The following is a 227619-nucleotide window of genomic DNA, read 5'->3' as shown; positions in this document are numbered from 1 at the left end:
ATGCCGATGCGCTCCAGGTCCTTGAGGACCTCGTCGGACCCGGAGCGGGCGCAGCGCTCGGCGACGACGGCGTTGAGCTCCTCGCGGTGGGCGACGCGATCCGAGCCGGTGGCGAACCTGGGATCGTCGGCCAGTTCCGCACGCCCGAGGAACTCGGCGCACAGCGCCACCCATTCCCGCTCGTTCTGGATGGAGAACAGCACGTCCTTGCCGTCGGCGGCCGTGTACGTCCCGTACGGGGCGATGGTGGCGTGCTGGGTGCCGAGCCGCGGGGGCTGGGTGCCGCCGTACCGCGTGTAGTAGGCGGGCTGGCCCATCCACTCCGCGAGCGCCTCGAACAGCGACACCTCCACGGGGTGGGCCTCCCCGGTGGTGGCGCGGGTGTACAGGGCCGTGAGGACGCCGCTGTAGGCGTACATCCCGGCGGCGATGTCGGCGACGGAGATCCCGGTCCGGGCGGTGCCCTCGGGGGTTCCGGTCAGCGACACCAGCCCGGTCTGGCACTGCACGAGCAGGTCGTAGGCCTTGCGGTCGGACCAGGGGCCGGTCGTGCCGTAGCCGGAGATCGTGCACGGGATCAGGTTGGGCCGGCGGGCGGTGACGGCGGCGGCGTCCAGACCGAGCCGGGCGGCGGCGCCCGGGGCGAGGTTCTGCACGAAGACGTCGGCGCCGTCGAGGAGGTCGTGCAGGATCTCGTGACCGCGGGGGTCCTTGAGGTCGAGGGTGAGGGACTCCTTGGAACGGTTGAGCCAGACGAAGTAGCTGGAGTGCCCGTGCACGGTCGTGTCGTACCGCCGGGCGAAGTCGCCGCCGCCCGGCCGCTCCACCTTGATCACCCGGGCCCCGAGGTCGGCGAGCTGCCGGGTGGCGTAGGGGGCGGCCACCGCCTGCTCCAGACTGACCACCGTGACCCCGGCCAGGGGATACCGCTGCACGCTCATGCCTCAAGCTCCCGAATCGTCTGCGGAGGGCGCTCGGCCAGTCTGCCGCAGGCGGCGAGCGGGAGGGCGTGCCGCCGACGCGATCCGGATCACGCCGACGGCCGGTTTCGGAGGGCAGCGCCGTCGCTGACGTGCTGCTTTCCCAGACACCTCACACCACTCGACTGCTTCATGCGGCCCGCTGCCTCACAGGGCCCGCCGTCCGTCACAGCTATACCCTTTCCTATTACTTAGGCTGTTTGATGCGGTTTGACGGTCATCCGGCAGGGATGAGAATGCGGTGACGAGGGACCAGCAGGCGTCCGCGCTGCCTGGCGCACACAGCGCGGAGCGGGTCGACGGGCTGCCGTTCCACGCACGCGCTCTCGCCACCGCGCACCGGGTGGCCGGGGCCGCCGCCGTGCCGGCCGGTCTGCTGGGCCTGGTGGGCCTCATCGGATGGATCTCGGGGACCGATGCCCTGAAGGAAGTGCTCCCTGGCGCGGTGGCCATGAAGGCCAACACCGCCGTCGCCCTCATGGCGCTCGGCCTTTCCCTGTACGTGGCCGTGCGAGCCGGCGCCCGCCCGGGGGCGCTCGCTGTCTCCCGTGTGGCGGCGGTCCTGGTCGCCCTGCTCGGCGCGCTCACCCTCATGGAGTATGCGGCCGGGGCGGATCTGGGGATCGACGAGCTCCTCTTCGCGGACGACACCGTCCACCAGGGAACGGGGCCGCCGGGCCGGATGGCGCCCCAAACGACCGTGGCGCTGATAGCCGCGGGGGTGGGTTCCGTCTGTGCCGGTGCGCCCCGGGTTCCCGCCTGGGTGAGTCAGGTCCTGGGACTGGCCGTCGGCGCTCTCGGCATGCTGAGGCTGTACGGGGCGGCCTACGCGGTGCCCGAACTGGAGCAGTTCGGCCCCTACTCGGGTATGGCTTTGCACACCGCGGTGGCGCTGATACTGCTGGGCACGGCGCTCTTCCTGGCCCGTCCGGGAGAGGGCTGTGCGGGGCTGCTGCTGAACGCGGGGACGACGGGCGCGCTGGGACGATGGCTGTTCGTCACCGTCCTGGTCGTGCCGCCGCTGCTGGGCCTGGCCACCCTGGCGGGCGAGGACGAGGGCGTGTTCGGATCCCGGCTGGGCACCGCGCTCCTCGTCTGCGGCCATGTGGCCGTGTTCACCGCGGTGATCTTCGCGACCCTGGCCGTGGGCCGTCGTGTCGAGGTGGCGCACGGCCGTCTCGAATGGCAGGTCCGGCAGAACGCACTGCTGCAGGCCTTCATGGACCACACGCCCGCGGTGGTGTTCATCAAGGACCTGGACGGCCGCTTCCTGGCGGTCAACACGACGTTCGAGGAGAGCCTGAAGCTGTCCCGGGACCAGGTCCTCGGACGCCGGGACGACGAGGTCATGCCGTCCGACCTCGCGCGTCAGGTGCGCGCCGCCGACCTCGCGGTGCTGGCGGCGGGCAGACCCGTGCAGCGAGAGGAACGGCTAGCCCTGCCGGCCGGTGCGCGAGATGTCCTCTCCACCCTCTTCCCGCTCAGGGACGCCTCCGGCACGCCCTACGCCCTGTGCGGTGTCGTCACCGACATCACCGACCGGGTCGCGGCGCAGCGCGAGGTCCAGCGGTCGCACCGGCGGTTCCTCGCGCTGCTGGAGTCCGCTCCCGACGCCACCCTGATCACCGACGGCGACGGCACCGTCCTCATGGCCAACCCGCAGGTGCAACGCCTGTTCGGACGTGTGCCGGGCGACCTGGTCGGCACCGACGTGATCGGCCTGGTGCCCGCCGCCCGGCGCAGACGGCACGGTGCCCTCCTGGACGCGTACTTCCGGCTGCGTGCTCCGAAGCCGACGGTCCTGGACACGGACCTGTTCGGGCTGCGCGGCGACGGCTCCGAGTTCCCGGTCGAGGTGAGCGTCAGCAGTGTGCGGTCCGAGCAGGAGACTCTGGTGGTCCTGACCGTCCGGGACATCACCGAGCGCAGACGGCTGGAGGCCGAACGCGCCGAACGCTACGAGCAGCAGCGGCGCATCGCCTACACCCTGCAGCACAGCCTCATGGGGGAGCCGCCCCGTCTGGCCCACCTGCCGTGCGCCTACCGGTACCTGGCGTCCGTCCAGGACCCCGGAGTCGGCGGCGACTGGTTCGACGTCATCCCTCTCGACGAGCGCCGCACAGGCGTCCTCATCGGCGACGTGATGGGCCGGGGCCTGGAAGCCGCGGCCGTCATGGGGCAACTGCGCGCCGCCTCCCACGCCCTGGCCCGCACGGGTGTCACGCCCAGCGGGCTGATGGGGGCCCTCGACACGTTCGTGGGCGACCTGGCGGGCCAACTGGTCACCTGCGTCTATCTGGTCCTGGACCAGAGCAGGCACGAGGTCACCCTCTGCTCGGCGGGGCACCTGCCCGTCATCGTCCTGCCCCCCGACGGACCGGCCTGCCGGCTGACCTCGCCCGTCGGCGTGCCGCTGGGCGTCAACGACGCGGGACCCGGGGTGCCGTTCGAAGAGGCGACCAGGCCGCTGCCGCCGGGCAGTGCCCTCGTGCTCTACACCGACGGGCTGGTCGAAAGGCCCGGCACCGACATCGAGGCGCAGATCGACGTCCTCACCCGCACCGTCGACCTCGCGCTGAAGGGCGCCCCCGTCGACGACCCGGGCACCCTGGACCAGGCGGCGGACCGCCTGGTCGGGACCCTCGTCGCGGACACGGACATCTCCGACGACGACGTGACGCTGCTCCTGCTGGGTGTGCCCGGCACGGAGGTGAACGGGCTCCGAACCTGAGACGGGCGTCACCGGAGCGCGCCCCGGCGGGACGACCGCGCCTCTGTCACGGTCCGGGCACGCCTCGCGCGCACTTCTGGCCACGCAACCGCAGTGGCCGAAAAATATGTCTCCGAATGTGGCCGGCCGCTGGGGAGCGGCCGCCTTTGGGGGGCTGGAAATGAACACATGGGCGGTGCCCGGATACACCGAGTCGCTCGAACTCGGGTCAGGGGCAAGCGGCCGGGTCGTCCTCGCCGTGCACGAGGAGACCGGTCTCCCGGTCGCCGTGAAGTACCTCAGCGAGTCGCTGCGCACCCGGCCCGGGTTCGTGCGCGACTTCCGGGCGGAGGCACGGCTGCTCGGCGGACTGGAGAGCCCCCACGTCGCCGGGCTGTACGAGTACGTGGAAAGCCCGGACGGCGCCGCCATCGTGATGGAGCTGGTCGACGGCGTCCCGCTGCGCACCCTGCTCAGGCGGGAGGGCCCCCTCGCTCCGGAGGCCGCGCTCGTCGTTCTCAAGGGGTCTTTGCTCGGCCTGGCCGACGCGCACCACCTCGGCGTCGTCCACCGCGACTACAAGCCGGAGAACGTCCTGGTCGCACCGGACGGGTCCTCCAAGCTCGTCGACTTCGGCATCGCCGTGGACGCGGGCACCAGCGCCGGTGTGGCGGGAACCCCGTCCTACATGGCCCCCGAGCAGTGGACCGGCTCACCGGCCTCGCCCGCCTCCGACGTCTACGCGGCCACGGCCACCTTCTTCGAGTGCCTGACGGGTCGCAAGCCGTACGACGGCGGCAACCTCGCGGAGCTCGCGCTGCGGCACCTGGACGCGCCCGTCCCCGCCGAGGAGGTCCCCGAGGCGGTGCGGGAGCTGGTGCGGCGCGGTCTGGCCAAGGACCCGGCTCATCGCCCCGGACAGGCCGAGGCGTTCGTCGTCGAACTGGAGGCGGTCGCAGGCGCCGCCTACGGCACCGACTGGGAGGAAACCGGCCGGGGAAGGCTCGCCGCGCTGGTGGCCCTGCTGCCCCTGCTCCTTCCCTCGGCCCGCACGGCCCCCCGGAGCACCACGGACACCGCTCGCACGGTGCTGAGCCGGACGCCGGGCCCCGGCCGGGCCCGCCCCTGGCTGCCCGGACGCGCCGGACTGCTCGTGTCCGCCGCCGCGGTCCTGCTCGGCGCCCTGCTGACGTACGGGCTGCCGTACGCCCCCGGGACCGCGGCGCAGCGGGCGGCCCAGGCCCTGGCCACCACCGGCGCCGGGTCCGGTGCGGGCCCGGCGGCATCTGCCGGCCCGGCCGGCGCCTCCCCGTCCGCCACTCCCACGGTCTCGGCCGTCCCGTCGCCGTCCCCCACCCTGTCGGCCTCCGACCCGGCGGCCACCGCCACCGGTTCGCCCCCGGCCTCCGCCGCCCCGCCCGGAGGCGAGGAGACGACCGCTCCCGCCGCGACGGCCACCGCACCCCCCACCGCGACGACGCCGACGACCACGGCCCCGGCCCCGCCCTCCGGGCCCGCCGTAAAGGACGTCACTGTGTCGGCCTTCCGGCAGACGGGCCCCACGACCGCCACGGCGACCCTCGGCATCACCACGGACGGCACCGGCCCGGTCTCCATCACCGTCTCCTGGTTCTCGGGGGACACCGCGGGGCAGCCGGGCACGGCCGACGGCGCGTCCGAGACCTTCGAGCGCAGCGGCGCCACCCAGTACACGCTCAGCGTCGACCACACCTTCCGGAACCTCGGCTGCTACTGGACGGTGCAGGCCACCACGAACCCGGCCGCCGCCGACGGCGGCGCCTCGCAGCAACTCCTCACCAGGGGGTGCGATCTGCGATGAGCGCACACGACGACGACCGCACGTCCGTGCCGACCGGGCCGACCGACGACGAGCTGACAGCGGTACTGGGCTCGGCGGGGGAGCGGCCAGAGGTGCCCGGTCGAAGCCCCGGTCGCAGCGACGAGCAGACCGTGGTGCTCAGCAGCGCCGACGAGCAGACCGCCGTGCCCGGTCGTGACGGGGAGCGGACGGCGGTGCTCGGTGGTGCCGGCGAGGTGACCGCCGTGGCCGGTCGTGATGGGGAGCGGACGGCGGTGCTCGGTGGTGCCGGCGAGGTGNNNNACGGCGGTGCTCGGTGGTGCCGGCGAGGTGACCGCCGTGGCCGGTCGTGATGGGGAGCGGACGGCGGTGCTCGGTGGTGCCGGCGAGGTGACCGCCGTGCTCGGGCACTCTCGCGGCGGTGAACGCGCCGAGGTGCCGGGAAGCTCCGCCGGCCCCACCCGGGCGCTCGGAGTCGATGCGGAGTACAGCGCCACCGTCCTCGCCAGCCACTGGATCCAGCGGCCCGGAGCTGACGAGACCATCGCGGAACCGGTGGCGGCGGAGGCGTCGCCTGCCCGGTCGGCGACCCCCGACCGGGTCGAAGGAACCGTGCTGCGTTTCGGCCCGGGGGTGAGCGCCGTCGTCCACCACCGCACCCACCGGACACTGCCCGCCGTCCCACCGCCTCCCGCGCCTCGGGAGCGACGGCTGCGCAGACACGCCCTGCCCGTGCTGGTCGTGCTCTGCGTCCTCGCGTTCCTCGCCTGGCAGCGCCTCGGGCCGCCCCTGGGGGTGCGCACGGTGACGGTCACGGCCCGGCCGGCGTCCCTGGGCTGCGGCGGCACCGCGGACCTGGTCGCCCTCGTCACCACCAATGGCCGCCCGGGCACGCTGTCCTACCGCTGGTCCCGGAGCGACGGCACCGCCTCGGGCGTGCTGGAGGAGGTGCTGGCCCCGGGGCAGCGGCAGGCACGCCTTCACCTGCGCTGGACCTTCCAGGGCACGGGGCACCGGACGGCCCGGGCCGAGCTGCGCATCCTCTCCGGGACGCCGCGCACGGTCACCGCCGGCTTCACCTACGACTGTCCCTGACCTCCGGCAGCCGCCCCCACACGCAGCCCGTCCATGACGAAGTCCAGCAGGCGGGTGACGCGGGGCTGCCAGTCGGTACCCGGGGGCAGCGTCCAGAGCCCGCCGATGAGGAGGAAGAGGTCGTCCGCGGTGATCCCCGGGCGGATGGCGCCGGCCCCCTCCGCGGCACGCAGCAGCAGCTCGGCCGCCTCGGACACCGGCGCGTGCCCCGGCTTCGCCGGCTGCCCCGGCGCGCTGGTGGCCTGCCGGATCGCGTCGGCCAGGCCCGCCTTGGCCAGGGCGAACCGCGCGAGCCGGTCCATCCACTCGCGCAGCGCCCGGTCGGGCTCCCGGCTTTCCAGCAGTGGCGCCGCGGTGTCCGCGACCTGCTGCATCTCATGCCGGTAGACCTCCAGCACGAGTGCCTCGCGGGTGGGGAAGTGGCGGTAGAAGGTGCCCTGCCCGACGCCCGCCTTCCGGGCGATCGCGCTCAGCGGGGCATCCGCGGAACGGGTCAGTTCCTCCAGCGCCACTTCCAGGATGGTCTCGCGGTTGCGCTGCGCGTCCGAGCGCAGGGGGGCGTCCTTCTTCTGCCGCACTCGTACTCCTCGCGGGCCGCGGCCTGAACCGGACCTTGCTAAGCGGACAGCTGTCCGTTAAGTTTCCTCAGGAGCGGACAGTTGTCCGCTTGTCCCATCGTATCGGCGGGCCGCCCCTGCGGACAGACCGTGCCGGACGCGCCGCGCGGGCGCGCCCTCGAACCCCGCCCGGTCGCTGACCGGCACCACCACCCGCAACGCTCCCGCCCCCTTGTCCGGCGATGTCAGAGAGAAGGCTTCCATGCCCCCATCGACGTCCAGCGACCTCACCCTGTCCGTCAACGGCGAGAAGTACACGCTGACCGTCGACCACCGCACCACCCTGCTCGACGCGCTGCGTGAACGACTCGACATGACGGGCACCAAGAAGGGCTGCGACCAGGGCCAGTGCGGTGCCTGCACGGTCCTGCTCGACGGCCGCCGCCACCTGGCCTGCCTCCAGCTCGCCGTGGCCGCCGAGGGGCGCGAGGTCACCACCATCGAAGGCGTGGCCGAGGGCGAGCGCCTGCACCCGGTTCAGCAGGCGTTCCTCGACCTGGACGGCTTCCAGTGCGGCTACTGCACGCCGGGCCAGATCTGCTCGGCCATCGCCGTGCTCGAGGAGCACGCTGCCGGCTGGCCGAGCGCGGTCACCGGCGACGTCCGGCCCGAGGCGGGGCCACCGCCGCTGACCCCGGAGGAGATCCGCGAACGCATGAGCGGCAACCTGTGCCGCTGCGGCGCCTATGTGTCGATCGTCCAGGCCGTGGCCCGGGCCGCCGAAGAGACCAAAGGAGTGGTGGCATGAGGGAGTTCGGCTACCAGCGGGCGTACGACGTCTCCGGCGCCGTGGCGCTGCTCGACGGCGACGGGGAAGCCCGGTTCCTCGGCGGCGGCACCAACCTCGTCGACCTGATGAAGACCGGCGTCGAACGGCCCGCCAGGCTCGTGGACATACGCGAACTGCCCCTGAACCGCGTGGAACCGACCGAGGACGGCGGGCTGCGCATCGGAGCGACCGTCACCAACAGCGACCTGGCCGCCCACCCCGAGGTCCGGCGCCGCTACCCGGCTCTGGCGCAGGCGGTGCTGGCGGGAGCCTCCGGGCAGCTGCGCAACATGGCCACCGTCGGCGGCAACCTCCTCCAGCGCACCCGCTGCGGCTACTTCGCCGACGTCGACTCACCCTGCAACAAGCGTGATCCCGGCAGCGGCTGTCCCGCCATCACGGGCGAGCACCACAATCACGCCGTGCTGGGCGCCTCCGGGCACTGCGTGGCCACCCACCCCTCCGACATGGGCGTGGCACTGGCCGCCCTCGACGCCGGCGTGTCGTACGAAACGGCTGCCGGGGCAGGCGAGTCGGCGCTCGGAGACTTCTACCTTCCGGTGGGGGAGACCCCGCATCTGGAGACCGCCCTGCCGCCGGGCGCGCTCATCACCGGCGTCACCCTCCCCGCCACCGCCGCGGCGGCCAACTCCCGCTACCGCAAGGTGCGCGAGCGAGCCTCCTACGCCTTCGCCATCGGCTCCGTCGCCGCCGCGCTCGACGTCCGTGACGGCCATGTCCACGACGTGCGCCTCGCGTTCGGCGCGGTCGCCTCCCGCCCCTGGCGCGCCCGCACGGCCGAACGTGTCCTGACCGGCGCCAAGGCCGACGCCGAGAACTTCGCGGCCGCCGCGGACGCCGAGCTGGCGGCCGCCCGGCCCCTGCCCCGCAACGGATACAAGGTGACCCTGATGCGCAACCTCGTCGTGGCCGTGCTGAGCGAACTCGCCGAGGAGGCCACCCGATGACCACCGCCACCCGGGGCGGCACCGGCACCGCGCACACCCGTGTCGAAGGCCGCGACAAGGTCACCGGCGCGGCCCGCTACGCCGGGGAGATCCCCTTCGCGGACCTCGCCCACGGCTGGCTGGTGCTGTCGGCCGTGGCCCGCGGCCGCGTCCGCGCCCTGGACACCGACGCCGTGCTCGCGATGCCCGGCGTCCTCACCGTGCTCCACCACGGCAACGCCCCGCGCGTCGACACCGCCTTCACCGGCATCATGGGCGTCGCGCCGGATCCGAGCACCGGCCTCTTCCAGCACGACCGGGTGCCCCACATGGGCTGGCCGGTGGCCCTGGTCGTCGCCGAGACGTCCGAGCAGGCCCGGGAGGCCGCCGGCGCCCTCGCGGTGCACTACGACCGGGAGCCGCACGACGTCGCGTTCTCCGCGCGGCGCGAGTCCGAGGCCTACCCGCTCGACGGACACATGCCGGCCGTGGTGGAGAAGGGCGACCTGGAGGCCGAACTGGCGGCGTCCGCCGTCGTGGTCGACGCGCAGTACACCACTCCCGAGGAGCACCACAACCCGATGGAGCCGCACGCGGCGGCGGCCCGGTGGGAGGGCGGACGGCTGGAGGTCGTCGACTCGAATCAGGGGACGGGCTGGGTCGCCGACGAGCTCGCGAACCTCTTCTCCCTCGACCCGGCCTCCGTGCGGGTCCGCTCCGAACACGTCGGCGGCGGTTTCGGCAGCAAGGGCACCCGGGCGCACCAGGTGGCCGCCGTGATGGCCGCGACCGTGCTGCAGCGAGCCGTCCGGGTCGTCCTGACCCGCCGGCAGATGTTCTCCCTCGCCGGCCACCGCAGCCCCACCGCCCAGCGGGTCAGGCTCGGCGCCGACGCGGACGGGCGGCTGCGCGCCCTGGAGCACCGGTCCCTGAACCAGACCTCGACCGTGCACGACTTCGTCGAGCCGAGCGCCGCCGCGAGCCGGTCGATGTACGCCGCCGACGCCCACCACACCGCCATTCGGCTGGTGAAGCTAGACGTCCCCACCCCGACCTGGATGCGCGCCCCGGGCGAGGCGCCCGGCTCGTTCGCGCTGGAGTCGGCGCTCGACGAGCTCGCCGAGCGCTGCGGCGTCGACCCGATCGAGCTGCGGGTGCGCAACGAGCCCGCGGTCGGCCCGGTGTCCGGGCTGCCGTTCGGAAGCCGCAACCTGATCGCCTGCTTCCGGGAGGGCGCCCGCAGGTTCGGCTGGGACGGGCGGGATCCGCGGCCCGGGGTGCGCCGGGAGGGCCGCTGGCTGCTCGGCACGGGGACCGCGGCTGCCTCCTTCCCCGTGATGGCCATGCCGTCCACGGCGGCCGTGACCGCACAGGCGGACGGCACCTTCACGGTGCGGGTCAACGCCGCGGACATCGGCACCGGCGCGAGGACCGCGCTGACTCTGATCGCGGCGGACGCCCTGGAGGTGCCCGCGGACCGTGTCCGGGTGCGGATCGGGGACAGCGACCTCGGCCCCGCGACGATCGCGGGCGGCTCGGCGGGCACCCGCTCCTGGGGCTGGGCCGTCACGGCGGCCGCCGGGGAGCTGCGCCGGAGCCTCATGCCCGGTGCCGACATCCCCCCGGAGGGCATCACCGTACGGTCGGACACGGCCGAGGCCCTCGGAGCCCTCGCCCGCAAGGAGCGGCACTCCTTCGGCGCGCAGTTCGCCGAGGTCGCCGTCGATCCCGCCACCGGGGAGATCCGCGTCCGGCGCATGCTCGGCATCTTCGCGGCCGGCCGGATCGTGAACCCGCTCACCGCCCGCAGCCAGTTCGTCGGCGGCATGACCTGGGGGATCTCGATGGCCCTGCACGAGGAAGCCGTCCGCGACCGGGAGAGCGGCGGCCTCTACGGCGCCGACCTCGCCGGATACCACGTCGCCGCGCACGCCGACGTCCCGCACATCGAGGCCGACTGGATCGACGACCCCGACCCCGACGACCCGGTGGGCATCAAGGGCATCGGCGAGGTCGGCATCGTGGGCGCGGCCGCGGCGGTCGCCAACGCCGTGTGGCACGCGACCGGCGTACGCCACCGGAACCTGCCGATCCGGCCCGACCGCGTGCTGGCGGGCGGCGATGCTTGATCTCGCAGGGTCCCTGCACGAGTGGATCGAGGAGGGCCGGGACTTCGCCGTCGCCACGGTGGTCGCCGTCGACGGCAGTGCCCCGCGCCCTCCCGGCGCCGCACTCGCCGTGTGCGCCGACGGCACGGTAGTCGGCTCGGTCTCCGGGGGCTGCGTGGAAGGTGCGGTGTACGACCTGTGTCTCCAGGCCCTCCAGGACGGCGAGACCGTGGTGGAGCGGTTCGGCTACGGCGACGAGGACGCCTTCGCGGTGGGACTGACCTGCGGCGGAACGGTCGACGTCATGATCACACCGTTCCGGGGCGGGCGTCCGGCCGAGACGGCCGCCCTGGCAGCCGCCGCCCGGGAGGACCCCGTGGCCCTGGCCCGGGTGGTCCGCGGCCCGTCCGGCCTTCTCGGCCGGGCCCTGCTGGTCCGCCCCGACGGCTCGTACGACGGCGGTCTCGGCGGCGCGCCGGACCTGGACCGCGCCGCGCTCGACCGGGCCCATGCCCTGCTCGCCGCCGGGCGCACCGGCACGGTGGAACTCTCCGAGGACGGGACGCACTGCCCCGGGGGTCTCACCCTGCTCGTCGAGTCGGCCGCCCCAGCGCCCCGCATGATCGTCTTCGGCGCGATCGACTTCGCGGCGGCCCTGGTGCGGGCGGGGAAGTTCCTCGGCTACCGCGTCACCGTGTGCGACGCCCGCCCCGTCTTCGCGACGCGGGCCCGTTTCCCCGAGGCGGACGAGATCGTCGTCGACTGGCCCGACCGCTATCTGCGGCGCACCGGGACCGACGGGCGCACGGTGCTGTGCGTGCTCACCCACGACGCGAAGTTCGACATCCCCCTGCTGACGGAGGCGCTGCGGCTGCCCGTCGCCTACGTCGGCGCCATGGGCTCCCGTCGCACCCACGAGGACCGCCGGCGGCGACTGCGGGACGCGGGCGTGAGCGAGTGTGAGATGGCCCGGCTCAGGTCTCCGATCGGCCTGGACCTCGGCGCCCGTACGCCCGAGGAGACCGCCGTGTCGATCGCGGCGGAGATCGTCGCGGTACGGCACGGCGGCACGGGTGAACCGCTCACCGGCTCGGGCGGGCCGATTCACCGGCCTGCCGACCAGCCCCAGCCCCAGCCGGTCTGAGGGCGAGCCGCAGCCGGCCGGAGCGACTGCGCCGCCGTGCCGGAGGGGCCGGAGCCGTTTCCGGCTCCGGCCCCTCCGTGTGTGCGAGCCGAGGTGTCGGGCTCAGGCCGCCGCGGGCTCCGAGGCGTGACCGTGCAGGCGGGCGATAACCTCGGTCAGCTGCTCGGCGACCTCGGCGTCGTCGGCCGGGTGCGTCTCGGCGAAGCGGGTCATCGAGCCGGGGATGGACAGCTTGACGTCCTCCAGGACCTTGCCGCCGGCCACGCCCACGGACTTGCGGGTCTCGTCGTGCGCCCAGACACCGCCGTACTGACCGAACGCGGTGCCCACCACGGCGACCGGCTTGCCGCTGAGGGCACCGGCACCGTACGGGCGGGACAGCCAGTCGATGGCGTTCTTCAGCACGGCCGGAATGGTGCCGTTGTACTCGGGGGTGAAAAGGATCAGGCCATCTGCGGCGTTCGCGGCCTCGCGCAGCCGCGCGGCGGCGGCCGGGACGCTACCCTCCACGTCGATGTCCTCGTTGTAGAAGGGGATCTCGGCCAGACCCTCGAACAGGTCCACCTCGGCCCCTTCGGGGGCGAGCTTCACGGCCGCCTCGGCGAGCTGACGGTTGTGCGAACCGGCGCGGAGGCTGCCGACGAGGGCGAGGATACGAACGGACATGCTGACTCCCACATCTGAGGCACTGCTCTGACACACTGCTGAGGATCCGGACCGGGGTCCGTTTAACTTTCTAGCATCCTAACCGGACCGCGGTCCAGTTTTCTTCCCGATGCTTTACGCTGGCTTCATGTCCACCGCCCCGCCCCCCTTCCCGACGCCCCAGGAGCCCGTCGGTCATCCCGAGCTGCTTCAGCTCGGCACCGCCCTGGAGGGCGACGAGCCGTGCCTGCGGGCCGACGCCGCGCGCAACCGTGCCCGGCTGCTGGAGGCCGCCGGGCGGCTGGTGGCGGAGCGGGGCGCGCAGGCCGTCACCATGGAGGCCGTGGCCGCCGAGGCCTGTGTCGGCAAGGGCACGGTCTTCCGCAGGTTCGGCGACCGTACCGGCCTGCTGACGGCGCTGCTCGATCACTCGGAGAAGAAGTTCCAGGCCGCTTTCCTCGGCGGACCACCGCCGCTCGGACCCGGAGCCCCGCCCGTGGAGCGGTTGCGCGCGTTCGGCTGCGCCATGCTGCGCCGCTCCGCCGACGACCTGGAGCTGCAGCTGGCGGCCGAGCCCGGCGCGGACCGCCGCTTCGTCGCCCCCGCCCGGCGCGTGCAGCGGCACCACATCGAGATGCTGCTGCGCCAGGCCGTCCCCGACGCCGACTGCGATCTCCTCTCCCACACGCTGATGGGCCAGCTGGACCCCGCCCTCATCCACCACCTGACCAGGCAGTGCGAGACCCCCCTGGCCCGGCTGGAGGCCGCGTGGGTCGACCTGGTCGACCGGGTGACCGGCGCGGGCACCGGCTGCCGTCAGGCACCCCGCCGCACCCCGTGAGCGCTCACGGGTTTCTCACAACTCCCCCGCCGGACAGGCGCATTGAGGCTTCTGCCAAGATGCCGTACGTCATGGTGCAGATACCGAAAACGCCCGCGCCCCCGTCCCCCGCACCGTCGCGCTCCGTACCCACGAGCGCCGATGTGGCCCGCCTGGCCGGCGTCTCGCGCGCGACCGTCTCCTACGTCCTCAACAACACCAGCGCCGTACGGATCAGCGAACCCACCCGCCGCCGTGTGCACGAGGCCGCGAAGGAACTCGGGTACGTGCCGCACGCCGCGGCCCGCAGTCTGCGCGCCGGGCACAGCCGCATGGTCCTGATCCCCGCGCCGACCTTCCCCGTCGGCCCGCTCTACAGCCGGTTCCTCACCGACCTCCAGGGGTCGCTCGCCGCCCTGGACTACACGGTCGTGCAGCACGGAACCGGCGTCCCGCACGGCGACGAAGCAGCCCGCTCCTGGGCCGAGTTGCGGCCCGTGGCCGTGCTCGTGCCCGGCTCCGGGCTCGGTCCGCGCGGGGTGGCGGTGCTCAAGCGCTCCGGAGCGCGGGCCGTGGTCACGCTGGGCCCCGAGACCATCGAGGGCGCGCACGCGCTGCTCATGGACCACGACGTCGTCGGCCACAGCGCGGGCGCCCACCTCTACGACCGCGGCAGACGCCGGATCGGCGTCGTCGTCCCTCAGGAGTCCGGCCTCGATGCGTTCTCCGCACCCCGCCTCGACGGCGTGCGCCAGTCGTTGCGGGGCACGGACGCCACGGTGACCGAACTGCCCCTCGCCTACGACGAGGAGGCCGCGGCACGTCTCGCCGCCCGCTGGCGCGCGCTGGACCTGGACGCGGTGTTCACCTACAACGACGAGTACGCGATGCTGCTGATGCGGGCCCTGCTGGACGAGGGCATCCGCATCCCCGAGGAGACGGCCGTGATCGGGGCCGACGACCTGATGGTCGGGCGCTTGCTGCGGCCCCGGCTGAGCACGGTCCGCCTGCACCTGCCGTCCGGGCGTGAACTCGCCGAACTGGTCGACCGGACGGTGCGCAATCCCGCCACCGAGCCCGAGGCGCACAAGGTGCTGGGGGCGACGGTGCTGCACCGCGAATCGAGCTGATCCGGCGGGCATGTCACACCGTCAGGTGACGGGCACCCCACCGCGGACGGCGTCGACACCGGCTGAGGGCGAGCGCCGGGCGCCGGGCGCGGGAGGTGTCGCCGATCGGCAAGTGCCCCTGGGCGGAAGGCGATCGGCGGAACGGCAACCGACAGGCGGTCCGGTCCGCGTGCGCGGCATGGCTAGGATGTTGCATGCTCAACAAAACGGGGACGCGTTCCTGCGCGGGCCGCGGCGCGCAGCGCCGCGCCCGCTCGGCGCGTTCCGCCATGTGACCGCCGAACCGGCCGCGCACGCACGGGAGTTCCGCTCGCCCGTCAGCCGGTGACCGATCGATCGGAGAGCCGCCATGCCGTTGCTCGACACGAAGACCTGGCAGCCCCGCAGCCTCGCGGGGCCCGGGTACACCGTCACCGAACCCGCCACCGGCCAAGCCCTCGGCACGCTCGCCCTGGCCGCCCCCGAGGACGTGGAAGCCGCTGCCGTGCGGGCCGCCACCGCCCAGACCGCGTGGGCGCGCGCACCGCACTTCGCCCGGGCCGCCGTGCTCCGCAAGGCCGGCGACCTGTTCACCGAGCACGCCGCCGAACTGCGCGAATGGCTCGTCCGCGAATCGGGCTCCGTCCCCGGCAAGGCCGACTTCGAGCTGCACGTCGCAGCCCAGGAGTGCTACGAGGCCGCCGCGCTCGCCTCCCGCCCGGCCGGCCAGGTACTGCCCAGTGAAGCGCCGCGCCTGTCCTACACGCGGCGCGTCCCGGCCGGCGTCGTCGGCGTGATCTCGCCGTTCAACGCCCCCCTGATCCTGTCCATCCGCTCCGTCGCACCGGCCCTCGCGCTGGGCAACGCGGTCCTGCTGAAGCCGGACCCGCGCACCGCCGTCTGCGGAGGGCTGTCCCTCGCAGCGGTCTTCGCCGCCGCAGGCCTGCCTCAGGACCTGCTGCACGTGCTGCCCGGCGGCCCGGACGCCGGACAGGCCCTGGTCGCCGACCCGCGCGTGCCGGTCCTCTCCTTCACCGGCTCCACGGCCGCCGGACGGGCCGTGGGCGAGGCCGCCGGCCGTCACCTCAAGCGGGCCCACCTGGAACTGGGCGGCAACTCGGCCATGATCGTCCTGGAGGACGCCGATCTCGACGCGGTGATATCCACGGCCGCCTGGGGTTCGTTCTTCCACCAGGGACAGATCTGCATGACGACCGGACGTCATCTGGTGCACGCGTCCCTCTACGACGAGTACGTCGAGCGGCTGGCCGCCAAGGCGGACTCGCTCGCCGTGGGCGACCCGCACCGGGAACAGGTCCACCTCGGTCCCATCATCGACTCCGGCCAGCTCGCCAAGATCAGCGGCCTGGTCGAGGCCAGCACGGCCGCGGGTGCGAAGCTCGCCGCCGGCGGCACCCACGACCGGCTCTTCTACCGGCCGACGGTCCTCGCCCACGTCGACGACCGCACCCCCGCCTACGCGGAGGAGGTCTTCGGCCCGGTGGCGCCCGTCCGCTCCTTCCGCACCGCCGACGAGGCGGCGGCCCTGGCCGCGCAGAGCGCCTACGGCCTCTCCCTGGGCATCGTCACCAGGGACCCGGCCCGCGGCCTCGACCTGGCCGAGCGCATCCCGACCGGCATCGTCCACATCAACGACCAGACCGTGAACGACGAGGCCGTGGCGCCCTTCGGCGGCGTCGCCGCCTCCGGCACCGGCGCCCGGTTCGGCGGCGAGGCCAACCTGGAGGCCTTCACCGAACTGCGCTGGACGACGGTACGCGGAGACGTCGCCCCCTACCCCTTCTAGGGCGCCGCGCCCCCCCGCACGGGGGCCGGCCCGGCGGGCCCGGCCGTCCGGGCCCCGGCCCGGATCACTCGGCCGCCGGGCTGCCGGGTCACTCGGCCGGCTGCTGGGCCTGCTGCTCGGCTACCGCCTTGCGGACCTCGTCCATGTCGAGGTTGCGGGCCTGTCCGATGACGTCCGTCAGGGCGGCCTCGGGCAGGGCGCCCGGCTGCGCGAACACGGCGACCTGGTCACGGACGATCATCAGCGTGGGGATGGACTGGATACCGAAGGCCGCGGCCAGCTCGGGCTGCGCCTCGGTGTCCACCTTGCCGAACACCAGGTCCGGGTTCTCCCCGGCCGCCTTCTCGTACACCGGGGCGAACTGCTTGCACGGCCCGCACCAGTCGGCCCAGAAGTCGATCAGGACGAACTCGTTGTCCGTGACCGTCTGGTCGAAGTTCTCCTTGGTGAGCTCCACGGTGCTGCTCATGGCGTACATCCCTACTTCCTGGTGTGGGGTCAAGCCGTCGGCACAACACGGCCGACCGGACACGTATTCCGCGCCCCTACCCATGTGGCCAGGGCGCACACCACCCACCAGACTGACCCCATGACGGAAACGGAAACCAACGCGTACGACGTCGTGGTGCTCGGGGCCGGGCCCGTGGGGGAGAACGTCGCCGACCGCACCCGGGCCGCCGGACTGACCACCGCGGTCGTGGAGAGCGAGCTGGTCGGCGGCGAGTGTTCCTACTGGGCGTGCATGCCCAGCAAGGCCCTGCTCCGGCCGGTCATCGCCCGCGCCGACGCCCGCCGCGTGCCGGGTCTGCGCCAGTCGGTCCAGGGCCCCCTCGACGCGGCCGCGGTCCTCGCCCACCGGGACTACTACACCTCGAACTGGAAGGACGACGGTCAGGTCGGGTGGCTGGACTCCATCGGCGCCGACCTGTACCGCGGCCACGGGCGACTCACCGGATCCCGCACGGTGACGGTCACCGGCCCCGACGGCGGCGAGCGCGTCCTGACCGCCCGGCACGCCGTCGCCGTCTGCACCGGCAGCCGCGCCGCCCTGCCCGGCCTGCCCGGGCTCGACGCCGTCAAGCCGTGGACCAGCCGGGAGGCCACCAGCTCCAAGACGGTGCCCGGCCGGCTGATCGTGATCGGCGGCGGCGTGGTCGCCACCGAGATGGCCACGGTGTGGCAGGCCCTCGGATCGAAGGTCACCCTGCTGGTCCGCGGCAAGGGTCTGCTGCCCCGCATGGAGCCCTTCGCCGGGGAGCTGATCGCCGAGGCGCTCACCGAGGCCGGCGCGGACGTCCGTACGGGCACGTCGGTGGAGGCGGTGACCCGGGAGAACGGGACGGTTGTGGCCGTCACCGGCACGGGGGAACGCATCGAGGCCGACGAGATCCTCTTCGCCACCGGCCGCGCCCCCCGCACCGACGACATCGGCCTTGAGTCGATCGGCCTCGACCCCGGCTCCTGGCTGCCGGTCGACGACAGCCTCCGCGTGTCCGGCCACGACTGGCTGTACGCGGTCGGCGACGTGAACCACCGTGCCCTCCTCACCCACCAGGGCAAGTACCAGGCCCGCATCGCGGGCGCGGCCATCGCCGCCCGCGCCACGGGGGAGAACCTCGTCTCCGAGCCCTGGGGCGCCCACGCCGCGACGGCCGACCACGCGGCCGTCCCCCAGGTCGTCTTCACCGACCCGGAGGCGGCGGCCGTGGGCCTGTCCCTGGCCGAGGCGGAACAGGCGGGTCACCGGGTGAAGGCCGTCGACGTGGACCTGTCCACCGTCTCCGGGGCCGGCCTGTACGCCGACGGCTACCAGGGCCGCGCCCGCATGGTCGTCGACCTCGAGGAAGAGATCCTGCGCGGCGTGACCCTCGTCGGCCCCGGCGTCGGCGAACTCATCCACTCCGCGACCATCGCGGTCGCCGGCCAGGTCCCGCTCAGTCGTCTGTGGCACGCCGTGCCGTCCTACCCGACGATCAGCGAGGTGTGGCTGCGGCTGCTGGAGGCGTACCGGGACGCCTGACCCGCGAGCCGGCCGGCACCCGCCGGCGCCGGCCGGCCTCACGCGTGCGCGGGCACCGCTGCCCGCCCGAGAGCGCGCCGAGCGGCCGGTGCATCAAGTCGGTGGGCAGGCCGAGCCCGCGGGCGCGCGGCGGTTACTCTCTCAGCCGCCAGGTCGGAAGGCCCGCAGGCCTGCCCGGCTACGGCAGCTCGAAGCCCAGTGCCCGCGCCGCCTCCTGTGGTGTCGGCTGGGCCCAGCGTTCCGCCATCGCCTGGCTGGAGGCCAGCGATCGCGGCTCGGCGCGGTCCAGGTAGAGGACGCCGTCGAGGTGGTCCGTCTCGTGCTGCACGATCCGCGCCGGCCAGCCCGTGAACACCTCGTCCAGTGCCCGTCCGTGCTCGTCCTGCCCGGTCAGCCGCACCTCGGCGGGCCGCGCCACCACCGCCTGCCAGCCCGGAACGCTCAGGCAGCCCTCGAAGAACGCGGCCCGCGCCTCCCCGACGGGCTCGTAGGAGGGGTTGACCAGCACGCGGAACGGCTGCGGCACCCGTCCGCGGGCGAGCCGCACCTCCTCCGGCACCGGTGCCGGATCCTCGATCACCGCGATCCTGAGCGGCACACCGACCTGCGGCGCCGCCAGGCCGACCCCGGGCGCCGCGCGCATGGTGACCCGCAAAGCCTCGACGAACCGGGCCAGCAGGGCGGGCTCCAGCTGACCGTCGTACGGCACCGTGCCCTGGCGCAGCACCGGGTCACCGGCCGCGACGATGGTCAACGGGAGTCCCCCGTCGAGGAGTTGCCCGACCTGCTCGGCCAGGGGTGCGCGATCGCCCGTTGTTCCCATCGCGTCAGGATGACACGCCACCCCCCACCCTTACGTGACGCACATCACGCACGTTCTCCGGGAACTGAACGCACCGCCGCCCCGACTACTGCACCGCAACGGCCACCGCTCACACCGCAACGGCCCAGACGACCTCCCGGAGAAGCCTGCCGATGACCACCGCTCCCTCGACCACCACGGACGAGGCCCCGCAGCCGGCCGCCCCGGCACCGCCGAAGAACGGCTGGGCCTCCCTGCGCCCGCTGATCCTCCGCCTGCACTTCTACGCCGGTGTGCTGGTGGCGCCGTTCCTCCTCGTCGCCGCCGTCACCGGTCTGCTGTACGCGGGCTCCTTTCAGGCCGAGAAGCTCGTGTACGACCACGAACTGACCGTCCCCGTGGGTGAGAAGAAGCTGCCGATCAGCGAGCAGGTGGCCGCCGCCCGCAAGGCCCGTCCCGAGGGCACCGTCTCGGCCGTACGCCCCTCACCCGAGGCCGACGCCACGACCAGGGTGATGCTGTCCGGCGTCCCGGGCGTCGGCGAGGGCCACGTGCTCGCCGTGTTCGTCGACCCGTACACCGCACAGGTGCGCGGCTCCCTCGAGCAGTACGGCTCGACCGGCGCGCTGCCGCTGCGTACCTGGATCGACGAGTTCCACCGGGACCTGCACCTGGGGGAGCCGGGGCGGCTGTACAGCGAACTGGCGGCCAGCTGGCTGTGGGTGATCTCGGCGGGCGGGCTGGCGCTGTGGTTCTCCCGGCGCCGCGCCCTGCGCAAGGTGCGAGGGACGAAGGGCCGGCGCCGCACCCTCGGACTGCACGGCACCGTCGGCGTCTGGGCGGCGATAGGGTTCTTCTTCCTCTCGGCGACCGGCCTGACCTGGTCCGCCTACGCCGGCGCCACCATCGACGAGCTGCGGACCTCGCTCGGCCAGGCCACCCCGTCGGTGTCGGCGGCCGCAGGCGGTGAACACGCCGGCCACGGCTCCGCCGCCGGGCAGGCGGGCGACGCCGCGCACGGCGTCGGCCTGGACAAGGTCCTCTCGGCGGCGCGGGCCGAGGGGCTGGGCGACCCGGTGGAGATCGTGCCGCCCGCCGACGCGAACTCGGCGTACGTGGTCAAGCAGGTGCAGCGCGGCTGGCCCACGAAACAGGACGCCGTCGCGATCGACCCGGCCGACGGCCGGGTCACCGACGTGGTGCGCTTCGCGGAATACCCAGTGCTCGCGAAGCTCACCCGGTGGGGCATCGACCTGCACACCGGCGTCCTGTTCGGCCTGGCCAACCAGATCGCCCTGATGCTGCTCGCCGCCTCCCTGATCCTGCTGATCGTCTGGGGCTACCGCATGTGGTGGCAGCGCGGCCGGGGCACCTCCTTCGGCCGTCCGATCCCGCGGGGTGCCTGGCAGCAGGTCCCGCCCCAGATCCTCGTGCCACTGCTGGCGGGCATCGCCGTACTCGGCTACTTCCTGCCCCTGTTCGGCATTCCGCTGGCGGCCTTCCTCGCCGTCGACATCCTGCTGGGGGAGATCGCCCACCGGCGGGGGCGGCGGTCGTACGGGACGCCGGTCGCGTAGCGGGACCGCGGACCCCGATGATGCCCGGCTCCGCACGGAGCCGGGCATCGCCAGATGCGGCGCGGTCAGCGCTGTTCGAAGTCACCCGCGAGCGCCGAGGCGATCCGCAGGTGCGACTCGGCTTCCTCGTGCCGGTTCTGCCGCTGGAGCGTGCGGCCGAGCATCAGCCGGGCGTAGTGCTCCACGGGGTCCCGCTCGACGATCGTCCGCAACTCGCCCTCGGCGCGCTGCAGTTGAGCCGAGTGGTAGTAGGACCGCGCCAGGAGCAGCCGGGGCCCGGTCTGCTCGGGCACCTCCTCGACCAGCCCGACCAGGACGCGCGCGGCGGCGGCGTAGTCCTTGGCGTCGAAGAACAGCCGCGCGCGCTCCCAGCGCTCGGCCGGGGTTCCGTGGGCGTAGTACGTGGTGTCCTGGGTCGTGTTCACTCGGTGCCTCCCTCGAGGCCGACAACCGAGTCCGTGGGCCGGATATTCCGCTGGTCGGACGGGGTCGCGACTATCGGGTCAGGGCGGCCAGCTCGGCACCGGCCCGCTCGGTGATCAGGCTCAGCACCCGGCCCGTGACGGCCAGGTCCTCCGCCGGGATGCCGTCGTAGACCCGGGTGGTGAGGGGGGCCGTCTCACCGGAGGTCGTGGCGTACAGCTCCCGCCCGGCGTCAGTGATCCGCACCTGCGACGCCCCGTCGGGGGCCACCAGTTGCGCGGCGATCAGCTGGTCGAGCACGCCGTGCACCTCCGACGCGTCGATCTTCAGCGCGCCCGTGACACCGTCGACGATCTCCCGGCGCGCGACCGGGCCGTCGGCGAGTGCGGCGAGGCGGAGGGCGACGGACTGCTGGAAGGTGATGCCGTGCCGGGCGAGCACGTTCTCCAGCAGAGCCCGGCCGGCGTAGTGGGCCAGGGCGATGACGCGGGGGTCGGCGAGGGGCGTGGTGGTGGTCATGGCTGCTCCGTCTCGTTCTCGCTGAAGGGATCAAGGGGTGCGTCGAGCAGGGCCGTCAGCTCGCGGGTGAACTCCCGGGTGCGCGCGCTGCCGAGGCCGCCGAGCGGGTCGAGGAGCTGCCCGAGGAGTCCGTGGACGACGTCGATGGCCCGCCGGGTGACATCGAGGCCCCGCTCGGTGAGGGCGAGCTGCACCGCACGCGGGTCCCGTGGGTCACGGGTGCGCTCCAGGAGGCCGGCCGTCTCCAGGGCGCGGGCCAGCTTCGACACGTAGAGCGGTTCGAGCCCGGTGTGGTCGGCGAGGCGGCGCTGGCTGGGCCGCTCGCCGGAGCGCTGCATGCCATGCAGCGAGGCGACCAGCGAGTACTGCGCGTGCGTGAGCCCCAGCGGCGCGACCGCCCGGTCGACCGCGACCCGCCACTTCATCGACAGCCGCCACACCAGGAACCCGGGCGTCGCGCCCTCGTAACCGTCGTTCATGCGAAAACAGTACATGGCTACTATGTACATGGCTACTAATCTCCTCGGCGTCCGCGAGGTGCCCTCGCGCCACGGGCCGATCGGGACGCTGACGCAGGGCCGTGCGCCGGACTAGGTTGTGCGCCATGAGCAATCTTGAGCGCGAAGCGGCCCCCTCCCTGTGCGGCGGCCGTGGCTTCGTGGTGGCGGAGCCGGTGCGTGAACTCCTCAGCCCCCGCAAGGTGAAGCTGGGCGAGTCGAGCGAGGTCCGCCGGCTGCTGCCCAACCTGGGTCGCCGTATGGTCGGGGCCTGGTGCTTCATCGACCACTACGGTCCCGACGACATCGCCGACGAGCCCGGCATGCAGGTTCCGCCGCACCCCCACATGGGTCTGCAGACGGTGAGCTGGCTGCACGAGGGGGAGGTGCTGCACCGCGACTCGACCGGCAGCCTCCAGACGATCCGCCCGCGCGAACTGGGACTGATGACCTCCGGCCGGGCCATCAGCCACTCCGAGGAGAGCCCCCGCTCGCACGCCCGTTTCCTGCACGGCGCGCAACTGTGGGTCGCGCTCCCCGACGGCCACCGCCACACCGACCCGCGCTTCGAACACCACGCCGATCTGCCGGTCGTCACGGCACCCGGCCTCACCGCCACGCTGATCCTCGGCGACCTCGACGGCGCGACGTCACCCGGCACGGCGTACAGTCCGATCGTCGGCGCCGACCTCGCCCTCACCCGGGGCGCGGACGTACGCCTCCCCCTGGAGCCGGACTTCGAGTACGCGGTCCTCTCCATGTCGGGCGAGGCCCATGTGGACGGCGTCCCGGTCCTGCCCGGCTCCATGCTCTACCTCGGCTGCGGCCGCACCGAACTGCCTCTGCGGGCGGAGTCGGACGCGGGCCTGATGCTCCTGGGCGGCGAACCGTTCGAGGAGGAACTGATCATGTTCTGGAACTGGATCGGGCGGACCCAGGAGGAGATCGAGCAGGCGCGGCGGGACTGGATGGAGGGGACGCGGTTCGGGGAGGTGAAGGGGTACGACGGGGCCCCGTTGCCGGCTCCGGACCTGCCGGTGACGCGCCTGAAGCCGCGGGGGAGGGTGCGCTGACCTGAGGAAGCGGCTGATTGGTCGGTGACGGGTGATGATGCGGCAGCCCAGCGTCCAGCACACGCCGGGCCGGGCCGCAGGGGGAGTCGCGTGAGCACGGGGCGGTCAGTACTTCCGGGTACTCTCCCGAGCCGGGCGGCCGTCGCGGGTGAGGCCGCAGGCGTCAAGCGCCGTCTTCGCGGCTGGTCCAGCGGCCATGCCCCCGCTGTCGGGGCATTTCGCCGGAGGGCCGCACGTCCTCGGTCGCCGCACGGGCGGTCGTCCCACACCGGCGCTCACGACCAGGGGCAGGTGACACGCCAGTCTGTATACACACATGTGTGCGGCGCGATCGACGCTGGACGCCGGCGCGCAGACGCGGTCCTACCAGGAGTTCTATGAAGTGACCGAGGGCTTCGACCAGGCCGTCGTCGCCGCGTGCCGCAACCCCTACCTCGCCCGCACGGTCCGCGACCTGCGCAGCGAGACCGTACGGCTGCGGCACCTGTCACACGGCGGTCCGCGTCGCATGCTCCCGTCGCTGGAGGAGCACCGCGCGACGCTGAAGGCGATCGTGCAGGGGGACGCGCAGGCGGCGGAGGCGGCCGGCCGGCACCATCTCGCGCAGACTCTCCGGGCGTTCATCGACAGTCTGACCACTCAGGACTTCGTGGTCGGCGCGGACATGCAACTGGACGTCGCCCGCCGGCGCCTCCTCTGAACTTCGCGGTCCGGCGTTCAGCCGTACCGGTGGATTCCGCATGAGGCGTGCTGTATACAGGAGCGGATACATTAGTCCTCGATGCGAGGGGCCGTCCTGTGCCGCATACCGTCGGCGCCGCCGACCTGCTGGGGTTCGCCACCGCCGCCACCGAAGCTCACGGCGTTCCCCCCGCGGACGCCCGGATACTCGCGGACACTCTGGTGACCGCGGAGCTGTGGGGTCATCCCTCTCACGGGATGCTGCGCCTGCCGTGGTACCTCGGTCGTCTCGCGAGCGGTGCGACCACCGCCGTCGCCGCCCCCGAGGTCGTGACGGACAGTGGCGCCGTCCTGGTCGTGGACGGGCGTGACGGTCTCGGTCAGGTGCTCACCGACCGTGCGGTGACCTGGGGTGTGGAGCGTGCCCTCCGGCACGGGATCAGCGCTGTCGCGGTGCGCAATTCCGGTCACTTCGGTACGGCCGCGTACTTCACCCGCAAGGCCGCCGAGCAGGGCTGTGTCGCGCTGCTGGCCACCAACGCCAGTCCCGCGATGGCCCCTTGGGGCGGCAAGGAGAAGCGGGTCGGCACCAACCCGTGGTCGATCGCCGCCCCGGGCGGTCGCTTCGGCACGGTCGTGATGGACATCGCCAACACCGCCGTGGCGCGCGGCAAGATCTACCGCGCCAAGGAGTGCGGCGAGCCGATCCCCGAGCGCTGGGCGGCGGACACGGACGGCGTGCCGACCACCGACCCGCGCCGCGCGATCGAGGGCCTGATCCTGCCGATGGCCGGCCACAAGGGGTACGCCATCTCCTTCATGTTCGACGTCCTGGCGGGCGTGCTGACCGGCAGCGCCTTCGGATCCGGCGTGGTCGGCCCGTACCGCCCCACCGGCCGAAGCGGCGTCGGGCACCTGCTGATCTGTGTCGACATCCGGTCGATGGCCGACCCGGCCGAGTTCGAGGGGCGGATGGAAGCCCTGATCGAGGAGACCAAGTCCACCCCGGCCGCCCCCGGCACTGCCGAGATCTTCGTCCCCGGCGAGCCGGAGGCCCGGACCGCCGAGCGTCTGAGCGTCGAGGGCATCACGGTCGTCGACGACACCTGGGCTGCCCTTGCGGCCGTCGCCGGCGCGACTGGTGTACCCCTGCCCACCCCCGTGACCCCACAGGAGCTGTCCGCATGATCGCGCTGACCGTGTCCCTCCAGGTCGTCCCCGGCTGCCGGGACGACTTCCTCAAGGCCATCGAGGAGAACGCCGAACGTTCCTTCACCGACGAACCCGGCTGCCGCTCTTTCGACGTCGTCTGCGACCTGGCCGACGACCACCACTTCGTCTTCCACGAGCTCTACGACGACGAGGCCGCTGTCGACGCCCATCGCGCGGCACCCCACTTCAAGGTGTGGCGCGACGCCGCGGCCAAGTACGTCGTGCCCGGCAGCCAGGTCAACACGCTCTCCCATCGCCTGTTCCACCACTCCTGAACTCCCGCACTCCCGAACGGAGCCGCCGCATGTGCACCCAGCCCGCCGCACCGAACCTGCTCATCCACCCGGACGAGGTCGAACGCTTCGACCGTGGCGGGGGAGTGGCCACCGTCCCCTACGTCGGCAAGTGGAACTCCGAGAAGGCCGTCATCACCACCGGCCAGACCGTCTTCCAGCGGGGCACCGGCCTGCCCCTGCACAGCCACAACGTCGAGGAGTCGGTCCTGATCCTCGAAGGCGAGGCGACCGCCGAGATCGACGGTGAGTTCGTCGACCTGGAGGTCGGTCAGGCGACCTGGGTCCCGGCGGGCATCCCGCACCGGTTCTTCAACCGGGGAGAGGGCGTCATGCGGATCTACTGGGTCTACGGCGGCCGGGACGTCACCCGCACCATCACCGCCACCGGCGAGACCTTCGAGCACCTCTCGGAGCACGACAAGGGAGGGGCGCCCACCGCATGAGCGCCACCATACGCACCATCAACCCCGCCACGGGACAGGCGCTCGCCGAGTGCGAAGCCTGGGACGCCGTGCGGATCGAGGCGGCGGTGGTGCCGGAACACGCCGGAGACCTGCCTTCTGCCGGCGGCAGAACACCGGCCCGACCGGGCTCGACGATCACTACTGTCCAGGCGCATGACGACGGTTACCACGCGCACGATCGAATACGCCGCCGACGGCCTGATGATGATCGGGCACCTCGCGCTCCCGGCCGGTGTCGACCGCCGGCCCGCGGTCCTGCTCGGGCCCGAGGGCGTGGGGCTCAGTGACGTCGAGCGCCGTCGGGCCGATGCGCTCGCCGAGCTGGGATACGTGGCGCTGGCCTTCGACCTCCACGGCGGGCGCTACTTGGGCGACCCTGAGGAGATGTTGGCCCGTTGCACGCCGCTGCTCGCCGACCCCGACCGGATGCGAGGCATCGGCCACGCGGCGCTCGACGTGCTCCGCGCCGAGCCACGGACCGACCCGGACCGGATCGCCGCCGTCGGCTACGGCACCGGCGGCGCCATCGCGCTGGAACTCGGGCGCGACGGCGTCGGCCTGCGCGCGATCGCGACAGTCAACGGACTGACCACGGGCCGGCCAGAGGAGACGGCGCGCATTCAGTGCCCGGTGTGGGCCGGGGTCGGGTCGGAAGACCCGATCATGCCGCCCGCGCAACGGGACGCGTTCACCGCCGAGATGCAGGCTGCGGGCGTCGACTGGCGCCTCGTGGTCTACGGCGGCGCCTTGCACGCCTTCCATCACCCACCGGTCGACCACATCGTGCTTCCCGGAGTCGGTCATCACCCTCAGCACGCGCAGCGGGCTTGGCGGGACGTCGTCGGCCTGCTCGCCGAGTGCCTGCCCATAACGGAGTGATCTGGGCGGACTTATCCTGCGCCCGGGCGACGGCCGACACGGGTGACCTGTGGGCAGGGCTCCGCGCACCGCGCGCGTAGCCCTGCCAGGTCCGGCCGGCGGAGCCGGAACCCCGGCCACCGGAGAGGGACGCGACGCGCCTACTGAGCCATCTCGTACGTGCCGGACAGCGCCTCGACCCGCTGCCAGACGCGCTCCGTGCGCGCCTCGTCGACGACCGGCCGCCGGACCGAGGCCAGTGCCCATGCCTGCTGCTGCCCGGTCGCCGAGTCCTTGCCGTGCAGTTCGACGGCGTGCCCGGAGAAGTCCCGTACGAGGACGGCGAAGAGTTCGTCGAGCACGTCCTCGTCGAGTCCGGTCAGGCCGGCCTGCTCCAGGACGAGCTGCCCGTGCACCACGAGCGCGAACAGCTGGCCGATCGACAGGACGAGGTCGAGGTCGCGGCTCTGCTCCGCGTCGGGCGCGGCCGTGGTGACGAACTCGCAGAGTGCGTCAGCCTGTTCGCGCAGGCGAGCGACGTTGGGCAGGTGCGCGTACGCCTCGAAGGCCGGGCGCCAGTCGTGGAAGCGGACCGAGCCCAGGCCCCGGGCCGGTCCCTGCCGGAACAGGAAGTCGTCGTCGGCCGCGTCGAGACGGGTCGGCACACTCGGGTACTCGGCCGGGTCGAGGAGGTGGTTGCGCATGAACTTCAGGATCAGCGCAAGGTTGACGTGGACCGTGCCCTCCAGCTTCGGCAGGCTGCGTATCTCCACGGCCGCCTGGCTGAAGTAGTTGTCCTTCTCGAACCCCTTGGCGGCGATGACGTCCCACATCAGGTCGATGACCTTCTCGCCCTCCGTGGTCACCTTCATCTTCGTCATCGGGTTGAAGAGCAGGTAACGGCGGTCGTCCGGACCGGCGGAGCGGAAGTAGTCGACGGCGCGGTCGCTGAACAGCTTCATGCCGACGAGCCTGACGTAGGCGTCGGTCAGTTCGCGCCGCACGTGCGGGAAGGCGGTGACCGGGCGGCCGTAGAGGACGCGGTTGCTCGCGTGGGTGACGGCCTCGTACATCGCGTGCTCGCAGATGCCGATCGAGGCGGTGCACAGGTTGAACTTGCCGACGTTGACCGTGTTGAGGGCGGCGTCGAAGGCCGCGCGGCCGGTGTGCAGGACGTCGGCGGGCGCTACGGGATAGTCCTCCAGGCGGAACTCGCTGACGAACTTGGACGAGTCGACGACGTTCTTGACCAGGTGATAGGCCGGATGACGGCTGTCGGCGGCGAAGAACACGTAGCCGTCGGGACCTTCGACGTCGGTACGGCGGCCGAAGACGGAGACGAGTCCGGCGGCGTTGCCGTTGCCGATGTAGTACTTGGAGCCGGTGGCGCGGAAGCCGCCGTCGCCGTCGGGCTCGAGCAGCATGTCGGTGGAGTAGATGTCGGCGCCGTGGGCCTTCTCGGACAGGCCGAACGCGAACACCTCTCCCTGCGAGAGGAGTTCCGCGGCGCGGGCGCGGGCGGCGGCGTTGTCGCTCTGCCAGACCGGGCCGAGGCCGAGGATGGTGACCTGCCAGGCGTACCAGTAGTCCAGGCCGTAGAAGCCGAGGATCTCGTTGAGCGCGGCGATCCGGGCGGTGTCCCACCGCTTGTCCGGCTCCCCCTCTCCCGCGGTCGACGACGGCGTCAGGAAGGTGGCGAACAGGTTCTCCTTCGCGGCGAAGGCGAGGAAGTCACCGAGCCAAGCGCGGGTCCGGTAGTCCTCGATCAGCTGCCGCTTCCCGCGGTCCTCGAACCAGTCGACGGTGGCACGCAGCAGGCGGCGTGTCTCGGGGTCGAAGTGCGCGGGGTCGTAGGTGCGTGGGTTGAAGAGCAGTTGGTCAACCATGGTGAGGACCCCTGTCGGTGGGTGGACGGGTGGCAATGGAAAGGTTGGGCGGCCGGAGAGGAGGAGCAGCCGTGGCCGGTGCGGTGGAGCGGTCAGTGGCCGGGGTCGAACCGGGCCAGCGTGGCGAGCACGTCGTCCAGCCAGCCGATCATCATCCGCTCGTACGCGATACCGCCGCGCAGTACGACGTGCTGGAGCTCCCGCTCCGCGTCCAGTGGCGCTTGTGGAGCGGCCGCGGCCGCTTCGGGCCCCGTGAAGTCCCGCTCCTCGCCTGCCAGATAGTGCGCCAGCCGGTCCCGGTGCGCCTGCCGGTGCCGCTCCACCTCGCGGATCAGGGCAGCCGGGTCGTCGAAGGCGGCACCCCGGATCTTCACCGCCAGGTCGTGGCGGACGCTCTCCGGCTCGATCGGATCGTGCAGCCACGAGGACAGCGCGGCCCGGCCGAGGTCGGCGACGGAGTACTCCTTCTTGTCCGGCCGCCCTTGCTGCGGGACGTCCCGGGCCTCGACCCAGCCGTCGCCCTCCATGCGCTTCAGTACGCGGTAGATCTGTTGGTGGGTCGCGGTCCAGAAGTAGCCGATGGACCGTTCGAAACGCCGGGCGAGCTCATAGCCGGATCCCGGCTTCTCCAGGAGCGACACCAGGATCGCGTGCTCGAGTGCCATGACGACGATCGTGCTATGCAACTCGTTGCATAGCAAGTCTCACCCATGACGATGCGACGCGGCTCACGTCCGCACGTGCGCCCCTGTCATTCCCGTCCCGGCAGCGCCTGCTCGAACCAGACGACCTTGCCCGTGCTCACCCTCGTCGCCCCCCAGCGCTCGGCCAGCTGGTCGACCAGGAACAGTCCCCGGCCGCCCTCGTCGCTCGGCCTCGCGTGCCGCATCCTCGGCACCTGCGGCGAGTCGTCGCCCACCTCGCAGCGGAGTACGTCCGTGCGGAGCAGACGCAGGGTGACCGGCCGGGACGCGAAGCGTACGGCGTTCGCCACCACCTCGCTGACCAGCAGTTCGGCCGCCTCCACCATCGAGTCGAGGCCCCACTCGTGCAGTGTCCTTCGCGTCAGCCGGCGTGCCTGCCGCGCTGTCTGCGGGCGTGGAGCCATGTACCAGTACGCCACCGTCTCCGGCAGGATGCCCTCGAACCGGGCCGCGAGCAGTGCGATGTCGTCGTCCCGGTCGCGCGTGCCCAGCGTGCCGAGTGCCTGGTCGCACAGCACCTCCAGCGACGGGGGATCGTTACCGGCACCGGAGGCGCGCAGGTGTGCGCACAGCCGCTCCACCCCGGACAGCACGTCCGAGTCGCGGGATTCCACGAGCCCGTCGGTGTACAGCAGCAGAGTCGCTCCGGACGGCGCGTGCAGCTCGGTGGAGTCGAAGCCGCTGCCGCCGACGCCGATCGGCGCTCCGGGCGGGATCCGCAACACCTCCTCCCGGCCGTCCGTGTGGAGGAGCACCGGGGGCGGGTGACCGGCGTTGGCGACCAGCAGCCGATGCAGTACGGGGTCGTACATCGCGTACAGACAGGTCGCCATGTGCTCGCTGCCCAGCCGCTCCGCCTGCTCGTCGAGGTGGTGCAGGACCTCGTCGGGGGGAAGGTCGAGACCGGCCAGGGTCTGCACGATGGTGCGCAGTTGGCCCATGATGGCGGCCGACGTCAGGGAATGGCCCATGACGTCGCCGATCACCAGCGCGACACGGTTGCCGGGCAGGGGGATCGCGTCGTACCAGTCGCCGCCCACCTGGGAGGCCCGCGAGGCGGGCAGGTAGCGGCTTGCCAGCCGGACTCCGGTCGGCTCCGGCAGTGCCGGAGGGAGCATCGTGTGCTGCAGCGCGGCGGCGACCGATGTCTCGCGGAGGTGGAGCGCGGCCTTGTCGACGCCGAGTGCGGTGTGGGTGGCGAGCTGGGAGGCGACGAGCAGGTCGTCCTCGGTGAAGGCGGGCCGGTCGGGGCGGCGGACGAGGACGACGCTGCCCATGACGTGGCAGCGGCCGTGCATCGGGGCGATGATCAGCCGCGATCCGGGTCGCGCCGCACCGGGAACGCTCACCGGTCCCAGCAGTTCGGCCAGGGCGGGAGCCACGCCTGGGGCGTCCCCCGGGGCGGGCTTCCCGGCGCGCAGCAGCGCGGCCAGCCGGCCGTCGGCGGCCGGGCGTACGACGTCCGCCGGTCGCACGTCCGCCAGGGTCTCGGGGGTGAGACCGGGTGCGCGGGTTGCCGGATCCCTCGGCGGCGCCCGGTCGGTGCTGTGCAGTCGCAACATGGCCGGGGAGACAGGACCCTCGTCCCCTGCCGGCAGCGGATCGGACAGATGGACGAAGACCGTGTCGGCGAAGGACGGGACGGCCGCCCGGCACAGTGCGTGCAGCGTCTCGTCGAGGTCGATGCCGCGGGCGATCCGGCGCGTCGCCTCGTCGAGGTAGCGGAGCCGGTCGGTCTGCGGCCCGCGGACCTGTGGCCGGCGTGGCGGCGTGACGTGCTCCTTCGCCCTGGCCTTCCTGCCGGGGTGTTCATGAGCTCCGAGGTGCTTCGTCACAGTGTCGCTTCCGTCCGCGTGGGCCCCCGCCGGTGCGTGCGGTCAGCCGCGTCGTCGGCAGCGCAGGAAGATCTGCACTTCGGGCGGTACGTCGGCGCTCGCGGGTGCGTAGGTGTAGGAGGCCTCCTCGATGATCTCGAAGCCGGCCGCCTCGACGGTCTCCCTCAGCTCGTCCCGCAGGTACCCGGACACCCGGATGGTCTTTCCGAGGAACGGGATCGAGAAGTCGTCCACGTCGGCCTCCACCATCGACAGCGCGAACATGCCGTCGGGTACCAGCAGATGGCGGACGGTCCGCAGCGCGAGGGGGATCTCGGCGCGCGGCAGCATGAGCAGGGAGAAGAAGGCGGCCACCGCGTCGAACCGGCCGAGGTCGCAGGGTCCTCCCGGCCGCAGATCGGCGATGTCTACCTGGTGGAAGGTGCCGCCGGGCACGTGCTCACGGGCCAGGGCGACCATCCCGCCCGACAGGTCGACGCCGGTGACCTCGAAGCCCGCCTCCGCCAGCTGCCGGGCGGTCGGGAGCCCGGTGCCGCATCCCAGGTCCAGCACGCGGGACCCGGCCGGCAGGCAGTCCACGAGCCACTCGGTGGCCGCGACCTGCCCTTCCTTGTGCGGGAAGGCCTCGTCGTACTGGTTGCCGATGGCGTCGAAGGCCTCCGCCTGGCCGGTGCGGTCAGGCACTGTGTCCTCGTAGCCCAGGTCACCGGGAGGGCTGCTGCTCACGTGCGTTCCCCCTTGCTCATCTTGCGTAATTTTTCCACATATCGCCGCGATCGGTCCGGGCGGCGTCCCGCATGCGCACGGTATCCCTTCCACAGCGCAATGTAAGGGGCGATGAAAGGCTGAGTGCTTCGCCGCCGGGATTGATCCACGGGGATACCCGGCCACGCCGGCACATGCTCTTGAGTCTCCCGTAGGGGGAGACAGCAAGGTGGGGACATGGACGGCGACACGCTCTACTCGATCGGTCAACTGGCCCGGCGGACCGGCCTGACGGTCAAGACCATTCGGTTCTACTCCGATCACGGAATCGTGGCGCCGACGGACCGCAGCCCGGCCGGCTACCGCCTCTACAGCATCGACGCCGTCGCGCGTCTGGACCTCGTGCGGACCTTGCGGGACCTGGGGGTGGACCTCTCCACGATCCGAAGGGTCGTGGACCGGGAACTCTCGCTTCCCGAGGTCGCCGCAGCGCACGCCGAAGCCCTGGGCGTGCAGATCCGCGTCCTGCGCCTGCGGCATGCGGTGCTGACGGCGGTGGCCGAGCGCGGGCTCACTGCTGAAGAGACGGATCTCATGCACAAGCTGGCCAAGCTGTCCGAGGACGAACGCCGACGTCTGATCGAGGACTTCCTCGATGCCGCCTTCGGCAGTCCCGGGCCCGGTTCCGCGCCGGCGGGGATCAGGCGCTCGATGACCCCGGAGATGTCCGGCAGCCCCGAGGCGGAGCAGGTCCGGGCATGGGTGGAGTGGGCCGAACTGGCCGCAGACCCGGATTTCCGCGCCCTCGTGCGGCGGACGGCCGAGGACCACGCCGCCGAACAGGCACAGGGCGACACCGCGGGCCCGCGCCGCGACCTCGCTGCACTGGTCCGTGACCGGGTGGGCCCCGCCCTGGAGGCGGGTATCGCCCCGACTTCACACCGAGCCGATCCGGTCGTCGCGGCGCTTGCGGCTCATCATGCGCATGCTCTCGGGCGCCCCGACGGCGCCGAGCTGCGCCGGCTGCTGCTGGCCCGGCTGGAGAGTGTGAGCGACCCACGCTGGGATCGCTACCTCCGGCTGCTCGCGGTGATCAACGGCTGGCCCGCTCCCGAGACCCTGGTGCCGTTGTTCAACTGGTCCATCGAGGCCGTGCGCGTGCGGATGGAACGGTAGTGGGCCGGGGATCGTCGGCGCGGGGGCGGAGCACCGCCGCATACGATCGGCGGGTGAACGACAGCGCCGTCCTGCACGCGGGCGCGACGCCGTCCGCTCCCGCCCTGGTCCTTCGTCCCTGGTGCGAGGAGGACGTCGCCGCCCTCGTCGCCGTGTTCCGGGATCCCGTCCTGCGCCGCTGGACCGGCTGGGCCGTCGAAGACGAGGGCGATGCCATGCGGTGGGTGCGAGGGCAGGAGCGGGGCTGGGCAGCGGGGGACCGGTTCGGGTTCGCGGTCCTCGAAGCACAACCCGACTCGCCCCGCGGGCGGTTGGCGGGCAACGTGGTCCTCAAGGAGGCATCCTTCGGAAAGCCGTCGGCCGAGGTGGGGTACTGGACCGCCGCCCACGCCCGCGGCCGGGGTGTGGCGCCGCGTGCTCTGGAGGCTCTCACCGGCTGGGCCTTCGACGTCCTGGGGGCCCACGGGCTGGAGCGCCTGGAACTCCTGCACCAGGTGGACAACCCGGCCTCGTGCCGCGTGGCGTGCAAGAGCGGGTACGGGCTCGACGCGGTCCTGCCTCCGGCACCGCCCTCGTTTCCCCGCGAGGGGCATCTGCACCTGCGGCGCCGCGATGCCTGAGTTCCGCTCGGCAGAACTGTTCGAGGGGCAAACCGGCTCCGCGCCGGGCCGCCCCTCGGCGTGCGATCGGGAGACCTGCCGAGTGCGGTCCCGTCAGCCGTTCAGCCGTTCAGCCGTTCAGCCGTTCAGGGGCGCGACCGTCACCTTGTCGATGTCCGGCGCGTACGCCGTCGGGTTGCCGAACGTGATGGTGTTGACGCCCGCCTTCAGAGTGACCGGTACCGGCAGGTCCCAGAAGTTGGACCAGCTGTAGGAGTTGCGGAACATGACCTGTTGGGACGTGTCGTTGACGGTGCTGTCCGCTGCCCGGGAGATGACGTTGGTGTTGTGGTTCCCGGACCATGAGACGCGCGGTCGTGCGTGGGGTGTGCTCGGTTCGGGGCATGTGCGTCCTCCGCCTCCCGCGTCGCTGCGGGAGGATGGTGAGTGGACCCGGGGGCCCGGGTGGACCGGGCGGACCGGAGGGTGAAGGCCCGAGGCGCGCGTGGAGTCGCGCCCCGGAGATCGTGGCGCGGGCTACTTGACGGCGCCGCTGGTGATCCCGGCGACGATCCGGCGCTGGGCGATGACGAAGACGGCCACCATCGGAAGGCTCATCATCACGACGTAGGCGAAGATGAGGTGCCAGTTGTTCAGGTACAGCTGGGCGCTCGCGACCTGGTACAGGTTGAGCGGGAGCGTGGCCTTCTCCCCGCCGCCCAGCACGAAGAACGCGTAGAAGACGTCGCTCCAGGCGAAGAGCATCACCATGATCGTCGCGGTGGCGATGACGGGGCGCAGGAGCGGCAGGATCACCTGGAAGAACACCCGGGCCGGACCGGCGCCGTCCATGCGCGCGGCCTCCTCCAGTTCCTCGGGGAGGTTCCGGATGAAGCCGGTCATGAAGAAGATCGATGTGGACAGGTACATCCCCGTGTAGACCGCGATCATCCCCAACTGGGTTCCCGCCAGACCGAGTTGACGCAGCTCCATGACGATGGTGATGACGGCGGGCGGCAGCAGGAGGCCGCTGATGCTCAGCGCGTACAGCGCGCCGGTCAGGCGGCCCTTGCGGCGGGCGAAGACCCAGGCGGCGCCGGCGCCCAGCAGCAGCACGAGGACCACGGAAGGGACCACGACCAGCAGGCTGTTGACGAAACCCTGGACGACCTTCCCCTGGTCGAAGGTCTGCTGGTAGTTCTCCGCGGCCTGCACCCGGTGCGGCAGCGAGAGGTTGGGCTTGATCGCCTCCGCCTGGGGCTTCACGGAGGTCACCGCGACGAGCCAGAGCGGGATGCCGATGGTGACGGCCGCGATGAGCAGGACGGCGGCCGGCTGCAGCCAACGCGCAGGGCGCCTGCGGGCGGGAGCGAACACGGTGGTCGCGGTCACTGGTCGTTCTCCCTCCGGCGCAGGCCGACGATCACGGGCACGGCGAGGACGACGACCACGAGGAAGAGCACCAGGCTCATCGCGGACGCCTGGGCGTACAGGCCCTGGCCGAAGATGCGGAACATGTAGATGTTGAACACCTCGGTCTCGCCGCCCGGACCGCCGCCGGTGGTCGCCTGGACGATGTCGAAGGTGTTCATGGAGCCGATCAGTGCGGTCGTCACGTTGAACGTCACCGCGGGCGCCAGCAGCGGGAACCTGATCGACCAGAAGGTGCGCCAGGCGCCGGCCCCGTCGATCCGGGCGGCCTGCAGCACGTCACCGGGCATGCTCTTCAGGCCCGCGAGGTAGATCAGCATGGCCAGGCCCATCCACTTCCAGCCGTGGACGAGGGTCACCACGACCAGGGTCCAGGCCGTCGACCCGAGCCAGGGCGTGTCGACCTGGTGCCCGGCGAGGGACGACAGCACGCTGTTGAGCGCCCCGTCCTGCGCGAGCAGGGCCCGGAAGATGTAGCCCACGGCCAGGGCGGAGATCAGTACGGGCAGGAAGAACACCGCCCTGAAGAAGCGGTTGAAGCGGGTGTCCCGCTCCAGCAGCAGGGCCAGACCCAGACCGAAGCCGTTCTGGAACACGGCCACCAGGACCGCGTACTCCAGGGTGATGCGGAGGTCGCGGACCATCGAGCCGTCGTCGAGGATGGTGTCGAAGTTCGACAGGCCCACGAAGCCGATCCGCGGGTGGAACGCCGACCAGTCGGTGAACGGGTAGACGAAGTTCAGCAGGTTCGGCAGCAGGAAGAACGCACCGAACACGGCGAGCGCGGGAAGCGCGAACCACCACGGCTGGTCGGCCTTCCTGCGGACACGCTCGCGCCGGCCGCGACGGGGCGATGCGCTCCGGTCCTTCGCGCGCGTGGCGTCGATGATGCCCCTGGTGGCGGTGTCCACCACTCTCCTACCTCCGGATGCGGGTCCCCGGGCGCGCCGCCGACGGCGGCCCGGGAAGCGGGCTGGGAAAAGGGCGACGGTCAGAAGCCGGAGACGCCACGCGCCTTGAGCACCTGCTCGAACTGGTCCTGGGCGGCCTGAGCGACCTGCCGGGGCGACTTCTTGCCGTAGATCATGTCGGCGAGGGCGAGGTGCATGTCGGGCGCGGTCAGTGCCTTGACCTGGAAGACACCGGTGGCGGAGGGCAGCGCCTCGGCCTGGGCGATCGCGGTCTGCGGCAGGCCGCCGGGGTTGGGCACCGACGGCTGCACCGAGACGAGCTTGTTCGCCTTGATGTAGTCCGGGTAGTCCTTGCCGAGCCAGAAGGACAGGAACTGCCGGGCGGCGTTCTGCCGCTTGGTGTCGCCGGTCCTGAAGGCGACGACGCCGTTGGTCTGGTCGGGTGAGTACTCGGCCTGGGCGGCGCTGTTGGCGATGGGGAACCAGCCCAGCTTCCTGTCCATCTCCTCAGTGCTGGAGGTGGCCTGTATCTGGGACTGCAGCGAGGTGACGTTGAGCGCCATCGCGGCACTGCCGTCCATGAGCGCCTTGCCCTGGTCGACGAACGTGGCCGTCTTGTAGTTCTTCTGCGCCAGGCCGCCGTCGAGGACCTTCGTCTTGTACTTGGTGACGGCGTCGACGATGGTCTTGTCGGTCCAACTGGCCTTGTTCTTGTTCAGCTTGTCCCAGAACGTCTGCGGCAGATCCGTCATCTGCACCTGCACCTGCCACTGCAGGGGCCACTTGTCGCCGCCGACTTCGAAGAAGGGGGCCACGCCCGTCTTGGACTTGATCTTCGAGGCGGTGGCGAGGAGGTCGTCGTAGCTCTTCGGCATCGCGGTGATGCCGGCTTTCTTGAAGACGTCCTTGTTGTAGTAGACGCCGAGGACCGCGGGGCTGGTGACGATGGCCGCGTAACGGTGGCCGTCGACCTGGCCGAGGCCCTGCTCCGTCTTGCCGAGCTTTTGGACCCAGTCCTCCTTGTCGAGCTGGAGCAGGTTCCGCTGCGGCTGGATGAACGGCAGGGTGCTGCCCGTGGGCTGCCAGAACATCAGGTCCGGCTTGACGCCCGAGGCGAGCTTGGTCGGGACGTTCGACTCGTAGGGGTCGGGGACGACCTCAGTGCTGATCTTGGCCCCGGTGGCCTTCTCGAACGCCTCGATGGCCTGCTTGGGCTGCCCGACGCTGTTCTGGGCCGTCCACATGGTGAGTTGGACACCCTTGAGGTCGGCGGTCGGGTCGACCGATCCCTCGGGAGCGGCGCCGGTTCCGCCGGCGGTGCTGTCGCTGCAGGCGGTGGCGGTCAGGCCGAGCAGACAGGCGGTGATGAGGACGGAGACGGCTCTTCTCATGGCGAGATCCTCGGTCGTAAGGAGCGGGAGGTCGGTGCGCTGCTGTGGACAGGGGCGATGGCTGCGGCGTACGGGAAGAGGTCGGAAGGCGACGTGGGGCCGCAGGGCGCGGTCCGGCTCATGTGCGGGGCGGGCCCGCGCTCTCCCTGAGGACGAGGGCGGGTTCGGCCGGCACCGCCGCGGGCGCCTGTTGATCGGGGTCGAGCCGGGCACGCAGCAGCCCGAAGGCGGCGCGGCCCAGCCCCTGGAAGTCCATACGGACCGTCGTGAGGGACGGGGTGACGTAGGCGGAGTGCGGAGCGTCGTCGAACCCGATGACGCTGACGTCCTCCGGGACCCGCCGGCCGGCGCGGTGCAGGGCCCGCAGGACGCCGAGCGCCAGGTCGTCGTTGCCGCAGAGGATCGCGGTGGCCTCCGGGTTCCGGGCGAGCTTCTTCCCGGCCTCGTATCCGGCTCGGGCGTCCCAGCCCTTGCCGGACGGCTCGGGAGCGGCGACGCCGGCCGATTCCAGGGCCTGGCGCCAGCCCTCGGCGCGCGGTCCCACCGAGCCCCGTGATCCGGTCGAGGCGGGAATCGCCACGTAGTGGACGGTGCCGTGCCCCAGCGACAAGAGGTGTTCGGTGGCGGCACGGGCCGCCTCGCGGTCGTCGGCCCACACGGCGGGCAGACCCGGTGGGCTGCCCGCGGGCGGCGCCTCCACGACCGCCGCGCACGGCACGTGGGCCGGTACGCGATCCAGGGCGGCCGCGCCGACACGGTCGAAGCCGATGACCACGAGGCCGCCACCGGCATCGGCGGCCGAGGCGATCGTGCGGTCCAGGTCGTCCTCGGGAGTCAGGACCCGCACGCCGAGCGTGTGGCCCGCGGCGCGGGACGCCTCCTCCAGGCCCTGCAGGGTGGCCGCGTAACCGTAGAGCAGGGTGTTCGAGGTGAGGACGGTGATCGACCGGTTCACGCCGCTGGCCAGCGCGAACGCGGTGGCGTTGCGCCTGAAGCCCAGGGCGTCGATGGCCTCCCGCACCCGCTTGCGTGTCGCGTCCCGGACGTTCGGGTGGCCGTTGATGACCCTCGAAACGGTCTGGTAGGAGACGCCCGCCGCCTGGGCGACATCGCGGATGCTCGCGGCCTTGTGCTGTCCCTCAGGGGGGCCGGAGGAGTTGCCCGACCTTGTGTGACCGGTCACAAACATGCGAGGATTGTGAGCGGTCACAACGCGGGCGTCAAGAGACCGCGAGCGCGGAATCCGCTCCACGGCACATCCGCCACCGGGGCCCGGCTTCGTCGCCGTCGGCGAATCCCCAGATCAGCCCACGCAGACCGTCGCAGGACCACTTCATCCCGGAAGGGGAAGCGCGTTGGCCGCTACCGTCGAGACAGACAAGGGCTCCTGGGTCTGGTCGCATCCGGAATCCGGCCTGCACGCCGTCGTGGGTGCCACCGGAGCGGTGAGGCTGGGAAGACCCGGTCAGGACTGGGCACGCCTGGTCCCCCTCGTCGAGGTCACCGCCACCGGCCACGGACGCATGTGGTCGGGGGAGCGGTTCATCGAGACGGCCATCGGCGAGCGCCTGACCTACGGGGGGCACGAGACGGTCCGGCGCGGCGACGGGGAGTGCACGACGATCCGGCTGCTGGATGCCGAGACCGGGCTGGCCGCCCACGTCACCCTCGAAACCCGTGCGGGCAGCCGGTGCCTGCGGGCCCGGGTCCGCCTCTTCAACGAGGGTGGCGCGGCGCTGCGGCTGGAGAGCGTCTCCACCCTGGCCCTCGGTGGCGTCACCGACGGGGCGGGCGGTCTCGACGACCTGACCCTGCACTGGGCGGACAACGACTGGCTCGCCGAATGCCGGTGGCGGCAGGACGGGTTCCGCGAGCGGGTGGTCCCGCTGAGCCGCTCCGCCCACGGTCACGAGGGCAGGGGCTGCTTCGAGCGGTACTCGCAGGGGAGCTGGTCCACCGGCCGCCACCTCCCCGTGGCCGGCCTCACCGACTCCGAAGGCAGCGCCTGGCTGTGGCAGATCGAGTCCAGCGCGGGCTGGCGCTTCGAGACGGGGGAGCGCGAGGGCGCGGCCTACGTGGCCCTGTTCGGTCCGGACGACGCGCACCACCAGTGGTGGCACACCCTGGCTCCCGGCGAGGAGTTCCACACCGTCCCGGCCGTCCTCGTCCACACGGAGACCGGCGGACTGGACGCGGCCTTCGGCGAACTCACCGACCACCGCCGGAGCATCCGCCGCGACCACCCTGACCACCGCACGCTACCGGTGATCTACAACGACTACATGAACACCCTCATGGGTGACCCCACCACCGAACGGCTCCTGCCGCTGATCGAGGCGGCGGGTGCGGCCGGTGCCGAGGTGTTCGTGATCGACGCGGGCTGGTACGACGACGACGAACAGGGCTGGTGGGACGCCGTCGGCGCCTGGGAGCCCGCTCCCCGCCGTTTCCCGGGCGGTCTGCCCGAGGTCCTGGACGCGATCAGAGCGCACGGGATGACCCCGGGGCTCTGGCTCGAACCCGAAGTCGTCGGCGTCCGCAGCCCCCTGGCGCGCACCCTGCCTCCCGAGGCGTTCTTCCGGCGCGGCGGTCTGCGTGTCACCGAACACGGGCGGCATCACCTGGACCTGCGTCACCCGGCCGCCCGAGCCCATCTCGACGAGGTCGTGGACCGGCTGGCCGGCGAGTGGGGCGTCGGCTACCTGAAGCTCGACTACAACATCAACATCGGTCCCGGCACGGAGAACGGCTCCGAGAGCGCGGGTGCTGGCCTGCTCGGCCACCATCGCGCCCATCTCGACTGGATGGCCGCGCTCCTCGACCGGCATCCCGGCCTCGTCCTGGAGAACTGCGGGTCGGGCGGGCTGCGCATGGACTACGCGCAGCTGGCCGTGGCCCAACTGCAGTCCACCAGCGACCAGCAGGACATCCTGCGCTGTCCGCCCATCGCCGCCGCGGCCGCCACCGCCGTGACACCGGAGCAGGCCGCGATCTGGGCCTACCCCCAGCCGGACCACACGCTCGACGAGATCGCCCTCACTCTCACCGGGGCCCTGCTCGGCCGCGTCCACCTCTCCGGCTTCCTCAACCTGATGAGCCCCGAGCAGTCCGGCCTGGTCCGCTCGGCGATCTGCGTGTACAAGGAACTCCGGCCGGAGCTCGGCGGGGCGCGGCCGTTCTGGCCTCTGGGGCTTCCCGGCTGGGAGGACGAGTGGATCGCGCACGGACTGTGCAGTCGAGGGGCCACGTTCCTCTCCGTCTGCAGGCGGGCACCGGACAACGCCGCAGCACCCGCCCCGAGCAGCACCCTCGCCCTCCCTCACCTGCGGGGTAGGCCCGTCCGGCCCGTGGTGCTGTATCCGCCGGCAGCCGATGCCGCCGTGGAGTGGGACGCGGACGCGGGGCGGCTCACCGTCTCCCTGCCGCGCGCGAACACCGCCGTCCTCCTCCGGCTGGAGTCGTCGGCCGCGGACTCGCCGAGATGACGCGGTACGGGACAGCGGCCCGCAGGGGCACGCCCCCGGAACACCGGGTCGCCCCGGTTCTCACGGACCGTCCGAGGAGTCCTGTGCCTGAGGATCGAGCGACTGCAGGTGACGGCGGAGCCAGCGCTCGGTGTTGCTCACGTGCAGCAGGGCGGCGGCCTGACTGAGGGCGGGGTCGCGGGTGCACAGGGCGTCGAAGATCGCCTGGTGTTCGGCCAGGGTCCGCTCGGACGACCGGTCGTCGACCTGGCCGCGCCAGATGCGGGCGCGCAGGGTGTGCCCGGAGATGCCCTCGAGCAGGGAGAGCAGGGTTTCGTTGCCGGTGGCCGCGACCACCGCCCGATGGAAGGCGGCGTCGTGCGCGTTGAGCTGCTCGACGTCGTCACGGGCTTCCCGCATGGCGTCCAGGTGCCGCTCGACATCGGCCAGTTGCTCGTCCGTGATCCGGCCGGCGGCGAGCCCGGTGGCGAGCGGTTCGAGCAGCCGCCGCACCTCCATCAGATCCAGCAGCGCGCCCTTGTCGCTCTGGAGGAGCTCCACCGCGCCGCCCAGGCCCTCCAGGAGCAGGCTCGGCTGGAGACTCGTCACGTACGTGCCGTCTCCTCGGCGGACCTCCAGCACCCGGGCGACGGACAGCGCCTTGACCGCCTCGCGGGCGAGGTTGCGCGAGAGCCCCAGCTGCGCCGCCAATTCCGGTTCCGGCGGCAGCTTCGCGCCCGGGGGCAGCGCCCCCGAGCGGATGAGCTCACGGATCTGCTCTATGGCCTTGTCCGTCAGGGACAACCTGAGCTCCCTCCGCGAGCGCCGCTGCGGGGCCCCTTACGCGAAACCGGCAGGTGGGCCGTCACATGTGGCGCCGATGATACCGGCAGGACCGGCCGGAGATCCCCGGGCGTGTCCGGGGCGGAAACGTCTTGCCCGGTCCGGTCGTCCGGGACGTGCTGACGAAGGGCCGCCGCCGGCATGGGCGGCCCTTCGTCAGGAGGCGAGCCCGCCTGCCGGGCCGTTCTCGCGCGCGCCGTTCGTGGACTCCAGGTGCTCCCGCAGCCACTGCTCGGTGTTGCTGACGTGCAGCAGCGCCGCCGCGTGGCCGAGCGCGGCGTCCCGCGCGGCCAGGGCGGCGTAGATCGCCTCGTGCTCCGCGAGGGTGCGCTCGTAGGACCGGCTGTCGACCAGGCCGCGCCAGATGCGGGCGCGCAGGGTGCGGCCCGAGATTCCTTCGAGGAGGGTCATGAGGGTTTCGTTGCCGGTGACGTTCGCGATGGCCCGGTGGAACGCCGCGTCGTGGGCGTTCAGCTGCTCGACCCCGCTCGCTTCCCGCATCGCGTCCAGATGCCCCTTCACCTCGGCCAGGCCGTCGTCCGAGATCCGGGCGACGGCCAGCGCGGTGACCACGGGTTCCAGCAGGCGCCGGACCTCCATGAGGTCCAGCACGACGCGCGGGTCCACCTGGAGCAGTTCCACCGCGCCGCCGAGCCCTTCGAGGAGCAGACCCGGCTGGAGGCTGGTGACGTAGGTGCCGTCTCCCCGTCTGACCTCCAGGACACGGGCCACGGCCAGCGCCTTGACCGCCTCCCGGGCCAGATTGCGGGACAGGCCGAGCTGGGCCGCCAGTTCCTGCTCGGGGGGCAGCTTGGAACCGGGCGGGAGCGCACCGGAGGCGATGAGCTCGCGGATCCGCGCGATCGCCTTGTCGGTCAGGGACACGGGGTGCTCCTCTCGGTGACGCCGTCACCGTGCGAGACCCGTCCCAGAGGTACGTCGGGCCGGATGAGTCCCTGGTCGAGGAGGTCGTTCCAGAGGGCGGCGGGAGTGCTGAGCCGGTGGAGCCCGGCGTTGCGGGTGACCTGGTCGGCGTTGCGCATGCCGAGGGTGACGTTGACGACGTGGGGGTGGGTGTGGGGGAACGCGATGGCCGCGGCGGGCAGGCTCGTGCCGTGGGCCTCGCAGACCTCCGCGATGGCCAGGGCACGCCGTACGAGGCCGGGCGGGGCGTCCTGGTAGTCGTACTTCATGCCGGCGGCGGGACGGTCGCGGGAGAGCAGGCCCGAGTTGAAGACACCGACGGCGACGACGCTCTTGCCGGTCTCGTACGCCGCGGGCAGGACGTCGTCGAGGGCGCCCTGGTCGAGCAGGGTGTAGCGGCCGGCGAGCATCACGACGTCGGCCGCGGTCTCGCGCAGGAACCGGGCGAGCATGGCGGACTGGTTCATGCCCGCGCCGATCGCGCCGATCACGCCCTGGTCGCGCAGATCGGCGAGGGCGGGCATGGCCTCGTCGGCGGCCTGCCGCCAATGGTCGTCGGGGTCGTGCAGGTACACGACGTCGAGGCGGTCCAGGCCGGTGCGTTCCAGTGTGGCCTCGATGGAGCGCAGTACCCCGTCCCGGCTGAAGTCCCACTGACGGCGCACGTCGTCGCGGACGACGAAGCCCTCGCTGTCGACACCACGCGGGTCTTCGTTGGGGACGAGCAGACGGCCCACCTTGGAGGAGACGACGTACGCGCCGCGGGGCCTGTCGCGCAGCGCCGCGCCCAGGCGGCGTTCGGACAGGCCGAGACCGTAGTGCGGGGCCGTGTCGAAGTAGCGGATCCCGGCGTCCCAGGCGGCCTCGACCGCGGCCGACGCCTCCTCGGGTGAGGTGGTGCGGTAGAGGTTGCCGATCACGGAGGCTCCGAAGCCGAGCTCGGTGAGTTCGACAGAGGTGTTGCGGATCGTTCGGCGGTGCAAGACGTTCTCCTCGGGACTTCCGGGTGCGTGCGGTCAGCGTCTGACGTGGGCCGAGCCGCCCGCCACCAGCGCCTCCACCTCGGCGAGGGTCGCCATCGAGACGTCCCCCGGGGTGGTCATGACGAGGGCGCCGTGGGCGGTGCCGTAGGCGAGGGCCCGTTCCAGGCCCGCCCCCGTGATCAGGCCGTACACGAGCCCCGCGGCGAAGCCGTCGCCCGAACCGATACGGTCCAGGACGTGCAGTCCGGGCATCCGCGGACCGGCGACGAGGCCCGTCCCGGGGGACCAGGCGAGCGCGGACCAGTCGTTGACGCCCGCGGACGGCACCTCGCGCAGCGTCGTGGCCAGCACGCTCACCCCGGGCAGCAGGCCGGCGACCCCGGCGAGCGCGTCGGGAACCTCATCGGCCGTGAGGCGACAGGAGCCCGGACGGCTGCCCGCGAGGCCGAGGGCGCCCACGACGACGTCGGCGTGCCGGGCCAGGCGCAGGTCCGCCTCCCGGGCGCCGTCGGCGCCGCCGCGCCCGGCCCACAGGCTCGGACGGTAGTTGGGGTCGTAGGAGACGGTCACGCCATGACGGCGAGCGGCCGCCATCGCCTCGTCGGCCACATCGAGGGTGGTCTCCGACAACCCGGCGAAGATGCCGCCGGTGTGGAACCAGCGCACCGGGCGGGAGAAGACGGCGTCCCAGTCGACGTCTCCCTTCCTCAAGCGCGACACGGCCGTGTGCGCCCGGTCGCTGACGCCGAGGGCGCCGCGGATGCCGTAGCCGCGTTCCACGAAGTTGAGGCCGTTGCGGGCGCCGCGGCCGATGCCGTCGTCGGGGACCCAGCGGATCAGCGAGGTGTCGACACCACCTTGCAGGACCAGATCCTCGACGAGCCGGCCGACGGCGTTGTCGGCGAGGGCGGTGACGACCGCGGTGCGCAGGCCGAAACAGCGGCGCAGACTCCGCACCACGTTGTACTCACCGCCCCCCTCCCATACCTGGAAGGACCGGGCGGTGCTGATCCGTCCCTCGCCCGGGTCGAAACGCAGCATCACTTCGCCCAGGGCGATCACCTCGGTCACGGCGTGCTCCTCTCCACCGCCTCGGCGGTCTGCCGGCGGATCTCCGCGAACTCGCCGCGTTCCAGGTGGCCGGGGGTGGCCATCCAGCTGCCGCCCACGGCGAGGACCGCCGGGTGGGAGAGGTAGCCGGGCATCAGATCCGGGCCGATGCCGCCGGTGGGCACGAAACGCGCCTGCGGGAAGGGCGCCGCCAGCGCCCGGAGCATCCCGATGCCGCCGAGCGGCTCGGCCGGGAACAGCTTGACCGTCTCCAGGCCCGCCTTCAGCGCGCCCATCAACTCGGTGGCGGTGGCGATGCCGGGCACGACCGGGACCCCCAACTCCCGGCCCCTGTCGATGACGTCCGCGTCGAAGCCGGGGGAGACGAGGAAACGGGCTCCGGCCGCCACGGCCCGCTCCGCCTGCTCGGCCGTGAGGACGGTGCCGGCTCCGACGGTCAGACCACCGTGCGCCGCCATCGCCTTGAGGGCCGACTCGGCGTCGGGCGTGCGGAAGGTGACCTCGGCGCACCGGGCACCGCCCGCCGCGAGCGCGTCGGCCAGGGGGCCGGCACTCGCCACGGACGGCACGGTCAGCACGGGCAGGAGCCGCGCCCCCGCGAGAACGGCCGTCAGGCCGGTGTCACGCCTCGCACTCACCGGCCGAGCCATCCGCCGTCGACGGGCAGGGTGGTGCCGTGGATGTAGTCGGCCGCGCCCGACGCGAGGAAGACCGTCGCACCGGCGAGATCGTCGGCGGAGCCCCAGCGGCCGGCCGGGATCCGCTCCAGGATGGCCTTGCTGCGCACCGGATCGTCCTGGAGCGCCTGGGTGTTGTCGGTGGCGATGTAGCCCGGGGCGATGGCGTTGACGTTGACGCTGTGCGGGGCCCACTCGTTGGCCAGGGCCTTGGTCAGGCCGGCGATGCCGTGCTTGGCGGCGGTGTAGCCGGGGACGGTGATGCCGCCCTGGTAGCTGAGCAGCGACGCCGTGAAGATGACCTTGCCGTGTCCGCGGGCGACCATGCCCGCCCCGACCGCGCGGGTGAGCGCGAACTGTGCGCTGAGGTTGACCTGGAGCACCAGCTCCCAGTCCGTGTCGGAGTGCTGGGCGGCGGGCGTACGGCGGATGGTGCCGGCGTTGTTGACGAGGATGTCCACCGGGCGCTCACGCCCGGCGAGGTCCGCGCCGAGGGCCCGCACGGCGTCGGGGTCGGCGAAGTCGGTGCGGATCGCCTCGAAGGCGCGACCCGTGGCGGTGACGTCCTTCTCGACGTCGCTGCCCGGCCCCAGGGACGCGCTGACACCGATGATGTCGGCGCCGGCCTCGGCGAGCCCGCGGGCCATGGCGCGGCCGATGCCACGACTGGCGCCGGTGACGACGGCGAGTTTTCCGGTGAGGTCGAAGGCGTTCACGCGGCGGCCCCCTCGGAGTCGGTGGTGCAGTCGACGAGGATCTTCATCACGTCACCGCCGCCTTCCAGGGCTTCGAAGGCGGCCGGTGCCTGGGTGAGCGGGACGACCTTGCTGATGAGGCGGTGGGCGGCGACGGTGCCGTCGGCGACCAGGGCCACCGCCTTCTCGAAGTCGGAACGGTCGTACAACCGGGCGCCGACGAGGGTGAGTTCGCGCCAGAAGAAGCGGTGCAGGTTGATCTCGCGGGGCCTGGGGTGGATGGCGACCAGGCACAGCCGCCCGCGCACCCCGAGGACCTCGACGGCGGTGTCGACGCCGCCGGCGGCGCCGGACACCTCGAAGGCCACGTCGGCGCCCGCGTCGCCGGTCCACTCACCGACGAGTGAGGGGACGTCGACGGCGGCCGGGTCCCAGGCGGTCAGACCGAGCTCCTCGGCGAGCAGGCGGCGGTGCGCGCTGAGTTCCACCACGCGCACCTCGGCGCCGGCGGCCCGGGCGACCAGGGCGATGAGGATGCCGACCGGACCCCCGCCGACCACGACGGCCTTCTCGCCGTGGCGGACACCGGCCCGGCCGACGTCGTGCACGGCGACCGCGGTGGGCTCGACGAGCGCGGCCTGGTCCAGGGGCAGCGAGTGCGGCAGACGGATCAGGGTGGAGGCGGGGACGGTCCAGCGCTGCTGCATCGCGCCCGGGGAGTCGATGCCGATGAAGTCCAGGTGCTGGCAGACGTGCCGGTGACCGGAGCGGCAGGCCGGGCAGGTGTCGTCCCAGCGCAGCGGCATCACGGTGACCGCGTCCCCGGGGCGCCAGCCCTCCACGCCCGCCCCGGCCGCGACGACGCGGCCGGACATCTCGTGCCCGAGCACGGCCGGCGCCGCGACGCGGGCGTCCATGTCGCCGTGGAAGATGTGCAGGTCGGTGCCGCAGATACCGACGTAGGCGGGGGCCACCTGCACCTCGCCCGGGCCGGGTTCGGCGGTTTCGGCGGGCGCGGTGTCGAGCGTTCGGGCGGCGAGATAGCGCACGGCGAGAGTCATCGCGGGGTCAGGGTCCTTTCAGCGCGGACGCCGATGGTCAGCAGCAGGTTGGCGTAGGTACGGATGTCGGCGGTGACGACGGCGAGGGCCAGGTCGGGGGAGCGGGCGGCGTCGTAGAACGCGAAGCGGCCGAGCGTCTCGACGGGGACGGGCGCGAGCCGGGAGCGGTACTCGGCGATGGCGGGCGGTTCGGGCTCCCCCTCGGGCGGCACCATCACGTGGGCCGTCTCGACGGGCAGGGCCCGCAGCAGGACGTCGAGGACGGTGGTGACGTCCAGCACGCCGGGGGAGAGGTTGAGGTGGACGATCCTCGCCCTCTCCCCGACGGCGGTGCTGGCGGGGTAGTGGCCGTCGGCGAGCAGGACCCGGGCCCCGTGCCCGGCTCCGGCGAGCGCTTCGAGGATGCCGGGGTGGAGCAGTTCGGTCAGCAGCATGAGAGGTCCTCTTCCTACGTGTCGTGGAGCCGGTAGAAGCCGGCCGCCGTGTCACACAGCAGCGCCTGCTTCTCGTGCTCGGAGAGACCGTGCAGCAACTCCTCGACGGTGGCCGCCCAGCGGCCCCAGCCGCCCGCCAGGACGCAGACGGGCCAGTCGGAGCCGAACATCAGCCGGTAGGGGCCGAAGGCGGCCAGCAGGGTGTCCCACACCGGCCGGAGGTCGGCGATGGTCCACGCGCGGTGGTCGGCTTCGGTGATCAGCCCGGAGACCTTGCACCGCACCTGCGGGTAGCCGGCCAGCACGCGCACCCTCCGCTGCCAGTCGGGCAGGGTGTCGCGGTGGGCGTGGGGGCCGATGGGCGGCTTGCCCGCGTGGTCCAGGACCAGGGGAAGGTCGGGGAAGCGCTGTGCCAGGCGGACGGCCTGCGGGAACTGATGACTGCGGATGAGCACGTCGTAGCCGAGGCCCCGGTCCTGGACGGCGCGCAGGCCCCGTTCGACGGCCGGCTGCTGCAACCATTCCGGATCGGGCTCCCCCTGCACGAGGTGACGTACGGCCCGCAGGTACGAGCCGCCGGTACCGGCGAGGAGCACGTCGAGCATGTCCCCGACGTCGGCCCCGGCGAGATCGGCCCAGCCGACGACCGCGCCGATCAGCGGGTCCTCGTCGGCGAGGAGGAGCAGTTCCGCCGTCTCCGGCACGGACGTGACGCACTGGACGAGCACCGTACGGGTCAGCCACCGGCCGGCGATCGGCCGGATCGCCTCCCGCCGCAGGTCCTCGACGCCGTAGGTGCGGCGGATCGCTTCGAGGCCCGGCTCGTCCAGCCAGGGCTGCGGGCGTCGGTCCAGGTCCCACACGTGGTGGTGGGAGTCGACCAGGGGCAGGAACTCAGACACGGGAGGACCAGACCGGGCCGTCGGGGTAGGAGTACTCCTTGAGGGACTCCGGGTGCATCTGCGCGCTCAGCCCGGGCAGCGCCGGCGCCAGGTAGTGGCCGTCGGTGATGCGCACCGGGTCGACGAAGTGCTCGTGCAGATGGTCGACGTACTCGATGACGCGGTCCTCGGTGGTGCCGGAGACGGCGATGTAGTCGAACATCGACAGGTGCTGCACCATCTCGCACAGGCCCACTCCGCCCGCGTGCGGGCAGACCGGCACGCCGAACTTCGCGGCGAGCAGCAGGATCGCGATGTTCTCGTTGACACCGCCGACACGCGCCGAGTCGATCTGCACGATGTCCACCGCGCCGGCCTGCAGCAGCTGCTTGAAGACGACCCGGTTGGCGATGTGCTCGCCGGTGGCGACCTTGATGGGGCTGAGCGCCTTGCGGACGGCGGCGTGGCCGAGGATGTCGTCGGGGGAGGTGGGCTCCTCGATCCAGTACGGGTCGTAGGGGGCCAGCTCGCGCATCCAGTCGATGGCGGGCTGGATGTCCCATCTCTGGTTGGCGTCTACCGCGACGCGGATGTCCGGGCCGACGGCCTCGCGGGCGACGCGCAGGCGCCGGATGTCGTCCTCCAGGGACGCCCCGACCTTCAGCTTGATCTGCGTGAACCCGTCGGCGACGGCCTCACGCGACAGCCGGGCCAGCTTCTCGTCGGAGTACCCGAGCCAGCCCGGGGTGGTGGTGTAAGCGGGGTAGCCGCCGTCGATCAGCAGGCCGATGCGCCGTTCGCGGCCCGGTTCGGCGCGGCGCAGGATCTCCAGGGCCTCCTCGGGGGTGAGGGCGTCGGACAGCCAGCGGAAGTCCACCTGCGCGACGAGGTCCTCGGGGGACATCTCGCCGAGGAAGCGCCAGACGGGCTTCCCGGCGCGCTTGGCCGCGAGGTCCCAGGCGGCGTTGACGACGGCACCCGTCGCCATGTGGATCGCTCCCTTCTCGGGCCCCAGCCAGCGCAGTTGGGGATCGTGGACGAGGGAGCGGGAGAAGGCGCCCAGGTCGCCGCAGACCTCCTCGACCGAGCGTCCGACGACGTGCGGGGCGAGGGTGGCGATGGCTGCGGCCTGCGCGTCGTTGCCCCGGCCGGTGGTGAAGGCCAGCGCGTGGCCCTCCAGCCCGTCGCCGGCGTCGGTGCGCAGGACCACGTAGGCGGCCGAATAGTCGGGCTCGGGGTTCATCGCGTCCGAGCCGTCGAGATGCTCGGAGGTGGGGAAGCGGACGTCCAGGACGTCCAGGGCGATGATGCGGGCGGTTGAGGGCACGGCGGAGGACATGGCGGCAACTCCTGTGGGGGCGGGCGGGGCACGCGGCCCCCTGCGACGGGAAGGATGGTGCGGTGGTCGGTGTCCGGCGGCGAGGGCCGCCCGGTTCAGTCCTGGACCTTGCCGCCCGTGATGCGGGAGATGGTCAGGGCGACCAGGATGATCAGGCCGTTGAGGGCGCCGATCCACTGGGCGGGGACACCGGCCAGGGTGAGCACGTTCTGGATCATGAAGAGCAGCAGGATGCCGCTGAAGGCGCCGAACACGGTGCCCTTGCCGCCGTTGAGGCTGATGCCGCCGATGACGGCCGCGGCGAACACGGTGAAGATGTAGCCGTTGCCCTGGGCGGAGGCGACCGAGGCCAGCCGTCCGGAGAGCATCAGGCCCGCGAGGGCGGCGAGCAGGCTGCCGGTGACGATGACGATCCACAGCACCCGGTCGGTGCGGATGCCGGCCGCCTTCGCCGCGTCGACGTTGCCGCCGATGGCGTAGAGCGAACGGCCGAAGCTGGTCCAGCCGAGGACGACGATCGCTATGGCGAACAGGGCCAGGCAGATCCAGATCGAGGCCGGCATGCCCAACCATTCGGCGGTGCCCAGGTAGAGCATCGAGGAGGGCAGCTGGAAGAACGTCTGGCCGCCGGAGATGCCGGTGAGGATGCCGCGCAGCACGATCAGCATGCCGAGCGTGACGATGAAGCCGTTGAGACCGAAGCGGATGATCAGCACGGAGTTGACGACACCGATCAGCAGGCCCACGGCCAGGGTCACGGGGATCGACAGGCCACCGGGCAGGAGCCCGAGCCCGTGTCCGGCTCCGGCCGGCACCACGAGCCAGGCGGCCACGCCGGGCGCCAGACCCATCGTGGACTCCAGGGACAGGTCCATCTTCTTGACGATCAGGATCATCGTCTGGGCCAGGACAAGCAGCGCCATCTCGGACATGGTCTGCAGGACGTTGATGAGGTTGTCGGCCTGCAGGAAGACCGGGTTGACGATCTGGCCGACGATCGCGATGGCCACGATCGCCGGAACGAGGGCGAGGTCGCGCAGCCGGGCCAGCGGGATCCGGCCGCCGAGCAGCGCGGTCCGCTTCGCGCGGTGGGCGTCCGGCGTGGTGACGGACGCGTCGGCGACGACGGTTTCAGGCATCGAGGTCCATTCCTTCCATCGCCGCGACGAGGTCGTGGTCGTGCCAGCCTCGGGCGATCTCGTTGGTCACACGGCCCTGGAACATCACCAGGACGCGGTCGCACATGCGCAGGTCGTCGAGCTCGTCGGAGGCGATGAGTACTCCGGTGCCGCCCTGAGCGGTCTCCTCGACCTTGCCGAGGAGGAATTCCTTGGACCGCACGTCCACGCCCGCGGTCGGGTTGATCAGGACCAGCAGCCGGGGGTCGTCGGCCAGGGCACGGGCCATGACGACCTTCTGCTGGTTGCCTCCGGAGAGTCCGGAGACGGGCAGCTCGGGCCCCGGTGTCTTGATCGCCAGGTTCCGGATCATGTCCTCGGCGAGCCGGTCCCGGCGGCCGCGGTTCAAGAACCCGTTGGAGCCGAGCCGCTGGGGCACGGACAGCGTGGCGTTGTCCGCGATCGACATGTCGGGCACGAAGCCCTGGTGGTGCCGGTCCTGCGGGACGAACCCGGCACCGGCGGCGAGGGCGGCGGGCACACTGCCCGGCCGGGGCCGCCGTCCGGCGATCTCGACGTTTCCGGTCGTGGCGGACCGCAGGCCCACGACGGTCTCGGCGACCTCGGTACGGCCGCTGGCGGCGGCCCCCGCGAGTCCGACGATCTCCCCGGCGCCCACCCGGAACGTCACGTCGCCGTAGGCGCCGTCACTGCCGAGCGCGCGCACGGACAGCGCGGGCGGGGCGGTGCTGTCCAGGCTGCTGGAGCGTTCCTGCCGCCGGTCCGCCGCCGCCTCGCCGGTCATGGCGGCGACCAGCTCGGCGCGGGGGAGGCCGGCGACCGGGGCGGTCACGATGTGCCGGGCGTCGCGGAACACCGTGACCATGTCGCAGATCTCGTAGACCTCCTGCAGGTGGTGACTGATGAACAGGAAGGTCACGCCCTGGCGTTGCAGGCCGCGGATGCGGTCGAAGAGCCGGTTGATCGCCGCCCCGTCGAGCTGCGCGGTGGGTTCGTCGAGGATGATGAACCGGGCCCCGAAGGACAGCGCCCGGGCGATCTCCACGAACTGCCGTTGCTCCACGTTCAAATCGCCGGCCGGGGTCTGCGGGTCGACGTCCACGGACCAGGTCGACAGCAGTTCCTGCGCCCGGCGGCGCACGCCTGTCCAGCTGATCAGCCGGTTGCGGCCGTGGTCGTGCCGGTTCAGGAAGAGGTTCTCCGCGACGGTCAGCGTGGGGATGATCGTGGACTTCTGGTAGACGCAGGCCACGCGCCGGCGCCAGGCGTCGCGGTCCGCGAGCCGTGGTGCGGGGCTGCCGCCGAAGGTGACCTTGCCTTCGTCCGGGGCCTGCAGACCGGTGAGGACGGACACCAGGGTGGACTTGCCCGCCCCGTTGCGTCCGACGAGCGCGTGGGTCTCGCCGGCCCTGATGGTGATCCGGGCGCCGTTCAGGGCGACCGTCGGACCGAATCGCTTGACTATGCCCGTCGCCTCGACGACGGGCAGGCCCGTGGAGGCCCGCCCCTCGTCCGCCGCGGCGGGCACGGGGTTCACTGTCGGCTCCCCGTCCTTCATCTCAACCGCCTAGATCTCGTCAGCCGTCGCTCTGCCGGGGAATGTCAGCCGAGGTTGTTGCCCCAGAGGGCCTTGTCGTCGCTCTTGACGCTGGGGACGCCCCCGTACGTGCCGCCGTCCGCCGTGACCAGCGGGGCGGAGAGCTGGTCCTCCAGCAGGCCGGGACGGACCTGGATGATGGTGCTGTCGTGGTCGGTCTTGCCGGGCTTGAACTTCTTCCCGTCGATCGCGGCCTTCAGGTAGTACAGGGCGTACTTGGCGTAGAGGTCGGCCGGCTGGGAGACGGTGGCGTCGATCTTGCCCGCGGCGATGCTCTTGAGCTCCTCGGGGATGCCGTCGTTGGAGACGACGAACACGTGCTTCTTGTTCTTCGGGTCGACGAGCAGGCCGCGCTGCTTGAGCACCTGGAGCGTGCCGGAGAGGGCGAAGCTGGACTGCATGTAGACGCCCTTGATGTCCGGGTTGGCCGTGAGGTCGGTCTGGAGCTTCTGGGCCGCTATCGCCCCGTCCCAGTTGGTGGCCTCGCCGAAGACCTTGATCCCCGGGTAGTTCTTCTTCATGCACTCGTTGAACGCCTCGGTGCGGTCACGGCCGTTGATCGAGTCGAGGCCGCCCTGGAGCATGACGACCTTGCCCTTGCCGCCCAGCTTGGTGCCGAGGAACCGGCAGGCCTTCTCGCCGTAGGCGCGGTTGTCGGCGCGGACGACCATGTAGACCTTGCCGCTGTCGGGGCGGGTGTCCACGGTGACGACCGGGATCTTCTTCGCCTCCATCTGCGCCAGGGTGGGCGCGATGGCGGCGGTGTCCTGCGGGGCCATCGCGACGCCCTTGACGCCCTGGCTCATGAAAGTCTGCGCGTTCGCGGTCAGCTTGGCGACGTCGTTCTGCGAGTTGGTGGTCTTCAGGTCCAGGCCCAGCTCCTTGCCGAACTGGGGGGTGTACTTGATGTACGAGTTCCAGAAGTCGGTGTCGGAGCGGGGGTAGTCGACACCCACGAGCGGCTTGTCGCCCGACGACGCGGCGGTGGTGGAGCCGCCGCCGCAGGCGCTGAGCAGCGCCAGGGCGGAGACGACGGAGGCGGTGGAGCAGAGAACGGATCTGAGTCTCATCGTTGGATTCCTCGCGCTGGTCCCGTAGCGGGAGTTGTTACGCCGACACGACAGCTATGTGTCGCTCGTGAAGAGATGGGATGTTTATAGAGGGCGCCCGGTGGCGCCGTCTAGAGGTGTGCGGAAACTTGCTGGTAAAGCGAAGAGAACGATCTAGAGAAGGGTCTCTGCGGTACCCGCGGGATAGATCCATCCCATCAATGAAGGGGTGTGTTCGTGACGCCCCTCACAGCCCCACGAGCTGCCACTCCTGGTTCCAGCCGCTGCCGGCGGGACGAACGCCGATGACGTGGGATGAATCGACGAGGACTTTCCGGCGCTTGTCCAGAGCGTGGGTGACAAGAGCTCTGCACGCAGGCGAAACGCCACCCCTCACCGGGTGATGGCGACCGTAGGGGTGGTCGAGGAGGGTGACCTGCTCCGACTACATGGGATGTCTGATCAGGTCGCCCTGCGCCTCATGCCTGTTTGCCCGAGCGCTTGTCCCGGACCCGCTGGGCGACGTCGCGCAGCTTGATGTTGTGGTGCTGCGAGATGTTGCGCAGCACATTGAAGGCGTCCTCGTCGCTCATCCCGTGGCGCTCCATGAGGATGCCCATGGCCTCGCCGATGGCGTGCCGGGTCTCCAGCGCGTGTTCCAGCTGGTCGATGGTGCGGGCGTCCGCGAGGGCGACGGCGGCGTGAGAGGCCAGCAGCCAGCCGGCGGTCGCGATGTCCTCGGTGAAGGTGCCCGGGCGGCGGGAGTACAGGTTGAGCGCGCCGAAGTCCTCTTCGTGGGTGTAGAGCAGGACACCGGTCATGCTGCCGATGCCCAGCTCGCGCGCGGCCTCGGCGTAGCGGGGCCAGTCCGGCCGGGGCCGGGTCATGTCCGCGATCCGGAACACGCGCTCGTCGTCCGCGTGCCGGGCGAGATCGAAGCACGGCCCCTCGCCCAGCTCGCCCTGCAGACGGTCGGACTCCTCGACCATGTCGCCGCACGAGGACAGCGTGACGGCGCGGCCCTTGCGCACCGCGAGGATCCCCGCCGCGTCGCAGCCGTCCACCAGCCGCACGGCCGACGCCACGATCTCGTCCAGCGTCTGCTGCACCGAGTCCTGCTTCAGCAGGGTCCGTGCGAGCACGGCCATCTCCTCGGCGAACTTCTGCCACTCCATGTCGCACCGCCCGCATCGACCACCAGTCCGGCCACCCTACGCACAGCCTCGTCGCCCACCGCCGAAGGTGCCAGAACCCGTGGAGTGTGGCGCGAGCCGTGCCGCCTGTCCGTTCCGCGTTCCGAACCCTCGTGGGCAGCGGCCGCGGTAACGAGATCACGCATCACCTGGGTTGCCGACGATCCCGTCCCATAACCTCGTGCGTGGAGGCGTCGGAGACCAGGCGTGTCCACCCAGGGAGGCGATGGTGCTCGACAGGCGCACGGGCGCGCGGTTGCTCGCGGGCGTCATGCTGGCGGTCTGCGCGGTGCTCGTCGGCCCCAGCGCACCGAACGGTGCCCTCTTCGCCGCGGCACAGCCCGCCGTGGCGGCCCGGGACGTCGTGCCGAACCGGGTCATGACCTGGAACATCTGCAACCCCTGCTCGGCGAGCGACGTCGACAAGGCCGCGGAGATCGCGGCGTACGCGCCCCAGGTCATCGGTCTGCAGGAAGCGTGCGTGCGTGACGTGGAGAGGATCCGGGAGTATCTGGAGAACCTGCACGGGCTGGCCTATCACGTCGAGTACGGGTCGGTGCTGCGCAAGTGGGGCCGCTGCGGGGGGACACCGTGGAGCCCGGGGGCGTTCGGCCAGGCGGTTCTGTCGGCGGCGCCGATGACGGACCCCGTCACCGTGGAATACCCGGACGGTGGCTCCGAGGACCGCGGGTACATGGCCGTCACCACCACCGTCGACGGCCGGTCCGTCCGGGTCTTCAACACCCATCTCGCCCAGCGGCGCCAGGAGGCGGTCCGGGCGGGGCAGGTCCGTGTGCTCGCGGCGGAGGTCGCCCGGCACGACCGCGCCATCGTCCTCGGCGACTTCAACGCCGTGCCGGACGCCCCTGAACTGTCCGGCGTCTGGGCGCTGGCCACGGACGCCGACCCGCAGTGCCGTCCGTCGCCCACCGGAAGCTGCCTGCCGACGACCGACTGGCAGAGCAAGTTCGACTACGTGTTCCTGCGAGGCGTCGTCCCGCTCAGGCACCGCGTGCATCCGACCTCGTCCTCGGACCACAGCCTGCTGCAGGCCGACCTCGACCTGGGCTGAGGGCGTGCGGCTGCGGCCGGCCACGCCCTGCCCGGCTCGCCCCGCCTGAACGGTCCGCTCGCCGGGACCGCAGGTCAAAGGCCCGCACGGCGTGCCGGAAGCAGCGACGCCACCGTGTCGCGTGGAATTCTCTCGCGTATGGGCATACGGGGAGGGCAAGCAAGCAGGGAACGCCGGCGAGCGGGAGGCCGGCCCGATCGGCAGGGAGGCCGCGATGACGGGGCCGGAGCACACGGAGACCGTTCAGGGGCCGTCCGTGCCGACAGCGCCCGTCGCGCCGACCGCCTCCCTGGAAGCCATCGGCGCCGGAGCCTACGTCGTGGACGAGCAGGGCTGCATCATCGCCGTGAACGCCCATGCCGAGCGCCTGCTGGGCCGGCCCGCCGCCGACCTGATCGGCCACGACGCCCACGACCTGCTGCACCGCGGCCCGCAAGGGCAGCCCCTGCCGAGGACCCAGTGCGCCATGCGGCAGGCCTTCCACGCCGGGCGCACGGCCCAGGCCGACGAGGACTACTTCGCCCGCGCCGACGGCACCGTGCTGCGCATCTCCTGGCTGATCACCCCCTACGACCTCGACGGCCGGCGCGGCGGCACGCTCGTCGTCTTCCACGCCCCCGGCCACACGCACGTCCCCGAGCCGGAGCCGGCGGCGCAGCCGATGTCGGAGCTGGCCCGGCTCGCCCTGCTCGCCGAGACCACCACGCGGCTCACCTCCACGCTCGACGTGGACGAGGCGCTGCGGCGGCTGGTCGGCCTGGTCCTGCCCCGCCTCGCGGACTGGGTGGTCGTCGACCTGATCACCGAGCGGGACGAGGTGTGGCGCACCATCGTGGTCCACGCCGACGGCGAGAAGCTCACCCACCACGAGGACCTGCAGGGGCCGATGCCGCCGATTCCCGAGGAATCCCCCATGCCGCTGTCCAGGGCCCTGCGCGGGGTCGCCTCCAACCTGGCCGGCCCGCAGACCTACCAGGGGGCACCGGACTCCGGCATCGCGGTCGAGCAGCGCCGCCTGTTCGACGTCACCGGCATGCGCTCCGCTGCCATCGCTCCCATCCGCAGCACCCGCGCCGTCCTGGGAGCACTCACCCTGGGCCGCGACGAGAAATCGGCGCCCTTCACGCCCGTCGACCTCCCCCTGATCGAGGACATCGCACGCCGGGCCGGCCTCGCCCTGGACAACGCCCGCCTCTACCAGCGCCAGCGCAAGGTCGCCGAGACCATGCAGAACCATCTGCTGCCGCAGATGCCGGGCGTCCCCGGCCTGCAGATGACCGTCCGCTACCTGCCCGCCCCCGACGCCTCCCAGGTCGGCGGCGACTGGTACGACGCCTTCCCCCTGTCCGACGCCTCCACCGCCCTGGCCATCGGGGACGTCGTCGGCCACGATCTGGAGGCGGCGGCCGGCATGGCGCAGGTCCGCAACATGCTCCGTGCCTACGCCTGGTCCCAGCACGAGCCTCCCAGCCGGATCGTCGAACGGCTCGACGAGGCGATCCAGCACATCACCGACGTCACCATGGCCACCACGATCTTCGCCCGGGTCGAACCGGCCGACGAAGGCTGGCGGCTGTCCTGGACCAACGCGGGCCACCCCCCGCCGCTGCTGATCAGCCGGGACGGCCTGGCCCGCTACCTCACCGACGGCCACGGCATCCTTCTGGGCACGCAGACCGGCACCCGGCGCCCGGACGCCACCGCTCAGCTCCCGCCCGGTTCCACCCTCGTGCTGTACACGGACGGACTCGTCGAAGCGCCCCGCCGCACCCTCGACGAGGGCCTGGACCGACTGCGCCAGCACGCCGCCGCCCTGGCCCACCGGCCCCTCGCGTCGTTCACCGACCAGCTCCTGCGCCGTGTCCGCCCCGCGGGCAACGACGACGACGTCGCCGTCCTGGCCCTGCGCGTCCCCGACAGCTGACCCACGGGCGAGGGCCGACCTCGCCGCACGGCTCCGGACGGCTCCAGCCACCTGCTCCGGCCGAAGCCCCGGCACACGACCCGGACACCGCGTCGGTCCGGCGCCGCCGGGCCTCGGTGCCACGCTGTTCCGATGCGTGAAGCGCCGGTGAAAACCCGGTGGAGAGCATGTCGGTGGGTCCGCCTATGCTGCACCGGAAGATCACGCGGGACCAGGGGAGGGCGCGGCATGTTCGGCAAGCTGTTCGGTGGGGGCGGGGAGAGACCGACGGCGGATGCGCACGCCCTGCCCGTCTCGCGCAGACAGAAGAACGGGACGTACAAACTGCGCGCACTCGGGGACGCCCGGGTGCTCGCCCTGGTGGAAGCGGCCGACGCCGGTGACTGGGCGGCGGTCAAGGCGGCCCTCGCCCCCTTCGACCTCGGCCGCGAACAAGCGGTCCTGGGGCAACTGACCGATGTGGACGGTCTGGAGGAATGGATCGTCCGGGCCGCCGAGGAGGACAAGGACGACAAGGAACTCCGGGCGACCGCCCTGCTGATATCGGGTGCGCGCCATGTCGCCTGGGGCTGGGAGGCGCGTACGTCCGCCCGAGCCGTGGACGTCGGCCGCGATCAGTGGGAGACCTTCTACGAGCGGCTGCGCATCGCCGAGGAGCACCTGCTGGAGGCCGCCGAGCTGCGGCCCGACTGGGTCACACCGTGGCGCCACCTGCTCACCTCGGGACGCGGCATGTCCCTCGACGACAGTGTCCAGGAGGCCCGGCTCGCAGCCGGTCTGCGGCGTGATCCGCTGAACCTTGACCTCCACCTGGAGTGGGTGTCGCACCTCCAGCCCCGCTGGGGCGGAGAGCCGGGCCTGGCCCTCGAGTTCGCCAGGAAGGCCTTCGCCGGCGCGCCCGACGGGCACCGGCTCGGCTGCGCCGTCGCCATGGCGCACATCGAGGACTGGGTGGAGTCCGACAACCGCGACTGCCTGCAGCACCCCCGGATCCGGACCGAGTTGAGGGAAGCGGCCGAGCGCAGCATCCTGCACCACGCGTACGAGCGCCGCCTGGGCTGGCAGGGCGACTACAACATCTTCGCCATGGCCCTCTCGCTGGCGGGCAGCAGCACCGCCTCCAATGTCTTCCGCGAGCTGGAAGGCGTGTTCACCGAGTGGCCGTGGACCTTCATGGCGGACCCGCAGAAGGTGTACGCGCGCTTCCGCAAGGCCTTCTGAGCCGCCGGCCGCCCCGCCCCGGCCGTCCTCGGCCCGGTCCGCGGACCATCGCCCACCCCGCCGTTCCCACCACCCCGGACTGCCCCATGCCCCTGCGTCACCACGCCACCGGCCACGCCGCCACCGACCGCACCTTCCAGGTGGATCTGCGCGGCCTCGTCGATCTCCTCTCCCACCACCTCTACTCCAGTCCCCGCGTCTACCTGCGCGAACTGATGCAGAACGCCGTGGACGCACTGACCGCGCGGCACGCCCTCGAACCCGCTGCTCCTGTCGGCGCCTTCGGCGTACGCCTGCACGCCGACGGCTCGGTGGTGCGCGTCGAGGACGACGGCGTCGGTCTCACCGAGGCCGACGTGCACGGCTTCCTCGCCACCATCGGCCGCAGCAGCAAGCGCGCCGACCGCCTCGCCGAGCAACGGGGCGACTTCATCGGTCAGTTCGGCATCGGCCTGCTCTCCTGCTTCCTGGTCGCGGACGAAATCCACGTCCTGAGCCGCTCCGCCCGCACCCCCGACGCACCCGCCGTGGAGTGGCGCGGGCGCGGCGACGGCAGCTATACCGTCCGCACCCTGCCCCCATCCGCCCGCCCCCGGCCCGGCACCACCGTCACCCTGACGCCGCGCGCCGACGCGGGGGAGTGGACCCGGCCGGCCCAGGTGCACGCCCTGGCCCGCCACTTCGGATCCCTGCTGCGCCACCCGGTCACCTTCGACGACGGCACAGGCGGCTCCGACCGCTCCGGCACGTCCGTCAATCCCGAGCCCGCCCCCTGGAGTCGTACGTACCCCACCCCGGGAGCCCGCTCCCGGGCCCTGGCCGCCTACGGTGAGGAGGCCTTCGGCTTCAAGCCGCTGGACACCATCGAGCTGGACCTGCCGGCCGTGGGCCTGAAGGGCATCGCGTGCGTCCTGCCCGAGACGGTGCCGGCCGGGCGCCGCCACGGCCACCGCGTGCACGTCAAGGGCATGCTGCTGTCCGAGCAGGCCGAGGAGATCCTGCCCGACTGGGCGTTCTTCGTCCGCTGCGTCGTCGACGCCGAGAGCCTGCGTCCGACGGCGTCCCGCGAGTCCCTCTACGAGGACGCCACCCTCGCCGCCGTCCGCGACGCCCTCGCCGAGCGGCTGCGCGACTGGATCGCCCGGACCGCCGCCGGCGACCCGGACCTGCTCGGCCGCTTCCTCCAGGCCCACCACCTGGCAGCGAAGTCCCTCGCCGTGCACGACGACGAGATCCTGCGGATGCTGCTGCCCTGGCTGCCGTTCGAGACCACCGACGGGCACTGCACCCTCGACGAGTTCGCCCGCACCCACCGCACCGTGCTGGTGACGTCCAGCGTGGAGGAGTTCCGCCAGGTCGCCGCGATCGCCTCGGCCGCCGGGCTCGGCGTCGTCAACGGCGGCTACACCTACGACCGCGAACTGGTCCACCGGCTGCCCGAGATCAGGCCCGAGGCCACTGTCGCCGACCTCGACCCGGCGACCCTCACCGCCCACCTCGACCCCGTCGACCGGGAGACGGAACTCGCCGCCGCGGCCTACCTCGCGCAGGCCCGCGACGCCCTGGCCGTCTTCGACTGCGACGTCGCACTGCGCACCTTCCAGCCCGTCTCCGCGCCCGCCCTGCTCATCGACAGCCGTGAGGCCCGGCACGAACGCACCCGCTCCCAGCTCGCTCGTGAGCAGGAGGGCGGCCTGTGGGGCGACATCCTCGGCGCCCTGCGCCACGAGGCACCGCGGGCCCAGCTGATCCTCAACCAGCTCAACCCGCTGGTGCGCACCGCCGTCGCCATCGACGAGCCCGAGCTGGCCCGCACCAGCGCCGAAGCCCTCTACGGACAGGCGGCGATGCTGTCCCGGCGCCCGCTGCGGCCCGCCGAATCGAGCCTCATCAACCGCTCCTTCCTCGACCTGCTCGCCCACGCCCTCCGCAAGGACAGCTGACGATGCCCACCGCACCCCACCCCCAGACCACCGACGAGCTGTACCAGGCGCTCCAGGAGAACCAACGGCGCCCCTACGGCCGCACCCGCACCGTCACCGCCGAGGAACTCGCCGACGCCGCAGAGCAGTTCGAGGACCCGGTCCCGCTGGTCCGCGCGCTCCTGGAACTCCAGGAGGCGTACACCTACGGCTCCGAACCCCGGAAGTCGCCGGTCGTCTTCGCGCGTCTGCTCACCCTCTTCGACGAGCAGCCCGACGTCTTCGACGAGCGCCTGCGCCACATGCTGTTCTGGCGGTTCAAGTGGGTGTCCAACGCCCTGCGCGCCCTGCCCGAGATACCGCTGACCAGCCTGCGCCAGTGGCTGACCGAGATGCGCGACCGCTACGAGAAGGCGGGCCTCGGCCTCCAGCCCTACTACGGGGAGGCCTACCAGCTCGCCGCCCACGTCGGTGAGGACACCACCCTCGCCTACGAGTTGTGGGCGGCCCGCACCCGCACCCGGCTCAGCGACTGCGAGGCCTGCGAGATCTGCCGGCGCGCCCGCCACCACCTCACCGCGGGCGACGACGAGCGGGCCCTGCGCGCCTGGGAGCCCGTCCTGGCAGGCCAGGAGTCCTGCCAGGAGGAGCCCGCCCGCTCCCTGTCGTACGCGCTGCTGCCCCTGCTGCGCACGGGCCGCGCCGAGCGGGCCCGCGAACTCCACCTCGCCGGTTACCGCGGCTGCCGCCGCAACCCCTCGATGGCCGGGGAGGTCGGCAGGCACCTGGAGTTCTGCGCGCTGACCGGCAACGAGGCCCGCGGCCTGGAGCTGCTCGCCGAGAACCGGAACCTCTTCGACGAGGTCGACTCGCCGCTCGACCAGCTCGACTTTCTCACCGGCGTGGAGGTCCTCCTCCAGCGCGTCGAACTGCTCGGCCACGGCGAGCTGCCCGCCGCCGGATACACCGGCCGCACCTGGACCGCCGCCGGCCTGCGCGCCGAGGTGCGCAGCCGTGCCGACGACCTCGCCGCCCGCTTCGACGCCCGCAACGCAACCACGGCCCACACCGACCGCCGCAGGGACCGCCTGGACCGCGCCCCGCTCCTGGACACCCTGGAGCTGACCCTGCGCACCCGCAGCCTCGACGACGTGACCCCGGCCGTCCCCGAATCGATCACCGAACTCATCCAGCGCGCAAGGGCGTTGACCGAGCAGGGTCACCCGGACGCCCGGGCCTGCTGGGCGCGGCTGCGCACCCTCGTCACCGCCCGCGACTACACCCACCCCGACGACCCGGCCGTGGGACCGGTCGTCCGGCTGCGCGCCGACCTGCTGGCCGAAGAGGCGAACCGGGCGCACGAGAAGGACCGGTTCACCGACGCCGCCGCCCTGAACGAGGAAGCCGCGGCCCTGTACGACGACGCCGGCGCGCCGGGCGACGCCGCGATCACCCGGGCCGGCGCCCTGCTCGCGAACGCCGAGATCCTCGCGGAGGGCGCCGACGGACCGCAGGCCAAGGCCACCGCCCTCACCGACTCCCACGCGGTCATGGTCCGCACGCACGAGGAGACGCCCGGCCTCACCCCGCACCAGGAGGCGCGCCTGCTGCGGCTGCGGGCGAGCGCGCTCGCCCTGCGTCTGCAGACGACCCGGAGCCAGGAGCACATCGCGCCGGTCTTCGCCGAGGCGGACCTGCTCAGCGCGTTCGCCGCCCGGCACGACATCGCCGGGCAGATCTCGAGCGCACACATGCTGCGGGTCACCACCCACGCCCTCTCCGGCGACCTGCCCGCCGCGGTCACCGAGGCCGACGCCCTCCTGGACCGGCTGAAGGCCCACGGCCCCGCCTGGCACCTGCCCCGCACGCTCGGACTGCGCGGCCGCCTCCGGCTCGTCCTCCAGGACCCCCAGGCCGCGTACAACGATCTGGCGGAGGGACTGCGCCTGGCCGCCGACTGGCCGGCCGAGGCGGTCGGCACCACCCGCCTGCACACCGACCTGGCCGAGGCCTGCATGCATCTGGGCAGGCCCGAGGAGGCGCTGCGGCACCTGACGCGCGCGGCGGAGCTGGACCTGCGGCACGGCAGCCGGACCGACGCGTACTGCACCTACAGCAACGCCGCCCAGCTCAGCCTCGACCTGGGCCGCGTCGAGGACTGCATCGCGCTGCTCGACTCCCTGCTGGCCGAACCGGACGTGGCCGCCGGAGAGCTGGACGACCGGCTCGTGGCCCAGCTGCGTCTGACCCGCGCCCGAGCACTGCACACGGGGGACGACCTCAAGGCCGCCACGGCGGAGTTCGTCGCGCTCGCGGCCGAGTCGGCCGGCTGGGACGACGACCCGGGCAGCCACGCCATGATCGCCGCGGAGACGGCCGTACTCCTCGCCGAGTCCGGTGAGTTCGGCCGGGCCCGCGAGGCCGCCGACCAGGCGCTCGCCGCCCACGCCGAGGACCCGCGCTACGAGTACCTCAGCAACTCCCTGCGTGAACTCGCCCGTCTGCGGGCGCAGCAGCAGGGCGCCGACGGACTGGCCGACGCCCTGGCCGTCCTCGCCGACGCCGGCCGGATCGCCGACGAGGCCCGCGCCGCCGGGTACGAGGCCCACGGCCGCTCCCTGGACACGGCCCTGGCCTACGAGTACGGGAGGGTCAACGCCTACGCCGGCGCGTACGAGGACGCCCTGGCGGCTCTGGACAAGGCACTCACCCTGCTCGGCGAGCCGGGGCGGGACGACGACCGGGCCGGCGAATGGGCCGAGTGCGTGCGCCTCGCGGGTGTCGTGGAGGGCCTCTACCTGGAGCGTCCCGCCCCCGCCCTCACCAGGCTGGACGCGGCCGTCGTCCGCCTGACCGCACTGGGCCACACCGAGGAGACGGAGCCGCTGACCTCCCTGGCGGCCCAGCTGCGCGACGAGGAGTGAGGGACGAGGTGATATTCGATGGTCGCGGGCTCGATGCGGCGCCCATACTGACGCGGTGGATCCAGTGACACTTGAGACCGGGCGTCTGCTGCTGAGGGCCTTCGAGCCGGGCGACGTGGACGCGGTGCACGACGCCTGCCAGGACGAGGACATCCAGTTCTACACACCGGTGCCCGTGCCCTTCGGGCGGCAGGACGCCGAGAAGATGGTCCGCGAGGGGCGCGAGGGCTGGGCCGCCGACAAGGACTACGTCCTCGGGGCGTTCCGCAAGGACACCGTGGCGCTCGTCGGCTCGTACTGCCTGACCAAGGTGAGCGCGGGCGTCTACGAGCTCGGCTACTGGGCGGTCAAGGACCAGCGCGGCCAGGGCTATTCGGCCGAGGCCGCGCGGGCGCTGTGCGACTGGGGGTGGGCCACGCTCGACGTCCACCGCATCGAATGGTGGGCCATGGCCGGCAACACCGGATCGCGTGCCGTCGCCGAGAGGCTGGGCTTCACCGTCGAAGGGACGCTGCGCAACCGCGGCATCGCCAACGACGGCAAGCCGCACGACTGGTGGGTCGGCGGACTGGTACGGGCCTGATGGAACGCATCGAGAGGCGGGGGACCGTGGGACGCGGTCTGCGAGTGGGCCTGCTGATGGCGTGCGTCCCGGGCCTGCCGTGGGCCGCTCTCGCCCTGGGGGTGGCCCTGGTGGAGTTCGTCCGAGGAGGGGACACCGGGCTCGCCGCCCGCGATCTGCGCTACGGCGGGCTGCTCACCGGAGGAAGTCTGCTGGCCGGTGTGCTGATGGGGCTGGTCCTCGCCGGCGGGCTGGCCCTCTCGGCCCCTGTCCTCACCCGCCGGTGGGGCCTCACCCTCGTGGGAGCACTGCTCGGGGCGCTCGTCTTCCCCGTCGAGTTCCTGGTCGTCGCGATCGGCACGGACGGGGCCTTCGCCCAGCTCGGCGCGACCTTCCTCGCGTGGCCGTTCATGACGGCGGTGGCGGCACTGCACAGCACGGACATCGCGGGCCGCACCCGCAAGCGCACCTGGCTGTGGACACCCGGTCGCAGGCCGGCGCCGGTGGCCGTCGGCCCAGTGCCCGAGCCCCGCCACGGTCCGTCGTAGGGTGCCCTCCGTGAGAGTGGGGACCGAACAGACCCGGCTGGTCGTGCTGCGGGGCAACAGCGGGGCGGGAAAGTCGTCCGTCGCAGCCGGGGTACGCGAGAGGTTCGGGCGGGGGGTGGCGCTGGTCGGGCAGGACAACCTGCGCCGTGTCGTGCTCCGGGAGAGAGACCGGCCCGGCGCGGCGAACATCGGTCTGATCGACCTGACGGCACGCTATGCCCTCGACGCCGGGTACCACGTCGTGGTCGAGGGGATCCTGTACGCCGACCGCTACGGCGAGATGCTCACCCGGCTGCGCGCCGACCACCGCGGCCCGACCCACGGGTACTACCTGCACGTGCCGTTCGAGCAGACCCTCGTCCGTCATGCCACCAAGCCGATCGCGAACGAGATCGGCGAGCCGCGGCTGCGCGAGTGGTACCGGGAACTGGACCTGCTGCCCGGCGGCGTGGAAACGGTCATCGGTGCCGAGAGCACCCTGCGGCAGACCGTGGACCGCATCATGCGCGAAACGGGGCTGGCCGGTCTGCCCGAGAACGACCTCTAGCCACGTCACCCGTCCGTACGCGCCGGGCAGGGCGTGAGCGGTGCGGCGCGGTGAGACTGGGCCGTGCCGGGCGCCCGCACCGGCAGCCCGGTGCTGCCCGACGGGGACGTGCGGCTGTCGCTGCCCGTACGCGCGAGGGAGAGGTATGACCGAGACCGACGAGGCCGGGGCCTTCCCCACCGGGGCCGCGTGGCCGGCGGAGCACCGTGACCCGGGTACGGGCGTGGTGGATCTCCGGCGCGTCGGGGCGAACCCGGACTTCTGGTATCCCATTGCCCTGTCGAAGAACGTGCGGCGCGAACGGGCCTTCGCGGCGACGTTCGCCGGGGAGCGCATCGCGCTCTTCCGCGGGCAGAGCGGCACCGTGTACGCACTGGAGGACCGGTGCGCCCACCGGCAGGTGCCGCTGAGCATGGGCGTCGTGGAGGGTGAGACCCTCCGCTGCTGCTATCACGCCTGGGCCTATCGCGGCGACGGACGCATCTCGCAGATCCCGTACCTCTCCAAAGGCGACGGCCGGCCCCCGCGCGGCGTGCGCGGCTACCCCGTGCGCGAGGCCTACGGTCTGGTCTTCGTGTTCCCCGGCGACCCGGAAAGGGCGGCCGCCGCTTCGCTGCCCGACCTGCCCGCGTTCGGCTCGCCTCGGTACCGGACGATGACCTACTCCCGGACCGTGCGCTGCCACTACTCGTTCATGCACGAGAACCTGCTCGACATGAACCACCAGTTCCTGCACCGGGGCGTGGTCGGACGACTCCACCCCGAACTGCTCGACTCCCGCACCGACGAGCGGTCGGTGGAGGCCAGGTACCTCTTCAGCCACGCCGGGGGCAAGCGCAACCGCGGGGCCGGCCTGCTGGCCGCCGAGGGAATCGGGGGCAGCGACTCCCGCGACGTCATGACGATCCGCACCGAGTACCCGTACCAGACCCTCGACCTGGTCCCGGAGAACGCCGAGCGGCCGGCCTTCCGTCTCTGGGTCGCCTACGTGCCCGAGGACGCCGAGCAGCGCCGCTGCCACACCTTCGGACTGCTCATGATCGAGAAGCCGCGGATCCCCGGCGCCCTGCGGCTGGCCTGGCCCCTCATCAGGCGTTTCACCGAGCGGGTGTTCGCCGAGGACCGGATGGCCGTCGAAGCGGAGCAGCGGGCCTGGGACGAGCAGGGCGAGGACCGCAATCGAGAGGTGTTCTCCCTGATCCTGGACGTCCGCGAGGTGCTGCGCACCAACGGCGTCCCCATCCGCCCCCGGGCCGCCGCCTGCGGTGCCGCCTCGGTCTGCACCGGGCAGGGCCGCGATCCGGCGGCGGTGCCGGACACCCCTTAGGGGCGGGCCCGCGGACCCGCCGGGGCGGGGGTTCAGGCGAAGAACTCCCGCAGCAGCCGGTTGACTTCGGCCGGTCGCTCGGTGGGCAGGGAGTGGTGGGAGGCACCGGACAGGGTGACGACGCGCGCCGAGGGCAGGAGCCGGCGCGCGGCGGCCGCCGCACGCCGCGGGTCGTGGGCGCGGCTGCGTTCCGCCAGGAGCACCAGGGTCGGTACGGTGCACGCCGCGAGTTCCGGAGCCTTGGGGCGCCGCATGGCCACGACCTTCGACCGGCGGGCGGCGGCGGTGCTCCCCAGGAACGCCCGCCACACCGGATCCTCGGGGTCACGGCCGGTCTCCCACCGGTGGAAGGAGTGCACCCGCTCGGCGCTGGGCCTCAGCAGCATGGGCAGGGCGCGGGCGAGGTAGCGCGGGCTCATGCCGGTGAAGCAGTTGACCGGGTCGAGCAGGGCCAGCCTGCCGAGCCGATGGGGCGCGTGCAGTGCGTAGCGCAGGGCGATCCAGGCGCCGTAGGAGTGACCGCACAGGTGCGCGCCGTCGAGGTTCAGCGCGTCGAAGAGGGCGTCGAGCCAGGCCGTCAGGTCCGCTGCGCCGCGTAGCGGTGCCCCGTCGTGAACGCTGCGGCCGATGTCGCCCATGAGGTCGACGGCGTGGATGCGGTGGGCCCGGGCCAGGGCGCCCGCGGTGGCGAACCAGGCGGCCGAGGTGGTTCCGCCGCCGGGCAGCAGGACGAGCGGGGTGCCGTCCTCGTGCCCGCTGATCTGGACCCGGGTCGTGCCGTAGGGGGTGGGGACGTCGACGCCGTGCACCTCTCCCGGCCACTGTCGCAGGACGTCGTCGTACGCCCTGAAGAACGCTGCCGTGTCATCCATGTCCCCGCCCCATATGACTCGTTCACCGATACTCTCGACCAACGAGATATTAGGGGAGTGAAGCATGGACGACCAGGATCCCGGTCTGCGACTGGTGCATCTGCTGCGGGCCGTGACGCTGGAACTGGACCTGTTCGCGGCGGAGTTCGCAGGCCGCAATGGGCTCCATCCCACCGATGTACGGGCGTTGATCCACCTGCTCGACGCCGGCCGCGAGGGCGTGCGGGCCACCCCGGGGTGGCTGGGCGCGCAACTGGGGGTGAACTCGGCGTCGACCACGGCCCTGATCGACCGGCTGGAGCGGCTGGAACTGGTGCGCCGGGAACGGGACACCGAGGACCGACGGCGCGTGCTGCTGGTCGTGCGGGACGAGGCCGTCCGGCTGGGCTGGTCCTTCTTCGGGCCGCTGATCCACGAGATGGTCGACTCGATGCGTTCCTTCGACGAAGCGGAACTGGTCGTGGTCAGGCGTTTCCTGCTGGCCATGCGGGACGTCGCCGCGGCCGGACGACGTGCCCGGCGGGAGGGCTCCGCGGGAGAGTGACGTCACGCCTCGGCATGCCGGCCGCGCCCTCGCCCCTGCGGGTGATGCCGAGGGCCGTGAACCACGACCCGCCTCACGGGCGCGGGTTTGTGCGGTGCCAGCGCGGGCGGGCGTCCGGGCCGCGGCGTCCCGCCACCGACGCGCAGCGCGGGCACAGACGCCGCACCCGGTCGGCGGCGCCGCCGGACTCCGGGAACGTGTCCGGCCAGCCCACGTGCGGGAAGCGGACCAGCCGGGAACGGCTGAGGGACAGGCCGCAGACCGTCTCGTTGTGGCCCGGCTCCCAGGCGTGCACCTCACCCGACGGCAGCCGCCGCCCTTCCTCCTCGTCGGTCCACTGCCCGGACGCCGCCACCGCGTACCGCTTCACACGCGCCACGACGGGTCAGCCGGCCGCGTGGTCGACGCGCAGCCGCACCTGCTCCTCCAGCCGTCGCAGGCTGCTGTCCAGGGCGTCGGCGGCGGCCCGCTCGCCCGGGTCGTGACCGTCGTCGAAGAACGACAGGTGCACGGTCACCTCACTGGTTCCGCCGTCGAGCCCGGCGACCTGCAGCCAGCCCGCGTAACCGCCCTGCTCACGGGTGCCCCATTCGAGCCGCATCTGCTCCGGCCGGGCGCGCAACACGGCGTCGGTGTCCTCGTCGGTGCGGTCCTCGTGCACGGTGACGGCCGGCGGTTCCCCGGCCTGCACGTGCAGCTCCTCCGGCAGCCAGCTGTCCAGACGCCCGACGTTCGCTGCCTGGTCGAAGACGTGCTCGGGCCCTGCGGGCATCGTGCGGGAACGTTCGTACTCGGTCATCGCCTTACCGGCCTCGCCTCGGGAGTCGTAGCGCGCACCGTGTTCCCGCTCTGCCCGGGCCCAACCGCCGAAGGCCCCGCCCGCGCGATCGCGGACGGGGCTTCTCACATCGGTCAGAACCTGGGCTGGGGGGACTGCGCCTGGACGAGTTCCTCCGCCTCCGCCTGCGTCTCCACGGACGGCGGGGAGCCGGCCAGAGGCTGGTTGGCGGTCTCCCGCATGCACAGCACGGCGATGACACCGATGGCCGCGGCGCCCATGGCGTAGTACGCCGGCATCAGCGTCGAGCCGAAAGCTCCGATCAGAGCGGTGATCACCAGTGGTGTCGTACCGCCGAAGATCGAGGTGGCCAGGTTGTAGGCCACCGAGAGCGAGCCGTAGCGCACCTGCGTGGGAAAGATCGCCGGCAGCGCCGCCGACATGGTGCCGAGCATCGCCACCAGAGAGAGCCCCATCAGCAGCAGGCCCAATGTGATCAGCACGACGCTGCCCTGCCGGATGAGCAGGAACGACGGCAGGGAGAGGAACAGGAATCCGAGCATCCCCGTCATCAGCAGCGGCTTGCGCCCGAAGCGGTCCGAGAGCCGCCCCACGTAGTTGATGACGCACATCTGCAGCACCATCACGACGAGGAGGATCAACAGCCCGTGGTTGGTGCCGTAGCCCAGCTCCTCGGACAGATAGGTCGGCATGTACGACAGCAGCATGTAGTCGGTGATGTTGTACGCCGCGACCAGCGCGAGGCACAGCAGCAGCGGCCGCCAGTACCGGGTGAAGATCTTGCCGAGGTCGGCGGCCGCCGAGGTCTCCACGGCGTCGGCCGCCTCGCTCGCCTTGGCCTGGCCGCCCTCCAGCTTCTGGAAGGCGGGCGTCTCGTCCAGCTTGAGCCTGAGGTAGAGGCCGATGAGACCGAGCGGGGCCGCGACGAGGAACGGCACGCGCCAGCCCCACGACAGCATCTGGTCGTCGCTGAGGAGCATCTGCAGGACGACCACGAGACCGGAGGCCCCGACGTAACCGGCGAGCGTGCCGAGCTCCAGGAAGCTGCCGAAGAAGCCGCGCCGCTTGTCGGGCGCGTATTCCGCGATGAACGTCGAGGCGCCCCCGTACTCCCCGCCGGTCGAGAAGCCCTGCACCAGCCGGAAGAAGATCAGCAAGGCCGGGGCCCACAGACCGATCGCGGCGTGCGAGGGGACCAGACCGATCGCGAAGGTCCCCACCGCCATCATGATCATGGTGAGGGAGAGGATGCGCTTGCGCCCGACCTTGTCACCCAGCGGCCCGAAGACCATGCCGCCGAGCGGACGCACCAGGAACGCCACCGCGAAGGTCGCGAAGGAACCGAGCAGCTGTGCGGTGTCGTTGGTGGACGGGAAGAAGACCCGCCCGATGGTCGACGCCAGATAGCTGTAGATGCCGAAGTCGTACCACTCCATCGCGTTGCCGAGGGCGGCGGCCTTGGTGGCGCGCTTGACCGCCGCATCGTCGGTCACCGTGATGTCGCTGCGGCGCAGCTTCGGGTTGCGTCGTTTCTCGATCGCCCGGAACAGCACCCGGTGCCGTCTCACCGCCGCGGGATCCACCGACTCGTCGTTGTCGGTCTCCGCCATCACGTGGTTCCTTTCGCCGTTCGCATTCCCAAAGACCACGCCTGCACAGTTCTCGCGCGCTCAAACAAGCCCGTTCGCACAGCGTCCGTTTGATCACGAAACGTGATGCACGGGTGCTCAGGGTGAGAGGCGGGCCGCCGCGCCGTCCGGGATCATCCGAGGGACGGGGTGTGCTCGTGCCCCGGCGGGGGAACCTGTGTCGCCGGGTGCGTTCCTGGTGAGAGGAGCCCAAGTGACGGCGTCAGCGGCGGGCGGCCACGACCAGGGTGCGCGGGAGGACGGGTACGAACCCGACCCCAAGCGGTGGCGGGCCCTGTGGGTCACCCTGGTGGCCGGCTTCATGAGCCTTCTGGACGTGTCGATCGTGGCCGTCGCCCTGCCCACGATCCAGCAGCAGTTGCACGCCTCCGCGGCCGAGGTCCAGTGGGTGGTGTCCGGCTACGCCCTCTCCTTCGGACTCGCCCTCGTCACCGCGGGCCGCCTCGGCGACGCCCTGGACCGTCGCCGTATCTTCCTCCTCGCCCTCAGCGGCTTCGTGCTCTTCAGCGCGGCCTGCGGGGCGGCCCCGAACATCACCCTGCTGGTGGTGGCCCGGCTCGCGCAGGGACTGGCCGCCGGCTTCATGGCACCGCAGAACTCCGCGCTCATCCAGCAGATGTTCCGAGGGGGCGAACGCGGCCGGGCCTTCGGCTTCTTCGGCGCCACCGTCGGTATCTCCTCCGCGGTCGGCCCCCTGACCGGCGGTCTGATCCTCGCCCTGGCCGAAGGCGCCCAGGGCTGGCGGTGGATCTTCTACGTCAACGTGCCCATCGGCGTCCTCGCGGTCCTGCTCGGCCGCCGCCTGCTGCCCCGCACCCGGCGCACCGGCCGGGAACACCTCGACCTGCCCGGTGTCCTCCTGCTGGGCTCCGGCGTCCTCGCCCTCATGTACCCCTTGGTCCAGGCGGAGACCGGCGGCCTCGCCCGGCTGTGGTGGATGTTCCTCGCCGGTGCCGGGCTGCTCTTCGTCTTCGCCCGGTGGCAGCGCCGGCTGCTGGACCGCGGCGCCCAGCCACTGCTCGATCCGCGGCTGTTCACCACCGTGCGCGGGTATGCCGTCGGCGCGGGCGTCGGCACGCTCTACTTCATCGGCTTCAGCGGCGTCTGGCTGGTCTTCGCCCTCTTCTACCAGCACGGCCTGGGCTTCTCGCCGCTCGAGTCGGGCCTCGCCGTGACGCCCTTCGCCCTCGGCTCGGCCCTCGCGGCCGCCGTGTCCGGGCGGCTGGTGGACCGGCTCGGCCGGCTGCTCACCGTGGGCGGGCTCACGGGTGTGATCCTCGGGCTGGGCGGCACCGCGCTGCTGCTGCGCTTCGCGCCCCTGGGCACCGCGCCCTGGATCGCCGCCCCGATGCTGTTCCTCGGCGGCGTGGGCGGCGGGTGCGTGATCTCCCCCAACATCACCATGACGCTGCGCGACGTGCCCGTGCACATGGCGGGAGCGGCCGGCGGCGCCCTGCAGACCGGCCAGCGCCTCGGTGCCGCCGTGGGCACCGCCGCCCTGCCCGGTCTCTACTACCTGGTCCTCGGTGGCAGGAGCGACGACTATCGCGGCGCCCTCTTCCTCGCCATGGCCGCCGGGATCGCCGGCATGGCCGCGTCCCTGGCCCTCGCTGCCTACGACTGGCGGCGCGACCGACGGACCGCGCAGCCGCACCGCCGGTGCCCCGACGATGTCGCGCACAGTCCGGTGCACGCCCGGCAGACCTGAGTGTCACGCCCTCACGAGACCTGCGGCTGCGGCTCCTGCCGGGCGGGCGGGCCGTCGTCCAGCTCGCCGCGCAGCGCGCCGAGGGCGAAGGCCGTCATGGACGCGAGGGTCAGCAGCGCGAGCGGCCCCCAGATCGCCGGAATGGCCCACAGGGGCCAGTCGTTGGCCGCCTGCGCCCAGAGCACCAGGATCGCCGTGCCGCCCAGACCGACGCCGTGCCACCGCACCATCTTCGCCGCCGCCACGTGACGCGGCTCGCGGCGTGCCAAGAGCGGCCACAGCCCGCCCACCAGGGCCGCCGGACCGAACGAGAGGCAGGCCAGCGCACCGCCCAGCCGGTCCTCGGGCCGGCCCACCGGCCCGTCGGACGTCTGCTGCCGCCGGCCCTCGGCGTCCCGCACCTCGACCACCTGCCCGTGCCAGATCACACCGACGACCTTCTCGCCCGGCTCCATCCCGGACAGCACCGGCTCGGTGCGCGGGAACGTCACCTCCCACGGCTCACCGGACGGCGGCACCAGCTCCGCCTCCGGGGACGCGCTCCGCTTCCCGCGGTTCGCAGCGGCGCTCCGTACGGTGAACTCCTGCTCCCGCACACAACCCGACGCCTTCACGGGAGCAGCGGCGCACGCCGGTGCGCCGCGGTACTCCCTCTCCCGCTCCAGCGCCCCGCGGACCTCGTGGGCCGACGCCGCTCCGACGCCGAGCGTCACGAGAGCGATCAGCACCCACAGCACGGACCGCATGACTCCGTCCCCCGACGACCCCACCGCGCGTCATCCCCCTCCGTACGCACCGCATTCGGAGCATTGGACCACGCTCAGTGGCCGGCATGGACCCGCCGGCCCTCGACGAAGGTCTCCAGGACCCGGGCGGCGGCGATCTCCTCCGGCGGACCCGCGAACGGATCGCGGTCCAGGACGACCAGGTCGGCCGCCTTGCCGACGGTGATGCTGCCGGTGATGCCGTCGAGATGGTTCACATGGGCGCTGCCCGCCGTATAGGCGGCGAGGGCGGTGCCCAGGTCGAGGCGTTGCTCCGGGAAGAAGGGCGGGGTGTCCACGGGCGCCTCGGGGGAGACCCGGTTGACGGCGACATGGATGGCCTGGAGCGGGTCAGGGCTGCTGACGGGCCAGTCGCTGCCGGCGGCAAGCGTCGCACCGGCCCGCAGCAGATCCCCGAAGGGGTACTGCCAGGCGCCGCGTTCCGCCCCCAGGAAGGGCAGGGTCAGTTCGTCCATCTGCGGTTCGTGGGCGGCCCACAGCATCTGCATGTTGGCGCTCGCGCCCAAGGCACGAAAACGCGGCAGGTCGGCGGGATGGACGACCTGGAGGTGCGCCAGGTGGTGCCGCGTGTCGCGGTCACCGTTGGCGGCCCGGGCGGCCTCCACGGCGTCCAGCGCCTCCCGCACCGCGCGGTCGCCGAGCGCGTGGAAGTGGACCTGGAAGCCGTGCGCGTCCAGCTCGGTGACGTACTTCCGCAGCTCACCCGGTTCCACGAAACTGATGCCGCTGTTGTCCGAGGTGCAGCCGCAGCCGGTCAGGTACGGGGACAGCATCGCGGCGGTGTGGTTCTCGGCGATGCCGTCCTGCATGATCTTCACGGTGCCGGCCCGGAACCGGTCCCGGCTCAACTCCTCCCGCCGGGCCACGAGTTCGCCGATCTGCTCGGCGCCGCGCTCGCGGTCCCACCACAGGGCGCCGACGACCCGCGCGGTGAGCAGACCCCGTTCCAGGGCCGTCAGATAGGCCGGGGCCGGATCGGTCAGGTTGGCGTACGTGCCGACGATCGCGTCCTGCCAGGCGGTGACGCCGTGGGAGTGCAGCACCGCCTGGGCGCGCAGCAGCCCGGCGAGCTGCTCCTCCGGCGAGGGGTCGGGCACCAGCCGGCCCACCAGGTGGACGGCGCCCTCCTGCAGCATCCCGGTGGGGTTGCCCTCGGCGTCGCGCTCGATCCTGCCGTCGGCGGGGTCGGGGGTCCGGGCGTCGATGCCCGCGCGCTCCAGGGCCCGGCTGTTGACCCAGGCGCCGTGGTGGTCACGGTTGGGCAGGAAGACGGGCCGGTCCGGGACGACCGCGTCGAGGGCGGCGGCCGTGGGGGAGCCGCCGGGGAACGCCTCCAGCGACCAGCCGCCCCCGGTGATCCATTCGGCGTCCGGATGCTCCCTCGCGTACGCCGCGATCCTGCGCAGGTACGCGTCCGCGTCGGTGCTGTCGCCGAGATGGCACAGGCCGAGTTCGAGGCCCGCGCCCATCGGATGGACGTGGGCGTCCTGGAAGCCCGGCAGCAGCAGCTTCCCGGCGAGGTCGACGACCTCGGTGCGCGGCCCGATCAGCTCGCGCACCTCGTCGTGGCCGACGGCGACGATCCGCCCGCCGCGCACGGCCACCGAGGTGGCGCGGCTGCGGGCCGGGTCGACGGTGTGCACGGGACCGCCGGTGAGGACGAGGTCGGCGGATCCCGGGGCAGGGGCGTGCGGCATGAGAGTGAGCTCCATGGAGGTCAGACCGCCGTGCGGTCCATCGGCAGGGTGAGGGCTTCGGCGTCGGTGCCGCGCCCGGTGGTGAAGTAGGGCGAACGCCGGACGTACTTGGCGACGGCGGCCATGCCGAGGCCGGCGAGCACGATCACGGCGGGCAGCGAGAACATGAACCACCCGTTGTCCGGGCTCAGTTCGAAGTGGTCGCTCATGGTGAGGTACGAATATCCGAGGTAGCCGCCCAGGCCCAGCAGCACCAGCCCGGACGCGGCGGGCACGCCGACGGCGAGCAGCGCCTGCCGTGCACCCTCGTGCCGTGCGGAGCGGAAGCGCACGGCGCAGGCGAGCGCGGTGAGGCCGTAGTAGAGGGCCACGATCAGGCCGATCGCGTTGACGGCGGCGAGCAGCATGTCGCTCAGCCTGGGGATCGCGAAGGCGAGCACGGCGATCACCGCGGCGACGGACATCACGACGGCCGTTCCCGCGGCGGGTGTGCCGTAGCGCGGGTGCACCCGGGTCCACAGCGGGCCCATGGTGCGGTCGCGGCCCATGGCGAGCAGGCCCCGCGCGGTGGGGATCAGTGTGGCCTGCACGGAGGCGACGGCGGAGAACATCAGGGCGACCAGGGGCAGGGTGGCCCACGGCTCGGCGGCCAGCTTCTCCCCGAGGTAGGGGAGGGCCTGCGGGCCGTTGCGGACGAGTTCGGCCAGGCTCATCTCCCGCTGGAAGGCGACCGAGGCGAAGAGGAACAGGCCGAGCATCGCGAACAGGGCGATGAGGCCGCCGCGGGCCGAGTCGCCGGGGTTCCTGGTCTCCTCGTTGACGCTGAACGCCGCGTCCCAGCCCCAGAAGAAGAACACCGCCAGGACCATGCCCTGGGCGAAGCGGGTGCCGCTGGAGATCTCGAACGGGTTGAACCACGACAAGGAGACGGCGTGGTCACCGGTGACCAGCGCCCAGCCGCAGAAGCCGAGCAGCACCGCGTACTCGAACACGAGCAGGGCGAACTGGAACCGGGTCGCGCCCCGGACGCCGGTGACTGCCAGGACGGTGAGGGCGAGCAGGATCACCAGCCCGACCGCCGTGCAGACGCCCGTGGACGTCGGGTCGAGGGCGACGCCGGCCAGGCTGCGCAGACCGGCCTTGTTGGCGAAGGCCAGCACGACCGAGCCCATGATGGCGCTGGTGTAGGCGCAGAAGATGACCGAGCCGACCAGGGTGACCCAGCCGGTCAGGAAGCCCGGCCAGGGGCCCAGGGATCTGCCGACCCAGGTGTAGCCGTTGCCGCAGTTCGGTTCGGAGCGGTTGAGCCGGGCGTAGGCGAGGGCGATGCCCAGCACCGGCAGGAAGGCCAGCAGCAGGAGCGCGGGTGCCTGCAGGCCCACGACCGTGGCGATCGTGCCCATGCCGATGGCGATGCTGGTGGTGGCCGCGGTGCTGGACGCGGCGATGGCGACGCCGTCGACCACGCCGAGGGAACGGCGCAGCGCGGGGTGGGAGGAGGGCGGTGCGGAGGACATGAAGGGCTCCTCGGGGGGACGGGGTGGGAAGAGCCGCGCGGGACTGTGATGGAACCGCCGGGTGCCCCCATGGGTCAACCCTGTTGACGTAAGGCGGCGGGGGCCGTTCACTGCGACTGGCGAGGCAGCCGACGGCGAGCGGGAAGCGGTCGGTGTGCCGGACCACCGGCGTGCGAAGCGGTCGGTGTGCGAGGACGTCGGTCCGTGCAGCCGTCGGTCCGTGCAGTCGTCGGTGCGTGCGACCCGTTGATCCGCGAGACCGCCGGTGTGCCGGACCGTGGATCCGCCAGGAGAGGAGTGCCGGTCATGACCACCCGTGTCCCGCGGGAACGCCGCCGTCGCAGACCGACCCGTTCGGGGGTCCTGCTGTCGGAGGACCTGATCGTCCAGACCGCGTTGCGGCTCATCGGCGAGCACGGACCCGAGGCGCTGAGCGTCCGCCGGCTCGGAGCGGCCCTGGGCTGCGACCCGACCGCGCTCTACCGCTACTTCCACGGCACCGACGACCTGGTGCTCGCCATCGCCGACCGGATCATCGGCGACGCCATGGCCGGCTTCGCCCCCGGAGACGACTGGGTGGCGTCGCTGCGCGAGATGGCCCTCAGGGTCCGCGCGGGATACCTCGCCCATCCGCGCGCGGCGGCCATGGCGGCACACCGCGTGACCCGCCGCCGCAACGAGATCCGCGCCGTGGAGACCGGCATCGGCCTGCTGCTCACCGCGGGCTTCCCGCCGGCCGACGCCGCACGGCTCTACCTGGCCTTCATCGACACCGTGCTCAGCCACGCCGCCGCGGAGGCGGCGTTCCAGGCCCTCCCCGCACAGCAGCGCGAGGCCGACCGCCGGTCGTGGCGCGACGTCTACCAGGACCTCGACCCGGCGGCGTACCCGTCCCTGACAGCGGCTCGCCCGGAGCTGCCCGCGATGGCGGACAGCTCCTTCGAGCCCGCGGTGGACCTCCTCCTGGAGGCCCTGGCTGCCCGGGCACGAGCCCTGGGGCGCGGGTGAGCGGGGCGCGCTACAGCACTTCGGCCCGCCCGGAGGTGTCGTCGAGGAAGCCGCCCGACTGGTGCTGCCACAGCTTCGCGTACGCACCGTCCACCGCGAGCAACTCCTGGTGAGTGCCCTGCTCGATGATCCGGCCCCGGTCGAGGACGACGAGCTGGTCCATGCCCGCGACCGTGCTCAGCCGGTGCGCCACCACCAGCGCGGTCCGCCCGTCCATGAGCCGCCACAGCGCCTCCTGGATCAGCAGTTCGCTCTCGGAGTCCAGGGCGCTGGTCGCCTCGTCGAGCAGCAGGATCGGCGCGTCCCTCAGGATGGCCCGCGCGAGAGCGACCCGCTGGCGCTGCCCGCCGGACAGCTTGACGCCCCGCTCGCCCACCATGGTGTCGAAACCGTCGGGCAGCGCGTCCGCGAACTCCGTGACGTGGGCCGCCCGGGCCGCCCGGAGGATCTCGGCGTCGGTGGCGTCCGGCCGGGCGAAGGCGATGTTGTCCCGCAGGCTGCGGTGGAACATCGCCGGGTCCTGCGGCACGTACGCGATCCGTCCGCGCAGCTCCGCCTGGCGCACCCGGCTGATGTCCTGGCCGCCGACCAGGATGCGGCCGCCGTCGATGTCGGTCATCCGCAGCAGCAGCCGGGTGAGCGAGGTCTTGCCGCCGCCGGACCGGCCCACGAGGCCGATCTTCGATCCGCTCGGCACGGCCAGGTCGAGTCCCTCGAACAGCGGCCGGCCACCCCGGTGGGCGAAGGTAACCTTCTCGAAGCGGACGTCGGCGGCCCGGGACCGCAGCGGCTCCGGGTCCGGCGGGTCGAGCACGGTCGGCGGCGTCAGCAGCAGCTCGGTGAACTGCGCGGCCTCCGTCATCGAGCTCTCCAGCCGACGGTAGATCTGGTTGAACTCGAACATGATCCGGGTCGCGTTGGTGTAGTAGGCGAAGGCGACCACGACCGCCTCCACCCCGTGCGTGCCGCCGCCCAGCGTCACCGCGAGCAGCAGTCCCATCGCGTTGGTCAGCACGGACATCGGCGCGACCAGCGTGTCGATGCGCAGATTGCCGTAGTCCCACGACCGAATGGTGAGCCGGCGGGACGTCGCCACCCGGGAGCGGTGCTCGGCGGCCTCGCGTCCCTCCGCGGCGAACGCACGCACCGTGTCCATGTTCATCAGGCTGTCGGCGACATGCCCCGACACCCGGGCGATCGCCTCCTCACGCCGGTCCACGAGTGCCTGGCGGCGCCGGACGAGCGGCACGACCAGCACCGCCGTCAGCGCGATCATCGCCAGCAGGCCGACGACGAGCAGCGGTTCGTAGCGCCACAGCACCACCGCCCCGAACACCAGCGGCACGAAGCTCCCCACGACCTGGAAGGTCAGCGTGTCGACGAACTGCTCGAACCGGGAGGCGAAGCTGAGGACCCGTTTGGTCAGCGAACCGGCGAAGTTGTCGTGGAAGAACGCGGCGTCCTTGGCGAACAGTTCGTCCATCCCGGTCACGTACAGGTGCTCGATGCCCAGGGCGTCGAGACGGCTGAGGCAGTGCAGCGCGACGCGCCACAGTGCCTCCGCGACCAGCAGGACCGCGGCGAAGCCGAGCACGTACGGCAGTGCCGAGCCGGCCGTGACGTCCCTGTTCCCCGCGATGTCGGCGACGAGCTTGGCGACGATCAGCGGCGCGACGTAGTTGATTCCGATGTTGCCCAGCGCCGAGAGCAGCATCGTGGGTGCCGTCCACCGGCGCAGCCGGGACAACTCCCGTCCGTAGTAGCGAAGTGCGAGAAGCACCGAGCGCCTGCCCGGTAATGCCCTGTGTGTTTCCGGCGTTTCCATCCCACCCCTGTGTCGTTCTGTGGCCGCCCGCCGCGCCGCGCGTGCGGGCAGGGGCCGTCGCCGCAACGGATGTGTGAGGTATCGGGTCGAGTCCGGAAGTGTCCCGCGACGCCGGCGGCGCAGTCCAAGCGTTTTCCGGCCGGGCGGAGGTGTGCGGGGAGCGCCAGGAGGCACGGCGGCCGGGTGGCCGTACGCCGGGGCGAGACCGCAGAGCGGCTCAGGACGCGGCGCTGGAGTCCGGGCGCAGGGTCCCGAAGCTCTCGAGCAGCTCGGTGAGGGCGGTGATCACCTCGCGCGGTCCTGCGGGAGCGTGATCGGTGGCGAAGGCGTACAGGGCGTCCTCGCCGTACAGGTCGTCGCGGCCGGGGCCGATGCGAGCCTCGGTGAGGCCGTCGGTGTACAGCACGAGCGTGTCACCGGGCGCCAGGACGGTCTCGGCCGTGCCGATCGGAGCGCCGGGGACGACGCCGATGAGCAGGCCGCCCAGGGTGGGCAGGAACTCGGCTCGGCCGTCCGCCCGCAGGACGAGGGCGGGCGGGTGGCCGCCGGAGGCGAGGCGCACCACGGCGCCTGCGTGTTCGCCGCCCGGCTCGACCGTCCCGAAGATGCAGGTGCAGTACCGGGGGTTGCCGTCGCCGGTGTACCGCTCGTGCAGGACGGCGTTCAGCGTGCTCAGCGCCGAGGCCGGATCCGGGTCGTGATGGGCGGCGGCACGCAGGGTGTAGCGGGTCAGCGAGGTGAGGGACGCGGCCTCGGGGCCCTTGCCGCACACGTCGCCGAGGAAGAACGCCCACCGGCCACCGGCCCACGGGGAACAGGTCGTAGAAGTCGCCGCCGAGCTGGTCCGGGGACGCCGTGTGGTAGTGCACGGACGTCTCCAGACCCGCTACGGCGGGCAGCGAGTCCGGCACGAGGGAGCGCTGCAGGACGGCGAGGGCGTCGGCCAGCCTGGCCCGGTCGGACGGCGGCCCGCGGACCCCGCATGCGCCCCCGCGACATCAGCCCAGGTACAGCGGCACCCTGAAGGCCAGATCGCCCAGCCCGGCCTGCTCCGCCTCGGTCGGCGCACGCCGCCCGGTGCCGATCAGCAGCGCGTCCACATCGGTGAGGGCGGACGGGAACGGGCTTCCCACGATCCGCTCCAGCGACTCCCGGGACCGGGCGAGCCCCTCCGCGGGCGGCGGCTGCGCGCCCGGGAGGTGGGCGATCAGGTCGAGGTGGTGCAGCGTCCACTCCATGACATAGGCGGAGAGGAAGTCGCCCACGGTGAGGATCTCGTCACGGGTGCCGACCCGGCCGGCCGGATCGGCGAGCAGGGCCGCCCGCCCGGCGGCGGAGCCCACGTCGTCCAGATGGAACTTCAGCAGGCCCGGATCCTCGTACGCGGCGGCCAGCCGGACGGTCAGGGCGTCGAGCGGGTCGTCGCCGGTCGGTGGCGTGTCCGACAGGTCCCAGTAGGTCAGCGCGTCACGGGTCGGTGCGCGGTCGGAGGGGGTGGCCAGGGTGATCAGGACGTCCTGGGCGTCCACGATCAGATGGCACACCAGGTCCCGCACCAGCCAGCCCGTGCAGCCGGAAGGCCGCCCGAAGTCCTCGTCGGAGAGACCGGCCACCGCCGCGCGCAGCGCCGTCCAGGTGCGGGAGAACAGATCCACCCGGGCAACGTAGTGCCGCGCGGCGGCGCCGGACAAGCATGTTTCGGCCGGCCCGGCCCACCGCCGCGGGGGCCCTCACCCTCCGGGCGCCCCCAGCCGCCCTCCCACGAGCCCGGCGAGCTCGTCCGGTGTACGCGGGCCCGGCTCCGTTTCCGTCACCAGTCCCTGGGACCGCAGGAATTCCGTCACCGCAGCGCCCCACGGCAGACGCAGTCCCGCCTCCCGGAGGAGATCCGTGCGGGCCAGTGCCGTGGCCGCGGGCCCGGTGCGGACACCGGACGGTGTGAGGAGCGCGGCGTCGTCGGCCCAGCGCAGGGCGAGATCGACGTCGTGGGTGGCCATCACCACCGTGGTGCCGGCGGCACGGAGCCCGTCGAGAGTGGTCAGGAGCCGCTCCTGACCGTCGGGGTCGAGTCCGGCCGTGGGCTCGTCCAGGACGAGGACGCGCGGCCGCATGGCGACCGCGCCCGCGATGGCCGTGCGTTTGCGCTGTCCGTAGGAGAGCAGATGGGTCGGCCGGTCGGCCAGGGCCGTGATGTCCAGGGCCGCCAGCGCCTCCGCCACCCGCGCCCGTACCTGCGTGTCGTCCAGGCCGAGGTTCAGCGGCCCGAACGACACGTCCTGCTCGACGGACGCCGCGAACAACTGGTCGTCGGGGTCCTGCACCACCAGCTGCACGGTCGTCCGCAGCCGGGTCAGGCCCTTGCGGTCGTACGCCACCGGCTGCCCCTCGACCGTCAGCCGCCCTTCGTGCGGCTTCAGGCCGCCGCTGAGCAGCCGCATCAGCGTGGTCTTGCCGCTGCCGTTGCGGCCGAGCAGCGCCAGCGCGCGCCCCTCGCGGATCTCGAAGTCGAGGCCGCTGAGCACGGTCGGGCCGTCCTCGTAGGCGAAGGACGCGCCCCGCAGGGCGACGAGGGCGGGCTCGCTCATGTCAGCGGCCTTTCCAGTGCGAAGGTGAGTGCGGCCAGTGCGGCGAGCAGCGCGCAACTGGCCGCCGTGAAGCGGACGGAGACCCGGGCCGCGGGCACCAGGACCCGCAGGGTGCCGTCGTAGCCGCGCCCGGCGAGCCCGGCCTGGAGCCGGCCGGCCCGGTCGAAGGCCCGGACGAACGCGGTGGCCCCGAGCCCGGCCAGGGAACGCCACTGAGCGCCCCGGCCGGTGTGCCCGAGCCGGGCCGCCTGGGCCTCCCGGATACGCCGCATGGAGTCCAGCAGCAGAAAGCTCATCCGGTACGTCACGAGCGCGACGTCGACGACCGCGGCCGGGATCCCGGCCCGGACCAGGCGGGGCAGCAGGTCGGACATGGGCGTGGTGAAGGCGAACAGCAGCACGCCCAGGGAGGCCGCCGAGGTCCGCAGCAGCAACTCCCCGGCCCGCACCGGCCCGTCGTCGGTGAGAGAGACGAACCCCCCAGGCCCGCCCACCTGGACGAGCAGCGTGAGCGCGCCGGTGACGCAGAAGCCCAGCGGCACCCGGTAGGCCCGCCACAACCGCCGCCCGGGTACACCGGCCGGACCCAGCAGCACCACCAGGGCCGTCAGGAGCACCAGGGCCGCGCCCGGCCAGGGCGGCAGGGAGATCGCGAGCACGGTGAGACCGAGCCCGAGCACGGCCTTGTCCACGGGATGGCGGCGGCGCCAGCGACTGCTGTGCGCCGCCACGTCGATCGGCAGCACCCGGGATCAGTCCCGTTCCTCGGCGGACGTCCCGCCGGCGTCGGATCGCGCGCGGTCGGCCTCCCGTTCCAGCGCCCGCCGCTCACCCTGCCGGCGCCCCCGGCGCAGACCGAAGTAGTAGGCGAGGACACCGGCGCCGAGGGCCGCCTGGAGTGAGAAGAGCGCCGACTCGATCTCGCCGGACGGCGGCTGGTACAGCGGTGAGAACCACGGCTCGTAGTCCGGCTTCAGCTCGGTGATCGCCGTCTCGGCCTCGCCGTCGGAGCCCGTGAACGGCTCCTTCTTGTGATCGCCGAGGCCGAGCGCCAAGGGCAGTACGGCGAGCGCCGCCACAGCGAGCAGCAGCAACAGGTTGATCTTCGCGTTGCGGCTCATCGGGTCACCGCCTCGGACTCGGCCGGGGCCTGCTTCCCGGCGAGGAGCACACCCAACCGGGTCAGTTCGCCCTTGCTGGACTGCACCAGCAGCCGCATCACGAGCACGGTCAGCAGGCCCTCGCTCACCGCGAGCGGGACCTGGGTGACGGCGAAGATGGAACCGAACTTGCCGAGCGCGCCCAGGAATCCGCTGCTCGGGTCGGGGAACGCGAGGGCCAGCTGCACGCTGGTGACGCAGTAGGTGGACAGGTCGGCGACGAACGCGCCGGAGAAGACCGCCACCATCAGCGGCGCGCTGGAGCGCCGCAGCAGCTTGTAGACGGCGTATCCGGCCCACGGGCCGACGATCGCCATGGAGAAGACGTTGGCCCCGAGCGTGGTCAGCCCACCGTGCGCGAGCAGCAGTGCCTGGAACAGCAGGGTGATGGTGCCCAGCACCGCCATGATCGGCGGCCGGAACAGGACGGCTCCCAGGCCCGTCCCGGTGGGGTGCGAACAACTGCCGGTCACGGACGGCAGTTTCAGAGCGGACAGGACGAACGTGAAGGCACCGGAAGCACCGAGGAGCAAGGTGCTCTCGGGATGTTCGCGCACTTCACGGGTGAGCGACCGGACACCGTGGACGACGAACGGCGCCGACGCGACGCCCCAGGCGACCGCGTGCGCCGGAGGAAGGAAACCCTCGGCTATGTGCATGGCTCAGCAGACCCTCTCCAGCACCTCGTGGATGGTTGACGTGCCTTGGCCGGTCTCCTGGCTGACGGGTACCACCGCCCGGACTCCGCCTTCCCGGGTCACAAGGACCCAGTGGCTGCCCCTGAGGGCTGGAGCCGGACTTCCCGATTCACAGTGGCGAGGGCCGCACCGGCATCACACCGGATTTCCCGTTCACCAAGGCCTGGTGACAATAAGGCCGGGATAAGGGCGATGACAAGCCACCCAAGGGGCGCGTGAGGGGGCGCCCGTTCGCACACCGGCGCATCCTCCGGCTGGTCCACGTGCTCCGCGCGGGGTCCCTTCGCGCGAGGTCCGGGGCGTGTCAGTCCTCGCCCCCGTCGTCCCCGCCGTCGTCGCCCTCCCCGTCGCCCCCGGCGGGGAGCGGCTTCTCCGGATCCGGCTGCTGCGGGCCGCCGTCGCCCGCTTCCTCCGTCGGGGCCGCGGCGGTCGGCGCGGGCGCGGGAGGGGTCGGCGAAGGGGGCGGCGTGGACGGAGTGACATCGGCCACGGTGCCGGTGGCGGGCGTGTCGGCCGCTCCCGGGCCGGCCGCCGGGTCGGCCCGGGGACCGGAGGAGCCGGGCGTGGCGGAGTCGGCGGACGGCACGGCGGCGGGGCTGCTCGCACTCGGGGGCGCGTCGGGTTCCGTGCCCTCCGCGGTCGTGTCGGGCGTGAACCAGCGCATGCCGATGAGCATCGCGGCGATGAAGAGTGCCGCGGCGGCTGCCGTCGCGGCCAGCTTCGACCGGTTGCCGTGACCGCCGCGTCCGCGCGAGCGGCCCGAACGCCCCGTCTGGGCCGCCCGGGCGGCGGTGCGGTGGCCCGTGGTGGCGGGCAGCGCGTACGTGGTCGGGCTGCCGGTCTCGGAGGTCGCGTACGCTCCCGGCCCGGCGGTCATCGCCGCGGAGGCGGTGCTCGGCCGCAGTGGCGGCGCGACCTCCGGCAGCGGCTCGGGCAGGCCCCGCCAGGCGCCCTGGGCGAACCACTCGGCGGCCTGCTGGGCGGTGGGACGGTCCTCGGGCTGCTTGGCGAGCAGACCGAGGAGATAGTTCTCGAACGCCGGCGGAAGTCCGGCCACACCGAGCTCGCGAGGCGGCACGGGAGCCGAGTCGAGGTGCTGGTGGAGCAGGGCGACGGCGGTGTCGGCCTCGAACGGCGGGCGTCCGCTGAGGAGCTGGTAGAGCACGCAGCCCAGGGAGTACATGTCGGAGGCGGGCCCCGCCGGCTTGCCCAGGGCCCGCTCGGGCGCGAGGTAGAGGCCGGTGCCGATGATCTGGCCGGTGGCGGTGAGCGCGGCGCCGGGGTCGTCGAGGAACCGCGCGATGCCGAAGTCCCCGATCTTCAGCGTGCCGGCCGCGTCCAGCAGCAGGTTGGCGGGTTTGACGTCCCGGTGCACGATGCCCTGCGCGTGCGCGGCGGCGAGCCCCGCGGACGCCTGCGCGGCGAGCAGGGCCACCCGCTCGGCGGGCAGCGCACCGGAGCCGTTCAGCACCCCGGCGAGACTGTCGCCCTCGACCAGCTCCATCACCAGGTACAGCCGGTTGTCGTACTCCCCGAAGTCCAGCACGCCGACCACGTTGGGGTGGTTGAGACGTCCGGCGGTCTGAGCCTCCAGACGGAACCGGGAGGCCGCCGTCGCGTCGGTGTCCTGGGGCAGCAGCAGCTTGAGGGCCACCGCTCTGGCGAGCGTCTCGTCGTACGCACGCCAGACCTCTCCCATTCCACCGCGCCCGATCTCCACATCCAGCCGGTAGCGGCCCGCTAGCAGCACTCGTCCTCGTCTCACGCATAGGGGAAGGTCGTCGCCGCAGGCCGAACTCCCCGCTTGCGGGCGGGGATTGGTGGGGGTGCCGCAGCCGACCCAGGATACTGGCGCGGCATGACCGCCGATCTCCCCGGCGGTGTCCTCGGACGGGCCCGGCGCGGACATCCCGGAGTGAAACAGTCGCCCGCCGGGGTGACACTCCCGGCGCCCGGTTGCCGCGGAAGACCGGTGAGGTGTCAGAGCGCCGCGCCCGCCCCCTTCTCCCGGTGCGGCAACAGGGCCACCGCCAGGGCCGGTACGGCCGCCAGGACCAGCCACGGCACGGCGGCCGGCAGGCCCAGGTCGAGCAGGAAACCGGTGGCCGCGCTGCCGGCCAGGACGATCAGGCCGGAGACGGACGACAACGCACCCGTGTAGAGCCCGAGCCGGCCCTCCTCGGCGAGGTCGGGCACCCAGGCGCGGGCGGCGGGCACGACCAGCATCTGCCCCACGGTGAGCAAGATCACGAAGCCCGCGGCCGGGATCAGTCCGGCCGGGCCCGTCCAGCCGGCGGGCCGGGCCGCGGCCACCACCGCGAAACCGGACGCGATCAGCAGCAGCCCCGCGGCCATGGAGCGGCGCAGATCCAGCCGGTCGCCCGCCCAGCGGGTCACCGGCAGCTGGGTGAACACCACCAGCACCGAGGACAGCGCGAAGAGCCAGGACAACGGCGCTTGGGACCCCGCGGCGCGCTGCACCTCGTCCGGCAGGGCCAGGTACAGCTGGTTGTAGGCGAGCAGATAGGTCCCGTACGCACAGCACAGGGCGAGGAAGCGGCGGTCGCGCAGCAGGGCGCGGACGCCGCCCCGCGCTCGGACGCGGATCCGGCCGGGGATGTGCTGCGGCATCAGCCACAGGTGCCCGGCGAGGACGAGCACGAAGACTCCGGCACCGGCCAGACACGCGGTGCGGAAGTCGACGGCGAGCAGCAGCGCGCCGAGCAACGGCCCCACGAAGGCCCCCGCCTGGCCCGCCACGCTGAACAGGGCGAGGACCCGGGTGCGCGGGCCGTGCCCGTCCTCCTCCCATCCGACCGCCTGGCGGGCCACCTCGGACTCCACGGCGGGGGAGAAGAGCGCCGCGGCGAAACCGATCACCAGCACCGCACCGATGACGGCCCCGCTCGTGTCCGCGTAACCGAGCCAGGCGAACCCTGCGATCCGCAGCACGCAGCCCGCCAGCACGACCGGCCGCACCCCGAACCGGTCGACGAGCCAGCCGCCGACCACGAACAGCCCCTGCTGGCTGAAGGTGCGCAGCCCGAGCACGAACCCGACCAGCCACCCCGCCATGCCGATCGCGGTGCCGAGGTGCTCGGCGAGGAACGGCAGGACGGCGTAGAAGCCGATGTTGAAGGCGAGCTGAGTGAAGGTCAGAAGTCGCAGCAGCGGTGACAGTTGCTTGACGAGCCGCCAGGTGCTGTCGCGGCCTTCGGTGCGGATCGCAGGGGCGGCCTTGCGGGCCGGCACCCGGGAGACGGGATCGGTCATCGTTCGTCTGTCTGTGAGGCGGACACGGGCGTCAGGAGGGCGTCGGGGCGATCCGGGTGCCGTCGCGGGGCCGGCACGCTGTGCTCCACGGGCGGCGGGGCCGGGTCCGCCGGCCGGGTGCGCCGCCGGGGCAGCCGTACCCCGCCCGCGGCCGTCACCGCGAGTGCCCCGAGCAGGGCGAGGACGGCGGCAGGGAAGAGGACGGACCACGGGGCCCGTTCGGCGTAGGGCTGGTTCTCGGCGAGCAGCAGGCCCCATTCGGGGGAGGGCGGCTGGGCGCCCAGGCCGAGGAAGCCGAGCGCGGCGAGGCTGAGCGCGACGCCCGGGAGCCGGAGCAGGGCGTGCCGGGTGACCGGGGGCACGACGGCGGGCAGCAGTTCGTGCCGGAGCAGGTACCAGCGGCCGGCGCCCAGTGCCCGGGTGGCGGCCAGATGGGTCGTCGCACGTTCCTGCCGCAGCAGGGAGGAGGTGTGCGCGGCGAGCGGGGACCAGGCGACGACGGCCACGGCGAGCGCGGGCGTCCAGGGGCCGCTCCCCGCGATGCCGGTGACGAGCAGCCCGGCCAGTACGGGCGGTACGGCACTGAGTGTGTCGGCCAGCGGCCCGGACACCCTCGGCAGCAGCCCCAGCAGCAGTCCGGCGACGAGGGCGGCGGCGCTCACCACGAGGGCGGTGCCGAGGGTGGTCACCGCGCCGTGGGAGATCCGGGCGAGGACGTCCCGGCCGAGCGCGTCCGTGCCGAAGGGGTGCTCGGCGGAGGGCGCTCGCAGCCGGGCGAGCGTGTCCAGGGCGAGCGGGTCGCGGGGGAGCCCGGCTCCGATGACTGCGGCCAGCAGCCCCCCGTAGAGCAGCGGGAGCGTCCGGGGCGCGGGGGGCCGGGGCCGGTGCAGAGACTGCAGGGCGCCGTCCCGCAGCGCCGGTCCGATCAGCAGCCGGGCGGCGGCCCGGGCGAGGAGCCCCGCTGCCGCCGCGAGCAGGACGAGGGCGAGAGTGCCGCTCTGCAGGGCGGGCAGATCCTGGGCGAGCGCGGCGTGCAGGGTCAGCCGGCCGAGGCCGGGGATGTCGAAGATCTGCTCGACGGCGACCGATCCGCCGGTCAGCCCGATCACGAACAGACCCAGGTTCGGCAGCAGTCCGGGCACGCAGCGACGCACCGCCTGCCGGGCCAGCGACCTCGGCGGGATGCCGCGTGCCGCGGCCGCCCGGGCCCAGGGTTCCGCGAACGCGCCGGGCAGCAGGTCGTCCAGCATCCGGCCCAGGACCGCCCCGGCGGGCAGGCCGAGGGCGAGCGAGGGCAGCACCATCCACTGCGGGCCGTACCAGCCCAGCGCGGGCAGCCAGCCCAGCTGCACGGCGATCACCGAGGCCAGCACCGAGGCGACCAGGAACTCGGGCAGCGAGGCCAGGACGGCCGTCACCGTCCCGCCGGGACGGCGCGCACCGAGCCGGCCTCGCGCGCCGAGCCGGAGGGTGGGGGCGCAGACGGCGGCGGTCGTGCCCCCGGCGACCACCAGGGCCCCGCACATCAGCAGCAGTGACACGCCGAGTGCCTGCACGACACCCGGCAGCACCGGGGCGCCGGACACCCAGGACGAGCCCGCGTCGGCGTGCAGCAGGCCGCCCAGCCAGCGGCCGAGCAGGACCCATGGCCCGTCGTCCAGGCCGAGTTCGGCGCGGATCGCGTGCAGGGTCTCCGGTGTCGGATCACGGTCGGCGGAGCGGGCCTTGAGGACGGTCAGCGCCGGGTCGGTGCGCGACAGCCACGGCAGCAGGCCGATCGCTCCCACCAGGGCGGCCGTGAGCACGGCCCGCCACACCAGCGTCGGGGCACCGCCCCTCGCGAGAGCGCGCAGGGCGGTCAGAGCCCGGATCGGGAGGGGGGTCTTGGTGTTCAGGGCCGGGTCCCCACGCCGACGAGCTCCCGCTCGTACGGGTCGAGTCGGGCTCCCTGCACGGATGTCCGGACCCCTGTGACGGCCTTCAGATGCACCAGCGGAATCACCGCGTCGGTACCCAGGATCGCCGCCTCCGCCTGCATGGCGGCCTCCTGCCGCTTCTCGGGGTCGGACTCGGCCCGGGCGGTGGCGACGAGCCGGTCGACGTCCCGGTCGCACAGGAACGCCAGGTTGTAGGAACCGTCGCAGGTGAAGTCGCTGTCGAGCACGGTGACCGGGTCGCCGGTGTCCGTCATCATGTTGCGGGCGACGACGGCGGCGTCGAACTTCCCCTCCAGCAGGTCCCCTTCGAGACGCGCGTAGGTCCGCACCTCCAGCTTCACCTCGAACCCGGCCTTCTCCAGTTGCTGTTGCAGCACCTGTGCGGCCTCCGCGAGTTCGGGCCGGTCGTTGTAGCCGGCGATGGTGATGCTCTTGCCGTCGGGGTCGGCCGCCGCGGCCCGCCCGGACGGCTTCAGGCGCTTGCCGGCGGCCCAGGTCAGGGCCGGACCGTAGAGGCCCTGCGCGGGTTCGGCCGACCCCTCGTAGACACCCTTGGCGACGGTCGCACCGTCGACCGCCTCACGCGCGGCGGCCCGCAGTCCGGCGTTCGTGAAGGCACCGGAAGCGGTGTTGAGGTACAGGCTGGCGTTGCGGGCGGTGTTCGATTCATGGACCGTGCCCTTGCCCAGGGAGGCGGCCTGGGCGACGGGGACCGCCTCGGCGATGTCGACGTCCCCGGTGCGCAGGGCGTTGGCGCGGGCCGTGCCGTCGGAGACGTACCTGACGTCGATGCCCGAGGCCTGGGCCCGGCCTCCCCAGTAGCCGTCGAAACGGTTCAGCGTGGCCGACCGGTCACCGGCGACCTCGGTGAGCTCGAAGGGGCCGGTGGCGGTGCCGACCGCGTTCACCACGCCCTTCTTCCCGTAGGCCTTCGGAGAGAACACCGCGAGGCTGGGATTGGTCAGCCGCAGCGGAAGCACCGGGTCGGTTCCGCCGGTGGAGACCCGCACCCGGTTCTCCCCGGCGGCCTCGGCGGTCAGCTTCACGCCGGATATCGCGGTGGGTGCCGGCTTCGCCGCGGCGGCGTGGGTGAGAGCGGCGGCGACGGCGGCGGCGGTGACGTCCTCGCCGTCCTGGAACGACGCCTCCCGGAGGGTGAACAGCCAGCTCTCGCCGCCCTTCTCGCTGCTCCAGGACTCGGCGAGCGCGGGTACCGCGGTGCCGTTGGCGTCCAGGCGGGTCAGCCCCTCGGCGACACCCAGCCGGGACAGGTTGTAGGCGTCGTACCCGTACGGCGAGTAGTTCTGCGTCGGCGGGAAGGCCAGGGCCACGCGCAGCCGGCCGCCGTCCTCGGAGCCGGAGGAGTTCGAGGTCTCGGCGGTGCCGTCACCGGAGGACGCGAAACAGCCGGAGAGCAGCGGCAGGAGCAGCAGACCGGCGGCGAGCCGGCGGCGGGGGATTCTCATGATGTATATGAATACCATTTTCGTTAAGCGAGCGGTAGTTCGAAGTGCACCACACCGCTGCCCCCGCCGGGCATCTCCTCGCGCTCGTCGCACAGCACCTTGCCCAGCGCCTTCCACAGCCCCATCGCAGCGGGGGAGTCCGGGTAGGTGTGCAGGTAGACGGACCGGTAGCCGCCGTCGGTCCGGGCGAAGTCAAGGAGACGGTCCACCAGTTGCCGGGCCAGCCCGCGCCGCCGGTGCTCGGGGCGCACGTACACCCGCCTCAGCTGCGCCGTCTCGCCCGAGGGGAACCGCTCGGCCAGCCAGCCGGGGTTCGGCGGGTGGGCCGGTCCGCGCGCGTCCAGTGCCGCCGTGGCCGCCACCGTCCCGTCGTGCTCGTCCACGGCGACCAGCAGGGTGTGCCGGGCCGGAGTGACGTAGAACGGCACCGGATCGATGATGTCGGCGTGCCAGCGCGGCACGTAGCCCGTGCCGAAGTCGCGGTACACGGCGTCGAGCATCACCGCCCGGGCCCCGTCGATGTCGGCCGCCGTGGCTTCCCTGATGCTGTACTCACGCATTTGCGCATCATATGCAAGAAGGATTTCGGCGGTGGTCGGGGGGCGTGGCCGGGCTCGACGGTCACCCGGCCGGGCGGGAGCCGGGGCGGGCGCTCGCGACCCCGGGTTCAGCCCTCGGACGGGGCGAGCACCACGAAGTCCGCGTTCGCCGGGTCGAGGCAGACCGCGAGCCGGCCGACGCCCTCCATGTCGGCCGGACCCATCTGCACGCTGCCGCCGTGCGCGGTGACCTGGGCCACCGCTGCGTCGCAGTCCTCGACGGCGAAGACCGGGTGCCAGTACGGCCGCCCGCCGGCCAGCGCCAGGTCGTCCTTGCCCACCTGCATGAGCCCGCCGTGCATCCGGTCCTCGGAGAGACCCGCGGGGGTGATCAGGGTGTACACGCCCGCGCCGCCCGGCAGCGGCATGTCGCTGTACTGCCAGCCGAAAAGGGAGCCGTAGAACTCCCGCGCGCCCGCGGCGTCGGTCGTGTACAGCTCGGTCCACGACAGTGAGCCCGGCTGGTCCACCAGCTCCAGGCCCTTGTTCGTGCCCGGCTGCCAGGCGGCGAACTGGCCGCCCAGCGGGTCGCTGTACTGGGCCATCCGGCCCCAGTCGTCGAGGTCCATCGGTGCGACCCGCACGGTGCCGCCCGCCTGTCGCACGGCCTCCGTCGTGGCGTCCAGGTCGGAAACGCTGTAGTAGATCATCCAGGCCGATCGCGCGCCCTCCTCGGTGAGCTTGCCGAGCCCCGCGACGGTCTTGCCGTCCTTCTTGAACATCCCGCCCTCGAAGTCCTCGCTCTCGCCCATGGGCTCGTAGTCCCACCCGAGGACGGCTCCGTAGAAGCCGGCGGCGGCCCGGACGTCCGGAGCGCCCAGGTCGAGCCAGCAGGGGGAACCGGGGACGTACTCCGTCGTGATCATGGCGATGTATCCCTTCCGAGGGTCCTGTGCGCCCAGCGTGACACCGAGCACGGGCCGTCGCCCGTCGCTGTTCGCCGTTCGGGGGATTCGGCGGACGGAGGAGGGAGGGTTCAGCGGGGCGGCGGAGGAAGGGTTCAGTGGACGGACAGTCCGCCGTCGACGAACAGCGACTGCCCGGTGACGTAGGCGGACGCCGCGCTTGCCAGGAAGACCGCCGCGCCCGCGAAGTCCTCGGCGAGCCCGTTCCGCCCGATCATCGTGCGGGCGGCGAGGGCCGTCACCTTCGCCGGGTCCGACGACAGCCGTGCGTTCAGCGGTGTCATGACGAAGCCCGGCACGAGCAGGTTGCAGGTGACCCCGCGCGGGGACCACGCCTCGGCCTGGGAGCGGGCCAGCGCCTCCAGTCCGCCCTTGGAGGCTCCGTATGCGCCGCTGTGGACGAACGCGCGGTGCGCCTGCTGCGAGCTGATGTGGATGATCCGCCCGTATCCGCGCTCCGCCATCCGGGGGCCGAAGCGCTGCCCGAGCAGGAACGGCGCCTCCAGGTTGACAGCCATGGTGGCGTCCCAGACGTCCTCGCCGAGTTCGTCCATCGGCGGGCGCAGGTTGATCCCGGCGCTGTTGACGAGGATGTCGGGCTCCCCGAACGCCTCGACCGCCCGCTCGGCGGCCGTCCGCACACCCTCGCGGGTGCTCAGATCCGCGCTGACCCACGCGACACGGCAGCCGAGGGCCGTCAGTTCCTCGGCGGTGGCGGTCAGTCGCGCCTCGCCACGTGCCACGACCACCACGCTCGCCCCGGCGCGGGCGAGGGCGTCGGTGATGCCGCGGCCGATGCCGGAACTGCCGCCGGTGACGACCGCGACCCGGCCCTGAAGCGAGAACAGGTCGGAGAGGTAGGCCTGAGCCGCTCGGGACGGCTCCGTGGGCGGGACGGGGTGTGTCGTCATGGCGACCACTCTAAGTCGATCACCCGGCCGCCCTCCGGGTGGTGCCTCGTCGCCGGGCGACCCGCCCCGTGAGCCCGCCCCGACCTCTCGCATATATACCCCCAGGGGGTATATAGTTCCGGTCATGGACCACACCGCTCACGAACCCGAGAAGCAACCGCATGCGCCGGCGTCCTGGGGGACCGCCGTGAAGGCGACGTTGCACTGCCTGACCGGGTGCGCCATCGGTGAGATCCTGGGCATGGTGATCGGTACGGCGCTGGGGTGGGGCAACGTGCCCACCATGGTGTCGGCGATCGGACTCGCGTTCCTCTTCGGCTACTCCTTCACCCTGTTCGCGGTCCTGCGGGCCGGTCTCGGCCTCAGGGCGGCGATCCGGGTCGCCCTCGCCGCGGACACGGTCTCCATCGCGGTCATGGAACTCGTGGACAACGCGATCATCGCGCTCACGCCGGGCGCGGTGGACGCCCATCTGTCGGAGGGCCTGTTCTGGGCCGCGCTCCTCGGCGGTTTCGCCGTCGCCTTCCTGATCACCACCCCGGTCAACCGGTGGATGATCGGCCGCGGCCGGGGCCACGCCGTGGTGCACGCCCACCACTGACGCGGCGTCACCCCCGCGCACCCAGAGATCCAGGCCCAGGCGCAGGCCCGAAGCCCCGCCCGCAGCCCCAGGCGACCCCTGGCGTCCCGCCCGGGACACCGCGGACGGGGCCGGGCGGGCACGGCGCCCCGGGCGGCGGCCGGTGCTCATCACCCGGGCGCGGGCCGGATGTTCTGGTTGGCGTGGAAGAAGTTGTCCGGGTCGTAGGTCCGCTTGATCCGGGCGAGCCTGTCGTAGTGGTCCCGGTACGTGGCCCGGACCCGTTCCTCGCCCTCGTCCGAGCCCATGAAGTTCACGTAGGAGCCGCCCATCGAGTACGGGTGCAGCGCCTCCTGGTACTCCACGCACCACTGCCTGATCGTCCCGGCGTTGGCCGGGTCGGGGTCGACGCCGGCGAAGACGCCGGACCAGAGGGCGTCCCGGTAGTTCCACGCGGTGTCGTCCGGGCCGACCCGGTGGGCGGCTCCGTCGATGGGGTAGAGGTGCATCAGCGAGAGCGGTGTCGGGATGTTCCGGCCGTACTCGAGGTGCACGTCCAGTGCGGCGTCGGGGATGTGGTCGAAGAAGTCGCCTCGCCAGTACCACTGGTAGCCGGTGGGGATCAGCTCGTCGAACATGCTCTGCAACGCGTCGTACGGCATCGGCGTCGTGAAGTGGAAGGCGGGCCGGCCGGGGGCGTTCACCACCGACAGCGTGTCGTCGAGCAGGGCCGGATCACTCGTGCAGCACCAGACGACGCCGCACACCTTCCGCCCGTGGAGTTCCTCGGGGAAGGGCGGGCCGGGCGGGACGACGAGGACGGCGAAGAAGCCGTACACGTCCTCGGGGGCGGCGGGGAGGAACTCGCGGTACCAGGCCAGCACTTCGCGCGTGCTCTCGACGGGCCAGACCGTCACCCCGGCCCCGACCGTGCCCACCGGGTGCAGCCGGTAGGTGAGGGAGGTCGCGATGCCGAAGTTGCCGCCCCCGCCCCGCAGGGCCCAGAACAGGTCCGGGTGCTCGGTCTCGCTCGCGGTGACGAAGCTGCCGTCCGCCAGCACCACGTCGGCGGCGATCAGGTTGTCCACGGTCAGCCCGAACCTGCGGGTGAGGTAGCCGTGACCGCCGCCGAGCGTCAGGCCCCCGAGGCCCGTCATGGAGATGATGCCGGTGGGAGTGGCCAGGCCGAAGGCCTGGGTGGCGTGGTCGAGGTCGCCGAGATGGCTGCCGCCGCCGGCCTCGGCGGTCCGCGCCTCCGGGTCGACCCGCACCCAGCGCATCGGCGACAGGTCGACCGTGACGCCGTCGTCCACGAGGCACAGGCCGGGGCCGCTGTGACCGCCGCCCCGCACGGCGAGTTCCAGGCCGTGGTCGCGGACGTAGGTGACCGCGGCCATCACGTCCGCGGCGTCCGCGCAGGGCACCAGGGCGGCGGGCCGTTTGTCGATCATCGCGTTGTAGATCTTGCGTGCCTGGTCGTACCCGGCATCCCGCGGGCCGATCACCGGCCCCCTCAGCGTGGTCCGCATCTCTTCCAGGGTGGCGGTGTCCATGACGATCTCCTAGGGAGGCGTGACCGCTGACCTCACCAGCGTCCCGCCGACCGCCGGGCGACGCACATCCGGGACAGCCGTGCCGCCCCGACCTTTCGTACCCGCACGAGGAGCACGTCGCACGGACGGTCCGGCTGCCGCGCACCCGGGCGGCCCCGGAGAAAACCGATGGCGGCCTGCGCCAGGACGTGTGACGGTACGGCTCATGGGCAACTCCACGGCGTACCCCGTTCTCCGCACCAATGACGCGAGCATGGCATACACGCAGGCCAGGCGTCTGTGCGCGCTGCTGGAGCGGGAGGACGAGGTGTGGCTCACCGCGGAGCTGCGCACGGCCGGGGAGGTGCGGCGGATGGCCGCGCTCCTTCCCCGCGGCGCCTTCGAGCGCGTCCCGGCCCGCACCGATCCGGTGACCGGCAGGCAAGTCGTGTTCGACCTCGACGTGACGACGGCGGACGACGCGGCGCTGGAGGCGCACCTGCCGCTCGACATCATCGAGGAGGTCGCCCCGGGAAGGGTGGTGAAGGACTTCGCGGCAGCCCTCGGCCGGGGTGCGGCCGCCATCGAATGGCACGGAAGATGGCCGGACGACCTGGCGGCGGGCCACTTCGGATCGCCCCCGTACGACGGGGTCCAGGTCGCCTTCCACGGTGACCGGGCCCAGCAGGGCCGCTGGACCGAGGAGCACACCGTCTTCGTGCATGTGACCAAGTTCGGCGACCTGCCCCGCGCCCGGAAACTCGCCGCGCACATCGGCAGCGAGGTCCTGGGCGAACCGCAACTCGGATGGTGATCGCGGGCGTCAGGCGAGGGTGACCTCCACCGGCAGCTTCTTGATGCCGTTGACGAAGTTGGAGCGCACGCGCGGTACGTCACCGGCCAGCCGGATGTCCGCCAGGCGCGGGATCAGTTCCTCGAACATGATGCGGATCTCGGTGCGGGCCAGCAGGTTGCCCAGGCACAGGTGAGGGCTGCCCTTGCCGAAGGTGACGTGGTCGTTGTCGCGGCGCGTGACGTCGAAGTCGTAGGGGTTGCCGAAGACCTCCTCGTCGCGGTTGCCGGAGGCGAACCACATCACGACCTTGTCGCCCTCCTTCACCTGCTTGCCGCCCAGCACGACATCGCGCGTGGCGGTGCGGCGGAAGTGGTAGACGGGGGAGGCCCAGCGCAGGAACTCCTCGACCGCGACCGGGATCAGCGAGGGGTCCTCCCGGAGGCGGGCCAGCTGCCCGGGATGCTGGAGGAGGGCCAGCATCGAGTGGGAGATGGTGTGCCGGGTGGTCTCGTTGCCGGCGACGACCAGCAGCAGGAAGTAGTTGTCGAAGTCCTGCGGGGACAGCGGGACTCCGTCCCGGGGCGTGGTGTTGACCAGCCGGGAGACCAGGTCCGTGCCGTCACCGCCCCGCCGCTGCCGGGCCAGCTCGCGGCCGTACTCGAAGACCTCCAGCGAGGCGGGGGAGCGGAAGGGCAGATCGCGGTAGCGCTCGCTCTCCTCACTGTGCAGCAGCACGTCCGCGTAGTCGGGGTCGGTGTGACCGATGATGCGGTTGCCCCAGTCGATGAGCCGCTGGTTGTCCTCCGGCGGCACGTCCAGCAGCCGGGCGAGCACGTTGATGGGGAAGTCCGCCGAGACGTCCTCGACGAAGTCGAAGCGGCCCTTGGCGAGGGCGGCGTCGAGGGTCCTCGCGGTCAGCCCCCTCAGGAAGTCGGTGTAGCCGCCGATCACGTTCGCGCCGAACTGCCGCTGGATCAGGCTGCGCAGGGCGCGGTGCCGCACCCCGTCCAGTTCCAGGATCGAGGCGCGCTTCTTGATCTGGTCGTCGTCGACCTCCTCCAGGTTGACGAATTTCGTCGACGTGAACGTCTCCGCGTCGCGGTCGACCCGCACGATGTCCTCGTGCCGGGTCAGCGCCCAGAAGCCGGAGTTGGGCGCCTGCTCGGGCTGCCAGTGCACCGGGTCCTCGTGGCGCAGGGTGTGGAACATCCGCCAGGGCGTGACACCGTCGGTGAAGCGGTCCAGGTCGGCGAGGTTGACGTCCGCAAGGGGCATCGGCTCGCGTACGGCGTCGGTCGGGGTCTCGGTGGTCATCGGCAGCTCCTCGGCGTCACAGGGGGCGTCACAGGTGGTACGCGTACTCGGTGAACTCCCAGTCCGTGACGTGCCGGTGGAAGCGTTCGACCTCGTCGCGCTTGTAGGAGAGGAAGGACGTGGTGAATCCCTTGCCGAGCAGATCGGTCAGGGCGGTGTCCGCCTCCAGGGCGTCCAGCGCGGCGGACAGGGTCTGCGGCAGGATGGCGGAGCGGGCGGTGTCGTAGCCGTAGCCCTCCAGCGGGGCGGGCGGTTCCTCACCGGCCAGCACGCCCAGCAACGCGGCTGCCGTCGTACCGGCGATCGCCAGGTAGGGGTTGGCGCTCGCGTCGCCGAGGCGCAGTTCGAGCCGGGCGCCGGTGCCGCGCTCGGGCGGGATGCGCACCATGGCGCTGCGGTTGTCCAGCCCCCAGTCGATCAGCCACGGCGCGAGGGTGTCCGGGCCGAAGCGTTTGTAGGAGTTGACCGTGGGGTTGAGCAGCGCGGCCAGGGCGGGCGCGTGGGCGAGCACGCCGGCGACGGCGTGCCGGGCGGTCGCGGACAGGCCGTACGCGCCCGACGGGTCGTCGAAGGTGTTGCGGCCCTCCGCGTCGTCGCACGAGAGGTGGAGGTGGAAACCGGAGCCGCCGGCGTCGTTGAAGGGCTTGGCCATGAAGGTGGCCAGCCGGCCTTCCCTGCGGGCCAGTTCCTTGATCGCGGCCTTGAAGCGGAAGGAACGGTCGGCGGCCGACACGGCCTCCGAGTGGGCCAGGTTGATCTCGATCTGGCCGCCGTCGAACTCGTGGTTGCCGCTGATCGCCCCGACCTTCAGATCGCGCATGTGGCGCAGGGTGCGCAGCAGATGGTTGTCCGGGTCGGCCCGCAGGCCGGCGGTGTAGACGACCCCGGGCTCCGGGGCGTAGCGGCGCCAGCCGCCGGACGGGCCCGGCTCGCACAGGAAGTACTCCAGCTCCGGCCCGACCACCGGCCGCAGGCCGTGTTCGGCACAGCGGGCGAGGACGGACCGCAGCAGATCGCGGGGCGACTCGGGCGCGGGTGCGCCGGTCGCCGGGTCGACGACCTCGCCCAGGCAGGCCGCCACTCCCGGCTCCCAGGGCAGCGGCACCAGCGTGCCGAGGTCCGGGCGGACACAGATGTCCGGCAGTCCCGCGTCCAGCCCGCCGGTCACCGGCACCACGTCCCCCTGCGGGCTGGTGTGGTAGACGGCCCGGCAGAACGCCAGGCCGTGCTCACAGGCCCGGGGCAGCTCCTCGAGCAGCACGTCGCGCGCCCGGTCGGTGCCGATCAGGTCGGGATAGGTCACCCGGACCACGTCGATGCCGTCGGCGGCGAGCCGGTCCATGTGGCGGCGGACTTCCTGAGAATCGTGAGCGCTCACCGTTGTCTCCTCGGGCGGACGTCGGGACACCTCCGGGACGCGGGGCCGGGGAGGCGGGTGGCGTGAGAGCGAGCCTCCGGGCGCGGCGGAGCCAGGACCGCCCGGTGCTTGTTTGATGCCAAACGGTAGGGGTGGGTGCGGGGCCCCGCAAGAGGGCCGGAGCAAGAATTTATCCATCCGGATAGCTCTTGACCAGACCCCTGCCCCTGCCTACCTTGTTTGAAGCCAAACGAGTTCGGGGCGCGTTCTACCGCACCCCGTTGGCCGGGGCCCGGCCCTTCCGGCCGGGCCCCCTTTCCTTCCGCTTCGACGCCCTCACATTCAGGAGGACCGGCCATGAAGGTCGTCGTCGACATGAACAAGTGCCAAGACCACGGCCAGTGCGTCTTCTCGGCCCCGGACGTCTTCCGGATGGACGACGACGGCCGCCTGGCCTACGTCCCCGACCCCGACGACGCCCTGCGCGACGAGGTCGAGGAGGCCGCGGACGTCTGCCCGCTGCAGGCCATCCGGGTCGAGGACTGAGATGAGCGGGCGCATCGTCGTCGCCGGCGCTTCTCTGGGCGGGCTGCGCGCCGCCGAGCAGCTGCGCGCCGCCGGCTGGACCGGCGGGATCACGGTGATCGGCGACGAGCCGCACCCGCCGTACAACCGGCCCCCGCTGTCGAAGGAGGTCCTCGCTGGCAAGGCGGCCTTCGACTCCCTGGCCTTCACCCCGAAGGCTTCCACGAAGGATGTGGAGTGGCGGCTCGGCACGAGAATCGTCTCCGCCCGGCTCGCCGGGCGGACCGTCGCGCTCGACGACGGCTCCGTGCTCTCCTACGCCGGTCTGGTCGTCGCCACCGGGATGCGGCCCCGCCGGCTGCGCTGCCCCGGTCCCCTGGCCGGCCGCCACACGGTCCGGACCATCGACGACGCCCAGGCGCTGCGGGACGAGCTGATCCGGCCGGGTGTGCGGGTCGTCGTGGTCGGCGGCGGGTTCATCGGCTGCGAGGTGGCCGCCACGGCGGCCGGGCTCGGCGCGGCCGAGGTGACCGTGATCGATCCGCTGCCGTTGCCGATGACCGGGCCGCTCGGGGAACTGCTCGCGCGGGAACTGCGTCGGCGGCACGAGCGGCAAGGGGTCCGCTTCGTGCTCGGTGCGGGTGTGGCCGGGTTCGAGGGCGGGGACCACGTCACCGGTGTCGTGCTCGGTGACGGGTCCGTACTGCCCGCCGACGTGGTAGTGGAGTCCGTCGGGTCGGTCGCCAACACCGAGTGGCTCGACGGCAACGGGCTCGAGCTGGGCGACGGCGTGCTCACCGACGAGCACCTGCGGGTCGGCGGCCGGCCCGACGTCGTCGCGGTCGGCGACATCGCCCGCTTCCCCAACGCCCGCTACGACGGGGTGCCCCGGCGGGTCGAGCACTGGTCCGTGCCGACCGACTCGGCCAAGCACGCGGCGAAGGTGCTGGTGGACGGTGACACCGGCCTGCCGCCCTTCGCGCCTCTGCCGACCTTCTGGAGCGACCAGCACGACTTCCGGTTGCAGTCCTTCGGTGCGCCCGGCCTGGGTCTCGGTGACGTCCGCATCCTGGACGGTGACCTCGCGGGGGATGTTCTGGTCGGCTACCACCGCGACGGGCTGCTGGTCGGTGTCGTCGCCCTCGGGGGACCCTCCGCGGCGCGGGCCGCCGCCCGATACCGCGCCGACCTGCTGAAGCAGCCCTTCCTCACCGCGCAAGGAGCCCTCTCGTGACCGGACTTCGTGGATACTTCCACCCCAAGACGGCGACGGGCGCGTCGTCGCTCGTCCCCTCCCCGCCCTGGCGGTACTCCGGTGACCTGCTCACCGTCGAGTACCGGACGGATCCCGCGCGCGTGCGCGAACTGCTGCCCGAGCCCCTGGAGCCGGCGGACGAGGATCCGGGGGCCGTCGCCCTGATCTGGGCCGACTGGCAGTCGTGCTCGGCTTCGGGGGAGGAGCTGCTGGATCCCGTGCGGGCGCAGTACAAGGAGGCTTTCGCGGTGGTCCGGTGCCGGTTCCGGGGGCGGACGTACTCGCGGTGCGTCTACATCTGGGTGGACAAGGACTTCGCCATCGCGCGGGGGCTGCACCAGGGGTATCCGAAGAAGCTCGGCTCCATTCACCAGACGCGGCCGCATCCCTACGGGCCCGCTCCGCGGATCGAGGCGGGGGCGCGGTTCGGGGCGACCCTGGCGGCTGCGGATCGGCGTATTGCTCAAGCCGTGGTGACGCTGCGGGAGCCGTCCGGGAGCGGCGGGTTCGTCAATGCGCATCCCATGGCTCATCACCGGTGGCTGCCGTCGATCGAGAAGGGCAAGGGGCTGGCTCTCGACGAGTTGATCGAGTCCGGGGCCGCGTCCTTCGAGGGTGGTCAGGCGTGGGTGGGGGACGCGGAGTTGGAGCTGTTCGAGGCGCCGACGGAGGAGTTGGCGCGGCTGGAGGTGCGGGAGCCGATCGCTGCGTATTACCGGCAGGTCGGGGTGGTTTGGGACGGGGGGCGGCTGCTGGAGAGTGGTACGTCCGGAGCGTCTGCCGAGTGAGGTCTGTGGGCGGGTGCGGGTTGTGTGTGGTTTGCCGCGCAGTTCCCCGCGCCCCTGAGGACATGCAGTAGGCCCTCGTTGAATGGAACTCTTCTTATGTCTGAGAACATCACCGTTGCCGGAGTGTCCGTCGATACGCGGCACTGGATCGGTGGCAGGCGCGTTGCCTCCACCAGTACGTTCACCGATCACTCTCCGATCGATGGAAGTGCCCTCGGCGAGATCGCCCGGGGCGGGCCGGCCGAGGCCGAAGCCGCTGTCGCCGCCGCACGGGACGCGTTTCCCGGCTGGGCCGCCACCTCCCGGGCCGAACGTGCCCGCATCCTGCACGCCATCGCCGACGGGGTCGAGAAGCGGATCGAAGAACTGGCGATCGTCGAGACCACGGACAACGGCGCCCTGCTCCGCTCCCACCGGCGGGGCGTCATGCCCCGTGTCGCCCACAACTTCCGGTTCTTCGCGGACTGGCTGCTCGGGCTCGGCCACGAGGACTTCGACACCCGCGGCCACACCAACCACGTCAGCTGGGACCCGGCCGGGCCCTGTGTGCTGATCACCCCGTGGAACGCGCCGCTGATGCTGGCCACCTGGAAGGTCGCCCCCGCCCTCGCCGCCGGTGACACCGTCGTCCTCAAGCCCGCCGAGTGGTCGCCGCTGACCGCCTCCCTGCTGGCCGACATCGCCGCGGAGGCCGGACTGCCCGCCGGTGTCCTCAACGTCGTCCAGGGGTACGGCTCCGAGATCGGCGACGCCCTCACCTCCCACCCCGACGTGCGCCGCATCAGCTTCACCGGATCCGTACCGACGGCCCGGCGCATCGCCGGGTCGGCCGCCGCGAACCTCACGCCCCTCAGCCTCGAACTCGGCGGCAAGTCACCCCTGCTGGTGTTCGCCGACGCCGACCTCGACCTGGCCGTCGACCTCGCCGTGGAGCAGTACGACAACGCCGGGCAGGTCTGCCTGGCGGCCACCCGGCTGCTCGTCGAGGAGCCGGTCGCCGAAGAGTTCACCCGCCGGTTCGTCGAGAAGGCCACGGCTCTGCGGCAGGGCGACCCGCGTGAGGAGAGCACCGACATCGGGCCCAACATCCACCCCCGTCAGCTGGAGAAGATCGACGGCTTCGTGCGGCGGGCCCTCGCGCAGGGGGCGCGAGCGGTCATCGGCGGGCATCGCAACGAAGGGCAGTACTACGCGCCGACCCTGCTCACCGACGTCGCCCAGGACGCGGAGATCGTGCAGGAGGAGGTCTTCGGGCCGGTCCTGACCCTGCAGACCTTCACCGGCGAGGACGAGGCCGTACGGCTCGCCAACGACACCCGGTTCGGGCTGGCCGCCACCGTCGCGACCGGCGACCGGGAGCGGGCGGAGCGGGTCACCGCCCGGCTCGTCGCCGGCACCGTCTGGGTCAACTGCTTCTTCGTGCGCGACCTCCAGGCACCCTTCGGCGGCTCCCGGCAGTCCGGGGTCGGGCGCGAGGGCGGGACCTGGAGCTTCGACTTCTACTGCGACCTGAAGAACACCGTCACCGCCCCGAAGGGATGGAACCAGGACCATGGGTGAGATCGTCGGGGCCGGGCTGCTCGCCCACGTGCCCACCATCGTGCTGCCCGAGGCCGACCGGCTGGAGCTCAACGAGGGCAAGGAGATCACCCTCGTCACCGGGTTGCGGGAGCTGCGCCGGGACGTCTTCGAGCGGGATGCCGCCACCGATTACGACACCGTCGTCGTCCTGGACTCGCACTGGGCGACCACCGTCGAGTTCGTCGTGACCGCGCAAGCGCGCCGCGCCGGGCTGTTCACCTCCGAGGAACTGCCGCGCGGCATGTGCAGGATGCCCTACGACTTCCCCGGAGACCCCGAACTCGCCCACAACGTGGCCGCCTTCGCCGACAAGCACGGCACCTGGATCACCCCGATCGACGACGCGTACCTGCCCGTCTACTACGCCACCCTCAACCTCTGGAAGTACCTGGGGGAGGGTTTGCCCGACAAGCGGTGGGTCACCATCGGGGTCTGCCAGACCGGCGACATGGAGGATCATCTGCGGCTCGGGCGGGCCCTCGCCGACGGGATCGCCGCGACCCCCGGGCGACGCGTCCTGGTCATCGCCTCCGGCGCCCTCTCGCACACCTTCTGGCCCCTGCGCGAACTGCGCGACCACGAGGCGAGCGACCCGGTGCACATCCGCACCCCCGAGGCCCGTGCAGCGGACTACGAACGCATCGCCTGGTTCAAGGAGGGGCGGCACGACAAGGTCCTCGACACGATGGACGAGTTCTGGAAGTTCAAGCCCGAGGCGAAGTTCTTCCACTACCTGATGATGGCCGGCGCCCTCGGCGGGCGGCGCTGTGTCGCCCGGGCCCGTCAGTACGGCGACTACGAGAACTCCGTCGGCACCGGCCAGGCCCACCTCTGGTTCGACCGCCCCGCGGGCGGCTGGACCGCAGACCACCCCACCGCGCAGGAGTCCGCCCATGCCTGAGTACCGCCGCATCCTCCTCGACGGCGCCGCCGTCCAGGTCACCGCCGACGGTGACGAACTCGTCGCCGGGGACGGCCGCCGGGTGAAGGCCGACGAAGCGCGGCACCTGCCGCCCGTCGTGCCGTCCAAGGTCATCGCCGTTCACCTCAACCACCGCAGCAGGGTGGACGAGTTCGGCATCGGGCTTCCCGGCACCCCCACCTACTTCCACAAGCCGACCTCCGCGCTCAACGCCCACCGGGGCGCCGTCGTCCGCCCCGAGGGCTGCAAGTGGCTCAACTACGAGGGGGAGGTCGCCATCGTCATCGGGAGGACCGCGCGGAACATCGCGCCGGCCGAGGCGGGGGAGTACATCGCCGGGTACACCGTCGCCAACGACTACGGGCTGCACGACTTCCGCGACACCGACGCCGGGTCGATGCTCCGGGTCAAGGGTTCCGACACCCTCTGCCCGCTCGGCCCCGGCCTGGTCACCGACTGGGACTTCCACGGCAAGCGGCTGCGGACCTACGTCAACGGGGAGGTGGTGCAGGACGGCTCGACCGACGAGATGACCTGGGACATGCACTACCTCGTCGCCGACATCGCCCGCACCATCACCCTGTACCCCGGGGACGTCCTGCTGTCCGGCACGCCCGCCAACTCGCGGCCCGTCCGGCCGGGCGACGTCGTGGAGGTGGAGGTCGAGGGCCTCGGACGGCTCACCAACCACATCGTCACCGGGCCGACCGCCATCCGCACGGACGTGGGCGCCCAGCCCACCGAATCGGAGGAGGTCCTCTCGACCGCCCTCGGCGGCGACTGGGAGTTCCGTGGCATCCGGCCGCCGCGCCGCTGACGCGCGGTCCGGGAGCGGTGGTGCCGACGTGCTCCCCGGCCGGCCCGCCGTCGCGCAGGACCGCCCGGGTAGGGTCACGGGCATGACCGAGCCCGCCGGGCGCCGCCCCCGCAAGCGCGTGAACTACGGCACGGGCCGTGAGGCCCTGCTGGAGGCCGCCGTGCGGGTCGTGGCCCGGGGCGGGCTGCGCCGGCTCACCTACCGGGCCGTCGCGGAGGAGGCCGGCGTCACCCACGGCCTGGTCGTGCACCACTTCGGCTCGCGCGACGCCCTGATCGAGGAGGCCGTGGCCCACGCCATCCGCTCCTCCCTGAGCAGCAGCGCCCTCGAACCGGGCACCGGCAGGGCCGCCGACTTCTCGGTGGGGCTGACGGACATGGTGGAGTCCGGGCCGGACCGCCAGGCGTTCCAGTACGAACTGCTCCTGGAAGCCCGGCGCCGCCCCGAGCTCCTGGCCCACCTGCGGTCCCTGTACGACGAGTACTTCGACGCGACCCGGCGTGAGCTCACCCAGATGCTGCCCGGCCCGGTCGGCGAGGGCCTGTCCCGGATGGTGTTCGCCACCCTGGAGGGACTCGTCCTGCACCAACTGGTCTTCGGTGAGCGCGAGGTCATCGACGAGGCCCTGGACGAGCTGCGCTCGGTGCTGAGGCTGCTCGCCGAGCGGCCCGGCGACGGAGCCTGACCCGCTGCGGCCCTGTCGTCCCGCGGCGCCGGAATTCCTCGTCCCGCACCCCTTGCCAAACGGATAGTTCCGCACCACGATGAGGCAACTCGTTTGGCCTGAAACGATCCTTCCTCCCCTCTGGCAGGTGATCCGAGTGGACAGTCAGACGGTCTCCCGGCACACGGCGGAACCGGACGCGCCCACCGCAGGCACGCTCAAGCCCAACGCCCTCGGCGTCCTGGGCATCCTCTTCTTCGTCCTGTCCGCCCAGGCCCCGCTGACCGCCATCGCCGGCGCGGCCCCCATCGCCGTGGCCCTCGGCAACGGCCCCGGGGTGCCCGCCGCCTATCTGGTGGCGGGCCTGGTGATCCTGCTGTTCTCGGTGGGGTTCGTCGCCATGGGCCGCCACGTGGTGGACGCGGGCGCCTTCTACACCTACATCGGCAAGGGCCTCGGCCGCACCACCGGAACCGGCAGCGCGGGCCTCGCCCTCTTCGCCTACTGCACCATCCAGGCCGCGATGTACGGCCTCTACGGCGCCATCGTGAGCGGCCTCGTCGCGAGCCACACCGGCCTCGACCTGCCGTGGTGGGTCTGGACGCTGGTCACCATGGCCGTCGTGCAGGCGCTCGGGGCGGCCGGTGTCGAGATGGGCGCCAAGGTGCTCGCCGTCTTCGTCCTCGCCGAGTTCAGCATCCTGTCGGTCTTCGCCCTGGTCACCCTCTTCAAGGGCGGCGGCCCCGAGGGGCTCGGCCTCGCCGGCAGCTTCTCCCCGTCCGCCGCCCTGGACGGCGCCCCGGGCGTGGCCGTGATGTTCGCCGTCGCCTCCATGTTCGGCTTCGAGGCCACCGCCATCTACGGCGAGGAGGCACGCGAGCCCAGGAAGACGGTGCCGCGGGCCACCTACCTCGCGGTCGCCGTCGTCACGGGCTTCTTCACCCTGGTCTCCTGGATGCTGATCTCCTCCTACGGCGCCTCGAAGGCCACCGCGGCCGCGGGCAAGGCCCTGGAGGGCGGAGACGGCGCCGGGTTCGTCTTCGCGCCCATCGCGGCGGACTTCGGAGGCTGGGTGGGCGATGTGCTGCCGGTCCTGCTCGCCACGTCCCTCTTCGCGGGCATTCTCACCTTCCACAACTCGGCCAACCGCTACCTGTTCTCCCTCGGCCGCGACCGGCTGCTGCCGCTGCGGATGTGCCGGCTCAACCGCCGTCACGCGCCCTGGACCGCCGGCTGCGTCCAGACGGCCCTGGCCGCCTTGCTGGTGGTGCCCTTCGCGCTGGCCGGCAAGGACCCGGTGCTGACCCTGTTCTCCTGGTTCAGCGGCGTCGCCGTCCTGGCGATGATGCTGCTGTACCTGCTCACCTCGGTGTCCGTCGTCGTCTTCTTCCGCCGCACCCGCCTGGACACCCGCCCCTGGACCACGCTGATCGCACCCTCCCTGGGCGCGCTCGGCATCGCCGGAGCGATCTGGGTCATCCTGGCCAACTTCACCACCCTCATCGGCGGCGAACGCACCACCGCCCTGTGGCTCACGCTGTCCGTCCCGGTCGTCATGGGACTCGGGCTGGTCGCCGCACGGGTGCGAGGGAGGGGCGTCGTGGCTGCCGACGGCTGACCGCGAGCACGGCCGCCCCCGTCACGGCGTCCGGGCACCGCCCCGCCCATATCGTTTGAGATCAAAGGAGGATCCCTCATGCCGGCCGTCCCCCACGACGAGTGGCTGCGCCGCGCCAAGGCGTTCCAGCCCCCCGGTGCCCATCACATCGACGGCACCGACGAGGCCGGGGGAGGGGCCACGTTCCCGGTCGTCTCCCCACGCGACGGACGGGTCCTCGCCGAGATCGCGGACGGCGGCGCCGCCGAGGTGGACGCGGCCGTCGCCGCCGCCCGGCGGGCCTTCGACACCGGCCCGTGGCCGCGCCTGGCACCCGCCGAGCGCGGCCGGGCCCTGCTCCGCCTCGCCGACCTGCTTCAGGAACGGCGCGAGGAACTCGCCCTCACGGTCAGCCTGGAGATGGGCAAACCGATCGCGGACGCCTACGGCATCGAACTGCGCGCCGTCATCACCACCTTCCGCTGGTACGGCCAGCTCGCGGACAAGCTGGCCGACGAGTCCCCGCACACCGCCCCGGACGCCCTCGCCCTGGTCACCAGGGAACCCGCGGGGGTGGTGGGGGCGGTGGTCCCCTGGAACTTCCCGCTGACCCTGGCCGGCTGGAAGGTGGCCCCGGCCCTGGCGGCCGGCTGCACGGTCGTCCTCAAGCCCTCGGAGAACTCCCCGCTCTCCGCCCTGCTCCTCGGGCGTCTGGCCACCGAGGCCGGCCTCCCGCCCGGTGTCCTCAACGTCGTCACCGGCGACGGCCCGACAGCGGGCCGCGCCCTCGGCCTCCACCCGGACGTCGACGTCCTGGCGTTCACCGGCTCCACCGCCGTCGGCCGCCACTTCCTGCGCTACGCCGCCGACTCCAACCTCAAGCGCGTCTGGCTGGAACTCGGCGGCAAGTCGCCCAACATCGTCCTGCCCGACGCCCCCGACCTGGAGAAGGCCGCCGCCACCGCCGCCTGGGGCATCTTCTTCAACCAGGGCGAGATGTGCACCGCGCCCTCCCGGCTCCTCGTACACTCCTCGATCGCCGAGCGGGTCACCGAGGCCGTGGTCCGGCGGGCCGGTGAACTGAGGGTGGGCGACCCGCTCGACCCGCAGACGGAGATGGGCGCCCTCGTCGGCCGGGCTCACCTGGACCGCGTACGCGACCACATCCGCCACGGCCTCGACGAGGGCGCCCGTCTGCGCACGGGCGGCGACCGCGTCCTCGCCGAGACGGGCGGGACCTACCTCGAACCCACCGTCTTCGACCGCGTGGACCCCGGCTCGCGACTGGCCCGGGAGGAGATCTTCGGCCCCGTCCTGTCCGTGCTCGCCTTCGACGACCTCGACGAGGCGGTCCGCCTGGCCAACGCCACCGAGTACGGCCTCGCGGCCGGCCTGTGGACCTCCGACCTGTCCACCGCCCTCCGGGTGTCGCGCGCCCTGAAGGCCGGAACGGTCTGGGTCAACTGCTACGAGGAGGGCGACCTCACCGTGCCCTTCGGCGGCATGAAGCAGTCGGGCAACGGCCGCGACAAGTCCGCCCACGCGCTGGAGAAGTACACCGAGCTCAAGACCACCTGGATCCAGCTGTGACCCGCCCACTGATCGCGATCCCCGCGCGCTTGTCCGCCACGGCCTCAGCCCTCCGGTACGCCGCCGAGGTCAACGCCCGCGCCTTGATCGAGGCCGTGTGGCGGGCGGGTGGCGAACCCGCGAGCATCCATCCGGCGGACAGCGGCACGGCCACCCGGCTCGCCCGCTTCGACGGCGTCCTGCTCCCCGGCGGCGGCGACCTCGCCCCTTCCCGCTACGGCGCCACCGGCACCCACGACACCGTCTACGACGTCGACACCCTCCAGGACGGCTTCGACCTCGACGTCGCCCGGCACGCCCTGGAGTGGGGGCTGCCCCTGCTCGCCGTCTGCCGGGGCCTCCAGGTCGTCAACGTCGCCCTCGGCGGCACCCTGGAGCAGGACATGGGCGGCCCCGAGCGCGTACACCGGCACCTCGTGCACCCCGTCACCCTGGAACCCGGCTCGCTCGTCGCCCGGGCCTCGGGCGCCGAGAAGACCGACGCGTCCTGCTACCACCACCAGCGCGTCGACCGCCCGGGAGCGGGCCTGCGCGTCACGGCCCGGGCGGCCGACGGCACCATCGAGGCGCTCGAACTCCCCGGCGCCCCCGGCTGGTTCACGGCCGTCCAGTGGCACCCGGAGGACACCGCACGCGAGGATCCGGCCCAGCAGGGCCTGTTCGACGCGCTCGTGCGGGCCGCGACCCGGTGAGGCCGCAGCGATGCTCAGGCCCGGGGCCGTCGGCCGCTGCGCCGCGGGGCGGGTTCGGCGCCGCCCAGCAGGGACTGCCGCCGCTCCTCGCCGTGCTCCTCCACCTGGAGCACCACGCTGCGCAGCCCCTCGGCGAGGCTGCGGCACTCGGCGTCGCTGAGCCCGGCGGTGACGAAGGCCTCCTCCTCGTTGAAGGCCGGGAACACCCGCGCCATGAACTCCTCGCCCTCGGCCGTGAGGCTCAGCAGCACCAGGCGCCCGTCGCTCGGATGGCCGTCCCGCCGCAGCAGGCCCCGGGACTCCAGCGTGCGCACCACACCCGTGAGCGTGCCCTTGGAGATCCCCGCCTCCTCGGCCACGTGCCGGGTCTCCGACTCGCCCCACACCCAGACCACCCACAGCACCACGAAAGCCGTCCAGGTCAGGTCCGAACCGCGCAGCACGGAGTTCTCCAGGTGCTGCCGCACGGCGGACGCCGCCCGGTAGATGTTCGCCACCGCCGCCATCTGCTCCCGGCGGATCGGAATGCCGCCCAGCTTCGCCGCGGCGAGCTTCTCGGCTTCGGTGATGGATCGGTGCCCCGGCACGAGCGGCTCCTTCGTCTGGTCGCGACCGCCTCGGTGCGGTCGCGACGCGTCACACACGGGCGGCTCAACCCCGTCGCCCGATCGTTCGGACTCAAATTGTACGAAGCCGAAAGGAAGAACCCGTCATGCCCAGCCCTCCCCGCATGCTCCTCGTCCTCAGCGAGAACTGGACCCTCACCGGCGGCCGGGCCGATCTGCCCCTCGCCGTCCGCTGGGCCCGCGAGGCCGAGGACGCCGGTTTCGACGCGGTCATGGTCAGCGAGCACATCGTCCTCGGCCCCGACGCGGCGGCCGCCGGCATCATGGGCAACCCCCGCGACTACGCCCTGCCGGGCAACCAGGACCCCTACACCCCCTGGCCGAACTCCTTGCTGCTGCTCGCCGCCATCGCCTCCGTCACCTCCCGGCTGCGCCTGGCCGCCGCGGCCGTCCTCGCCCCGCTGCGTCACCCCCTGCTGCTCGCCCGCGAACTCGGCACCCTGGACCTGATCAGCGAGGGCCGTCTGGTCGTACAGCCCACGGTGAGCTGGAGCAAGGACGAGTACGACGCCCTCGGTGTGCCGTTCGCCCGCCGCGGGCGGCTCCTCGACGAGCACCTGGAGATCTGGGCGAAGGCCTGGGGCCCGTCGCCGCTCTCCCACGACGGACCCCACTACCCCTTCCGGGACGTCTACTTCGAGCCCAAGGCCCACCGCCCCGACGGCCCCCGGCTGTGGTTCGGCGGACAGCGCCTGCGCGGCCCGGTCCTGCGCCGCCTCGTCGACCACGGCCACGGCTTCCACCCGCTCGGCCGGCCCACGCCCGAGGACCTGCAAGGGCTCAAGGAGGCGATGTCGACGGCCGGGCGGGACATCGCGGAGCTGGAGATGATCGGCGGCACCCGGGCCGTGTTCCCCGACGACCGGTCACCGGCGGACCTCGGCGCGGCGCTCTCCGTGATCCCGGAGCAGAGGGAGCAGGGCTTCACGACCTTCTGCGTCAAGCCGAACCAGTTCATCGACGACCCGGACGGCGTGGGGGAGTTCTGCCGCGAGGTCATGCGGCGCGTCGAGGCGCTGACGTCCTGACCACCCCAGTCGGGCCCGCCCCTCGGCCGCTGATCCACCTTCCCCCTGAAATGAGGTCATCCGTGAACGACACCGCGTCCGTGGACGCCACCGCCCCCACCCTCGTCCTGACCGGCGGGCAGGTCCTCACCGTCGACGCCGGGTTCACCGTCGCCGAGGGCGTGGCCGTGCGCGGCCGGGACATCCTGGCCGTCGGCAGCGACGCGGAGATGCGTGCGCTGGCCGGGCCCGGCACCCGGATCGTCGAACTGGGTGGCCGGACCGTGCTGCCCGGCATCAACGACTCGCATCTGCACGGCGCCGCCTACGGCATGACGAAACCGCCGTTCGCCCTCGACGTCGGCCACCCGGCGGTCGGCTCCCTCGCCGACATCGCGGTGGTCGTCGCCAGGGCGGCACAGGAGACCCCGCGAGGCGAGTGGATCATCGGCCTGGGCTGGGACCCCGGCTACCTCGCCGAATGCCTCGCCGACCCGGGCCGCTTCCCGCACCGGCGGGACCTCGACGCGGTGGCGCCCGGGCACCCGGTCTGCCTGACCGACTTCTCCTCGCACATGGTGTGGGTCAACTCCGAAGCCCTGCGCCGCTGCGGCGTCGACGCCGGTACGCCGGCCCCGCCCGGCGGTGTGATCGACCACGACCCCGACGGCCGTCCGGCCGGCATCCTGCGTGAGGCCGCCGGACGGCTCGTCCAGGCCGAGCTTCCCGCACCGACCCGGGGCCAGCGCCGCCGGGCCATCCAGGGCGTCATCCGGGAACTGCACTCCCGCGGCATCACCAGCTACACCGAGCCCGGCCTCGGTCCCGGCGGCGCCGGCTCCCTCTTCGGCGGCCTGAGCACCGACAACTGGAACGCCTACGCCGACCTCGCCGCGAGCGGCGAACTCCAGGCCCGCGTCAGCGTCCTGCTCCTGCCCGCCCCCATGGGAGGCTCCGCCGCGGACGTCCGCGAGGGGCTGGCCGAACTGCGCCGCCCCGAGTCCGCCGACCCCCGGCTGCTGCGGGCCATCGGCGTCAAGATCTTCGCCGACGGTGTCCCGCCCAACCGCACGGCGTGGATGAGCGAGCCGTACCCGGACGGCGGTCACGGCGCCCTGTGCGTGCACGGTGAGACGCCCGCACTCCAGGTGCACGAACTGCGCGAGATGATCAGGCTCGGGCACGAGGCAGGCTTCCAGCTCGGCGTGCACGTCACCGGCGACCGGGCCATCGACCTCGTGGTGGACGCCTTCCTCGCCGCGAACACGGCCGCGCCCCGCCCCGACGCCCGCCACTACGTCATCCACGGCGACTTCATCAGCCCGGGCAGCCTGGCCAAGCTCGCCGCGCACGGCTACGGCGTCAACATGAACCCGGCCATCAAGTGGACCATCTCCGACCTGATGGACGAGCTCGTCGGCCCCGAACGCTCCGCCTACCAGTGGCCGGTGCGCTCCGCACTGGACGCCGGCGTACGGGTGTGCGCCAGCTCCGACGCCCCCATCACCGAGCCCGACTGGCGCCAGGGCGTGGCCGCGATGATGCTGCGCGAGTCCAAGGCCAGCGGCCGTACCAGCGGCCCCGAGCAGTGCGTCCCGCTCGCCGACGCCCTGCGTGCCTACACCTCCACCGCCGCCTGGCAGGACTTCGCCGACGGCTGGAAGGGCACCCTGGAAGCGGGCCGGGCCGCCGACCTGTGCGTGCTGGACCGGCCGCTGCTGGACCTCGACCCGCACGAGATCACTCAGGCACAGGTGGATCTCACGGTGTTCGACGGGCGGGTGGTCTTCGAGCGGTGACGCGTACTCGGGTACCAGCCGTGAGGTCCGGTCAGGTTCGGGCTGTGAGACCCGCTCGGGTCGCCCGCACCACCGCGCGCCGCATCCCCCACCGCCGGGCGCGGTACCGGCCGGCCACCCGGCACACCGCGTAGATGCCGAACGAGATCGTCGTGACGTAGGGGCTGATGGGAATGCTGCTGCCCAGGGCGAGCAGGATTCCGCCCTCGATGGAGACCACGGCGAACACCACGCTCAGCGCGGGCAGCAGCACCGGCGACGCGGTGACGCGGGCGGCCGCCGCGGCCGGGGTGACGACCAGGGAGAGCACCAGCAGCGCGCCGACGATCTGCACCGACAGGGCGACCGCGAGCCCGAGCACCAGCATGAACGCGAAGGACAGCGCACGCACCGGCACCCCGCGGGCCTGCGCCACGTCAGGATCCGTACTGGCGAAGGACAGCGGACGCCACATCACCGTCAGGGCCGCCAGCACCAGGACGGACGTGCCCAGCAGCCAGGACATCTGCGGGGTGTCCACGGCGACGATCTGCCCGGTGAGCAGCCCGAACTTGTTGGCCGCCCGGCCCTTGTACAGGGCGAGGAAGAGCACGCCGAGTCCCAGACCGAACGGCATGATGATGCCGATCACCGAGTTGCGGTCCCGGGCCCTGGATCCGAGGACGCCGATGGCACCGGCGGCCAGCAGTGAACCGGCGATCGAGCCGACGACGATGTTCGCGTCCAGCAGCAGGGCCGCCGAAGCGCCCGCGAACGACAGCTCGCTGATGCCGTGCACCGCGAACGGCAGGTCCCGCATCAGGACGAACACCCCGGCCAGCCCGCCCACCAGGCCCAGTGCCACGCCGGCGACGAGGGAGTTGCGGACCAGGACGAGGAGTTCGCCGTAGTCGGTGAAGTCGAAGATCTGGTGCCAGATCCCGTCGGCGAGTGTCATGCGCGCACTCCGTCGCTCTCGTGGGCCTGTTGGGGGTGGTGCGGCGGGCTGCCCGTCTCGTCGGGAGCTCCCGCGACCACCACCCGGCCCCGGACGCGGAGCACGTCGACCCGCGTGCCGTAGAGGCGGGACAGCGACTGCGAGGTCAGCACCTCGTCCGGAGTCCCGCACCGGTGGCCGCCCGGGGCCAGGTACAGCACGCGGTCGGCCATGCCCAGCACCGGGTTGATCTCGTGCGTCACGAACACCACGGCCGTGCCGTGGGAGCGGCGCCGGGCGTCGATCAGCTCGGTGACGGCCCGCTGGTGGTGCAGGTCGAGCGACAGCAGCGGCTCGTCGCACAGCAGCAGGCGGGGGTCGGTCGCCAGGGCCTGCCCGATGCGCACGCGCTGCCGTTCGCCGCCGGAGAGCATCCCGAGCGGGACATCGGCGTAGGCCGTGGCGCCCACCGACTCGAGGATCTCGTCCACCCTGCGGCGGATGCCGCCGGTGCGCAGCCGCGGCCCGAAGCGGTGGCCGTCGATGCCGAACCGGACGAGGTCGCGGGCGCGCAGCATGGCCTGCGCGGACAGTGCCGCCTGCTGCGGGATGTAGCCGATGTGCCGGGCGGCCTCGCGTGCCGGCCGGCCGAGGACGTTCAGCGTGCCGGCGGACAGCGGCCGGTGGCCCAGCAGCGCCCGGACGAAGCTGGTCTTGCCCGCGCCGTTCGGGCCCAGTACGGCCAGGAACTCCCCGGGCCGTACGTCGAGATCGAGACCGCTCCACACCTCGCGCTCGCCGTAGGACAGGGCGGCCGCGCGCAGGGTGACGACCGGCGTGCCGTCCTGCCGGGGTATCGGGGTCACTTGGCCAGCGCGCCCGCGAGCGCGTCGAGGTTGGAGGTCATCCAGCCGAGGTAGTCCTTGCCCTTGGGCAGGGTCTCGGTCACGGGCACGACGGGGATGCCGGCCGCCTTGGCCGCCGCCTCGGCCTTCGCGGTCTGGGGGCCGGACGTCTGCTCGTTGTAGACGAGGGCCTTCACCTTCTTGTCGCCGAACAGCGCGAGGCTCTCCTCAAGGACGCGCGGGGAGACGTCGTCGCCCTCCTCGATCGCCTCGCTGAACTGCGCGGGCGTCCGGTTGACCAGGCCGCTCGCCTCGGTCATGTACAGCGGCACGGGCTCGGTGATGGCGATGCCCTCACCGCCGTGCGCCTTCTTGATCTGCGCCTCCCTGGCCTCCAGGGGCGCGAGTTTCGCCTTGAAGGCGGCGGCGTTCCTCGTGAAGGCCTTGGCGCCGCCCGGGTCGGCCTTCGCGAGGGCGGCGGATATCCGGTCGGCGACCTGGGCGACGGTGGGGAAGTCGTACCAGACGTGCTCGTTGAGTTCACCGCCCTCGGGCGCGGTCTTGCCGGACACCCGGACCGCGTTGATCACTTCGGCGGAGTCGTTGTGGCCGCTCTTGAGCATGCGGTCGACGAAGTCGTCGTAGCCGCCGCCGTTCTCGACGACGACCTTCGCCTTGGACAGGGCGAGCTGGTTCTGCGGGTCGGCCTCGTAGGAGTGCGGATCCTGGTCGGGGTCGCTGATGACCGACGTGACGTCGACCCGGTCGCCGCCTATGCGCCGGGCGATGTCACCCCAGACGTTCGTGGAGGCGACCACGGCCACGCGAGCCGGTGTGCTCTTGCCGCCGCCGGAGTCCGGCCCAGAGTCCGACGAGCTGCCGCAGCCCGCGAGCAGGGCCAGTGACGCGCTGGTCAGCAGCGCGATGCGGCGGGACGTGGACAAGGGCATGGCTCCTCCAGGACGGACGTGCACAAAGGTCATCGGCAGGCATCACGCTAGATGGGAATGAATGTCAGAAGCGGCTTGCGGTCGAAGTCATGTGAAAACCATTGCCAACTGTTGGTGATTTCTGGACTGCCCATCCAAGTGCTGGACTTCTGGTCTAAGGTGGTACGTGTGAGAGGGGTGGGCATGGGCAATGATCCGAACGCCGAGCGGGACGCGATCCTCGCCGCACTGAAACCCGTCGTGGACGGGATCGCCGCCACCTTCGGGCCGGTCTGCGACGTCGTGCTGCACGACTACCGGGATCCGGAGCACTCGGTGGTCGCGGTGGCCGGAGCGGTGACCGGGCGCACGGTCGGCGGCGCGATGAGCGAGATCGGCATGCGCGTCCTCGCCCGCGGCGACGGGGCGTCCGACGAACTGAACTACGTCACCCGCACCCGCAACGGCACGGTGACGAAGTCCTCCACGATCGTGCTGCGGGACTCCACGGGAGCCGTGTTCGGCGCCCTCTGCGTCAACGTGGACGTCGGCGCGCTCACGCAGGTCCACGACCTGCTCGGCGCCCTCGCCGGAGCCGGTGCCGTCGCTCCGGCGGAGCTCCCGACGACCACCTTCGGCAACGACATCGACTCCGTGGTCGACGCCCTCGTCGACGCCCACCGCTCGCAGCAGCCGGGCAGTTGGGCGGAGCTCGACCGCGCGGAACGTGTGGAGCTGTTCGGCGGCCTGGACGCCCGCGGGGTCTTCGCCGTGCGCGGCGCCGTCGAACAGGTCGCCTCCCGGCTCGGCATCTCCCGCGCCTCCGCCTACAACTACCTGTCCCGGGCCCGGGCCGCCCACGACACTCCCACCGGAGGATCCGCGTGACGACCACCACCCCGCCGGTCACCCTCGACGACGTCCGGGACGCCGCCGCCCGCCTCAAGGGCGTCGCCCACCGCACCCCCGTGCTGCGCTCCCGCAGCCTGGACGCGCTCGCCGGAGCCGAGGTCTTCCTCAAGTGCGAGAACTTCCAGCGCGTGGGCGCCTTCAAGTTCCGCGGCGCCTACAACGCCGCATCCCGCCTCACCCCCGAGCAGTTGTCCCGGGGCATCGCCGCCTACTCCTCCGGCAACCACGCCCAGGCCGTCGCCCTGGCCGCCCGGGAGCTGGGCACCACCGCCGTCATCGTCATGCCGGAGGACGCCCCGCCCTCGAAGCGGGCCGCCACCGCGGGCTACGGCGCCGAGATCGTCACGTACGACCGCTACACCGGAGACCGGGTCGCCCTCGCCGAGGCCCTCGCCGCCGAGCGCGGCCTCGCCCTCGTCCCGCCCTACGAGCATCCGCACGTCATGGCCGGGCAGGGCACGGCCGCTCTCGAACTCGTCGAAGAGGTGGGGGAGCTGGACGCGCTGCTGACGCCGGTCGGCGGCGGCGGGCTGATGGCCGGCAGTGCCACGGCGGTCAAGGGGCTGTGCCCCCGCGTCCGCACCGTCGGTGTCGAACCGGAGGCCGGGGACGACACCAAGCGCTCGATGGAAGCCGGCCGGCGCGTCAGTATCCCCGTCCCGCACACCATCGCCGACGGCCAGGCCCTGCACACCCCGGGCGAGCTGACCTTCTCGGTCAACCGGCGACTCCTCGACGAGGTCGTCCTGGTCACCGACGACGAGATCCGGGACGCGATGCGTTTCGCCTTCGAGCGTCTGAAGATCGTCGTCGAGCCGAGCGGCGCCACCCCGCTGGCCGCGCTGCTCACCGGCCGGGCGGGCCCGCTTCCCCCTCGCGTCGGCGTCGTCGTCTCCGGCGGCAACATCGACGCCGGACGCTTCGCCGAGCTCTGCGGCCTCACCCCCTGAATGGCGCTGCCCGCGGGGCGGACGGACGATGGAAGCAAACCCTCACCGAGGAGGAGCGTCATGCTTGAAGTGAAGACGCTCGACAAGCCGGACGAGCGGCGCGACTACCCCCGAGGCCACCTGGAAGCCGTCCACATGACGGGACTGGACTTCGCCGTGGCCACCTTCGAACCGGGCTGGCGCTGGTCCGAGTCCGTGGCCCCGATCGCGGGGACGGACAGCTGCCGGATCCACCACAACGGCTATGTCGTCTCGGGCCGTATGCACATCCGCATGGACGACGGCGCGGAGAGCGAAGTGGGACCCGGCGACGTGTTCGTCTGCGCGCCCGGCCACGACGCCTGGGTCGTCGGCGACGAGCAGTGCGTGGTGTACGACTTCGCCGGGAGCATGGCCAAGGAGTACGCCAAGAAGGACTGACGCGGCCTCTCACCTCCACCTCCTTCGGACCGGCCAGCCGGCTTCCCTTGCCCATGGAAACCGATCGGTTTACGCTTCCCGACACGGGAAACCGATCGGTTTCCAAGTTGTGCGACAAGGGAGATCCCATGACCGCCATCGAAGGTTCCGTCGCCCTGGTCACCGGAGGCAGCCGGGGCATCGGACGGGCGCTGGTCGAGGCCCTGTACGAGCGGGGCGCGCGCAAGGTGTACGCCACCGCCCGCGACCCGCGCGCCGTCACGCACCCTGACGCCGTGCCGGTGGCCCTGGAGGTGACCGACCCCGCGTCCGTCGCCGCGGCGGCCGAGCAGGCCGGGGACGTCACCCTGCTGATCAACAACGCCGGCGCCTCGGTGAACGCGAATTTCCTCGACTCGCCCGTCGACGACGTCCGGCGCGAGTTCGAGACCAACTTCTACGGGCCGCTCCTGGTGACCCGGGCCTTCGTCCCCGTCATCGAGCGCAACGGCGGCGGCCACATCCTCAACGTCCACTCAGTGCTGTCCTGGATCGGCCTGGCCGGGTCCTACAGCGCCTCCAAAGCCGCGTTCTGGTCGCAGACCAACTCACTGCGCCTGGACCTGAAGCCGCGCGGGATCGACGTCACCGGCCTCCACGTCGGCTATGTCGACACGGACATGACCGCCGGGGTCGACGCCCCCAAGTCCTCGGCCCGCTCCGTCGCCGCCCAGGCCCTCGACGGCATCGCGTCCGGCGCCTACGAGGTCCTGGCGGACGACGTCTCACGGCAGGTGAAGGCCGGTCTCGCGGCCGACCCGGCCGCCCTCTACCCGCAGCTCGCCGCCGTCTGATCACACCGGCAGCAGCCGGGCCACCAGTGCGCTCAACTGCCGGGCGTTACGGCACTCGTGCATGTCGACCAGCTCGGCGTAGGCGGGCGCGACGGAGTCGCCCGTGCCCCACCGGGAGCGCTGCTCGGGGTTCAGCCAGTGGACGCGGCGGGCGCGCTCGGCGATCTGCCGCAGGGCGGGCAGATTCGGGTCGCTCCGGTTCGTCCGGGCGTCACCGAGGACGAACACCGTCGTGCGGGAACCGGCCGCGTCCGCGTACCGCTCGGCGAACTCGCCCAGAGCCATGCCGTAGTCACTGCTTCCGTGATAGCCCGTGACGGCCGCCTCCGCCTGGATGCGGGTGCCCAGCCCCTCCGGGTCGGCCCGCCCGTGCTCCAGCAGCCCGGTGACCTCGTCGATCCGGTTGACGAAGGCGAACACACGCACCTTGCTGAACTGGTCGTGCAGCGCCTGCACCAGCAGCATCGTGAAATCGGAGAAGCCGGAGACCGACCCCGACACGTCGCACAGCAGCACGAGTTCGGGGCGGGCGGGACGCCGTGCGCGCAGCACCGGCTTCATCGGCACTCCGCCCGTCGACAGCGAGCCGCGCAAGGTCCGCCGCAGATCGATCGCACCCCGGGAAGCGCGACGGCGCCGGGCGGCCAGCCGGGTCGCGAGCTTGCGGGCCAGGGGCTGCACCGTCCGGCGCAGCTCGGCGAGCCGGTCCTGACCGGCGAACAGGAAGTCGACCCGGTCCGCGGTCGGGGCCACCGCCCGCCGGGCGATCTCGTCCCGGCCGCGCCGCTCGGCGACCCGCCGCCTCGCCTCAGCGGCCACCAGGGCGCGGAAGGCGTCGATGCGCCGCCGGATCTCGTCCTCCAGCAGCCGGTCCGCGAACCCCGTGTCGCCGCCCTGCCCCCGGACGGTGTCCCGCACCCGGGCCAGCAGTGTCTGCGGCCGCAGCCGTTCGAGTGCCTGGTACGACGACCAGCCGTCCGACTCCGGCGAGGCACCGTAGCCGCCGAAGCCGTCGACCGCCTCGATCGCCAGCCGGCCCAGCATCTCCCGGTCGTCGGCGGCCAGCGCGTCGGCCAGCCGGTCCCGCAGGTCCTCGCGGCCCGCCGCCCGCTGCCCCGGGCCGCCGACACCGCGCGGGAAGTACAGATCGAAGACCGGGTCGAACACCTGCCGCTGCGCGGGCCCGTGCAGCAGCGTCGCCGCGAGTCCCTCGCGCAGCAGCTCACGGTCCGCGAGGCCGAGTTCCGCGACCGCCCGTGCCGCGTCGACCGTCTCGCCGGTGCCGATCCGCACCCCGTGCGCACGCAGCGCCCCGACCAGCGACGTCAGCCGCTCGGCGACGCCTGCCGACGTGGTCACAGGGCGTCCAGGTCGAGCTTGGCGGACGCCTTGAGGACGTCGTCCTGATGCTTGAGGAGCACGCCGAGCGTGGCCCGCACGACGGTCTCCTCCAGCGACTCGGCGCCGAGCGCGAGCAGGGTGTGCGCCCAGTCGACGGTCTCGGCGACCGACGGCACCTTGCGCAGGTCCATCGCCCGCAGCGCACCCACGACCCGGACGACCGAGCGGGCCAGTGTCTCGTCGAGCCCCGGCACCTTCAGCCGCACGATCCGGCGCTCCAGCTCCTCGTCGGGGAAGCCGATGTGCAGGAAGAGGCAGCGACGGCGCAGCGCCTCGGACAGCTCCCGGCTGGCGTTGGAGGTGAGGACGACGAAGGGCCGGCGCGTCGCGGTGATGGTGCCCAGTTCGGGCACGGTCACCTGGAAGTCGCTGAGCACCTCCAGCAGCAGGCCCTCCACCTCGACGTCGGCCTTGTCGGTCTCGTCGATCAGCAGCACCTTCGGATCGTCGCCGCGGATCGCGGTCAGCAGGGGCCGGGTGAGGAGGAACTCCTCGCTGAAGATGTCCGTACGGGCCTCGTCCCACGTCTCGTCGCGGCCCGCGCTGATGCGCAGGAGCTGCTTGGCGTGGTTCCACTCGTACAGCGCCCGGGACTCGTCGACCCCCTCGTAGCACTGCAGGCGCACAAGCCGGGCTCCGGCCACCTCGGCGACGGCCTTGGCGAGCTCCGTCTTGCCGACGCCGGCCGGGCCCTCCACCAGGAGCGGCTTGCCGAGGCGGTCGGCGAGGAAGACGGTCGTGGCGACCGCGGGGGAGGCGAGGTAGCCGGTCTCGGCGAGGCGCGCGGAGACGTCGTCGACGGATGTGAACAACGGTGGCCTCCAGGACGGCGGCGGGTGTGGACGGGCAGGGCACTATCTAAGCGCTTGTTCACCCACGCTGTCACGGGATTCCCGCCCGGGACCGACGGCAAAACCGATCGGTTTCCCGCAGGGGCGCGGCGCGCTACTCTCCCCCTATGGCCACAACCGACAAGGCGTCCACCCGGGACCGGCTCCTCGACGCGGCGGGCGAGCTGTTCTACCGCGAGGGCGTCTCCCTCGGCGTCGAGACGCTGTGCCGCAGCGCCGGAGTCTCCAAGCGGTCCATGTACCAGCTCTTCGGAAGCAAGGACGAGGTCCTGGCGGCGAGCCTGGCCCGGCAGCTGCCGGCATACGAGGAGCGGCTGGCGCCCGGACCGCGGGAGGAGACCGGCAGCCCCCGCGCGAGGATCCTGCACGTCTTCGAACGGCTGGAGAAGGCCTCGGCCGGGCCCGCGTACCGCGGCTGCCCCTATCTCGCCGCGCTGGTCGAGCTGAAGGACCCCGAGCACCCGGCGAGCGCCGTCGCCCGCGGAGCCAAGGAGTGGCTGCTGGGCTTCTTCCGTACGCAAGCGGCCGAGGGTGGGGCACACGATCCGGAGTTGCTCGCCCGTCAGCTGATGCTCGTCTTCGACGGGGCCAGCGCCCGGGCCGGGGCCGGGATCGAGACGCTGGACGGCCTGACCACGACGACCGTGACCGCCCTGCTGGGCGCCTCCGGCACGCGCTGACAGGGCAGGAGGCGGCGACTCGATCCTGCCCCGGGCCCGGAGGCGGGGATCAGTCCTCGCCGACCAGGATCACCTCCAGGGTGCGCGGACCGTGCACCCCCTCGACGCGGTCCAGTTCGATGTCACTGGTCGCCGACGGCCCGGAGATCCACGTCAACGGGCGCGCCGGATCGAGGCGCTCGAGCCCTTGCGGCACGGACGACACGACCTGGCGGGGCACCCGCACCACACAGATGTGGTGGTCGGGGACGAGGGTGATGCGGCGGCGGCCCTGGTCGGGCGAGCCGTCCAGCACGATCGTGCCGGTCTCGGCGATCGCGACCGCACAGGCGGTCACCACACTGTCCACCCGGTCCAGTTCGTCCGGGGTGCTCTCGGCCCGGTCGGGCACCCGCGTCACCCCGGTCGCCGCCAGCCACTCCTCGTCCAGCCCGGGCGGCACCAGCACCGACGCCGACCCGTGTCGCTCCAGCAGCCCCGCGATCAGGGCGGCCAGCCCGCCGGCGTCCGTGCGGTGCACGAGCGCCCGGTAGTCCGCCAGGTTCCCGGCGAGCAGCTCCACCGTCTCCGCGACGGTCCGCTGCCCGTGCTCGCGCAGGTAGTCCCGCGCGATCGGCGCCTCATCGGCCGGTGCGTCCGCGAGCGCACGCCGCACCCGCCCCAGGATCCGTTCCCTGCTGTTCACCTGTCCCCGTCCTTCCCGCCGTGAGTCCGCTGCCACCAGTCCCGGAACGGTTCGGCGGGCACCGGCGGCAGATCCCGGGTCCCGCTCCAGGCCCGGCCCGGTCCGGGCAGCGTCCGCGGATGGAAGCGGCGGGTCCGGGAGGCGGCGCGCTGGCCGGTGCGCAGCGCCCCCGCGTGCGTGAACGCCCAGCGTGCCGCGCGCATCGCCGCCCGCTCGGCGGCATGCCCCTTCGCGGGCCGCAGCACCACCTTGTTGCCCTCCCGCGTGACCTCGCCGCCCTGCACCACCCGCTCCCGCAGGTGCACCAGCACCTCGGGGATGTCGATGGCGACCGGGCACACCTCGTAGCACGCCCCGCACAGCGAGGACGCGTACGGCAGCGAGGCGTCGATCTCGCTGCCCGTGCCCCGCAGTTGCGGACTGAGGATCGCGCCGATCGGACCCGGGTACACCGAGCCGTAGGCGTGGCCCCCGGCACGTTCGTACACCGGGCACACGTTGAGGCACGCCGAGCAGCGGATGCAGCGCAGTGCCTGCCGGCCGACCTCGTCGGCGAGGGTGTCGGTGCGGCCGTTGTCGAGCAGCACCAGATGGAAGGCGCTGGGGCCGTCCTGATCGGTCGTGCCGGTCCAGGTGGACGTGTACGGGTTCATGCGCTCCGCCGTGGAGGAGCGGGGGAGTGTCTGCAGGAAGACCTCCAGGTCCTGCCATGTCGGCACGATCTTCTCGATGCCGACGACCGAGATCAGGGTCTCGGGCAGGGTCAGGCACATCCGGCCGTTGCCCTCGGACTCCACGACGACCAGGGTGCCCGTCTCGGCGACCATGAAGTTGGCGCCGGAGATGCCCACCTTGGCCCGCAGGAACTTCTCCCGCAGGTGCAGGCGGGCGGCCTCGGCGAGTTCGGCCGGGGAGTCGGTCAGGCCCTCGGGGGCGGGGCGGCCCCACGCGCTCATCTCACGGGCGAAGATGTCCCGGATCTCGCCCCGGTTGCGGTGGATGGCCGGGACCAGGATGTGCGAGGGCCGGTCCTTTCCCAACTGCACGATCAGCTCGGCGAGATCGGTCTCGTAGGCGTGGATGCCCGCGGCCTCCAGCGCCTCGTTGAGACCGATCTCCTGCGTGGCCATCGACTTGACCTTGACGACCTCCGACTCGCCGGTCGTCTTCACCAGCCGGGTGACGATCTCGTTGGCCTCGTTCGCGTCGGCGGCCCAGTGCACGACGCCGCCCGCGGCCACCACCGACTCCTCCAGCTGCACGAGGTAGTGGTCGAGACGGCGCAGGGTGTGGTCCTTGATCCGCTTGCCCGCCTCGCGCAGCTCGGCCCAGTCGGAGACCTCCGCCACGGCCGCGGCCCGCTTGGCGCGGATGGTGTGCGTGGCGTGCCGCAGATTGCCGCGCAGGGTCGTGTTCCCCACGGCCGCCCGCGCCGCCTCGGGAAACGCCGGCATACCGAGATACGTCCCGCTCATACGGCCGGTTCCTCCTCCGTGCTCGCCAGGATCTCCGCGAGGTGCACCGGCCGCATACCGGTCCGCAGCCGGGTCATCGTCCCGCCGATGTGCATCAGGCAGGAGTTGTCGGCCGCGCACAGCACCTCGGCGCCCGTCGACTCGGCGTTGCGCACCTTGTCGGTGCCCATCGCGGCCGAGACGTCGGAGTTCTTCAGGGCGAAGGTGCCGCCGAAACCGCAGCACTCCTCCGCGCCCGGCAGCTCCACGAGCTCCAGCCCCTTCACCGCCTGCAGCAGCCGCCGCGGCCGCTCGCCGAGTCCGAGTCCGCGCAGTCCGTGGCAGGTGGGGTGGTAGGTCACCTTGTGCGGGTAGTACGCCCCGACGTCCGTCACGCCCAGCACGTCGACCAGGAACTCCGTGAGCTCGTACGTCTTCGGCACCACCGGCGCCAGCGTCGCCGCCAGGGTGTCCCCACGCCCTTCCGCCCGGGCCCGCTCACCCATCCGCGGATACAGCTCCCGTACCATCGCCCCGCACGACCCTGACGGTGTGACGATCGCGTCGTACTCGCCGAATACATCGGAGAAATGCCGGGCGAGAGGCTCGGCCTCATGACGGTACCCGGTGTTGTAGTGAGCCTGCCCGCAGCAGGTCTGCGCCATCGGGAAGTCGATGTCGACGCCCAACCTGGTCAGCAGTTTCACCACGGCGCGCCCGGTATCCGGATACAGCGTGTCGTTGACACAGGTCAGGAACAGGGCGACACGCATCGCGGCTCCTCGCGGTCAGTCATCGGATGAGTGCAGCTTAGCTCGGGCGCGGAGCCGTCGGGAGACCCCATCAGGGCGCGGCGAGCCGGGCCTGTGCGGCGCGCCACCGCTCGGTCCCGCCGCGCGGCTCGTACCGGGTGAGCGGCTGCGTGTTCACGAGCAGACGCCGCATCCCGGCCAGGTCACCGACCAGGCCGTGCGCCCGTGCCTGCACCAGGACGTTTCCCAGGGCCGCCGCCTCGGTGGGCCCGGCCACCACCGGCAGGCCGCACGCGTCGGCGGTGAGCTGGCACAGCAGGGCGTTGCGCGTGCCGCCCCCGACCACGTGCACGACGTCGACCGGGTGCCCGGCGAGCCGCTGGGCGTCCTGGACGGCTCTGCGGTGCGCGAGCGCGAGGGAGTCGAGGATGCAGCGGGTCACCTCGGCCGGCGACTCGGGCACCGGCTGCCCGGAGACACGGCATGCCCCGGCGATCCGCTCCGGCATCCGCCCGGGTGCGAGGAACGCCGCGTCACCCGCGTCCACGACCGACCGCAGGGCCGGCACCTTGGACGCGTCCAGCAGCAGCGCGCCGAGATCCGGGTCGCCCCAGGCGCGTAGGCACTCCTGGAGCAGCCACAGCCCCATGATGTTCCGCAGATAGCGGACGGTGCCGTCCAGCCCCAGCTCGTTGGTGAAGTTGGCGGCCCTGCTCTCCTCGGTCAGCACCGGCGCTTCCAGTTCCAGACCGGCCAGCGACCAGGTGCCGGTGCAGATGTAGGCGAACCGCTCACCCGACGCTGGGACGGCGGCGACCGCCGACGCGGTGTCGTGCGACCCGACGGCCGTCACCGGCACGGGACCGCTCAGCCCGGTCTCCTCCAGCACCTCGGGCCGCAGCAGGCCCGCCGGATCGCCCGGTTGCCGCAGGGGAGCGAACAACTCCAGGTCGATGCCCAGCCGTTGCGCGATGTCGTACGACCATGCGCGGGTGCGGGGGTCGATCAACTGAGTGGTCGAGGCGTTGGTCAGCTCGGTGCCCTGCTCGCCCGTGAGCCAGTACGTGAGCAGATCGGGGATCATCAACAACCTCTGTGCACCGCCGAGTTGATCGGCGGTGAGCTGGTAGAGCGTGTTGAAGGGCGCGTACTGCAGGCCGGTTGCCGCGTAGAGCTCCGCCGCGGGGACGGTGGCCCAGACCTTCTCGGCGACCCCCTCGGTCCGGGAGTCCCGGTAGTGCACCGGGTTGCCGAGCAGGGCGCCGTCCGCGTCCAGCAGCCCGTAGTCCACGGCCCAGCTGTCGATGCCCACGGAGTCGACCTGCCCCGCGGCCCTCAGCCCGTCCAGGACACCGGCGTACAGCGAGAGGATGTCCCAGCGCAGGCCCTCGGGGACGCGGACCGGCCGGTTCACGAACCGGTGGGCCTCGGTCAGCTCCAGGCTGTCGAGTCCGACCCGGCCGGCCATGACGCGTCCGCTGGACGCGCCGAGATCGACCGCGGCGTACGACTTCACGGCCGCGCTCATCGCAGGAAGGCGGCCGCGACGCCGGCGTCGACCGGGACGTGCAGACCGGTCGTGTGGGTGAGGTCCCCGCCGGTCAGCGCGAAGACGGCGTTGGCCACGTGCTCGGGGAGCACCTCGCGCTTGAGGAGGGTGCGCTGGGCGTAGAACTCACCCAGCTTCTCCTCCTCCACCCCGTACACGGCGGCCCGCTGGGCGCCCCACCCGCCGGCGAAGATCCCCGAGCCGCGCACCACGCCGTCCGGGTTGACGCCGTTGACGCGGATGCCGTGCTCGCCCAGCTCGGCCGCGAGCAGCCGCACCTGGTGGGCCTGGTCGGCCTTGGTGGCGGAGTAGGCGATGTTGTTGGGCCCGGCGAACACGGCGTTCTTCGAGGCGATGTAGACGATGTCGCCGCCCAGCTGCTGGGCCGTCATCACCCGGGCCGCCTCCCGCGACACCAGGAAGGAGCCACGGGCCATGATGTCGTGCTGGAGGTCCCAGTCCCTGGCGGAGGTCTCCAGCAGCGGCTTGGAGATCGAGATGCCCGCGTTGTTGACGACGAGGTCGACTCCGCCGAAGGCCAGCACGGCCGCCCGGAACGCCTCGGCGATCTGTTCCTCGGAGGTGACGTCCACCGTCACGGCGACGGCCTTGTCGGGCCCGCCCAGCTCCTCGGCGACGGCGGCGGCGTTCTCACCGTTCAGGTCGGCGACGACGACACACGCGCCCTCCGCCACGAGCCGGTGCGCGATCGCCTTGCCGATCCCGCTCCCGGCACCCGTCACCAGCGCCACCCGGGTCGCCAGCGGCTTCGGCTCGGGCATCCGCCGGAGCTTGGCCTCCTCCAGCGCCCAGTACTCGATGCGGAACTTCTCCGACTCCTCGATCGGCGCGTAGGTGGACACGGCCTCGGCCCCGCGCATCACGTTGACGGCGTTGACGTAGAACTCGCCCGCCACCCGGGCGGTCTGCTTGTCCTTGCCGAAGGAGAACATGCCCACGCCCGGCACCAGCACGATCGCCGGGTCGGCGCCGCGCATGGCGGGGGAGTCGGGCAGGGCGTGCCGCGCGTAGTAGGCGGCGTACTCCTCGCGGTACCCGGCGTGCAGCTCCCTCAGCCGGGCGATGGCCTCGTCGAGTGGCGCGCCCGGCGGCAGGTCCAGCACCAGCGGCCGGACCTTGGTGCGCAGGAAGTGGTCCGGGCAGGAGGTCCCGAGCGCGGCGAGGCGTGGGTGCTCGGCGCGTGCGAGGAAGTCGAGCACGGCCTCGGAGTCGTCGAAGTGCCCCACCTGAGGCCGGTCCTGCGAGGCGATCGCCCGCACGTACGGGGCGAGCGCGGCGGCCCGCTCCCGCCGCTCCGGGGCACTCAGCGCGGCGTAGCCTTCGATCACCGGCCCGAAGGGCTCGGCCTTCCCCCGCTCGGCCAGGAACTTCTCGGCGGTCCGGATGATGTGCAGCGAGTTCCGCTCGCACTCCTCGGAGGTGTCACCCCAGGCGGTGATCCCGTGCCCGCCGAGAACACACCCGACGGCCTGCGGGTTGGCCTCCTTCACGGCGGCGATGTCCAGCCCCAGCTGGAATCCGGGCCGCCGCCACGGCACCCACACCACACTGTCCCCGAAGCACTCGGCGGTCAGCTTCTCCCCGTCGGCGGCACAGGCCAGCGCGATCCCCGAGTCCGGATGCAGATGATCGACGTGCGCGGCCCCGACCAGCCCGTGCATGGCGGTGTCGATGGACGGAGCGGCCCCGCCCTTGCCGTGCAGGCAGTAGTCGAACGCGGCGACCATCTCGTCCTCGCGCTCGACCCCCGGATAGACGTCGGCGAGCGCCCGCATCCGGTCGAGCCGCAGCACGGCCAGCCCGCCCTCGGTCAGCGTCCCGAGGTCCCCGCCGGATCCTTTGACCCACATCAGCTCGACGTCCCCACCGGTGACGGGGTCGGTCCCGGTGCCCTTGGCGGAGGCGTTGCCGCCGGCGTAGTTGGTGTTCCGGGGATCGCTGCCGAGCCGGTGCGACCGGGCGAGCAGAGCTGCGGCTTCGGGATGAACAGCCATGAACAGTTCCTTTTCAGAGGAGAGTGGGTGAGGTTCCTTCTTCGGGGGCGCGGGGAACTGCGCGATCAACCACAGACAGCCCGCACTCCGCAATCAACAGATCTCGGCAGACGCCTACGCACCCCACCCCGCCTGCTGCCCACCCACCCGCTCAGCCACAATCCGCTCACCCCACCCGGACCGCCGGTACGCGGCAAGAGGCTCGGGGTCCAGCCCCATCTCCTCCCGTACTTCACGAAGCAACGGCCGAACATCCGTGTTGTACGCATCCATCAGCACGGCATTGGCCTCCAGCACATCGCCCCCGCGCTGCGCCGCCCCCAGCGCGTCCCCATCGACCAGCAGCGCCTTCGCCGTCGCCTCCTGCACATTCATCACCGACCGGATGATCGCCGGGATCTTCGCCTCGATGTTGTGGCACTGGTCGAGCATGAACGCGACCTCGGGCGAGAACCCACCGCCCCGCACGACCTCGTACATGATCCGGAACAGCTGGAACGGATCCGCCGCCCCGACCATGAGGTCGTCGTCCGCGTAGAACCGCGAGTTGAAGTCGAACCCCCCGAGCTTCCCCTCCCGCAGCAGCGTCGCCACGATGAACTCGATGTTGGTCCCCGGCGCGTGATGCCCCGTGTCGACGACGACCTGCGCCTTCGGCCCGAGCTTCAGGCAATGGGCGTAGGCGGTGCCCCAGTCCGGCACGTCCGTCGCGTAGAACGCCGGCTCGAAGAACTTGTACTCCAGCAGCATCCGCTGCCCGTCCCCGAGCCGCTCGTAGACCTCGGCCAGGCCCTCGGCCAGCCGGTCCTGCCGTCCCCGGATGTCGTCCTGGCCGGGATAGTTCGTCCCGTCGGCGAACCACAGCTTCAGATCCGTCGAGCCCGTCGCGTCCATGATGTCGACGCACTCCAGCAGATGATCGACGGCCTTCCGCCGCACCGAGGCCTCCGGATGACAGATGCTCCCCAGCTTGTAGGCGTCGTCCTGGAACGTGTTCGAGTTGATCGCCCCGAGCTTCACGCCCCGCTGCTCGGCGTGCTTCGCCAGTGCCGCGTAGTCGTCGACCCTGTCCCACGGGATGTGCAGCGCCACCGTCGGGGCGACCCCGGTGAACTCGTGCACCTTAGCCGCGTCGTCCAGCTTCTCGAACGGGGTGCGCGGCACGCCCTGCTGCGCGAAGACCTTGAACCGCGTGCCCGAGTTCCCGTACGCCCACGACGGCGTCTCGACGGCCTGTGTCTTGAGAGCGGCCTTCGCCGCGGCGAGCTCGGTCACGTCAGGCTCCTGTGACATGGGGTCGTGACGACCACTGAATGAAACGATTCAGAACGGGAAGCTATGGGCCCCGCGTAGGGGTGTCAACCCCTCCGGCCAAGGCGCTTTTCCCGTGACCCATGCGTGACCTTCTGTCCTCGAAACTTTTTCGACCGGAACCCATTGACGTGACATGCGCGGCCCGCCTAACGTCCCGGCAACCAAGTTGAAACCTTTCACGACGCCGAGAGGGCCGTCCCGCCGGCGTCGTCGAGGAGCCCTCATGACCCACCCGTCCACCACGGGTCCGGCCCCGGTTCTCGCTCTGCAGCACGTCTCCAAGGCCTTCGGCGCGGTCCGCGCACTGCGGGACGTCTCCCTGGAGCTCTTCCCCGGGGAGGTGCACGCCCTCGCCGGTGAGAACGGTGCCGGCAAGTCCACCCTCATCAAGACCCTCGCCGGCGTGCACCGGCCGGACACCGGCCAGGTGCTGCTCGACGGTGCGCCCGTCACCTTCCACGGACCGGGTGACGCCCGCGACGCCGGCATCGCCGTGATCTACCAGGAGCCCACGCTCTTCCCCGACCTGTCGATCGCCGAGAACATCTACATGGGCCGCCAGCCGCGCCGCGCCCTCGGCCGAATCGACCACCAGGCCACCCACAACGCGACGGCCGCCCTCATGGAGCGCCTCGGGGTCGAACTCGACCCCGACCGGCCCGCCCGGGGCCTGTCCATCGCCGACCAGCAGATCGTCGAGATCGCCAAGGCCCTCTCCTTCGACGCCCGCGTCCTGATCATGGACGAGCCGACCGCCGCCCTCACCGGCAGCGAGGTCGCCCGCCTCTTCGGCGTCGTCCGCACCCTGCGCGACCAGGGCGCCGCCGTGCTGTTCATCTCCCACCGGCTGGAGGAGATCTTCGAGATCTGCCGCCGCGTCACCACCCTGCGCGACGGCGCCTGGATCGCCAGCGAGCCCCTGGACGCCATGACCGAGGACGACCTCGTACGTCGCATGGTCGGCCGCGACCTGGACGAGCTCTACCCCAAGCAGGACGTGACGCCGGGCGAAGTCGCCCTGAGCGTGCGCCGGCTGACCCGCGAGGGCGTCTTCACCGACGTCTCCTTCGAGGTCCGCCGCGGTGAGATCGTCGGCCTGGCCGGGCTCGTCGGCGCCGGGCGCACCGAGGTCGCCCGGGCCGTCTTCGGCATCGACCGCTGGGACGCCGGCGAGGTCTCCGTCCACGGCAGGGCCCTCGTCAACGGCGCGCCCTCCACCGCCATGGCCGCCGGACTCGCCCTGGTCCCCGAGGACCGGCGCGCCCAAGGCCTGGTGATGGACATGTCCATCGAGCGGAACATCGGGCTGACGGGTCTGCGTACGACGGTGAAGGCCGGACTGATGGACCGCGCCGCCGAGCGCAGCCGCTCCCTCGACTGGGCCGTCAGGCTCCAGGTCAAGTACGCCCGGATCGCCGACACCGTCAACACGCTCTCCGGAGGCAACCAGCAGAAGGTCGTGCTCGCCAAATGGCTGGCCACCGGCCCCAAGGTGCTGATCGTCGACGAGCCGACGCGCGGCATCGACGTCGGCACCAAGGCCGAGGTGCACCGGCTGCTGTCGGAACTGGCAGCCGACGGCGTGGCCGTCCTGATGATCTCCTCCGACCTGCCCGAGATCCTCGGCATGGCCGACCGCGTGCTCGTCATGCACGAGGGCCGCCTCACCGCCGAGATCCCACGCTCCGACGCCACCGAGGAAACCGTGATGGCCGCAGCCACCGGGAGGGCCGCCGCATGACGGTCGTGACCCCGCAGGAAGCCCCCGTGGCCGATGTGCCCAAGTCGAGCGGCACCCGGCTGGTCGACCGCGTCTTCAGGATGCGCGAACTCGCCATCCTGGTCGTCTTCCTGGTGATGATCGGCGTCACCCAGGCCGGCAATAGCCAGTTCCTGTCCGAGCAGGGCATCAAGGACCTGCTGCTGAACGCGACGATCCTGGTCCTGGTCGCCACCGGCCAGTCCCTGGTCGTCATCACCCGCAACGTCGACCTGTCCGTCGGATCGACGCTCGGCATCAGCGCGTTCGCCGCCGGAACGTATCTCCAGGGCGGCGGCGACTCCGTCGTGGCGATCGCGCTGGCGGTGCTGCTCGGTATCGGTTTCGGACTGCTCAACGGACTGCTCGTCAGCCTCGGCCAGGTGCCCGCGCTCGTCGTCACCCTCGGCACGCTGTACATCATCCGCGGCATCGACTCCATCTGGGTCGGCTCCCGTCAGATCACCGCGTCCGATCTGCCCGGCGGATTCGTCGACTTCGGCTCCGGCGGCATCTCGGCGGTGCCGTACCTGGCACTGATTGCGCTGGCGGTGCTCATCGCCACCGCCTACTACCTGAAGCACTTCGCCAGCGGCCGGGAACTGTACGCGCTCGGCTCCAACCCCGAGGCCGCCCGCCTCGCCGGCATCCCCGTCCGCAAGCGGATCCTCGCCGCCTACACCTTCTGCGGCGCCCTCGCCGGACTCGCCGGGGCGATGTACCTCGCCCGCTTCGGCAACGTCGACTCCGGCACCGGAAACGGCTACGAACTGACCGTCGTCAGTGCGGTCGTGGTCGGCGGCGTCGTCTTCACCGGCGGCTCCGGCAGCGTCTACGGCGCGGCCCTCGGCGCGCTGCTGCTGACCTCCATCAACAGCGTGCTGCCCGCACTCGGCGTCAGCTCCGTGTGGGTGCTCGCCATCAACGGCATCCTGCTCATCCTCGCCATCGCGGTCGACCGGGTCGTCGCGCTGCGCGTGGCCTCCGCCCTGAAGAAGAGGAACGCCCGCCATGGCTGACATCTCCCTGAGCCGAGCGGTCCGCTGGGACACCGTCGTGGGAGCCCTGCTCGTCGTGGTGCTGCTGCTCTCCTTCGGGGCCGTCGACGGGTTCGGCAACGCTCTCAACCTGTCCTTCCTGATCGGCAACACCCTGCCCATCGCGCTGATCGCGCTGCCCATGACCCTGCTGGTGGTCTCCGGTGAGATCGACCTGTCGGTCGCGTCCACGGCCGGGCTGTCCGGTGCCGTGATGGGGGCCCTGTGGAACCAGGGCATGGCCATCGAGACGATCATCCCGATCTGCCTGCTGCTGGGTGTGGTGTGCGGGCTGGTCAACGGGCTGCTGGTGACCCGCCTGGGGCTGCCGTCCCTCGCCGTCACCATCGGCACCCTCGCCGCCTACCGGGGCATCGCGCAGATCGTGCTCGGATCCGACGCGGTGACCGACTTCCCCACGCAGTACCTGGACTTCGCCGCCGGGCGCATCGGTGACACCTTCATCCCCTACGCCCTCCTGCCCTTCCTCGTCCTGCTCGCCGTCGCCGTGGTCGCGCTGCACGCCACGCCGTTCGGGCGGTCGCTGTTCGCGATCGGTGCGAGCGAGGAGGCTGCCCGGTTCGCCGGGATCCGGGTCAGGCGGCAGAAGCTGATCCTTTTCACGCTGACCGGGCTGATGGCCTCGCTGACCGGGATCTTCTGGGCGCTGCACTACGCGAGCGCGCGGTATGACAACGCCACCGGTCTGGAACTGTCCGTCGTGGCCGCCGTGTTGTTGGGCGGTATCGACTTCGACGGTGGCAAGGGCACGTTGGGTGGTGCGATCGCCGGGGTGTTTCTGCTCGGTGCGTTGCAGAACGTGATGAGTCTCCAGGACGTTTCCGCGCAGTCGCAGATCGTCGTGACCGGTGTGTTGCTGGTGCTTTCCGTACTCGGGCCTCGGGTCGCCCGGCAGATCGCCGTTGTGCGTGCTCAATCGTCCGGCTGACCCGTCGCCTGTGGCCGGTCGCGCCCACGCGGCGGAGCCGCATATCGATACAGCCCCGCGCCCCCTGAAAGAAGGGCGCTTCCCTCAACCTCGTGCAAAGGAAACCGTCATGCGTAAGTCAACCCTCCGCCGCAGCTGCGCGGCCCTCGCCACCGCCACCTCCCTCGCACTCGCGTTGACCGCCTGCGGCGGCGGCACCACCAAGAAGGACGTCGCCGACGAGGGCGCTTCCGCCGCCACCGCCGGCAAGGCCGATCCGAACGCCGCCACCAAGAAGGGCCTCACCGTCGGGTTCCTGCCCAAGCAGGTCAACAACCCCTACTTCACCTCCGCCGACAAGGGCGGCGAGAAGGCGCTGAAGGAGCTGGGGTCCGGCTACAAGGAGGTCGGGCCGTCCAGCGCGACCGACACCGCCGGGCAGGTCTCCTACGTCAACACGCTCACCCAGCAGCAGGTCGACGCGATGGCCGTCTCCGCCCAGGACCCGGGTGCGTTGTGCACCGCGCTCAAGCAGGCCATGAAGAACGGCATCAAGGTCGTGACCTACGACTCCGACACCACGCCCGGCTGCCGCAACGCCTTCGTCTCGCAGGCCTCCGCCGAGGACCTGGGCCGTACCGAGGTGCAGCTGCTCGCCAAGCAGATCGGCTACAAGGGCGAGATCGCGATCCTGTCCGCCGCGCAGACCGCGACGAACCAGAACACCTGGATCGACTTCATGAAGGACGAGCTGAAGAAGCCCGAGTACAAGAACATGAAGCTGGTGAAGACCGCCTACGGCAACGACGACGCCCAGCAGTCCTTCCAGCAGACCCAGGGCCTGCTCCAGGAGTACCCGAACCTGAAGGGGATCATCTCCCCGACCACCGTCGGCATCAAGGCCGCCGCCCAGTACCTGTCGGGCTCCAAGTACAAGGGCAAGGTCAAGCTGACCGGCCTCGGCACCCCGAACGACATGCGCAAGTACGTCAAGAACGGCACCGTCGAGGCGTTCGAGCTGTGGGACCCGGCGAAGCTCGGCGAACTGGCCGCCCGCACGGCCGTCGCCCTGTCCTCCGGGCAGATCACCGGCAAGGAGGGCGAGACCTTCAAGGCCGGCTCCATGGGCGAGTACACCATCGGCAAGGACGGTGTGATCAGCCTCGGCAAGCCCACCGTGTTCGACGCCAAGAACATCGACCAGTTCGACTTCTAGTTCTGGAGAATCGTTGATGCAGCGCGTGTGCTTCCTGCTGAAGGTCCGGGCGGACCGCCTCGACGAGTACCGCGAGCGGCACGCCGCGGTATGGCCCGAGATGCTCCGGGCGCTCTCGGCGACCGGCTGGCACAACTACTCGCTCTTCCTGCGCGAGGACGGACTGCTGGTCGGCTACCTGGAGACCGAGGACTTCGCGGCCGCCCAGGCCGGCATGGAGGCCACCGACGTCAACGCCCGCTGGCAGGCGGAGATGGCGCCGTTCTTCGAGTCGCTGGACGGCGCCCGGCCCGACGAGGCCATGAAACCGCTCACGGAAGTGTTCCACCTCGCATGACGATGGAGTCCACGAGATGCACAGACGTACCTTGCTGGCCGCCGCCCTCGCGGGAGCGGTGGTGACCCCCGCCCTGGCCGCCGGCACCGCGCGGGCCGCCGACCCGGGCCCGTCCGTCACCCGGACCGGCACCACCACACTCGACGGCCAGGCCATCTTCTTCGTGTCGTACGACGGGCTGGTCAACAACAACGCCTTCCAGAAGAACGGCCTGCTGACCTACAAGGGCTACCAGTACGCCGTCTGGTACACCGCCGACCGCAACGCCGTCGTCGGCCGCCGCGTCCTCGGCGGAAGCACCTGGTCCACCGTGAAGGTCGGGCACACCCTCAAGGCCGACGACTCCCACAACGTCATCTCCATGGGCGTCTCCAAGGTCGACGGCCGGCTGCACCTCAACATGGACTCCCACAGCGACGGCTTCACCTACGTCAAGTCCGTCGCGGGGCTCATGGACGACCCCGCGGGGCTGAGCTGGACCGCGAGCCGCTTCGGGGCGCCCCAGTCGACCCTTGACGGGCTGGCGCCGACATCCCAGTTCACCTACCCGCAGTTCGTCTCGACGCCCGACGGCAAGCTCCAGCTGAGTTACCGCGTCGCCGTCTCGGGCAACGGGCGGAACGCCCTCGCCGAGTACGACGGCACGAAGTGGACCAACCTCGGTGAGTGGTCCGCCTCGACGGGCACGTACACCAGCGAGCACGGCTCCTCGACGGCCCGCAACATGTACCTGCACGGCATCGACTACGACCGCAACGGCCGGCTGCACTCCTTCTTCACCTGGCGCGAGCAGAACGGCGCCGTGATGTGCAACGGCGGAGGCATCACCAACCACGACACCGGCTACGTCTACTCCGACGACCGGGGCCGCACCTGGCGCAACAACGGCGGAACCGTCGTGGGTGTGACGGGCGGCTCCGACAAGGTGTCCGTGACCGACGCGGGACTGGTGATCGACCCGCTCAACCCCGACCACTCCCTGATGAACCAGGAAAGCCAGTTCACCGACTCCGCGGGCCGGCCGCACGCGATCATCTCCTACGTGCCCGGCCGTTTCGGCCAGTGCACCACCAACTACGTGGCGGACCGGACCGCCAACGGGCGCGCCTTCCACGTCCGCAAGAACGCCTCCGGCACCTGGCAGAAGACCGAGATACCGGTCCCGCTGAACTCCAGCCAGCGCACCAAGCTGATCCTGGACAAGTACGACAACGCCTACGCGGTCTTCCCCTTCGGCCGGATCGCGGCGGCCTCCGCCGCCTCCGGGTACACGGACTGGAAGATCCTGTTCGACGGCAGCGGCCTGGGCGCCTTCGGCGAGGTCGTCATCGACGAGACGCGGGTCGCGCAGGACGGGGTGCTGTCGTTCATGTACCAGGAGAAGTCCAGCGGCACGACGCCCTCGGCGCTGCACGTGACGGACTTCCGCCTGCCCGCCTGACCGCATCCGGTTCCCGGGACGGCGTGCCGGTAATGTGAAGCCGCCCCGGCCGCCGCCCCCCGTCTTCCCCCTGGAGGTTCCTGCCCGATGGCCCAGTCGGTGGGTATCAAGGACGTCGCCCGCGTCGCCGGAGTCTCCGTCGGCACGGTCTCCAACGTGATCAACCGCCCGGACACGGTCGCGACCGAGACCCGGGCCCGGGTGCTGTCCGCGATAGACCGGCTCGGGTACGTCCGCAGCGAGTCCGCGCGACAGCTGCGCGCGGGCCGCAGCCGCATCATGGGGCTCCTCGTCCTCGACATGGGCAACCCCTTCTTCGTCGACGTCGCGCGCGGCGCCGAGCGCGCGGCCCGGCAGGCCGGACTCGGCGTCATGGTCTGCAACAGCGCCCAGAACCCGGGCGAGGAGGCCGAGTACCTGTCGCTCTTCGCCGAGCAGCGGGTGCGCGGCGTGCTCCTCACCCCGGCCGACGCGACCGGCCGCAACATCGAGACGTTCCGCCGGCACGGCATCCCGTTCGTCCTGGTCGACCGGGTCGCCGAGGGCACCACTGAGTGCTCGGTCTCCGTCGACGACGTGGCGGGCGGCGCCCTGGCCGTACGCCACCTCGTCGACGCCGGGCACCGCTCGATCGCCTACGTCAGCGGCCCGCCCGGCCTGAACCAGGTCGCCGACCGCCGCACCGGCGCCCTCGAAGCGCTCGCCGAGGCGGGGCTCGGCCCGGACGCGCTGCGTGAGCTGCCGACCGAACGGCTGGACGTCGCCGCGGGACGGGACGCCGGGGCGCGGCTGCTCGGGCTCGCCGACCGGCCCACCGCCGTCTTCTGCGCCAACGACCTGCTCGCCCTCGGTGTCCTGCAGGCCATGTACGCGGCCGGTGTCGGCGTTCCCGACGACCTCGCCATCGTCGGCTACGACGACATCGAGTTCGCCGCCGCCGCGGCCGTCCCGCTCACCTCGGTGCGGCAGCCCGCCGTCACCATGGGCGCCATGGCCGCCGACCTGCTGCTGGAGGAGACGGAGGAGGAGGGACCGGGGCGCACACACGAGCACCGCAGGGTCGTCCTGCAGCCCGAACTGGTGGTGCGCCGCTCCAGCCTGTCCGCACGCTGACTGAACAGCCGTTCAGCGGGATTTCATGATCGAGGGGCTCACTCACGGGCGAACCCTGTGATGAACTGGGACGCCGCCCGACAATCCGTCCGTCCCGGGAGCCCTGTTGACCGTCAGCTACCGCCAGCCCGGAGTCCTCCTCACCGACCGCCGCTTCACCGTCCCCCTCGACCACGGCCGCCCCGACGGCGAGACGATCGAGCTGTACGCCCGTGAGGTCGTGGCGGGTGACAAAGCGTCCCAGGACCTGCCGTGGCTGCTCTACCTCCAGGGCGGGCCGGGCTTCGGCGCCGACCGCTCCGTCGGACGGCCCGGCTGGCTCGGCAGGGCCCTGAAGGAGTACCGCGTCCTGCTCCTCGACCAGCGCGGCACCGGCCGCAGCACTCCCGCGAACCGCCAGACGCTCCCGCTGCGCGGCGGCCCGGCCGAGCAGGCCGACTACCTCACGCACTTCCGCGCCGACGCGATCGTCCGCGACTGCGAGGCCGTCCGCGCGGAACTCACCGGCGGCGAGCCCTGGACGGTCCTCGGCCAGAGCTTCGGCGGCTTCTGCGTGACCTCGTACCTCTCCCTCGCCCCCGAGGGCCTGGCCACCGCCGTCATCACCGGCGGGCTGCCGTCCCTGGACGCCCACGCGGACGACGTGTACCGGGCCGCCTTCCCGCGCATCGAACGCAAGGTCACCGCCCACTACGCCCGCTACCCGCAGGACGCCCGACGCGCCCGCCGCATCGCCGAGCACCTGCTCCACCACGACGTGGTCCTGCCGAACGGCTACCGGCTCACCGTCGAGGCCTTCCAGTCCCTCGGCATCGTCCTCGGCACCGCGGACGGCACCCACCGCCTGCACTACCTCCTCGAGGAGGCCTTCGTCCGCACCCCGCAGGGCTCCAGGCTCTCGGACGCCTTCCAGGAGCAGGTGCAGGCCATGCTCTCCTTCGCCCGCCACCCGCTGTACGCCCTGGTCCACGAGTCGATCTACGGCCAGGACGCCCGGCCCACGGCCTGGTCGGCCGAGCGGGTCCGCGCCGAGTTCCCGCAGTTCGACGCCGCCAAGGCCCTCGCCGGCGACGAGCCCCTGCTCTTCACCGGCGAATCGATTCACCCCTGGATGTTCGACTGCGACCCCGCCCTGCGCCCGCTGCGCGAGACCGCCGACCTGCTCGCCGCCCGCACCGACTGGACGCCCCTGTACGACCCGGCCCGCCTCGCCGCCAACACGGTGCCGGTGGTGGCGGCCGTCTACCACGACGACATGTACGTCGACACGGCCCACTCGCTGCGCACCGCCCGCATGATCCGGGGTCTGCGCACCTGGACCACGGACGAGTTCGAGCACGACGGCATCCGCGCCGGCGGCCCCCGCGTCCTGGACCGGCTGCTGGCGCTGGTGCGGGACGAGGCGTGATGCCGCGCCGTACACCCCGTGCCGCCGATGGCGCGGACTAGTCTGCCGATATGACGACCACTGAACTCCAGCCCATGCCCGGCGACTGGCGGCGTGCCCTCGCGGTCGTGGCGCATCCCGACGACCTCGAGTACGGCTGCTCGGCGGCGATCGCGGCCTGGACCGACGAGGGCCGCGAGGTCGCCTACGTCCTCGCGACCCGGGGCGAGGCCGGCATCGACACGCTGGAGCCCGAGCTCTGCGGGCCGCTGCGCGAGCGGGAGCAGCGGGCGAGCGCGGCGGTCGTCGGCGTGTCGGAGGTGGAGTTCCTCGACCACCGGGACGGTGTCATCGAGTACGGCACCGCCCTGCGCCGCGACATCGCCGCCGCCATCCGCCGCCACAGGCCCGAGCTGGTCCTCACACTCAACCACCGCGACACCTGGGGCGGCGTCGCCTGGAACACCCCGGACCACGTGGCCGTCGGCCGGGCCACGCTCGACGCGGCCGGTGACGCCGGCAACCGGTTCATCTTCCCGCAGCTGATCGAGCAGGGCCTCGACCCCTGGGACGGCGTGCGCTGGGTCGCGGTCGCCGGTTCCAGCACGCCCACGCACGCGGTCGACGCGACAGCCGGGATGGAGCGGGCCGTGCGCTCCCTGTTGGAACACCGCACCTATATCGAGGCGCTGACCGGCGAGGACCCGGAGACCTACGCGCGGAGCTTCCTGACGCAGCACGCGGAGAGGGCGGGGGAGCGGTTCGGGGGCCGCCCCGCGGTGGCGTTCGAACTGTTCGGCAGATGACCAGCGGTTGATCTACAGACGGGGGAGACCATGACGGGCAGCGAGGAACTGGCACGCCGTTTCGAGGAACAGCGCGGACACCTGAAGGCGGTGGCCTACCGCATGCTCGGATCGCTCTCCGAGGCGGAGGACGCCGTCCAGGAGACCTGGTTCAAGCTCAGCCGCACCGACACCGGCGACATCCAGAACCTCGGCGGCTGGCTGACCACGGTGACCGGCCGGGTCTGCCTGGACATGCTGCGCTCGCGCACCGCCCGCCGCGAGGAACCGATGGGCGGCATCCAGGACACGGCGCGGGCCTACGTCCCGGACCCGGTGCTGCGGCCCCTGTCCCACATCGATCCGGCCGAGGAGGTGCTCCAGGCCGACTCCGTGGGCCTGGCCCTGCTCGTCGTGCTGGAGAACCTCACGCCGGACGAGCGGCTCGCGTTCGTCCTGCACGACATGTTCGCCGTGCCGTTCGACGACATCGCGCCGATCGTGGAGCGCACCCCGGCTGCGACCCGGCAGCTCGCGAGCCGTGCCCGGCGCCGGGTTCGCGCCGCCACTCCGTCGGCCGAACCGGACCTCGGCCGGCAGAAGCAGGTGCTCGACGCCTTCCTGGCCGCCTCGCGCGCGGGGGACTTCGAGGCGCTGCTGGCCGTCCTGCACCCGGATGTGCTGCTGCGGGCCGACTCCGGCGCGCTCGTGCGGGGCGCGGCCGCCTCCAAGCTGGTCCAGGGCGCGAGGGCGGTGGCGGAGCAGGCGCTGATGTTCGCCCCCTTCACGCAGGCCGCGGAGCTGGTCCTGGTCAACGGCTCGGTGGGGATGGTCAACGCGATCGAGGGCCGCGTCCAGTCGGTCATGGGCGTCACGATCGTCGACGGCCGCATCACGGACCTGTACATCCTCGCCGACCCCGAGCGGCTGGAGCGTCTGGAGGTGCCCTGGCCGGCGGTGTGACCGCAACCGGCCCGTCACTTGTCGTTTCGTATGCTGAACGACATGCGAGAACACCAGACCGGGCAGGCAGGCCTGCACGGCGACTGCGAGCGGTGCTTCGGGCTGTGCTGCGTCGCCCTGCCGTTCGCCGCCTCGGCCGACTTCGCGGTCGACAAGGCCGCCGGCACGCCCTGCCGCAACCTCCGGGAGGACCACCGCTGCGGCATCCACGCCCGGCTCCGGCAGAAGGGGTTCACCGGCTGTACGGTCTACGACTGCTTCGGCGCCGGGCAGCGGGTCTCGCAGATCACCTTCGGCGGACAGGACTGGCGGACCGGTCCGCCGGAGCGGGCCCGCCGCATGTTCGACGTGTTCCCGGTGGTCCGGCAGCTGCACGAACTGCTCTGGTACCTGACCGAGGCGCTCACGCTGCCGGCGGCCCGTCCCGTCCACGCGGAACTCCGCGAGGCCCTGGAGAAGACCGAGGAACTGGCCGGCAAGACCCCCGAGGAGCTCGCCGCACTGGACGTGGCGGCCCACCGCCAGGAGGTCAACGTCCTGCTGCTGAGGACGAGCGAGCTGGCCAGGGCCGGCTTCAAGGGCCGCAGGAAGGACCGCCGCGGTGCGGACCTCATGGGGGCCCGCCTCAAGGGCGCCGACCTGCGCGGTGCCTGCCTGCGCGGCGCCTACCTGATCGCCGCCGACCTCACCGGAGCGGACCTGCGGGGCGCCGACCTGATCGGTGCCGACCTGCGCGACGCGGACCTCACCGACGCCGATCTGACCGGGGCGTTCTTCCTCACCCAGCCGCAGCTGAACGCGGCGCGCGGAAGCGCCGGTACCAGGCTGCCCGGGTCAGTCACCCGCCCCGGGCACTGGACGGCGCAGGTGTGAGGCCGGCTCCCGCCCCGGGGCCGCGGCGCTCCGGGTGCAGCCGCAGGCCCTCCGGCATCAGCGTCAGCCGCTCCGTCACGCGCAGCCGGTAGGCCGGGTCGGCCCGCAGGTCGTAGCGCCGCAGCAGCAGCCCGAGCACCAGCGTGGCCTCGTGCAGCGCGAACTGCCGCCCGATGCAGGCCCGCGCGCCCGTCCCGAACGGCTTGAAGGTGTGCGGGGGCCGGGACCGTACGGCGCCGGCGTCGAAGCGGCCGGGGTCGAACCGTTCGGCGTCCGCTCCCCACACCTCGGGGTCCCGGTGCAGCATCGGCGTCAGCACCAGCGCCCAGGCCCCGCGCCGCATGGGATGCTCCCCGGCCAGCACCGTGTCCTCGCGGGCCTCCCGGGCGAACGCGGGCGCGGTCGGCCACAGCCGCAGCGACTCGTCCAGCACCCGGCGGACGTAGCGCAGCCGGGCCACCTGCTCGTAGGCGGGTTCCGCCGTCTCTCCCCACACCCGGTCCACCTCGGCCCGGGCCCGGGCGGCGATCTCGGGGTGGCGGGCGAGGTAGTACAGGGCGAAGGAGAGCGCGCCCGAGGTCGTCTCGTGACCTGCCACGAGGAACGTGATGACCTGGCGGCGGACGTTCTGCGGCGCCAGCCGCTCCCCGGTGCCGGGATGGACCGTCTCCAGCATGCGGTCGAGCAGATCGCCGTCACCGCCGCCGCCGGCGCGCCGGGCCCGGACCAGTTCGTCGACCGTGTGGTTGAGATGGGCGATGTCGGCCGCGTTGCGGCGGCTCGCGCTGCGCAGCAGCAGGGGAGCCAGCGGGAAGGGCACGGTGTTGAGCCGCTGGGCGTAGGTCAGCGTGCCCACCATCGCGGTGACGAAGGGATGCGGCCGGGAGCGTTCGAACGAACCGAAGTCGTGCCCGAAGCCGGTGCGCGCGATCGTCTCCAGCGTCAGCTTGGTCATGTCACCGGGCACGTCCACCGCCCGGCCCGTCGCCGCCGCCCTGTCCCAGTGCTCCGTCAGCCGCTGCGCGACCGACAGCATCATCGGGTGGTAGCCCGCCATCGCGTCCCGGCTGAACCCCGGGGCGAGGACGTCGTGGGCCAGCTGCCAGTTGGGCTCGTGGTTGTACGCCGTGAACAGTCCGTCCCCGGCGACCGGCCGCAGGTTGGCCACGCCGAGCCCCACGTGCTTGGCGAACCGCGACTCGTCCGCGAGGTCGGCCGCGTGCCGGGCACCCCACACGAAGACGAACTCCTTGCCGAACGCCTTCCGCCGGAACACCGGCCCCAGTGCGCGGGCGTAGCGCAGCGAGTCCTGCAGCGGAGTGCGCCGGTTCACCCCCACCACGTCCCCGAGCAGAGGGATCCGGCGCGGCGGATGCGGGATGCGGTCCAGCTCCGGCCAGCCCAGCTCGGCACTCCGGAAACCCTTGGGCTCCCCGGTCCGTGTCGGCGCCTGCGTCATGACCGATCTCCCTTGATCCGGCGGCGGGTTCGCAGGTGTTGTACGTGGGTTCAATAGCGCGGTTCAGTGTGGTCCCGTTGTTGAACCGGCGTCAAGTAAAGTGCGGGCATGGCCGCGCATCAGGGCGGGCGCACGCGCCGCCGGCTCAGCACCGAGGAGCGCCGGGAGCAGCTCCTTTCGGTCGGTGCGCGGCTGTTCTCCGAGAGCCCCTACGACGACGTGTGGATCGAGCAGGTCGCCGAGATCGCCGGGGTGTCGCGCGGCCTGCTGTACCACTACTTCCCGACCAAGCGGGACTTCTTCGCGGCGGTCGTCGAGCGCGAGAGCGAGCGCATGCTGCGCATGACGGCGGCGGTGCCCGGCGTCCCGGTCCGCGCGCAACTCGGGGCGGGCCTGGAGACGTTCCTGGAGTACGTCCAGGCGCACGCGCACGGCTATCGCGCCTTCCATCGCGCCGACGCGGCAGGGGATCAGGCGGTGCGGCGCGTCTACCAGCGGGCCCTTGCCGCGCAGGAGCGGCAGATCCTCGCCGCGCTCGCCGAGGATCCCGAGTTCGGCCCCGCCGTCGAGGGACGGCCGGAGATCAGGCTGGCCGTACGCGGCTGGCTGGCGTTCACCACGGCCGTCTGCCTGGAGTGGCTGCGCGGCACGGAGTTGGGCCGCGAACAGGTGCGCGAGCTGTGTGCGCGCGCCCTGCTGGGCGTTCTCACGCCCTGAACGGTCTCGCATAGGCCGCCGGACGCGGTTGGCGTGCACCCCGATCTTCGGTAGGTTAGGTGAGGCTTACCTAAGGAGGTCTGTAATGGGTGACGACAGCCACAGCTGGACGGCGGCTCCCGCAGCGGCGGAGCGGGCGCGCTCGGTGCTCGCCGCCGCGTGGTCGTGCTCCGTGACCGCGGAGGGCACACGGGAGGAACTGGTCGGCGCGCACAGCGTGGACGAGGACGGCCGGGTGCTCGTGGACGTGCCCGAGGACAGCGCCCTGCTCGCGGCCGCGATCTGCGCACCCCGCGGCGAGCCGTCCGCGGTGCTGGAGTTCGCCGACGTCGCACCCGTCCCGGTCCGCAACCGGATCCGCGCCCGGCTGTGGCTCGCGGGCTGGTTCGCCGTCGAGGGGGAGAGGCTCGCCTTCACACCCACCCGTGTCGTACTGCGGCGGCCCTCCGGCTCCGTGGTCGTCGACCTCGCCGAGTTCGCCGCCGCCGTGCCCGACCCGCTCACCACCGCCGAGGCCCGGCTGCTGACCCACCTCGCCGACTGCCACGCCGACGCCGTCGAACGGCTCACCCGGCTCGTCGACCCCGACAGCCTGCACGGCGCGGTGCGCGTCCAGCCGCTCGCCGTCGACCGGCACGGCCTGACGCTGCGCATCGAACGGGTCCGCGCCCACGGCGACGTACGCCTCGCCTTCCACGCGCCCGCCGACGGCGTCGCGCAGCTCACCGAACGCATGCATGTCCTGCTCGGCCAGGCCACCGCCGCGTCCTGCCCACGGCCCCTACAGCGGCAGCGCACAGACGGCGACGGGTGAGGGGAACGATTCCTCCGTGCGCCGCAGTTCGCCGCTGCCCTCGTTCACGTGGAAGACGGTGACCGTGGAGGACTTCTGGTTCGCCGCGAACAGTAGTGTGCCCTCCGGTGAGAAGGCGATCTGCCGGGGGAAGTCCCCGCCCACCGGCACCGTGCCGAGCAGCCTGAGCCGGGCGCCGTCGGCCTCGACGGCGTAGCGGGTGAGGCTGTTGTGGCCGCGGTTGGCCAGAAAGGCGTACCGGCCGTTGTCCGTCACCAGGATCTGCGCCGGGTAGTTCGTGCCCGGACCCGTGCCGGTGGACTGCGCCTCGCCCACGGTCAAACGGCCGGAGGCCGTGTCGTAGGAGCAGACCGCCACCGTGTTGTCGGCCTCGTTGGCGAGGTACGCGTACCGGCCTCCCGGGTGGAACGTCAGATGGCGCGGTCCGGCGCCCGGCCGGGTGTGCGCCTGCCCGACCTCGGCGAGCGTGCCCGCCCTGTCGTCCAGCCGGTAGGTGTAGACGGTGTCCGTCCCCAGGTCGACGGCGAGCACATGGTCTCCATCCGGGCTCGTGACGACCTGGTGGGCGTGCGGGCCCTCCTGACCCGGGCCGGGCGGGGGAGTGGAGTGCCGGACGAGGGCGGTACGTTCGCCGAGGGCGCCCGAGGAGTCGATCGGATGCACGGCCACACTGCCCGACCCGTAGTTCGCGCTGAGCAGCCAGCGCCCGCCCGGATGCACCGACAGGTGGCAGGGGGCCGCGCCGCCGGTGCTGCGGCTGCCCAGCACGGTGCGGTCGGAGAGCCGGACGGCGGTCACGGCGCCCTCGGCACGCTCGTCCACCGCGTACAGCGTGCCGCGGTCCGGGTGGACGGCGAGGTACGACGGGTCGCCGACGCCGCCGATCGTGCCGGCGCCGGTGATCTCCCCCGTCACGGCGTCGTACGTGGCCAGACCGATGCCCTTGCCGCCGTCCTCGACGGACGTGTAGGTGCCGAGGTGGAGCGGACGGGGCCCGGAGGGGCGCCGGGCCCCGCGTGACGGGCTCGTACCTGCCTCGGGCGTCGCGGCCGGGGGCGCGGGCGCGTTGTCGCAGGACGGCAGCGCCGCCGCGGCGGCCCCGCCCGTCAGTGCGCCGACGAACCGGCGCCTGCTCCAGCCACCCCTGCTCATGTCGCCCCTCAGGTCGTCACGCGTCCTCGTCGTGACTGCCACCTTGGCGTTAGCGGGCACTCAGGTGCAACACGAGGCAACGGGTGTTGCGGGAGGTGCAACACCCGCGTGAAGGAACCGTGCTGAAGGTCCCCGTCCTCGACGTGCCCCAAGGCACCAGTCCCCGGCCAGGGGGCCCGGCCGGCTACCAGTCCCCGTCCGCGACCGGTCGGCCCGGGGCGTCCTTGAGCTGCTGCGTCTGTCCCGGCGTGGGCTGCTGCCAGGGCTCGTGGTCGTCGCCGAGCCAGTCGCCGACCGGCTTCACGGACTGGAGCGTGTCCGTGGGGGCCAAGTCCTCCGCGTCCTGGTCGAAGTAGTCGAACCAGGGCAGGCCCGCCCGGGTGTAGGCGGCCCGGTCCACCGGCGACGGCGGTGCGGCCTCGCCGGTGATGCGGCGCCATTCCGGCGGCGTCACCAAGTGCACGAACACCCGCCCCGCGGGCTTGTCCGACCAGTCCGTAAGCGGCCGGTCGTCCTCGTAGACCTCCTGCCGCATGGAGCCGCCGACACCCAGACCCATCGCGGCGGCCGCGCGCGGCGGGCACGGCGGAGCGCCCGCGGCCGCGGGCGCCGGAGCCGAGCCGGGGGCGGACGGCGCGGGGAACGCCCCCGGTGCCGGCGGGGCCGCCATTGGGTTCGCGGCGCCGTAGCCGCCGGACGCGGCAGCGGGCAGGCCACCCGGCATCGCGGCGCCGTGGCCACTGGGCGGCGCCGTGAACCGCGTCCGCTCCGCCCGCTCCCGCTCCGCCGCCCGCCACCGCGCCAGCTCCCGGTCGTTCAGCGCGAAGGACTGCAGCTGTACGCCGCCCCACACCTCCTCGCCCGTGACCTGCCCCTCCACGGTCGCGCCCAGACCGAGCGGGACGGCCACGAACTGCCGGACCGTGCCCGTGCCGGAGTTGATGCCGTCCAGCCAGGGCTGACGAGGGAGCACCACGTAGTTCTGCGGGCCGCGGGCCGGCCGGTCGCTCCAGGGCCGGCCCGAGACCGCGCACACCTTGCCGACGCTGACCTGGAGCGCGGCCGGCTCCGAGGTGCCCGCGAAGCTCAGCCACATCGCCTCGCGCAGGTACACCGGCAGCATCACACCGCCGCGTGCCCGCCACTCCTCGGGGACCCGGTCCGCGTAGTCGGCGACACGCCGCACCGGGAACTCGCCGAGGCCCGGCGGCAGCGGATGCGTCCCCGTCTCCGGCAGGCGCAGCGTGCGGATGAACCGCACGGCGACCCCGCCGGGGAGCCGCAGTGTGTTCCCGTCGATCCGCACGGTCGTGTCGGCCATGGCCCGCTCCTCGCCTCAGGTGCCGGCCCCCTGCCGGCGTTCCCCTCAGCGAGAACGCCCGTCGAACCCCGCGCGGTTCCGCCACATCTGCTCCGTGACGCCCAGCCGCTCCCGCAGCCGCGTCAGGCGGGGCATCCTGGCCCGCTGCTCACGCGAGACACGGTCCAGTTCCTCGAACAGGCGGCGGGTGCGGTGCTCGGTGTCGAGCTCGTCGAGGATGCGGTTGACCTCCGTCAGGATCGCTCCGGGAAGCTGCCAGTGCCGCGGGTCGCGCTCGGCCTCCTCGCGCAGCAGCAGCGCCAGCTTGTCGCGGGTGCCCGCGGCGGTGCGCAGTTCCGCGGCGAGCCGTTCCTCCGCCGACTCGGCGCTCGCGCTCAGATGCGTGGTGACCAGCACCGCGAAGCTCACCACGGCGTCGGCGATCTCGGACAGCAGCTGCGCCAGGGCGGCGCCCGTCTCGGCCTCGAACAGCGGCTCGGGCTCGCGCTCCTTCGCGAGGTCGGTGAGGGAGCGGGCCAGCACGCGCAGCACGACCGTGCAGATCTCCAGCGTGTCCAGGCCGGTGCGCATCACGACCCGGTGCAGCACGCTGTCCTGCACGCGCGGGTTGAGCCGCAGGCTGTCCTCGGCCTGCCGCAGCGCCGCGTCCACCTCGACGATGTCGTGGTCCAGGCGGCGCGCCTCGTGCAACTGACTCTCCGCGCGGTCCACGGGTGTGCCGCCGGCCGCCTCCTCGCCCATGCGTAGCATCAGCTGCCGCAGGCGGCGCGCCAGACCCTCGATCGACTCGCCCGCCTCCTCCACCCACACCGGTGGAGCCAGCAGCAGGTTGCAGGCGAGCCCGACGGACGCGCCGATCAGGGTCTCCACCACCCGGGCCCAGGCGTAGTCCCCGACGCTGGTGACGCCGAGGACGAGCATCGCGCTGATCGCGACCTCGGGTACGTACTCCTCCACCCGGACCAGCCGCCCCACGACCAGCGAGGCCAGCAGGAGCAGCGCGAGGCTCCACCAGGTCAGGCCCACCAGCAGGCTGAACGCGATGGCGACGAGCACGCCCGTCACCACGGCGTTCACCCGCCTGAAGCCGTTGGTGATCGTGGCGTACAGCGTCACCTGGACGACCAGCAGGGCCGTCAGGGGAGCGGTGAGAGGGGCCGGCTCCGGGCTCAGCCGCAGCGCGATGACGTAGGCGATCGTCGCCGCCGTCGCGGACCGCAGGGTCTGGACCACCACCGGATCACGGCGCTTCCTCACGATCCGCTCGGCGCGCGCCGTCCACTCACGTACCTCTCGCATCCTCGGGCTGTTCCCCTTCCCCGGCGCATCGAACACGTCCGTCGAACACGTCCGTCGAACACGTCCGTCAAAGACGTTCATGAAGGACGTTAGTGCCGGGGCAAACCGGGGGCGACCGAGGGGCTCAGGCGTGCACCTTGTCGAGGAAGGCGTCCAGGTGGCTCCTGGTCCGGGCGATCTGCTCCTCCATGGTGAGGCTCTCCTCGAACCGGGACCCCGCCTCCGGCGCCTTCTTCCCGCGTACGTACAGGGAGCAGGCGAGGTCGGTGCACATGTACGCGCCGACGGAATTGCCCTCGCGCCCGGCCGGCCCGGCCTTGCGCGCGGTCATCAGCGAGACCCCGCCCCGCGGGTGCGTGGTCAGGCACAGCGAACACATGCTGCGGTGCAGGAACCCGCGCTGCGCGGCCTGGAAGCGCATCGACAGCCCGACGAGCCGCCCGCCCCGCTCGGCCACCAGATAGCTCCGGTCCGGCGCCCCCGGATCCCGCCACCCGAGAAAGTCGAGATCACCCCAGGGCCGCCCGTCGAGATCCCGGGGCAGGGCGAGCCGCTTGGCCTCGCCCTTGGAGCAGTTGACGAAGGAGGCGCGGATGTCCTGCTCGGTGAGCGGCTGCATGGGAGCTCCTGAACGCTGGTTTCGCAAACCTAGGGCCCCTAGGTTTCGGGCTGAGGCCAGATTAGACAGCCGCGACGCCCAGGGGCGACCGGATTTCTCTCACGCCTGGCCACCGAAGACCTCCGGCGGCCACACGCCCGGCCTGAGCACCCCCAGCGCGTAGGCCCTGGCCACCAGCTCCGTGCGGTTGGACGCGCCCCAGCGGGACGACAGGCGGCGCAGGTGGTAGGTCACGCCGTCGGTGGTGAGGCCCGTCTCCCGGGAGGCTCGGGTCGTGGTGGCGCCGGCGGCCAGGAGGCTCAGGATGCGGGCCTCCGTCGGGGTGACCCGGGCGTGTTCCGCGGGTGCGGCGGGGGAGGGGGCGCGTTCGGGGTCGACCCGGAGCATCACCAGCAGGGCAGGGGTGTCCTCCGCCGTGTCGCTGACCGGATCCGCCGTCAGTTCGCCGGTGCGCTCCGTGCCGCACGGGGCCCGCCAGCGCACCGACACCTGGTAGCGCGAGCGGTGCCGCAGGCGCAGGGCCTCGGCGATGCGCTCCACCTGCGTCGCCTCCCGCGGGCTGAACAGCTCCAGCACGTCGCGACCGCGCAACCGTCCCGGCGTCCTGCCGCACTCCGCCGCCATCGCCGGATTGGCCAGCAGGACCGCCCCGTACACATCGCACACCGCGACCGGCATCGCGACCCGGTCGAACAGGAGCAGGGCGCGGTTGCGCCACGTCACGGCCTCCCGGGCCAGGTCCACGAGCCTCTCCTGCCACGCCGGGCCGCTCCCGCGCAAGAGCGGCAGATCTGCTTGCACTACACAATCATGTAGGGCGAAGGTGTCGTCTCCCGGGCCCGGTGGATCACGCTGGAGCGCAGTACTTCCGTACCGCGAAAGGCAGTTGCCGCGTCATGCCCCCCACCGGACAGACCCCTCCGACCGCCGGCACCCTCCCCGGCGTCCCCGTCGCCGACATCTCCGCCACCGGACCCGGCGGCGCGCCCATCCAGCAGGTCATGGACCTGATGCGCGAGCACGGGCCCGTGCTCGCGCGGCGGCTGTACGGGCGGGACACCCTGTTCGTGGGCGACCTGGACCTCGTGACCGAACTCGCCGACGAGCAGCGGTTCGCCAAGCACATCGGCCCCAGCCTGGGCAATGTCCGCGAGTTCGCCGCCGACGGCCTGTTCACCGCGTACAACGACGAGCCCAATTGGGCCAAGGCGCACGACATCCTCATGCCCGCCTTCGCGCTCGGCTCCATGCGCACCTACCACCCCGTGATGCTGGAGGTGGCCCGCCGGCTCATCGCGTCCTGGGACCGCCACGCCCGCGCCGGGCAGCCGGTGAACGTGCCCGACGACATGACCCGCATGACGCTCGACACCATCGGCCTCGCCGGCTTCGGTTACGACTTCGGTTCCTTCGAACGGGCCGAGCCGCACCCCTTCGTCCAGTCGATGGTCCGCTGCCTGGAATGGAGCATGACCCGCCTGGCACGCGTCCCCGGCCGGGACTACGCGGAGCAGGACGCGGCCTTCCGCGAGGACTCCGCCTACCTCGCCCGGGTCGTCGACGAGGTCATCGCCGCACGCACCGGCACCGACCAGAGCGGCTCCGACGACCTCCTCGGCCTGATGCTCACCGCCGAGCACCCGGCCGACGGCACCACGCTCGACGCCGCCAACATCCGCAACCAGGTCATCACGTTCCTGATCGCCGGCCACGAGACCACCTCCGGCGCCATGTCCTTCGCGCTGTACTACCTCGCCAAGCACCCCGCCGTGCTTCAGCTGGTGCAGCGCGAGGTCGACGCGCTGTGGGGCGACCGGGCCGACGTCGAGCCGACCTTCGACGAGGTCGGCCGGCTGACCTACACCCGCCAGGTCCTCAACGAGGCGCTCCGGCTGTGGCCCACCGCCGCCGTCTTCTCCCGGGAGGCCCGCGAGGACACCCTGCTCGGCGGCCGCATCCCGCTGCGCGCCGGGCAGGGCGTCCTGGTCCTCACGCCGATGCTGCACCGGCAGGCCGTCTGGGGCGACAACCCCGAGCTGTTCGACCCCTCCCGCTTCACGGCCGAAGCAGAGGCGGAGCGGCCCGTGCACGCCTTCAAGCCGTTCGGCACGGGCGAGCGCGCCTGCATCGGACGGCAGTTCGCGCTGCACGAGGCGACCATGCTGCTGGCCATGCTCGTCCACCGCTACCGGATGGGCGACCACGCCGACTACCGGCTCGACGTCAAGGAGACCCTCACCCTCAAGCCCGAGGGCTTCACCCTCGCGCTGACGCCGCGCACCTGCGCCGACCGCGTCCACAGCCCGCTGCCCGGGGCCACACCGGCCCGGGAGACCGCCGCGGCCGAGCCGCGGAACCTCCCCGCCCGCGTCCGCCCCGGCACCGCCGCCCTCTTCCTGCACGGCAGCAACTACGGCACCTGCCGTGACTTCGCCGTCCAACTCGCCGACGAGGCCGCCGCCCTCGGCTGCGCGACCGAGGTGGCACCCCTCGACGCCTACGCGGGCGTCCTGCCCGCCGACCGGCCCGTCGTCATCACCGCCGCCTCCTACAACGGCCGCCCCACCGACGACGCCACCGCCTTCGCCGCCCGGCTGGAGGAGACCCACGACCTGTCGGGCGTGACGTACGCCGTCCTCGGCGTCGGCGACCGCAATTGGGCCGCCACCTACCAGCACGTCCCCACCCGCATCGACGAGCGGCTCGCCGAGTCCGGCGCCGAACGGCTGGTGGAGCGCGCCGCCGCAGACGCCTCCGGAGACCTCACCGGCACCGTCCGCACCTTCACCGCCTCCCTGCGCACCGCCCTCCTGGAGCGCTACGGCGACCCCGACGCCACCACCCCGGACCCCGAGCCCGCGACCGCCTACGAGGTCCGCACCCTGACCGGCGGACCGCTGGACGCCCTCGCCGAACGGCACGGCCTCGTCCCCATGCGCGTCACCGAGGCCCGCGACCTCACCGCCCCCGGCTACGCCCGGCGCAAGCGGTTCCTGCGCGTCGCCCTGCCGGACGGCGTCACCTACCGCACGGCCGACCACCTCACCGTGCTGCCCGCCAACGCCCCCGGCCTCGTCACCCGCGCGGCCGCCGCGCTAGGCGCCGACCTCGACACCGTCCTGGACATCCGCGCCACCCGCCCGCGCCGCGACGGCATCGCCGTGGACCGGCCCCTGACGGTACGGCAGCTCCTCACCCACCACGTGGAGCTGCAGGAGCGCCCGAGCGCCGGGCAGCTGGCCGCGCTCGCCGCCGCCAACCCGTGCCCGCCGGAGCGCATGGCCCTGGCCGCCCTCACCGGCGACCCGCGCACCCTCGTGGAGATCCTGGAGGACCACCCGGCCCTGCGCGGCGCCCTGGACTGGCCGCAGCTCCTCGACCTCCTCACCCCGCTGCGCCCGCGCCACTACTCGATCTCCTCCTCGCCCGCCGTCGACCCCGGTCACGTGGACCTGATGGTGTCGCTGCTGGAGGCGCCGGCCCGCTCCGGCAAGGGCGTCTACCGGGGCACCGGCTCCGGCCACCTCGCCGCCGTCGAGCCCGGCGACACGGTCTACGCGCGCGTGCAGCCCTGCCGGGAGGCCTTCCGGATCGATGTCACCGGCGACCCGTCACCGGTCGTCATGGTCGCGGCGGGCACCGGCCTCGCCCCGTTCCGCGGCACCATCGCCGACCGTACGGCCGCCCTAGCCACCAGTGAACTCGCCCCGGCCCTCTGCTACTTCGGCTGCGACGCCCCCGACGCGGACTTCCTGCACGCCGAGGAACTGCGCGCCGCCGAGACTGCCGGCGCCGTCTCGCTGCGCCCCGCCTTCAGCGAGACGCCCGAGGGCGAGGTGCGGTTCGTCCAGCACCGGATCGCCGCCGAGGCCGAGGAGGTCTGGGGCCTGCTGGCCTCCGGAGCGCGGGTGTACGTCTGCGGCGACGGTTCCCGGATGGCGCCCGGAGTGCGGGAGGCGTTCCGTACCCTGTTCCGCAAGCACACGCCGGGCGCCGACGAGACGGCCGCCGGGCAGTGGCTCGACGGACTGGTCGCGGACGGGCGTTACGTCGAGGACGTGTACGCGGCCGGCTGACCGATGCGGCAGGGGAGGGGTGGGCACACGGTGGTGGACTCCTGGGAACGGGCCCGGCACGTCCTTCAGGAGGCGGGCCTGGACCCCGGCCGCCTCGCCCGCCTGACCCCGCTGACCGGCGGCACCTACAACACCGTCGAGGAACTCCGCCTCACCGACGGCAGCCGCTACGTGCTGAAGATCCCGCCGGCCGCCGCCGTCCCCGGACTGCGGCACGAGAAGCGGCTGCTCGTCTCGGAGGCCGCGTTCTACCGCTCGGCCGCCCGCGTCGGGGTGCCCGCGCCGCGGACGGTGTCGGCGGGGGACGACTTCCTGCTCATGACGGCCCTGCCGGGCGACCCGTGGGACGGCACGCTCACCGACCCCGAACAGAGCGCGCTGCGCACGGAACTGGGACGCCAGGTCGCCCGCCTGCACGGGGTGACCGGCCCCGGTCACGGCTACCCCTCCGGCGCCCTCGGTCCGCTCGCCCCCGACTGGCGGACCGCGTTCACGGCGATGTTCGACGCCGTCCTCGACGACGCCCGGCGCTACGGGGCTCCGCTGCCCCGCCCGGCCGACGCCGTGGCCCGTACCGCCGCGTCCGCGTACGGAGCCCTCGACGAGGTCACCGACCCGTGTCTGGTCCACTTCGACTTGTGGCGGGGCAACATCCTCGTCGACCGCGCGGGTGGCCGGGCCCGGATCGGCGGCCTCATCGACGGGGAGCGCATGTTCTGGGGCGACCCCCTGGCCGACTTCGTCTCCCTGGCGCTGCTCGGGGACATCAGGAAGGACGAGGACTTCCTCGCCGGCTACCGGGAGGCCGGTGGCCGGGCCCGCTTCGACGCCCCGGCCCGTCTGCGGCTGGCCCTGTACCGGGCCTACCTGTACCTGATCATGCTCACCGAGACGGTCCCGCGCGAGGCCGGCGAGGAGCACCGGCGGTGGGTGCAGGAGAGGGTCGCCCCGGAGCTGGTCGCGGCTCTGGACGAGATCGACGAAGCAGCCGCCTCTTAGTGCACGCCCGAGGTTTCGCAGGTCACGGCCGAGGTACTCGCGCGGCGCACGGACGAGCCGAAAGGAGTGTGCCGTGACCGACCACCGCCTCGAGGGACCCGGCGAGAACGGTGAGCCCATCCCGCGGGACATGCCGGACCAGCAGGCCGACGACGGCGAGGACCCGTGGGAGGTCGCCCCGCGCTTCACGGGCACCGGCAAGGGCGGGAAAGCCGAGCGCCGGAACGACGAGGAGACCGACGAGCCCACCGGTGACGTCCCCGACACGGACGAAGCGGGGACGGGCCGGCAGGGAGCACCGCACTCGGGAACGGTTCACCCCGAGCACCCGGTGCCGGACGAGCCCTCCGCCTGAGGAGGGCATACCGGCGAGGGCCGCAGCCGACTGTGGGGGTCGGCTGCGGCCCTCGCGCATGTCCCGGGGCTCGCCCACCCGTGCGCGCGTCGTCATCACCGTTCACCGGGCTGGGCCCGCCCGTCAGGGCCGGGCCCAGCCCGACCGGATCAGCCGACCTTGCGCCCCCGCAGCGGCTCCGTCGGCGCCCCGGCCCCCTGCTTCAGGCCCAGCAGGAACTTCTCCAGCACCTCGGGAGCCGTGTGCTCAGGGCGCCAGCCGAGTTCCGTACGCGCCCGCGTGCAGTCCATGAGCGGCAGTCGCAGCACCGCGTCGAACAGGTGCGGGGAGGCGGGCAGCAGATGCAGGCCCCAGGCGGCGGCGATCGCAGAGCGGGCCGCGCCGCGCGGCAGCCGCACGGTCCGTGCGTCGAACATCTCGCCCAGCAACCGCGCGTCGAGGGGCGGGCCGGCCGCGAGATTGAAGGCGCCCCGGACGTCGGAGCGCAGCGCCAGCCGGTACGCGCTCGCCGCGTCGTCCGTGTGCAGCGCCTGCACCCGCAGCCCCGGGATGTCCGGCAGGAACGGCAGCAGCTCCGGGCGGGCCAGCGGACCGGGCAGGAACCGGCCGCCGAAGATGCGGCGCTGCTCGCTCGCGGACTCCCGCTGGAAGAGGAAGGCGGGCCGCATCCGCACCACCCGCGTTTGCGGACGGTCCCGCTCGAACGTGTCCAGCGCCCGCTCCAGATATGCCTTCTCCCGGCAGTAGGCGGCGTCCGGCCAGCCGTGCGTCGGCCAGGACTCGTCCACCATCTCGTCCTTGGGGCCGGGCGAGTACGCGCCGACCGACGAGGCGTGCACCAGAACCGGGACGCCCGCCTCGGCCACCGCCTCGAAGACCCGCATGCTGCCGAGCACGTTCGTGCGCCAGGTCGCCGCCGGGTCGTGCGTGGGCTGGAACGCCCAGGCCAGGTGAATCACGGCGTCGGCGTCCGTGAACCGCTCCACCAGGCCGGACCCCTCGGAGGCCAGATCGACGGCGGCCCAGTCCGTCTTCGGCGGTGACCAGTCGGGGATCCGCCGGGCCAGACCCAGCACCGAGGCGACCTGCGGGTCTTCCGACAGCAAGCGCACCACGCTCGTGCCGACGTTGCCGGTGGCGCCCGTGACGACGACCCTCATGCCCGTTCCGCTGCTCACTTCGTGCTCCTCCCGGCCGCCTGGTTCCACCAGAGGTGACCGAGTACCCGGGTCGCACGGAATGCACGTATGCAGAGGAAAGCCCCGGCCGGACGGGGTAATCGCGGCCGGGGCGGCTCAGGAGCGGATCCCGTCAGGACTGACGTGTGTCACTGCTCCGGGTCGCCCGGGACGGTCTCCGCCCAGAGGTTCTCCGCCTGGAGCAGCAGCGTGCCCAGGACCGCCGTGTGGGCGGCACCCTCACCGGCATGCCGCCGCAGTCCCTCCTGCAACTCCTCGTGCAGCTCCCGCATGGCCTTCTCGGTCTCCTCGCCCGGCCGGGCCGTCACACTGCCGCCGCACAGACTGTCGGCCTCCGCGCACAGCGCGTCCCCGATCAGCTCCAGCAGCCGGGCGTACGAGCGCAGGGCCGGACCCTCGGGCGGGGCGGGAGTGCGCTTGTCGTCCACGGACACCGCGAGCGCCCGGGTCAGCGTGGCGACGTGCCCGGTGACCCTGCTGAGCCGCTCGTCCTCGTCCACCGCCGGCAGGACACCCTCGTGCGGCACCCGGTGCAGGGCGCGCAGCGGGGCATAGGTCAGGCGCAGGCTCTCCTGGCTCCACCGGCGGGCCGAGCGAAGCGCCTTCAGACGGTGGTCCAGGCGGTTGGAGGCGGTGACCCAGCCGGCGGCGGTCTGCGCGTCCCACTCGCCCTCGCGCAGATCCCCGGCGATGAGGTGCAGCACGTCCCCCGTCTCGCGGGCGAGCCCCGCCAGGTTCGTCCGCACGTCCCGCAGGTGGATCGGCGGGAACACGAACGCGTTGACGGCGACGCCGATGACGGCGCCGATCGCCGCCTGCTCCACCCGGTGCCCGACCGCGGACAGACTCACCATGCCCGAGGAGATGGTGAACAGGGCCGTGGTCGCCGCGTAGATGCCCTGGTCGCCGAAGCGGGGCCAGTTCGCGAGCAGCATCAGCACCGGTACGGACAGGGCGATCGCGCCGAGCGTGTCGTCGGTGATCGCCTGCGCCGCCGAGGCCACCAGCGTCCCGACGCAGATGGCCCCGAACTGCCGCGCCCCCTGCACCAGGGAGCTGAAGACGGTGGCCTGCACCAGCACCAGCGCCACCCAAGGCGCCATCAGCGCCAGCGGGTCGCCCATCCAGACGCCGCCCACCAGCCAGGCGAGCACGGCCGCCCCGGCCGCCTTCAGCGACTGGACGACCAGATCCCGCTCCCGTCCGGGCCCGCGCCAGGCCGCCCGCACGGCCTCCCAGGCCGACCGCGAATCCCGCCGCACGGCATCCACCGGACGCACGCTCCGCGTTCTCTGCTGCAGATCCGCGAACCGCCCCTGAGCCGTGGGTGCTCCCTGGGACCGCGCGTTCGAGGCCGCCCCCATGTCTTCGTTCATGTCCCTCCGCCCGCGGAAGGCTCCCGCCCCCCGCCGTCCCGCACCGGTCACACGCGTCATGCCCTGTGGGTATCCGCCTGACCGGCGCTTTCACGTTCCTTCATGCCAGCGGGCTGTCGCCGAGGGCCGACAGCAGGTGAGCGGGGTCGGCGTAGACCGCCTCCGCGCCGGACTCCGCTAGGTCGGCGCGCGGGATGCCGCCGCACAGTACGCCCACACAGCGCACCCCGGCCCTGCTGCCCGCCCGCATGTCCCACACGGTGTCGCCGACGAACACCGCCCGCTCCGTCGGCACCCCGGCCAGTTCCAGGGCGTGCTCGACCGGCTCGGGGGAGGGCTTGCCCTCGTCGACGTCGTCGGCGCTCGCCGTGGCGGCGATGGCCTCGTCCGCGTCGATCGCCCGGCGCAGCGCGCTCAGCTCCGCGCCGCCCGCCGAGGTGGCCAGCACCACCCTCCAGCCCTCAGCATGCAGCCGCCGCAGCAGCGCCCCGGCCTCCGGCAGCGCGGGCAGCCGGTCGAAGTACTGCCCGTACAGCGCCTTGTGCCCGGCGCTGATGTCGGCGTCCTGGTCGGTGTCCCGGTCATCGCCCAGCAGATGGGCGACCAGGTCCGTCGACGGCAGGCCCACGGCCCGGTGGATGGCGTGCATCGGCACCTGGTGGCCCGCCTGGCGGAACGCCTCCCACCAGGTCACGACATGCAGATGATTGGTGTCGACCAGCGTGCCGTCGACATCGAACACAGCCGCCCGTTCCGCGCGTTCCATAGGTGCAGTCCCTTTCTCTCCGGCCGCGCGGGTACCACGTCAGCCGCCGGCCACGCCGGACGGCAGCCGCCGGTCACCGGTCCAGGCCAGCAGTTCGTCGAGGGACCACGTGGTCACCACCCGCTCGGGCGGCACCCCGCACTCCTCCGCCCGCGCGCACCCGTTGATCTGCCAGTCCAGCTGCCCCGGCGCGTGCGCGTCGGTGTCGACGGAGAACAGCACCCCCGCCTCCACGGCCCGGCGCAGCAGCCGCCGCGGCGGGTCCAGCCGCTCCGGCCTGCTGTTGATCTCCAGGGCCGTGCCCGTCTCCGCGAGCGCGGCGAACACCTCGTCGGCGTCGAACTCCGACTCGGGCCGCCCCCGCCCGGTCACCAGCCGCCCCGTGCAGTGCCCGAGCACGTCCGAGTGCGGATCGCGTACGGCGGCCACCATCCGCCGGGTCATCGACCTCGCGTCCATGCGCAGCTTGGAGTGCACCGACACCACCACCACGTCGAGCCGGTCCAGCAGCTCCGGCTCCTGGTCGAGCGTGCCGTCCTCGAGGATGTCGCACTCGATGCCGGTCAGCAGCCGGAACGGCGCCCAGGTCTCGTTCAGCTCCGCCACCACGTCCAGTTGCTCCCGCAGCCGCTCGGGCGACAGCCCGCGTGCCACCGTCAGCCGCGGGGAGTGGTCGGTCAGCGCCGCCCAGTCGTGGCCCAGCTCGGCGGCGGCCCGCCCCATCTCCTCGATCGGACTGCCGCCGTCCGACCAGTCGGAGTGCAGATGGCAGTCCCCGCGCAGCAGCGCCCGCAACTGCTCCCCGCCCCGCAAGGCGGGCTGTTCCTCCGCCTCGCGCTCCAGCGTGTCCAGATAGCCGGGGACCTCGCCGGCCAGCGCCTCCCGCACCACCTGGGCGGTCTTCGGGCCGACGCCCTTGAGCTTCTCCAGCGAGCCGTCCGCCGCCCGCCGGCGCATCTCGTCCCCGCCCAGGTCCTTCAGTACGCGGGCCGCCGTACGGAAGGCGCGCACGCGGTAGGTCGGTGCCAGGGACCGCTCCAGCAGAAAGGCGATCCGGTCCAGTGCCTCGACGGGATCCATCGCCACCTCCACCTCAAGGGTTGCCCAGCGCCCGGCGGGCCGCACGACGGGCGGCCGGTTTGCCCGGTGTGCCCCCGGGTACTGCGATGCCTCGCCCCCACCCCTCGACGAGGAGACCTGCCATGCCCGACACCACCGCGCCCACCAGCAAAGTCGCCGTGATCACCGGCGCCGACTCCGGCATCGGCCGCGCCACCGCGGTCCACCTGGCGCGGGCGGGCATGGACGTCGGCATCACGTATCACTCCGACCGCAAGGGGGCGCAGGAGACGGCCGACGAGGTGCGTGCGCACGGGCAGCGGGCCGAGGTCGCCCGGATGGACCTCACCCGGCTGCCCGACGCCGCCGACACCGTCGACGACCTGTGCGAGCGGCTCGGGCGTATCGACGTGCTGGTCAACAACGCCGGCACCGGCACCATGACACCCTTCCTCGACCTGGAGCTGTCCGACGTGCGCGAGGTCCTCGACGTAGATCTCGTGGGGCCCTTCCTGTGCGGGCAGAAGGCGGCCCGGCACATGATCGGGCACGGAGAGGGCGGCCGGATCATCAACGTCACGTCCGTCCACGAGCACCAGCCCCGGGTGGGCGCGGCGCCCTACTGCGCGGCCAAGGGCGGGCTCGGGCTGCTCACCCAGGTGATGGCACTCGAACTGGCCGAGCACCGCATCACCGTCAACGCCGTCGCCCCGGGCGAGATCTCCACACCCATGACCGGGCAGGAGGACACCGACCCGCACACCGAGAGCCGCCCGGGCATCCCGCTCGGCCGGCCCGGTGACGCCCGCGAGGTCGCGGCGGTCATCGCCTTCCTCGCCGGCCCGGACGCCTCGTACGTCACCGGCGCGTCCTGGAGTGTCGACGGCGGCATGCTGCGGATGGGTCCGCAGGCCGGTTCCCACCTGCCCGGCGACGACTGGCGCCGCCCCTGAGCGGCCGGACCGTCCGGCGCGCGTCCTGGAACCGCGCCGGCGCCGGTCGCGTTCTAGGCTCGATGCATGACCGAAAGCGCGAGCCCGTACATTTCGCACCCGCGGATCCTCGTGCTCGGCGTGCAGCCGGGCACACCGCCGTTCCGGATCGTGCAGATCGACGGCCAGGTGGTCGGGGAGGCCCGGGCCGTCACCGACGTGCTGGCGGCCGCGGCCGCGTACGGCATCCCCGTGCACGACATGGACGATCCGGACGTGGTCCGGTGGGTGGGCGGAGACAAGTTCACCTGGTCCGTGCACTAGTGCCGCACGCGGCGTGTGCCGCCAGGGCCTGTCGTTTGGATCAGGTCGGCTGAGAGTGACTGCGCCTCTCGGCCGACCCGAGCGCCCCGCGACGCCGGCATGATCCGAACGACAGGCCCTAGACCTCGCCGGACGGCTTCCGCTCCGCCCGGCCCGGGCGGGGCTTGCGTGCGTGGACGGCCCGGCTGAGGCGGCGCCCCAGGAGCAGGTAGCCGATGAGCGCGCCCGTCGTGTTGAGGATGACGTCGTCGATGTCGAAGGCGCGGCCGGTGACCAGGGCCCCCTGGGCGAACTCCACCAGGAGCATCACGATCGCGGTCAGGAGCAGGACGCGCAGGATGCCACGGGTGCGGGGGGCGACGACGGGCACCAGGACGCCGAAGGGAATGCCGAGCAGGATGTTGCCGCCGATCTGCTTGAACGCGTCCCGCAGTTCGGGCTGGTCGAGATAGGCCTTCAGGGAGTCGCCCGGTTGCAGATTGGTGTGGGTCAGCGCCTCCGAGGCGGGCGAGGGCTGCAGGGTCAGCCGGGCCAGCACCACGGCGAAGGCGACCATGAACGCGAACGCGCACAGCATCGCCAGCAACCGGACGGGCCACGGGAGCGGGCGTCGCTCGCTCCCGGACCCGGCGGTCCGGGGACGTGAGGCAGTACTGGCCATGGGGGTCCTCCACTCTTCAATTTCCCTGCGTGACAGGGCGGTTACCCCCGGGCGCGCCGAGGATGCCGTGGGGGGGGCGTTCCAGGACTCGGTCCCGGACGGTGTCGCCCGGGACCGCTCCCACCCTCGGTTGCCCCGCCTTCGGCCCGGGCACGCCCCCCATGGCACGCGCCCGGAAACCGGTCAGCGCCCGTACGACACGCGCACCTCCTTGAAGCCCAGGGAGCGCAGCAGGCCTTCGAGCATGCCGGTGGTGTTCGCCTCGGCGCGTGCGGTCAGCTCGCTCTCCTTCGCCGCGTCGCCGATGTGCCGCACCGCGAGCTTCTGCACGGCCTGCTCTCCGTTGGGGTTGTCCGAGAAGAGGTCGCCGAGACGGTCGAAGAGACCGCGTTGCTTGGAGACCGCGTAGGAGCGGTCCGGGTCGAGGGCGGGCTTGCCCAGTTGCGCGTGGGGCAGCCGCAGCGTGGCGGACGTGCGGTCGTCGTTGACCCGCACGTCGTTCTCGCCGACCTTGCCCAGGTCGACGTAGGCGTCGACGGTGCCCGCGCCGACGTACAGGGTGCGGGTGCCGCGGATCGCGTCGGGCAGAAGCTTGGCGTCCTTCTCCAGGTCCACGACGACCTGGAAGTTGCCGGAGGCGGCGTCGTAGCGGCTGATGTCCTGGATGGACTTCAGCAGCGCGGGGCCGGACCGGTCCTGGGTCTCGGTGCCGAACAGGTCCTTCAGGCCCGGGATCACGCTCAGCCGGAGCCCGGCGAAGAACACGACGAGCAGCAGCACGAGCGCGGTCACCACTTTCGCCCAGCCGGGCATGCGCGCGGGGTGGCGCTTGACGGGAGTCGTCATGCGACGGCCCTCCTTCCTACTGACCGGATGCCCGCCCCACCCCCCGGCCAGACCGCCGAGTTCGAGTGGGCGAGACCCCGGCCGAGGTGCGCGGGGCGCAGAACCGTCAGGGACGGGGCGTCGGCTCAGGCCGCTCCAGCGCCGCCTCCAGCGTGGGCTGCGGAGGCAGCAGCCGGGACAGGCCGGTGATCCGCAGGACGCGCAGCGTCAGCGGGTGCGCGCAGACCAGGACCACCTGGCCTCGCCGTTCGAGCACCCGGCTGCGGGCGCGGTACAGCAGCCGCAGCCCGGAGCAGTCGAAGAAGTCGATCCGGCCGAGGTCGATGACGACCCGGGCGGCCGGGCGGCCTGTCTCCCGGTCCAGGTGCGGTGCGATCTCCGCGGCCGCGGCGAGATCGATCTCGCCGCGGAACTCCAGCACCGTGTGTCCCCGTTCCCGGCGCACGCGCAGATGCCGGGTGAGCGGTGCAGGTTCCTGCCGCACGACGAGATCGCCTCCAGCCTGCTCCGTGCGTGGGAAGGGGCTACGGCCTCAACACCGTTCCCCGCCCTGCAAGTTACCCTCCAACGAGTGAATTTGAGCATGTTCGATTGACATATGTCTTTGAATTCCCGCCGAGTTGGCCGAGGTTCGCGCCGGGGCGTGCGCGGGTGTGGTTCAGAGGGCGCGCCGAGACGGCCCGGCGGGGCTACGACAGGGCGTGCCAGGCCTGGGTGAGCGCCCGGCGGAACTGCTCGGCCTGGCGTGCGGTGAGGTCGCGCACCATCCGCTCCTCCAGCTCCCGGACCGGCCCGGAGTGCCGGGCGAGCACCTCGCGGCCGGAGTCGGTGAGCAGGATCAGCAGCTCCCGGCGGTTGCGGGGATTGCGCTCCCGGCGCACCAGTCCGCGGCCTTCCAGGGAGCGGACCAGGTCCGCGATGGACTGGGCGGTGACGAAGGAGTCGCGCGCCAGCTGGGCCGCGGACAGTCCGTCGTGCCGTTCCAGCACGGTCAGGGCCGTGTACTGAAGAGCGGTGATGCCGGAGGGTCTGACCAGCTCGTCCAGGTGGGAGCGGACGACGAGCTCCACCTGCTTGACCATGTAGAGCAGGGAAGGGGGTGCCTTGGTCACCTGTGCGTCCAGCATGGAGGCAGGTTAGAGCATTGACAGGATTCCTGTCTCTCATGAGACTGCGGACAGACAGGAATCCTGTTTGTTGAACTTGTCAGAACACGGCGACGGCGCTGAGGAGTGGCGATGACCGCCTTCGAGAGCACACCCGGGAAGCTGTTCATCGGGGGACGATGGCGCGAGGCCGCCGACGGGGCACGCACCGAGGTGATCGATCCGTCCCGGGGGACGGTCGTCACCACCGTCGCCGAGGCCGGTGCCGCCGACGTCGACGCGGCCGTACGCGCCGCCCGGGAGGCCTTCGACGACGGCGCCTGGTCCGGTCTGAGCGGCCGCGAGCGGGGCCGGGTCCTGCAGCGCGTCGCCCAGCTGATCCGGGACAACGCCGTCGAACTCGCCGCGCTGGAGAGCCTGGACGTCGGCAAGCCGATCACGCTGTGCGGCGCGGTCGACGTCACCAACGCGGCCAACGACTACGAGTACTACGCCCATCTCGCCCAGAGCCAGGACGGCGCCCTGCGCGACCTCCCCATGAACGCACTGGCCTACACCAAGCGCGAACCCCTCGGCGTGGTGGCCGCGATCACCCCGTTCAACTTCCCCCTGATCCTGGCCGGTTCGAAGATCGCCCCGGCGCTGGCCGCCGGCAACACCGTCGTCCACAAGCCCGCCGACGAGACCCCGCTCAGCGCCCTGTACATGGCCCGGCTCCTCCAGGAGGCGGGAGTCCCCGACGGCGTGGTCAACGTCGTCACCGGCAGTGGCCCGGTGGCGGGCGAGGCACTGCTGCGGCACCGAGGCGTCGACAAGGTCGCCTTCACCGGCTCCACCGCGATCGGCCGGCACGTGGCGAGTGTCGCCGGTGAGGCGCTCAAGCCCGTCACCATGGAACTCGGCGGGAACGCCGCCCACATCGTCTTCGAGGACGCCGACCTGGAGAAGGCGGTCGGCGCGGTCATCAAGGGCTTCGTCTTCAACACCGGCCAGTTCTGCATGGGCGGCCCGCGTCTGCTGGTGGCCCGCTCCGTGTATCCGGCCCTGCTCGGCATCCTCGCCGAGGCCGTGCCCGGTGTGCCGGTCGGCGATCCGCGCGACCCGGCCACGGTCGTCGGCCCGATGGCGGCCGAGAAGCACCTGAGGAAGGTCGAGGAGTACGTCGCCCTGGCCCGCAAGGAGGGCGCCCGCGTCGTCTGCGGCGGCGAGCGGCTCGACCTGGACGGCGGCTACTACTACCGGCCCACCGTCCTCGCCGGCCTGGCGAACGACTCCCGCGTGATCCAGGAGGAGATCTTCGGCCCGGTCCTCACCGTGCAGCCCTTCGACGACGAGGACGAGGCCGTCGCCCTGGCCAACTCCACCCCCTACGGCCTGGCCTCGGGTGTCCAGACCGGCAACCTCGCCCGCGCCCACCGGGTGGCCGGCCGGCTCCAGGCGGGCATCGTCTGGGTCAACGACTGGGCGATGCTCGACCCGGCGGTGCCCTTCGGCGGGGTGAAGGACTCCGGCCACGGCCGCGAGTACGGGCCCGAGGCCCTCGCCGGTTACACCAAGGTCAAGTCCGTCGTCGTCTCGCTCGACTGAGACCGTCAAGGAGTCATCGCGATGCCCCTCACCACCCGTGCCGCGGTCGTCGAGTCCGGCGGCGCGCCCTTCACCCTCTCCGAGGTCGTCCTCGATGAGCCCGGACCGCACGAGGCGCTGGTCCGCATGGCCGCCACCGGCCTGTGCCACACCGACCTGGGGGTGGCGAGCGGCGGGCTGCCGTTCCCGCTGCCCGGTGTGCTGGGCCACGAGGGGGCGGGCGTCGTCGAGGCCGTCGGCCCCGCCGTCACCGGCATCACGCCGGGCGACCACGTCCTGCTCTCCTTCACCTCCTGCGGCGACTGCCGCAACTGCCGCGGCGGACACCCCGCGTACTGCGCGACCTGGTTGCCGCTGAACCTCCTCGGCGGCAGCCGGGCCGACGGCACCAGCACCATCAGCCGGGACGGCGAGTCCCTGGGCGGCCACTTCTTCGGCCAGTCCTCCTTCGCCGAGAGGGCGCTCGCGGACGAGCGCAGCCTCGTCAAGGTCGACCCGGAGGTGCCGCTGGAGTCGATCGCCCCGCTGGGCTGCGGCGTCCAGACCGGCGTCGGGGCCGTGTGGAACGTCCTGCGGCCGGAGACCGGCGGCACGGTCGTCGTGCTGGGCGCCGGAGCGGTCGGTCTGTCGGCGGTGATGGCGGCGGCGCTCACCCCGGCCACCAGGATCGTCGCCGTCGACCGGGTCGCCGAACGCCTCGCCATGGCGAAGGAGCTGGGCGCCACCCACACCGTCGACACGAGCGGCACCGACCTCGCCGCGGCCCTCGACGGGATCACCGGGGGACAGGGCGCCGACGGGGTCGTGGAGACCACCGGCAACGTCGGCGTCCTGCGCCAGGGCGTCGACGCGCTCGCCGCCCGCGGCACCCTGGTCGTGGTGGGCGCCCCGCCCTTCGGTACCGAGGTCTCCCTCGACGTCAACGGCCTCCTCGGCGGTAAGCGCGTCGTAGGCCTCACCCTCGGCGACAGCGAGACGCAGACCATGATCCCGGCGCTGGTCGCCCTGGTGAAGGACGGACGGCTCCCGCTGCACCGCCTGATCGCCACCTACCCCTTCGCGGACATCGGCCGGGCGGTCCAGGACATGAGGTCCGGCAAGACGATCAAGCCGGTCCTGACGTTCTGAGACCGCCCGCGACGCCGGCTCAGTCGTTCAGCAGCACCAGCTTCCCCGTCGTACGGCCGGTGTCGCCGAGGGCGTGTGCCGCGGCGGCCTCGGCCAGCGGGAAGGTCCCGGCGATCGTGGCACGCAGCTTCCCCGTCTCCACCAGCTCCGCGACCGCCTCCATGCCACTGCGGTCGGCGTCCACCAGCATCCGCAGCGCCCGCACACCGAGCCGCTCGGCCTCCTCGTAGAGCTCGTCCGAGCCGCCCGGGAGGATCGAGACCAGGACACCGCCGGGGCGCAGCACGCGCAGCGAACGCAGGGCGTTGTCGCCGCCGATCGTGTCGAGGACGACATCGGCGTCCTTCACGGCCTCGGTGAAGTCCGTCTCGCGGTAGTCGATCGTCTCGTCGACGCCGATGTCGCGCAGGAACGCGTGCTTGCCCGCACTCGCCGTGCCGATCACGTAGGCGCCGCGCGCCTTGGCGATCTGCACCGCCACGTGTCCGACCCCGCCGGCCGCTGCGTGGACCAGCACCCGCTGCCCGGGCCGGAGGCCCGCGTGTTCGGTCAGTGCCTGCCAGGCGGTGAGCGAGACCAGCGGCAGCGCGCCCGCCTGGGTGTGGTCGACGCCGGCCGGCTTGCGGGCCAGGGCGCGGACCGGGGCGATGACGAATTCGGCGTGCGAGCCGTGCCCGTAGGGGTAGGGCAGCATGCCGAAGACCTCGTCACCGGGTGCGAAGGCCACGACGCCGATACCGACCGCCTCCACCACCCCGGAGACGTCCCAGCCGAGCACGAAGGGCGGTTCGCCCAGGAACCCGCCGTTGGCGCGGTGCTTCCAGTCGGTCGGGTTGACCCCGGCGGCCCGCACCCGGACCAGTACCTCGTTGGGCTTGGGTACCGGGCGCTCGATCTCCACTTCCTTCAGGACCTCGGGGCCGCCGAGGACGTCCTGGCTGATGGCTCGCATCGTGTTCTGTGTGCTCATGGTCAACCAGCGTGCCCGTCCGCAGCCCCCGCGCCAATGGCAAGATTGCCAACATTCGATACGATCGTGCCATGCGACGTGAACGAGTGGTGGTCCTGGCCCTGGACGGGGTGTACCCCTTCGAGCTGGGCATCCCGAGCCGGATCCTCGGTGCGGCCGACGGCCGGTACGAGGTCCTCACCTGCTCGGTCGACGGCCGCCCGGTGCGCACCAACGCGGACTTCGGTGTCACCGTCGAGCACGGCCCCGAGGTCCTGGCCACGGCGGGCACGGTCGTGATCGCGCCCGTGGCCCCCGACCGTCTGGCCGACGAGGTGTCCGGGGACGTCCTGGCCGCGCTCGCGCTCATCCGGCCCGGCACCCGCGTCGTCTCCATCTGCACCGGCGCCTTCGTCCTCGCGGCCGCGGGTCTCCTCGACGGTCGCCGGGCGACCACCCACTGGCAGGTCGCCGACCACTTCCGGCGGATGTTCCCGCGCGTCGACCTCGATCCGGACGTCCTGTTCGTCGACGACCACCCGTTCCTGACCTCCGCCGGGGCCGCCTCCGGCGTGGACGTGTGCCTGCACCTCGTCCGCAAGGACCACGGCAGCCGGCTGGCCAACAGCGTCGCCCGCCGCTGCGTCGTCCCGCCCTTCAGGGACGGCGGCCAGGCCCAGTACATCGAGCAGCCCGTCCCCGAGCAGGGCGCCGCGAGCACCGCGGCCACCCGGGCCTGGGCACTGGAGCGCCTCGACGAGCCGCTCACCCTGGCCGACCTCTCCGGCCACGCGCGGATGAGCCGGCGTACCTTCGCCCGCCGCTTCCAGGGCGAGGTGGGTCTCAGCCCGGGCCGCTGGCTGATCCAGCAACGCGTGGTCCGGGCCCGGCACCTGCTGGAATCCAGTGATCTGACGGTTGATCAGATCGCTGGCCGGGTCGGCTTCGCGACCGGCGCCTCCCTGCGTCAGCACCTGCACGCGGCGATCGGCGTCTCCCCGCAGGCCTACCGTCGCACCTTCCAGACCGCACGCTGACTTCCACGGCGTCGGCTCGAGGTGACGCTCCACGAACGGCACAGGGTCGTGATATACACCCAAGTCCGGTGACCGCAAAGCCATTTGTCGATCTGTTTCCCTCTGCCGGAGCGTGACGGAACCCTCACGTCCGGCCGGGGGACGAGATTGATCCTTTCGGGTCCAAACCCGATAAGGTTCCGATCGGCGCTGCGAGTTGACGCGATCGCGTCCGGTCGACCCGCGGTGCGTACTCATGAGTGCGGTCCACACCCCCCCTGTTCGTTCGTGTTGCTTCGAAGGATGCAGATGGAACTCGCCACTCCGCCACCGGCGGCGCGGGCCCCTGTCGCCTGGTACAGCTGGTGGTTGATGCCGCTGGGCCTGGGAGGCGGGACCGTCGCCGCCACGTTCATGAGCTCGGAGCGAATAACCACGGCCGTCGCCGGCATCGCAGCGACGGCGGCCGGCGCCGTGTGCGTACGGCTGCTGCTGCGCACCCGGGCCCAACTGCACCGGGCGGAGGGCTCCTTCCGCGCCACGCAGGCCGAGCACACCATGCAGTGGCAGCAGCACGTGGCGGGCCTGGAACGCAAGTTCTCCGCCGATCGCGCCGGCCTGGAATCCCAGCTCAACGAGCAGAACGCGGCCTACGAGCGGCGCCTGGCCGACCAGAGCGCCGGCTACGAGTCGCAGCTCGCCGACCAGAGCGCCACGTTCGAAGCGCAGCTCGCCGACCGGTCCAGGGCCTACGAGGAACGGCTGGCTGAGCAGGCCGAGGTCTGGCAGGAGCAGCTCTCCCACCAGCTCGCCGCGGTCGCCCGGCTCGCCGACGAACAGCTGCCCGACGCGATGGCGAAACTGCGCGCCGGCGACGCCATCGATGACCTGCTGCCCACCGTCAACCAGTGCGCCAAGGTCAGTTCGGAACTCCAGGCCGAACTGCGCAAGCTGCTCCGCACCTCCCTGATCGGCCTGGAGGCGGAATTCGACCGCTCCACCTCCGCAGAGCAGGCCGTGATCAGCATCGGCAACCGTATCCACGTCCTGACCAGCAAGCTCCGCGGCCGGCTGCACGAGATGCAGGGCGAGCACGGCCGGCTGCCCGCCGTCGCCCGGGGCCTGATGGAGCTCGACCAGGAACTCGGCCCCGCCGACTCGCTCGCCGCGAGCATCGGTGTGCTCGGCGGCTCCGACCGGCCCGGCCGGCAGTGGCAGGAACCGCAGCGGCTGCTGAGCGTGGTGCGCGGCGGCATCGGCCGCATCAAGGACTTCCACCGGATCCAGGTGCGCCACCTGCCCGAACTGGGCGTCGACGGTGGCCTCGTCGACCACCTGACGCTGATCCTGGCCCACCTCCTCGACAACGCGGCCCGCTACTCGCCGCCCACCGAGCCGGTGCTCATCTCCGGCAAGGAGGTGCCCAACGGCGTCGGCATCGAGATCCAGGACTCCGGCAAGGGCCTGAGCGAGGAGAAGAAGCGCGAAGCCGAGCACGCCCTCGCGGGCACCGCGCCCGGCGCGGGCCTCGGCGGCATCACCGAGGACGCCAACATCGGCCTGCGCGTCGTCGGCGCCCTCGCCCGCCGCTACGGCATCCGGGTCACCTTCGCGGACTCCCCGTGGCTCGGCACCTCGGTGGTGGTCGTGGTCCCGCACAAGTACTTCAGTCCGCTGCCCACGGCCACGCCCACCGCGGCCGCGCCCGCCCCGCAGGCCCGCGCCACCGCCGCCCCGGTCCGCGAGAGCGCCACCGTGCCCGAGCAACGGGCCGCCCGGGCCGAGACCGGGGAGACCACACCCGGCGGACTTCCCCGGCGCCGCAGCAAGCGGAACGAGACGGAGGCGCCCAGACCGGCCGAGCGAAGCGACCGGGCGACCGTCGCCGCCGTCCCGCCGGACGCGTCCTTCTCGGGACTCGCCGCCTTCGCCACCGCCGGACGCGACGCGGCAAAGGCCTCCGAGCCGGCCGACGACCGCGACACCCTCGCCGGCGGCGAGCCCACCGAGCACCGCACCGAAGAGAGCGACTAGTCCTCATGACGCAACAAGGAACCGACGTGAGCTGGGCGCTCCGCGATCTCGTCGAGAGCATCCAGGAGATCCGTTTCGCCCTCGTGGCCTCCAGCGACGGCAAGGCCATCACCTCCTACGGCGCCGAAGACCCCGACGACGTCGACCGCTTCGCGGCCGTGGTGGCCGGTCTGCAGGCGCTGGCCCAGCCGGTCGCCGAGCAGTTCCCCAAGTACGCCGGGCAGTTGCGCCTGGCGATGATCGAGGTGGACGGGGGGCACCTGTTCGTCGTGCGCGCCGGTGTGGAGACGTACCTCGGTGTCCTCGCCCGGGAAGGCCTCGACCAGGGGCTGCTGGGACATCAGATGAGGGACCTGGCCCGCAGGATGGGTGAGCTCCTCGGCACCACTCCGCGCCTGGAGGAGCACTCTGGATGAGTGCTCCCCGCAGACCGTCGGACCCGTCCGGTCTCGAGCGCTACTACGTCCTCACCGGAGGACGCAGCGGACCGGGCGGTTCGGCGTCGAGCCTCGACGTGGCGACCCTGGTCGTCGCCCGCGCCGCCCCGTTACCGGGCATGCAGCACGAGCACGAGGAGATCCTCCGCCGCTGCCGCGACCCGCTGTCGGTCGCCGAACTCGGCGCTCACCTCGGGCTCCCCTTCAACATTCTCGCGGTGCTGCTGTCGGACCTGCTGGACGCAGGTCGCGTCGAAGCCCGTGACCCCATCCCGGCCCACGAAGCCGGCCGCGGGCCCGACCTCGCGCTCCTTGAGGAGGTACTCAGTGGACTTGAAAGGCTTTGACCAACCCGGTGGCTCGGCCGGGGACACCCGCTCGGTGAAGGTGATGATCGCCGGCGGGTTCGGCACCGGGAAGACCACCATGGTCCGGTCGGTCAGCGACATCAAGCCGCTCACCACCGAGGAGACCCTCACCCAGGCCAGCGTCGACGTCGACCACCTCATCGGTGTCGCCGACAAGACGCAGACCACCGTCAGCCTGGACTTCGGCAAGATCGGCATCAACGAGAGCCTGGTGCTGTACCTGTTCGGCACACCCGGGCAGGAGCGGTTCTGGTTCCTGTGGAACGGCCTGTTCAAGGGCGCGCTCGGCGCGATCGTCCTGGTGGACACGCGCCGGCTGGAGTCCAGTTTCCGTGCGATCGAGGAGATGGAGCGGCAGGAAGTCCCCTTCGTCGTCGCGCTCAACGTGTTCCCCGACTCCCGGAACTACCCGGTCGAGGAGATCCGCGACGCCCTGGACATCCCCGAGCACACCCCGGTCGTGGCCTTCGACGCCCGCGACCGCGCCTCCAGCCGGGACGTCCTCGTCGCCCTGATCCACCATCTGAAAGAACGCTCCGCCGTGGCCATGGAGCCCCGATGAACGATCAGACCGAACACTCCTCCCAGGTCCGCGGCTGCCCCGTGGCCCACCACGGAAGCGACCTCACCCGGCTGTACGGGCCCGAGGCCGCGACCGACCCCGGGGGCATCTACGAACGGCTGCGCAAGGAACACGGCTCGGTCGCACCGGTGCTGCTGGAGGGCGACATCCCCGCCTGGCTGGTTCTGGGCTACCGGGACAGCCGGCGCGTGCTCGAGAACCCCCTCCAGTTCCCCCGGGACGCGCGGACCTGGCGTGACCTGCGGGAGGGCCGGGTCGCGGACGACTCTCCGCTCGTTCCGATGCTGGCCTGGCGCCCCGACTGCGTGTCCCAGGACGGCGAGGCACACCGCCGACTGCGCCGTGCCGTCAACGACGCGCTGCAGTCCGCCGCCGGCCGCGGTGTCCGCCGCCACGCCATGCGCTTCGCCAACAAGCAGATCGACACGTTCGCGGACTCCGGCCGCGCCGATCTGGTGGCGGACTACGCCGACATCATGCCGATGATCGTGGTCGCGCGCGTTCTGGGGCTCGCCGAGGCGGAGGGGCGCCGCCTGGTCGAGTCCTGCGCCCAGGTGATGAAAGGCGGCGAGGACGCTGTCCTGCACGACGGCGTGATCAAAGAGATCCTCGGTGAACTCGCCGAGCGCAGGCGGTCCGAACCCGGCTCCGACCTCGCCACCGGCCTGCTGGAGCATCACGCGGGCCTCGACCACGACGAGGTCGTCTCCCACCTGCGCGCGGTGCTGATCGCCGCGCATGTGACGACCAATCTGCTGGCCCGGGTGCTGGAACTTGTCCTGACCGACGCCTCCCGGCTCTCCGGGCTGATCAGCGGTCAGCTGAACATCTCGGCGGTGGTGGAGGAGGCCATGTGGAACTCGCCGCCGCTGGCCGTCCTGCCGGGGCGCTTCGCCGTCGGCGACGTGGAACTGGGCGGGCACCGCATCGAGGAGGGCGACCTGCTCGTTCTCGGTCTCGCCCCGGGCAACCTCGACCCCGAGGTCCGGCCGGAATCGGGTGTCTCGGTGCACGGCAACCAGGCGCACCTGGCGTTCGGCGCCGGCCCGCACGAGTGCCCGGGGCAGAACATCGGCATGGCCGTCATCGAGATCGCGGTGGACGTCCTGCTGCACCGTCTGCCGGGCCTGCGCCTGGCCGTGCCGCCCGAGGAGCTCACCTCGACCGCGTCCACATGGATGTCCCTGCTGGACAGCCTGCCGGTCGAGTTCGACGTATAGGCCCGGAACGCCGCTGCCCGGCCGGCCCCGCCGGCCGGGCAGCGGCGTCAGCCGTCGAGCCAGTCGCCCGCGAGGTCCGAGGGCCGGTATCCGGTGGCGCTCCAGAGGAAATGCGGGTGGGCGCAGCCGAACATGTAGGCGAGCAGCGCGATGTCCTCCCTCCCGGTCCGGGGGTCTTGCAGGGTGTGGAAGAACTCGGCTCCGGCTGCGCCGGAGTCCTGCTGGATCTCCCGAGCGCGGGCCGTGGACGGTGCGGCGCCGGCCGCCTCCACGGCGGCGATGTAGGTGCGGCGCAGGATCTCCCAGGTGCTGTCGACGCTGCCGTGCCAGGGGCCGTGCAGTGCTTCGAAGGCATGCAGCTCGGCGTCGAAGAGAGGCCATGTCCCGGGGTACTGGGTCCGGCAGCGGGCGGACAGTTCGGCGGCGTGGGTGCCCAGAGCCGGTGCGGTGGCCCGCGGGGCGATGGTGAGGGTGGTGCCGTGGGTGAGGACGCCGGTGCATGCGTCGGGCTGAAGGTCGCACAGCGTGCACCCCTCGGCCGGGGGGAGGCCCTGGGGGATGCCGTCGAACCACAGGGCGTGGCGGCCCGTGAGCCCCAGCCAGACGATGGTGCTGGGCATCAGCCAGCTGTTCCACATCGAGGAATGCGCCTCGGGCATGCAGCCGTACTTGATGAGGGCGATGGCGGCGGCAGCGTAGAGGGCCTTGGTGTGGGAGGGCATGTCCGCGAGCCAGAAGTTGCTGATCTCGCCGGTGAGGGCGTCGGCCCGTACGTCGACCATGTCGTCGACGACGCGGCACAGCAGCAGGGAGGCGAGGTGCTCTTCCCGCCAGAGCTCTGTGTCGGGCGAGACGTGCCAGAACAGGCAGTCCATCATCTGCAGGACGGAGTAGGCGCTCTGACCGAGCGGGTTGGTCTGGGGGAGTTCGACGCTGCCCGCGTGGTGCTGCTGGAGCCAGTACTCGTCCACGGATCGTTTGTGGGCCGCGTACAGGCCGCAGACCAGGGCCCGCGCGGTGTTGGTGCTGAAGTCCTCGGCCAGGCGGCCTTCGATGAGCTGGGTGAGGTGCGCGGTGTCTATGGTGTCGATCACGCGCTTGTACTCATGGAAGAGCAGGATGTCGTCCTCGAAGCGGTGGCGGTAGCCGAGGTCCCGTTCGAAGTCGTTCAACACCCGGGCCAGGACCCATCCACCGGTCAGAACGCTGTCGAGTTCCCTGCGGTGAGGCCAGGTCTTGACGGTGAGGGGACGACCGGCGCTCTGCCGCCAGCCGTAGTCAGCCGTCGTGCGGTCGGGGGGCGTGGGCAGCCGGCGGCACAGCGCGCAGTCGCACCCGGTGGCCCGCTCCTCCTCGCGCGGCGGGGCGAGTGCTCGGCTCCGCCAGGCCCCTTCCAGCATCGCGCAGGTCAGTCGGCAGAGCTCGATATCGGTGCTGACCTGGGGGAAGGCCGCTCCGATCACGCGCAGGCCGGCGTCCAGCCGCTGCAGTCTGGCAGAGCCCGCCTCGTCGGGCGGGAGGAACGCGCGCGGCGCCAGACGGAGGGCTCCCTCGACACGCAACGTGGTCCTGGAGTGAGGGGATACGAGTGTGTCCAGCCGCTGCTGCGCGGCGTTCTCGGAAGCTCGGTGCTCCTCCGTGCACGGTTGTGCATGTTCCGCGAAGAGACGGGCCAGGGCGTTTCCCGCCTCCGCGGACTGGAGCCGGGCGCTCGGCCGGGCCGGGAGGAAGGTGTCGGTGGACGTCTCCGGACCACCGCCTACGACTCGAGGTTTCACACGGGTCTCCCTTTGAGCTGTGGTCACGGCAGCACGAATCGCCCCGCCTCCGCGGGTGGGCGGCCGGGGTGAGCGCCCATCTGCTCGAACCGGGGTTCGTGGCACGAAAGTTGAAGCGGAACCAATCTGCCCATCGCGTCATTGATCCACGCGGGACCGGACCGTGACGTCCGTTACTGCTCAAGCCTCTTGAGCTGCGTACACTCCCTCGTCCCTCATCCGGCGTGTCGCGTCCGCCGGGCCTCCGCGGCCGACCGGCGGCACACTGGACTCGCTCTGTCCGACGACTCCTCAGGAGCGCACCGATGACGACGTCCGCACCCGTACGCAGCGCTGAGCAGCGCGTGAAGGACACCCTGCACCGGCTGGACCACGACGTGGACGCCTGGGTCGCCACGGCCGACGGCGCGTCGGGGACGCCGTACCTCGTCCCGCTGTCCTTCCTCTGGAACGGCTCGTACCTGCTGTTCGCCACGCCCGCGTCGAGCCCCACCGGTCGGAACCTGGCCGCGTCCGGCCGGGCCCGCGTGGGCATCGGGCCGACCCGCGACGTCGTCATGGTCGAGGGTGCCGTCGAGACGGTCCAGCCGGGCGAGCTGACCGAGCAGGACGCCGAGCTCTTCGCCGCCAAGACCGGGTTCGACCCCCGCGCCCTCGCCACGCCGTACCTCTACTTCCGTGTCGTGCCGCGGCGGGTGCAGGCCTGGCGGGAGGCCGACGAACTCGACGGTCGCGAACTCATGCGCGACGGACGGTGGTTGAAGACCGACTGAATCGGCCGGACCGGGATATCCGCACAGGAGAGGGCCGTGGGGCACGACCGCCCCGCGGCCGCGATCCTGCGGAGGAGACATGGCACTGGTGAAAGCGGGGGTCCTCGTGCTCGACTGTGCCGAGCCCGAGAAGCTCGCCGTGTTCTACAAGGAACTGCTGGAAGGGGAGGAGTCGGACGCCACCGCCAACCGGGTGGAGATCAAGAGCGCCGACGGTTTCCGTATCGCCCTGCGCCGGGACGTCAACGCGACCCCGCCCAGCTGGCCGCGTCCCGAGAACTCGCTCCAGGCCCACCTGGAGTTCGTGGTGGACGATCTCGACGCGGTGGAACGCCGCGTCATCAGCCTCGGCGGCCGGCCCCTGGAGGCCAAGGAGCCCTCGGGCCCCCTTGAGGAACGCGGCTACGCCGATCCGGCCGGCCACTCCTTCACGCTGCGCCGCACCGCACCGACGGCACCCAAGCAGGGCTGACCGGCCGACGGCATCCAAGCAGGGCCGGCGGCTGTCCGCAGCCGTGGGACGCCCTCGACCGGCCCTCAGAAGGCCGCGCGACGCCTTGAAGGGCCCCGTCCGGCCGGCCCCGCCGGTCGGCTGGGATCTGGCGCGGTCCGGAAGCCGCCCGAGGCCCTCGACCGGCCGGCCCTGCTCGGGTGGCGCGCTCGGCCCCGCCCGGCAACCGCCGGACGGGGCCGTGTGGCTGTGTCAGTCCCGGCCGCCCTTCTCGCCGACCGGCCACGTGCCGGTCGAACGCTCGATGGCCTTGGCGCCCGCGCGGTCCACGGCGCTGCGCACCACCGCGAAGATGGCGCCCTGGATCGCGGCGGCCAGCAGGACCTCGCCCCAGCCGCGGTCCTTGTCCAGCGCGTCGGGCGCGTCCTCCTCGTGCCGGATCGCCATCCACGTCTTGCGGAAGGCGAGCCCTGCCAGCCAGCCGCCCGACCAGCCGAGCACGAATCCGAGCGGCTGGTACGCGAGGGACATCTTCTTCTTCTTTGCCACGGGAACTCCTTGGTAGCTGAGGGGGTGAGGGTGGTCAGGGAGTGTGCGCCGCCGGGATCCGCTCCTCGGGGCGGACGGGCCCGGGCGGTGTGCCGTCACCGAACGGCCGGCCGCCCAGCTCCTCGCGGTGATGCGGGGTCAGCCAGCCGGCCAGGTCAGGGCCCAGCGGCACGATGCGGGTCGGATTGATGCCCGTGTGCACCTGGTAGTAGTGACGCTTGATGTGGTCGAAGTCGACGGTGTCGCCGAATCCCGGCGTCTGGTACAGGTCGCGGATGTAACCCCACAGCACCCGGTTCTCCGTCAGCTTCCAGCGGTTGCACTTGAAGTGGCCGTGGTAGACCGCGTCGAAGCGGACCAGTGTGGTGAACAACCGGATGTCCGCCTCGGTGATCGTGTCGCCGACGAGGTACCGCTGCCGCTCCAGCCGCCCCGCGAGCAGCTCCAGCCGCCGGAAGACCCCGGCGCAGGCGGCCTCGTACTCCTCCTGCCCGGTGGCGAAGCCCGCCCGGTAGACGCCGTTGTTGACGTCCTCGTAGACGTCCGCCATGACCTCGTCGATCTCGTCGCGCAGCGCGGCCGGGTACAGGTCGGGCGCGCCCTCCCGGTGCAGGGCCGTCCACTCGGTCGCGAGGTCGAGGGTGAGCTGCTGGTAGTCGTTGGTCACCAGCCGGCCGCTGGACACCTCCACGATCGCCGGCACGCTGACACCGCCCGGGTAGTCGCTCTCCCGGCGGTCGTAGGCCTCGCTGAGGTAGCGGATGCCGAGAACCGGGTCGCGGCCGTCCTCGTCCAGCGTGAAGCGCCAACTGCGGTCGTCCTGGATCGGGTCGGCGACGGCCAGGGACAGGGCGTCCTCCAGGCCGAGCAGCCGCCGGGAGACCAGGGACCGGCTCGCCCACGGGCAGGCACGGCTGACGACCAGACGGTAGCGGCCGGCCTCCACCGGCCAGCCGTCCCGGCCGTCCGCGGTGATCCGGTCCGCGAAGTGTGCCTTGGACCGTTTGAACGCCCTCCTTCCGTAGCCGGTGTTGCCGTCGTCGCCGTCGTCGCGGCTCATGGGGGTGACCTCCTCTGCCTTGCGTGGGCCCTGGTGAACGCGTTCCCCGTTTTCCGTGGACGGCACGGTGTGAGTACCCCCGACCGGGGCAATCGGCGGAGGTGACTGATGAAGGAAGTGATCACAAGACACGCGTCACCGTGCTGGTGGCGCTCGCGGCCAATCTGGTGATCGCGGTGGCCAAGGCCATCGGCGGCCTGGTTGCGGGGTCACCGGCCCTGCTGTCCGAAGCGGCCCACTCGGTGGCCGACAGCCTGAACGAGGTGTTCCTGCTCGCGGCACTGCGCCGCAGCCGACGCCCCGCCGACCGGCGTCATCCCTTCGGCTACGGCAAGGAGCGGTTCTTCTGGTCGCTCCTCGCGGCCGTCGGGATCTTCGTCATGGGCGGCTGCTTCTCGTTCTTCCAGGGCTTCGAGGCTCTGACGAGCGAGACGGAGGAGGAGCTCAGCGGTTATGTGGCGGGCCTGATCGTGTTGGGTGTCGCCCTCCTGGCGGAAGGCGCTTCGCTGGTACGGGCGCTCTACCAGGTGCGACGGCAGGGCGGCGCGAGCGCCGGGCTGCGCGACCCGGCTCTGCGGACGGTCGTCGCCGAGGACGGCACCGCCGTGCTCGGCGTCACCCTGGCCATGGTGGGCATGGCTCTGCACATGGTCACCGGTCAGGCGGTGTGGGAGGCGTCCGCCTCGATCGCGATCGGGGCGCTGCTGGTCTACGTGGCCTTCCGGCTGGGCCGCGAAGCCCGCGACCAGCTGATCGGCGAGGCGGCCGATCCCGAGTCCAGCGGGCGCATATGCGCGCTGCTGCGCGCACAGCCCGAGATCGACAGCGTGGAAGCGCTGTTCACGATGAAGACCGGACTCGACACGGCCCTGGTGGCCGCCCGGGTCGACCTGGTGCCCGGCCTGGACAGCGAGCGTGTCGAGGAGGTCGCCGTGCGCATCAAGCGGTCCATCGCCCGGACGGTGCCCGAGGCCGACCAGATCTTCCTCGACGTGACCGACCGTCCCGCCCGCGAGGCAGCGGAAAGCCCCGCCGCGACGGGGGAGCGCGGCGGGGCCTGAACCTCGCGTGCCCCGGCGCGGCGGGTTCACACTCACGGGGCGGAAGATTTTTCCGCCGGCTGCCCGCACCGGGCAGCCGGCCCGCTGTCAGCCCTCTTCGGCCGGCTCCAGGACGAAGACCGGAATGTCCCGGTCCGTCTTCTTCTGGTAGTCGGCGTACGCCGGATACGCCGCGACGGCTCGTTCCCACCAGGCCGCCTTCTCCTCACCCGTGACCTCACGGGCGGTCATGTCCCGCTTCACCGGACCGTCCTGGAGCTCCACGTGCGGGTCGGCCCGCAGGTTGAAGTACCACACGGGGTGCTTGGGCGACCCGCCGAGGGAGGCCACCGCGGCGTAGCGCCCCTCGTGTTCCACCCGCATCACCGGTGTCTTGCGCAGTTTCCCGCTCCTGGCGCCCCGCGAGGTCAGGACGACGACCGGCATCTTCGAGCCCTGCAGGGTCGTCCCCTCCGTACCGCCGGAGCTCTCGTACAGCTCCACCTGCTTGCGCACCCACTGCGTCGGGCTGGGTTCGTATTCGCCTTCGAGCGGCATGACATCCGTCCCATCGTCGCGTTTGCGGCTTGTCGCCGTCTGCTGTCAACAACCGTGCCCCGGGGAAATCATCCGCACCCGCGGACATCCGCCCGGATGCGCATCTCATCCCGGCGCGAGCGCCATCCGCACCGCCAGCGCCGTCATCACCCCGCTCGCCACCCATGCCGTCGCCAGCCGCCCCCGGCGGCCGGTCAGCGCCCGGCCCAGCAGGGCCCCGCTCCCGGCGAGCAGCACCTGCCAGCTCGCGGAGGCGGCGAGGGCGGCCGCGACGAACACGCCCTGTTCCACGGGACCGGCCGGTCCCGTGGCCCGGGAACCGAGCACGAGCGCGGCGAAGTAGATGACGGTGGTGGGGTTCAGCAGCGTGATGCCCAGCAGGCCCAGATAGGCCCGGACCGGGCTCGGGGGAGCCGGGGCCGACCGGGTGGCGAGCCGGTGGCCGCGGTACTCGCGCACCGCGGTGACCGCGCCCCGTGCCGCCAGCGCGAGCAGGACCAGCACACAGACCCACCGCAGCGGCCCGAGCACGGGACGCAGCGCGGAGGCCAGGGCCGTTCCTCCGAGGGTGGCCGCGAGGGCGTAGAGACCGTCGGCGGTGGCGACGCCCAGCGCGGCGCAGACGCCGGTACGCAAGGTGGTCCGGGCGGTGAGGGAGACGAGGTAGGTCCCGACGGCGCCCACCGGTACGGCGATGCCGTACCCGGCGAGCAGCCCCGCGACGAGCGCGGCCGTCATGACCGGGCCGGTGTCGGTCCTCCGCGGCGGCCGGACTGCTGCTGTCGGCGCGCGGCAGAGGCGGCGGGCAGCGGCAGGAGAACAGTGAACGTAGGCATGGCCGGATCCTGCGGCCTGCCCGGCCGTGCCGACAACCGGTTTTCGCGCGGGCCCTCGCGCGCGGGCTCTGGCGCGGGCCCGGGCACCGCACGCCTCCCGCCGCCGTCGTTCGAACGCGAGGACGACGTTCCCCGGCCAAGTTGCCGGCGCCGGTGATCTGGCCGAACTTCGCGTCGCACCATTAGATGCCTTGGGCATCTAATGGCGGGCGGCACGACGCACTACTCGTCTGCGAGGTCTAAATGACGGAAACGACCGCACCCGTCGCCTTCCCCCAGAGCCGGACCTGCCCCTACCACCCGCCCGCCGCCTACGACGCGCTGCGCACCGAACGGCCCCTGACCCGGATCACCCTCTTCGACGGCCGCGAGGCCTGGCTCGTGAGCGGGCACGCCACCGCCCGCGCCCTGCTGGCCGACCCGCGCCTGTCGTCCAACCGCGACCGCCCCGGCTTCCCCGCCCCCACCCAGCGCTTCGCCGGGATCCGCAACCGCAGAACGGCCCTGCTGGGCGTCGACGACCCCGAGCACCGCGTCCAGCGGCGGATGGTCGTCGGGGACTTCACCCTCAAGCGGGCCGTCGAACTCCGGCCACGCATCCAGCAGATCGTGGACGAACGGCTCGACGCGATGATCGCCCAGGGGCCGCCCGCGGACCTGGTGAGCGCTTTCGCGCTGCCCCTGCCGTCCATGGTGATCTGCGCCCTGCTCGGCGTCCCCTACACCGACCACGACTTCTTCGAGACCCAGTCCCGGCGGCTGCTGCGCGGCCCGGAGACCGCCGACGTCCTCGACGCCCGTGACCGGCTGGAGACGTACTTCGGCGAACTGATCGACCGCAAGCAGCGGGATGCGGGTACCGGCCTGCTGGACGACCTGGTCCACCGGCAGCTGCGCGAGGGCGACCTCGACCGCGAGGGTCTGATCGCCATGGCCCTCATCCTGCTGGTCGCGGGCCACGAGACGACCGCGAACATGATCTCGCTCGGCACGTTCACCCTGCTCCAGCACCCCGAGCGGCTCGCCGAGCTGCGCGCGGACCCGCGGCTGCTGCCTGCCGCGGTCGAGGAGCTGATGAGGCTGCTGTCGATCGCGGACGGCATGCTGCGCCTGGCCGTCGAGGACATCGAGGTGGCGGGGACGACCATTCGCAAGGGTGAGGGCGTGGTCTTCGCGACCTCCGTCATCAACCGCGACGAGACGGTCTACCCCGATCCGGACACGCTGGACTGGAGCCGCCCGGCCCGTCATCACGTCGCGTTCGGCTTCGGCATCCACCAGTGCCTCGGCCAGAACCTCGCCCGCGCCGAGCTGGAGATCGCCCTGCACAGCCTCTTCGCTAGGCTGCCCGGTCTGCGCCTGGCCGCCCCGGCCGATGAGATCCCGTTCAAGCCGGGCGACACGGTCCAGGGGATGCTGGAACTCCCCGTGACCTGGTGAGGGCCCGCGCACCCATGCACATCGACATCGACAAGGACCTCTGCATCGGCGCGGGGCAGTGCGCCCTGACCGCCCCGGACGTGTTCACCCAGGACGACGAGGGCTACAGCATGCTGCTGCCGGGCGGCGAGGACAGTGGCAGTCCGCTGCTGCGGGAGGCGGCCCGCGCCTGCCCGGTCGGCGCCATCACCGTGTCCGAGACGGTGAGCTGACCACCCGGATCCACCCCGGCACTCAGGAGCCGCCGGGCCGCCTCGCGCGCCCCGGACTCGGGCGCGGCGGCTCCTGGAAAGGCCCGCCGTCGGTGGCGCGCGCCGACGGGTGTCGCGCCGTTCGGGGGGAACGATCGTTGTCAGCTGCAGACAGGGAGGAGGAGTTCGACGAGCGCGGTCCGGCCGGAGCCGGAAGGCGCCGGCACCTTCCCGGTCCGGTGAGCCCGGGACAGTCGCTAGGGTTCCGGGATGATCGAACAGGCCGCCCGCAAGCCCTTCCTCTACGTCGTCGTCTGCGCCGCCGGCGTCGCCGCGGACCTCGGGAAGCTGATCACCGCCGCGCAGGAACGGCAGTGGGAGGTGGGAGTCATCGCGACGCCCGTCGCCATGAACGGCTTCTTCGACACCACCGCCGTCGAGGCCCGGACGGGTCGCCGCATACGCTCCGCCTGGCGCACGCCCGGCGAGCCGCGCCCCTTCCCGGCGCCCGATGCCGTGGTGGTCGCCCCCGCCACCTTCAACACCGTCAACAAGTGGGCGGCCGGCATCGCCGACACCCTCGCTCTGGGCACCCTGTGCGAGGCCGCGGGGCTCGGGGTGCCGATCGCCGTCCTGCCGTGCGTGGCGGACGCTCTGGCCGCCCACCCCGCCTACCGGGACAGCCTCGAACGGCTGCGAGGGATGGGCGTGCGGTTCGGTGAGCCGTACGCGGGAGAGCCGGGGGAGGACGGTGGACGGCCGGACTTCGGCTGGGAGCGGGCCCTGGAGCTGGTCGAACGCCGCTGACCGGCAGGCCCGGGGCCACGCGCGGACGGCCCGTCAGGAGCCCCGCCCGGCCTTGCCTTCGAGCGCACACGAACACGTACGCTCCCCGTGCAATCCCCCCGAAAGCAGGAGCAGCCAACCATGCAGTACGTGAAGCTCGGTTCGACGGGCCTGGACGTCTCGCGGATCAGCCTGGGGTGCATGACCTACGGGCTGCCCGACCGCGGCACCCACGAGTGGACCCTCGACGAGGAGGCCTCGCGCCCGCTGATCCGGCAGGCCGTCGAGGCGGGCATCACCTTCTTCGACACGGCCAACGTCTACTCCGACGGCACCAGCGAGGAGATCGTCGGCCGGGCCCTGCGCGATTTCGCCCGCCGTGACGAGATCGTCCTCGCGACGAAGGTGCACGGCCGGATGCGCCCCGGACCGAACGGCGGCGGCCTCTCCCGCAAGGCCATCATGACCGAGCTCGACCACAGCCTCACCCGCCTCGGCACCGACTACGTCGACCTCTATCAGATCCACCGCTTCGACCCGCACACCCCGGTCGAGGAGACGATGGAAGCCCTGCACGACGTCGTCAAGGCCGGCAAGGTCCGCTACATCGGAGCCAGTTCGATGTACGCCTGGCAGTTCTCCAAGGCCCAGTACACCGCCCGTCTGAACGGCTGGACACGCTTCGTCTCCATGCAGAACCACTACAACCTGATCTACCGCGAGGAGGAGCGCGAGATGCTCCCCCTGTGCGCGGACCAGGGTGTGGGGGTGCTGCCCTGGAGCCCGCTCGCCCGCGGCCGTCTCACCCGGGACTGGGACACCACGACCCGGCGCGGAGCCACGGACGCCTTCAGCGGCAGCCTGTACCACGACGGCGACCGCGCCATCGTGGAGGCGGTCACCCGCATCGCCGGCGAACGGGGCGTCTCCCGCGCGCAGGTCGCCCTCGCCTGGCTGCTCCAGCAGCCCACGGTGACCGCACCGATCGTCGGCGCCTCCAAGCCCGGGCACCTTCAGGACGCGGTGGCCGCCGTGGAACTCCGGCTGACCGACGGGGAACTGGAGGAGCTCGAGCGCCCCTACGGCCCCCACCCGGTCGCCGGCCACTGAACCCACCCCTCGAAGGTCAGTGAGGCCCCTGCGGCGCGAACTCCGTTCCGCAGGGGCCCGCCCCCTCGCTCTCCGCGAGCTCCACCCGCGCGCCGCTCATCGCCAGCGTCCGGTAGAACCGCCCGATCCGCTCCGTCGACCGGCCCACGTAGTGCCCGATGAACGACCGCCGGAACCGGTCCGCCGTCCGGTTCGGCTGCGACCCGTGCACCAGGCTGCCGTTGAAGAACAGGACGTCGCCCGGCGCCATGTCCACCGGCACCGGCGCCAGCCCGGCCGGCGGCGGAACGTACTCCCGGGCGAAGGACACGTCCGCGTCGGCCTGCTCCGGGCAGAACAGGTCCATCAGGTGCGTGCCCGGCACGACCTCCAGCCCCCCGTTCTCCCGGTCGATCACGTCACAGGCCGTCCAGGCCGCCACACACGTGCCGGGCTCCACCCTGAGGTAGAAGTTGTCCTGGTGCAGCGCCTGCCCCCGGGCGCCCGGCGGCTTGAAGTAGAACATGCTCTGCGCGGCCAGCACCTCCTCCCCGAGCAGCGCCTCCAGAACCGTCCGCAGCCGGGCGTCGAGCAGGACCTCGCGCGCGAGGCCGTTGATCTCGTGCGGGTGCATCACCCGGGGCCACACGTGCAGGGGGTCCGCGCCCGGCCCGTCCACCGCACGCGGCTCGAAATGCCCGGGCACCGGACCGGCCGCCCGCAGTGCCGCGAACTCCCCGCACAGCCGGTCGATCTCGCCGGCCGCGAAAAGCCCCCGTACCACCGTGAAACCGACCCCATCGAACTCCTCCCGGTACCGCCGGAGCTCTTCGCGGTCCAGGATGGAGGCGCCGACGGCGCCGTTGCCCGTGACTGTCATGAACGCACTCCTCGCTCGGGTGTCCTCGGCGCAAGACGCTAGGCCTCCGGGCCATCGAGGAGGATGCCCGTGCGTGCTGACGGATTGCCCGAGACTGTCGAGGCGAGCCACACCGGGCAGACAGGGAAGACCGGGAGCACGGGGAACACCGGAGATCCCGCCCCGCCGCCCGGACTGGTCGTGGTCGGCCACTTCGACCAGCCGCACGGGTACGGCGTCCACCGGCCGCACGGGTCCGCGAGCTGGCTCTTCACCTGGACCACCGCAGGCCGGGGACGCCTGTGGCAGGGCGGTGCGAACACCTCGGCCGGGGCGGGCGCACTGGTCGTACTCGCCCCGGGCGTCCCGCACGGGTACGGAGTCGAGTCCGGCGCCGGGCACTGGCGGTTCTGGTGGGCGCACTGCCAGGCCCGCCCGTCCTGGGCCGCGTGGCTGCGGCCGTACGACGCCGGTCACGGGATGTACCTGATCGCCTCCGTCCCGGCCGGCGTGCACGGCCGCGTCGGGGCGGCGTTCCGGCGGATGCACACCGACGCCCGCTGGACCGGCACCGAAGCCCTGCCCGACGGGGCGCCCCCGGACGGGCAGGTCGCCGTGGCCCACGGCAGCGCCGCCCGCGAACTGGCCCTGTGCGCACTGGAGGAGATCGTCCTCCTCACCACCGCCCGGCCGCCGGCTCCCCGGCCCGGCCTCGACGCACGGGTCCGTCGCGCGCAGGAGCTGATCGACGCCGACCCGGGCGCCCCGCACACCGTCCGCTCCCTCGCCGAGGGCGTCGCGCTGTCGCCGTCCCGCTTCGCCCATCTGTTCAGCAGTCAGCTCGGCCGCTCGCCCATGCGGGCCCTGCGCGAGGCACGGCTGCGCCATGCCGCCCGGCTGCTGGAGAGCACCGACCTGCCCGTGGAACGCGTCGCGACGGCCTCGGGTTTCGTCAGCCCGTTCCACTTCAACCGCGCCTTTCGCGAGCGCTACGGGGCACCGCCCGGGGCGTACCGGGCGACACACGGCGGTGCGGCCGGCTGAGCACCGCTATTGGTTCCGCCGCAGACATCGAAAGACCGGTGCGGAACGCCGCCCACCGCGTGAGCTGCTGCTCGGGGGGTGACTCAATGGTTTCCGGGCGACCGGCGGGGCGGGAAAATGTCAGTCGTATAGAAAGGGGCGGACGGCACGGAAATGCCTTTCGCGCCACTGGCTGACTTCTTGTCAAAAGCCGCTGCGCGTCCACGCAATGCGCGAAACCGCGTGATCCCTTGTTCCCCGTCCCTGACCTGTGTAAAGGTGTGCCCTGACGGCGTGCCCCCACACGCCTTTCTTTCGTATGCGCGCGGCCGCCGGCCGGCATACCCCTTGGTACGGACTTTGTTCCGCATGTCCTTGAGAGGAATGCAGCCGTGAAAGACGCAGGCCCGTCGAATTCCCCGGCCTCGGCCCGCGGGTTCGGTGCGACGGACGAGCAACTGAGCGCGGAGCTCAGGAAGTGGACGGGGGCGACGCCCGCACTCCACCCCGTCGGCGAACTGCTGGACCGGCACTGGGAGGCGGCCTTCGCCTACGCCCGGCTGTGCACCGACGGTCCGCGCTCCGCGGGCATGCTCACCACCGCGGCGTTCACCCGGCTCTTCGGCGAGACCCTCCGGCAGAACGGACCGACCTCCGCGTGGCGGTCCCATCTGCTCCTCACCGTGCGGCGGATCGCGGCCGAGTGGGCGGGCGACCACCGAAGCGACATGCTCCACCCGGCGCTGCTGGCCGACACCGGCGACGGGGAGCGGCCGGCCTCCCGACTGCTGCCGTCGCGACACCGGCGCCTGCTGTCCGGCGCCTTCCAGCGGCTGCCCCAGTCCGCCCGCTGCCTGCTGTGGCACGTCGAGGTCGAGGCCGAACCGCTGTCGTCTCCGGCCGCGCTGCTCGGCCTGGACGAGGAGGGCGCGCGCGTCGAACTGGACCGGGCCCGCGACCGGCTGCGCGAGGAATGCCTGCAGCTCCACCGTGAACTCGCCCCCGACGAGGAGTGCCGGCGCTATCTGCGGCTGCTCGACGTGACGTACCGGCGAGGGGGGCTCGACATCGACCCCGATCTACGCGCGCATATAGAGGGCTGCGGGCACTGCAGCGTTGCCGCGGACCAGCTCGACCAGTTCAACCACGCCCTCGGCGTCGCCCTGTCGGAAGGGGTGCTGGGCTGGGGCGGGCGGGGCTACGCGGAGAGCCGGATCGGCGAGGCGGCAGACCACACCGGGGGTGGGCGGGCCGCGGAGCGCCGACGGCCCGGGGCGGAGGCCGGTGCGGCCGCCGGGGCCCTGGCCGGCGCGGCACGCGAGCTGTTCCCGGACCCCGTGGCCCTGGCCCGCGAGGTCTTCCCGGAACCCGCCGGCATGGCGTACGAGATCATGCCGGACCCGGCCCGTGCGGCGCGCGAGGGCTTTGCGGGACCGGCGAGTGGCGAGGGGCTCGCGGAGCCGGCCGGTGAGGTGCGCGATGGCTTCCCGGCCTCGCCGCGTGCGGCACGCAGGGCCTTTCCGGGGCCGGCCCGTGCGGCACGCAAGGGTGTGACGAATCCGGTCCGTGCGGCACGCGAGGGCTTTGCGGGACCGAGGGGTGCGGGAGGCGAGGTTTCCCCGGGGCCTGCGGATGCGGCGCGCGAGGGCTTTGCGGGACCGGCGGGTGGCGAGGGGCTCGCGGAGTCGGCCGGTGAGGCGCGCGAAGGCTTCCCGGCCTCGCCGCGTGCGGCGCGCAAGGCGTCTACAGGTCCGGCCCGTGCGGCACGCAGGGGCGGGACGAATACGGCCGGTGCGGCACGCAGGAGCCTGACGGATCTGGCCCGTGCGGCGCGCGAGGGCTTGTCGGGTTCCCGCGCGGCGCGCGAGGGCCTTGCGGATCCGGCCGGTGCGACGCGCGAGGGCTTGGCCGGCCCGGCTGGTCGGTCGTTCCCTGCGCCGCCGCGTGCGGCACGGGAGGCCTTCCGAGGACAGCCCGGCGACGGGCGTGAGGTCTTCCCCGATCCGGTCGCCCTCGCCGGCGCGGTGGGGGAGTCGTTCACCGAGCCGGGCGGCCCGGCGACCGCGCCGCCGCCCCCTGCCGGGGCCGAGAGCCGCGACCCTGCCGGGGGCACCGCCGAGGCTGCGGCCGGCGTGGGCCGCTCCCTGCCGATCGCCACCGTGGCCCCGGCCCACCGGAGCGAAGGCTCCCGAAGCGCCGCCCGAAGGTCGGCCAGGTCCGGCCGGAGGGCCGCCCGCCGTGTCGCACGGCGGCGCAATCTCACCGTGGGCATCCTGACCGTCAGCGGCCTCGTGGTTCTGCCGCTGGTCCTGTGGTCCACCGGCGACTCCGGTGACAGCGCCCCGGCCGGCGCCGATCGAGCAGCCGGGGAGGCACCCGACCCCGACGCCGGTGAGAGGAACACCGACCCGTCCCGGACCGGCGCGGGTGACGCCCGCCAGGGCGCCCTCCACGGCCGGCTGCACAACGTCGCCTCGGACCTGTGCGTCGGCGTCGACGGCGACAAGGCCGTCGAGGGCGCGGAGGCCGAGCTGACGACCTGCTCCGCGGAAGCCGCCCAGCAGTGGACGTACGAGACCGACGGACTGCTGCGCAACGGCGCCGCGCCGGACCTGTGCCTGGACTCGCAGCTCGGTTACTCGGTCCGGCTGGCTCCCTGCACGGGCGCCTCCCGCCCGGACCCGAAGAACATCCGCTACGACTTCACCCTGCAGGGCGCCCTGGTGCCCCGCTGGGACCAGGACCTCGCCCTTGCCCCCGCCGCGACCGACGGCTCCGGCGCCCTGGTCCTCAAGGCCCGGACGGACGACGAGGTCCAGCGCTGGGTGATCGACACCTCCAGGGCCGATCTCCAGGTGCAGGCCGTCAACTGGAACGCCAACGTTCCGGCGACCCGCACCGCCCCCGCACCGTCCCCCGGTCCCACACGGTCGAGGACACCCGCGCCCACACCGACTCCGTCCCCGGCCTCCCCGGCGCCGGAGCAGACGCCGAGCAGCCCGGCCGCCACAGACCCGTCCTGCTACCGCTACCACTGCGACTCCGACGGCCGCTACGGCAACCCTGACCAGGGTTACCCCGGCCACGGCTACGGCCGCGGCGGAGACGGCCGCCGCTGACCGGGCGGCGGGCTCAGACGCCGACGACGGCCAGTGACAGCCACAGGGCGGCCACGGCCGACACCAGCGCGGCCGGTACGGCGAGCAGCCCGAGCCGTGTGAACTCGCCGAGACCCACCCGGTGCCCGCCCTGCTGGACGATCCGCCGCCACAGCAGGGTCGCCAGCGATCCGGCGTAGGTCAGGTTGGGGCCGATGTTGACACCGAGCAGCACCGCCAGCACGGCACCGGGACCGGACCCGGCGGTCAGGGGCAGCAGCACCAGCACCGCGGGCAGGTTGTTGATGAGGTTCGCCAGGACCGCGGCCAGCGCCGCCACGCCCAGCAGGGTGACCAGTCCCGAACCGTCGGGCAGGACGTGCCGCAGCGCGTCGGCGAGCCCGTGGTCGACGACCGCGCGCACGACGACGCCGAGTGCGAGCACGAACGCCAGGAACGCCGGTTGCGCCGAGCGCACCACCGCGAGCGGCGTGGCCCGGCGCCGCACCAGCGCCCGCCCGGCCAGCACCAGCGCACCGGCCGTCGCGGCCCAGGCCGGCGCGATCCCCACGGCGGAGGCGACGACGAACCCGGCGAGTGTGCAGCCGACGGTGACAAGGGCGAACAGCGGGAGAGGTTCGGGACGGGGGTCGGAGTCGGGGGAGGGTACGGGCGCCGCGAGCTCGTCGTCGAAGAAACGGCGGAACACCAGGTACTCGGCGGCGATGGCGACCAGCCACGGCAGCGCCATCAAGGCCGCGAAGCGGGTGAAGCTCAGTCCGCTCGCGGTGAAGGCCAGCAGATTGGTCAGGTTGGAGACCGGCAGCAGCAGCGAGGCGGTGTTCGACAGATGGGCGCAGGCGTACAGGTGCGGTCGTGCCTGCACGCCCATGCGGGTGGCGGTGGCGAGCACCACCGGGGTCAGCAGGACGACCGTGGCGTCCAGACTGAGTACGGCCGTGATGACGGAGGCCAGCGCGAACACCGCGGTCAGCAGCCGTGTGGGGCGCCCCGCCGCCCAGCGGGCCATCCACGCCCCGCAGGCGGTGAAGAGCCCTTCCACGTCGCAGAAGTGGGCGAGCACCAGCACGGCGGCGAGGAAGCCGACCACGGGCCCGAGCCGCTGGATCTCCTCCCCGGCGTGCTCGGGCGAGATCACTCCGAGGGCGATGGCGAGACCGGCGGCGGGCACGGCCAGCACGGCCTCGGGCAGGCCCTTGGGGCGGGCGACGGCCCAGATCAGCACAGTGGCCAGCAGCGTCACGGACAGGACTTCGGCGAGCGGGGCGTTCAGGGCGGTGTCCTCCGGAGCGTGGTCTGGTCGTGCCCGCCCATGAAACCAGGCGCTGGTAAGAGAACCTCAGGGGCCCTGTCACGTCCTGTCCGGGGCGGCCCCCGCCCGCCTGCCGGTGCGGAGCGGGTGCTCAGAGCTCGTCGCCGAGCAGGGCCAGCTCCGCCCAGATCGTCTTGCCCTCGCCGGTGTGCCTGCTGCCCCACCGCTGGGTGAGCTGGGCGACGAGGAGCAGGCCGCGGCCGCCCTCGTCCCAGGTCTTCGCCCGGCGCAGGTGCGGTGCCGTGTGGTTGGTGTCGGACACCTCGCAGATCAGCGTGGCCGCGTCATGGATCAGCCGGAGCCGGATGGGCGGGGCGCCGTAGCGGATGGCGTTGGTGACCAGCTCGCTCACCACCAGCTCGGCGGTGAACGTGGCTTCGAGCAGCCCCCAGCGTTCCAGCTGGTCGACGACCTGCTTGCGGATGGGGGCCACCAGTGCCGGGTCGGCCGGGATGTCCCAGGTGGCGACCTGGGCGGACGGCAGGCCGCGGGTGCGGGCCAGCAGCAGGGCCACGTCGTCGCTGGAGCCGCCCGGGGGGAGGAGTGTGTTCAGCACGCGGTCGCAGGTCTCGTCCAGGGAGCCGGAGGAAGCCGACAGCGCCTCGCGGAGCATCCGGCCGCTGGTGTCGACGTCCCGCTCACGGCTCACGAGCAGTCCGTCCGTGTGGAAGACCAGGATGCTGCCCTCGCGCAGCTCCACCTCGGCCGCCTCGAACGGCAGCCCCCCGACACCCAGCGGGGGCCCCGAGGGCAGGTCGAGCTGGCGCGCCGGGCCGCCCGGCGGCACCAGCAGGGGCAGGGGATGCCCGGCCCGGGCCAGGGTGCAGCGCCGTGAGACCGGGTCGTACACCGCGTACAGGCAGGTCGCGCCCACCTCCCCGGTGCCGTCGTCCCCGCCGGACTCCTCCGACAGCCGTACGACGAGGTCGTCGAGGTGCGTGAGCAGTTCGTCGGGCGCCAGGTCGATGTCGGCGAGCGTACGGACGGCGGTGCGCAGCCGGCCCATGGTGGCCGAGGCCTGGATGCCGTGACCGACGACGTCGCCGACGATCATGGCGACCCGCATCCCCGACAGCGGGATCACGTCGAACCAGTCACCGCCCACGCCGGAGCGCGTGGCCGGCAGGTAGCGGGACGCGGCCTCCACCGCCGCCGTGTGCGGAAGGGTGCGGGGCAGCAGGCTGCGCTGCAGGGTGAGGGTCGTCTCGCGCTCGCGGGAGTAGCGGCGCGCGTTGTCGATGCAGACGGCGGCCCGGGCCGTGACCTCCTCGGCCAGCAGCACGTCGTCGGGGGTGAACGGCTCGGGGCGGCGGAAGCGGGTGAAGACCGCCACGCCCAGGGTCGTGCCCCGGGCCTGCAGGGGCACGGACATCGTGGAGTGGATGCCGTACTCCTGTATCCGCTGGAAGCGCACCGGGTCCCAGGCGAGCCAGCGCTCGAGGTCGCCCGACGCGCCCGAGGCCACGACGGTGTGCCCGGCCACCAGGGAGGCGGCCTGCGGGGAGTTCTCCGGGTAGACGTCCACCTGTCCGGGTTTGGCGACGGCCTCGGGGCTGCCCTTGTTGACGGACTGGTGGGCGGACCGGCGCAGGCTCAGTGGCGGAATCGGCGGCCCGGCGGACTCGCCGCCGTGGTCCCGGGGGTCGAGGAGGTCCACGCTGACGAAGTCGGCGAGCGCCGGCACGCACACGTCCGCCAGCTCCTGCGCCGTACGGGTGACGTCGAGGGTCGTGCCGATGCGCACGCTCGCCTCGTTGACCAGCAGCAGCCGCTCCCGTGACCGGTACTGGTCGGAGAAGTCGTGGGCCGTCACGCACACGCCGCGCACCCGGCCGGTGCCGTCGGTGAGCGGGGCCATCCTGGCCAGCCAGGCGTGGGCCCCCCGGCTCTCGCCGGTCGCCTTCATGTACGTCTGCATCTCCTGCCGCCGGCCGGTGCTCAGCACCCTGCGCAGATACTCCTCGAGCTCGGCGTTCTGCGGTCGGCTGCCGATGTCGGTGGGCTTCAGCCCCAGCATCCGCGCGGCGGGCAGCCCCAGGAGGTCCGCCATGGCGTCGTTGAGGCCGCGCAGCCGCAGCCGCTCGTCGAAGATCATCGTGGCGCAGGGCGACTGCGTCAGGGCCAGGCGCACCAGCGGGTCGTCGCCAAGCCCCTGGTCGGCGGCCTCCGGCGGGGACACCGCGAGCCAATCGGTCGCCTCGGCTCCGTCGGGAGGCCTGCGGTGGGCGAGCACCCAGAGGGAGACCGGGTGCCCGTCGCGGTGACGCAGGGTGAGTGTGCCGCTCCAGCGAGAGCCGTCCCGCACGGACGGCGGGTCGGCGCCGTCGGCCAGCAGCGCGGCGGCCGGGCGGCCCACGACCTCGTCGGCCGTGTGCCCCAGCAGACGGCGCGCACCCTCGCTCCACTCGGTGAGCGTGCCGTCGACGGCGATGACGGCGCGGGCTGCCACGCCATCGTCGAACGGCTCGTCCGGACTCATCGTCGCGACTCCATACGGACACTCACAGTGAACAGGGAGGCCAGTTGAGTTCCAGCGTAGTCCGTAGGCGCCCGGCGTGGACCGGTAACCCCTGTGCCGCTCCCCGGCCGGGGTCGGGGCGCACTTCCGGCCGAAGTGATCGCCGGGGCAGAACGGCCCCGACGCACCCTTGACGTCCGGGTGTGACGCCTCGACAGAATCTGTTTGTTCGCGATCAGTTGTGAGTACTTCTGGGCCCTCGTGAGGGAGATTCCATGTCGGTCAGGCGCAGATCGGTCCTGTTCGCCTCCGCGGCCGCGCCCGCGGCCGGAGCGCTGCCCGGTGCCCCGGAGGCGTGGGCCGCCGGGCAGAGCCGCGGCGCGCCCGGCCGCCGGACCGTCGCACTGCGCGACGGCTGGCGCTTCGCGCTGGTGAACCCGGGTGGTATCACGGACCCGACCGGCGCCTACGCGGATGCCCACCTTCCCGGCTACGACGACTCCGGCTGGCGCGAGACGGCCGTCCCGCACGACTGGAGCATCGAGCAGACCCCCACCACCGAGCACGGCACCACCAGCGGCACCGGCTTCCTGCCCGGCGGCCTGGGATGGTACCGCCTGGCCTTCACCCTGCCGCCCACCCTCGCCGGCAAGCGCGTCTGCGTGGAGTTCGACGGCGTCTACATGGACTGCACCGTCTACTGCAACGGCACGGAGGCCGGCCGTCACCCCTACGGCTACACCGGCTTCGCCCTCGACCTCACCGACCTGGTGCACACCGACGGCACGACCGAGAACGTGATCGCCGTCGAGGTCCGCAACCGGTTGCCGAGCAGCCGCTGGTACTCGGGCAGCGGCATCTACCGCGAGGCCCGCCTGGTGATCACCGAACCGGTGCACGTGGCCCGCTGGGGCACCCGCGTCACCACACCCGAGATCTCCGCCGAGCGTGCCGTCGTACGGGTGGCCACCTCCGTCGTCGACGCCTCCGGCAAGGGCACCGACGTCGAGATCGTCTCCCGGATCACCGATCGCGGGGGCCGGACGGTCGCCCGTACGTCCTCCACCGCCGCGGCCGTCACCGGCGAGCGCACCGTCGCTCACGAACTGCGGGTCAGGAAACCGGAGTTGTGGGACTTCACGACACCGCACCGCTACACCCTGCACACCGAACTCCGCGTCGGCGGCCGGACCACCGACACCTACCGCACGGTCTTCGGCTTCCGCACCTTCCGCTTCGACCCGGACGAGGGCTTCTTCCTCAACGGCACCCACCACAAGATCAAGGGGGTCGACCTCCACCACGACCTGGGCGCGCTCGGCGCCGCCGTCAGCATCGACGCCGTCCGGCGGCAGCTGGAGATCATGCGCTCCATGGGCGTCAACGCCCTGCGCACCTCGCACAACCCGCCCGCGCCCGAGGTGATCCAGGTCTGCGAGGAGCTCGGCGTCGTCCTGCTGGTGGAGGCGTTCGACTGCTGGCGGACCGGAAAGAACCGGTACGACTACGGCCGGTTCTTCGACGAGTGGTGCGAGAAGGACGCGACCGAGATGGTGCTGGCGGCCCGCAACTCACCCGCCGTGCTGGCCTGGTCCATCGGCAACGAGGTCCCCGACTCCACCTCGACCGCCGGCCTCGCCATGGCCGACCGGATCATCGGGGCGATCAAGACGGCCGACGACACCCGCCCCCTGGTCATCGGCTCCGACAAGTACCGCCGCCTGCCCGCCAAGGGCTCCGCCGCCGATCTGATGCTGGCCAAGCTGGACGGCCTCGGTCTGAACTACAACACCGCCAAGTCGGTGGACCAGCTGCACGCGGCCTACCCGCACCTGTTCCTCTTCGAGTCCGAGTCCTCCTCGGAGACCTCCACCCGCGGCGCCTACCAGGAGCCCGAGCGCCTCAACACCGGCGAGAACCACACCCCGGGCCGGCGTGCGACCTCCTCGTACGACAACAACCTCGCTTCCTGGACCATGAGCGGCGAGTACGGCCACAAGAAGGACCGGGACCGCAAGTGGTTCGCCGGGCAGTTCCTCTGGTCGGGCATCGACTACATCGGCGAACCCACCCCCTACGACGTCTTCCCGGTCAAGGCCTCCTTCTTCGGGGCGGTCGACACGGCGGGCTTCCCGAAGGACATGTACCACCTGTTCCGCAGCCAGTGGACCAGCGAGCCGATGGTTCACCTGCTGCCGGCGACCTGGAACCACGACAAGGGCGACACGGTCGAGGTGTGGGCGTACGCGAACGTCGCCACGGTCGAGCTCTACCTCAACGGGAAGTCGCTCGGCGTACGGCGGTTCGACACCAAGAAGACCGTCGACGGCCGCACCTACCTGGAGACCACCGAGGCGACCGGTGACGACAAGACCTTCACCGACGGCCCTCACCCCGGCAGCTACACCAGCCCGAACGGCAGCGTAGGCAAGCTCCACCTGGCCTGGCGGGTTCCCTTCGAACCGGGCGAGCTGAAGGCCGTCGCACGGCGGGACGGCAAGGTGGTCGCCACCGACGTGCTGCGCACCGCGGGCGCTCCGCACGCGATACGCCTGACCCCGGACCGCGAGTCCGTCGCCGCGGACGGCCGCTCCCTGGTCTTCGTGACCGCCGAGGTCGTCGACCGGCACGGTGTCGTGGTGCCGGACGCGGAGCACCTGCTCTCCTTCACCGTGACGGGAGGGTCCCTCGCCGGACTCGACAACGGCCGGCAGGAGAGTGCCGAGCGCTACCAGGCGAGCACCCGCACCGCCTTCCACGGCAAGGCCCTCGCCATCGTCCGGTCCGGCACCAAGGCCGGTGCGGTGAGGGTGACCGCCCGCGCCGAGGGGCTGCGGGCGGGCACGGCGACCGTACGGGCCACCCGGGCCGCGGACCGGGCCGAGACCGCGCCGGCCGCTTTCCGGCCCGGGCATCCGGCCCCGCCCGCTCACCCGCACGCGGACGCGAGCTACTCCGGCCGTCAGGACACCCTCCCCGCCGCCATGCTCGACGGCGACCCCGCCACCGGCTGGTCCAACGGCTTCTTCAAAGAGGCCACCGCCCTGCTGCCGGCCTTCGACGGCGCGCGGACCGAGGACTGGGTCTCGGTCGACCACGGGCGCACCCGCGGTTTCGACCGGGTGGACGTCTCCTTCACCGTGGACGCCGGCCACAGCCTGCCCGCCGCGATAGAGGTGGCGGTGTGGGACGGCCGCGCGTGGCAGACCGCGCGGGACACCCGGATCGGCTGGGCGGCCGCCTCCGACGCACCCACCGTGATCACGTTCGAAGCCCTCCGCGGCTCCCGTGTCCGGCTCATGCTCACCAGCCGCCACCCCGGCGAGGCCCGGGGAGCGATCCGTATCAGCCGGCTGGACTGCCCGGCCGCCTGAGCCCGGACGCCACGGTCCGGACGGGCGGCGAACAGCCAGTCCTGTCCGGACCGTTGACGGGGCGTCACATCTGCCACAACCATGGCCTGCGTCCCATCTGGGAGCGCTCCCACGCTGAGCGTCACCCGCACCTCCGACGAGGAGCCCAGACGTGAAACGACGCAGAACCGCCTTGCTCTCCCTGACGGCCCTGCTGGCGACCGCGCTCACCGCGCTGCCGTCGGCGCCGGCCGGGGCCGACGAGGCCGAGCAGGTCAAGAACGGCACCTTCGACACCGGCACCGCACCGTGGTGGACCACCAGCAACGTCACCGCGGGCATCTCCGACGGCCGTCTCTGCGCCGACGTCCCCGGCGGCACCACCAACCGCTGGGACGCCGCCGTCGGGCAGAACGACATCACCCTCGTGAAGGGGGAGTCGTACCGCTTCTCCTTCAGCGCGACCGGGACACCCGCCGGGCATGTGGTGCGGGCGATCGTGGGTCTGTCGGTGTCGCCCTACGACACCTACCACGAGGTGACACCGCAGCTCAGCGTCTCCGGCGACCGCTACTCCTACACCTTCACCTCGCCCGTCGACACCGCGCAGGGCCAGGTCGGCTTCCAGCTCGGCGGCAGCGCGGATCCCTGGCGCTTCTGCATGGACGACGTCTCGCTGCTCGGCGGGGTGGCGCCGGAGCCCTACGAGCCCGACACCGGGCCCCGGGTCCGCGTCAACCAGGTCGGCTACCTGCCCGCCGGCCCCAAGAACGCCACGCTGGTCACCGACGCCACGGCGAAGCTGCCCTGGCAACTGAAGAACTCCGGCGGGAAGGTCGTCGCCAGGGGCACGACCCTGCCACGCGGCGTCGACGCCTCGTCCGGGCAGAACGTCCACTCGATCGACTTCGGCGCCTTCCGCACCAGGGGCACGGGCTTCACGCTCGTCGCCGACGGCGAGACCAGCCGACCCTTCGACATCGACGCGAGCGCCTACGAACGGCTCCGTCTCGACTCGGCCAAGTACTACTACACCCAGCGCAGCGGCATCGCGATACGCGACGACCTGCGGCCCGGTTACGGCCGCCCGGCCGGGCACGTGGGAGTGGCGCCCAACAAGGGCGACACCGCCGTGCCCTGCCAGCCGGGCGTCTGCGACTACACCCTCGACGTCGGCGGCGGCTGGTACGACGCCGGCGACCACGGCAAGTACGTCGTCAACGGCGGCATCTCCACCTGGGAGCTGCTCAGCACCTACGAGCGCGCCCGGCACGCGCGCACCGGGCAGGCGGACAGGCTGCGCGACGGCACGCTCGCCATCCCGGAGAGCGGCAACAAGGTCCCGGACATCCTCGACGAGGCACGCTGGGAGCTGGAGTTCCTGCTGAAGATGCAGGTGCCCGACGGGGAGCCACTGGCCGGCATGGCCCACCACAAGATGCACGACGAGCAGTGGACCGGCCTGCCGCTCATGCCGCACGAGGACCCGCAGAAGCGCGAACTGCACCCGCCGTCCACGGCCGCCACCCTGAATCTGGCCGCCACGGCCGCGCAGGCCGCCCGCCTGTACCGGCCCTACGACAGGGCGTTCGCCGGCAAGGCCCTGGCCGCCGCCCGCAAGGCCTGGTCGGCCGCGCTCGCGCACCCCGACCGCTATGCCTCCGAGAGCGACGGCATCGGCGGCGGCGCCTACCCCGACAGCGACGTCAGCGACGACTTCTACTGGGCGGCGGCCGAGCTGTACCTGTCGACCGGGGAGAAGCGCTACGAGGAGTACGTCCTGAAGTCGCCGGTCCACACGGCCGACCTCTTCAAGCCCATCGGCTTCGACTGGGCCCGCACCGGGCCGGCGGGGCGGCTCGACCTGGCGACCGTGCCGAACAGGCTGCCCGGCCGGGACGCGGTGCGCCGGTCCGTCGTCGAGGGCGCCGACCGCTACCTGGCCACCCTCAGGGCACACCCCTACGGCATGCCGTACGCGCCCGAGGGCCACACCTACGACTGGGGCTCCAGCCACCAGGTCCTCAACAACGCCGTCGTCCTCGCCACCGCGTACGACATCACCGGCGCCTCGAAGTACCGGGACGGCGCTCTGCAGAGCATGGACTACATCCTGGGCCGCAACGCGCTGAACATCTCCTACGTCACCGGCTACGGCGAGGTCAGCGCACAGAACCAGCACAGCCGCTGGTACGCCCACCAGCTCGACCCCGCTCAGCCCAACCCGCCGAAGGGCACCCTCGCGGGCGGGCCGAACTCGAGCATCCAGGACCCCTACGCGCAGAGCAAACTCCAGGGCTGCGTGGGCCAGTTCTGCTACATCGACGACATCCAGTCCTGGTCGACCAACGAGCACACGATCAACTGGAACGCCGCCCTGACCCGCATGGCGTCCTTCGTGGCCGACCAGGGGTAGGACCGGCCGGCGATGCCGTGCCGGGGGAGTCCGCCGGGAGGACTCCCCCGGCAGGCGCGCGTAACCTGGTGTCATGCCAGCGGTGCGGGTCGACGGCATCGAGGTCGCGTACGACCGGGTGGGTCAGGGCCCGCCCCTCGTGCTCGCGCACGGCGCCATCGCGGACGCCCGGCAGTTCCGCCCCCAGGCCGAGGACCTGGCCGACGAGTTCACCGTCGTCGCCTGGGACGAGCCGGGCGCCGGGCGCTCCTCCGACGTCCCGCCCGCGTTCACGCTGGCGGACTACGCGCGCTGCCTCGCGGCCGTCGTCGAGGACGTGGACCTCGGCCCCGCCCACGTCCTCGGCGCCTCCTGGGGCGGGACCGTCGTGCTGGAGCTCTACCGGCACCACGCCGAAGTCGTCCGGACGCTGCTTCTCGTCGACACCTACGCGGGCTGGAAGGGTTCGCTCCCGGCGGCGGAGGTGCGGTCCCGGGTCGAAGGGGCGGAGCGGATGCTCGCCGTCCCGGCCGAGGGGTTCGCACCGACCATGCCGGGTCTGTTCGCCGGGAAGCCACCCGCCGAAGCCGTCCGCGTGCTGTCCGTGATGTCGGCCGGCACCCGGCCCCAGAGCATGCGGACCCAGCTCACCGCCATGGTCGAGGCCGATCAGCGGGACCTGCTGCCGAGGATCGCGGTACCCACGCTCCTGCTGTGGGGCGAGCTCGACACCCGCTCACCCGTGGCGTCCGTGGCCCACCAGTTCCTGGAAGCGATCCCGCGGGCCACGCTGGTCGTGCTCCCCGGCATCGGGCACCTCAGCAACATCGAGGCCCCTGAGCCGTTCAACCGGACCGTCCGGGAGTTCTGCCGCGCCCACTCCTGACCCGCGGCGCGGTCCCGTCGCCCCGCCCGATCGTGGGCCCGGGGGTCACTCGGCCGCCCTCGGCAGGTGGGCGAGCTTGTCGGGGTTGGCCACGACGTAGATCCCGCGCACCCGGTCGCCCTGCGGTGTGAGGTCCAGGACCAGGACGGCGAACGGCGCGTCACCGTCGAACAGCACCGCCGCATCGTCGCCGTTGACGCGTCGGTAGTGCCAGACCGGGCGGTCCGGGCCGCCCCGTCCGGCGGTGAGCAGACGGGCCACCTTCTCCCGGCCGTGCACCGGGCGCAGGCCGGCCCGCCTGCGCTTGCCGCCCGCGTCGGTCCACGCGGTGACATCCGGCGCGAGCACCTCCATCAGCTCGGCGATGTCCCCGCCGAGCGCCGCCCGCACGAACCGCTCGGTCGCCTCCCGCCGCACCCGCGGATGAGCCTCGTACCGGGGCCGCCGGGCGTGCACGTGCTCCCGGGCCCGGTGCGCCAACTGGCGTACGGCGGCGGGGGAGCGGTCGATGATCTCCGCGATCTCGGCGTGCGGATAGCCGAACACCTCGCCCAGCACGAAGACGGCCCGCTCCAGCGGTGTCAGCGACTCCAGGACCACCAGCATCGCCAGTGACACCGACTCCGAACGCAGCGCGGGGGTCTCGGCGGTCTCGCTCTCCTCCGGGGCGACCAGGGGCTCGGGCAGCCACGGTCCGACGTACGTTTCCTGCCGACGGCTGATCACGGCACGGCGGCGCAGCGCGTGGTTGACCGCCACCCGGACGAGATAGGCCCGCGGGTTGTCGACGCCGGCCAGCGGGGCGCCCCCGCCGCGGGCCGTCCAGGACAGCCAGGTCTCCTGCAGGACGTCCTCGGTGTCGGCGACGCCGCCGAGGATGTTGTAGACGACGCCGAACAGCAGCTCGCGATGCTCGACGAACATCCCGGTCGCCGCGTCGAGCGGCGAGCCGGTGCGGTGTGCGGAGAACTGGGTCATGCGTGGGCCTCCCGTGGACGTCTCACCCCTGAGAGCCGGGCGCGGCCCCGGAATGTGACATCGGACGGTCTCCTGTGACCCACATCTCAGGACGACCCTCCCCGTGGTACCACCTGAAAGCCATCCTGACCTGGGGGTATTTACGAGTCAGTACCCGAGCGGTACCGTGATGGCATGCCAGCTCTCAACGTGGAGTTCAGTGACCGCGAACTTGAGGACCTCAGGCAGATCGCCAAGGAGCGCGGTACGTCCATGAAGGCGCTCGTGCGGGAGGCGGCCGCGGCCGACATAGCCCGCCACCGGGCCCTGCAGGAGGGCGCGGAGGCCTTCCGCCGGTTCTTCGCCACCCACGCCGACGAGTTCGCCGCCGCGTTCCCGGACGACGAACCGCCCGCCAAGGGCGAAGGGCGGGCCGCCTGACCCATGGCGCCTGTGATCCACATCGACGTGCCCTGGCTGCTTCAGCGTCACGAAGAGGTGCTGCCCGACCAGCCCACCGTCAACGACTTCTCCGCGCTGGTCGCCGCCGTCGCCCGCCATCGCGTCGACCCGCCGCGCCTCGGGGTGAACTCCGACCCGGCCTGGCGGGCCGCCGCGCTGCTGCACACCATCACCCTGCTCCGGCCGCTGCCCTCGGCCAACGCCCGCTTCGCCTGCGCGACCGCCGTGGCGTACATGTTCGTCAGCGGCGTCGGCATCGACCCGCCCTACGGCGCCCTGGTCGACCTCGCCCGCGACCTGCTGTCCGGCACCACCGACGTCTACGGCGCGGCGGACCGGCTGCGCTCCTGGCAGATATGAGGAAGCGGGCCGGGTGCCCGATTCACGCAGGCCGCAGGGAAACGTCGAAAACGGGTGCGATCCGCGCGTATGTGTTCCCTGTTTCTGACTTTCTGTCAATGGCGGGGATGTTGTCCGGGCGCCTTGTTGGCCGTGTGGGGGTTGTGCAAGAGTGAAACGCGCGTGCGGGGGGAAAGGCCGGGTGTCGCACGTGATTTGTGGACCACGTCCGATTCGCCGTCGGTTAATTCTCACCTCCCGCGCAGTGTCAAAAGAGGAACGCACCAACCGGGCCTCCTTTTTCGGCGACAGAACTTCTGTGTGTCACATGCGTGGGAAGGAACCATCTCAGTGCCCACCCCCCACCCCCCTCGCCCTCCCTATCCCCCGCCCGGCGGGGATCCGGGGGAATCCGATGAATCACTCGCCGCCCCGCTGAGAGGCAGTCCGGAGGGCGAGGTCGCCGCCCACTCCGTGGCGCTGCTGATGGCGCGGCACCACCAGCCGGTGCACGACTACGCGGTCATCTGTCTCGCCTCGTCGGCGCAGGTCGCCGCGATGGTGACCGGGACCGCCTTCCACCGGACCCTCAACCGCCTCGCATTCGGCGAGTCCGCCGTCGCGCTGCGCCCGGCCCTGCTGGTGACCGTGCGCGACACGATCCGAGAGTGGTCCGCCGACGATCGAATAACAGCCGTTCTGCCCGCCTTGCAGAAACCGGCCGGAGGACGCGGGCTGCGCGCGGCCACGTCCATGACGCCCGAAAATCGCACCCTGGCGGAGCGGGCATTCCAGGCACTTCCCGCGGACGCGCGCTGTTTGCTCTGGCACGTCGAGGTCGAGGCAGATCCTTTAAGCGTCCCGGCCGGACTGCTCGGCATGGACACCGACATCGCGGCTGCGGCCCTCGAACAGGCCCGGGACACATTCCGCCGAGGCTGTGTACAAGCCCATCGCGAACTCGCACCGACCCATGATTGCCGGTTCTACAACCGCCTCCTCGACGTCCCGATCCGCCGGGGCGGCGCACTGCTGCCGGACGTCCAGCAGCACCTGGACGAGTGCCGCTACTGCCGGAACGCCGCGGAACAACTGAGCCATTTCGAGGGCCCGCTCGGGCCTTTGATCGCCGAGGCGGTGCTCGGCTGGGGTGCCCGCCGCTACCTCGACTCACGCCCGGGACGTGCCTCGCAGGGCACGCGGGGCGCTCGTACGAACCGGCGCGGCGGCGGGCGGCGGGGCGGCGGGCGCCCCGGGCTGCTGTCCCGGCTCCCGGTGCCCGCCCGAGGGGTTCCGGAGGCGCTGCGCTCCTCGCGGGCACTGCTCTCGGGTGTCGGCGCCGTATCGGCCGGGGTGCTGGCGACGGTTCTCATCATCAGCGCGTCGTCCTACGACGGCGGGGAGGCCGACCCGGCCGGCTCCGACAGTGCCGCAGGCGGCAAGGTGCCCTCATCGGTCACGCCACCCGGCAAGGCCGGGCTCCCCGCGGCCCAGGGGGTGACGCGCCTGCGCAACGCCGGTGCGAATCTGTGCCTCGACATCCGCGGCCTGCCGAAGGAGGGTTCGGGTACGAAACTGGCGGACTGCTCCACGGTGTGGACCCAGCAGTGGACCTACGAGGACGACGGGCTGCTGCGCAGCGTCGCCGACCCCGGGCTGTGCCTGGACTCCCACAAGGACGCCGGCGTCGTCGTCCTCGGCACCTGCGCCGACGAGGATGCCGAGCGGGGCGAGGACGTGCGCTACGACCTCACCGTGCAGGGCGAGTTGCTGCCCCGCTGGGACGAGCGACTGGCCCTCGCCCCGGCCGGCGACGACCCGGACGCCGACATCGTCGTCAAGGTCCGCGACCGCTCCTCCGACGCCCAGCGGTGGCAGGCCGAGCCCCTGCCGACGACGTCCGGTTCCCTGTCGATCGAGGAACAGGGCGCTCCGGCGGCCCGCCGGGTGGCCCTGACCGACGGCCGGACCGCGTGACCAAGGCCGCGGTGCCCGAAGCAAGGCTGTGCGGCGGACGCGCCGCACAGCCCGCCCCTCACGCCGGATCCTCGACGAGGTCGGCCGGGCCGATCGTGCCCGGCGTCGCATGGCCCGACAGGGCGAGCGTCAGGTCGAGTTCGGCGAGCAGGCAGCGTACGACGTGCTCGACACCGGACCGGCCGTCGAGGCCGAGGCCGTAGACGTACGGGCGGCCGACGAGGACCGCGCGGGCGCCGAGGGCGAGGGCCTTGAAGATGTCGTCGCCGGTGCGGACGCCGCTGTCGAAGAGGACGGTGAGCCGGTCGCCCACGGCCTCGGCCACGCGGGGGAGCGCGTCGGCCGCCGCGACGGCCCCGGCCACCTGACGGCCGCCGTGGTTGGAGACGACCACACCGTCCATGCCGGCGTCGGCGGCCAGACGCGCGTCGTCCGGGTGCAGGACGCCCTTGAGGACGATCGGGCCGTCCCAGTGCTCCCGCAGGAACGCCAGGTCCGGCCAGCTCTTGGCCGGGTCGGAGAACATCCCGACGAAGTGCATCACCGCCGCGTTCGGATCCTCGTGCACCGGCTTGGCCAGGCCCGCCCGGAACGCCGGGTCCGAGAAGTAGTTGGCGGTGCCCACACCGTGCAGGAACGGCAGATAGGCCTGGTCGAGATCGCGCGGCCGCCATGACAGCAGCGGCGTGTCCAGGGTGACGACCAGGGCGGTGAACCCGGCCGCCTTGGCCCGGTTCAGGAAGCTGCGGGCCACCTCCGGGTCCTTCGGCCAGTACAGCTGGAACCAGCGCTCGGCGCCGCCCATCGCCTCGGCGACCTGCTCCATGGGCGTGCTGGACGCCGACGACAGTATGAACGGCACGCCCTGCGCGGCGGCGGCCCGGGCCGCGGCGGACTCGGCGTCCGGGTGCATGATCGACAGCACGCCGACCGGGGCCAGGGCGAGCGGAGCCGGGAGGGCGCGCCCCAGTACCTCGACCGACAGGTCCCGCTCGTGCACGTCCCGCAGCATGCGCGGCACGATCCGGCGGCGCTCCAGGGCCGCCCGGTTGGCGCGGGCCGTACTGCCGTCGCCCGCGCTGCCCGCCACATAGCCGACGGGGCCGGGCCCGAGCCGCTGCTCGGTGAGCTCCTCCAGCCGGGTCAGATCGGTGGGCAGCCGCGGTACGGCGCCCGTCATCCCGTTCAGATAGATCTCGTACTGGAAGTCCGCCCAGTGCTTGCCCACCGTACGCCCCGCCTCTCGTCTCCTCGTCGAGACCGCCGTTCGGGCGACGATACCGAGCGGTACGCGGCCCGGCGGATCAGGGGCGGGCCGCCGCCTCGCGCAGCACCCGGGCCAGGGCGCTCGGCTGCGAGAACATCGGCCAGTGGCCGGTGTCCAGCGTCACCAGCTCCCAGCTGTCACTCCCGAGCAGCGTGGCCACCGCCGGCATCGGTTCGTCGCCGTCCAGGAGGCACTTCACGTACGTCGCCGGCAGCTCGTTCAAGGGGCGTTCGAGGACGGCCGGTTCGGTGAGGGTGATGCCCGGGTGCGGGGTCGCTCCCACGATCCGGGCGATCTGCTCGTCCGTCAGACCCTGCCCCGCGTACTCCTCGGGCTCCAGCGGCGGCCAGTACCCGCCCTGTGCGTCGATCGTCCGCCGTACGTGCTCGCTGGGCCAGCCCGACAGGAACGACTCCCCGTCCACCGGCACGTTCGCGTCGACGAACACCACGCGCCGCAGTCGGCCGCGGATCCGCTCGGCGGCCTGCCCGACCGGGACGCCCGCGTAGCTGTGCCCGACCAGGACGACGTCCCGCAGATCGAGCCGCTCCACCTCCTCGACGATGTCCCGGACGTGCGTCTGCTGCCCGGCCGGCCGTGTGTCACGTCTCTCGGCGAGGCCCGACAGCGTCAGCGCGTGGACGTCATGCCCGGCGCCGCGCAGCTCCGCGACCACCTCGTCCCATGCCCACGCCCCGAGCCATGCCCCTGCCACCAGTACGAAGTCGGTCATGCAGGGAACGTAGCCGAGGGGGCTGACAGCGGCTCACTCCGCCTCGTCCGCGTGCGGTGCGGGGGCCGGCTCGGCGTCCGGGCCCTGAGCCCGGACGCGCTGCACGTGTTCGAGCGAGTCGCGCAACTCGGCGAGCCAGTCGTCCGTGTGCCGCTGCACCAGGCGCACGCACCAGGCCAGCGCGTCGCTGCGGCTGCGGGCGACGCCGCCGGCGATCAGGGTGTCGAGTACCTGGCGTTCCGGCTGCCGCAGCCGCGTCATGACCGGCGCGGCGACGTGCGTGAAGAGCGTGCGCCGTCCGCCGCACTCCACGCCCCAGGACACTTTGCGGCCGAACCGGTGCTCGGCCTCCCGGGCCACGGCCATCCGGTCCTCGCGGGTGCGCTCCCGGAACTCCTGCGTCCGGCTCTCCAGGGCCGCGTCCCGTTCGCCGGCCGGGGCGTCCCCGGCCAGCCGCGGTGCGGGGATGCGGCCGATGACGGTGATCTCCTCGCGGTCGACCGTGATCTCGGTCAGTTCTTCGAAGAGGTCATCGGGCAGGCGACCGGCGAACCAGCCGCGAAGCTTCTCTCGCTGCTCATTCGTAATCATGTAATGACGATTACTCGGCCGGTCCATGAACACAAGGGGTCACGAAGGAGTCGGCCCAGAGCAGAATCGGAATGTTTCAGGCCTATTAACGAACACCTGGAAATCGGCCATCTGGCCGCTTCGCACCCCCGGGAACCCGCGCGGTTACGGGCTCCACCCGCATGAACTCCGTAACTTCGAGCCACTGATTCAATACGCAAGGTTACTGAAACCTGTGGGGTCGATGTGTGTTTCCGCGGCGGACTCGGCAGACTCGCGCTCGCCGCTCCGGGCACCGACCGAGCACGGGACGGCACCCCCTGTAATCGATGCGGAAGGATGCACACAATGCGGACCACCGCGCGCTGGGCCACGACCATCGGCATGACGGCCACCGCCGTCTGCGGACCCCTCTCCGGGGCCGCGCTCGCCTCTCCGGGTCAGGCCCCCACCGCGCTCTACGCCCCGTCGGCCCTCGTCCTCACGGTGGGCCACGGTGAGAGCGCGATCGCAGCGACTCCGGAACGCGCGGTCACCCTGACCTGCGCCCCGAAGGCGGCCGGCACGCACCCGGCGGCCGGGGCGGCCTGCGCGGAACTGCGCGGTGTGGGCGGCGACTTCGACGCCCTGACCGCGAAGGACGGCGTGATGTGCACCAAGCAGTACGACCCCGTCGTCGTCACCGTCGACGGCGTGTGGCAGGGCAAGCGCGTCTCCTACGAGCGCACCTTCTCCAACGACTGCATGAAGAACGCCTACGGGACGGGCGTCTTCTCCTTCTGAGAGGGCTGAGCCCACAGACCGGGATCGCGCTGGAACCGTGAAGCACAGCGGGCCGTGGCTGGGGAGCCGGGCCGTTGTCACGAGGAGTCGCGATCTCGCACAAGAGGGCCGGCGGGCAGTGTGGGGCTGCCCGCCGGCCCTCGGCCGTTCGCTGTCCCGCGGCCTTGGAGGTCCTTGCTCTCAGGCCCGGTCGCGGTGGCTGGTGTCGCACCACGGGTAGCGGCGGCTGCGGCGGCACGTGCACAGGGCCACGCGGAAGCGGTCGGAGGTGACCACGGAGCCGTCCTCCAGCTCCACCTCCACCGGTCCCTCCATCAACAGAGGGCCCTTGCGCTGGACGGTGACGCGGCGGGGCTCGATGGGCCGGTCAGACGGGGAGTTCGGCACGGACGACCACCAGCTCTTCCTTGTCGACGGTGGCGGGCAGCAGACCCCGCTCCCGCAGCCAGCGTTCCCGGCCGCGCAGCACGGGCCCCAGCGCGATCCGGTGCCGACGGGTCACCGCGGCCTTCAGGCCGGCCGTGCGCAGCTGCCCGACGGTCACGTCCGGGCCGCTGAGCGCCGACTGCACGAGCAGCAGCACCCCGCCCGGCCGCAGCAGTCCGGGCGCCTCCCGGCAGATACGGTCGACGACCAGACGTCCGTCGGCGCCCGCGTCCCAGGCCCGGGCCGCACCTCGCGGCGGTCTGCGATGACCGTCCGGCGCCGGCACGTACGGCGGATTGGCGAGGATCAGGTCGAACGTCTGTCCGCGCACGGGTTCGAAGAGATTCCCGTGCCGGATGCGGACCGGGAGCCCCGCGAGCCGGGCGTTCAGCCGCGCGGCCCATACGGCGCTCCAGGACACGTCCACGGCGGTCACACGGTAGCCCCGGCGCGCGGCGTGAAGGGCCAGGGCGCCGCTGCCGGTGCCCACGTCGAGGACTTCCGCGCCCGGGGGCAGCGGCTCGTCGGACAGGGCACCGGCCAGCAGCTCGGTGTCCTCCTGCGGGGCGTACACGCCCGGGGGTACCAGTGCAGTCACGGACGCCGAGTACCCCGGCCATCAGGAGATATGAGCTGTTTCCCGGGCGAGCGGCGCACGCAGTGACGAACGGGAGGCACGCCAGTCGGTGAGCAGCCGGGCGCCGAAGCGTTCCTCGACGAACTCGGTCGCATCGACGCCGAAGGCGATGTCCGGGGCGAGGTACGGCTCCCGCTCGAGCAGTCCGCCGATGACGTCGTGGCGCACCACCTGCTCGTGGACCGCGTCGGCCTCCACGTGCTCGTCGTAGAAGTGCTCGGCGGCGGGCCCGGCGCCGGTGCGGCGCATCGCCTCGGCGAGCCGCCGCGACCCCGGTGACGAGGTGATCTCGACCGTCGCGAAATGGCCGACCAGGGCGCCCCTGAGGGCGCGGTGCAGCCCGAACAGGGACATCATGTTCACCGTGACCAGGGCCTCGGCGCACGCCGCGTCGAGATAACGGCCGTACGCGGTGTCCAGGCCCAGGTCCGTCATCAGGTCGGCGAACAGGCGGGCGTGGACCCGCTCCGCGCGGCCGCCGCCCCACTCGTCGAACTCCACCGCCGCCATCGCCGCCTTCGCCCGGCCCGACAGCCGCGGCAGGACCCAGGCGTGCGGGTCTGCCTCCTTGAGGTGGTACAGGGAGCGCTGTGCCGCGTACTCGCGCACCTGCCACAGCTCGCCCTCGTCACGCAGGAAGTGACTGACGCCGGTGCCCTGCACGGGCTCGACCAGCAACCCGGCCAGTGCCTCGTCCACGCTGTCGTGTACGTGTGCGTCGGTCCGCAGCGCCGAAAGGAAGCGGTGTTCCATGGCCGCTCGGACGCGCAGCAGGTCCGGGTCCCACTCCCGTTCCGGGGAAACCTCCGCGAATCCGCGGTAGTGCAGCTCGTAGCACAGGTACAGGGCGAGCTGGAGGTCGTCGCCGTACACCTCGGCGCGGGCGACGTCCTCGAGGCCGGGCAGCCGGCCCGCCCCTCGCAGATACCCGTCGACGCCCCTGCTCAGAGGGCCGCGCGGGGTGGGCAGTGGTGGTCCGTCGTGCTCCATGCGCGCCGGGTACCCACTCGGCGACCGGGGTCACCCGGCAAGTGGCGCCCGCCCGGGGCGGTCGGAAGGCGCCCAGGTCGACGTCGTGGGCCGTCGACCTGGACAGCGCCCCGGGAGTGAGGCCCGCCCGTATCCCGTCAGTCCCCCTCGGACTCCTCCTGCGCACGCGTGTTGGGGGTGACGGCCTCCCCGGCCTCGCCCCGGTGGCGGCGCTCCTCGGCGGAGTCCCCGGTGCGGGTCTCGGCGTCCTCGACCTCGCGCAGCACCTCCTCGAGTGCCGTCTCGGCCGGCTTGCCGTGCTGGTCCTGGGAGTGGTCGTGGTCCTTGTGCGGGGACACGGGGTCTCCTTTCCTTGTGCGGTTCGTCCTGTCTCGGCGGGGGTGTTCAGCCACCGGCGCGGGCTATGCGCAGCGGCACCGGATCGGCGGGAGCGGCCTCCTCACTGCGCAGGGCGACCTCCGCCCACCAGGAGGGGCCGTCCTCGATGTGGCGCAGCAGCACGCCCTCGCGGATCGCCCAGGGGCAGACCGTGACGGCCTTGATGCCGGTGAGCTTCAGCGCGGTGTGCCCGACCACGGCTCCCGCCAGGCTCTGGGCGGCGCGGGGTGCGGAGATGCCGGGCAGGTGCGCCCGTTCGGCGGCGGGCAGGGTGGCCAGCCGCGTGATCGCCGCGCGCAGGTCGGAGCGGTGCAGCTGCCGGTCAACGAAGGGGCCATGGCGTCCGGGCGCCGCGCCGCACAGCCGCCCCAGCTGCTGGAAGGTGCGGGAGGTGGCGACCGCGGTGCGCGGGCCCTCCCAGCGGATCCGCGCCGCGACGTCCCGCAACTGGTGGCGGACCTTGCGGCGCAGCGCCCGTACCCGCTCCGGCGACGGCGGGTCCTCGTCGGCGAAGAACTCGTGCGTCAACCGCCGCGCCCCCAGCGGCAACGACGCCACGAAGTCCGGCAACCGGCCGCGGCCGAAGGCGACTTCGAGCGTGCCGCCGCCGATGTCGAGCAGCGCGAGCGGCCCCGACCGCCAGCCCATCCAGCGCCGGGCCCCGAGAAACGTCAGTTCGGCCTCGACCTCACCCGGCAGAGTGCACAGGTCGACGCCGGTCCGGGCGCGGACGGTGCGCAGCACCTCGCGCCGGTTCGGCGCGTTGCGCACCACGGCGGTCGCGAAGGCCGGCGGGCCGGCGGCGCCCCACCGGGCGGCCGTCCTGTCGGCCTCGGCCACGGCGTCGACGAGTTGCGCCACGGCCTGCTCCGGGATGGGTCCCCCCGGTGTGACCTGCTCGGACAGCCTGAGTCGCCACTTGGCGGTGTGCACGGGCAGCGGCACCCCGTCCGCCGCGTCCGCGACCACAAGTCTGACCGTGTTCGATCCCACGTCCACCACGCTGATTCGCATGGCCGGTGGGTACCCACTTCCGGGTCCGCCCAACAGGTCGCGGGCGGCGGACCGGCGAGGACGCGCCACCGGCGGCAGGGGAGGAGGGGCGGCGGAGCAGGGACAGGGAAGAGGGGACGGCCGTGGCCCTGCGCACGGCGGTCCCTCGATCCCCGTCGGTCACATGTGCACGACCGGCGCCGCCTCCGGGTCCTGCCGCGGCACCCCGCGCCGGTGCAGGAGCAGGGTGATCAGCGCGCCCGCGGCGAAGAACCCGGCCGACCACCAGAACGCGGTGGTGTAACTCTCGATCGTGGCCTGGGCCCGCACGAGCCCGCTGCTCGGGTCCTTGCCGGCCAGGTAGTCGGTCGCCGCGCTGGCGGCGAGGGTGTTCAGCAGCGCCGTGCCGACCGAACCGCCCACCTGCTGCATGGCGTTGACGGTGGCGGAGGCCACGCCGGCGTCCTCGGCCGCGACACCGCCCGTGGCCAGCTGCATGGATGACGGCATCACCAGGCCGAGGCCCACGCCGATCACGACAAGCTGCGGCAGCACCGCGCTCGTGTAGGAGGAGCCGATGCCGATACCGGTCAGCCAGGCCATGCCGGCGGTGGCGACGGCGAAGCCCAGCGGGACGACGGTCTTCGGGCCGAGGCGCGGCAGCAGCACGGTGGTGCCGAGCTGGGCCGTCACCATCAGGGCGCCGACCATCGGCAGGAACGCCACACCGGTCTTCGTGGGGCTGAAGCCCAGGTGGAGCTGCAGGTAGTAGGTGAGGAACAGGAACACCCCGAACATGCCCGCGCCGCTGATCAGCACGGCCAGGAAGGACGCCCCGCGGTTGCGGTCGAGCAGGATGCGCAGGGGCAGCAGCGGGTGGGCGGCGCGGGTCTGCCACCAGGTGAAGGCGGCCAGCAGTACGGCGCCGGCGATCAGGAAACCCCAGGTGAGCGGCGAACCCCAGTCGTGCGTCTCGGCGTTGGAGAAGCCGTAGACGACGGAGAACAGGCCGCCGGCGACCAGGATCGTGCCCGGCACGTCCAGTTTGGCGGTCGTGGCGTCGCGGCGGTTGCTCAGCAGGAGCCAGCCGCCCGCGAAGGCGGCCGCCGCGATGACGACGTTGACGTACAGCGTCCAGCGCCAGTCCAGGGCGTCGGTCAGGATGCCGCCGAGGAGCAGGCCCACCGCACCGCCCGCACCGGCGATGGCGCCGTAGACGCTGAACGCGCGGGCGCGCTCGCGCGCGTCGGTGAACGTGGTGTTCAGCAGCGACAGTGCGGCCGGTGCGAGCAGGGCGCCGAAGACGCCCTGGAGGGCACGGGCGACGACCAGCATCCCGAAGCCGTTCGCCGCGCCGCCGAGTGCCGAGGCGGCGGCGAAGCCGACGACGCCGACGAGGAAGGCCGGCTTACGGCCGAACAGGTCCGCTATCCGGCCGCCGAGCAGGAGCAGGGAGGCGAACGCCAGCGCGTACGCGGTGACGATCCACTGCCGGTCGCCGTCGGAGAAGTGCAGGTCGGCCTGGGCCGAGGGCAGGGCGATGTTCACGATGGTGGCGTCCAGCACCACCATCAACTGGGCGAGGGCCACTACCGCGAGGATCCACCACCGCTTCGGCGAGGCCGCGGGGGGCGTCGTCCGGGCGGTGGCGCTCTCGGGCGCGCTGTCGGTGAGGGATTTCTGTGGCATGGGAGCACCCGTTTCCAGGGACGGCGTACGAGCAGGACAATGAGCAGGTAAACGAAACGGTTTCGTACACATCGAGACTAGAGCAGCCCGAGCGAAACGGCAACGTTTCGATAGCGCGCGCTCGCTTCCGTCTTCCGGCCCGCTCGTATTCCTTGACATGCATATAACGCAAGCGGCATATTGGCCCCATGCCCGACGCCGCCCTCTGGACCGCGCTCGCAGACTCCCATCGGCGGGCCATGATCGCTCTGCTCCTGGAGCGGCCCCGATCCGTCGGTGAGATCGTCGAGGCGTGCGGACTGAGTCAGCCGAGCACCTCCAAGCACCTGAAGGTGCTGCGCGAGGCCGGTCTGGTCCGGGTGCGACAGGACGCCCAGCGCCGCTTCTACGCCCTCGACCCCGGCCCCATCGCCGACCTCGACGCCTGGCTCGCCCCGTACCGCGCGCTGTGGAACAAGAGCCTCGACGCGCTGGGCCGCCGCCTCGACGAGGCGCCGGAATCCTCTGAACCGCCGGCAGGGAAGGACTGATCACCATGACCACGGACCTCACCGGCACCTACGTGACCCTGGACGACGGCCGCTCCGCCGTCCGTTTCAGCCGCCTCTACGATCATCCCGTCGACCGGGTCTGGCGGTTCGTGACCGACCCGGACGAGCTGGAGCGCTGGTTCCCCTCCCGCGCCGAGATCGAGCTGCGCCCCGGCGGCACGGTCTCGTTCAGCGGAGACCCGCACATGGAGGACTCCACCGGCCGGGTCCTCGCCGTCGACCCGCCCCGGCATCTGTCGTTCGACTGGGGCGGCGACGAGGTCCACTTCGACCTGGAGGGGATCGACGACAACCGCACCCGCTTCACCCTCACCAACGTCCTCGCCGCCGAGGACACCGCCGCCCGCAACGGCGCCGGCTGGGAGCTGTGCCTGGCCGCCCTGGACACCAGGGCGAGAGGCGAGGAGGCCACCGGTCCGCACGCCGGACCCGACGCACCCTGGAAGGACCTCTACGCCGCCTATGTCGCGGCCGGGGTGCCCTCCGGCGCGCCCGTGCCGGGACAGGACTGACGCCTCACGCCATCTGCCGCCGCACCAGCTCGTGCAGCCGCCCGTTCGTGTCCGCGAGGAGCTGGGCGGGCGGGCCCTGCTGGATGACCTTGCCGTCCTCCATCACCACGACCCGGTCGGCGTCCATCACCGTCGACAGCCGGTGCGCGATGACGATCCGGGTGGCGTTGAGGGCCTTGGTGCTCTCGATGACCGTGCGCTGCGTCTCGTTGTCGAGCGCGCTGGTCGCCTCGTCGAAGAAGAGGATGCGCGGCCGGCGGATCAGCGCCTGGGCGATCATCAGCCGCTGGCGCTGGCCGCCGGAGACGGCTCCGCTGCCCGCGACGATGGTGTGCAGCCCCATCGGCATCCGCTTGATGTCCTCGGCGAGACCCGCCATCTCCGCCGCCGCCATCGCCTCCTCCGGCGTGTACGGCTCGGTGCCGCAGATGACGTCCAGGATGGAGCCGTTGAACGGCTGCGCGTGCTGGAGCACCACACCGCACTGACGGCGCACCGCCGACTGGTCCAGGGCCGCCAGGTCCTGCCCGTCGTACAGCACACTGCCCGACACGGGCCGGTCGAAGCCGATCAGCAGCCGCAGCAGTGTCGACTTCCCGCAGCCGCTCGGGCCGACGACCGCGACGAACTCGCCCGGCCGCACCTCGAACGACACGTCGTCCAGGACCAGGGGGCCGTCGTCCGCGTAACGGAAGGACACCCGCCGCGCCTCGATCGCCCCGGTCAGCGGACCCGGCCGGGTGCTCGCCGTACGCACCTCCGGCGTCGCGTCCAGCACCGGCTTGATCTCCTCGAACAGCGGCAGCGCGGCGACCGCCGAGACGAACGAGCCCGTCAGCTGGGTGACGGAGGTCAGCACCATCGTCACCGAGGTGTTGAAGGTGAGGAACGCCGCCGCCGACATCGAGCCCCGGGCCGGACCGGCCAGCAGCATGAACATCAGCAGGGTGCACAGCGGCAGGTACACCGCGCCCAGCACCGTCGTGAGGTTCTTGATACGCCCGACCTTCTGCTGGAGTTCCCGGCTGCGCGCGAACTCCGACGCCCACGCGGCGTACGCGTAGTTCTCGGCGGCGGCCACTCGCAGCTTCGGCAGACCGCGCAGCGTCTGGAACGCCTGGTTGTTCAGCTTGTTGGCCAGCACCACAAGACGCCGCTGCCAGCGCACCTGCCACAGCCCCAGCGCCAGGAACACCGACGCGATGACGACCAGCATGCCGATCGCGGCCATCGCCATCGGCACGCTGAACCAGAACAAGAGCGCCAGGTTCATCACGCCGACCGTCACCGACTGGGCGACCGTCGGCCCGACCCCCGCCAGCAGCCTGCGGATCGAGCTGATGCCCATGGCCGCGCTGGCCAGTTCGCCGGTGGAGCGCTCGGTGAAGAACTTCGTCGGCAGTCTCAGCAGCCGGTCCCACACCGCCGGCTGGAGCGTGGCCTCGATCCGGCCCTCGATCCGCAGGATGGTCAGGTTCTGCAACAGCATGAAGGCCGCGGCCACCACACTGCTCAGCATCACCGCGAGACACACCTGCACGATCAGACCCGTCTGCGCCTTCGGCACGAACTCGCCCAGCACCTTGCCGGTGGCGACCGGCACCAGTGCGCCGATCGCCACCGTGACCAGACCGCTGAGCAACAGCCCCGTCAGATCGCCGCGCATGCCCTGCATGCAGAACCGCAGCAGCCCCAGCGGGCTGAGCCCGCGCTCCGGCAGCGGACGGTAGAACATCACCGCGCGCGGCTCGAACTCGTCGGCGTTGGCCTTCTCGACCGGCGTCTCGCGCCCGGTGGACGGATGCACCGCGACATAGCCGCCGCGCCGCCACAGCAGCGCCACCGGTGCCCCCGACAGGGCTCGCTGACCGACCAGCGGCCCCACGTTGTCCCGCCACCAGTGGCCGTCGAGCCGGACCGCCCGGGTGCGCACCCGCGAGGCCAGGGCGACCTGCTCCACCGGATCGAGGCGGTCGCCGCCGGTGCCCTTCTGGGTCGGCTCGGTGATCCGGATCCCCGCCGCCTGCCCGACCAGCTTGCAGGCCGCGTACGTGGCGTCGGCGTCGGCCGAGGTGGTCCGCTTGCCCGACCGCTTGCCGATGGAGGCCAGCAGCGTCTGGTCCGCCTGGGCGCGCACCGCCTCGCCGGCCTTGATGCCCTCGGCCGTACGCGTCTCGTGGGTCTGCTCCAGCTGCTCGATCCAGCGGTCCAGCGTGGTCAGCAGCCGGTACTGCTGGTCGACCATGGACTGCCACAGCGCGGGGTCCATCAGCAGGTCGGCCGCGGCCTCCGCGCCGTACAGCGAGCCGTACTGCACGCTGCCCGGTGGCACCTGCATCCAGAACACGTCGTCGTCGGTGGGCGCGGCGGCCCGTTCGGTGGCCATCGGCGCCTGGAAGAGGATCGACAGGCTGCGCCCGACCCCGAGGGCGAGCGCGTACTCCAGCGGGCTCGTCGTCGGCGGCACGTACTGCGGATTGCCGTACTCGTCGTACGACCAGGTCGCCGTGTTGGCGGGCTGGTACAGCTCGCGCAGGCCGATGCGGTGCACCACGCAGTCCCGCAGCGGCCGGGCCACCAGGGTGTGCTGCGGGCCCGGCACCGGGCCGAGCACCAGCGAGCCCGCCTCCAGCCGGCCCAGGTGGTGCCAGTGACCCTGCTGCCCTGCGTCCACCGCGAACAGGTCCACGGCACCGGACGCGACCAGCCACAGCACCTGCGGGCCTTCGAGGTCGAGTCGGTTGAACCCGGCGCAGTCGATGCGCGAGCCCATCTGCCCGAAGGCGCCCAGCACCAGGTCGCCGTCGTGTCCTTCGTGAACGGCCGTCATCTCACCGCTCCCTGACCAGTGCCGCGTACGCTCCGCCGCGGGCCACCAGGTCCTCGTGCCGTCCCCGCTCCACGACCGTGCCGTGCTGCAGGACGACGATCTCGTCGCTGTCGCGGACCGTGCTGAGCCGGTGCGCGATCACCACGCAGGCGCAGCCGCGCCGGCGCAGGTTGTCCATCACGACCTGCTCGGTCTCCGCGTCCAGCGCACTCGTCACTTCGTCGAGCACCAGGATGCTCGGCCGGCGCACCAGCGCCCGCGCGATCTCCAGGCGCTGGCGCTGCCCGCCGGAGAAGTTGCGGCCGTCCTGCTCCACCTTGCTGTGGATGCCGCCCGGGCGGCGTGTGATCACGTCGTACAGGGCGGCGTCGCGCAGCGCGTCCTCCACCGCGTCGTCCGGGATCGACGGGTCCCACAGCGCCACGTTGTCGCGGACGGTGCCCTCGAAGAGGAACACGTCCTGGTCGACGAAGGAGACCGAGGCGGCCAGCGCACCGCGCGGGATGTCCTCGATGCGCTGCCCGTCGATGCGGATCACGCCCTCCCAGGGCGCGTACAGCCCGGAGATCATCCGGGACACCGTGGACTTGCCGCTGCCCGAGCCGCCCACCAGCGCCACCTGCTGACCGGGGCCGACGGTCAGGTCGAAGCCGGACAGCAGGGGCTTGTCGAGGGGGCTGTAGCCGAACGTGATGTTCTCCAGCTCGACATGGCCCTGGAGGCGGCGCGTGGACTCCCCGGAGCCGGGGCGGCCGTAGAGCGGGTCGGCCTTGAAGTTCTCCACGTCCTTCAGCCGGGCCACGTCCGCGGCGAAGTCCTGGATGCGGCCCGCGACACCGTTCAGCCGGGTCAGCGGGGCCGTGAAGCGGGTGACCAGGGCCTGGAAGGCGACCAGCAGACCGACCGAGATGTGCCCCTCGACCGCCCGCATGCCGCCGATCCACAGGATCAGCGCGCTGTTGAGGGTGGCCAGCGTCGGCGCCACCACGCCCAGCCAGGCACTCGGCACGCCGAGCCGCTGCTGCTCCTCCAGGGTGGTGGCGTGCTGCCCGGCCCATTTGCGGAAGTAGCCGTCCTCGCCGCCGGTCGCCTTCATCGTCTCGATGAGCTGCAGGCCCGTGTACGCGGTGTTGGTGAGACGTGCGGTGTCCGCGCGCAGCTTCGCCGTACGCGTCGCGCGCAGCCGGATGACGACCCGCATCGCCACGATGTTCAGCAGGGCCACGCCGATGCCGACGAAGGTCAGCTGCGGGTCGTAGGTGTAGAGCAGCACCGCGTACAGGACGACCACGATCGCGTCCACGCCCGCCGCCGCGAGGTCGCGGGACAGGGTCTCGGACACCGCGTCGTTGGACTGCAGGCGCTGCACCAGGTCGGCGGGGCTGCGCTGGGAGAAGAACGTCACCGGCAGCCTCAGCAGATGCCGCAGGAAGCGGGCGCTGGAGAGAGTGGAGGAGATGATGCGGCCGCGCAGCAGGTTGGCCTGCTGAAGCCAGGTCAGTACGACCGTGAGCAGCACGCAGGCCGCCATCGACGTGAACAGCACGCCGAGCAGCGAGGTCTGGTTGCCGATCAGGAACTCGTCGATGTAGGTGCGGCTGAGCGCGGGCACCGCCGCGCCGACCGCCACCAGCAGCAGACTGGCCAGGACCGCGGCGGGCATGGTGCCCGCGGTGCCGCGCAGCCGTGCGGGCATGGCGCCCAGGACGCCCGGCTTGCGGCCGCCCCGGGTGAAGTCCTCGCCGGGCTCCATCACCAGCACGACACCGGTGAAGCTGCCGTCGAAGTCCTCCATGGGGACGAAACGGCGGCCCTTGCCCGGGTCGTTGATGTAGACACCACGGCGTCCGAAGCGCCGGCCCATGCCGTCGTAGACGACGTAGTGGTTGAACTCCCAGAACAGGATGGCCGGTGACTTCACCTCGGCGAGGGCGGCCAGGTCCATCTGCATGCCCTTGGCCGTCAGGCCGTAGGAGCGGGCCGCCTTGAGGAGGTTGCTGGCACGCGAGCCGTCCCGGGAGACGCCGCAGGCGATGCGCAGCTCCTCCAGCGGGACGTGCTTGCCGTAGTGGCCGAGCACCATCGCCAGAGAGGCGGCGCCGCACTCGACGGCTTCCATCTGGAGCACGGTGGGGGTACGGACGCTCTTCGCCCGGGCCTTGGGAACCTTGCGCTTGGGCGGGGCGGCGCGGCGTCTGCTCCTGGGCTCCTGTGCGGTCGCGCTCATGGCAGAAGCCAGTCGACGGGGCGCTGGTCGGCCAGCCGGATCGAACCGAAGGCCAGCGTCATGGAGGTCAGCTTGTAGGGCGGCCCGTCCGCCGACGACCACCGGTAACCGCTCTTCGTGGCGGAGGACTTGTCCAGCCGCACCGTCACGGCCACCGGTCTGCCCTTCTTGGTGAACTGCTCGCCCAGCTGACTGTCCCCGAGGAACGCCGCGATCGTCTGCGGGGACTGGGCCGAGCGGTCCACGGACTTCACATGGCCGCGCAGCACGCCGTACTCCTGCGTCGGCACCGACTGCACGGTCAGGTCCACGGCCGCGTCGTCGGGGATCGAGGCGGCGTTCTCGGCGGGGACGTACACGGTGGCGTAGAGCGGGTCCGTGGTGTGGGCGACCTTCTCCACGGCGGCGACGTTCGCACCGGTCTGGATGATCTGCCCGACGGTCGCGGCGAGCGCGGACACCCGGCCCGCGTCGAGCGTGCGCACGACGGCCTCGCCCTTGGCGGTACGGACCTTCAGTACGGGGGAGTCCGCGGGCACCTGCTGGCCCTGCTTCGCGAGCACCGCGGTGACCTGGCCCGAGACGGGGCTCTGCAGGAGGTAACTGCCCTGCCCGTGCGTGATGATGGCGGGCGCGCCGACGGTGGAGGTCACCGAGCCGGTCACCGCCCACACCGAGGCGGCCGCCATCGCGACCACCGTCACCGAGAGCACGAGCCAGCCCTGCGGGCGGGCGAAACGCACCGGGAGGTCGAGTTCCTCCGGTGACTGGAGTTTGGCGAGGGCCTGTTGGCGGAACTGCAAGGAACTTCCCTCACCCGTGGAAGAGGTGGTTACGGAACCCGAAGAACCCGGAACCGCCGGCTGCGGTTCCGGGAATCAACGGCACAAAGGCTCGATCAGAGGCCGGAGACCAGGCCGGTGACCGGGGCCGTGTTCAGGCCGGTGACGCCCTCGACGGTGCCGACGGCGGTGTCGACCAGGCCGGAGACCGGGGCAATGCCGTCGACGGTGTCGGTGACGGTGTTCACGGCGTTCACGGACAGGCCGCCGGAGATGGCGTCGAGCTGGGCGTCAGCGATCTCGACGGTCTCAACCTGGGGGGTGGAGTTCATGGTGGAACTTCCCTTCATATGGATATCTCACAAGGGGGGAGCGGCCCCCTCTGGGGACAGATGACGGCCGCGACCGCGAGCGCCGGACATCCGTTTCCGAGTGCCCTGAGCGGCCCCCGCGGTGCGATGGATCAAAGCACGCCGCTGCTCCGCGCTTCCAATCAACCACCCCTCTCACCAGGCAACTTGCACCCCAACGGCACCGATCCGTGGAGATCCGGGCACCGCTTGGCGGCGAGTTCTTCACATGCGCCACGGCATCGGCGCATTCCGGCCCCCGCATCGCCGGGCGGCGAATCCGGCACTCCCGCCCCAAAGGCGTGACCGGCACGGCCGGGCTGTGGATAACCCTCCTTTCGGTGACCGGGTTGAGCAGTCGATGTGCAGATTCGCTGAAGCCGGGGTTTGACTCCGTGATCGCGACAGATCGTTTCCGGCCGGATACGGAGCGTTCCGTTCCGCCATGCCCGGGCGGCGTCCGGTGCTGAAAGGCCGTCATCCGGCCATGGCTCCCCGTGACCCGGCCTCTCCCGCCCTGTGGGAGAGGCGCAGATGAGCAGGGCGGTCCCGGGATCAGCGGTCGGCCTGCCCAGGGCGGGAGTTGGCTGATTCCGCGATGCGAAGGGATCACTTGCAATCGGAATTGAACGCCCCGTGCGGCACGTGCGTACCAACAGCCATCCAGGCGCCCCCCAGAAGCTGCCGGACGGCGGCACCTACTCCGTTCCCCAGGAGGAGAGAAGTTTGAGTCACAAGCGAATTCCGAAGCGCAAGGCCGCGATAGCGGCGGGCGGCGTGGTGGCGCTCGGCGCGGCCGCGATCCTGCTCCCCAACGCCAACGCCTCGCAGGACGGTTCGTCCGGCGACGCGGCTGCCGCGCCGAAGACCCTGAAGGCGGGCGACGCCTCGGATCTCGCCTCGCAGCTCTCCGGGCTCCTCGGTGAGGCGTTCGGCGGCTCCTACTACGACAGCGACAGCAAGCAGCTCGTCGTCAACGTCGTGCCGGGCGACGACAACAACGTGATCGTGCAGGCGAAGGCGGCCGGCGCGAAGGTCCGCGAGGTCGACAACAGCTGGTCGGAGCTCCAGGACGGCGCGTCGACGCTGAAGTCCGAGGCGACCATCGCGGGCACCTCGTGGTCGATCGACCCGCGCACCAACAAGCTCCTGGTGACCGCCGACAGCACCGTGACCGGTGCCAAGTGGGACAGACTGCAGAGCACCGTGCAGGAGCTCGGCTCCGGCATGGCCACGCTCAAGAAGTCCTCCGGCACCTTCAAGCCGTTCGTCTCCGGAGGCGACGCCATCTTCGCGGGCGGCTCGCGTTGTTCCCTCGGTTTCAACGTCACCGCGGGCGACGGGTCCCCGGCCTTCCTGACGGCCGGTCACTGCACCCTCGGGGGCAACGAGTGGTCCGACACCCAGGGCGGCCAGCCGATCGCCACGGTCGACCAGTCGACCTTCCCCGGCGACGGCGACTTCGCACTCGTGAAGTACGACGACCCGGCGACCCAGGCGCCCAGCGAGGTCAACACCGGAAACCAGACCGTGCCGATCACGGAGGCCGCTGAGGCCACCGTCGGGCAGCAGGTCTTCCGGATGGGCAGCACCACCGGGCTCAACGACGGCCAGGTGCTCGGCCTCGACGCCACGGTGAACTACCCGGAGGGCACGGTCACCGGCCTGATCCAGACCGACGTCTGCGCCGAGCCCGGCGACAGCGGCGGCTCGCTGTTCACCCAGGACGGTCTCGCCATCGGCCTGACCTCCGGCGGCAGCGGTGACTGCACGGCCGGCGGCGAGACGTTCTTCCAGCCGGTGACCACCGCCCTGGAGGCGGTCGGCGCGACCCTCGGCGCGGGCGGCGGTGCCGGTGCCGGTGCCGGTGCCGGTGACGAGGCCGGTGCGGGTGCGGGCCAGGAAGCCGGTGCGGGCGCCGGTGACGAGGCCGGTGCCGGTGACGAGGCGGGCGCGGGTGCCGGTGAGCAGGCCGGTGACGAGGCCGGTGCGGGTGCCGGTGAGCAGGCCGGTGGCGACGAAGCGGGTGCCGGAGCCGGTCAGGACGCGGGTGCCGGTCAGGGCGCGGGTCAGGGTGCCGAGGACAACTCCGGTCTGACCGAGTCCCGCTGACCCTCGAAGAGCCGTCGGCAACCGGTCCGACGCAGCCGGCCCGGGTCCGCCCCCTTCCTGGCGGAACCGGGCCGGCTCCCCTGCGCTGTGGACCGGTTGCCGACGCCCACCGGCCCTACCCGAGGGCCCTGATCAGCAACAGGGCGATGTCATCGAGCCGTTCCTCCCCGTCCGCGCGGTGCCGCTCCTGATGGACGAGGCTGTCGGCCAGTTCGTCCAGCGGCTGGTCCCCCGCGTCCGCCAGCCGCCGGCCCAGATCCGCGAGAGCCTCCTCGAAGTCGGTACCGGGGGACTCCACCAGCCCGTCGGTGTAGAGGACGAGCAGCGAACCGGGGGGCAGGGCGACCTCCGTCGTCGGGTACACCGCCGAGGCGTCGATGCCCAGCAGCGGACCGCCCGCCAGATCGAGGACCCGCACCCGCCCGTCCGGCCGTCTCAGCAGCGGCGGGGGATGGCCGGCCCGGGACATGACGGCCCGCCCGTGCTCCGGGTCCAGCCGCAGGTACAGGCAGCTGGCGAACAGGTCGGAACCGAGGTCGAGCAGCAGCCGGTTGGTGCTGCGCATGACCTCCTCGGGCGCCTGCCCCACGGTCGTGTAGGCCCGCACCGCGGTGCGGACCTGCCCCATCAGCCCGGCCGCCGTCACGTTGTGGCCCTGCACGTCACCGATCACCGCGGCAGCACGCCCCTGGGTGCCCACCAGGTCGTAGAAGTCGCCGCCGATGTCCATGCCCTGAGTGGCCGGAACATAGCGGCCGACCGCCTCGATGCCGGGCAGCGACGGCAGGGAGTGCGGCAGCAGCGCCTCCTGCAGGCCATGAGCGAGCCGGTGCTTGGCGTCGTACAGCAGCGCACGCTCCAGCGCCTGGGCGATCAGCCCGGCCATGCTCGTCATCACCGCCCGCTCCTCCGTGGGGAACGGGTGCGGCTCGGCGTAGGAGAGCACGCACGTCCCCACCGGGCGGCCCTGGGCGATCAGCGGCAGGAAGGCCCAGGCCGCGAACCCGTCCGGGGTCGCGAGCCGTGCCGGGTACAGGCGCTCCAGCTCTTCCTGCGACTCGAAGAACGCGGGCACGCCCGTCCGCAGCACCTGGGTGCCCGGTGTCGACTCGGTCAGGGGCATCCCGTCGAACCGTTCCACCACGTGCGGGTCCCGGTAGCCGCGGTGCCCGAGCACCCGCAGCCGCTTGGCCCGCGAGCCCAGCATCACCAGGGCCTGGCTGCCCACCGCCGGGGCGATCTCGTCCGCGACCAGCTGCACCACGTCCTGCACCCCCACCGCCTCGGTGAGCGCGCCGGCCAGGTCCAGCACCTGCGAGATGGTGACCAGCCGGGACGGTGCTCCGTCGGGCGGCGGTTCGGTCCGGTTCATCCGGGACACGGCCCTGGACCTGGTGATGCGGACGCTCAGGCCCGTCGTGCTCGGGTACAGCCGGAACGACAGCCATTCACCGGGCGGACGCAGCGCCACGAACGAGGTGACGTGCTGGCTCAGCAGCGCCGCCCGGTAGCGGTCCTCGTAGACCGGGTCGTTGAGCCAGGGCACCGACGCCCACAGCTGGGTGCCGAGCAGTCGGCTGACCGGGACGTTCAGCAGCTCGGCCGCCGCCGCGTTCACGAAGCCGACCCGGCCGTGCAGGTCCAGCGAGACCAGCCCGTAGGGCAGCCGGCTCACCATCCTGGCCGCCTCGACCGTGCCGAGTGTGCCGGCCATGCCGCCCACCAGGGGCGAGGCGAGCAGGTCGGTCTCGGGGTGCGGGGGGATGCTGTGCTCCGCGGCCCGCTCCAGCCGGACCGCCAGCCGGCCGCAGGCCGCGGTCAGGTGCTCGCGCTCGTGGTCGGACAGCTCCGCCGGATGCGCGCCCGGCCAGGTCACGAAGACCGCGCCGTAGACGGTCGCCTCCGTGGCGACCGGCACCGCGGCCAGGGCGAAGGGATAGGGCAGCACCACGGCGATCCGCGGATACAGGCGGGCCATCTGCTCCTCGCCGCCGACCCACACCAGCCGCCGCTCGCGCGCCGCGTCGGCGACCGGGATCGGCGCGCTCAGGCCCACCCGCTCCCAGGGCGCGGCGAACGCCCGCGGCAGACCGGCCATCACCGCCATCTCCAGTACGGGCTGGTCCGGTGCCATGAGGTACACCGCCCCGGAGTGGGCGTGCACCTCGTCCATCATCGAGGCCAGCGCCAGCGAGAGCAGGGGACGGCCGACCGGCGTCCTGGCGGCTGCCGGCGCCTGCGCGGACGACTGCCCGTCGGACACGCCGACCACCTCCTCGCACGGCCGCGCGACCGGGTCCAGGAACAAATCTCCCCCCTGGCGGCCCGTCCCGCACGACGAGCGGCTCGGCAACGGTGCCGGTTACCGTCGGTCACACGGCTGTCGGCCCCACAAGGGCGACTCTCGTACCCCGAGTGCCCCGCCCCATGCCCCCGTAGTCGAAGCGTCGGCGGGCGTACGGGCGCTGGGCGTGCGCCCCCGCGCCTCCTGATGGCCGGTTTCTCGTGTACACGCAGGGTCACGGTCGCGAACAATGGGGCACGCGCTCAACACGACGAGGGGGCGTACGGCGAGCGGAGGGGGTGGCAGTGATCCGGGTGCTTCTGGTCCACGACGAGTGTCTGGTGCGGTCGGTGCTGGCGGAGTGGCTGCGGCAGGAGTCCGACCTGGCGGTGCACGACACGTCGTGGCGCGGCGCGCCGGGCATGGTGCGGTCGGTTCGGCCGGACGTGTGCGCGGCGGACCTGGAGTGCGCGGACTCCTACGGCATCCCCCCGCTCGGCGAGCTGTGCCGGCCGGGGCCGGACCGCGTGCGCCCCCGATTACTCGTCCTCGCCACCGCGAACCGCCCGGGCCTGCTGAAACGGGCCGTCGAGGCGGGGGCGCTCGGGTACGTCGACAAGGAGGGGTCCCCGCAAAATCTGCTGCGCGGGATCCGTCGTGTCGCCGAGGGGGAACGTTTCGTCAACGACTCGCTCGGCTTCGGGTTCCTCAAGGCGGCCGAGATGCCGCTCACCCGAAGAGAGCTGAGCGTGCTGACCCTCGCGGCCGAGGGCGCCTCCATCGCGGAGATCGCCGGGAGCCTGCACCTGTCCCACGGGACGGTGCGCAACTACATGGCCGCCATCACCCGCAAGACCGGGGCCCGCAACCGCATCGACGCGATACGCATATCGCAGGGCCAGGGCTGGCTCTGACCCCCGGCCAGTGCCGGTGTCCAGCTCCTACCGGGCCAGTGCGGGAGTCCAGCTCCCGACGAGGTCCCGGTACGGCGCGGAGGACCGCAGCAGTTCCTCATGACCGCCGTACGCCGTGCTCCGGCCGTCCATCACCAGGACCCGGCCGGCGCGGCGGGCCGAGCTGATGCGGTGGGCCACCACCACCAGGGTCCCGCCGGGCCGCGCGGCGAACGCCCGCTCCGCACGCGCCTCCGTCTCCGGGTCCAGATGGCAGGTCGCCTCGTCCAGCAGGGCGAGCGGGGCGTACGAGAGATAGGCCCGGGTCAGTGCGACCAGCTGCCGTTCGCCGGCCGACAGCGCCGTGGGATCGACCCGGGCGCCGAGCCCTCCGAGCCGGTCCGCCAGGGGGGCGAGGCCGACCGCCTCGGCCGCGGCCAGCAGCTCCTCCTCGGGCACCGGGTCCTCACGCAGGTAGGCGAGGTTCTCGGCCAGCGTGCCGCCGAAAACGTACGCCTCCTGCGGGATGAGCACGCGAGCGGCCTGCGCCTCGGGGCCGGGCACGGGGTGTCCGCAGACCCTGACGGTGCCGTTCGAGGGCGTGAGCAGTCCTGCCACGAGCGCGGTGAGCGTGGACTTGCCGGTGCCACTGGGCCCCACGACGGCCAGGTGCGCGCCGGGCGGGAGAACGAGGTCGAGGTCGTGGACGACAGGCGCACTGGCGGGACCGTAGGCGAAGGTGACGGAGGCGAGGGAGACGGCCGGGGGCGGCTCCGCGGTGGCTTGGTTCCGCGGAGGGCGGGGGACCGGCACGCCGCGGCCGTCGTGCGCGGGGCGGGGGCTCGCGGTCCGGACCGCGACGGCCTCGCCACCCGGCGCCTCCTGCCGCCGCCCGGCGGGTGAAGGGGGCGCGGCGTGGTCGTCGGCGGTGTCCCCGCCGGCCAGTCTGCGCAGCACCACCGTCAGGCGGGATCCGCTCGTGCCCAGGCCGTGGATCAGGTTGCGCAGGGCAGGGAGCAGGGACTGGGTGACGTAGGCGAGGGCACCGACCAGGGCGCCCGTGCTGACACCCTGGGCCAGGAGCCAGGGGGCGGCGGCGAGCAGCAGCACGATCGGCAGCTGGCCGCCGATCGTCAGGGACGCCACCCGCAGCACGCCCCAGTGGGCGAGCGCGCGCGCCGCCCGCAGTTCCGCCTCGACGCGCTCCCCGGTGCCCGCGGCGATCTGCGCCTCGGCGCCGGTCGCCGTGATGTCGCGCAGGCCCGGGCAGACCGTGCCGAGATCACCGGCGAGGGCCTCGTCTGCGACCAGGAACGCCTCCTGCCGCCGGGCGAGGGGCCGCAGCGTCGCGGCGAACAACGCCATGCCGAGGGCCAAAGGCGGTCCCACGACCAGCAGGAGCGGCGGGGCGAGCGCGAACAGGCCCGCCAGGGCGCCGGCGGAGGTGAACACGAAGGAGCGGGAGACCATGACCAGTCCGGCGAAGGTGTCCCGGGCGATCTCCACCTGCTGGGTGAGCCCGGACAGCGAACCCGTGTCACCGCTGCGCACCCCGCGCGAGACCACCCGTTCCACGAGCCGGTCCCGGAGGGGTTCGACCAGGTCGGCCACGGCGGCGTAGACCCGGGCGGTCCCGAACGCGCCGAGCAGGACGCCCAGGCCGGTCACCGCCAGCCAGACCAGTCCCACGTCCGCGCGGCCGCGCAGGAACCCCTCGTCCAGGGCCCGGGCGGTGCCGTACCCGATGAGGAAGGTCTGCCCGGTCTCCAGCACGGACCAGACGGCGAGTCGCAGCAGTACCCGCCGCCGGGCCAGCAGGAAACGCAGGCCCCGGGCGGAAAGGCCGGTGGCGGACGTCACGAGCACACCCCGTCCCCGGCAGCAGCACCCGCGCATGCCCGGCCGCTCATGCCGTCACGTCCCTTTCCTTCTCCATCCCGTCACGGGTGTCCGGAACCGGCGGTGAACCGCCGTCGTCCGCGGGGGAGCCGACCGCGTCCGGCCCCTCCGCGAACACCGCCCGGTACTCCGCCAGCCGCCACAGCTCCTCGTGCCGCCCCACCGCCCGCACCCGCCCGTCGTCCAGCCACGCCACCGCGTCGGCGCACGCGGCCGTCGCGCCGCGGTGGGCGACCAGGAGCCGGGTGCCGCCCGGGCCGTCGCCGAAGAGGGCGTCGGTGATATGGCGTTCCGTCACCGTGTCGAGGCTGGAGAGGGCGTCGTCGAGGATCAGCAGGCGCCCACCGTGCGCGAACGCCCGGGCGAGTCCCAGCCGTTGGGACTCACCGCCGGAGCGCGGGGCGTCGGCGACGGCCGTGCCGTATTCGTCCGGGAGGCGGCGCACGAAGTCGTCGGCGAGGGCCCGGCGGGCCGCCTCCCGGATCCGGCCGGGGGAGGGGGACGGCAGGCCGAGGCCGATCGCCTGCTCCACCGTGCCGCCGAGCAGGACGGGGCGGGCGAAGGCGTAGCCGACGGCGCCGCGCAGGTCGTCGTGCGGCAGCTCGCGCAGCGGCACACCGTCGAGGAGCACCTCGCCGCCGTCCGGGTCGGCCAGCCGTCCGGCGAGCGCGGCCAGCAGCGACTTGCCGGAGCCGGACCGGCCGACCACCGCCAGCGTCGTGCCGCCCGGCACGTCGAGGTCCACCCCGTCGAGCACGGTGCGTCCGCCGCGCCGGGCCGTCACCCCGCGCAGCTCCAGCCGCCCGGGCCCCTCGGGCAGTCCGCGGGCGCCGTACGTGGTGGCCGGCTCGGTCTCGACCTCGCCCAGGCGCCGGGCCGCGGCCCGGGCCCGGGCCAGGCCCGCGAGCCGGCCGACCAGCACACCGACGCCCGTCGCGAGCACCGCGTACCGGGAGGCCGCGAGCACCTCGCCCACCGACAGCCGGTCCCGGCTGACCAGAACCCCGGCCACGGCGACGACCGCGAGCTGCAGCAGTGGCGCCACGGCGACCGCCCGGGCCGCGGCCCGCCCCTGCACCCGCCACATGCGGTGCCCGGCCCGGGACAGATCGGGCAGCGGCCGCAGCACACGGGCCGTCTCCCGGCGCTCCGTGCCGGCCGCCCGGACGGTGCGAACCCCTTCGACGGCCTCCGCCAGCGCGGCCGCGATCCGGCCCTGCGCCTGCTGATAGCGCGCCGCGCTCTCGGAGGTGTCCCGCGAGACGGCACGCAGGAGGAGGGCCAGCACGGGGGCCCCGACGAGGAACACCGCCGCGAGCCACCAGTCGATCACCGCCAGCGCGACGACCCCGCCCACGGGACCGGCGAGCGCGGCCAGCAGCGCGGCGCGGGCCGCCGGAGTGGTGCCCGCCTCGGCGGCGTTGCCCACCAGGCGCGCGACGAGGTCACCCGAGCCGAAGCGGTCCGCGGCGCGCGGGCCGACGCCGAGGACGTGCCCGGTCAGCCGGCGGCGCAGCCATGCCGTGGTACGGGCATCGACGGTGCCGGTGAGGACGGTCTGGGCCGCGTCGAGCAGCCCGAGCAGCAGGACGAGGCCGGCACAGCACAGCACCCAGCGGGTCGCCGGGGCCTGCGCCAGCACAAGATCGAGGGCCCGGCCGAGTGCGGCCGGAAGCAGCAGTTCGCCACCCGTCGCGGCGATGCTCACCAGGCACAGCGCCACGCAGCGGGACCCGCTGTGCCCGGTGGCCGTGCGCAGCAGCGTGCGCGCGTGTCCGGTCGCCGGGTCGTCGTCGCCGCGCGAGGTCATACAGGCCTTTCCTGGAACGGGAAGGACCCCGGGCGGCCCCTCCCCGAAGGGAGGGAGCCGCCCGGAGCCAGCAGACCGTGGATCAGAGACAGAGCAGAACGCTCGCGGCGCTGATGCAGGAGAGCAGGCTCACCGTGCTGTTGCCGCCGCCGGTCATGCGCTCGTCGGACTCGATGGTCTGCAGGTCGAGAAGTGCCATGGTGTGTCCTTCCATTGGGTGTCCGTCCGTGGTCATCCGTGGGGACGGGGTGGTGTCACGACTCCGCGGGATCGCGGAACCGCGTCATTGGGGCCGCCTGCCGGGCGGCGGGAGGAACGGCAGGTGGGCGCCGGTCGCCGGGTCGAGGGCCGCGCCGAGCGCCAGCAGGCACCCTGCCGTTCCGGTGGCGAGGTCCATGGAGAGCCGCATCATCTGGTGTCCGGGAAAGGCCAGTTGACCCTGGTAGGCCATCGCGAACCAGCCGAGCCCGGAGATCTGCGCGGCCAGCCGGTCCTCGGTCGCGCCCGGTGTGGTCGTGCGGCTGAGGTGCAGGATCATTCCGGCGCGGCCCTGGAAGAGTCCGGGCTGCGCGTAGAAGCGGGAGGTGGCCGCGGTGAGCACCCCGGAACGGGCCGCTCCGAACTCCCCGGCGAGAGCGGGGGAGTGGGCCACGAGGTCGTCGAGGACCATGCCGAGGCCCGCGCTGCCGTCGCCGAGGTAGGGCAGGGTCCGCCAGCCCTCGTCGACCTCCAGCGACCCGTTCTCGCGGGTCACGCAGGACGCCAGGTCCCGGCGCAGGGCCACGGCCGCCGCCTCCAGCCAGGCCTGCTCACCGGTCCACTCGTACTGCCGCAGCATGAGCAGGGCGGCACCGCTCGCGCCGCGCAGCAGTCCGGCGCGCGGCCGGGACGTCGCCGGGACCGGCTCGGTGAGGCGCTGGACGAGGATCCGCGCGGCCTCGTGCGCCCGCTCGCCCAGCTCGGCCTCACCGGTCGTACGGGCCAGCTGCCCGAGGACCAGGCCCAGCCCGGCCAGTCCGCCGTGCAGGTCGGAGGAGAGGTTCTGCCACCGTTCGGCGAGGATGCCCTCGACCAGGTCCAGCGCCCGCTGCCGGTGCCCCAGCCGGTCGAGAACCAGGGCGACGCCCGCGAGCCCGTCGTACAGGCCGAGCGGGGTGCCGACCGGGGCCGGTGCCGTGCGGTCCAGCAGCCAGCGCTCGCCCTCCTCGTACCGCTCGGCGCCGGCCGCGTCCAGCGCGAACAGCACCCCCGCGGCGCCGTGCGCGAGTCCGAGCCCGCCGCCGTCGGAGAACTGGGCGACGTCGCCGGGGAAGAGCCGGTCGTCGCGCTCCGGGGTGGCCGAGGCGAGCAGGGCCTTGACCATCGAGTCGCGGCTGTAGGGCCAGTCGCCCGGATCCACCGGCGCGGAGGGGGCGGCCGACGTCCGGCCGGACACCTCGCGGGTGATCTCGGAGACCGCCTGGTCGAGGAACTCCCGCGGTACGTCCGGGAACTGCTGCGAGATCACCTCGGCCAGATGCGCCGCCTTGCCGCGGTCGACCACGAACAACGTGGTCACCGGCAGGAACAGGGCTAGCCGCAGACAGGCCAGCGCGTACCGGTCGATGTCGGCGCCCCGGCGGTCCGGCGGCGCGAAGAACCCGGGATGGGCGACGACCTGACGGCCGTTCTCCTCTGCCGGGGCCGCGGCCTCGAAGTCGAGGAGGAACACCGTCTCCTCGTCCGGGGCGACCATGATGTTGAAGACGTGCAGGTCGTTGAAGACGATGCCCCGGGCGTGCACCGCCGCCACGGCCTCCTCCACCCTGCGGTGGATGCGCAGCGCCCACGCCGTGTAGGAGGCGACGGCCTCCGCGTCCGGGTCCTGGGTGAGCAGCGGGTGCCGCTCGGCGAAGAAGGAGTTGAGCGGGCGGCCCTCCAGGAAGTCCATCACCAGGAAGCGGTGCCCGCCGAGTTCGAACCAGTCGCGCACCTCCGGGACCACGCCGGTGCCCGCGACCTGCTCCAGAGCCCGCTTCTCCCGCTCCAGCCGGGCGATGGCGTCGGCGCCGTCCGAGG

General features: G+C 72.4%; 206 protein-coding genes, 2 pseudogenes and 1 riboswitch (2 of these 209 cut by a window edge). Of the genes and pseudogenes, 99 read left to right on the top strand and 109 right to left on the bottom strand.

All coding sequences use genetic code 11. The features are described 5' to 3' along the window. A protein-coding gene (locus ADK65_RS27855) for a CaiB/BaiF CoA transferase family protein (protein WP_053673706.1) crosses the window boundary here: on the bottom strand, nt 1-941 show its 5' portion. It extends 250 nt beyond the left edge of the window; the window shows 941 of its 1191 coding nt (coding positions 1-941); its start codon is at nt 939-941; its stop codon lies off the left edge, out of view. 280 nt (nt 942-1221) lie between these two features. Here ADK65_RS27855 and ADK65_RS27850 point away from each other — a divergent pair, with 280 nt between their 5' ends. From ADK65_RS27850 to ADK65_RS27835, 3 genes are all read left to right on the top strand, one after another. Then, nucleotides 1222-3711: a PP2C family protein-serine/threonine phosphatase gene (locus tag ADK65_RS27850; RefSeq protein WP_053673705.1), complete on the top strand. Its 2490-nt coding sequence runs from the start codon at nt 1222-1224 to the stop codon at nt 3709-3711. Between the two features lie 160 nt (nt 3712-3871). Then, nucleotides 3872-5530 (top strand): serine/threonine-protein kinase, encoded by a 1659-nt coding sequence (locus ADK65_RS27845; protein ID WP_053673704.1) that lies wholly within the window; start codon nt 3872-3874, stop codon nt 5528-5530. A 318-nt stretch (nt 5531-5848) separates the two neighbouring features. Next, nucleotides 5849-6604 carry a hypothetical protein gene (locus ADK65_RS27835; protein WP_234352976.1) on the top strand — a complete coding sequence of 252 codons (756 nt, stop codon included), beginning with the start codon at nt 5849-5851 and terminating at the stop codon, nt 6602-6604. Here ADK65_RS27835 and ADK65_RS27830 read toward each other — a convergent pair. After that, nucleotides 6589-7182 carry a TetR/AcrR family transcriptional regulator gene (locus tag ADK65_RS27830; RefSeq protein ID WP_053673702.1) on the bottom strand — a complete coding sequence of 198 codons (594 nt, stop codon included), beginning with the start codon at nt 7180-7182 and terminating at the stop codon, nt 6589-6591. The two genes, ADK65_RS27835 and ADK65_RS27830, sit on opposite strands and share 16 nt — an antisense overlap. 241 nt (nt 7183-7423) lie before the next feature. On the opposite strand from ADK65_RS27830, the gene ADK65_RS27825 reads away from it, so the two are divergent. From ADK65_RS27825 to ADK65_RS27810, 4 genes are read left to right on the top strand one after another with little or no spacing between them, the layout of a single operon-like run. After that, nucleotides 7424-7969: a (2Fe-2S)-binding protein gene (locus tag ADK65_RS27825; RefSeq protein ID WP_053673701.1), complete on the top strand. Its 546-nt coding sequence runs from the start codon at nt 7424-7426 to the stop codon at nt 7967-7969. Continuing rightward, nucleotides 7966-8958 (top strand): FAD binding domain-containing protein, encoded by a 993-nt coding sequence (locus tag ADK65_RS27820; RefSeq protein ID WP_053673700.1) that lies wholly within the window; start codon nt 7966-7968, stop codon nt 8956-8958. Before ADK65_RS27825 ends, ADK65_RS27820 begins: the two co-directional genes overlap by 4 nt. Continuing rightward, entirely contained in the window at nt 8955-11066 is a 2112-nt protein-coding gene (locus ADK65_RS27815; RefSeq protein ID WP_053673699.1) for a xanthine dehydrogenase family protein molybdopterin-binding subunit, read from the top strand. The genes ADK65_RS27820 and ADK65_RS27815 overlap by 4 nt, the downstream gene beginning before the upstream one ends. After that, nucleotides 11059-12189 carry an XdhC family protein gene (locus ADK65_RS27810; RefSeq protein ID WP_053673698.1) on the top strand — a complete coding sequence of 377 codons (1131 nt, stop codon included), beginning with the start codon at nt 11059-11061 and terminating at the stop codon, nt 12187-12189. Before ADK65_RS27815 ends, ADK65_RS27810 begins: the two co-directional genes overlap by 8 nt. Nucleotides 12190-12291: 102 nt before the next feature. On the opposite strand, the gene ADK65_RS27805 is transcribed toward ADK65_RS27810, so the two are convergent. After that, a complete protein-coding gene (locus tag ADK65_RS27805; protein WP_031110747.1) occupies nt 12292-12855 on the bottom strand; it encodes an NAD(P)H-dependent oxidoreductase in 564 nt (187 codons plus the stop codon). Between the two features lie 127 nt (nt 12856-12982). Between ADK65_RS27805 and ADK65_RS27800 the strand changes: the two genes are divergently transcribed. From ADK65_RS27800 to ADK65_RS27790, 3 genes are all read left to right on the top strand, one after another. Beyond that, the gene (locus ADK65_RS27800) at nt 12983-13675 is read left to right on the top strand and encodes a TetR/AcrR family transcriptional regulator (RefSeq protein WP_053673697.1); all 693 of its coding nucleotides are present in this window, start codon (nt 12983-12985) and stop codon (nt 13673-13675) included. 71 nt (nt 13676-13746) lie between these two features. Beyond that, the gene (locus ADK65_RS27795; protein ID WP_053673780.1) at nt 13747-14784 is read left to right on the top strand and encodes a LacI family DNA-binding transcriptional regulator; all 1038 of its coding nucleotides are present in this window, start codon (nt 13747-13749) and stop codon (nt 14782-14784) included. A 349-nt stretch (nt 14785-15133) separates the two neighbouring features. Next, nucleotides 15134-16570 (top strand): benzaldehyde dehydrogenase, encoded by a 1437-nt coding sequence (locus ADK65_RS27790; RefSeq protein ID WP_053673696.1) that lies wholly within the window; start codon nt 15134-15136, stop codon nt 16568-16570. Nucleotides 16571-16658: 88 nt separating this feature from the next. Here the strand turns inward: ADK65_RS27790 and trxA are convergent, their stop codons facing one another. Then, entirely contained in the window at nt 16659-17039 is a 381-nt protein-coding gene (gene trxA / locus ADK65_RS27785) for a thioredoxin (RefSeq protein ID WP_053673779.1), read from the bottom strand. 120 nt (nt 17040-17159) lie between these two features. Here trxA and ADK65_RS27780 point away from each other — a divergent pair, with 120 nt between their 5' ends. After that, nucleotides 17160-18590, top strand: a complete 1431-nt coding sequence (locus ADK65_RS27780; RefSeq protein ID WP_053673695.1) for a dihydrolipoyl dehydrogenase family protein — start codon at nt 17160-17162, stop codon at nt 18588-18590. A gap of 178 nt (nt 18591-18768) precedes the next feature. On the opposite strand, the gene ADK65_RS27775 is transcribed toward ADK65_RS27780, so the two are convergent. Next, nucleotides 18769-19413 (bottom strand): peptide deformylase, encoded by a 645-nt coding sequence (locus ADK65_RS27775; protein ID WP_053673694.1) that lies wholly within the window; start codon nt 19411-19413, stop codon nt 18769-18771. 152 nt (nt 19414-19565) lie between these two features. Here ADK65_RS27775 and ADK65_RS27770 point away from each other — a divergent pair, with 152 nt between their 5' ends. Next, nucleotides 19566-20969, top strand: a complete 1404-nt coding sequence (locus ADK65_RS27770; RefSeq protein ID WP_053673693.1) for a PepSY-associated TM helix domain-containing protein — start codon at nt 19566-19568, stop codon at nt 20967-20969. A 65-nt stretch (nt 20970-21034) separates the two neighbouring features. On the opposite strand, the gene ADK65_RS27765 is transcribed toward ADK65_RS27770, so the two are convergent. The 3 genes from ADK65_RS27765 to ADK65_RS27755 form a co-directional block, all read right to left on the bottom strand. After that, entirely contained in the window at nt 21035-21394 is a 360-nt protein-coding gene (locus tag ADK65_RS27765; protein ID WP_053673692.1) for a tetratricopeptide repeat protein, read from the bottom strand. Nucleotides 21395-21464: 70 nt separating this feature from the next. Beyond that, on the bottom strand, nt 21465-21911 hold the full coding sequence (locus ADK65_RS27760) for a MarR family winged helix-turn-helix transcriptional regulator (RefSeq protein ID WP_053673691.1): 447 nt from the start codon (nt 21909-21911) through the stop codon (nt 21465-21467). After that, nucleotides 21908-22390 (bottom strand): MarR family winged helix-turn-helix transcriptional regulator, encoded by a 483-nt coding sequence (locus ADK65_RS27755; protein WP_053673690.1) that lies wholly within the window; start codon nt 22388-22390, stop codon nt 21908-21910. Before ADK65_RS27755 ends, ADK65_RS27760 begins: the two co-directional genes overlap by 4 nt. 125 nt (nt 22391-22515) lie before the next feature. Here ADK65_RS27755 and ADK65_RS27750 point away from each other — a divergent pair, with 125 nt between their 5' ends. The 6 genes from ADK65_RS27750 (at nt 22516) to ADK65_RS27725 (ending at nt 27013) form a co-directional block, all read left to right on the top strand. Then, a complete protein-coding gene (locus ADK65_RS27750; RefSeq protein WP_053673689.1) occupies nt 22516-23481 on the top strand; it encodes a pirin family protein in 966 nt (321 codons plus the stop codon). A 316-nt stretch (nt 23482-23797) separates the two neighbouring features. Next, on the top strand, nt 23798-24181 hold the full coding sequence (locus ADK65_RS27745; protein ID WP_234352975.1) for an FCD domain-containing protein: 384 nt from the start codon (nt 23798-23800) through the stop codon (nt 24179-24181). A 98-nt stretch (nt 24182-24279) separates the two neighbouring features. Further along, the gene (locus ADK65_RS27740) at nt 24280-25350 is read left to right on the top strand and encodes an Ldh family oxidoreductase (protein WP_053673688.1); all 1071 of its coding nucleotides are present in this window, start codon (nt 24280-24282) and stop codon (nt 25348-25350) included. Then, entirely contained in the window at nt 25347-25649 is a 303-nt protein-coding gene (locus ADK65_RS27735) for a putative quinol monooxygenase (RefSeq protein WP_053673687.1), read from the top strand. Before ADK65_RS27740 ends, ADK65_RS27735 begins: the two co-directional genes overlap by 4 nt. Before the next feature lie 29 nt (nt 25650-25678). Then, complete coding sequence (locus tag ADK65_RS27730) at nt 25679-26113, top strand: cupin domain-containing protein (RefSeq protein WP_053673686.1); 435 nt, start codon at nt 25679-25681, stop codon at nt 26111-26113. 174 nt (nt 26114-26287) lie between these two features. Then, nucleotides 26288-27013: a dienelactone hydrolase family protein gene (locus ADK65_RS27725; protein WP_053673685.1), complete on the top strand. Its 726-nt coding sequence runs from the start codon at nt 26288-26290 to the stop codon at nt 27011-27013. A 140-nt stretch (nt 27014-27153) separates the two neighbouring features. On the opposite strand, the gene ADK65_RS27720 is transcribed toward ADK65_RS27725, so the two are convergent. From ADK65_RS27720 to ADK65_RS27705, 4 genes are all read right to left on the bottom strand, one after another. Next, entirely contained in the window at nt 27154-28878 is a 1725-nt protein-coding gene (locus tag ADK65_RS27720; RefSeq protein ID WP_053673684.1) for an acyl-CoA dehydrogenase family protein, read from the bottom strand. 92 nt (nt 28879-28970) lie between these two features. Next, on the bottom strand, nt 28971-29543 hold the full coding sequence (locus tag ADK65_RS27715; protein WP_053673683.1) for a PadR family transcriptional regulator: 573 nt from the start codon (nt 29541-29543) through the stop codon (nt 28971-28973). Nucleotides 29544-29629: 86 nt separating this feature from the next. Then, entirely contained in the window at nt 29630-31417 is a 1788-nt protein-coding gene (locus tag ADK65_RS27710; RefSeq protein WP_078956165.1) for a SpoIIE family protein phosphatase, read from the bottom strand. Between the two features lie 42 nt (nt 31418-31459). Then, on the bottom strand, nt 31460-32143 hold the full coding sequence (locus tag ADK65_RS27705) for a class I SAM-dependent DNA methyltransferase (protein WP_053673682.1): 684 nt from the start codon (nt 32141-32143) through the stop codon (nt 31460-31462). A 216-nt stretch (nt 32144-32359) separates the two neighbouring features. On the opposite strand from ADK65_RS27705, the gene ADK65_RS27700 reads away from it, so the two are divergent. Further along, nucleotides 32360-33298: a MerR family transcriptional regulator gene (locus ADK65_RS27700; protein WP_053673681.1), complete on the top strand. Its 939-nt coding sequence runs from the start codon at nt 32360-32362 to the stop codon at nt 33296-33298. A gap of 53 nt (nt 33299-33351) precedes the next feature. After that, on the top strand, nt 33352-33918 hold the full coding sequence (locus ADK65_RS27695) for a GNAT family N-acetyltransferase (RefSeq protein ID WP_078956164.1): 567 nt from the start codon (nt 33352-33354) through the stop codon (nt 33916-33918). A 117-nt stretch (nt 33919-34035) separates the two neighbouring features. Here the strand turns inward: ADK65_RS27695 and ADK65_RS38675 are convergent, their stop codons facing one another. The 5 genes from ADK65_RS38675 to ADK65_RS27675 form a co-directional block, all read right to left on the bottom strand. Further along, complete coding sequence (locus ADK65_RS38675; RefSeq protein WP_159038835.1) at nt 34036-34185, bottom strand: hypothetical protein; 150 nt, start codon at nt 34183-34185, stop codon at nt 34036-34038. A 249-nt stretch (nt 34186-34434) separates the two neighbouring features. After that, the gene (locus ADK65_RS27690; protein ID WP_053673680.1) at nt 34435-35289 is read right to left on the bottom strand and encodes a carbohydrate ABC transporter permease; all 855 of its coding nucleotides are present in this window, start codon (nt 35287-35289) and stop codon (nt 34435-34437) included. Continuing rightward, nucleotides 35286-36242, bottom strand: a complete 957-nt coding sequence (locus ADK65_RS27685) for a carbohydrate ABC transporter permease (RefSeq protein ID WP_053673679.1) — start codon at nt 36240-36242, stop codon at nt 35286-35288. Before ADK65_RS27685 ends, ADK65_RS27690 begins: the two co-directional genes overlap by 4 nt. Nucleotides 36243-36319: 77 nt before the next feature. After that, nucleotides 36320-37630, bottom strand: coding sequence for an ABC transporter substrate-binding protein (locus ADK65_RS27680; protein WP_053673678.1), 1311 nt, complete (start codon nt 37628-37630; stop codon nt 36320-36322). 118 nt (nt 37631-37748) lie between these two features. Then, entirely contained in the window at nt 37749-38819 is a 1071-nt protein-coding gene (locus ADK65_RS27675) for a LacI family DNA-binding transcriptional regulator (RefSeq protein ID WP_063788059.1), read from the bottom strand. A 166-nt stretch (nt 38820-38985) separates the two neighbouring features. Between ADK65_RS27675 and ADK65_RS27670 the strand changes: the two genes are divergently transcribed. Beyond that, nucleotides 38986-41115 carry a glycoside hydrolase family 36 protein gene (locus ADK65_RS27670; RefSeq protein WP_053673676.1) on the top strand — a complete coding sequence of 710 codons (2130 nt, stop codon included), beginning with the start codon at nt 38986-38988 and terminating at the stop codon, nt 41113-41115. Nucleotides 41116-41175: 60 nt separating this feature from the next. Here ADK65_RS27670 and ADK65_RS27665 read toward each other — a convergent pair whose 3' ends face one another. From ADK65_RS27665 to ADK65_RS27600, 14 genes are all read right to left on the bottom strand, one after another. Then, a complete protein-coding gene (locus ADK65_RS27665; protein ID WP_053673675.1) occupies nt 41176-41898 on the bottom strand; it encodes a FadR/GntR family transcriptional regulator in 723 nt (240 codons plus the stop codon). Nucleotides 41899-42093: 195 nt separating this feature from the next. Further along, nucleotides 42094-42822: a FadR/GntR family transcriptional regulator gene (locus tag ADK65_RS27660; RefSeq protein WP_053673674.1), complete on the bottom strand. Its 729-nt coding sequence runs from the start codon at nt 42820-42822 to the stop codon at nt 42094-42096. Further along, nucleotides 42813-43844 carry an aldo/keto reductase gene (locus ADK65_RS27655; RefSeq protein ID WP_053673673.1) on the bottom strand — a complete coding sequence of 344 codons (1032 nt, stop codon included), beginning with the start codon at nt 43842-43844 and terminating at the stop codon, nt 42813-42815. Before ADK65_RS27655 ends, ADK65_RS27660 begins: the two co-directional genes overlap by 10 nt. A 33-nt stretch (nt 43845-43877) precedes the next feature. Further along, nucleotides 43878-44915 carry a sugar kinase gene (locus ADK65_RS27650; RefSeq protein WP_053673672.1) on the bottom strand — a complete coding sequence of 346 codons (1038 nt, stop codon included), beginning with the start codon at nt 44913-44915 and terminating at the stop codon, nt 43878-43880. Then, nucleotides 44912-45553 carry a bifunctional 4-hydroxy-2-oxoglutarate aldolase/2-dehydro-3-deoxy-phosphogluconate aldolase gene (locus ADK65_RS27645; RefSeq protein WP_234352974.1) on the bottom strand — a complete coding sequence of 214 codons (642 nt, stop codon included), beginning with the start codon at nt 45551-45553 and terminating at the stop codon, nt 44912-44914. Before ADK65_RS27645 ends, ADK65_RS27650 begins: the two co-directional genes overlap by 4 nt. Further along, nucleotides 45550-46308, bottom strand: a complete 759-nt coding sequence (locus ADK65_RS27640) for an SDR family oxidoreductase (protein ID WP_053673670.1) — start codon at nt 46306-46308, stop codon at nt 45550-45552. Before ADK65_RS27640 ends, ADK65_RS27645 begins: the two co-directional genes overlap by 4 nt. Then, the gene (locus tag ADK65_RS27635) at nt 46305-47348 is read right to left on the bottom strand and encodes a (R,R)-butanediol dehydrogenase (RefSeq protein WP_053673669.1); all 1044 of its coding nucleotides are present in this window, start codon (nt 47346-47348) and stop codon (nt 46305-46307) included. Before ADK65_RS27635 ends, ADK65_RS27640 begins: the two co-directional genes overlap by 4 nt. Next, nucleotides 47345-47782 (bottom strand): RbsD/FucU domain-containing protein, encoded by a 438-nt coding sequence (locus ADK65_RS27630; protein ID WP_053673668.1) that lies wholly within the window; start codon nt 47780-47782, stop codon nt 47345-47347. Before ADK65_RS27630 ends, ADK65_RS27635 begins: the two co-directional genes overlap by 4 nt. 14 nt (nt 47783-47796) lie before the next feature. Then, nucleotides 47797-48684: an amidohydrolase family protein gene (locus ADK65_RS27625; protein WP_053673667.1), complete on the bottom strand. Its 888-nt coding sequence runs from the start codon at nt 48682-48684 to the stop codon at nt 47797-47799. Then, entirely contained in the window at nt 48677-50002 is a 1326-nt protein-coding gene (locus ADK65_RS27620; RefSeq protein ID WP_053673666.1) for an L-fuconate dehydratase, read from the bottom strand. Before ADK65_RS27620 ends, ADK65_RS27625 begins: the two co-directional genes overlap by 8 nt. A gap of 95 nt (nt 50003-50097) precedes the next feature. Beyond that, nucleotides 50098-51141, bottom strand: coding sequence for an ABC transporter permease (locus ADK65_RS27615; protein WP_053673665.1), 1044 nt, complete (start codon nt 51139-51141; stop codon nt 50098-50100). Further along, nucleotides 51134-52699, bottom strand: a complete 1566-nt coding sequence (locus ADK65_RS27610) for a sugar ABC transporter ATP-binding protein (RefSeq protein ID WP_053673664.1) — start codon at nt 52697-52699, stop codon at nt 51134-51136. The genes ADK65_RS27615 and ADK65_RS27610 overlap by 8 nt, the downstream gene beginning before the upstream one ends. A 44-nt stretch (nt 52700-52743) precedes the next feature. Further along, complete coding sequence (locus ADK65_RS27605; protein WP_053673663.1) at nt 52744-53808, bottom strand: sugar ABC transporter substrate-binding protein; 1065 nt, start codon at nt 53806-53808, stop codon at nt 52744-52746. 458 nt (nt 53809-54266) lie between these two features. Then, nucleotides 54267-54962, bottom strand: coding sequence for a GAF and ANTAR domain-containing protein (locus tag ADK65_RS27600; RefSeq protein WP_053673662.1), 696 nt, complete (start codon nt 54960-54962; stop codon nt 54267-54269). Nucleotides 54963-55206: 244 nt separating this feature from the next. Here ADK65_RS27600 and ADK65_RS27595 point away from each other — a divergent pair, with 244 nt between their 5' ends. The 9 genes from ADK65_RS27595 (at nt 55207) to ADK65_RS27555 (ending at nt 67027) form a co-directional block, all read left to right on the top strand. Continuing rightward, the gene (locus ADK65_RS27595; RefSeq protein WP_053673661.1) at nt 55207-56052 is read left to right on the top strand and encodes an endonuclease/exonuclease/phosphatase family protein; all 846 of its coding nucleotides are present in this window, start codon (nt 55207-55209) and stop codon (nt 56050-56052) included. Between the two features lie 214 nt (nt 56053-56266). Beyond that, a complete protein-coding gene (locus ADK65_RS27590; protein ID WP_053673660.1) occupies nt 56267-57976 on the top strand; it encodes a SpoIIE family protein phosphatase in 1710 nt (569 codons plus the stop codon). Between the two features lie 228 nt (nt 57977-58204). Beyond that, complete coding sequence (locus ADK65_RS27585) at nt 58205-59197, top strand: hypothetical protein (RefSeq protein WP_053673659.1); 993 nt, start codon at nt 58205-58207, stop codon at nt 59195-59197. An 86-nt stretch (nt 59198-59283) separates the two neighbouring features. Beyond that, on the top strand, nt 59284-61140 hold the full coding sequence (locus ADK65_RS27580) for an HSP90 family protein (protein ID WP_053673658.1): 1857 nt from the start codon (nt 59284-59286) through the stop codon (nt 61138-61140). Between the two features lie 2 nt (nt 61141-61142). Next, on the top strand, nt 61143-64043 hold the full coding sequence (locus ADK65_RS27575) for a hypothetical protein (RefSeq protein WP_053673657.1): 2901 nt from the start codon (nt 61143-61145) through the stop codon (nt 64041-64043). Nucleotides 64044-64098: 55 nt separating this feature from the next. After that, nucleotides 64099-64626, top strand: coding sequence for a GNAT family N-acetyltransferase (locus ADK65_RS27570; protein ID WP_063788058.1), 528 nt, complete (start codon nt 64099-64101; stop codon nt 64624-64626). Nucleotides 64627-64652: 26 nt separating this feature from the next. Next, complete coding sequence (locus ADK65_RS27565) at nt 64653-65153, top strand: hypothetical protein (RefSeq protein ID WP_159038834.1); 501 nt, start codon at nt 64653-64655, stop codon at nt 65151-65153. Between the two features lies 1 nt (nt 65154). After that, nucleotides 65155-65700 (top strand): kinase, encoded by a 546-nt coding sequence (locus ADK65_RS27560; protein WP_053673654.1) that lies wholly within the window; start codon nt 65155-65157, stop codon nt 65698-65700. Between the two features lie 145 nt (nt 65701-65845). Beyond that, nucleotides 65846-67027, top strand: coding sequence for an aromatic ring-hydroxylating oxygenase subunit alpha (locus ADK65_RS27555; RefSeq protein WP_053673653.1), 1182 nt, complete (start codon nt 65846-65848; stop codon nt 67025-67027). A 32-nt stretch (nt 67028-67059) separates the two neighbouring features. Here ADK65_RS27555 and ADK65_RS27550 read toward each other — a convergent pair whose 3' ends face one another. Then, complete coding sequence (locus tag ADK65_RS27550; protein WP_053673652.1) at nt 67060-67899, bottom strand: alpha/beta fold hydrolase; 840 nt, start codon at nt 67897-67899, stop codon at nt 67060-67062. Nucleotides 67900-67963: 64 nt separating this feature from the next. On the opposite strand from ADK65_RS27550, the gene ADK65_RS27545 reads away from it, so the two are divergent. Further along, nucleotides 67964-68443, top strand: coding sequence for a MarR family transcriptional regulator (locus ADK65_RS27545; protein ID WP_053673651.1), 480 nt, complete (start codon nt 67964-67966; stop codon nt 68441-68443). Between the two features lie 73 nt (nt 68444-68516). Here the strand turns inward: ADK65_RS27545 and ADK65_RS27540 are convergent, their stop codons facing one another. The 3 genes from ADK65_RS27540 to proP all read right to left on the bottom strand — a co-directional run bounded on the left by ADK65_RS27540 (nt 68517) and on the right by proP (nt 70852). Further along, nucleotides 68517-68822 carry a hypothetical protein gene (locus ADK65_RS27540; RefSeq protein WP_053673650.1) on the bottom strand — a complete coding sequence of 102 codons (306 nt, stop codon included), beginning with the start codon at nt 68820-68822 and terminating at the stop codon, nt 68517-68519. A 6-nt stretch (nt 68823-68828) separates the two neighbouring features. Then, on the bottom strand, nt 68829-69242 hold the full coding sequence (locus ADK65_RS27535) for an SRPBCC family protein (protein ID WP_053673649.1): 414 nt from the start codon (nt 69240-69242) through the stop codon (nt 68829-68831). A gap of 113 nt (nt 69243-69355) precedes the next feature. After that, nucleotides 69356-70852 (bottom strand): glycine betaine/L-proline transporter ProP, encoded by a 1497-nt coding sequence (proP, locus tag ADK65_RS27530; protein ID WP_053673648.1) that lies wholly within the window; start codon nt 70850-70852, stop codon nt 69356-69358. Nucleotides 70853-71084: 232 nt separating this feature from the next. On the opposite strand from proP, the gene ADK65_RS27525 reads away from it, so the two are divergent. Beyond that, nucleotides 71085-72599, top strand: coding sequence for an MFS transporter (locus ADK65_RS27525; RefSeq protein ID WP_053673647.1), 1515 nt, complete (start codon nt 71085-71087; stop codon nt 72597-72599). Nucleotides 72600-72610: 11 nt separating this feature from the next. Here ADK65_RS27525 and ADK65_RS27520 read toward each other — a convergent pair whose 3' ends face one another. From ADK65_RS27520 to ADK65_RS27510, 3 genes are all read right to left on the bottom strand, one after another. Further along, nucleotides 72611-73345 (bottom strand): hypothetical protein, encoded by a 735-nt coding sequence (locus ADK65_RS27520; RefSeq protein WP_234352973.1) that lies wholly within the window; start codon nt 73343-73345, stop codon nt 72611-72613. A 74-nt stretch (nt 73346-73419) separates the two neighbouring features. Next, the gene (locus tag ADK65_RS27515; protein ID WP_053673646.1) at nt 73420-75081 is read right to left on the bottom strand and encodes an amidohydrolase; all 1662 of its coding nucleotides are present in this window, start codon (nt 75079-75081) and stop codon (nt 73420-73422) included. A 20-nt stretch (nt 75082-75101) separates the two neighbouring features. After that, nucleotides 75102-76598: an APC family permease gene (locus ADK65_RS27510; protein ID WP_053673645.1), complete on the bottom strand. Its 1497-nt coding sequence runs from the start codon at nt 76596-76598 to the stop codon at nt 75102-75104. A gap of 306 nt (nt 76599-76904) precedes the next feature. Between ADK65_RS27510 and ADK65_RS27505 the strand changes: the two genes are divergently transcribed. Then, a complete protein-coding gene (locus ADK65_RS27505) occupies nt 76905-77606 on the top strand; it encodes a TetR/AcrR family transcriptional regulator (protein WP_053673775.1) in 702 nt (233 codons plus the stop codon). Nucleotides 77607-77616: 10 nt separating this feature from the next. On the opposite strand, the gene ADK65_RS27500 is transcribed toward ADK65_RS27505, so the two are convergent. From ADK65_RS27500 to ADK65_RS27435, 14 genes and pseudogenes are all read right to left on the bottom strand, one after another. Beyond that, entirely contained in the window at nt 77617-79431 is a 1815-nt protein-coding gene (locus ADK65_RS27500; RefSeq protein ID WP_078956163.1) for an ABC transporter ATP-binding protein, read from the bottom strand. A gap of 217 nt (nt 79432-79648) precedes the next feature. Next, nucleotides 79649-80405: pseudogene (locus tag ADK65_RS27495) on the bottom strand (PP2C family protein-serine/threonine phosphatase); the annotation flags it as partial. 24 nt (nt 80406-80429) lie between these two features. Beyond that, on the bottom strand, nt 80430-81086 hold the full coding sequence (locus ADK65_RS27490) for a maleylpyruvate isomerase N-terminal domain-containing protein (protein ID WP_053673774.1): 657 nt from the start codon (nt 81084-81086) through the stop codon (nt 80430-80432). 75 nt (nt 81087-81161) lie between these two features. Next, nucleotides 81162-82016, bottom strand: coding sequence for an energy-coupling factor ABC transporter ATP-binding protein (locus tag ADK65_RS27485; protein WP_053673643.1), 855 nt, complete (start codon nt 82014-82016; stop codon nt 81162-81164). Further along, nucleotides 82013-82762 (bottom strand): cobalt ECF transporter T component CbiQ, encoded by a 750-nt coding sequence (gene cbiQ, locus ADK65_RS27480; protein WP_053673642.1) that lies wholly within the window; start codon nt 82760-82762, stop codon nt 82013-82015. Before cbiQ ends, ADK65_RS27485 begins: the two co-directional genes overlap by 4 nt. 6 nt (nt 82763-82768) lie before the next feature. Next, nucleotides 82769-83137: an energy-coupling factor ABC transporter substrate-binding protein gene (locus ADK65_RS27475; protein ID WP_053673641.1), complete on the bottom strand. Its 369-nt coding sequence runs from the start codon at nt 83135-83137 to the stop codon at nt 82769-82771. Then, nucleotides 83134-83835, bottom strand: coding sequence for an energy-coupling factor ABC transporter permease (locus tag ADK65_RS27470; protein WP_053673640.1), 702 nt, complete (start codon nt 83833-83835; stop codon nt 83134-83136). Before ADK65_RS27470 ends, ADK65_RS27475 begins: the two co-directional genes overlap by 4 nt. Nucleotides 83836-83864: 29 nt before the next feature. Further along, nucleotides 83865-84050: riboswitch (cobalamin riboswitch) on the bottom strand. Between the two features lie 128 nt (nt 84051-84178). Then, the gene (locus tag ADK65_RS27465) at nt 84179-85624 is read right to left on the bottom strand and encodes a serine/threonine-protein kinase (protein WP_053673639.1); all 1446 of its coding nucleotides are present in this window, start codon (nt 85622-85624) and stop codon (nt 84179-84181) included. Between the two features lie 230 nt (nt 85625-85854). Beyond that, the gene (locus tag ADK65_RS27460) at nt 85855-87147 is read right to left on the bottom strand and encodes an MDR family MFS transporter (protein WP_078956162.1); all 1293 of its coding nucleotides are present in this window, start codon (nt 87145-87147) and stop codon (nt 85855-85857) included. After that, nucleotides 87144-88952, bottom strand: a complete 1809-nt coding sequence (locus ADK65_RS27455; RefSeq protein ID WP_078956171.1) for an ABC transporter permease subunit — start codon at nt 88950-88952, stop codon at nt 87144-87146. Before ADK65_RS27455 ends, ADK65_RS27460 begins: the two co-directional genes overlap by 4 nt. Before the next feature lie 86 nt (nt 88953-89038). After that, nucleotides 89039-90550, bottom strand: coding sequence for an ABC transporter substrate-binding protein (locus ADK65_RS27450; RefSeq protein WP_053673638.1), 1512 nt, complete (start codon nt 90548-90550; stop codon nt 89039-89041). Nucleotides 90551-90573: 23 nt separating this feature from the next. Beyond that, the gene (locus tag ADK65_RS27445) at nt 90574-91110 is read right to left on the bottom strand and encodes a GNAT family N-acetyltransferase (protein WP_053673637.1); all 537 of its coding nucleotides are present in this window, start codon (nt 91108-91110) and stop codon (nt 90574-90576) included. Between the two features lie 107 nt (nt 91111-91217). Further along, complete coding sequence (locus tag ADK65_RS27440; RefSeq protein WP_053673636.1) at nt 91218-92015, bottom strand: VOC family protein; 798 nt, start codon at nt 92013-92015, stop codon at nt 91218-91220. A 134-nt stretch (nt 92016-92149) separates the two neighbouring features. Next, nucleotides 92150-92965 carry an SDR family NAD(P)-dependent oxidoreductase gene (locus tag ADK65_RS27435; RefSeq protein WP_053673635.1) on the bottom strand — a complete coding sequence of 272 codons (816 nt, stop codon included), beginning with the start codon at nt 92963-92965 and terminating at the stop codon, nt 92150-92152. 124 nt (nt 92966-93089) lie between these two features. On the opposite strand from ADK65_RS27435, the gene ADK65_RS27430 reads away from it, so the two are divergent. Then, entirely contained in the window at nt 93090-93566 is a 477-nt protein-coding gene (locus ADK65_RS27430) for a DUF4396 domain-containing protein (RefSeq protein ID WP_053673634.1), read from the top strand. A gap of 149 nt (nt 93567-93715) precedes the next feature. Here the strand turns inward: ADK65_RS27430 and ADK65_RS27425 are convergent, their stop codons facing one another. Then, complete coding sequence (locus tag ADK65_RS27425) at nt 93716-95098, bottom strand: FAD-binding oxidoreductase (protein ID WP_053673633.1); 1383 nt, start codon at nt 95096-95098, stop codon at nt 93716-93718. 253 nt (nt 95099-95351) lie between these two features. Between ADK65_RS27425 and ADK65_RS27420 the strand changes: the two genes are divergently transcribed. Next, nucleotides 95352-95891 (top strand): hypothetical protein, encoded by a 540-nt coding sequence (locus ADK65_RS27420; RefSeq protein WP_234352972.1) that lies wholly within the window; start codon nt 95352-95354, stop codon nt 95889-95891. A 9-nt stretch (nt 95892-95900) separates the two neighbouring features. Here ADK65_RS27420 and ADK65_RS27415 read toward each other — a convergent pair whose 3' ends face one another. Together ADK65_RS27415 and ADK65_RS27410 are read right to left on the bottom strand one after the other, a co-directional pair. Then, nucleotides 95901-97187 (bottom strand): cytochrome P450, encoded by a 1287-nt coding sequence (locus ADK65_RS27415; protein WP_053673632.1) that lies wholly within the window; start codon nt 97185-97187, stop codon nt 95901-95903. A 28-nt stretch (nt 97188-97215) separates the two neighbouring features. Then, entirely contained in the window at nt 97216-98565 is a 1350-nt protein-coding gene (locus ADK65_RS27410) for a glutamine synthetase family protein (protein WP_053673631.1), read from the bottom strand. A 336-nt stretch (nt 98566-98901) separates the two neighbouring features. Here ADK65_RS27410 and ADK65_RS27405 point away from each other — a divergent pair, with 336 nt between their 5' ends. The 10 genes from ADK65_RS27405 (at nt 98902) to ADK65_RS27360 (ending at nt 108975) form a co-directional block, all read left to right on the top strand. Next, nucleotides 98902-99090, top strand: coding sequence for a ferredoxin (locus ADK65_RS27405; RefSeq protein WP_053673630.1), 189 nt, complete (start codon nt 98902-98904; stop codon nt 99088-99090). A gap of 1 nt (nt 99091) precedes the next feature. After that, nucleotides 99092-100303 (top strand): NAD(P)/FAD-dependent oxidoreductase, encoded by a 1212-nt coding sequence (locus tag ADK65_RS27400; protein ID WP_053673629.1) that lies wholly within the window; start codon nt 99092-99094, stop codon nt 100301-100303. Further along, nucleotides 100300-101112 carry an acetoacetate decarboxylase family protein gene (locus ADK65_RS27395; protein ID WP_053673628.1) on the top strand — a complete coding sequence of 271 codons (813 nt, stop codon included), beginning with the start codon at nt 100300-100302 and terminating at the stop codon, nt 101110-101112. Before ADK65_RS27400 ends, ADK65_RS27395 begins: the two co-directional genes overlap by 4 nt. 96 nt (nt 101113-101208) lie before the next feature. Beyond that, the gene (locus ADK65_RS27390) at nt 101209-102672 is read left to right on the top strand and encodes an aldehyde dehydrogenase (RefSeq protein ID WP_053673627.1); all 1464 of its coding nucleotides are present in this window, start codon (nt 101209-101211) and stop codon (nt 102670-102672) included. Then, nucleotides 102665-103594 (top strand): 3,4-dihydroxyphenylacetate 2,3-dioxygenase, encoded by a 930-nt coding sequence (locus ADK65_RS27385; RefSeq protein WP_053673626.1) that lies wholly within the window; start codon nt 102665-102667, stop codon nt 103592-103594. The genes ADK65_RS27390 and ADK65_RS27385 overlap by 8 nt, the downstream gene beginning before the upstream one ends. Beyond that, complete coding sequence (locus ADK65_RS27380) at nt 103587-104432, top strand: fumarylacetoacetate hydrolase family protein (RefSeq protein ID WP_053673625.1); 846 nt, start codon at nt 103587-103589, stop codon at nt 104430-104432. Before ADK65_RS27385 ends, ADK65_RS27380 begins: the two co-directional genes overlap by 8 nt. Nucleotides 104433-104514: 82 nt before the next feature. Further along, nucleotides 104515-105117 carry a TetR/AcrR family transcriptional regulator gene (locus tag ADK65_RS27375; RefSeq protein ID WP_053673771.1) on the top strand — a complete coding sequence of 201 codons (603 nt, stop codon included), beginning with the start codon at nt 104515-104517 and terminating at the stop codon, nt 105115-105117. A 136-nt stretch (nt 105118-105253) separates the two neighbouring features. After that, nucleotides 105254-106714, top strand: a complete 1461-nt coding sequence (locus ADK65_RS27370; RefSeq protein WP_053673624.1) for an APC family permease — start codon at nt 105254-105256, stop codon at nt 106712-106714. Nucleotides 106715-106792: 78 nt separating this feature from the next. After that, nucleotides 106793-108283, top strand: coding sequence for an aldehyde dehydrogenase (locus ADK65_RS27365; protein WP_053673623.1), 1491 nt, complete (start codon nt 106793-106795; stop codon nt 108281-108283). Next, complete coding sequence (locus ADK65_RS27360; protein ID WP_053673622.1) at nt 108280-108975, top strand: gamma-glutamyl-gamma-aminobutyrate hydrolase family protein; 696 nt, start codon at nt 108280-108282, stop codon at nt 108973-108975. Before ADK65_RS27365 ends, ADK65_RS27360 begins: the two co-directional genes overlap by 4 nt. 14 nt (nt 108976-108989) lie before the next feature. Here ADK65_RS27360 and ADK65_RS27355 read toward each other — a convergent pair whose 3' ends face one another. After that, nucleotides 108990-109562 carry a MarR family winged helix-turn-helix transcriptional regulator gene (locus tag ADK65_RS27355; RefSeq protein ID WP_053673621.1) on the bottom strand — a complete coding sequence of 191 codons (573 nt, stop codon included), beginning with the start codon at nt 109560-109562 and terminating at the stop codon, nt 108990-108992. 125 nt (nt 109563-109687) lie between these two features. Here ADK65_RS27355 and ADK65_RS27350 point away from each other — a divergent pair, with 125 nt between their 5' ends. Both ADK65_RS27350 and ADK65_RS27345 read left to right on the top strand, forming a co-directional pair. After that, a complete protein-coding gene (locus tag ADK65_RS27350) occupies nt 109688-110629 on the top strand; it encodes an LLM class flavin-dependent oxidoreductase (RefSeq protein ID WP_053673620.1) in 942 nt (313 codons plus the stop codon). An 80-nt stretch (nt 110630-110709) separates the two neighbouring features. Continuing rightward, nucleotides 110710-112407 carry an amidohydrolase gene (locus ADK65_RS27345; protein WP_107092398.1) on the top strand — a complete coding sequence of 566 codons (1698 nt, stop codon included), beginning with the start codon at nt 110710-110712 and terminating at the stop codon, nt 112405-112407. 31 nt (nt 112408-112438) lie between these two features. On the opposite strand, the gene ADK65_RS27340 is transcribed toward ADK65_RS27345, so the two are convergent. From ADK65_RS27340 to ADK65_RS27330, 3 genes are read right to left on the bottom strand one after another with little or no spacing between them, the layout of a single operon-like run. Then, nucleotides 112439-113344 carry a metal ABC transporter permease gene (locus ADK65_RS27340; RefSeq protein ID WP_053673618.1) on the bottom strand — a complete coding sequence of 302 codons (906 nt, stop codon included), beginning with the start codon at nt 113342-113344 and terminating at the stop codon, nt 112439-112441. After that, nucleotides 113341-114189 (bottom strand): metal ABC transporter ATP-binding protein, encoded by an 849-nt coding sequence (locus ADK65_RS27335; protein ID WP_053673617.1) that lies wholly within the window; start codon nt 114187-114189, stop codon nt 113341-113343. Before ADK65_RS27335 ends, ADK65_RS27340 begins: the two co-directional genes overlap by 4 nt. Beyond that, the gene (locus tag ADK65_RS27330; RefSeq protein WP_053673616.1) at nt 114186-115118 is read right to left on the bottom strand and encodes a metal ABC transporter solute-binding protein, Zn/Mn family; all 933 of its coding nucleotides are present in this window, start codon (nt 115116-115118) and stop codon (nt 114186-114188) included. Before ADK65_RS27330 ends, ADK65_RS27335 begins: the two co-directional genes overlap by 4 nt. Nucleotides 115119-115301: 183 nt before the next feature. On the opposite strand from ADK65_RS27330, the gene ADK65_RS27325 reads away from it, so the two are divergent. From ADK65_RS27325 to ADK65_RS27310, 4 genes are all read left to right on the top strand, one after another. Continuing rightward, nucleotides 115302-115985, top strand: a complete 684-nt coding sequence (locus tag ADK65_RS27325; protein ID WP_053673615.1) for a helix-turn-helix transcriptional regulator — start codon at nt 115302-115304, stop codon at nt 115983-115985. Further along, on the top strand, nt 115982-116959 hold the full coding sequence (locus ADK65_RS27320) for a pyridoxal-phosphate dependent enzyme (protein ID WP_053673614.1): 978 nt from the start codon (nt 115982-115984) through the stop codon (nt 116957-116959). Before ADK65_RS27325 ends, ADK65_RS27320 begins: the two co-directional genes overlap by 4 nt. A 60-nt stretch (nt 116960-117019) precedes the next feature. Then, complete coding sequence (locus tag ADK65_RS27315) at nt 117020-117379, top strand: cupin domain-containing protein (protein WP_053673613.1); 360 nt, start codon at nt 117020-117022, stop codon at nt 117377-117379. A gap of 128 nt (nt 117380-117507) precedes the next feature. Next, nucleotides 117508-118212 carry an SDR family oxidoreductase gene (locus tag ADK65_RS27310; RefSeq protein ID WP_053673612.1) on the top strand — a complete coding sequence of 235 codons (705 nt, stop codon included), beginning with the start codon at nt 117508-117510 and terminating at the stop codon, nt 118210-118212. On the opposite strand, the gene ADK65_RS27305 is transcribed toward ADK65_RS27310, so the two are convergent. Together ADK65_RS27305 and ADK65_RS27300 are read right to left on the bottom strand one after the other, a co-directional pair. Next, complete coding sequence (locus ADK65_RS27305; protein WP_053673611.1) at nt 118213-119571, bottom strand: vWA domain-containing protein; 1359 nt, start codon at nt 119569-119571, stop codon at nt 118213-118215. It lies immediately after the preceding gene. After that, the gene (locus ADK65_RS27300) at nt 119568-120425 is read right to left on the bottom strand and encodes an AAA family ATPase (RefSeq protein WP_053673610.1); all 858 of its coding nucleotides are present in this window, start codon (nt 120423-120425) and stop codon (nt 119568-119570) included. The genes ADK65_RS27305 and ADK65_RS27300 overlap by 4 nt, the downstream gene beginning before the upstream one ends. A 146-nt stretch (nt 120426-120571) precedes the next feature. Between ADK65_RS27300 and ADK65_RS27295 the strand changes: the two genes are divergently transcribed. Beyond that, nucleotides 120572-121144 (top strand): TetR/AcrR family transcriptional regulator, encoded by a 573-nt coding sequence (locus tag ADK65_RS27295; RefSeq protein ID WP_053673609.1) that lies wholly within the window; start codon nt 120572-120574, stop codon nt 121142-121144. Nucleotides 121145-121193: 49 nt separating this feature from the next. Here ADK65_RS27295 and ADK65_RS27290 read toward each other — a convergent pair whose 3' ends face one another. From ADK65_RS27290 to rhaI, 6 genes are all read right to left on the bottom strand, one after another. Further along, nucleotides 121194-121829 carry a LutC/YkgG family protein gene (locus ADK65_RS27290; RefSeq protein ID WP_053673608.1) on the bottom strand — a complete coding sequence of 212 codons (636 nt, stop codon included), beginning with the start codon at nt 121827-121829 and terminating at the stop codon, nt 121194-121196. Then, a complete protein-coding gene (locus ADK65_RS27285; protein WP_053673607.1) occupies nt 121826-123304 on the bottom strand; it encodes a LutB/LldF family L-lactate oxidation iron-sulfur protein in 1479 nt (492 codons plus the stop codon). Before ADK65_RS27285 ends, ADK65_RS27290 begins: the two co-directional genes overlap by 4 nt. Then, the gene (locus tag ADK65_RS27280; protein ID WP_053673606.1) at nt 123301-124056 is read right to left on the bottom strand and encodes a (Fe-S)-binding protein; all 756 of its coding nucleotides are present in this window, start codon (nt 124054-124056) and stop codon (nt 123301-123303) included. Before ADK65_RS27280 ends, ADK65_RS27285 begins: the two co-directional genes overlap by 4 nt. Nucleotides 124057-124126: 70 nt before the next feature. Continuing rightward, nucleotides 124127-125563 carry a rhamnulokinase gene (locus ADK65_RS27275; protein WP_053673605.1) on the bottom strand — a complete coding sequence of 479 codons (1437 nt, stop codon included), beginning with the start codon at nt 125561-125563 and terminating at the stop codon, nt 124127-124129. Further along, on the bottom strand, nt 125560-127599 hold the full coding sequence (locus tag ADK65_RS27270) for a bifunctional rhamnulose-1-phosphate aldolase/short-chain dehydrogenase (protein ID WP_053673604.1): 2040 nt from the start codon (nt 127597-127599) through the stop codon (nt 125560-125562). The genes ADK65_RS27275 and ADK65_RS27270 overlap by 4 nt, the downstream gene beginning before the upstream one ends. Nucleotides 127600-127713: 114 nt before the next feature. Next, nucleotides 127714-128874, bottom strand: coding sequence for an L-rhamnose isomerase (rhaI, locus tag ADK65_RS27265; protein WP_053673603.1), 1161 nt, complete (start codon nt 128872-128874; stop codon nt 127714-127716). 262 nt (nt 128875-129136) lie between these two features. Here rhaI and ADK65_RS27260 point away from each other — a divergent pair, with 262 nt between their 5' ends. The 11 genes from ADK65_RS27260 (at nt 129137) to ADK65_RS27210 (ending at nt 140752) form a co-directional block, all read left to right on the top strand. Continuing rightward, nucleotides 129137-130654: a sugar ABC transporter ATP-binding protein gene (locus tag ADK65_RS27260; protein WP_053673602.1), complete on the top strand. Its 1518-nt coding sequence runs from the start codon at nt 129137-129139 to the stop codon at nt 130652-130654. Continuing rightward, nucleotides 130651-131691 carry an ABC transporter permease gene (locus ADK65_RS27255; protein ID WP_053673601.1) on the top strand — a complete coding sequence of 347 codons (1041 nt, stop codon included), beginning with the start codon at nt 130651-130653 and terminating at the stop codon, nt 131689-131691. Before ADK65_RS27260 ends, ADK65_RS27255 begins: the two co-directional genes overlap by 4 nt. After that, nucleotides 131684-132658, top strand: coding sequence for an ABC transporter permease (locus tag ADK65_RS27250; protein WP_053673600.1), 975 nt, complete (start codon nt 131684-131686; stop codon nt 132656-132658). Before ADK65_RS27255 ends, ADK65_RS27250 begins: the two co-directional genes overlap by 8 nt. A gap of 109 nt (nt 132659-132767) precedes the next feature. Further along, the gene (rhaS, locus tag ADK65_RS27245; protein ID WP_053673599.1) at nt 132768-133853 is read left to right on the top strand and encodes a rhamnose ABC transporter substrate-binding protein; all 1086 of its coding nucleotides are present in this window, start codon (nt 132768-132770) and stop codon (nt 133851-133853) included. A gap of 16 nt (nt 133854-133869) precedes the next feature. After that, nucleotides 133870-134190, top strand: coding sequence for an L-rhamnose mutarotase (locus tag ADK65_RS27240; RefSeq protein WP_053673598.1), 321 nt, complete (start codon nt 133870-133872; stop codon nt 134188-134190). Nucleotides 134191-134206: 16 nt separating this feature from the next. After that, nucleotides 134207-135631: a BNR repeat-containing protein gene (locus ADK65_RS27235; RefSeq protein ID WP_053673597.1), complete on the top strand. Its 1425-nt coding sequence runs from the start codon at nt 134207-134209 to the stop codon at nt 135629-135631. Nucleotides 135632-135718: 87 nt separating this feature from the next. Beyond that, nucleotides 135719-136744, top strand: a complete 1026-nt coding sequence (locus tag ADK65_RS27230) for a LacI family DNA-binding transcriptional regulator (protein ID WP_053673596.1) — start codon at nt 135719-135721, stop codon at nt 136742-136744. A 106-nt stretch (nt 136745-136850) separates the two neighbouring features. Continuing rightward, complete coding sequence (locus ADK65_RS27225; protein ID WP_053673595.1) at nt 136851-138152, top strand: alpha/beta fold hydrolase; 1302 nt, start codon at nt 136851-136853, stop codon at nt 138150-138152. A 50-nt stretch (nt 138153-138202) separates the two neighbouring features. Then, nucleotides 138203-138937, top strand: coding sequence for a PIG-L deacetylase family protein (locus tag ADK65_RS27220; protein WP_053673594.1), 735 nt, complete (start codon nt 138203-138205; stop codon nt 138935-138937). 30 nt (nt 138938-138967) lie between these two features. Further along, entirely contained in the window at nt 138968-139879 is a 912-nt protein-coding gene (gene sigJ, locus ADK65_RS27215; protein WP_053673593.1) for an RNA polymerase sigma factor SigJ, read from the top strand. 30 nt (nt 139880-139909) lie between these two features. Further along, the gene (locus ADK65_RS27210; RefSeq protein ID WP_107092394.1) at nt 139910-140752 is read left to right on the top strand and encodes a pentapeptide repeat-containing protein; all 843 of its coding nucleotides are present in this window, start codon (nt 139910-139912) and stop codon (nt 140750-140752) included. On the opposite strand, the gene ADK65_RS27205 is transcribed toward ADK65_RS27210, so the two are convergent. Then, nucleotides 140718-142211 (bottom strand): cytochrome P450, encoded by a 1494-nt coding sequence (locus ADK65_RS27205; RefSeq protein WP_053673592.1) that lies wholly within the window; start codon nt 142209-142211, stop codon nt 140718-140720. The two genes, ADK65_RS27210 and ADK65_RS27205, sit on opposite strands and share 35 nt — an antisense overlap. Nucleotides 142212-142319: 108 nt before the next feature. Between ADK65_RS27205 and ADK65_RS27200 the strand changes: the two genes are divergently transcribed. Both ADK65_RS27200 and ADK65_RS27195 read left to right on the top strand, forming a co-directional pair. Beyond that, a complete protein-coding gene (locus ADK65_RS27200; protein WP_053673591.1) occupies nt 142320-142928 on the top strand; it encodes a TetR/AcrR family transcriptional regulator in 609 nt (202 codons plus the stop codon). Nucleotides 142929-143013: 85 nt separating this feature from the next. Then, a complete protein-coding gene (locus tag ADK65_RS27195; protein WP_053673590.1) occupies nt 143014-143742 on the top strand; it encodes a DUF2470 domain-containing protein in 729 nt (242 codons plus the stop codon). Here the strand turns inward: ADK65_RS27195 and ADK65_RS27190 are convergent. The 5 genes from ADK65_RS27190 to ADK65_RS27170 all read right to left on the bottom strand — a co-directional run bounded on the left by ADK65_RS27190 (nt 143710) and on the right by ADK65_RS27170 (nt 148877). Next, nucleotides 143710-144894, bottom strand: coding sequence for a lactonase family protein (locus ADK65_RS27190; RefSeq protein ID WP_078956161.1), 1185 nt, complete (start codon nt 144892-144894; stop codon nt 143710-143712). The genes ADK65_RS27195 and ADK65_RS27190 overlap by 33 nt on opposite strands. A gap of 184 nt (nt 144895-145078) precedes the next feature. Continuing rightward, nucleotides 145079-146215: a hypothetical protein gene (locus ADK65_RS27185; RefSeq protein ID WP_053673589.1), complete on the bottom strand. Its 1137-nt coding sequence runs from the start codon at nt 146213-146215 to the stop codon at nt 145079-145081. A gap of 45 nt (nt 146216-146260) precedes the next feature. Then, complete coding sequence (locus ADK65_RS27180) at nt 146261-147514, bottom strand: FUSC family protein (RefSeq protein ID WP_078956160.1); 1254 nt, start codon at nt 147512-147514, stop codon at nt 146261-146263. A gap of 124 nt (nt 147515-147638) precedes the next feature. Beyond that, the gene (locus ADK65_RS27175; RefSeq protein WP_053673586.1) at nt 147639-148133 is read right to left on the bottom strand and encodes an FBP domain-containing protein; all 495 of its coding nucleotides are present in this window, start codon (nt 148131-148133) and stop codon (nt 147639-147641) included. 99 nt (nt 148134-148232) lie between these two features. Further along, nucleotides 148233-148877: a helix-turn-helix transcriptional regulator gene (locus ADK65_RS27170; protein ID WP_053673584.1), complete on the bottom strand. Its 645-nt coding sequence runs from the start codon at nt 148875-148877 to the stop codon at nt 148233-148235. A gap of 152 nt (nt 148878-149029) precedes the next feature. Here ADK65_RS27170 and ADK65_RS27165 point away from each other — a divergent pair, with 152 nt between their 5' ends. From ADK65_RS27165 to ADK65_RS27155, 3 genes are all read left to right on the top strand, one after another. Next, the gene (locus ADK65_RS27165) at nt 149030-152209 is read left to right on the top strand and encodes a cytochrome P450 (RefSeq protein ID WP_053673582.1); all 3180 of its coding nucleotides are present in this window, start codon (nt 149030-149032) and stop codon (nt 152207-152209) included. 30 nt (nt 152210-152239) lie between these two features. Beyond that, a complete protein-coding gene (locus ADK65_RS27160; protein ID WP_053673580.1) occupies nt 152240-153208 on the top strand; it encodes a phosphotransferase family protein in 969 nt (322 codons plus the stop codon). A 73-nt stretch (nt 153209-153281) separates the two neighbouring features. Beyond that, nucleotides 153282-153563 carry a hypothetical protein gene (locus tag ADK65_RS27155; RefSeq protein ID WP_053673578.1) on the top strand — a complete coding sequence of 94 codons (282 nt, stop codon included), beginning with the start codon at nt 153282-153284 and terminating at the stop codon, nt 153561-153563. A gap of 149 nt (nt 153564-153712) precedes the next feature. On the opposite strand, the gene ADK65_RS27150 is transcribed toward ADK65_RS27155, so the two are convergent. The 4 genes from ADK65_RS27150 to ADK65_RS27135 form a co-directional block, all read right to left on the bottom strand. After that, complete coding sequence (locus ADK65_RS27150; protein ID WP_053673577.1) at nt 153713-154741, bottom strand: SDR family oxidoreductase; 1029 nt, start codon at nt 154739-154741, stop codon at nt 153713-153715. A gap of 149 nt (nt 154742-154890) precedes the next feature. After that, nucleotides 154891-156042, bottom strand: a complete 1152-nt coding sequence (locus ADK65_RS27145) for an FUSC family protein (protein ID WP_078956170.1) — start codon at nt 156040-156042, stop codon at nt 154891-154893. 196 nt (nt 156043-156238) lie between these two features. After that, a complete protein-coding gene (locus ADK65_RS27140) occupies nt 156239-156904 on the bottom strand; it encodes an HAD family hydrolase (protein WP_053673575.1) in 666 nt (221 codons plus the stop codon). A 39-nt stretch (nt 156905-156943) separates the two neighbouring features. Further along, a complete protein-coding gene (locus ADK65_RS27135) occupies nt 156944-157984 on the bottom strand; it encodes a PHP domain-containing protein (protein WP_053673572.1) in 1041 nt (346 codons plus the stop codon). 122 nt (nt 157985-158106) lie between these two features. On the opposite strand from ADK65_RS27135, the gene ADK65_RS27130 reads away from it, so the two are divergent. Further along, nucleotides 158107-158916, top strand: a complete 810-nt coding sequence (locus ADK65_RS27130; protein WP_053673570.1) for an SDR family oxidoreductase — start codon at nt 158107-158109, stop codon at nt 158914-158916. Between the two features lie 66 nt (nt 158917-158982). After that, nucleotides 158983-159219: a hypothetical protein gene (locus ADK65_RS27125; protein WP_053673568.1), complete on the top strand. Its 237-nt coding sequence runs from the start codon at nt 158983-158985 to the stop codon at nt 159217-159219. A gap of 118 nt (nt 159220-159337) precedes the next feature. Here ADK65_RS27125 and ADK65_RS27120 read toward each other — a convergent pair whose 3' ends face one another. The 4 genes from ADK65_RS27120 to ADK65_RS27105 all read right to left on the bottom strand — a co-directional run bounded on the left by ADK65_RS27120 (nt 159338) and on the right by ADK65_RS27105 (nt 161853). Further along, nucleotides 159338-159880, bottom strand: a complete 543-nt coding sequence (locus tag ADK65_RS27120; protein WP_053673566.1) for a VanZ family protein — start codon at nt 159878-159880, stop codon at nt 159338-159340. 183 nt (nt 159881-160063) lie between these two features. Further along, a complete protein-coding gene (locus ADK65_RS27115) occupies nt 160064-160726 on the bottom strand; it encodes a DUF4230 domain-containing protein (RefSeq protein ID WP_053673564.1) in 663 nt (220 codons plus the stop codon). A 106-nt stretch (nt 160727-160832) separates the two neighbouring features. Further along, nucleotides 160833-161210 (bottom strand): anti-sigma factor antagonist, encoded by a 378-nt coding sequence (locus ADK65_RS27110; RefSeq protein WP_053673562.1) that lies wholly within the window; start codon nt 161208-161210, stop codon nt 160833-160835. 205 nt (nt 161211-161415) lie between these two features. After that, nucleotides 161416-161853 (bottom strand): MarR family winged helix-turn-helix transcriptional regulator, encoded by a 438-nt coding sequence (locus ADK65_RS27105; RefSeq protein ID WP_053673560.1) that lies wholly within the window; start codon nt 161851-161853, stop codon nt 161416-161418. A 111-nt stretch (nt 161854-161964) separates the two neighbouring features. Here ADK65_RS27105 and ADK65_RS27100 point away from each other — a divergent pair, with 111 nt between their 5' ends. Then, nucleotides 161965-163419, top strand: a complete 1455-nt coding sequence (locus tag ADK65_RS27100; protein ID WP_053673558.1) for an aldehyde dehydrogenase family protein — start codon at nt 161965-161967, stop codon at nt 163417-163419. Nucleotides 163420-163440: 21 nt separating this feature from the next. Next, the gene (locus ADK65_RS27095) at nt 163441-164547 is read left to right on the top strand and encodes an NAD(P)-dependent alcohol dehydrogenase (protein ID WP_053673556.1); all 1107 of its coding nucleotides are present in this window, start codon (nt 163441-163443) and stop codon (nt 164545-164547) included. Nucleotides 164548-164566: 19 nt separating this feature from the next. Here the strand turns inward: ADK65_RS27095 and ADK65_RS27090 are convergent, their stop codons facing one another. Continuing rightward, a complete protein-coding gene (locus ADK65_RS27090; protein ID WP_053673554.1) occupies nt 164567-165517 on the bottom strand; it encodes an NADP-dependent oxidoreductase in 951 nt (316 codons plus the stop codon). A 71-nt stretch (nt 165518-165588) separates the two neighbouring features. On the opposite strand from ADK65_RS27090, the gene ADK65_RS27085 reads away from it, so the two are divergent. The 6 genes from ADK65_RS27085 (at nt 165589) to ADK65_RS27060 (ending at nt 171154) form a co-directional block, all read left to right on the top strand. After that, on the top strand, nt 165589-166533 hold the full coding sequence (locus ADK65_RS27085) for a GlxA family transcriptional regulator (protein WP_053673553.1): 945 nt from the start codon (nt 165589-165591) through the stop codon (nt 166531-166533). Nucleotides 166534-166821: 288 nt separating this feature from the next. After that, entirely contained in the window at nt 166822-168546 is a 1725-nt protein-coding gene (locus ADK65_RS27080) for an ATP-binding protein (protein ID WP_053673551.1), read from the top strand. Nucleotides 168547-168551: 5 nt separating this feature from the next. Then, the gene (locus ADK65_RS27075; RefSeq protein WP_003994857.1) at nt 168552-168962 is read left to right on the top strand and encodes a roadblock/LC7 domain-containing protein; all 411 of its coding nucleotides are present in this window, start codon (nt 168552-168554) and stop codon (nt 168960-168962) included. Then, the gene (locus tag ADK65_RS27070; protein WP_053673549.1) at nt 168959-169330 is read left to right on the top strand and encodes a DUF742 domain-containing protein; all 372 of its coding nucleotides are present in this window, start codon (nt 168959-168961) and stop codon (nt 169328-169330) included. Before ADK65_RS27075 ends, ADK65_RS27070 begins: the two co-directional genes overlap by 4 nt. Beyond that, a complete protein-coding gene (locus tag ADK65_RS27065; RefSeq protein WP_053673547.1) occupies nt 169311-169913 on the top strand; it encodes a GTP-binding protein in 603 nt (200 codons plus the stop codon). The genes ADK65_RS27070 and ADK65_RS27065 overlap by 20 nt, the downstream gene beginning before the upstream one ends. After that, nucleotides 169910-171154, top strand: coding sequence for a cytochrome P450 (locus ADK65_RS27060; RefSeq protein WP_053673545.1), 1245 nt, complete (start codon nt 169910-169912; stop codon nt 171152-171154). The genes ADK65_RS27065 and ADK65_RS27060 overlap by 4 nt, the downstream gene beginning before the upstream one ends. A gap of 47 nt (nt 171155-171201) precedes the next feature. Here the strand turns inward: ADK65_RS27060 and ADK65_RS27055 are convergent, their stop codons facing one another. Further along, the gene (locus ADK65_RS27055) at nt 171202-172932 is read right to left on the bottom strand and encodes a hypothetical protein (RefSeq protein ID WP_234352971.1); all 1731 of its coding nucleotides are present in this window, start codon (nt 172930-172932) and stop codon (nt 171202-171204) included. Between the two features lie 305 nt (nt 172933-173237). Here ADK65_RS27055 and ADK65_RS27050 point away from each other — a divergent pair, with 305 nt between their 5' ends. Together ADK65_RS27050 and ADK65_RS27045 are read left to right on the top strand one after the other, a co-directional pair. Further along, on the top strand, nt 173238-173705 hold the full coding sequence (locus tag ADK65_RS27050; RefSeq protein ID WP_053673543.1) for a pyridoxamine 5'-phosphate oxidase family protein: 468 nt from the start codon (nt 173238-173240) through the stop codon (nt 173703-173705). Between the two features lie 79 nt (nt 173706-173784). Next, the gene (locus ADK65_RS27045) at nt 173785-174177 is read left to right on the top strand and encodes a VOC family protein (RefSeq protein ID WP_030845174.1); all 393 of its coding nucleotides are present in this window, start codon (nt 173785-173787) and stop codon (nt 174175-174177) included. Between the two features lie 231 nt (nt 174178-174408). On the opposite strand, the gene ADK65_RS27040 is transcribed toward ADK65_RS27045, so the two are convergent. After that, nucleotides 174409-174705 carry a DUF4235 domain-containing protein gene (locus ADK65_RS27040; protein WP_031108703.1) on the bottom strand — a complete coding sequence of 99 codons (297 nt, stop codon included), beginning with the start codon at nt 174703-174705 and terminating at the stop codon, nt 174409-174411. A 34-nt stretch (nt 174706-174739) separates the two neighbouring features. Further along, nucleotides 174740-175765, bottom strand: coding sequence for a glutathione S-transferase family protein (locus ADK65_RS27035; protein WP_053673541.1), 1026 nt, complete (start codon nt 175763-175765; stop codon nt 174740-174742). 101 nt (nt 175766-175866) lie between these two features. On the opposite strand from ADK65_RS27035, the gene ADK65_RS27030 reads away from it, so the two are divergent. Further along, a complete protein-coding gene (locus ADK65_RS27030) occupies nt 175867-176826 on the top strand; it encodes a cation diffusion facilitator family transporter (protein WP_234352970.1) in 960 nt (319 codons plus the stop codon). Nucleotides 176827-176913: 87 nt separating this feature from the next. Here the strand turns inward: ADK65_RS27030 and ADK65_RS27025 are convergent, their stop codons facing one another. Beyond that, the gene (locus ADK65_RS27025; protein WP_053673537.1) at nt 176914-177363 is read right to left on the bottom strand and encodes a nitroreductase family deazaflavin-dependent oxidoreductase; all 450 of its coding nucleotides are present in this window, start codon (nt 177361-177363) and stop codon (nt 176914-176916) included. Between the two features lie 105 nt (nt 177364-177468). Then, nucleotides 177469-178101 carry a LysE/ArgO family amino acid transporter gene (locus tag ADK65_RS27020; RefSeq protein ID WP_053673535.1) on the bottom strand — a complete coding sequence of 211 codons (633 nt, stop codon included), beginning with the start codon at nt 178099-178101 and terminating at the stop codon, nt 177469-177471. 341 nt (nt 178102-178442) lie between these two features. On the opposite strand from ADK65_RS27020, the gene ADK65_RS27015 reads away from it, so the two are divergent. From ADK65_RS27015 to ADK65_RS27000, 4 genes are all read left to right on the top strand, one after another. Further along, nucleotides 178443-179639 carry a cytochrome P450 gene (locus tag ADK65_RS27015; protein ID WP_053673533.1) on the top strand — a complete coding sequence of 399 codons (1197 nt, stop codon included), beginning with the start codon at nt 178443-178445 and terminating at the stop codon, nt 179637-179639. A gap of 14 nt (nt 179640-179653) precedes the next feature. Continuing rightward, nucleotides 179654-179851 (top strand): ferredoxin, encoded by a 198-nt coding sequence (locus ADK65_RS27010; RefSeq protein WP_053673531.1) that lies wholly within the window; start codon nt 179654-179656, stop codon nt 179849-179851. Between the two features lie 249 nt (nt 179852-180100). Beyond that, on the top strand, nt 180101-180637 hold the full coding sequence (locus ADK65_RS27005) for a flavoprotein (protein WP_053673529.1): 537 nt from the start codon (nt 180101-180103) through the stop codon (nt 180635-180637). A gap of 120 nt (nt 180638-180757) precedes the next feature. Then, nucleotides 180758-181726 carry an aldo/keto reductase gene (locus ADK65_RS27000; protein WP_053673527.1) on the top strand — a complete coding sequence of 323 codons (969 nt, stop codon included), beginning with the start codon at nt 180758-180760 and terminating at the stop codon, nt 181724-181726. A gap of 16 nt (nt 181727-181742) precedes the next feature. On the opposite strand, the gene ADK65_RS26995 is transcribed toward ADK65_RS27000, so the two are convergent. Further along, the gene (locus tag ADK65_RS26995; RefSeq protein ID WP_053673525.1) at nt 181743-182585 is read right to left on the bottom strand and encodes a phytanoyl-CoA dioxygenase family protein; all 843 of its coding nucleotides are present in this window, start codon (nt 182583-182585) and stop codon (nt 181743-181745) included. Nucleotides 182586-182648: 63 nt separating this feature from the next. On the opposite strand from ADK65_RS26995, the gene ADK65_RS26990 reads away from it, so the two are divergent. From ADK65_RS26990 to ADK65_RS39825, 3 genes and pseudogenes are all read left to right on the top strand, one after another. Then, nucleotides 182649-183608: a helix-turn-helix domain-containing protein gene (locus ADK65_RS26990; RefSeq protein ID WP_078956157.1), complete on the top strand. Its 960-nt coding sequence runs from the start codon at nt 182649-182651 to the stop codon at nt 183606-183608. Between the two features lie 371 nt (nt 183609-183979). Continuing rightward, nucleotides 183980-184804: pseudogene (locus ADK65_RS39830) on the top strand (RNA polymerase sigma factor); the annotation flags it as partial. 159 nt (nt 184805-184963) lie between these two features. Continuing rightward, nucleotides 184964-186706 carry a ricin-type beta-trefoil lectin domain protein gene (locus ADK65_RS39825; RefSeq protein WP_324614311.1) on the top strand — a complete coding sequence of 581 codons (1743 nt, stop codon included), beginning with the start codon at nt 184964-184966 and terminating at the stop codon, nt 186704-186706. A gap of 13 nt (nt 186707-186719) precedes the next feature. On the opposite strand, the gene ADK65_RS26980 is transcribed toward ADK65_RS39825, so the two are convergent. Continuing rightward, nucleotides 186720-187979 (bottom strand): SLC13 family permease, encoded by a 1260-nt coding sequence (locus ADK65_RS26980; protein ID WP_053673523.1) that lies wholly within the window; start codon nt 187977-187979, stop codon nt 186720-186722. A 130-nt stretch (nt 187980-188109) separates the two neighbouring features. Continuing rightward, nucleotides 188110-190497 carry a SpoIIE family protein phosphatase gene (locus ADK65_RS26975; RefSeq protein ID WP_053673521.1) on the bottom strand — a complete coding sequence of 796 codons (2388 nt, stop codon included), beginning with the start codon at nt 190495-190497 and terminating at the stop codon, nt 188110-188112. Nucleotides 190498-190751: 254 nt separating this feature from the next. Between ADK65_RS26975 and ADK65_RS26970 the strand changes: the two genes are divergently transcribed. The 3 genes from ADK65_RS26970 (at nt 190752) to ADK65_RS26960 (ending at nt 197110) form a co-directional block, all read left to right on the top strand. Further along, entirely contained in the window at nt 190752-193850 is a 3099-nt protein-coding gene (locus ADK65_RS26970) for a glycoside hydrolase family 2 TIM barrel-domain containing protein (protein ID WP_053673519.1), read from the top strand. 151 nt (nt 193851-194001) lie between these two features. Beyond that, the gene (locus tag ADK65_RS26965; protein ID WP_053673517.1) at nt 194002-196245 is read left to right on the top strand and encodes a glycoside hydrolase family 9 protein; all 2244 of its coding nucleotides are present in this window, start codon (nt 194002-194004) and stop codon (nt 196243-196245) included. A gap of 73 nt (nt 196246-196318) precedes the next feature. Further along, entirely contained in the window at nt 196319-197110 is a 792-nt protein-coding gene (locus ADK65_RS26960; RefSeq protein ID WP_053673515.1) for an alpha/beta fold hydrolase, read from the top strand. Nucleotides 197111-197155: 45 nt separating this feature from the next. Here ADK65_RS26960 and ADK65_RS26955 read toward each other — a convergent pair whose 3' ends face one another. After that, nucleotides 197156-198088, bottom strand: coding sequence for a sigma-70 family RNA polymerase sigma factor (locus ADK65_RS26955; RefSeq protein ID WP_053673513.1), 933 nt, complete (start codon nt 198086-198088; stop codon nt 197156-197158). A gap of 174 nt (nt 198089-198262) precedes the next feature. On the opposite strand from ADK65_RS26955, the gene ADK65_RS26950 reads away from it, so the two are divergent. The 3 genes from ADK65_RS26950 to ADK65_RS26940 all read left to right on the top strand — a co-directional run bounded on the left by ADK65_RS26950 (nt 198263) and on the right by ADK65_RS26940 (nt 200845). After that, nucleotides 198263-198508: a hypothetical protein gene (locus ADK65_RS26950; RefSeq protein WP_030845137.1), complete on the top strand. Its 246-nt coding sequence runs from the start codon at nt 198263-198265 to the stop codon at nt 198506-198508. A gap of 3 nt (nt 198509-198511) precedes the next feature. Beyond that, nucleotides 198512-198889 carry a toxin Doc gene (locus ADK65_RS26945; RefSeq protein ID WP_053673511.1) on the top strand — a complete coding sequence of 126 codons (378 nt, stop codon included), beginning with the start codon at nt 198512-198514 and terminating at the stop codon, nt 198887-198889. A 330-nt stretch (nt 198890-199219) separates the two neighbouring features. After that, the gene (locus ADK65_RS26940) at nt 199220-200845 is read left to right on the top strand and encodes an RICIN domain-containing protein (RefSeq protein ID WP_053673509.1); all 1626 of its coding nucleotides are present in this window, start codon (nt 199220-199222) and stop codon (nt 200843-200845) included. 58 nt (nt 200846-200903) lie between these two features. On the opposite strand, the gene ADK65_RS26935 is transcribed toward ADK65_RS26940, so the two are convergent. The 3 genes from ADK65_RS26935 to ADK65_RS26925 all read right to left on the bottom strand — a co-directional run bounded on the left by ADK65_RS26935 (nt 200904) and on the right by ADK65_RS26925 (nt 203436). Then, the gene (locus ADK65_RS26935) at nt 200904-202073 is read right to left on the bottom strand and encodes a lactate 2-monooxygenase (RefSeq protein ID WP_053673507.1); all 1170 of its coding nucleotides are present in this window, start codon (nt 202071-202073) and stop codon (nt 200904-200906) included. A 76-nt stretch (nt 202074-202149) separates the two neighbouring features. Beyond that, complete coding sequence (locus ADK65_RS26930; protein WP_053673505.1) at nt 202150-202845, bottom strand: alpha/beta fold hydrolase; 696 nt, start codon at nt 202843-202845, stop codon at nt 202150-202152. Between the two features lie 33 nt (nt 202846-202878). Further along, on the bottom strand, nt 202879-203436 hold the full coding sequence (locus tag ADK65_RS26925) for a hypothetical protein (protein WP_053673503.1): 558 nt from the start codon (nt 203434-203436) through the stop codon (nt 202879-202881). 327 nt (nt 203437-203763) lie between these two features. Here ADK65_RS26925 and ADK65_RS26920 point away from each other — a divergent pair, with 327 nt between their 5' ends. Then, nucleotides 203764-204198: a protease inhibitor gene (locus ADK65_RS26920; RefSeq protein WP_053673501.1), complete on the top strand. Its 435-nt coding sequence runs from the start codon at nt 203764-203766 to the stop codon at nt 204196-204198. A 180-nt stretch (nt 204199-204378) separates the two neighbouring features. On the opposite strand, the gene ADK65_RS26915 is transcribed toward ADK65_RS26920, so the two are convergent. The 6 genes from ADK65_RS26915 to ADK65_RS26890 form a co-directional block, all read right to left on the bottom strand. After that, a complete protein-coding gene (locus ADK65_RS26915; RefSeq protein WP_053673499.1) occupies nt 204379-204585 on the bottom strand; it encodes a CDGSH iron-sulfur domain-containing protein in 207 nt (68 codons plus the stop codon). Then, nucleotides 204566-205222, bottom strand: a complete 657-nt coding sequence (locus ADK65_RS26910) for a HemK2/MTQ2 family protein methyltransferase (RefSeq protein WP_107092393.1) — start codon at nt 205220-205222, stop codon at nt 204566-204568. The genes ADK65_RS26915 and ADK65_RS26910 overlap by 20 nt, the downstream gene beginning before the upstream one ends. Nucleotides 205223-205243: 21 nt before the next feature. Then, the gene (locus ADK65_RS26905; RefSeq protein WP_053673496.1) at nt 205244-206251 is read right to left on the bottom strand and encodes an iron-containing redox enzyme family protein; all 1008 of its coding nucleotides are present in this window, start codon (nt 206249-206251) and stop codon (nt 205244-205246) included. A gap of 137 nt (nt 206252-206388) precedes the next feature. After that, entirely contained in the window at nt 206389-206589 is a 201-nt protein-coding gene (locus tag ADK65_RS26900; protein ID WP_053673494.1) for a hypothetical protein, read from the bottom strand. Nucleotides 206590-206635: 46 nt separating this feature from the next. Further along, nucleotides 206636-207643, bottom strand: a complete 1008-nt coding sequence (locus ADK65_RS26895) for a hypothetical protein (protein WP_053673492.1) — start codon at nt 207641-207643, stop codon at nt 206636-206638. Nucleotides 207644-207802: 159 nt separating this feature from the next. Further along, nucleotides 207803-209311 (bottom strand): MFS transporter, encoded by a 1509-nt coding sequence (locus tag ADK65_RS26890; RefSeq protein WP_053673490.1) that lies wholly within the window; start codon nt 209309-209311, stop codon nt 207803-207805. A 188-nt stretch (nt 209312-209499) separates the two neighbouring features. Here ADK65_RS26890 and ADK65_RS26885 point away from each other — a divergent pair, with 188 nt between their 5' ends. Together ADK65_RS26885 and ADK65_RS26880 are read left to right on the top strand one after the other, a co-directional pair. Next, nucleotides 209500-209841 (top strand): ArsR/SmtB family transcription factor, encoded by a 342-nt coding sequence (locus ADK65_RS26885; protein WP_053673488.1) that lies wholly within the window; start codon nt 209500-209502, stop codon nt 209839-209841. Between the two features lie 5 nt (nt 209842-209846). Further along, nucleotides 209847-210374: an SRPBCC family protein gene (locus ADK65_RS26880; RefSeq protein ID WP_053673485.1), complete on the top strand. Its 528-nt coding sequence runs from the start codon at nt 209847-209849 to the stop codon at nt 210372-210374. Nucleotides 210375-210378: 4 nt separating this feature from the next. On the opposite strand, the gene ADK65_RS26875 is transcribed toward ADK65_RS26880, so the two are convergent. The 4 genes from ADK65_RS26875 to ADK65_RS26860 form a co-directional block, all read right to left on the bottom strand. Continuing rightward, nucleotides 210379-213204, bottom strand: a complete 2826-nt coding sequence (locus ADK65_RS26875) for an NHLP bacteriocin export ABC transporter permease/ATPase subunit (protein WP_053673483.1) — start codon at nt 213202-213204, stop codon at nt 210379-210381. Nucleotide 213205: 1 nt separating this feature from the next. After that, entirely contained in the window at nt 213206-215431 is a 2226-nt protein-coding gene (locus ADK65_RS26870) for an NHLP family bacteriocin export ABC transporter peptidase/permease/ATPase subunit (protein WP_053673481.1), read from the bottom strand. After that, nucleotides 215428-216234, bottom strand: a complete 807-nt coding sequence (locus ADK65_RS26865; protein ID WP_053673479.1) for an HlyD family efflux transporter periplasmic adaptor subunit — start codon at nt 216232-216234, stop codon at nt 215428-215430. Before ADK65_RS26865 ends, ADK65_RS26870 begins: the two co-directional genes overlap by 4 nt. Before the next feature lie 95 nt (nt 216235-216329). Then, nucleotides 216330-216545: a hypothetical protein gene (locus ADK65_RS26860; RefSeq protein ID WP_003994898.1), complete on the bottom strand. Its 216-nt coding sequence runs from the start codon at nt 216543-216545 to the stop codon at nt 216330-216332. 744 nt (nt 216546-217289) lie between these two features. Between ADK65_RS26860 and ADK65_RS26855 the strand changes: the two genes are divergently transcribed. Beyond that, on the top strand, nt 217290-218675 hold the full coding sequence (locus ADK65_RS26855; RefSeq protein WP_053673477.1) for a S1 family peptidase: 1386 nt from the start codon (nt 217290-217292) through the stop codon (nt 218673-218675). Nucleotides 218676-218790: 115 nt separating this feature from the next. Here the strand turns inward: ADK65_RS26855 and ADK65_RS26850 are convergent, their stop codons facing one another. Further along, nucleotides 218791-220947, bottom strand: a complete 2157-nt coding sequence (locus tag ADK65_RS26850; protein ID WP_053673765.1) for a PP2C family protein-serine/threonine phosphatase — start codon at nt 220945-220947, stop codon at nt 218791-218793. Between the two features lie 317 nt (nt 220948-221264). Here ADK65_RS26850 and ADK65_RS26845 point away from each other — a divergent pair, with 317 nt between their 5' ends. Then, on the top strand, nt 221265-221873 hold the full coding sequence (locus ADK65_RS26845; protein ID WP_053673475.1) for a response regulator transcription factor: 609 nt from the start codon (nt 221265-221267) through the stop codon (nt 221871-221873). Nucleotides 221874-221900: 27 nt separating this feature from the next. Here the strand turns inward: ADK65_RS26845 and ADK65_RS26840 are convergent, their stop codons facing one another. From ADK65_RS26840 to lanKC, 4 genes are all read right to left on the bottom strand, one after another. Then, complete coding sequence (locus ADK65_RS26840; protein WP_234352969.1) at nt 221901-223712, bottom strand: ATP-binding cassette domain-containing protein; 1812 nt, start codon at nt 223710-223712, stop codon at nt 221901-221903. Between the two features lie 46 nt (nt 223713-223758). Beyond that, on the bottom strand, nt 223759-225561 hold the full coding sequence (locus ADK65_RS26835) for an ABC transporter ATP-binding protein (RefSeq protein ID WP_078956154.1): 1803 nt from the start codon (nt 225559-225561) through the stop codon (nt 223759-223761). A gap of 82 nt (nt 225562-225643) precedes the next feature. Next, on the bottom strand, nt 225644-225760 hold the full coding sequence (locus ADK65_RS26830; RefSeq protein ID WP_053673473.1) for a SapB/AmfS family lanthipeptide: 117 nt from the start codon (nt 225758-225760) through the stop codon (nt 225644-225646). Between the two features lie 84 nt (nt 225761-225844). Then, nucleotides 225845-227619: the 3' portion of a class III lanthionine synthetase LanKC gene (gene lanKC, locus ADK65_RS26825; RefSeq protein ID WP_053673471.1), read on the bottom strand. Its footprint extends 820 nt past the window's final position; only the last 1775 of its 2595 coding nucleotides appear in the window; its start codon lies off the right edge, out of view; its stop codon occupies nt 225845-225847.

This window comes from Streptomyces sp. NRRL B-1140 (genome assembly GCF_001280065.1).
In the GTDB taxonomy this organism is placed as follows: Bacteria; Actinomycetota; Actinomycetes; order Streptomycetales; family Streptomycetaceae; genus Streptomyces.
Note: the sequence above shows the minus strand (reverse complement) of the source record. Positions and strands in the feature narration are given on the sequence as shown.

Bases quoted from the DNA above. Each gene is read 5' to 3' on its own strand.
- ADK65_RS27845 (WP_053673704.1), top strand. From the start codon at position 3,872: ATGAACACATGGGCGGTGCCCGGATACACCGAGTCGCTCGAACTCGGG.
- ADK65_RS27825 (WP_053673701.1), top strand. From the start codon at position 7,424: ATGCCCCCATCGACGTCCAGCGACCTCACCCTGTCCGTCAACGGCGAG.
- ADK65_RS27820 (WP_053673700.1), top strand. From the start codon at position 7,966: ATGAGGGAGTTCGGCTACCAGCGGGCGTACGACGTCTCCGGCGCCGTG.
- ADK65_RS27815 (WP_053673699.1), top strand. From the start codon at position 8,955: ATGACCACCGCCACCCGGGGCGGCACCGGCACCGCGCACACCCGTGTC.
- ADK65_RS27810 (WP_053673698.1), top strand. From the start codon at position 11,059: ATGCTTGATCTCGCAGGGTCCCTGCACGAGTGGATCGAGGAGGGCCGG.
- ADK65_RS27805 (WP_031110747.1), bottom strand. From the start codon at position 12,855: ATGTCCGTTCGTATCCTCGCCCTCGTCGGCAGCCTCCGCGCCGGTTCG.
- ADK65_RS27800 (WP_053673697.1), top strand. From the start codon at position 12,983: ATGTCCACCGCCCCGCCCCCCTTCCCGACGCCCCAGGAGCCCGTCGGT.
- ADK65_RS27795 (WP_053673780.1), top strand. From the start codon at position 13,747: ATGGTGCAGATACCGAAAACGCCCGCGCCCCCGTCCCCCGCACCGTCG.
- ADK65_RS27790 (WP_053673696.1), top strand. From the start codon at position 15,134: ATGCCGTTGCTCGACACGAAGACCTGGCAGCCCCGCAGCCTCGCGGGG.
- trxA (WP_053673779.1), bottom strand. From the start codon at position 17,039: ATGAGCAGCACCGTGGAGCTCACCAAGGAGAACTTCGACCAGACGGTC.
- ADK65_RS27780 (WP_053673695.1), top strand. From the start codon at position 17,160: ATGACGGAAACGGAAACCAACGCGTACGACGTCGTGGTGCTCGGGGCC.
- ADK65_RS27775 (WP_053673694.1), bottom strand. From the start codon at position 19,413: ATGGGAACAACGGGCGATCGCGCACCCCTGGCCGAGCAGGTCGGGCAA.
- ADK65_RS27770 (WP_053673693.1), top strand. From the start codon at position 19,566: ATGACCACCGCTCCCTCGACCACCACGGACGAGGCCCCGCAGCCGGCC.
- ADK65_RS27760 (WP_053673691.1), bottom strand. From the start codon at position 21,911: ATGACCACCACCACGCCCCTCGCCGACCCCCGCGTCATCGCCCTGGCC.
- ADK65_RS27755 (WP_053673690.1), bottom strand. From the start codon at position 22,390: ATGAACGACGGTTACGAGGGCGCGACGCCCGGGTTCCTGGTGTGGCGG.
- ADK65_RS27750 (WP_053673689.1), top strand. From the start codon at position 22,516: ATGAGCAATCTTGAGCGCGAAGCGGCCCCCTCCCTGTGCGGCGGCCGT.
- ADK65_RS27745 (WP_234352975.1), top strand. From the start codon at position 23,798: ATGTGTGCGGCGCGATCGACGCTGGACGCCGGCGCGCAGACGCGGTCC.
- ADK65_RS27735 (WP_053673687.1), top strand. From the start codon at position 25,347: ATGATCGCGCTGACCGTGTCCCTCCAGGTCGTCCCCGGCTGCCGGGAC.
- ADK65_RS27730 (WP_053673686.1), top strand. From the start codon at position 25,679: ATGTGCACCCAGCCCGCCGCACCGAACCTGCTCATCCACCCGGACGAG.
- ADK65_RS27725 (WP_053673685.1), top strand. From the start codon at position 26,288: ATGACGACGGTTACCACGCGCACGATCGAATACGCCGCCGACGGCCTG.
- ADK65_RS27720 (WP_053673684.1), bottom strand. From the start codon at position 28,878: ATGGTTGACCAACTGCTCTTCAACCCACGCACCTACGACCCCGCGCAC.
- ADK65_RS27715 (WP_053673683.1), bottom strand. From the start codon at position 29,543: ATGGCACTCGAGCACGCGATCCTGGTGTCGCTCCTGGAGAAGCCGGGA.
- ADK65_RS27700 (WP_053673681.1), top strand. From the start codon at position 32,360: ATGGACGGCGACACGCTCTACTCGATCGGTCAACTGGCCCGGCGGACC.
- ADK65_RS38675 (WP_159038835.1), bottom strand. From the start codon at position 34,185: ATGTTCCGCAACTCCTACAGCTGGTCCAACTTCTGGGACCTGCCGGTA.
- ADK65_RS27680 (WP_053673678.1), bottom strand. From the start codon at position 37,630: ATGAGAAGAGCCGTCTCCGTCCTCATCACCGCCTGTCTGCTCGGCCTG.
- ADK65_RS27675 (WP_063788059.1), bottom strand. From the start codon at position 38,819: ATGTTTGTGACCGGTCACACAAGGTCGGGCAACTCCTCCGGCCCCCCT.
- ADK65_RS27635 (WP_053673669.1), bottom strand. From the start codon at position 47,348: ATGACTCTCGCCGTGCGCTATCTCGCCGCCCGAACGCTCGACACCGCG.
- ADK65_RS27630 (WP_053673668.1), bottom strand. From the start codon at position 47,782: ATGCTGCTGACCGAACTGCTCCACCCCGGCATCCTCGAAGCGCTCGCC.
- ADK65_RS27620 (WP_053673666.1), bottom strand. From the start codon at position 50,002: ATGTCCTCCGCCGTGCCCTCAACCGCCCGCATCATCGCCCTGGACGTC.
- ADK65_RS27615 (WP_053673665.1), bottom strand. From the start codon at position 51,141: ATGCCTGAAACCGTCGTCGCCGACGCGTCCGTCACCACGCCGGACGCC.
- ADK65_RS27610 (WP_053673664.1), bottom strand. From the start codon at position 52,699: ATGAAGGACGGGGAGCCGACAGTGAACCCCGTGCCCGCCGCGGCGGAC.
- ADK65_RS27605 (WP_053673663.1), bottom strand. From the start codon at position 53,808: ATGAGACTCAGATCCGTTCTCTGCTCCACCGCCTCCGTCGTCTCCGCC.
- ADK65_RS27600 (WP_053673662.1), bottom strand. From the start codon at position 54,962: ATGGAGTGGCAGAAGTTCGCCGAGGAGATGGCCGTGCTCGCACGGACC.
- ADK65_RS27595 (WP_053673661.1), top strand. From the start codon at position 55,207: ATGGTGCTCGACAGGCGCACGGGCGCGCGGTTGCTCGCGGGCGTCATG.
- ADK65_RS27590 (WP_053673660.1), top strand. From the start codon at position 56,267: ATGACGGGGCCGGAGCACACGGAGACCGTTCAGGGGCCGTCCGTGCCG.
- ADK65_RS27585 (WP_053673659.1), top strand. From the start codon at position 58,205: ATGTTCGGCAAGCTGTTCGGTGGGGGCGGGGAGAGACCGACGGCGGAT.
- ADK65_RS27580 (WP_053673658.1), top strand. From the start codon at position 59,284: ATGCCCCTGCGTCACCACGCCACCGGCCACGCCGCCACCGACCGCACC.
- ADK65_RS27575 (WP_053673657.1), top strand. From the start codon at position 61,143: ATGCCCACCGCACCCCACCCCCAGACCACCGACGAGCTGTACCAGGCG.
- ADK65_RS27555 (WP_053673653.1), top strand. From the start codon at position 65,846: ATGACCGAGACCGACGAGGCCGGGGCCTTCCCCACCGGGGCCGCGTGG.
- ADK65_RS27550 (WP_053673652.1), bottom strand. From the start codon at position 67,899: ATGGATGACACGGCAGCGTTCTTCAGGGCGTACGACGACGTCCTGCGA.
- ADK65_RS27545 (WP_053673651.1), top strand. From the start codon at position 67,964: ATGGACGACCAGGATCCCGGTCTGCGACTGGTGCATCTGCTGCGGGCC.
- ADK65_RS27535 (WP_053673649.1), bottom strand. From the start codon at position 69,242: ATGACCGAGTACGAACGTTCCCGCACGATGCCCGCAGGGCCCGAGCAC.
- proP (WP_053673648.1), bottom strand. From the start codon at position 70,852: ATGGCGGAGACCGACAACGACGAGTCGGTGGATCCCGCGGCGGTGAGA.
- ADK65_RS27520 (WP_234352973.1), bottom strand. From the start codon at position 73,345: ATGCGGTCCGTGCTGTGGGTGCTGATCGCTCTCGTGACGCTCGGCGTC.
- ADK65_RS27515 (WP_053673646.1), bottom strand. From the start codon at position 75,081: ATGCCGCACGCCCCTGCCCCGGGATCCGCCGACCTCGTCCTCACCGGC.
- ADK65_RS27510 (WP_053673645.1), bottom strand. From the start codon at position 76,598: ATGTCCTCCGCACCGCCCTCCTCCCACCCCGCGCTGCGCCGTTCCCTC.
- ADK65_RS27505 (WP_053673775.1), top strand. From the start codon at position 76,905: ATGACCACCCGTGTCCCGCGGGAACGCCGCCGTCGCAGACCGACCCGT.
- ADK65_RS27500 (WP_078956163.1), bottom strand. From the start codon at position 79,431: ATGGAAACGCCGGAAACACACAGGGCATTACCGGGCAGGCGCTCGGTG.
- ADK65_RS27485 (WP_053673643.1), bottom strand. From the start codon at position 82,016: ATGAGCGAGCCCGCCCTCGTCGCCCTGCGGGGCGCGTCCTTCGCCTAC.
- ADK65_RS27475 (WP_053673641.1), bottom strand. From the start codon at position 83,137: ATGAGCCGCAACGCGAAGATCAACCTGTTGCTGCTGCTCGCTGTGGCG.
- ADK65_RS27470 (WP_053673640.1), bottom strand. From the start codon at position 83,835: ATGCACATAGCCGAGGGTTTCCTTCCTCCGGCGCACGCGGTCGCCTGG.
- ADK65_RS27460 (WP_078956162.1), bottom strand. From the start codon at position 87,147: ATGACCGATCCCGTCTCCCGGGTGCCGGCCCGCAAGGCCGCCCCTGCG.
- ADK65_RS27450 (WP_053673638.1), bottom strand. From the start codon at position 90,550: ATGAGAATCCCCCGCCGCCGGCTCGCCGCCGGTCTGCTGCTCCTGCCG.
- ADK65_RS27445 (WP_053673637.1), bottom strand. From the start codon at position 91,110: ATGCGTGAGTACAGCATCAGGGAAGCCACGGCGGCCGACATCGACGGG.
- ADK65_RS27440 (WP_053673636.1), bottom strand. From the start codon at position 92,015: ATGATCACGACGGAGTACGTCCCCGGTTCCCCCTGCTGGCTCGACCTG.
- ADK65_RS27435 (WP_053673635.1), bottom strand. From the start codon at position 92,965: ATGACGACACACCCCGTCCCGCCCACGGAGCCGTCCCGAGCGGCTCAG.
- ADK65_RS27430 (WP_053673634.1), top strand. From the start codon at position 93,090: ATGGACCACACCGCTCACGAACCCGAGAAGCAACCGCATGCGCCGGCG.
- ADK65_RS27425 (WP_053673633.1), bottom strand. From the start codon at position 95,098: ATGGACACCGCCACCCTGGAAGAGATGCGGACCACGCTGAGGGGGCCG.
- ADK65_RS27420 (WP_234352972.1), top strand. From the start codon at position 95,352: ATGGCATACACGCAGGCCAGGCGTCTGTGCGCGCTGCTGGAGCGGGAG.
- ADK65_RS27415 (WP_053673632.1), bottom strand. From the start codon at position 97,187: ATGACCACCGAGACCCCGACCGACGCCGTACGCGAGCCGATGCCCCTT.
- ADK65_RS27405 (WP_053673630.1), top strand. From the start codon at position 98,902: ATGAAGGTCGTCGTCGACATGAACAAGTGCCAAGACCACGGCCAGTGC.
- ADK65_RS27400 (WP_053673629.1), top strand. From the start codon at position 99,092: ATGAGCGGGCGCATCGTCGTCGCCGGCGCTTCTCTGGGCGGGCTGCGC.
- ADK65_RS27390 (WP_053673627.1), top strand. From the start codon at position 101,209: ATGTCTGAGAACATCACCGTTGCCGGAGTGTCCGTCGATACGCGGCAC.
- ADK65_RS27385 (WP_053673626.1), top strand. From the start codon at position 102,665: ATGGGTGAGATCGTCGGGGCCGGGCTGCTCGCCCACGTGCCCACCATC.
- ADK65_RS27380 (WP_053673625.1), top strand. From the start codon at position 103,587: ATGCCTGAGTACCGCCGCATCCTCCTCGACGGCGCCGCCGTCCAGGTC.
- ADK65_RS27375 (WP_053673771.1), top strand. From the start codon at position 104,515: ATGACCGAGCCCGCCGGGCGCCGCCCCCGCAAGCGCGTGAACTACGGC.
- ADK65_RS27365 (WP_053673623.1), top strand. From the start codon at position 106,793: ATGCCGGCCGTCCCCCACGACGAGTGGCTGCGCCGCGCCAAGGCGTTC.
- ADK65_RS27350 (WP_053673620.1), top strand. From the start codon at position 109,688: ATGCCCAGCCCTCCCCGCATGCTCCTCGTCCTCAGCGAGAACTGGACC.
- ADK65_RS27340 (WP_053673618.1), bottom strand. From the start codon at position 113,344: ATGACACTCGCCGACGGGATCTGGCACCAGATCTTCGACTTCACCGAC.
- ADK65_RS27330 (WP_053673616.1), bottom strand. From the start codon at position 115,118: ATGCCCTTGTCCACGTCCCGCCGCATCGCGCTGCTGACCAGCGCGTCA.
- ADK65_RS27325 (WP_053673615.1), top strand. From the start codon at position 115,302: ATGGGCAATGATCCGAACGCCGAGCGGGACGCGATCCTCGCCGCACTG.
- ADK65_RS27315 (WP_053673613.1), top strand. From the start codon at position 117,020: ATGCTTGAAGTGAAGACGCTCGACAAGCCGGACGAGCGGCGCGACTAC.
- ADK65_RS27310 (WP_053673612.1), top strand. From the start codon at position 117,508: ATGACCGCCATCGAAGGTTCCGTCGCCCTGGTCACCGGAGGCAGCCGG.
- ADK65_RS27295 (WP_053673609.1), top strand. From the start codon at position 120,572: ATGGCCACAACCGACAAGGCGTCCACCCGGGACCGGCTCCTCGACGCG.
- ADK65_RS27285 (WP_053673607.1), bottom strand. From the start codon at position 123,304: ATGAGCGGGACGTATCTCGGTATGCCGGCGTTTCCCGAGGCGGCGCGG.
- ADK65_RS27280 (WP_053673606.1), bottom strand. From the start codon at position 124,056: ATGCGTGTCGCCCTGTTCCTGACCTGTGTCAACGACACGCTGTATCCG.
- ADK65_RS27275 (WP_053673605.1), bottom strand. From the start codon at position 125,563: ATGAGCGCGGCCGTGAAGTCGTACGCCGCGGTCGATCTCGGCGCGTCC.
- ADK65_RS27270 (WP_053673604.1), bottom strand. From the start codon at position 127,599: ATGGCTGTTCATCCCGAAGCCGCAGCTCTGCTCGCCCGGTCGCACCGG.
- ADK65_RS27260 (WP_053673602.1), top strand. From the start codon at position 129,137: ATGACCCACCCGTCCACCACGGGTCCGGCCCCGGTTCTCGCTCTGCAG.
- ADK65_RS27255 (WP_053673601.1), top strand. From the start codon at position 130,651: ATGACGGTCGTGACCCCGCAGGAAGCCCCCGTGGCCGATGTGCCCAAG.
- ADK65_RS27250 (WP_053673600.1), top strand. From the start codon at position 131,684: ATGGCTGACATCTCCCTGAGCCGAGCGGTCCGCTGGGACACCGTCGTG.
- rhaS (WP_053673599.1), top strand. From the start codon at position 132,768: ATGCGTAAGTCAACCCTCCGCCGCAGCTGCGCGGCCCTCGCCACCGCC.
- ADK65_RS27240 (WP_053673598.1), top strand. From the start codon at position 133,870: ATGCAGCGCGTGTGCTTCCTGCTGAAGGTCCGGGCGGACCGCCTCGAC.
- ADK65_RS27235 (WP_053673597.1), top strand. From the start codon at position 134,207: ATGCACAGACGTACCTTGCTGGCCGCCGCCCTCGCGGGAGCGGTGGTG.
- ADK65_RS27230 (WP_053673596.1), top strand. From the start codon at position 135,719: ATGGCCCAGTCGGTGGGTATCAAGGACGTCGCCCGCGTCGCCGGAGTC.
- ADK65_RS27220 (WP_053673594.1), top strand. From the start codon at position 138,203: ATGACGACCACTGAACTCCAGCCCATGCCCGGCGACTGGCGGCGTGCC.
- sigJ (WP_053673593.1), top strand. From the start codon at position 138,968: ATGACGGGCAGCGAGGAACTGGCACGCCGTTTCGAGGAACAGCGCGGA.
- ADK65_RS27210 (WP_107092394.1), top strand. From the start codon at position 139,910: ATGCTGAACGACATGCGAGAACACCAGACCGGGCAGGCAGGCCTGCAC.
- ADK65_RS27205 (WP_053673592.1), bottom strand. From the start codon at position 142,211: ATGACGCAGGCGCCGACACGGACCGGGGAGCCCAAGGGTTTCCGGAGT.
- ADK65_RS27200 (WP_053673591.1), top strand. From the start codon at position 142,320: ATGGCCGCGCATCAGGGCGGGCGCACGCGCCGCCGGCTCAGCACCGAG.
- ADK65_RS27195 (WP_053673590.1), top strand. From the start codon at position 143,014: ATGGGTGACGACAGCCACAGCTGGACGGCGGCTCCCGCAGCGGCGGAG.
- ADK65_RS27190 (WP_078956161.1), bottom strand. From the start codon at position 144,894: ATGAGCAGGGGTGGCTGGAGCAGGCGCCGGTTCGTCGGCGCACTGACG.
- ADK65_RS27185 (WP_053673589.1), bottom strand. From the start codon at position 146,215: ATGGCCGACACGACCGTGCGGATCGACGGGAACACACTGCGGCTCCCC.
- ADK65_RS27180 (WP_078956160.1), bottom strand. From the start codon at position 147,514: ATGCGAGAGGTACGTGAGTGGACGGCGCGCGCCGAGCGGATCGTGAGG.
- ADK65_RS27175 (WP_053673586.1), bottom strand. From the start codon at position 148,133: ATGCAGCCGCTCACCGAGCAGGACATCCGCGCCTCCTTCGTCAACTGC.
- ADK65_RS27165 (WP_053673582.1), top strand. From the start codon at position 149,030: ATGCCCCCCACCGGACAGACCCCTCCGACCGCCGGCACCCTCCCCGGC.
- ADK65_RS27140 (WP_053673575.1), bottom strand. From the start codon at position 156,904: ATGGAACGCGCGGAACGGGCGGCTGTGTTCGATGTCGACGGCACGCTG.
- ADK65_RS27135 (WP_053673572.1), bottom strand. From the start codon at position 157,984: ATGGATCCCGTCGAGGCACTGGACCGGATCGCCTTTCTGCTGGAGCGG.
- ADK65_RS27130 (WP_053673570.1), top strand. From the start codon at position 158,107: ATGCCCGACACCACCGCGCCCACCAGCAAAGTCGCCGTGATCACCGGC.
- ADK65_RS27125 (WP_053673568.1), top strand. From the start codon at position 158,983: ATGACCGAAAGCGCGAGCCCGTACATTTCGCACCCGCGGATCCTCGTG.
- ADK65_RS27120 (WP_053673566.1), bottom strand. From the start codon at position 159,880: ATGGCCAGTACTGCCTCACGTCCCCGGACCGCCGGGTCCGGGAGCGAG.
- ADK65_RS27115 (WP_053673564.1), bottom strand. From the start codon at position 160,726: ATGACGACTCCCGTCAAGCGCCACCCCGCGCGCATGCCCGGCTGGGCG.
- ADK65_RS27105 (WP_053673560.1), bottom strand. From the start codon at position 161,853: ATGCTGGACGCACAGGTGACCAAGGCACCCCCTTCCCTGCTCTACATG.
- ADK65_RS27100 (WP_053673558.1), top strand. From the start codon at position 161,965: ATGACCGCCTTCGAGAGCACACCCGGGAAGCTGTTCATCGGGGGACGA.
- ADK65_RS27095 (WP_053673556.1), top strand. From the start codon at position 163,441: ATGCCCCTCACCACCCGTGCCGCGGTCGTCGAGTCCGGCGGCGCGCCC.
- ADK65_RS27090 (WP_053673554.1), bottom strand. From the start codon at position 165,517: ATGAGCACACAGAACACGATGCGAGCCATCAGCCAGGACGTCCTCGGC.
- ADK65_RS27085 (WP_053673553.1), top strand. From the start codon at position 165,589: ATGCGACGTGAACGAGTGGTGGTCCTGGCCCTGGACGGGGTGTACCCC.
- ADK65_RS27080 (WP_053673551.1), top strand. From the start codon at position 166,822: ATGGAACTCGCCACTCCGCCACCGGCGGCGCGGGCCCCTGTCGCCTGG.
- ADK65_RS27075 (WP_003994857.1), top strand. From the start codon at position 168,552: ATGACGCAACAAGGAACCGACGTGAGCTGGGCGCTCCGCGATCTCGTC.
- ADK65_RS27070 (WP_053673549.1), top strand. From the start codon at position 168,959: ATGAGTGCTCCCCGCAGACCGTCGGACCCGTCCGGTCTCGAGCGCTAC.
- ADK65_RS27060 (WP_053673545.1), top strand. From the start codon at position 169,910: ATGAACGATCAGACCGAACACTCCTCCCAGGTCCGCGGCTGCCCCGTG.
- ADK65_RS27050 (WP_053673543.1), top strand. From the start codon at position 173,238: ATGACGACGTCCGCACCCGTACGCAGCGCTGAGCAGCGCGTGAAGGAC.
- ADK65_RS27045 (WP_030845174.1), top strand. From the start codon at position 173,785: ATGGCACTGGTGAAAGCGGGGGTCCTCGTGCTCGACTGTGCCGAGCCC.
- ADK65_RS27035 (WP_053673541.1), bottom strand. From the start codon at position 175,765: ATGAGCCGCGACGACGGCGACGACGGCAACACCGGCTACGGAAGGAGG.
- ADK65_RS27025 (WP_053673537.1), bottom strand. From the start codon at position 177,363: ATGCCGCTCGAAGGCGAATACGAACCCAGCCCGACGCAGTGGGTGCGC.
- ADK65_RS27020 (WP_053673535.1), bottom strand. From the start codon at position 178,101: ATGACGGCCGCGCTCGTCGCGGGGCTGCTCGCCGGGTACGGCATCGCC.
- ADK65_RS27015 (WP_053673533.1), top strand. From the start codon at position 178,443: ATGACGGAAACGACCGCACCCGTCGCCTTCCCCCAGAGCCGGACCTGC.
- ADK65_RS27010 (WP_053673531.1), top strand. From the start codon at position 179,654: ATGCACATCGACATCGACAAGGACCTCTGCATCGGCGCGGGGCAGTGC.
- ADK65_RS27005 (WP_053673529.1), top strand. From the start codon at position 180,101: ATGATCGAACAGGCCGCCCGCAAGCCCTTCCTCTACGTCGTCGTCTGC.
- ADK65_RS27000 (WP_053673527.1), top strand. From the start codon at position 180,758: ATGCAGTACGTGAAGCTCGGTTCGACGGGCCTGGACGTCTCGCGGATC.
- ADK65_RS26995 (WP_053673525.1), bottom strand. From the start codon at position 182,585: ATGACAGTCACGGGCAACGGCGCCGTCGGCGCCTCCATCCTGGACCGC.
- ADK65_RS26990 (WP_078956157.1), top strand. From the start codon at position 182,649: ATGCCCGTGCGTGCTGACGGATTGCCCGAGACTGTCGAGGCGAGCCAC.
- ADK65_RS39825 (WP_324614311.1), top strand. From the start codon at position 184,964: ATGGCGTACGAGATCATGCCGGACCCGGCCCGTGCGGCGCGCGAGGGC.
- ADK65_RS26975 (WP_053673521.1), bottom strand. From the start codon at position 190,497: ATGAGTCCGGACGAGCCGTTCGACGATGGCGTGGCAGCCCGCGCCGTC.
- ADK65_RS26970 (WP_053673519.1), top strand. From the start codon at position 190,752: ATGTCGGTCAGGCGCAGATCGGTCCTGTTCGCCTCCGCGGCCGCGCCC.
- ADK65_RS26960 (WP_053673515.1), top strand. From the start codon at position 196,319: ATGCCAGCGGTGCGGGTCGACGGCATCGAGGTCGCGTACGACCGGGTG.
- ADK65_RS26955 (WP_053673513.1), bottom strand. From the start codon at position 198,088: ATGACCCAGTTCTCCGCACACCGCACCGGCTCGCCGCTCGACGCGGCG.
- ADK65_RS26950 (WP_030845137.1), top strand. From the start codon at position 198,263: ATGCCAGCTCTCAACGTGGAGTTCAGTGACCGCGAACTTGAGGACCTC.
- ADK65_RS26945 (WP_053673511.1), top strand. From the start codon at position 198,512: ATGGCGCCTGTGATCCACATCGACGTGCCCTGGCTGCTTCAGCGTCAC.
- ADK65_RS26930 (WP_053673505.1), bottom strand. From the start codon at position 202,845: ATGACCGACTTCGTACTGGTGGCAGGGGCATGGCTCGGGGCGTGGGCA.
- ADK65_RS26925 (WP_053673503.1), bottom strand. From the start codon at position 203,436: ATGATTACGAATGAGCAGCGAGAGAAGCTTCGCGGCTGGTTCGCCGGT.
- ADK65_RS26920 (WP_053673501.1), top strand. From the start codon at position 203,764: ATGCGGACCACCGCGCGCTGGGCCACGACCATCGGCATGACGGCCACC.
- ADK65_RS26905 (WP_053673496.1), bottom strand. From the start codon at position 206,251: ATGGAGCACGACGGACCACCACTGCCCACCCCGCGCGGCCCTCTGAGC.
- ADK65_RS26895 (WP_053673492.1), bottom strand. From the start codon at position 207,643: ATGCGAATCAGCGTGGTGGACGTGGGATCGAACACGGTCAGACTTGTG.
- ADK65_RS26890 (WP_053673490.1), bottom strand. From the start codon at position 209,311: ATGCCACAGAAATCCCTCACCGACAGCGCGCCCGAGAGCGCCACCGCC.
- ADK65_RS26885 (WP_053673488.1), top strand. From the start codon at position 209,500: ATGCCCGACGCCGCCCTCTGGACCGCGCTCGCAGACTCCCATCGGCGG.
- ADK65_RS26880 (WP_053673485.1), top strand. From the start codon at position 209,847: ATGACCACGGACCTCACCGGCACCTACGTGACCCTGGACGACGGCCGC.
- ADK65_RS26875 (WP_053673483.1), bottom strand. From the start codon at position 213,204: ATGACGGCCGTTCACGAAGGACACGACGGCGACCTGGTGCTGGGCGCC.
- ADK65_RS26870 (WP_053673481.1), bottom strand. From the start codon at position 215,431: ATGAGCGCGACCGCACAGGAGCCCAGGAGCAGACGCCGCGCCGCCCCG.
- ADK65_RS26860 (WP_003994898.1), bottom strand. From the start codon at position 216,545: ATGAACTCCACCCCCCAGGTTGAGACCGTCGAGATCGCTGACGCCCAG.
- ADK65_RS26835 (WP_078956154.1), bottom strand. From the start codon at position 225,561: ATGACCTCGCGCGGCGACGACGACCCGGCGACCGGACACGCGCGCACG.
- ADK65_RS26830 (WP_053673473.1), bottom strand. From the start codon at position 225,760: ATGGCACTTCTCGACCTGCAGACCATCGAGTCCGACGAGCGCATGACC.